The organism is Maricaulis maris MCS10 (assembly GCF_000014745.1).
GTDB lineage: Bacteria > Pseudomonadota > Alphaproteobacteria > Caulobacterales > Maricaulaceae > Maricaulis > Maricaulis maris_A.
The window spans coordinates 399348-629330 of the sequence record NC_008347.1 but is presented as its reverse complement, the minus strand read 5'-3'; the positions used below and the strand labels follow the sequence as shown (position 1 = coordinate 629330).

At 63.5% G+C, this 229983-nt stretch carries 207 protein-coding genes, 2 tRNA genes, 1 other RNA gene and 1 pseudogene (2 of these 211 running past the window's edge); 91 read left to right on the top strand and 120 right to left on the bottom strand.

Going from position 1 to position 229983, the window contains the following annotated elements; all coding sequences use genetic code 11:
- A protein-coding gene (locus MMAR10_RS02790; protein ID WP_011642478.1) for an acyl-CoA dehydrogenase C-terminal domain-containing protein crosses the window boundary here: on the bottom strand, positions 1 to 1055 show its 5' portion. The gene continues 736 nt to the left of window position 1, outside the view; the window shows 1055 of its 1791 coding nt (coding positions 1-1055); the start codon lies at positions 1053 to 1055; its stop codon lies beyond the left edge, outside the window.
- A 70-nt stretch (positions 1056 to 1125) separates the two neighbouring features.
- Entirely contained in the window at positions 1126 to 1608 is a 483-nt protein-coding gene (locus tag MMAR10_RS02785; RefSeq protein WP_011642477.1) for a MerR family transcriptional regulator, read from the bottom strand.
- A gap of 133 nt (positions 1609 to 1741) precedes the next feature.
- On the opposite strand from MMAR10_RS02785, the gene MMAR10_RS02780 reads away from it, so the two are divergent.
- From MMAR10_RS02780 to MMAR10_RS02760, 5 genes are all read left to right on the top strand, one after another.
- Positions 1742 to 3382, top strand: coding sequence for a hypothetical protein (locus MMAR10_RS02780; RefSeq protein WP_011642476.1), 1641 nt, complete (start codon positions 1742 to 1744; stop codon positions 3380 to 3382).
- Between the two features lie 284 nt (positions 3383 to 3666).
- Positions 3667 to 6798, top strand: coding sequence for a peptidoglycan-binding protein (locus MMAR10_RS02775; RefSeq protein WP_041636720.1), 3132 nt, complete (start codon positions 3667 to 3669; stop codon positions 6796 to 6798).
- A gap of 6 nt (positions 6799 to 6804) precedes the next feature.
- On the top strand, positions 6805 to 7737 hold the full coding sequence (locus MMAR10_RS02770) for a sulfite exporter TauE/SafE family protein (protein WP_011642474.1): 933 nt from the start codon (positions 6805 to 6807) through the stop codon (positions 7735 to 7737).
- Complete coding sequence (locus MMAR10_RS02765; RefSeq protein WP_011642473.1) at positions 7738 to 8496, top strand: TIGR02186 family protein; 759 nt, start codon at positions 7738 to 7740, stop codon at positions 8494 to 8496.
- A gap of 37 nt (positions 8497 to 8533) precedes the next feature.
- Positions 8534 to 9001 (top strand): DUF3429 domain-containing protein, encoded by a 468-nt coding sequence (locus MMAR10_RS02760; protein WP_011642472.1) that lies wholly within the window; start codon positions 8534 to 8536, stop codon positions 8999 to 9001.
- A gap of 40 nt (positions 9002 to 9041) precedes the next feature.
- Here the strand turns inward: MMAR10_RS02760 and pdeM are convergent, their stop codons facing one another.
- Both pdeM and MMAR10_RS02750 read right to left on the bottom strand, forming a co-directional pair.
- Positions 9042 to 9749 (bottom strand): ligase-associated DNA damage response endonuclease PdeM, encoded by a 708-nt coding sequence (pdeM, locus tag MMAR10_RS02755; protein ID WP_011642471.1) that lies wholly within the window; start codon positions 9747 to 9749, stop codon positions 9042 to 9044.
- A gap of 232 nt (positions 9750 to 9981) precedes the next feature.
- Positions 9982 to 12456 (bottom strand): ligase-associated DNA damage response DEXH box helicase, encoded by a 2475-nt coding sequence (locus MMAR10_RS02750; protein ID WP_041636719.1) that lies wholly within the window; start codon positions 12454 to 12456, stop codon positions 9982 to 9984.
- Between the two features lie 155 nt (positions 12457 to 12611).
- Here MMAR10_RS02750 and MMAR10_RS02745 point away from each other — a divergent pair, with 155 nt between their 5' ends.
- The 11 genes from MMAR10_RS02745 to MMAR10_RS02695 all read left to right on the top strand — a co-directional run bounded on the left by MMAR10_RS02745 (position 12612) and on the right by MMAR10_RS02695 (position 20439).
- A complete protein-coding gene (locus tag MMAR10_RS02745; protein ID WP_011642469.1) occupies positions 12612 to 13559 on the top strand; it encodes a hypothetical protein in 948 nt (315 codons plus the stop codon).
- A 77-nt stretch (positions 13560 to 13636) separates the two neighbouring features.
- On the top strand, positions 13637 to 14371 hold the full coding sequence (locus MMAR10_RS02740; protein ID WP_011642468.1) for a hypothetical protein: 735 nt from the start codon (positions 13637 to 13639) through the stop codon (positions 14369 to 14371).
- 75 nt (positions 14372 to 14446) lie between these two features.
- A complete protein-coding gene (locus MMAR10_RS02735; protein ID WP_011642467.1) occupies positions 14447 to 15277 on the top strand; it encodes a mechanosensitive ion channel family protein in 831 nt (276 codons plus the stop codon).
- A gap of 60 nt (positions 15278 to 15337) precedes the next feature.
- A complete protein-coding gene (locus tag MMAR10_RS02730) occupies positions 15338 to 15658 on the top strand; it encodes a DUF6460 domain-containing protein (protein ID WP_011642466.1) in 321 nt (106 codons plus the stop codon).
- A 74-nt stretch (positions 15659 to 15732) separates the two neighbouring features.
- Complete coding sequence (locus tag MMAR10_RS02725) at positions 15733 to 16566, top strand: response regulator (protein ID WP_011642465.1); 834 nt, start codon at positions 15733 to 15735, stop codon at positions 16564 to 16566.
- Between the two features lie 61 nt (positions 16567 to 16627).
- Positions 16628 to 17116: a PaaI family thioesterase gene (locus tag MMAR10_RS02720; RefSeq protein WP_011642464.1), complete on the top strand. Its 489-nt coding sequence runs from the start codon at positions 16628 to 16630 to the stop codon at positions 17114 to 17116.
- Positions 17113 to 17538 carry a PaaI family thioesterase gene (locus tag MMAR10_RS02715; protein WP_011642463.1) on the top strand — a complete coding sequence of 142 codons (426 nt, stop codon included), beginning with the start codon at positions 17113 to 17115 and terminating at the stop codon, positions 17536 to 17538. The genes MMAR10_RS02720 and MMAR10_RS02715 overlap by 4 nt, the downstream gene beginning before the upstream one ends.
- 215 nt (positions 17539 to 17753) lie before the next feature.
- Positions 17754 to 18071 (top strand): UrcA family protein, encoded by a 318-nt coding sequence (locus MMAR10_RS02710; RefSeq protein WP_011642462.1) that lies wholly within the window; start codon positions 17754 to 17756, stop codon positions 18069 to 18071.
- A 102-nt stretch (positions 18072 to 18173) separates the two neighbouring features.
- Positions 18174 to 18551, top strand: a complete 378-nt coding sequence (locus MMAR10_RS02705; protein WP_011642461.1) for a thiol-disulfide oxidoreductase DCC family protein — start codon at positions 18174 to 18176, stop codon at positions 18549 to 18551.
- Between the two features lie 131 nt (positions 18552 to 18682).
- On the top strand, positions 18683 to 19024 hold the full coding sequence (locus MMAR10_RS02700; protein WP_041636718.1) for a UrcA family protein: 342 nt from the start codon (positions 18683 to 18685) through the stop codon (positions 19022 to 19024).
- 47 nt (positions 19025 to 19071) lie between these two features.
- The gene (locus MMAR10_RS02695; protein WP_011642459.1) at positions 19072 to 20439 is read left to right on the top strand and encodes an MATE family efflux transporter; all 1368 of its coding nucleotides are present in this window, start codon (positions 19072 to 19074) and stop codon (positions 20437 to 20439) included.
- On the opposite strand, the gene MMAR10_RS02690 is transcribed toward MMAR10_RS02695, so the two are convergent.
- From MMAR10_RS02690 to MMAR10_RS02675, 4 genes are all read right to left on the bottom strand, one after another.
- Entirely contained in the window at positions 20391 to 21422 is a 1032-nt protein-coding gene (locus MMAR10_RS02690; RefSeq protein WP_011642458.1) for a quinone-dependent dihydroorotate dehydrogenase, read from the bottom strand. The genes MMAR10_RS02695 and MMAR10_RS02690 overlap by 49 nt on opposite strands.
- Entirely contained in the window at positions 21419 to 21778 is a 360-nt protein-coding gene (locus tag MMAR10_RS02685; RefSeq protein ID WP_011642457.1) for a DUF952 domain-containing protein, read from the bottom strand. Before MMAR10_RS02685 ends, MMAR10_RS02690 begins: the two co-directional genes overlap by 4 nt.
- A gap of 126 nt (positions 21779 to 21904) precedes the next feature.
- Positions 21905 to 22513, bottom strand: coding sequence for a hypothetical protein (locus MMAR10_RS16855; RefSeq protein WP_150099695.1), 609 nt, complete (start codon positions 22511 to 22513; stop codon positions 21905 to 21907).
- A gap of 135 nt (positions 22514 to 22648) precedes the next feature.
- The gene (locus tag MMAR10_RS02675; RefSeq protein ID WP_041636715.1) at positions 22649 to 22840 is read right to left on the bottom strand and encodes a hypothetical protein; all 192 of its coding nucleotides are present in this window, start codon (positions 22838 to 22840) and stop codon (positions 22649 to 22651) included.
- A gap of 428 nt (positions 22841 to 23268) precedes the next feature.
- On the opposite strand from MMAR10_RS02675, the gene MMAR10_RS02670 reads away from it, so the two are divergent.
- Positions 23269 to 23895 (top strand): S24 family peptidase, encoded by a 627-nt coding sequence (locus tag MMAR10_RS02670; protein ID WP_011642456.1) that lies wholly within the window; start codon positions 23269 to 23271, stop codon positions 23893 to 23895.
- A gap of 3 nt (positions 23896 to 23898) precedes the next feature.
- Here MMAR10_RS02670 and MMAR10_RS02665 read toward each other — a convergent pair whose 3' ends face one another.
- On the bottom strand, positions 23899 to 24657 hold the full coding sequence (locus MMAR10_RS02665) for a hypothetical protein (protein WP_041636714.1): 759 nt from the start codon (positions 24655 to 24657) through the stop codon (positions 23899 to 23901).
- A gap of 110 nt (positions 24658 to 24767) precedes the next feature.
- Here MMAR10_RS02665 and MMAR10_RS02660 point away from each other — a divergent pair, with 110 nt between their 5' ends.
- Positions 24768 to 26141: a cytochrome P450 gene (locus MMAR10_RS02660; protein WP_041636713.1), complete on the top strand. Its 1374-nt coding sequence runs from the start codon at positions 24768 to 24770 to the stop codon at positions 26139 to 26141.
- Here the strand turns inward: MMAR10_RS02660 and MMAR10_RS02655 are convergent.
- The 6 genes from MMAR10_RS02655 to MMAR10_RS02630 all read right to left on the bottom strand — a co-directional run bounded on the left by MMAR10_RS02655 (position 26138) and on the right by MMAR10_RS02630 (position 32306).
- Positions 26138 to 28300 carry a TonB-dependent receptor plug domain-containing protein gene (locus MMAR10_RS02655; RefSeq protein ID WP_150099694.1) on the bottom strand — a complete coding sequence of 721 codons (2163 nt, stop codon included), beginning with the start codon at positions 28298 to 28300 and terminating at the stop codon, positions 26138 to 26140. The two genes, MMAR10_RS02660 and MMAR10_RS02655, sit on opposite strands and share 4 nt — an antisense overlap.
- Positions 28301 to 28433: 133 nt before the next feature.
- Positions 28434 to 28652, bottom strand: coding sequence for a helix-turn-helix transcriptional regulator (locus tag MMAR10_RS02650; RefSeq protein ID WP_011642452.1), 219 nt, complete (start codon positions 28650 to 28652; stop codon positions 28434 to 28436).
- Between the two features lie 2 nt (positions 28653 to 28654).
- A complete protein-coding gene (locus tag MMAR10_RS02645; RefSeq protein ID WP_011642451.1) occupies positions 28655 to 29089 on the bottom strand; it encodes a hypothetical protein in 435 nt (144 codons plus the stop codon).
- Complete coding sequence (locus tag MMAR10_RS02640) at positions 29089 to 29523, bottom strand: hypothetical protein (protein ID WP_049755648.1); 435 nt, start codon at positions 29521 to 29523, stop codon at positions 29089 to 29091. The genes MMAR10_RS02645 and MMAR10_RS02640 overlap by 1 nt, the downstream gene beginning before the upstream one ends.
- A gap of 173 nt (positions 29524 to 29696) precedes the next feature.
- Entirely contained in the window at positions 29697 to 31286 is a 1590-nt protein-coding gene (locus tag MMAR10_RS02635) for a lysine--tRNA ligase (RefSeq protein ID WP_011642449.1), read from the bottom strand.
- 558 nt (positions 31287 to 31844) lie between these two features.
- Positions 31845 to 32306, bottom strand: coding sequence for an ABA4-like family protein (locus tag MMAR10_RS02630; protein ID WP_011642448.1), 462 nt, complete (start codon positions 32304 to 32306; stop codon positions 31845 to 31847).
- A gap of 101 nt (positions 32307 to 32407) precedes the next feature.
- Here MMAR10_RS02630 and MMAR10_RS02625 point away from each other — a divergent pair, with 101 nt between their 5' ends.
- The 7 genes from MMAR10_RS02625 (at position 32408) to MMAR10_RS02595 (ending at position 38476) form a co-directional block, all read left to right on the top strand.
- The gene (locus MMAR10_RS02625; RefSeq protein ID WP_011642447.1) at positions 32408 to 33043 is read left to right on the top strand and encodes a TetR/AcrR family transcriptional regulator; all 636 of its coding nucleotides are present in this window, start codon (positions 32408 to 32410) and stop codon (positions 33041 to 33043) included.
- Positions 33040 to 33993: an HlyD family secretion protein gene (locus tag MMAR10_RS02620; RefSeq protein ID WP_011642446.1), complete on the top strand. Its 954-nt coding sequence runs from the start codon at positions 33040 to 33042 to the stop codon at positions 33991 to 33993. The genes MMAR10_RS02625 and MMAR10_RS02620 overlap by 4 nt, the downstream gene beginning before the upstream one ends.
- Positions 33990 to 34916, top strand: a complete 927-nt coding sequence (locus tag MMAR10_RS02615; RefSeq protein WP_011642445.1) for an ABC transporter ATP-binding protein — start codon at positions 33990 to 33992, stop codon at positions 34914 to 34916. The genes MMAR10_RS02620 and MMAR10_RS02615 overlap by 4 nt, the downstream gene beginning before the upstream one ends.
- Positions 34913 to 36019 carry an ABC transporter permease gene (locus MMAR10_RS02610; protein ID WP_011642444.1) on the top strand — a complete coding sequence of 369 codons (1107 nt, stop codon included), beginning with the start codon at positions 34913 to 34915 and terminating at the stop codon, positions 36017 to 36019. The genes MMAR10_RS02615 and MMAR10_RS02610 overlap by 4 nt, the downstream gene beginning before the upstream one ends.
- Before the next feature lie 81 nt (positions 36020 to 36100).
- Positions 36101 to 36850: a hypothetical protein gene (locus MMAR10_RS02605; RefSeq protein WP_011642443.1), complete on the top strand. Its 750-nt coding sequence runs from the start codon at positions 36101 to 36103 to the stop codon at positions 36848 to 36850.
- Between the two features lie 41 nt (positions 36851 to 36891).
- Complete coding sequence (locus MMAR10_RS02600) at positions 36892 to 38256, top strand: hypothetical protein (RefSeq protein WP_150099693.1); 1365 nt, start codon at positions 36892 to 36894, stop codon at positions 38254 to 38256.
- Positions 38257 to 38287: 31 nt separating this feature from the next.
- The gene (locus MMAR10_RS02595; RefSeq protein WP_041636711.1) at positions 38288 to 38476 is read left to right on the top strand and encodes a hypothetical protein; all 189 of its coding nucleotides are present in this window, start codon (positions 38288 to 38290) and stop codon (positions 38474 to 38476) included.
- On the opposite strand, the gene MMAR10_RS02590 is transcribed toward MMAR10_RS02595, so the two are convergent.
- The 4 genes from MMAR10_RS02590 to MMAR10_RS02575 form a co-directional block, all read right to left on the bottom strand.
- Positions 38473 to 38679, bottom strand: coding sequence for a helix-turn-helix transcriptional regulator (locus MMAR10_RS02590; RefSeq protein WP_011642441.1), 207 nt, complete (start codon positions 38677 to 38679; stop codon positions 38473 to 38475). The genes MMAR10_RS02595 and MMAR10_RS02590 overlap by 4 nt on opposite strands.
- Positions 38676 to 39086, bottom strand: coding sequence for a hypothetical protein (locus MMAR10_RS02585; RefSeq protein WP_011642440.1), 411 nt, complete (start codon positions 39084 to 39086; stop codon positions 38676 to 38678). The genes MMAR10_RS02590 and MMAR10_RS02585 overlap by 4 nt, the downstream gene beginning before the upstream one ends.
- Positions 39083 to 39349 carry a hypothetical protein gene (locus MMAR10_RS02580; RefSeq protein WP_011642439.1) on the bottom strand — a complete coding sequence of 89 codons (267 nt, stop codon included), beginning with the start codon at positions 39347 to 39349 and terminating at the stop codon, positions 39083 to 39085. The genes MMAR10_RS02585 and MMAR10_RS02580 overlap by 4 nt, the downstream gene beginning before the upstream one ends.
- A gap of 145 nt (positions 39350 to 39494) precedes the next feature.
- On the bottom strand, positions 39495 to 40148 hold the full coding sequence (locus MMAR10_RS02575) for a peroxiredoxin (RefSeq protein WP_011642438.1): 654 nt from the start codon (positions 40146 to 40148) through the stop codon (positions 39495 to 39497).
- Positions 40149 to 40284: 136 nt separating this feature from the next.
- Between MMAR10_RS02575 and MMAR10_RS02570 the strand changes: the two genes are divergently transcribed.
- Positions 40285 to 40773: a SixA phosphatase family protein gene (locus tag MMAR10_RS02570; RefSeq protein WP_011642437.1), complete on the top strand. Its 489-nt coding sequence runs from the start codon at positions 40285 to 40287 to the stop codon at positions 40771 to 40773.
- A gap of 70 nt (positions 40774 to 40843) precedes the next feature.
- A complete protein-coding gene (locus tag MMAR10_RS02565) occupies positions 40844 to 42457 on the top strand; it encodes a glycosyltransferase family 2 protein (RefSeq protein ID WP_011642436.1) in 1614 nt (537 codons plus the stop codon).
- 179 nt (positions 42458 to 42636) lie between these two features.
- Here the strand turns inward: MMAR10_RS02565 and MMAR10_RS15950 are convergent, their stop codons facing one another.
- The 5 genes from MMAR10_RS15950 to MMAR10_RS02540 all read right to left on the bottom strand — a co-directional run bounded on the left by MMAR10_RS15950 (position 42637) and on the right by MMAR10_RS02540 (position 50312).
- Positions 42637 to 44715: an alpha/beta hydrolase family protein gene (locus MMAR10_RS15950; RefSeq protein WP_011642435.1), complete on the bottom strand. Its 2079-nt coding sequence runs from the start codon at positions 44713 to 44715 to the stop codon at positions 42637 to 42639.
- A gap of 113 nt (positions 44716 to 44828) precedes the next feature.
- Positions 44829 to 44902 (bottom strand) — tRNA-Gly (locus tag MMAR10_RS02555).
- Between the two features lie 98 nt (positions 44903 to 45000).
- Positions 45001 to 47058 (bottom strand): alpha/beta hydrolase family protein, encoded by a 2058-nt coding sequence (locus tag MMAR10_RS15945; protein WP_011642434.1) that lies wholly within the window; start codon positions 47056 to 47058, stop codon positions 45001 to 45003.
- A gap of 149 nt (positions 47059 to 47207) precedes the next feature.
- Positions 47208 to 49196, bottom strand: coding sequence for an alpha/beta hydrolase family protein (locus MMAR10_RS15940; RefSeq protein ID WP_011642433.1), 1989 nt, complete (start codon positions 49194 to 49196; stop codon positions 47208 to 47210).
- A gap of 96 nt (positions 49197 to 49292) precedes the next feature.
- Positions 49293 to 50312, bottom strand: coding sequence for a 2'-deoxycytidine 5'-triphosphate deaminase (locus MMAR10_RS02540; protein ID WP_011642432.1), 1020 nt, complete (start codon positions 50310 to 50312; stop codon positions 49293 to 49295).
- Between the two features lie 165 nt (positions 50313 to 50477).
- Here MMAR10_RS02540 and apaG point away from each other — a divergent pair, with 165 nt between their 5' ends.
- A complete protein-coding gene (gene apaG, locus MMAR10_RS02535) occupies positions 50478 to 50870 on the top strand; it encodes a Co2+/Mg2+ efflux protein ApaG (RefSeq protein ID WP_011642431.1) in 393 nt (130 codons plus the stop codon).
- A 50-nt stretch (positions 50871 to 50920) separates the two neighbouring features.
- Positions 50921 to 52378, top strand: coding sequence for a TrkH family potassium uptake protein (locus MMAR10_RS02530; RefSeq protein ID WP_011642430.1), 1458 nt, complete (start codon positions 50921 to 50923; stop codon positions 52376 to 52378).
- Here the strand turns inward: MMAR10_RS02530 and MMAR10_RS15935 are convergent.
- The 4 genes from MMAR10_RS15935 to MMAR10_RS02505 all read right to left on the bottom strand — a co-directional run bounded on the left by MMAR10_RS15935 (position 52375) and on the right by MMAR10_RS02505 (position 56687).
- Positions 52375 to 53529 (bottom strand): GGDEF domain-containing protein, encoded by a 1155-nt coding sequence (locus tag MMAR10_RS15935; RefSeq protein WP_011642429.1) that lies wholly within the window; start codon positions 53527 to 53529, stop codon positions 52375 to 52377. The two genes, MMAR10_RS02530 and MMAR10_RS15935, sit on opposite strands and share 4 nt — an antisense overlap.
- Before the next feature lie 118 nt (positions 53530 to 53647).
- The gene (locus MMAR10_RS02515; protein WP_011642428.1) at positions 53648 to 54577 is read right to left on the bottom strand and encodes an Hsp33 family molecular chaperone; all 930 of its coding nucleotides are present in this window, start codon (positions 54575 to 54577) and stop codon (positions 53648 to 53650) included.
- Positions 54578 to 54604: 27 nt separating this feature from the next.
- Entirely contained in the window at positions 54605 to 55792 is a 1188-nt protein-coding gene (locus MMAR10_RS02510; protein WP_011642427.1) for an aspartate aminotransferase family protein, read from the bottom strand.
- Between the two features lie 82 nt (positions 55793 to 55874).
- Positions 55875 to 56687, bottom strand: coding sequence for an ABC transporter permease (locus MMAR10_RS02505; RefSeq protein WP_011642426.1), 813 nt, complete (start codon positions 56685 to 56687; stop codon positions 55875 to 55877).
- A 204-nt stretch (positions 56688 to 56891) separates the two neighbouring features.
- Between MMAR10_RS02505 and MMAR10_RS02500 the strand changes: the two genes are divergently transcribed.
- Both MMAR10_RS02500 and MMAR10_RS16850 read left to right on the top strand, forming a co-directional pair.
- Positions 56892 to 57425: a GcrA family cell cycle regulator gene (locus tag MMAR10_RS02500; RefSeq protein WP_011642425.1), complete on the top strand. Its 534-nt coding sequence runs from the start codon at positions 56892 to 56894 to the stop codon at positions 57423 to 57425.
- 295 nt (positions 57426 to 57720) lie between these two features.
- The gene (locus MMAR10_RS16850; protein WP_011642424.1) at positions 57721 to 59847 is read left to right on the top strand and encodes a hypothetical protein; all 2127 of its coding nucleotides are present in this window, start codon (positions 57721 to 57723) and stop codon (positions 59845 to 59847) included.
- On the opposite strand, the gene phoB is transcribed toward MMAR10_RS16850, so the two are convergent.
- The 6 genes from phoB to MMAR10_RS02465 all read right to left on the bottom strand — a co-directional run bounded on the left by phoB (position 59848) and on the right by MMAR10_RS02465 (position 67060).
- Positions 59848 to 60537 carry a phosphate regulon transcriptional regulator PhoB gene (gene phoB / locus MMAR10_RS02490; RefSeq protein ID WP_011642423.1) on the bottom strand — a complete coding sequence of 230 codons (690 nt, stop codon included), beginning with the start codon at positions 60535 to 60537 and terminating at the stop codon, positions 59848 to 59850.
- 32 nt (positions 60538 to 60569) lie between these two features.
- Entirely contained in the window at positions 60570 to 61253 is a 684-nt protein-coding gene (gene phoU / locus MMAR10_RS02485; protein ID WP_011642422.1) for a phosphate signaling complex protein PhoU, read from the bottom strand.
- Between the two features lie 31 nt (positions 61254 to 61284).
- Entirely contained in the window at positions 61285 to 62076 is a 792-nt protein-coding gene (gene pstB, locus MMAR10_RS02480; protein ID WP_011642421.1) for a phosphate ABC transporter ATP-binding protein PstB, read from the bottom strand.
- Between the two features lie 4 nt (positions 62077 to 62080).
- Positions 62081 to 63823 carry a phosphate ABC transporter permease PstA gene (gene pstA, locus MMAR10_RS02475; RefSeq protein ID WP_011642420.1) on the bottom strand — a complete coding sequence of 581 codons (1743 nt, stop codon included), beginning with the start codon at positions 63821 to 63823 and terminating at the stop codon, positions 62081 to 62083.
- Positions 63816 to 65516: a phosphate ABC transporter permease subunit PstC gene (gene pstC / locus MMAR10_RS02470; RefSeq protein WP_011642419.1), complete on the bottom strand. Its 1701-nt coding sequence runs from the start codon at positions 65514 to 65516 to the stop codon at positions 63816 to 63818. Before pstC ends, pstA begins: the two co-directional genes overlap by 8 nt.
- Before the next feature lie 146 nt (positions 65517 to 65662).
- Entirely contained in the window at positions 65663 to 67060 is a 1398-nt protein-coding gene (locus MMAR10_RS02465; RefSeq protein ID WP_233353856.1) for an ATP-binding protein, read from the bottom strand.
- A 273-nt stretch (positions 67061 to 67333) separates the two neighbouring features.
- On the opposite strand from MMAR10_RS02465, the gene MMAR10_RS02460 reads away from it, so the two are divergent.
- The 8 genes from MMAR10_RS02460 (at position 67334) to MMAR10_RS02425 (ending at position 80878) form a co-directional block, all read left to right on the top strand.
- Positions 67334 to 68749, top strand: coding sequence for an efflux transporter outer membrane subunit (locus MMAR10_RS02460; RefSeq protein WP_011642417.1), 1416 nt, complete (start codon positions 67334 to 67336; stop codon positions 68747 to 68749).
- Between the two features lie 2 nt (positions 68750 to 68751).
- Positions 68752 to 70020: an efflux RND transporter periplasmic adaptor subunit gene (locus tag MMAR10_RS02455; protein ID WP_011642416.1), complete on the top strand. Its 1269-nt coding sequence runs from the start codon at positions 68752 to 68754 to the stop codon at positions 70018 to 70020.
- Between the two features lie 29 nt (positions 70021 to 70049).
- Positions 70050 to 73268 carry an efflux RND transporter permease subunit gene (locus MMAR10_RS02450; protein WP_011642415.1) on the top strand — a complete coding sequence of 1073 codons (3219 nt, stop codon included), beginning with the start codon at positions 70050 to 70052 and terminating at the stop codon, positions 73266 to 73268.
- A gap of 77 nt (positions 73269 to 73345) precedes the next feature.
- A complete protein-coding gene (locus MMAR10_RS02445) occupies positions 73346 to 75424 on the top strand; it encodes a M13 family metallopeptidase (RefSeq protein WP_011642414.1) in 2079 nt (692 codons plus the stop codon).
- Positions 75425 to 75569: 145 nt separating this feature from the next.
- The gene (locus MMAR10_RS02440; RefSeq protein ID WP_011642413.1) at positions 75570 to 77657 is read left to right on the top strand and encodes a M13 family metallopeptidase; all 2088 of its coding nucleotides are present in this window, start codon (positions 75570 to 75572) and stop codon (positions 77655 to 77657) included.
- Positions 77658 to 77779: 122 nt separating this feature from the next.
- The gene (locus MMAR10_RS02435; protein WP_011642412.1) at positions 77780 to 79048 is read left to right on the top strand and encodes a DUF819 domain-containing protein; all 1269 of its coding nucleotides are present in this window, start codon (positions 77780 to 77782) and stop codon (positions 79046 to 79048) included.
- Positions 79049 to 79198: 150 nt separating this feature from the next.
- Positions 79199 to 80185: a hypothetical protein gene (locus tag MMAR10_RS02430; protein WP_011642411.1), complete on the top strand. Its 987-nt coding sequence runs from the start codon at positions 79199 to 79201 to the stop codon at positions 80183 to 80185.
- Positions 80186 to 80278: 93 nt separating this feature from the next.
- Positions 80279 to 80878, top strand: a complete 600-nt coding sequence (locus MMAR10_RS02425) for a hypothetical protein (protein ID WP_041636707.1) — start codon at positions 80279 to 80281, stop codon at positions 80876 to 80878.
- 10 nt (positions 80879 to 80888) lie between these two features.
- On the opposite strand, the gene MMAR10_RS02420 is transcribed toward MMAR10_RS02425, so the two are convergent.
- Positions 80889 to 82544: an aminotransferase class V-fold PLP-dependent enzyme gene (locus MMAR10_RS02420; RefSeq protein WP_011642409.1), complete on the bottom strand. Its 1656-nt coding sequence runs from the start codon at positions 82542 to 82544 to the stop codon at positions 80889 to 80891.
- Between the two features lie 116 nt (positions 82545 to 82660).
- Here MMAR10_RS02420 and MMAR10_RS02415 point away from each other — a divergent pair, with 116 nt between their 5' ends.
- The 3 genes from MMAR10_RS02415 (at position 82661) to MMAR10_RS02405 (ending at position 85320) form a co-directional block, all read left to right on the top strand.
- Entirely contained in the window at positions 82661 to 83116 is a 456-nt protein-coding gene (locus tag MMAR10_RS02415; RefSeq protein ID WP_011642408.1) for an Lrp/AsnC family transcriptional regulator, read from the top strand.
- A gap of 78 nt (positions 83117 to 83194) precedes the next feature.
- Entirely contained in the window at positions 83195 to 84514 is a 1320-nt protein-coding gene (locus MMAR10_RS02410; protein WP_011642407.1) for an MFS transporter, read from the top strand.
- Positions 84515 to 84831: 317 nt separating this feature from the next.
- Complete coding sequence (locus tag MMAR10_RS02405) at positions 84832 to 85320, top strand: hypothetical protein (RefSeq protein ID WP_011642406.1); 489 nt, start codon at positions 84832 to 84834, stop codon at positions 85318 to 85320.
- A 79-nt stretch (positions 85321 to 85399) separates the two neighbouring features.
- Here the strand turns inward: MMAR10_RS02405 and MMAR10_RS02400 are convergent, their stop codons facing one another.
- The 5 genes from MMAR10_RS02400 to MMAR10_RS02380 form a co-directional block, all read right to left on the bottom strand.
- Positions 85400 to 86389, bottom strand: coding sequence for an alginate export family protein (locus tag MMAR10_RS02400; protein WP_011642405.1), 990 nt, complete (start codon positions 86387 to 86389; stop codon positions 85400 to 85402).
- Positions 86390 to 86437: 48 nt separating this feature from the next.
- Positions 86438 to 86620 (bottom strand): hypothetical protein, encoded by a 183-nt coding sequence (locus tag MMAR10_RS02395; protein ID WP_041636705.1) that lies wholly within the window; start codon positions 86618 to 86620, stop codon positions 86438 to 86440.
- Positions 86621 to 86634: 14 nt separating this feature from the next.
- Positions 86635 to 88308: a methyl-accepting chemotaxis protein gene (locus tag MMAR10_RS02390; protein ID WP_011642404.1), complete on the bottom strand. Its 1674-nt coding sequence runs from the start codon at positions 88306 to 88308 to the stop codon at positions 86635 to 86637.
- Positions 88309 to 88855: 547 nt separating this feature from the next.
- Positions 88856 to 88932 (bottom strand) — tRNA-Arg (locus MMAR10_RS02385).
- A gap of 111 nt (positions 88933 to 89043) precedes the next feature.
- Positions 89044 to 90039 (bottom strand): P1 family peptidase, encoded by a 996-nt coding sequence (locus MMAR10_RS02380; RefSeq protein ID WP_011642403.1) that lies wholly within the window; start codon positions 90037 to 90039, stop codon positions 89044 to 89046.
- Positions 90040 to 90103: 64 nt separating this feature from the next.
- Between MMAR10_RS02380 and ggt the strand changes: the two genes are divergently transcribed.
- Entirely contained in the window at positions 90104 to 91819 is a 1716-nt protein-coding gene (gene ggt / locus MMAR10_RS02375; RefSeq protein ID WP_011642402.1) for a gamma-glutamyltransferase, read from the top strand.
- Here ggt and MMAR10_RS02370 read toward each other — a convergent pair.
- Both MMAR10_RS02370 and MMAR10_RS02365 read right to left on the bottom strand, forming a co-directional pair.
- On the bottom strand, positions 91810 to 93276 hold the full coding sequence (locus tag MMAR10_RS02370; RefSeq protein WP_011642401.1) for a sensor histidine kinase: 1467 nt from the start codon (positions 93274 to 93276) through the stop codon (positions 91810 to 91812). The genes ggt and MMAR10_RS02370 overlap by 10 nt on opposite strands.
- Before the next feature lie 17 nt (positions 93277 to 93293).
- On the bottom strand, positions 93294 to 94070 hold the full coding sequence (locus MMAR10_RS02365; RefSeq protein ID WP_011642400.1) for a TVP38/TMEM64 family protein: 777 nt from the start codon (positions 94068 to 94070) through the stop codon (positions 93294 to 93296).
- Between the two features lie 99 nt (positions 94071 to 94169).
- On the opposite strand from MMAR10_RS02365, the gene rpmH reads away from it, so the two are divergent.
- The 7 genes from rpmH (at position 94170) to dapD (ending at position 99711) form a co-directional block, all read left to right on the top strand.
- Positions 94170 to 94304, top strand: a complete 135-nt coding sequence (gene rpmH, locus MMAR10_RS02360) for a 50S ribosomal protein L34 (RefSeq protein ID WP_041636704.1) — start codon at positions 94170 to 94172, stop codon at positions 94302 to 94304.
- A gap of 5 nt (positions 94305 to 94309) precedes the next feature.
- Positions 94310 to 94726, top strand: coding sequence for a ribonuclease P protein component (locus MMAR10_RS02355; protein WP_041636703.1), 417 nt, complete (start codon positions 94310 to 94312; stop codon positions 94724 to 94726).
- A 6-nt stretch (positions 94727 to 94732) separates the two neighbouring features.
- Positions 94733 to 96511 (top strand): membrane protein insertase YidC, encoded by a 1779-nt coding sequence (yidC, locus tag MMAR10_RS02350; RefSeq protein WP_011642398.1) that lies wholly within the window; start codon positions 94733 to 94735, stop codon positions 96509 to 96511.
- A 74-nt stretch (positions 96512 to 96585) separates the two neighbouring features.
- Complete coding sequence (gene yihA, locus MMAR10_RS02345; RefSeq protein ID WP_011642397.1) at positions 96586 to 97161, top strand: ribosome biogenesis GTP-binding protein YihA/YsxC; 576 nt, start codon at positions 96586 to 96588, stop codon at positions 97159 to 97161.
- 6 nt (positions 97162 to 97167) lie between these two features.
- Positions 97168 to 98163: a DUF1036 domain-containing protein gene (locus MMAR10_RS02340; protein WP_011642396.1), complete on the top strand. Its 996-nt coding sequence runs from the start codon at positions 97168 to 97170 to the stop codon at positions 98161 to 98163.
- 1 nt (position 98164) lies between these two features.
- Positions 98165 to 98887, top strand: coding sequence for a pyrimidine 5'-nucleotidase (locus tag MMAR10_RS02335; protein WP_011642395.1), 723 nt, complete (start codon positions 98165 to 98167; stop codon positions 98885 to 98887).
- Positions 98884 to 99711, top strand: a complete 828-nt coding sequence (gene dapD / locus MMAR10_RS02330) for a 2,3,4,5-tetrahydropyridine-2,6-dicarboxylate N-succinyltransferase (protein ID WP_011642394.1) — start codon at positions 98884 to 98886, stop codon at positions 99709 to 99711. Before MMAR10_RS02335 ends, dapD begins: the two co-directional genes overlap by 4 nt.
- On the opposite strand, the gene MMAR10_RS02325 is transcribed toward dapD, so the two are convergent.
- Positions 99708 to 100928, bottom strand: coding sequence for a TIGR03862 family flavoprotein (locus MMAR10_RS02325; RefSeq protein ID WP_011642393.1), 1221 nt, complete (start codon positions 100926 to 100928; stop codon positions 99708 to 99710). The two genes, dapD and MMAR10_RS02325, sit on opposite strands and share 4 nt — an antisense overlap.
- 138 nt (positions 100929 to 101066) lie before the next feature.
- Here MMAR10_RS02325 and MMAR10_RS02320 point away from each other — a divergent pair, with 138 nt between their 5' ends.
- The 5 genes from MMAR10_RS02320 (at position 101067) to MMAR10_RS02300 (ending at position 104710) form a co-directional block, all read left to right on the top strand.
- Positions 101067 to 101408 carry a hypothetical protein gene (locus MMAR10_RS02320; protein ID WP_011642392.1) on the top strand — a complete coding sequence of 114 codons (342 nt, stop codon included), beginning with the start codon at positions 101067 to 101069 and terminating at the stop codon, positions 101406 to 101408.
- Positions 101409 to 101432: 24 nt separating this feature from the next.
- Positions 101433 to 101903: a GNAT family N-acetyltransferase gene (locus MMAR10_RS02315; RefSeq protein WP_011642391.1), complete on the top strand. Its 471-nt coding sequence runs from the start codon at positions 101433 to 101435 to the stop codon at positions 101901 to 101903.
- Positions 101904 to 102388: 485 nt separating this feature from the next.
- Positions 102389 to 102973, top strand: a complete 585-nt coding sequence (locus MMAR10_RS02310; RefSeq protein WP_041636702.1) for a hypothetical protein — start codon at positions 102389 to 102391, stop codon at positions 102971 to 102973.
- Entirely contained in the window at positions 102960 to 104132 is a 1173-nt protein-coding gene (gene dapE / locus MMAR10_RS02305; RefSeq protein ID WP_011642389.1) for a succinyl-diaminopimelate desuccinylase, read from the top strand. The genes MMAR10_RS02310 and dapE overlap by 14 nt, the downstream gene beginning before the upstream one ends.
- Positions 104129 to 104710: a hypothetical protein gene (locus tag MMAR10_RS02300; RefSeq protein ID WP_011642388.1), complete on the top strand. Its 582-nt coding sequence runs from the start codon at positions 104129 to 104131 to the stop codon at positions 104708 to 104710. The genes dapE and MMAR10_RS02300 overlap by 4 nt, the downstream gene beginning before the upstream one ends.
- On the opposite strand, the gene truA is transcribed toward MMAR10_RS02300, so the two are convergent.
- Both truA and fmt read right to left on the bottom strand, forming a co-directional pair.
- On the bottom strand, positions 104707 to 105456 hold the full coding sequence (truA, locus tag MMAR10_RS02295) for a tRNA pseudouridine(38-40) synthase TruA (RefSeq protein WP_011642387.1): 750 nt from the start codon (positions 105454 to 105456) through the stop codon (positions 104707 to 104709). The genes MMAR10_RS02300 and truA overlap by 4 nt on opposite strands.
- Positions 105456 to 106391, bottom strand: a complete 936-nt coding sequence (gene fmt / locus MMAR10_RS02290) for a methionyl-tRNA formyltransferase (RefSeq protein WP_011642386.1) — start codon at positions 106389 to 106391, stop codon at positions 105456 to 105458. Before fmt ends, truA begins: the two co-directional genes overlap by 1 nt.
- Positions 106392 to 106582: 191 nt before the next feature.
- Between fmt and MMAR10_RS02285 the strand changes: the two genes are divergently transcribed.
- Positions 106583 to 106924, top strand: coding sequence for a Kazal-type serine protease inhibitor family protein (locus tag MMAR10_RS02285; protein ID WP_011642385.1), 342 nt, complete (start codon positions 106583 to 106585; stop codon positions 106922 to 106924).
- A 90-nt stretch (positions 106925 to 107014) separates the two neighbouring features.
- Here MMAR10_RS02285 and MMAR10_RS02280 read toward each other — a convergent pair whose 3' ends face one another.
- Positions 107015 to 107587, bottom strand: a complete 573-nt coding sequence (locus MMAR10_RS02280; RefSeq protein ID WP_011642384.1) for a hypothetical protein — start codon at positions 107585 to 107587, stop codon at positions 107015 to 107017.
- Between the two features lie 151 nt (positions 107588 to 107738).
- Here MMAR10_RS02280 and MMAR10_RS02275 point away from each other — a divergent pair, with 151 nt between their 5' ends.
- Positions 107739 to 108590, top strand: coding sequence for a pirin family protein (locus MMAR10_RS02275; protein ID WP_011642383.1), 852 nt, complete (start codon positions 107739 to 107741; stop codon positions 108588 to 108590).
- Here MMAR10_RS02275 and def read toward each other — a convergent pair.
- Positions 108587 to 109111, bottom strand: coding sequence for a peptide deformylase (gene def / locus MMAR10_RS02270; RefSeq protein WP_011642382.1), 525 nt, complete (start codon positions 109109 to 109111; stop codon positions 108587 to 108589). The two genes, MMAR10_RS02275 and def, sit on opposite strands and share 4 nt — an antisense overlap.
- Before the next feature lie 31 nt (positions 109112 to 109142).
- Positions 109143 to 110726, bottom strand: a complete 1584-nt coding sequence (rmuC, locus tag MMAR10_RS02265) for a DNA recombination protein RmuC (protein WP_011642381.1) — start codon at positions 110724 to 110726, stop codon at positions 109143 to 109145.
- Between the two features lie 86 nt (positions 110727 to 110812).
- On the opposite strand from rmuC, the gene MMAR10_RS02260 reads away from it, so the two are divergent.
- On the top strand, positions 110813 to 111931 hold the full coding sequence (locus MMAR10_RS02260) for a GNAT family N-acetyltransferase (RefSeq protein WP_011642380.1): 1119 nt from the start codon (positions 110813 to 110815) through the stop codon (positions 111929 to 111931).
- Positions 111932 to 112029: 98 nt separating this feature from the next.
- Positions 112030 to 113157 carry a PQQ-dependent sugar dehydrogenase gene (locus tag MMAR10_RS02255; RefSeq protein WP_011642379.1) on the top strand — a complete coding sequence of 376 codons (1128 nt, stop codon included), beginning with the start codon at positions 112030 to 112032 and terminating at the stop codon, positions 113155 to 113157.
- A gap of 25 nt (positions 113158 to 113182) precedes the next feature.
- On the opposite strand, the gene MMAR10_RS02250 is transcribed toward MMAR10_RS02255, so the two are convergent.
- The 6 genes from MMAR10_RS02250 to MMAR10_RS02230 form a co-directional block, all read right to left on the bottom strand.
- Positions 113183 to 113917 carry a queuosine precursor transporter gene (locus MMAR10_RS02250; RefSeq protein ID WP_011642378.1) on the bottom strand — a complete coding sequence of 245 codons (735 nt, stop codon included), beginning with the start codon at positions 113915 to 113917 and terminating at the stop codon, positions 113183 to 113185.
- A gap of 62 nt (positions 113918 to 113979) precedes the next feature.
- The gene (gene recR, locus MMAR10_RS02245) at positions 113980 to 114585 is read right to left on the bottom strand and encodes a recombination mediator RecR (RefSeq protein WP_011642377.1); all 606 of its coding nucleotides are present in this window, start codon (positions 114583 to 114585) and stop codon (positions 113980 to 113982) included.
- A 16-nt stretch (positions 114586 to 114601) separates the two neighbouring features.
- Entirely contained in the window at positions 114602 to 114925 is a 324-nt protein-coding gene (locus MMAR10_RS02240) for a YbaB/EbfC family nucleoid-associated protein (protein ID WP_011642376.1), read from the bottom strand.
- Positions 114922 to 116742: a DNA polymerase III subunit gamma/tau gene (locus MMAR10_RS02235; RefSeq protein ID WP_011642375.1), complete on the bottom strand. Its 1821-nt coding sequence runs from the start codon at positions 116740 to 116742 to the stop codon at positions 114922 to 114924. Before MMAR10_RS02235 ends, MMAR10_RS02240 begins: the two co-directional genes overlap by 4 nt.
- A 127-nt stretch (positions 116743 to 116869) precedes the next feature.
- Positions 116870 to 116967, bottom strand: an RNA gene (gene ffs / locus MMAR10_RS16640) — signal recognition particle sRNA small type.
- Between the two features lie 44 nt (positions 116968 to 117011).
- Positions 117012 to 117245: a hypothetical protein gene (locus tag MMAR10_RS02230; RefSeq protein WP_011642374.1), complete on the bottom strand. Its 234-nt coding sequence runs from the start codon at positions 117243 to 117245 to the stop codon at positions 117012 to 117014.
- Positions 117246 to 117398: 153 nt separating this feature from the next.
- Between MMAR10_RS02230 and nudC the strand changes: the two genes are divergently transcribed.
- The gene (gene nudC / locus MMAR10_RS02225; RefSeq protein ID WP_011642373.1) at positions 117399 to 118319 is read left to right on the top strand and encodes an NAD(+) diphosphatase; all 921 of its coding nucleotides are present in this window, start codon (positions 117399 to 117401) and stop codon (positions 118317 to 118319) included.
- Between the two features lie 93 nt (positions 118320 to 118412).
- On the opposite strand, the gene MMAR10_RS02220 is transcribed toward nudC, so the two are convergent.
- Positions 118413 to 118937: a porin family protein gene (locus tag MMAR10_RS02220; RefSeq protein ID WP_049755646.1), complete on the bottom strand. Its 525-nt coding sequence runs from the start codon at positions 118935 to 118937 to the stop codon at positions 118413 to 118415.
- Positions 118938 to 119219: 282 nt separating this feature from the next.
- Here MMAR10_RS02220 and MMAR10_RS02215 point away from each other — a divergent pair, with 282 nt between their 5' ends.
- On the top strand, positions 119220 to 119930 hold the full coding sequence (locus MMAR10_RS02215; protein ID WP_011642371.1) for a c-type cytochrome: 711 nt from the start codon (positions 119220 to 119222) through the stop codon (positions 119928 to 119930).
- 83 nt (positions 119931 to 120013) lie between these two features.
- Here the strand turns inward: MMAR10_RS02215 and MMAR10_RS02210 are convergent, their stop codons facing one another.
- The 3 genes from MMAR10_RS02210 to MMAR10_RS02200 are packed head-to-tail and all read right to left on the bottom strand — an operon-like array spanning position 120014 to position 122603.
- Positions 120014 to 120865 carry an NlpC/P60 family protein gene (locus MMAR10_RS02210; RefSeq protein WP_011642370.1) on the bottom strand — a complete coding sequence of 284 codons (852 nt, stop codon included), beginning with the start codon at positions 120863 to 120865 and terminating at the stop codon, positions 120014 to 120016.
- A complete protein-coding gene (locus MMAR10_RS02205) occupies positions 120805 to 121206 on the bottom strand; it encodes a MarR family transcriptional regulator (RefSeq protein ID WP_011642369.1) in 402 nt (133 codons plus the stop codon). Before MMAR10_RS02205 ends, MMAR10_RS02210 begins: the two co-directional genes overlap by 61 nt.
- 32 nt (positions 121207 to 121238) lie before the next feature.
- Positions 121239 to 122603 (bottom strand): leucyl aminopeptidase family protein, encoded by a 1365-nt coding sequence (locus tag MMAR10_RS02200; protein WP_011642368.1) that lies wholly within the window; start codon positions 122601 to 122603, stop codon positions 121239 to 121241.
- A gap of 102 nt (positions 122604 to 122705) precedes the next feature.
- Between MMAR10_RS02200 and MMAR10_RS02195 the strand changes: the two genes are divergently transcribed.
- Positions 122706 to 123500 carry a tetratricopeptide repeat protein gene (locus MMAR10_RS02195; protein ID WP_150099690.1) on the top strand — a complete coding sequence of 265 codons (795 nt, stop codon included), beginning with the start codon at positions 122706 to 122708 and terminating at the stop codon, positions 123498 to 123500.
- Here the strand turns inward: MMAR10_RS02195 and MMAR10_RS02190 are convergent.
- From MMAR10_RS02190 to MMAR10_RS02140, 11 genes are all read right to left on the bottom strand, one after another.
- On the bottom strand, positions 123497 to 123931 hold the full coding sequence (locus MMAR10_RS02190) for a hypothetical protein (RefSeq protein WP_011642366.1): 435 nt from the start codon (positions 123929 to 123931) through the stop codon (positions 123497 to 123499). The two genes, MMAR10_RS02195 and MMAR10_RS02190, sit on opposite strands and share 4 nt — an antisense overlap.
- Positions 123932 to 124012: 81 nt before the next feature.
- The gene (locus tag MMAR10_RS17015; RefSeq protein WP_011642365.1) at positions 124013 to 124513 is read right to left on the bottom strand and encodes a hypothetical protein; all 501 of its coding nucleotides are present in this window, start codon (positions 124511 to 124513) and stop codon (positions 124013 to 124015) included.
- Positions 124514 to 124575: 62 nt separating this feature from the next.
- Complete coding sequence (locus tag MMAR10_RS02180; RefSeq protein WP_011642364.1) at positions 124576 to 125571, bottom strand: type II secretion system F family protein; 996 nt, start codon at positions 125569 to 125571, stop codon at positions 124576 to 124578.
- 7 nt (positions 125572 to 125578) lie between these two features.
- Positions 125579 to 126562 carry a type II secretion system F family protein gene (locus MMAR10_RS02175; RefSeq protein WP_011642363.1) on the bottom strand — a complete coding sequence of 328 codons (984 nt, stop codon included), beginning with the start codon at positions 126560 to 126562 and terminating at the stop codon, positions 125579 to 125581.
- A 17-nt stretch (positions 126563 to 126579) separates the two neighbouring features.
- The gene (locus MMAR10_RS02170; protein WP_011642362.1) at positions 126580 to 128106 is read right to left on the bottom strand and encodes a CpaF family protein; all 1527 of its coding nucleotides are present in this window, start codon (positions 128104 to 128106) and stop codon (positions 126580 to 126582) included.
- 7 nt (positions 128107 to 128113) lie between these two features.
- Positions 128114 to 129616 (bottom strand): AAA family ATPase, encoded by a 1503-nt coding sequence (locus tag MMAR10_RS02165; RefSeq protein ID WP_150099688.1) that lies wholly within the window; start codon positions 129614 to 129616, stop codon positions 128114 to 128116.
- 12 nt (positions 129617 to 129628) lie between these two features.
- On the bottom strand, positions 129629 to 130312 hold the full coding sequence (locus MMAR10_RS02160; RefSeq protein WP_011642360.1) for a CpaD family pilus assembly protein: 684 nt from the start codon (positions 130310 to 130312) through the stop codon (positions 129629 to 129631).
- Between the two features lie 11 nt (positions 130313 to 130323).
- Positions 130324 to 131799 carry a type II and III secretion system protein family protein gene (locus MMAR10_RS02155; RefSeq protein WP_011642359.1) on the bottom strand — a complete coding sequence of 492 codons (1476 nt, stop codon included), beginning with the start codon at positions 131797 to 131799 and terminating at the stop codon, positions 130324 to 130326.
- Positions 131796 to 132632, bottom strand: coding sequence for a Flp pilus assembly protein CpaB (gene cpaB, locus MMAR10_RS02150; RefSeq protein ID WP_011642358.1), 837 nt, complete (start codon positions 132630 to 132632; stop codon positions 131796 to 131798). Before cpaB ends, MMAR10_RS02155 begins: the two co-directional genes overlap by 4 nt.
- A 139-nt stretch (positions 132633 to 132771) precedes the next feature.
- Positions 132772 to 133269 carry an A24 family peptidase gene (locus MMAR10_RS02145; protein WP_011642357.1) on the bottom strand — a complete coding sequence of 166 codons (498 nt, stop codon included), beginning with the start codon at positions 133267 to 133269 and terminating at the stop codon, positions 132772 to 132774.
- A gap of 124 nt (positions 133270 to 133393) precedes the next feature.
- Entirely contained in the window at positions 133394 to 133552 is a 159-nt protein-coding gene (locus tag MMAR10_RS02140) for a Flp family type IVb pilin (protein ID WP_011642356.1), read from the bottom strand.
- Positions 133553 to 133826: 274 nt separating this feature from the next.
- Here MMAR10_RS02140 and MMAR10_RS02135 point away from each other — a divergent pair, with 274 nt between their 5' ends.
- The 3 genes from MMAR10_RS02135 to MMAR10_RS02125 are packed head-to-tail and all read left to right on the top strand — an operon-like array spanning position 133827 to position 135445.
- A complete protein-coding gene (locus tag MMAR10_RS02135; RefSeq protein WP_011642355.1) occupies positions 133827 to 134285 on the top strand; it encodes a pilus assembly protein N-terminal domain-containing protein in 459 nt (152 codons plus the stop codon).
- Positions 134286 to 134343: 58 nt separating this feature from the next.
- On the top strand, positions 134344 to 134901 hold the full coding sequence (locus tag MMAR10_RS02130) for a TadE/TadG family type IV pilus assembly protein (protein ID WP_011642354.1): 558 nt from the start codon (positions 134344 to 134346) through the stop codon (positions 134899 to 134901).
- Complete coding sequence (locus MMAR10_RS02125; RefSeq protein ID WP_011642353.1) at positions 134894 to 135445, top strand: TadE/TadG family type IV pilus assembly protein; 552 nt, start codon at positions 134894 to 134896, stop codon at positions 135443 to 135445. Before MMAR10_RS02130 ends, MMAR10_RS02125 begins: the two co-directional genes overlap by 8 nt.
- Here the strand turns inward: MMAR10_RS02125 and MMAR10_RS02120 are convergent.
- The 5 genes from MMAR10_RS02120 to MMAR10_RS02100 all read right to left on the bottom strand — a co-directional run bounded on the left by MMAR10_RS02120 (position 135442) and on the right by MMAR10_RS02100 (position 140889).
- The gene (locus tag MMAR10_RS02120; RefSeq protein ID WP_011642352.1) at positions 135442 to 136242 is read right to left on the bottom strand and encodes a branched chain amino acid--2-keto-4-methylthiobutyrate aminotransferase; all 801 of its coding nucleotides are present in this window, start codon (positions 136240 to 136242) and stop codon (positions 135442 to 135444) included. The genes MMAR10_RS02125 and MMAR10_RS02120 overlap by 4 nt on opposite strands.
- Positions 136239 to 137543, bottom strand: a complete 1305-nt coding sequence (gene pabB / locus MMAR10_RS02115; protein ID WP_011642351.1) for an aminodeoxychorismate synthase component I — start codon at positions 137541 to 137543, stop codon at positions 136239 to 136241. Before pabB ends, MMAR10_RS02120 begins: the two co-directional genes overlap by 4 nt.
- 13 nt (positions 137544 to 137556) lie before the next feature.
- Positions 137557 to 138327 carry a tyrosine-protein phosphatase gene (locus MMAR10_RS02110; protein WP_011642350.1) on the bottom strand — a complete coding sequence of 257 codons (771 nt, stop codon included), beginning with the start codon at positions 138325 to 138327 and terminating at the stop codon, positions 137557 to 137559.
- A gap of 94 nt (positions 138328 to 138421) precedes the next feature.
- Entirely contained in the window at positions 138422 to 139054 is a 633-nt protein-coding gene (locus tag MMAR10_RS02105; RefSeq protein WP_011642349.1) for a hypothetical protein, read from the bottom strand.
- Positions 139055 to 139422: 368 nt separating this feature from the next.
- Positions 139423 to 140889, bottom strand: coding sequence for an AMP nucleosidase (locus MMAR10_RS02100; RefSeq protein WP_041636696.1), 1467 nt, complete (start codon positions 140887 to 140889; stop codon positions 139423 to 139425).
- Positions 140890 to 141056: 167 nt separating this feature from the next.
- Here MMAR10_RS02100 and MMAR10_RS02095 point away from each other — a divergent pair, with 167 nt between their 5' ends.
- On the top strand, positions 141057 to 143630 hold the full coding sequence (locus MMAR10_RS02095) for a bifunctional aspartate kinase/diaminopimelate decarboxylase (protein WP_011642347.1): 2574 nt from the start codon (positions 141057 to 141059) through the stop codon (positions 143628 to 143630).
- Here the strand turns inward: MMAR10_RS02095 and MMAR10_RS02090 are convergent.
- Together MMAR10_RS02090 and MMAR10_RS02085 are read right to left on the bottom strand one after the other, a co-directional pair.
- Complete coding sequence (locus MMAR10_RS02090) at positions 143627 to 144340, bottom strand: hypothetical protein (RefSeq protein WP_011642346.1); 714 nt, start codon at positions 144338 to 144340, stop codon at positions 143627 to 143629. The two genes, MMAR10_RS02095 and MMAR10_RS02090, sit on opposite strands and share 4 nt — an antisense overlap.
- Positions 144337 to 145026, bottom strand: a complete 690-nt coding sequence (locus MMAR10_RS02085) for a DUF2306 domain-containing protein (protein WP_011642345.1) — start codon at positions 145024 to 145026, stop codon at positions 144337 to 144339. Before MMAR10_RS02085 ends, MMAR10_RS02090 begins: the two co-directional genes overlap by 4 nt.
- Before the next feature lie 176 nt (positions 145027 to 145202).
- Here MMAR10_RS02085 and MMAR10_RS02080 point away from each other — a divergent pair, with 176 nt between their 5' ends.
- A complete protein-coding gene (locus MMAR10_RS02080; protein WP_011642344.1) occupies positions 145203 to 146402 on the top strand; it encodes a helix-turn-helix domain-containing protein in 1200 nt (399 codons plus the stop codon).
- A gap of 114 nt (positions 146403 to 146516) precedes the next feature.
- On the opposite strand, the gene MMAR10_RS02075 is transcribed toward MMAR10_RS02080, so the two are convergent.
- The 7 genes and pseudogenes from MMAR10_RS02075 to putA all read right to left on the bottom strand — a co-directional run bounded on the left by MMAR10_RS02075 (position 146517) and on the right by putA (position 156319).
- Complete coding sequence (locus MMAR10_RS02075) at positions 146517 to 146990, bottom strand: hypothetical protein (protein ID WP_011642343.1); 474 nt, start codon at positions 146988 to 146990, stop codon at positions 146517 to 146519.
- A gap of 157 nt (positions 146991 to 147147) precedes the next feature.
- Positions 147148 to 147318, bottom strand: a pseudogene (locus MMAR10_RS17290) (DUF4396 domain-containing protein); the annotation flags it as partial.
- Positions 147319 to 148128: 810 nt separating this feature from the next.
- A complete protein-coding gene (locus MMAR10_RS17010) occupies positions 148129 to 148281 on the bottom strand; it encodes a hypothetical protein (RefSeq protein ID WP_190273947.1) in 153 nt (50 codons plus the stop codon).
- 396 nt (positions 148282 to 148677) lie between these two features.
- Positions 148678 to 149715: a ribonucleotide-diphosphate reductase subunit beta gene (locus MMAR10_RS02065; protein ID WP_011642341.1), complete on the bottom strand. Its 1038-nt coding sequence runs from the start codon at positions 149713 to 149715 to the stop codon at positions 148678 to 148680.
- Positions 149716 to 149941: 226 nt separating this feature from the next.
- A complete protein-coding gene (locus tag MMAR10_RS02060; RefSeq protein ID WP_011642340.1) occupies positions 149942 to 150772 on the bottom strand; it encodes a lipid A-modifier LpxR family protein in 831 nt (276 codons plus the stop codon).
- A gap of 222 nt (positions 150773 to 150994) precedes the next feature.
- Positions 150995 to 152908 (bottom strand): ribonucleoside-diphosphate reductase subunit alpha, encoded by a 1914-nt coding sequence (locus MMAR10_RS02055; RefSeq protein ID WP_011642339.1) that lies wholly within the window; start codon positions 152906 to 152908, stop codon positions 150995 to 150997.
- 285 nt (positions 152909 to 153193) lie between these two features.
- The gene (gene putA, locus MMAR10_RS02050) at positions 153194 to 156319 is read right to left on the bottom strand and encodes a bifunctional proline dehydrogenase/L-glutamate gamma-semialdehyde dehydrogenase PutA (protein WP_011642338.1); all 3126 of its coding nucleotides are present in this window, start codon (positions 156317 to 156319) and stop codon (positions 153194 to 153196) included.
- A gap of 517 nt (positions 156320 to 156836) precedes the next feature.
- Between putA and MMAR10_RS02045 the strand changes: the two genes are divergently transcribed.
- Positions 156837 to 157904, top strand: coding sequence for a glycosyltransferase family 4 protein (locus MMAR10_RS02045; protein WP_041637181.1), 1068 nt, complete (start codon positions 156837 to 156839; stop codon positions 157902 to 157904).
- 93 nt (positions 157905 to 157997) lie between these two features.
- Here MMAR10_RS02045 and MMAR10_RS02040 read toward each other — a convergent pair whose 3' ends face one another.
- The 4 genes from MMAR10_RS02040 to phnC form a co-directional block, all read right to left on the bottom strand.
- Positions 157998 to 159053 (bottom strand): substrate-binding domain-containing protein, encoded by a 1056-nt coding sequence (locus MMAR10_RS02040; RefSeq protein WP_011642336.1) that lies wholly within the window; start codon positions 159051 to 159053, stop codon positions 157998 to 158000.
- Between the two features lie 57 nt (positions 159054 to 159110).
- On the bottom strand, positions 159111 to 160310 hold the full coding sequence (locus MMAR10_RS02035) for an OprO/OprP family phosphate-selective porin (protein WP_011642335.1): 1200 nt from the start codon (positions 160308 to 160310) through the stop codon (positions 159111 to 159113).
- Between the two features lie 240 nt (positions 160311 to 160550).
- Positions 160551 to 162590, bottom strand: coding sequence for a phosphonate ABC transporter, permease protein PhnE (gene phnE, locus MMAR10_RS16630; RefSeq protein WP_011642334.1), 2040 nt, complete (start codon positions 162588 to 162590; stop codon positions 160551 to 160553).
- Positions 162590 to 163384, bottom strand: a complete 795-nt coding sequence (gene phnC, locus MMAR10_RS02020) for a phosphonate ABC transporter ATP-binding protein (RefSeq protein WP_011642333.1) — start codon at positions 163382 to 163384, stop codon at positions 162590 to 162592. Before phnC ends, phnE begins: the two co-directional genes overlap by 1 nt.
- 67 nt (positions 163385 to 163451) lie before the next feature.
- On the opposite strand from phnC, the gene MMAR10_RS02015 reads away from it, so the two are divergent.
- Positions 163452 to 163934 (top strand): prepilin peptidase, encoded by a 483-nt coding sequence (locus MMAR10_RS02015; protein ID WP_011642332.1) that lies wholly within the window; start codon positions 163452 to 163454, stop codon positions 163932 to 163934.
- Here the strand turns inward: MMAR10_RS02015 and MMAR10_RS02010 are convergent.
- The 14 genes from MMAR10_RS02010 to MMAR10_RS01945 all read right to left on the bottom strand — a co-directional run bounded on the left by MMAR10_RS02010 (position 163919) and on the right by MMAR10_RS01945 (position 180716).
- On the bottom strand, positions 163919 to 164671 hold the full coding sequence (locus MMAR10_RS02010; protein ID WP_011642331.1) for a type II secretion system protein N: 753 nt from the start codon (positions 164669 to 164671) through the stop codon (positions 163919 to 163921). The genes MMAR10_RS02015 and MMAR10_RS02010 overlap by 16 nt on opposite strands.
- On the bottom strand, positions 164671 to 165168 hold the full coding sequence (locus MMAR10_RS02005; protein ID WP_011642330.1) for a type II secretion system protein M: 498 nt from the start codon (positions 165166 to 165168) through the stop codon (positions 164671 to 164673). Before MMAR10_RS02005 ends, MMAR10_RS02010 begins: the two co-directional genes overlap by 1 nt.
- On the bottom strand, positions 165165 to 166385 hold the full coding sequence (gene gspL / locus MMAR10_RS02000) for a type II secretion system protein GspL (protein WP_011642329.1): 1221 nt from the start codon (positions 166383 to 166385) through the stop codon (positions 165165 to 165167). The genes MMAR10_RS02005 and gspL overlap by 4 nt, the downstream gene beginning before the upstream one ends.
- Positions 166382 to 167383: a type II secretion system minor pseudopilin GspK gene (gspK, locus tag MMAR10_RS01995; protein WP_011642328.1), complete on the bottom strand. Its 1002-nt coding sequence runs from the start codon at positions 167381 to 167383 to the stop codon at positions 166382 to 166384. Before gspK ends, gspL begins: the two co-directional genes overlap by 4 nt.
- Complete coding sequence (locus MMAR10_RS01990) at positions 167380 to 168042, bottom strand: type II secretion system protein GspJ (RefSeq protein ID WP_011642327.1); 663 nt, start codon at positions 168040 to 168042, stop codon at positions 167380 to 167382. The genes gspK and MMAR10_RS01990 overlap by 4 nt, the downstream gene beginning before the upstream one ends.
- A complete protein-coding gene (gene gspI, locus MMAR10_RS01985) occupies positions 168039 to 168407 on the bottom strand; it encodes a type II secretion system minor pseudopilin GspI (RefSeq protein WP_011642326.1) in 369 nt (122 codons plus the stop codon). The genes MMAR10_RS01990 and gspI overlap by 4 nt, the downstream gene beginning before the upstream one ends.
- Complete coding sequence (locus MMAR10_RS01980) at positions 168404 to 168940, bottom strand: GspH/FimT family pseudopilin (protein ID WP_011642325.1); 537 nt, start codon at positions 168938 to 168940, stop codon at positions 168404 to 168406. Before MMAR10_RS01980 ends, gspI begins: the two co-directional genes overlap by 4 nt.
- Positions 168940 to 169395, bottom strand: a complete 456-nt coding sequence (gspG, locus tag MMAR10_RS01975) for a type II secretion system major pseudopilin GspG (RefSeq protein WP_011642324.1) — start codon at positions 169393 to 169395, stop codon at positions 168940 to 168942. The genes MMAR10_RS01980 and gspG overlap by 1 nt, the downstream gene beginning before the upstream one ends.
- Positions 169396 to 169405: 10 nt before the next feature.
- On the bottom strand, positions 169406 to 170641 hold the full coding sequence (locus tag MMAR10_RS01970; RefSeq protein ID WP_011642323.1) for a type II secretion system F family protein: 1236 nt from the start codon (positions 170639 to 170641) through the stop codon (positions 169406 to 169408).
- A complete protein-coding gene (gspE, locus tag MMAR10_RS01965) occupies positions 170628 to 172181 on the bottom strand; it encodes a type II secretion system ATPase GspE (RefSeq protein ID WP_150099685.1) in 1554 nt (517 codons plus the stop codon). Before gspE ends, MMAR10_RS01970 begins: the two co-directional genes overlap by 14 nt.
- Positions 172144 to 174096: a type II secretion system secretin GspD gene (gspD, locus tag MMAR10_RS01960; RefSeq protein ID WP_011642321.1), complete on the bottom strand. Its 1953-nt coding sequence runs from the start codon at positions 174094 to 174096 to the stop codon at positions 172144 to 172146. Before gspD ends, gspE begins: the two co-directional genes overlap by 38 nt.
- On the bottom strand, positions 174093 to 174902 hold the full coding sequence (locus MMAR10_RS01955) for a type II secretion system protein N (RefSeq protein WP_011642320.1): 810 nt from the start codon (positions 174900 to 174902) through the stop codon (positions 174093 to 174095). The genes gspD and MMAR10_RS01955 overlap by 4 nt, the downstream gene beginning before the upstream one ends.
- Positions 174903 to 175165: 263 nt before the next feature.
- On the bottom strand, positions 175166 to 177832 hold the full coding sequence (locus MMAR10_RS01950; RefSeq protein ID WP_011642319.1) for a TonB-dependent receptor domain-containing protein: 2667 nt from the start codon (positions 177830 to 177832) through the stop codon (positions 175166 to 175168).
- Positions 177833 to 177908: 76 nt separating this feature from the next.
- Positions 177909 to 180716: a hypothetical protein gene (locus MMAR10_RS01945; RefSeq protein ID WP_011642318.1), complete on the bottom strand. Its 2808-nt coding sequence runs from the start codon at positions 180714 to 180716 to the stop codon at positions 177909 to 177911.
- Positions 180717 to 181045: 329 nt separating this feature from the next.
- Between MMAR10_RS01945 and MMAR10_RS01940 the strand changes: the two genes are divergently transcribed.
- The 5 genes from MMAR10_RS01940 to MMAR10_RS01915 all read left to right on the top strand — a co-directional run bounded on the left by MMAR10_RS01940 (position 181046) and on the right by MMAR10_RS01915 (position 185896).
- Positions 181046 to 181288: a hypothetical protein gene (locus MMAR10_RS01940; protein WP_041636693.1), complete on the top strand. Its 243-nt coding sequence runs from the start codon at positions 181046 to 181048 to the stop codon at positions 181286 to 181288.
- Between the two features lies 1 nt (position 181289).
- Positions 181290 to 182543 carry a type III PLP-dependent enzyme gene (locus tag MMAR10_RS01935; protein ID WP_011642317.1) on the top strand — a complete coding sequence of 418 codons (1254 nt, stop codon included), beginning with the start codon at positions 181290 to 181292 and terminating at the stop codon, positions 182541 to 182543.
- A 10-nt stretch (positions 182544 to 182553) separates the two neighbouring features.
- Positions 182554 to 183600: a 1,9-bis(guanidino)-5-aza-nonane synthase gene (locus tag MMAR10_RS01930; RefSeq protein ID WP_011642316.1), complete on the top strand. Its 1047-nt coding sequence runs from the start codon at positions 182554 to 182556 to the stop codon at positions 183598 to 183600.
- 1229 nt (positions 183601 to 184829) lie between these two features.
- Positions 184830 to 185141 carry a hypothetical protein gene (locus tag MMAR10_RS01920; protein WP_150099684.1) on the top strand — a complete coding sequence of 104 codons (312 nt, stop codon included), beginning with the start codon at positions 184830 to 184832 and terminating at the stop codon, positions 185139 to 185141.
- A 110-nt stretch (positions 185142 to 185251) separates the two neighbouring features.
- Complete coding sequence (locus MMAR10_RS01915) at positions 185252 to 185896, top strand: MarC family protein (RefSeq protein WP_011642314.1); 645 nt, start codon at positions 185252 to 185254, stop codon at positions 185894 to 185896.
- 6 nt (positions 185897 to 185902) lie between these two features.
- Here the strand turns inward: MMAR10_RS01915 and MMAR10_RS01910 are convergent, their stop codons facing one another.
- Entirely contained in the window at positions 185903 to 186493 is a 591-nt protein-coding gene (locus MMAR10_RS01910) for a hypothetical protein (RefSeq protein ID WP_011642313.1), read from the bottom strand.
- A gap of 193 nt (positions 186494 to 186686) precedes the next feature.
- Between MMAR10_RS01910 and MMAR10_RS01905 the strand changes: the two genes are divergently transcribed.
- The gene (locus MMAR10_RS01905) at positions 186687 to 186902 is read left to right on the top strand and encodes a hypothetical protein (RefSeq protein ID WP_011642312.1); all 216 of its coding nucleotides are present in this window, start codon (positions 186687 to 186689) and stop codon (positions 186900 to 186902) included.
- On the opposite strand, the gene aguB is transcribed toward MMAR10_RS01905, so the two are convergent.
- From aguB to MMAR10_RS01885, 4 genes are all read right to left on the bottom strand, one after another.
- Entirely contained in the window at positions 186878 to 187735 is an 858-nt protein-coding gene (gene aguB / locus MMAR10_RS01900; RefSeq protein ID WP_011642311.1) for an N-carbamoylputrescine amidase, read from the bottom strand. The two genes, MMAR10_RS01905 and aguB, sit on opposite strands and share 25 nt — an antisense overlap.
- A gap of 5 nt (positions 187736 to 187740) precedes the next feature.
- Positions 187741 to 188952 (bottom strand): serine hydrolase domain-containing protein, encoded by a 1212-nt coding sequence (locus tag MMAR10_RS01895; protein ID WP_011642310.1) that lies wholly within the window; start codon positions 188950 to 188952, stop codon positions 187741 to 187743.
- On the bottom strand, positions 188949 to 189968 hold the full coding sequence (locus MMAR10_RS01890) for an agmatine deiminase family protein (protein ID WP_011642309.1): 1020 nt from the start codon (positions 189966 to 189968) through the stop codon (positions 188949 to 188951). Before MMAR10_RS01890 ends, MMAR10_RS01895 begins: the two co-directional genes overlap by 4 nt.
- A gap of 121 nt (positions 189969 to 190089) precedes the next feature.
- Positions 190090 to 193290: a TonB-dependent receptor gene (locus MMAR10_RS01885; protein ID WP_011642308.1), complete on the bottom strand. Its 3201-nt coding sequence runs from the start codon at positions 193288 to 193290 to the stop codon at positions 190090 to 190092.
- A gap of 324 nt (positions 193291 to 193614) precedes the next feature.
- Between MMAR10_RS01885 and MMAR10_RS01880 the strand changes: the two genes are divergently transcribed.
- On the top strand, positions 193615 to 195195 hold the full coding sequence (locus tag MMAR10_RS01880) for an ArnT family glycosyltransferase (RefSeq protein ID WP_011642307.1): 1581 nt from the start codon (positions 193615 to 193617) through the stop codon (positions 195193 to 195195).
- On the opposite strand, the gene argC is transcribed toward MMAR10_RS01880, so the two are convergent.
- Genes argC through MMAR10_RS01865 form a run of 3 tightly spaced genes read right to left on the bottom strand, consistent with a single transcriptional unit; the run spans position 195174 to position 198453 of the window.
- Positions 195174 to 196121 (bottom strand): N-acetyl-gamma-glutamyl-phosphate reductase, encoded by a 948-nt coding sequence (gene argC, locus MMAR10_RS01875; protein ID WP_011642306.1) that lies wholly within the window; start codon positions 196119 to 196121, stop codon positions 195174 to 195176. The two genes, MMAR10_RS01880 and argC, sit on opposite strands and share 22 nt — an antisense overlap.
- Positions 196118 to 197443: an acetylglutamate kinase gene (locus tag MMAR10_RS01870; RefSeq protein WP_011642305.1), complete on the bottom strand. Its 1326-nt coding sequence runs from the start codon at positions 197441 to 197443 to the stop codon at positions 196118 to 196120. The genes argC and MMAR10_RS01870 overlap by 4 nt, the downstream gene beginning before the upstream one ends.
- Positions 197440 to 198453: an N-acetylornithine carbamoyltransferase gene (locus MMAR10_RS01865; RefSeq protein WP_011642304.1), complete on the bottom strand. Its 1014-nt coding sequence runs from the start codon at positions 198451 to 198453 to the stop codon at positions 197440 to 197442. Before MMAR10_RS01865 ends, MMAR10_RS01870 begins: the two co-directional genes overlap by 4 nt.
- Positions 198454 to 198646: 193 nt before the next feature.
- On the opposite strand from MMAR10_RS01865, the gene kdsB reads away from it, so the two are divergent.
- Together kdsB and MMAR10_RS01855 are read left to right on the top strand one after the other, a co-directional pair.
- Positions 198647 to 199426 carry a 3-deoxy-manno-octulosonate cytidylyltransferase gene (kdsB, locus tag MMAR10_RS01860; protein ID WP_011642303.1) on the top strand — a complete coding sequence of 260 codons (780 nt, stop codon included), beginning with the start codon at positions 198647 to 198649 and terminating at the stop codon, positions 199424 to 199426.
- Positions 199426 to 200058: a histidine phosphatase family protein gene (locus tag MMAR10_RS01855; protein ID WP_011642302.1), complete on the top strand. Its 633-nt coding sequence runs from the start codon at positions 199426 to 199428 to the stop codon at positions 200056 to 200058. Before kdsB ends, MMAR10_RS01855 begins: the two co-directional genes overlap by 1 nt.
- Here the strand turns inward: MMAR10_RS01855 and MMAR10_RS01850 are convergent, their stop codons facing one another.
- Both MMAR10_RS01850 and MMAR10_RS16625 read right to left on the bottom strand, forming a co-directional pair.
- Entirely contained in the window at positions 200059 to 200931 is an 873-nt protein-coding gene (locus tag MMAR10_RS01850; RefSeq protein ID WP_011642301.1) for an alpha/beta fold hydrolase, read from the bottom strand.
- Positions 200931 to 202595: a spinster family MFS transporter gene (locus MMAR10_RS16625; RefSeq protein ID WP_418904050.1), complete on the bottom strand. Its 1665-nt coding sequence runs from the start codon at positions 202593 to 202595 to the stop codon at positions 200931 to 200933. Before MMAR10_RS16625 ends, MMAR10_RS01850 begins: the two co-directional genes overlap by 1 nt.
- 274 nt (positions 202596 to 202869) lie before the next feature.
- Between MMAR10_RS16625 and MMAR10_RS01840 the strand changes: the two genes are divergently transcribed.
- Both MMAR10_RS01840 and MMAR10_RS01835 read left to right on the top strand, forming a co-directional pair.
- Entirely contained in the window at positions 202870 to 204573 is a 1704-nt protein-coding gene (locus tag MMAR10_RS01840; RefSeq protein WP_011642299.1) for a M28 family metallopeptidase, read from the top strand.
- A 158-nt stretch (positions 204574 to 204731) separates the two neighbouring features.
- Positions 204732 to 205172, top strand: coding sequence for a hypothetical protein (locus tag MMAR10_RS01835; RefSeq protein ID WP_011642298.1), 441 nt, complete (start codon positions 204732 to 204734; stop codon positions 205170 to 205172).
- A 57-nt stretch (positions 205173 to 205229) separates the two neighbouring features.
- Here the strand turns inward: MMAR10_RS01835 and MMAR10_RS01830 are convergent, their stop codons facing one another.
- From MMAR10_RS01830 to MMAR10_RS01820, 3 genes are all read right to left on the bottom strand, one after another.
- Positions 205230 to 205850, bottom strand: coding sequence for a helix-turn-helix domain-containing protein (locus MMAR10_RS01830; RefSeq protein WP_041636690.1), 621 nt, complete (start codon positions 205848 to 205850; stop codon positions 205230 to 205232).
- 70 nt (positions 205851 to 205920) lie between these two features.
- Positions 205921 to 206568, bottom strand: a complete 648-nt coding sequence (locus MMAR10_RS01825; RefSeq protein WP_011642296.1) for a helix-turn-helix domain-containing protein — start codon at positions 206566 to 206568, stop codon at positions 205921 to 205923.
- Between the two features lie 3 nt (positions 206569 to 206571).
- Complete coding sequence (locus tag MMAR10_RS01820) at positions 206572 to 207216, bottom strand: helix-turn-helix domain-containing protein (RefSeq protein WP_011642295.1); 645 nt, start codon at positions 207214 to 207216, stop codon at positions 206572 to 206574.
- A gap of 234 nt (positions 207217 to 207450) precedes the next feature.
- Here MMAR10_RS01820 and MMAR10_RS01815 point away from each other — a divergent pair, with 234 nt between their 5' ends.
- Together MMAR10_RS01815 and MMAR10_RS01810 are read left to right on the top strand one after the other, a co-directional pair.
- A complete protein-coding gene (locus MMAR10_RS01815) occupies positions 207451 to 208578 on the top strand; it encodes a hypothetical protein (protein WP_011642294.1) in 1128 nt (375 codons plus the stop codon).
- A 108-nt stretch (positions 208579 to 208686) separates the two neighbouring features.
- Positions 208687 to 209283, top strand: a complete 597-nt coding sequence (locus MMAR10_RS01810; protein WP_011642293.1) for a helix-turn-helix domain-containing protein — start codon at positions 208687 to 208689, stop codon at positions 209281 to 209283.
- A gap of 4 nt (positions 209284 to 209287) precedes the next feature.
- On the opposite strand, the gene MMAR10_RS01805 is transcribed toward MMAR10_RS01810, so the two are convergent.
- The 3 genes from MMAR10_RS01805 to MMAR10_RS01795 are packed head-to-tail and all read right to left on the bottom strand — an operon-like array spanning position 209288 to position 213965.
- Positions 209288 to 210340 (bottom strand): 2-oxoacid:ferredoxin oxidoreductase subunit beta, encoded by a 1053-nt coding sequence (locus tag MMAR10_RS01805; protein ID WP_011642292.1) that lies wholly within the window; start codon positions 210338 to 210340, stop codon positions 209288 to 209290.
- Complete coding sequence (locus MMAR10_RS01800) at positions 210337 to 212172, bottom strand: 2-oxoacid:acceptor oxidoreductase subunit alpha (RefSeq protein ID WP_011642291.1); 1836 nt, start codon at positions 212170 to 212172, stop codon at positions 210337 to 210339. The genes MMAR10_RS01805 and MMAR10_RS01800 overlap by 4 nt, the downstream gene beginning before the upstream one ends.
- A complete protein-coding gene (locus tag MMAR10_RS01795; RefSeq protein WP_011642290.1) occupies positions 212169 to 213965 on the bottom strand; it encodes an FAD-dependent oxidoreductase in 1797 nt (598 codons plus the stop codon). The genes MMAR10_RS01800 and MMAR10_RS01795 overlap by 4 nt, the downstream gene beginning before the upstream one ends.
- A 389-nt stretch (positions 213966 to 214354) precedes the next feature.
- Between MMAR10_RS01795 and MMAR10_RS01790 the strand changes: the two genes are divergently transcribed.
- A complete protein-coding gene (locus MMAR10_RS01790) occupies positions 214355 to 214984 on the top strand; it encodes a hypothetical protein (protein WP_041636686.1) in 630 nt (209 codons plus the stop codon).
- A gap of 230 nt (positions 214985 to 215214) precedes the next feature.
- Here MMAR10_RS01790 and gcvA read toward each other — a convergent pair whose 3' ends face one another.
- The gene (gene gcvA / locus MMAR10_RS01785; protein ID WP_011642288.1) at positions 215215 to 216150 is read right to left on the bottom strand and encodes a transcriptional regulator GcvA; all 936 of its coding nucleotides are present in this window, start codon (positions 216148 to 216150) and stop codon (positions 215215 to 215217) included.
- Between the two features lie 116 nt (positions 216151 to 216266).
- On the opposite strand from gcvA, the gene cysG reads away from it, so the two are divergent.
- From cysG to MMAR10_RS01745, 8 genes are all read left to right on the top strand, one after another.
- Complete coding sequence (gene cysG, locus MMAR10_RS01780; RefSeq protein WP_011642287.1) at positions 216267 to 217661, top strand: siroheme synthase CysG; 1395 nt, start codon at positions 216267 to 216269, stop codon at positions 217659 to 217661.
- The gene (locus tag MMAR10_RS01775) at positions 217658 to 217933 is read left to right on the top strand and encodes a DUF2849 domain-containing protein (protein WP_011642286.1); all 276 of its coding nucleotides are present in this window, start codon (positions 217658 to 217660) and stop codon (positions 217931 to 217933) included. The genes cysG and MMAR10_RS01775 overlap by 4 nt, the downstream gene beginning before the upstream one ends.
- 3 nt (positions 217934 to 217936) lie before the next feature.
- Positions 217937 to 219574, top strand: a complete 1638-nt coding sequence (locus MMAR10_RS01770; RefSeq protein ID WP_011642285.1) for a nitrite/sulfite reductase — start codon at positions 217937 to 217939, stop codon at positions 219572 to 219574.
- Positions 219561 to 220685 (top strand): phosphoadenylyl-sulfate reductase, encoded by a 1125-nt coding sequence (locus MMAR10_RS16620; protein ID WP_011642284.1) that lies wholly within the window; start codon positions 219561 to 219563, stop codon positions 220683 to 220685. The genes MMAR10_RS01770 and MMAR10_RS16620 overlap by 14 nt, the downstream gene beginning before the upstream one ends.
- Positions 220686 to 220711: 26 nt before the next feature.
- Positions 220712 to 221734 carry a cysteine synthase A gene (locus MMAR10_RS01760; RefSeq protein ID WP_011642283.1) on the top strand — a complete coding sequence of 341 codons (1023 nt, stop codon included), beginning with the start codon at positions 220712 to 220714 and terminating at the stop codon, positions 221732 to 221734.
- A gap of 43 nt (positions 221735 to 221777) precedes the next feature.
- Positions 221778 to 222605 (top strand): ferredoxin--NADP reductase, encoded by an 828-nt coding sequence (locus tag MMAR10_RS01755; RefSeq protein ID WP_011642282.1) that lies wholly within the window; start codon positions 221778 to 221780, stop codon positions 222603 to 222605.
- 785 nt (positions 222606 to 223390) lie between these two features.
- The gene (locus MMAR10_RS01750) at positions 223391 to 223840 is read left to right on the top strand and encodes a hypothetical protein (protein ID WP_011642281.1); all 450 of its coding nucleotides are present in this window, start codon (positions 223391 to 223393) and stop codon (positions 223838 to 223840) included.
- Positions 223841 to 224118: 278 nt separating this feature from the next.
- A complete protein-coding gene (locus MMAR10_RS01745) occupies positions 224119 to 227313 on the top strand; it encodes a type ISP restriction/modification enzyme (RefSeq protein WP_011642280.1) in 3195 nt (1064 codons plus the stop codon).
- A gap of 177 nt (positions 227314 to 227490) precedes the next feature.
- Here MMAR10_RS01745 and typA read toward each other — a convergent pair whose 3' ends face one another.
- Together typA and MMAR10_RS01735 are read right to left on the bottom strand one after the other, a co-directional pair.
- On the bottom strand, positions 227491 to 229317 hold the full coding sequence (typA, locus tag MMAR10_RS01740; RefSeq protein ID WP_011642279.1) for a translational GTPase TypA: 1827 nt from the start codon (positions 229315 to 229317) through the stop codon (positions 227491 to 227493).
- A 111-nt stretch (positions 229318 to 229428) separates the two neighbouring features.
- Positions 229429 to 229983 carry the 3' end of a cache domain-containing protein gene (locus MMAR10_RS01735; protein ID WP_150099682.1) on the bottom strand. 678 nt of this gene lie beyond the right edge of the window, so only the last 555 of its 1233 coding nucleotides appear in the window; the start codon falls outside the window, past its right edge; the stop codon is at positions 229429 to 229431.

Here is a 229983-nt window from a genome sequence, read left to right as displayed (position 1 = left end):
ATCAGCATGCGGCGCACATCCGGGTGGACGATGATCGGATCGGCCGGGCCGTCCTGGTTCTTCGGTCCGGTCAGGGAGCGACCCTGCAGGCGGTCTTTCGCGAAGCCGAGCGATTGCTGATAGGCGGCCTCGGCCAGGGCATAGCCCTGCAGGCCGACACCCAGCCGCGCCTCATTCATCATGATGAACATGATTTTGAGGCCCTTGTTCTCGTCGCCGACCAGCCAGCCGGTCGCCTCGTCATAGTCCATGACACAGGTGGCATTGCCGTGAATGCCCATCTTGTGCTCGAGGCCGCCACACTTGGCCGCGTTGCGTGTCCCCGGATTGCCGTCGGCATCGGGAATGAATTTTGGCACCACGAAGAGCGAGATGCCCTTCACGCCTTCCGGCGCGCCCTCGATGCGCGCGAGAACGAGGTGGATGATATTTTCCGCCATGTCGTGCTCGCCGGAGGAAATCCAGATCTTCTGGCCGGTGATCTTGTAGGACCCGTCGGCCTGCGGCACGGCTTTCGTGCGCAGGAGACCGAGATCGGTGCCGCAATGCGGCTCGGTCAGGTTCATCGTCCCGCCCCACTGGCAGGAGATCATCTTGGGCAGGTAGAGCGCCTTTTGCTCATCGGTCCCGCCGGTGGCCAGCGCGGCCGCGGCGCCCAGGGTCAGACCCGGATACATGCCGAACGCCATATTGGCCGAGGAGACCATCTCGTTGAAGGCAAGGTTGAGCACGTGCGGCAGGCCCTGACCGCCATATTCGGGATCCGAGGACAGCGCTGTCCAGCCGCCTTCCGACATCTGCTTGAAGGCATCCTTCCAGCCGGTCGGGGTCTTGACGTTTCCGTCCGCGTCGCGCGTGCAGCCTTCCTCATCACCAACCTTGGAGATCGGGGCGAGGACGCCCTCACAGAATTTCGCGCCCTCTTCCAGGATGGCGTCGACCGTGTCGGCGTCGGCATCGGCAAAGCCGGGCAGATCGCCATACTGGGCGATGTTGAGCACGTCATGCAGGACAAAACGCTGGTCACGAACCGGGGCGCGATACGGGGTGGTCATGATGGATCTCCGGGGAGCGGGATGTGGATTGTTCGATTTCGGGTTCAGTTTGGGGGCGGCGTTACGGGTCTCAGCCCGGCGACAGGCCGCTCCAGTCTTCCAGTCGGGCACTGGCCAGGGCCTCAAAGGCTCGGGCGCGGCGGCGGACATCGTCCGGCGGGGTCCGGTCTTCCAGACGCTCGCGCATCCAGTCGAGACCGGCTTCCAGCTCGGCCAGGGCCCGGGCGACGTCCTCGCGCTGTTGTTGCAGCACGGTGATGCGATGCTCGAAGCGCTTGATCGCCGGTTCCAGCCGTTCACGGCCGCCGCGGTCGATCGCCTGCAGATCAAGGATTTCCTTGATCTCGTCGAGCGCGAAGCCGACTCGCTTGCCGCGCAGGATCAGCTCGATCCGGGCCCGGTCCTCGGCCGTATAGACCCGCGCTGCACCACGGCGCAGCGGATGGATCATGCCCTTCTGTTCGTAGAAGCGCAGCGTGCGCGGCGTGATATCGAACTCGTGGGCGAGTTCGCGAATGGTGAATTCGGCATCGGGTGCGACAGGCTTGATCATGGGGTGAATGGTGTTCACGAAGTGACGCGAACGTCAACGTCAAATATATGACAATCGGGAATTCGCAGCCCTGGAAGCAATCTTCCTTCATTGCCTCTTTCATCTTGCGAGCGCGCGCGGCAAGGTCGGCCCCATGTCGCGCTCCCTTGCCCTGCCCGCCCTTCCGCTTGCAGCCCTGCTGCTCCTGTCAACGCTCACGTCGGCAGCATTGGCGCAGGCCGGCCAACCCGATCCGGGCTTTTCAATCCTCGCCCAGCCGTCGGGCATCACCGAGCCAACACCGGACGAAAACACGCCGGACACCAGCAATGAACGCTACACCGTCATTGGCCCGCATCTGGGCCGTGACGCCTATCTGGCCCTTCGCGGCAGCGAGAATGACCAGGTCCTGCGCACGCGCTGGCAGATCGAGCGCAGCTCGCTTGATGGCGAGCCACTGGACGGGGAGCAGCGCGAGATCGTGATCGGTGATGGTTATGTCACCGAGACCGGTACGGCCGAGCGCGTGATCCAGGATTTCATCACGGCGCGGACCCTGACCCGCGTTCCGGCGCTCGATGGGCCGGTCATGCGCAGCGCGCCGATCGTCTCCCATGTGCATCGCCAGATGAATACCTTCGCCTACTACACCGAAGGCGGCACGCTGGATTCGGTGACCGGGCCGGGCGGCACCTCCTTTGACCGCTTCTGGATCGAAGCCGCCATGGGCGTCCGGCTGGCACGCGCCGACCTGGTTTCAACCATCACCGAGGCCGGCACCACCGAAGTGCGCCGTACGGCCGAGGGCCAGCCGGTCTTCAGCCATGTCGATGACGGGCTGGGCGCCGGTCAGCCGGCCGCATTGTTCCGCGGCTGGTTACAACACGCCGTTCCGGTGCATCCGGACGCACTGGCGACCCTGACCGACGAGGCGGGCATTCCCGAACGTTTCAGCTTCCTGGTCTACAGCCCGTCCAGCCCGGACGGACGTCGCGAGACCTGGACGCGGCTGAGCAGCCATGAAGACGAAGCCAGCTTCCCCTGGCCGGAGGGTCTCGAGCCGGCGCGGGCAGACACCTATCAGATCGACGACCCGGCCATCCGTGCTCTGTTGCAGACAGGCCTCGACGCTGCGAGCCAGCCGTCCGCTGCGCCAGCTGCCGAAGACTTCCTCGCGGCGGCCGACGCGGCCCAGCGCCGTGCCGATCCCTCGGGTGCCTATCTGGCCCTGTATCAGATCTCGCATCATCAGGGCCCGTGCGGCAGCGATACGCCGTCGCCCGTGTGCAACCGGATGAGCCAGGTCACCGCAGCCGGCATTGGCAACACCACGTTTGAAACCCTGATGAGCGGCATCAGCCGCATGCAGAGCGACCGGGTCGCCGCCCTGACCATCCTGCGCGAGCACCTGCATCGCGACGGTTTCGATGGCGCGGCGGCCAATCTTCTCGCCGCCCAGGCACTTGCGGCGGTGCGCAGCTCCCAGCCCGAGACCCTTCCGGACATGGACCTGGCGTCCCTGTTCGCCGCCAGCGCCAGCAACGACCCCTATGCCCCGATGGCGTTCTGGCATGGCGGCCGCTATGCCGCGAGCCAGGGTGACGTGGAAACCGCCTGGCTGCTGTTCGACATTGCTCGCGCCCTGCCCGCCTCGCATTCGCTGCCACCATCGGTCGAGGCCATAGCCATGAGCGAGCAGTTGCAGACGCTTGCCCCGGGCTTCTTCGTAACGACGGCTTCACCGGCGGCACAAACAGTTGCGGACGAGGAAACGGTCGGCAGCGACGAAAACTGAGTCCCGGCCCCAACTTATCCACACATTTTACTCACCATTAACCGAGTCAGAGCCTTGTTCAGACTCAGGTTTTGGCGCCCGCGTGCGCAAATCTGAGATTTGGTGTGGAAACACTACATATTGGGTCCCCACCCTTGGTTTACACAATATTAACCACGGAATAGCCTTCCGCAGGTTAGGCTGAGCGAGCGAATCAAATGTCGTCTATGGGTAACCCTTGGAGCGTGAAAGGGATCGATCCCCGCGCCCGGGCGAGAGCCAAGACGGCCGCGCGAAAGGAGGGCATGACCCTCGGCGAATGGCTCAATCGCGTCATCCTGGAAGACAACGACCCGTCCTCGCCGCAATGGGATGACGCCCTGGAGGCCTTCCCCGGCTTTGGTGGCCAGTCCGACCTGAACGAGGACGAAGACCGCCTGTTGCGGGCCATGGTCAATCGCCTGTCCGAGCGCGTCGACAGCAGCGAGCAGATGTCGGCCCGCACGCTCGGCGGTATCGACAAGGCGATCACCCAGCTCGCCGAAAAGATCACCAAGACCGGCGAACGCACCAACGCACAGCTGGAAACGGCGCGCGACAGCATTGCCCGGGTCAAGAAAGCCCAGGACGAATTGGGCGACCGTGTGCGCTCGATCGAGACAACCAGCGGAAGCGGCGCCTCTCCCGATACGGTGAAGGCGGTCGAGACCACCATCATGAAGCTGGCCCGCCGGCTCTATGAACACGAGAACGACACGGCGGCCCGCGTCCACGAAGTCGGCGACGACACCAAGCGCATGGCCGAGAGCCTGGAAAGCCGCCTCGCCCGGCTGGAAAACCGCGCCGAGGATTTTGCCGACATCAACAAGCGGCGCGAGGACCGGACGTCCGAGACCTTGAACGGACTGCATACCTCGACCGAGATGCTGAAGGCCCGCATCGAGGGCTCCGAGCGCATCACCAATGATGCGGCTCGCCTTCTGGAGACATCCTTTACCCGGCTGGACGACCGTCTGCGTCAGCTGGAGACCCGCAATTCCTCCGATACCGTCGAACTGGAACGCCGCTTCGAGCGCCTGACCGATGATGTCGCCCGCACCATTGCGGAAACCCGCAACCAGGTCAGCCAGGCGCTCGACAAGGCTGCAGCCGAGCCGCGCGTCGACCGGCTTGAGGACGCGCTCGCCAAGGCCCTCGACCGGATTGATACCGCCGAACGCCGCCAGGGCGACAACATGTCCCGCCTCGGCGAAGAGATCACCAAGCTCGCCGGCGCCATCGACCGCCGCTTGACCGAGAGCGAGCGCCGCTCGAGCGCTGCCCTGCGCGAAACCCAGTCCGAGCAGAAACTCGACCGCCGCCTGGACGAAGTCCGTCAGGAACAAAAGGACTCCATGAAGCGCATGGGCGAAGAGGTCACCCGCCTCGGCCGTGCCCTGGGCGAACGCATCGTCAAGTCCGAAGAACGCGCCAGCGCCGTCGTCGAGACAGCCACCGACCGTATGGCCCAGATGATGGACCGGCTGGAGCAATCCGGCCGCGAAGACAATCTGGATGACCGCCTGCGCCAGTCCGAAGAGCGCACGGCGCAACGGATTGAAGAGGCCCTGACCGGCGTCAAGGACCGGATGAGCGCCGTGAAGGCCGAAACCGAGCAGGCCTTGTCACCGGTCCAGCGCGCCATGTCGGCCCTCGCCGACCGCCTCGAAGCCATTGAAAGCCGCGGCAAGCCGGACAGCACACCTGCCGAAACCGACACGCCAACAGAGGCGGCTGCCAGGCCGGCCCCATCGGACCCGGATATCGATTTCGACACGCCGCTCTCGCCCCCCCCACAAGCGGAAACGCCGTCGGGTGGCTTTGAGATTGACGGCGATGATCCCTTTCTTGCCGAGGCCGCTCCCGCTGCACCGCTCGCCAGCAAGCCGGCTGCCCCTGTGGCTGCTGTGGCGCCGATCCTGCGTGAGCAGGCCGCACCGCGACCAGCACCCGCTCAAGCGCCAACACCGACCCAGGCCCGCGGCCCCGTACACCCTCCCGCCCAAGCGGACCGTCCCCAGCGCATGGGCGCGACCGCCGACGCCGATTTCCTCGCGGCGGCCCGCGAGCGCACCCGTGCCGGCATTCCCGGACAGTTCACCGAGAGCGCCGTGCACCGCACCCCGCAATCCGGCCTTGGCCGGACCCTGCTTTACGCCTTGCCGGTCGTCGCCCTGGTCATGTTGTCCGGTGCCGGCGCCCTGTTGATCTGGGAAGCCTGGCAGGGCGATGGCGAGCGCGTCGCTGCGGAAGCCGCTGCCGAACGCAGTTTCATCGCTCAGGTTGAAGCCGACCTGTCCGGATCGGGAACAGCGGGCGCCGCCAGCGCGCAGCCTGCTGGCGACCCGGTCGATGCCGCGTCCGACACTCCGGCAGAAACCCTTACGGCTGAAACCCGCACGGCTGACGCGTCACCACCCGCACAGACAAGCCGCGCGCCGGCCAACCAGGTTGCCGACGCCAGTGGCATGAGCTTGCCGGCAGCAGCCGCAACGCCTCAGACCGAGCCAGCTGCAGCACAAGCGCGCGCACCTGAAGCCGCGCCCCGCACTCCTGCGCCGGACACCGCGCCGCCCTCGACCGGCCCTGCCCGCATGACGCTGGAGAGCGCCGCCGCCGAAGGAAATCCTGTGGCGCGTTATCAGCTCGGCGTGCGCGCCCTTGATGCCGGCGACGCCGCCACGGCAGCCATCCTGCTCCGGCGCGCTGCCGAACAGGGTGTGCCCGCTGCACAATACCGCTTTGGCAAATTGCTGGAGACGGGCGAAGGCGTCGAAATCAATCTGGAAGACGCCCGCCGCTGGACCGAGCGCGCCGCCAATGCCGGTCATCGCCGGGCCATGCACAATCTCGGTGTGATGTACTATTATGGCAGTGGCGCCGCCCAGAACATGGAGACTGCGGCGCGTTGGTTCCAGGAGGCTGCCCTGCTCGGTCTGCGCGATTCCCAGTTCAATCTGGCGCTGCTCTACGAGACCGGCGACGGCGTTCCGCTCAGCCTGCCTGATGCCTTTGCCTGGTTCTCGATCGCCGCCAGTGACAGCGATCCGACCGCCGGCGAACGCGCCGCAACGCTGGCCGAGATGATTGAGCCGGCTGCCCTTGAAGCGGCACGATCGACTGCTGCGGGCTTTAATCCGCGTCCAATCGACGCCGAAGCAAACGGTATCTATTCCGACCTGCCCTGGGAGCGTGTTGCGACCACGGACATGGCGACAGTTCGCCGGGCCCAGGGTTTTCTATCTGTACTGGGCTATGGCCCGGGTCCGATTGACGGAGAAATCGGTGGCCGCACCCGCGACGCCATCATGCAATTCGAGGCAGACCAGGGTCTGCCCCGCACCGGACGTGTCGATGCTGTTCTTGTTGAACGGCTCGAGCGCGCCGCTGCGGGTTGATCGGCGGTGCAGATCTACCTCCCGATCGCAGAAATTTCAGTCAACATCTTCCTATTGCTTGGATTGGGACTCGGTGTCGGCTTCCTGTCCGGCATGTTCGGTGTCGGTGGCGGCTTCCTGATGACGCCCTTGCTGTTCTTCATCGGTGTACCGCCGGCCGTCGCGGTGTCGACCGAAGCCAACCAGATTGTCGCCTCCTCGGCCTCCGGCGCTTTGGCGCACTGGAAGCGCAAGACGCTCGACATCAAGATGGGCTCGCTATTGCTCGTAGGAGGGTCTGCAGGATCGATATTCGGTGTCCAGCTCTTCGCCTTCCTGCGAAGCCTCGGCCAGATCGATCTCATCATCTCGCTCAGCTATGTCAGCTTCCTGGGCATTGTCGGCGGGCTGATGTTCGTCGAGAGCGCCCGCTCCATCCTCAAGCGCAATGATCCGGCCTCTGCCCGATCCCGCACCGGCCACCGCAAGCGCGGCTGGATCGACCGGCTGCCCTTCAAGATGCGCTTCCCGGCATCGGGGCTTTACATATCGGTCATCCCGCCGGTCCTGATCGGCTTTTTCGTCGGGACACTGGCCGCGATCATGGGTGTTGGCGGCGGCTTCGTCATGGTCCCGGCGATGATCTACATCCTGCGCATGCCGACCAATGTCGTGGTCGGAACATCATTGTTCCAGATCCTGTTCGTCACGGCGCTGACCACCTTCCTCCAGGCGACCCAGAACCAGACCGTTGATGTGGTGCTCGCGGTCCTGCTGATCATCGGTGGCGTGATCGGGGCCCAGCTCGGGGCCCGCGCCGGCCGCAATGTGAAGGCCGAGGAATTGCGCGCCCTGCTGGCGATGATGGTCCTCGCAGTCTGCTTCAAACTCGGCTGGGACCTTGTCGCCCAGCCCTCCGACCTGTTCGTGGTCCTGCCACGCGGTGGGGAGGGTCACTAGATGCTGTCCGGCCTGATCCTCGGCCTGGCCCTGCAGGTCCAGCCCCAGATCGCCAATGAAGCGCCCGGCATCGTCGCCGCGCTGACCCATGAGACCGTGGAGATCCGCGAGGACTTCGCGGGAATGGAGCTGGTGCTCTACGGCGCCACTCGCGGCATGACGATCCAGGACGAGGTGGTGGTGGTGCTGCGCGGTCCCGGTCGCGAGTTGCGGGTGATGCAGAAGGCCCGCAGTTTCGGCATCTGGGTCAATTCCGCCCCGCGCGAGTTCGAGGACATTCCCAGTTATTATGCCATCGCGACGTCCCTGCCCCTGTCGGACATCGCTACTCCGGAGCAACTTGCGGGCAGCGGTATCGGCCTGACTGCGACCCTGGTCGGCAATGCCGGCGATGCCGCCACGATCGGCGAAACCGGTCAGCCGGACCCCTATCTGGCGGCCATTGCCCGATCCGGCTTGCGGGCCAATGTTTATGCCGAGGCCCAGCGTGGTGTGGAAATCCTCGATGGCGGCCTGTTTCGCGCCACCATTGCCTTGCCGCCCCTGACCCCGGTCGGCAACTACGTCGCCGAGGTCTACCTGTTCCGTGACGGGCGCGCGATCGCCAGCCGATCCACCAGCCTGCGTGTCGAAAAGGCGGGCATTGAACGCTTCGTCTATGAAACCGCCCACGAGCGGCCGATGCTCTATGGCCTGTTCTGCGTCTTCATCGCGATGATTGCCGGCTATGCTGCCAATCTAGCCTTCAGCAGACGCTGACCCTTTCCCGCGCATCGTCTCCGCCTACCTCTGCCGTATGACCGACAGCCAACCCGTTCCGAAAACGCCGCTATTGCTTGGCCTCGCCGGCTGGATCCCCTTCTGGCTCCCGGTCGCCCTGACTGCCCAGGCGGCCTTCTCCGGCCGGAGTGCGGCGGCCGAGGCCGGGCTGTTCGTCATTTATGCAGCCATCATCCTCGGCTTTCTGGGCGGCGTCAGATGGGGACGGGCCCTGTCCGACGAAGACAGCAATGCCCTGACCTTCACCCTGTCGATCACCCCGAGTCTTGCGGGTCTCGCAGCGACATTCCTCTACTGGGCAGGCGCCCCGCTGACCGCCTTCACGCTGGTGTTTGCCAGCCTGTTCATGCACTGGCGCTGGGATATCGCATCGACCCGGCGGGGCATTCTGCCAGCCTGGTATGGCCGCCTGCGCAGCGTCCTGACCCTGGGGGCCTGCACGGCCGCGCTGGCAATGTTGGCGCTTTATCCGATGACTGTCTGACCGGGCGTCCGACGTCCCGGCCGACGGCTTCAGATGCGCGCTAACGCCGGTCCGGCACGCAGGAACTGGCGCCGACGGGATAGACGCGGGAACGCCCCATCACCAGGGCGTCGGGCACCTGGCCGAAGCAGCGCTCAAAGGCCGGGTCACAAATGTTGAGACCGCCCGTATAGGCGCCGAAAGCCGGCATGATCAGGCGGGCCCCGTCGGTGGCGAAGCAGCGCGCCCGCACCGCACGCCCCTTGCCGCGCACCTTGGCGCACGGGTGCAGATGCCCGGCGACCTCTCCGACAGCCGCACCTTCAGTCGGCTCGTGACGCAGCACGAGTTCGCCCAGTGCCAGCGTGTGCAGCACCTCGCCGCCGAATTGCGGCGGTGGGGCCGGATCATGATTGCCCTCGATCCAGACCCAGCGCGACACGGCCGCGACAAGACCGGCCAATTGCTCGGCATCGGCGCCATTCATGCGCCGGTCGGCGAGTGTGTCGTGAAAGCTGTCACCCAACGCGATGACGGTGTCCGGCGAGTGGCGGCGGATGGCAGCGGCGAGACGGCGCAGCGTGGTGCGGGTGTCATAGGGCGGCAGCATCTGGCCGCGCATGCCATAGGACGAGCCTTTCTCGAAATGCAGGTCCGAGACGATCAACGTCCCGTGCTCCGGCAGGACGAGGACACCATCGGGATCGGCGATGGCCTGGACGGTGTTGATGCAGGTTGCCAGCGCTTCGGTCTCAGTTGTGTCACGCATACGTTGCCTATTCCTCGTGCAGGGACATGTCGCTCGTGTACGGGCTCCCTCGCCTCATCATAATCACCGTCATCCCACGGTCGCTGCAGAGCAGTGATCCGGGGGACCCCGGCCACCCGGAACGCAGTCTGAGCTCGTCTGCGGTCACAGCTCCAACGTCAACCGGCTCGCTGAGGTCCCCCGGATGCCCGCAATGCGGTCACCGTGGGATGACGGTGTGGAATGAGCTGTCCTAGCCAACACGTATCGCCTCCGCGATGAGATCTTCGGCGGCGTCTTCAAGGATGCTGTCATGGCCCTCGCCATAAACCGCTTCCTTTCCGATCTCCAGCATGACCGGCACGGCCAGCGGCGAAATGCGGTCCAGCCCGACATGACTGATCCGGCCCTTCACGCGGGACAGGGCTTCGCCCAGGCGCCGTATGTCCAGCAGCCCGGAGGCGGCGTCATGCCAGGCGGCGCGCAACAGGACATGGTCCGGCTCATGTTCGCGCAGCACGTCATAGATGAGGTCGGTCGAGAACGTGACCTGGCGGCCGGACTTTTCCATGCCGGGAAAACGCCGCTCGATCAGTCCGGCGATCACGGCGCAATTGCGGAAGGTTCGCTTCATCAGCTGGCTCTCGGCGAGCCAAGCGTCGAGATCATCGCCCATCATGTCCTCATCGAACAGCCGGTCGAAATCGACACCGGACAGGTCGCGCAGCCCCCAGACCGAGAGCGCGTATTCATTGGCGACAAAGCCCATCGGCTGCAGGCCCATGCGTTCGAGCCGCCGGGTCAGCAACATGCCGAGCGTCTGGTGCGCCAGCCGCCCCTCGAACGGGTAGCAGACGAGATAGTGCCGCCCCGCGCGCGGGAAGGTCTCGACCAGCAGGCCATGCGCGTCGGGCAGGCGCGAGCGCTCCGCCTGCAGGCCCAGCCAGTCACGCACCTGTCCGGGCAGCTCACCCCATTGACCCGGATGCTGGACCAGGTCGCGCACACGTTCGGCGAGATAGGTCGAGAGCGGGAATTTCCCGCCCTGGTAGGAGGGGACTTTCGGGTCCGCGTCGGCCGCCCGCATGACCCTCGCCTGCATCTCCTCAATGCCGACAAACCGCAGCACCTGTCCGGCGAACACGAAGGTGTCGCCGGGGCTGAGCTGTTCGACGAACCATTCCTCGATCTGGCCCAGCCGGTGCCCGCCGCGCCCGCGCGCCGAAACCACCACGTCCAGCATCGGGGCTTCGACAATCGTGCCGACATTCATCCGGTAGCGCTGGGCGATCTGCGGCGTGCGCGCCTGCCAGAGACCATCCTTGCGCCGGACAAGCCGCCGGAAACGCTCATAGGTGTTGAGCGCATAGCCACCGGTAGCGGTGAAATCGAGCAGGCGGTCAAACGTGTCGCGATCGAGATGGGCATAGGGCGTGGCGCTGCGGATTTCGTCGAACAGGGCGTCCGCATGGAAGCCATCGCCGCAGCCGCGCCCCATGATGTGCTGGGCCAGAACATCCAGTGTGCCGGCACCCAGCGGTTCGCCATCAAGTGCATTCTCGGCCACCGCCTCACGGGCCGCCTGGCATTCCAGGTGCTCGAACCGGTTGGTTGGCGCCAGCAGCGCCATGGACGGTGTGTCGAGACGGTGATTGGAGCGACCCAGGCGCTGGATCAGGCGCGACGAGCCTTTGGGTGCTCCCATCTGCACCACCAGGTCAACATCGCCCCAATCGATACCCAGATCGAGCGTGGAGGTGCAGACGACCGCCTTGAGCCGGCCTTCGGCCATCGCCTTTTCGACCTTGCGGCGCTTTTCCGGCGACAATGAGCCATGATGCAGGGCAATCGGCAGGTTGGCGTCATTGAGCGCCCACAGCGCCTGGAAGGTCAGCTCGGCCTGGGAGCGCGTATTGACGAAGACCAGCGCCATCTTCGCCGCCTTGATGCGGGCATAGACATCGCCCAGCGCATGTAGTCCCGAATGACCGGCCCAGGGGATGCGCTCGGTCGGATCGAGTATCTCGACCTGCGGCCGGGCGCCCGCCGATCCGCGGACGAGACGGGCGAACCGGTCGCCGCCGACCGGCTGGGTGACAAGCCAGCGCGCCAGACCGCCTTCATCGGCTACAGTCGCGGACAGGCCGGCACGGGTCGCGCCCGAGGCCCAGGCCTGGATGGTCGCCAGATCAAGTGCCAGCAGATCGCCGCGTTTTTGCGGCGCCAGCGCATGGACTTCATCAATGATGATACGTTGCAGGTCGCGAAAGAAAGCTTCGGCGTTGGCCGTGGCGCAAAACAGCGCCAATTGCTCCGGCGTGGTCAGCAGGATGTCCGGCGGGCTGGCCCGCTGGCGCTGCCGCTTGGAGGCCGAGGTGTCACCGGTCCGCGTTTCGATGCGCACATCCAGGCCAAGCTCCTCGACCGGCATCATCAGATTGCGGGCGACATCGACCGAGAGCGCCTTGAGTGGCGAGATATAGAGCGTGTGCAAGGCATGTGGCCGGGTCGGTCCCTGGCCGTCAATGCGGTCTGCCAGGTCAATCAGGCTGGGCAGAAACCCGCCGAGCGTCTTGCCGCCGCCGGTCGGCGCGATCAGCAGCGCATCCTCGCCCGCCTGCGCCGCGGCGATCATGTCCAGCTGATGCGACCGGGCGCGCCAGCCCCGGCTGGCAAACCAGTCGGCAAAGCGTTCCGGCAGCAGATCGGCAGCCTGGCGTTTCGGCATGTCTTGCTTCCGGCGCACCGGATCAGTGCGCACATTCCTTGTAGGGGGGATGCCTGCGCAAGGGGGGATGACCACCCAAAGCGTCCCCCTGCCTGTTCTGCCCCGATTTCGCCATGCTGATGGCCGAGTTTGGTATTAGCGAGGGAAAATGAGCCATGGTCAACGCCGTCATTGAACGGTTTCAACGGCTTGATGCCGCGTTCAGTGAACGCGCCAGCAAGGGTGAGCGACTGTATGGCCGTTTTTCCGCCCTCGCCTGCATTTCCGGCGAGGAATCCCCGGAGCAGCTGGTCGATCGCAGCCTGCACATCCGTGACCGCATGAATGAAGGCCTTGGCACCTGGCGCTCACCCGGCCGGGCCATGCGCCTGGTCTTTTCCGCCGCACTGGCCGCGTCCGACCGAACGGCCGGGAATTTCTTCACCGTTCGGAACGCGCTCAACACCCGGCGCCAGGAACGCGGGTCCCGCACGCTCAGCCATGGCGGATCCTGCGCCGCCCTGGCCCTGGTGGTCGCCGGTGGCGATACCTCGCAGGTCGACAATTTTTTCGACATTCTCGACGAGATAACCCTGCCCTGGTGGAACCGGGTGCCGGCCCGCGAGGACGTGCTGGCCGCCACGTTCGCGGCAACCGGTGAGACCCCGGAAGACGCCCGACGCAAGCTGGACCAGTCCCGCTTGGCGCTGCGATCAGCCGGCATACCCGGCCACCATGTTGAACGCGCCGCCCAGGAAATCTGCCTCGGACCGATCAATGGCGGCGAACTCGCCGCAGCCTGGACCAGTCTGAACACGGCAGTGCGCGGACGTCCTGTTCTGCGTTCCGGTGTCGGCAAGACCGGCCTGGCCGTGCTCGCCTCTCGCGGCCGCGGCCGCGAAACCGCAGACATGCTGGTCTCCAGCTTCGAAGCCGTGCGCGCGCTACGTCCGCGCCCGTCCGGGCAGGTTTCGGCGCGGCTGGCCATGCGCCTGACCCAGGCGCAGACCGGCTCGACCGAGCCCCACGCCGCGGCGCGCGACCTTGCCGCCATCCTGGCAGCCCAGGCCGCCATCATCGCGGTCGCTGCCGGGTCCACAGCCGCCATAGCGGCCGCATCCTGAGCGGGCGTGACGACCCGCGCCGGGCGCGTTAAAACCGGCATTGGCCCGTATGGGCCGGGTGCCAGTGGGGGAAGCGCGTGCCGTTCAGTCAACTCAGTTCCGATCATATCGTTGCCACGCTGGAACGTCTGGCCCAGCGGGCCCGTGACCGCTTTCCAGCCGCCAGCCTGAACAATGTCATCGACGAGCTGACGGGTCTGGCCAAGCGCGACCGTCGCCGCAGCCAGCGGCTCTCCCGGCCCTATCTGCTCTTGCGCAGCGGTATTTTTCTCGCGGTCGGCCTGGCATTGCTCGGCCTGATCTATGTCGGCGAACGCGTCTTCAACTGGGCCCAGGCGACGAGTGCCACAGCCGATGTCTTTACCGTTTTTGAGGGTGTCGAAGCGGGGCTCAACATCGTCATCCTGACGGCTGTCGCGATCTTCACGCTGACCCGGGTCGAGGAAAGGCTCAAGCGATCGCTCGCCCTCGATGACCTGCATGAATTGCGTTCGATCGCGCACGTCATCGACATGCACCAGCTGACCAAGGACCCGACCGCCCTGCTGCGATTGGGGCCGAGTACAAACGCCTCGCCGGTCCGGTCGATGACCGAGTTCGAACTGGGCCGGTATCTGGACTATTGCGCCGAAACCCTCAGCCTGGCTGGCAAGGTCGCCGCGCTGTACGCGCAAAGCTCCCGCGATCCGGTAGTGATTGCTGCCGTCAATGACATCGAATCCCTGACCTCGAACATGTCGGCCAAGATCTGGCAGAAGATCGATATCGTTCGGGCGGCCCAACCCAATGATACCGTCGCGCACGAAGACTGACCGAAAGCGCCTTCCCTTGACACGCAGAAGGGGTTAGGGAGCGGTTCAGAACCAAACGCCTGAAAGGGGAACGCCATGAATCCCGAAGACCTCATGAATCCTGAAACGCTCGCCACAATGGTCGAGATGGGAATCGCCGCCAGTACGAATGTCGTGCTTGCCGCCATTATTCTCATCATCGGCCTCTTCATCGCCGGCTCTGTGCGCAAGGCCATCCGCACTGCCGTGCACAAGAGCGCAACGATGGACGACACGCTCGGCGGCTTCTTCGGCTCGCTGGCCTATTACGGCATCATGGCGATGGTCGTGATCGCGATGATGGGCACTTTCGGCATTCCCACGACCAGCTTTGTCGCCACACTCGGTGCCGCCTCGCTGGCGATCGGCCTGGCCCTGCAGGGCACGCTGTCCAACCTGGCCGCAGGCGTGATGCTGATCCTGTTCCGCCCCTACCGCCTTGGCGAGTTCGTGGAAGTGGCCGGAACGGCCGGCGTGGTCAAGGAGATCACCCTCTTCACCACCGTGCTGGCGACCGGCGACAACAAGAAGATCATCATTCCCAATTCCAAATCCTGGGGTGACACGATCACCAACTATTCCGCCAATCCGACCCGTCGCGTCGACCTGACCTTCTCGATCGATTACAGCGACGATATCGGCAAGGCGATGCAGGTGATCCAGGACACGATCGGCGCCGACGAGCGGGTTCACAGCGAGCCGGCCATTTTCACCGCAGTCTCCGCGCACGGCGAATCCTCGGTGGATATCGTGACCCGCGCCTGGTGCAATTCCGGTGACTATTGGGGCGTTCACTTCGACGCGATGAAGAACGTCAAGGAAGCCTTCGATGCCAATGGCATCTCCATTCCCTACCCGCACCGGGTCAATATCGCCCGCAAGGCCTGAGCCGGATGGCAATCGGGGCTTCGGCCCCGATTGCGCCGCAATTTGGGGTAAGCTGACGCCATGACAGATCGTGACACAACAAGCGGGCAACCGGCCGATGACCGGACTTTTGTCCAGCGGCTGATCCGGGTCGGTTCGACCGACATCATCCGGGTCGTGGTGCTCTGCGTCATCGCCGGCTTCATCCTGGCGGCGTTTCACGTCAATCCGCGACGCCTCTGGGTCGATTTTTTCGGCACGATTGCCGAATCCTGGGGTCGTTTCATCGACTTCCTGACCCATTCGGTTGGCTGGGCGATCGAGTACTTCCTGCTCGGTGCAGTCCTGGTCATCCCGATCTGGATCGTGTTCCGCGTTCTGGGCGCCCTGCGCCGCCGCTGACCACAACACCCGGTCGGACTTTGTTAACCACCTTCCTTTGCCGGATGGCAAGGAAGGCTTGGTAGAGCTGCCGCATGACCGCGAGCGCACACACCCTGTCCATGACGGCGAACCGCATCCGATCCCGGGAACTGGACGGCTGTGGCAATGCGCCGATGCTACTCGAATCCAACAGTTTCCTGCGCAACATGCTGCTCGGGCTGTTGCGCGATGCCGGTGCCAATCAAGTGACGGTCGCCAGTCGTGGCGACACGGCGCTTACTCAGATCGCTGAACGGACACCCAGTGTCATCATCGCCGACTGGCACGCGGATACCAGCGCGGAAGAAGACCGACTGAAACTGGTCCGGACAATCCGGGAAAGCGAGGGCGCGCCGTTTCGCGACACGCCCATCGTCCTGATTTCGCAACCCCGCTCGCGCCGCGAGATCGAGAATGCGCGCGATGTCGGTGTCTCCGAATTCCTGATCACGCCGATTGCGCCGGTGACCTTGCAGAACCGCTTGCGGTCACTGGACGATCAGCCCCGCGACTTCATCAGCGCCTCACGCTTCAACGGGCCTGACAGACGCCGCCGTGCACGCCGGGCCGAAGGGCCGGCCCACAAGCGCATGGCTGATGTCGCCGATGGCCTGACCACACCGATGTCCGCGGCCCGGGCCGCCGCCGTCGCCCTCGCCCACGAAACCCAGCTCACAGGCGACAGCCTGGCGATCCGGGTGGGACGATCGCTGCAACGCTTCATCACCGCGGTGACCGAATACTCGGCCGCCGAAGCCGAAGTGGTCGAGATGCACCGCGCCGCCCTGGCTCAACTTCTGCGCATGGCAGAAGAGGGCCATTCGCTGCGCGAACCGGTCGTCACCGGACTGGAACAAGTGGTCGCCAAGCGAATGGGTCGCCGCTGACCGCGCTTCCTGCAGCGGCCTACCTGCCCTATCAAGGCTGGACAGCCTGACCGGGAACACCATGACCGACGACATCCAGTCCCGCCTTGATTCCATTGCTCCGCTGATTGTGGACGGCTCGCCGCACGCTGTTGCGCTGGGCCTGTCGCTGATTTCGCTGACGCCTGGCCACGCGGTCATGGGCGCGCGCTATGACGAGAGCCTGATCGGCGATCCGGACGCAGGCACACTGCATGGCGGTGTCGTGACGGCGCTGCTCGACCATGCCTGCGGCATGGCCGCCTTCGCAGGCTTTGGCGCCCACGACACGCCGGCCACGCTGGACTTGCGGATCGATTGCCTGCGCCCGGCCAAGCCCGGCCTGGACGTGACGGCCGAGGCCAGTTGTCTGAAATCGCACGGGCTGGTCGCCTTCGTGCGCGCCACCGCCCATGATGGTGACATTGATGACCCGGTCGCAATTGCCCAGGCCGCCTTCATGATCACCAAGGCCTCAAAGGCCGCCCAGGAAAAGGCCAGGCGCCTCTATACCGAAGGGCGCATGTCATGAGCCAGGCCCTGATCGACACCTTGATGTCGGCCCCCTATGTCGCCCGCTTCGGAGTCCGTCTGGAACGCAAGGGCAATGAGCTGACCGGCGTGCTGCCTTTCGCCGACCATCTTGTCGGCAATCCGCTGATCCCGGCGCTGCACGGCGGCGCGGTCGGTGCCTTCCTCGAGATTGTCGCCTCGGCCTCGCTGCTCGCCAGCCAGCCGCTGCAAAGACTGCCCAAGCCGATCGATGTCGCCATCGACTATCTGCGGCCGGCACGCGCCCAGGATGTCTATGCCCGCGCCGTCGTCGCTCGGTCGGGCCGGCGGGTGGCGAATGTCCGCGTCGAGGCCTGGCAGAACCGGATCGATGCCCCCGTTGCAACGTTGCACGGACATTTCCTGATCACCCCGGACAAGGGCGATGCCGGAACGGCGTGAGGGCACTGCCTGGTCTTTCGTCCCGCAAATACCGCCTTTCGGCGCGCAAGCCTGACTCGCACTTACCCCGGCCTTACAAGCGCGACAGTTTCTGACCGATTTCTCTCAAAGGTTTACATCGCCGGTCAGCTCTCGGAGAGCCGGCGGCGGGCAGTCTTTGGCTTGTGGTGACGGGTCACAGAGGGGTGACCGGCCACGCCAGAGGAGACTGCCCCATGTCCATTTCCGTACTCGCCGCGCTGGCCGCGAGCCTCACACTCACCCCACCCGCCACCGATGCCGATGCGCCGACCGAGGTCGTCCACGTCCGCACCGGCGAATTGCAAAATGATGCTGGCTGGGAGTCGATCGAAGCCCGCATCCGCCGGGCCACCAACCGGGTCTGCCGTCCCCATGGCCTGCGCGGTCTCGATGCCCAGCGTGTTCGCCGGGCCTGTTTCAATGAAGCCTTCGCCGATGCCATGGGTCAGCTTGACCGCCAGTATGCCCAGGCCAACAGCCGCTCCGTCGCTGTCGTCATCACGGCCCCCTGAAGGGCCCTCATGCTGCCTGCACTGGTCGTTCAGGGGCTGGAACGACCACCTGCGGCGCTATGACCGATTGTCCCGCGGCCGCAGGCACATCAATTTAAGGCCATGACCCACGACAATGCTGTCACGGCCTATTTCGACGGGCTCTGCCCGATCTGCGTCCACGAAATGGCGCACTACGCCCAAGCCGCGCCTGCGCTCATCCAGCTGCATGACTGTAATGGCGAGATCCCGGACGACATCGACCGGGACTCGGCCCTGGCCAGCCTGCATGTCCGCCTGCCCGACGGAGCAATCGTCGATGGATGGCTTGCCTTCATTGCCATCTGGGAACGCATGCCCGGCCGACACTGGCGCTGGCTGGCAGCCCTGACCCGGCCGGCTCCGATCCGTATTCCGCTTAACCGGATCTATCTGTGGCTGGCCCCGTATCGGCCTCGCCGAAACTGTCGGGACGGAGTTTGCGCGACCGACAGGCGCTGACCATTCATTTTTGAATGGTAGCTAGAAAAAAGCATCATTCACTTACCACTGGATTCCACTCCAAGCCTTCCCAAGTTGAAGAACCTGATCATGCACAAACGCATGATAATGGCCCAACTCTGGAGAGCCCCTTGAATCGTTTCCTCTTGAACGCCCTCGCAATCCTGGTGCTCGGCACCGCCCTTCTCGTCCTTGCCCCGCCCAGCCAGGCGCAGACCAAACCGGCATCGCAAATCGAGATCGCCTTCGACCCTACCGATCTTATTGACCCGGCCGGACTGGACACCCTGCGTGTCCGGATCGAACAGGCTGCCCGCGATGTCTGCCGTGAAGCCCTGCTGGGGGACCTGTTGCGCCCGGTGACCATGCGGTCCTGCATCCGCGACACCACCGAACGCGCCATGTCCCAACTCGCTGACCGACGCGCTACGGTCCTCGCTGCGGCTGAAACGGCGCCCGCCGAACAGCCCTGACCGCGACGTCTATTGCCTGCCTCATCGGGCCGGGCTAGGTGCGAGGCATGTCTGCTTCGCCCCTGACCCGGCTCGATGTTCTCAAACGCGCCTGGCCCCTCGTCTTCGCCAATGCCGCCGTCCCGCTCGCCGGTGTGGCCGACACCTTTGTGCTCGGCCTGTCCGGCGACAAGGCAGACCTGGGCGGGGTTGCCCTCGGCAGCGCCCTGTTCTCGGTCTTCTACTGGAGCTTCTACTTCCTGCGCATGGGCACAACCGGGCTGACAGCCCAGGCCGACGGCGCCGGTGACCGGGCCGAGACCCAGCGCATCCTGCTGCGAGCCCTGGCCATCGCCGCCGCCCTTGGCCTGCTGGTCTTCCTGCTGCGTGACCTGATTGCCCTGGCCGGCTTCGCCATCCTGCAGGGCGAGTTGCGCGTCGAGAGCAAGGGGGCGGACTATCTGCTCGCCCGCGCCTGGGGCGCGCCGGCAGCCCTTGCCGGCTTTGCCCTGTCCGGCTGGCTGATCGGGCTGGGCCGCAATGCGGCAACTCTGGCCATCTACGTCGCCTTCAGCCTGGTCAATATCGGACTCGATCTGTGGTTCGTGCTGGGGCTGGGCTTCGGCCCCGGCGGTGTCGGCGCGGCGACGGCAATCGCCGAATGGCTGGCCCTGCTGGTCGGAGGCGGCTTCCTTCTGATCACGCTGAAACACCAGAAAGGCTGGGCACACGGCGTGCTCGACCGGGCCCGCCTGCTCGACGGTGCGGCGATCCGCGAATTATTCCAGGTCAATGTGAACCTGATGATCCGCACCTGGACGCTGGTGATCGGCTTTACCTGGTTCGCCAATGCCGGCGCCCGCCAGGGCACCGCCGCCCTGGCCGGAAACCACGTCCTGCTGCAGGTGATCTCGGTTTGGGCCTTCGTGCTCGACGCCTTCGCCTTCATCGCCGAGACCGAAGCCGGGCGCGCTTTCGGGCGCCGCTCGGTGCGTGATCTGCGCCGCTGTGTGCAGCTGACCGCCGAACCGATGATCCTGTCCGGCGCGGTGTTCGCCCTCGCGACCTGGTGGTTGGGCGATGCCGCCCTGACCGCCCTTATCGAGGATCCCGAAGCACGGGCAGCGGCCATCACCTTCCTGCCCTGGTGCGCCGCGGTGCCGCTGCTGGGCGCTCCGGCCTGGCTGATGGATGGGGTTTTCATCGGAACAACCAGCGGCCGGGTGCTGCGCAATGCCGGACTGGTCGCCGTGGCCATCTATCTGGCCGCCGATGCCGTGCTGGCCCCGCTCTACGGCAATCACGGGGTCTGGGCCGCCTTCATTGTGTTCTATCTGGCGCGGGCCGGAGCCCTGCTCGGTGCCTATCCGGGCCTCGAGCGCCGCATTCACTCGGCGCCGACAGCGTCGGCAACCGATGCGAACCCGTCGACCTGAAGCCGTTCCACCAGTCCGCGCTTGATCCGCTGGATCAGGCCCGGCCCCTCATAAATCATCGCGGTATAGAGCTGGATCGCATTGGCACCGGCCCGGATCTTGGCATAGGCGGTTTCGGCACAGGACACGCCGCCGACACCGATGATTGCCATGTCCGGTCCCGCGGCCTTGCGGAAAGCGCGCACGAGTTCGGTCGAGCGGGCAAAGACTGGCGGACCGGACAGGCCGCCCCCCTCACCCATATTCGCACTGACGAGGGTTTCCGGGCGGGTGATGGTGGTGTTGGAAATGATGATGCCGTCGAGCTTGTGACGCGTGATCGCGGCGACCATGACATCGGCCTCGGCATCTTCGATATCCGGCGCAATCTTCAGGAAGACCGGCGCCTTGGCACCGACCGCGGCAACGGCGGCCAGCAGATCATCGAGCGCGCCTGATGATTGCAGCGTGCGCAGGCCGGGCGTGTTCGGAGAAGACACATTGACCGTGAAGAACTGGGCCAGGTCCTTGAGCGCGTCGAGACAGGCGACATAGTCAGCGATCCGGTCCTCACTCTCGAGATTGGCGCCCAGATTGACGCCGACCACGCCGAGCCGCGCCGAGCGACGCACCAGTCGCTGATGAAACAGCGCCAATCCCTGATTGGGAAAGCCCATGCGATTGATGACCGCCCGGTCCGCGTCGAGCCGGAATATCCGCGGTCGCGGCTTGCCATCCTGGGCAAGCGGGGTCACGGCGCCGCATTCGACGAAGCCGAAACCCGCTGCAAGGAGGGCATCCGGCGCCTCGGCATTCTTGTCGAAACCGGCCGCAAGGCCGACCGGATTCGGCAGATCTAGGCCGACGAGTCGGGTCCGCAGGATGGCGGGGTCCGGTCGGAACTGGCGTGGCCCCAGCCCGGCCTTCAGACCGAGAATGCCGACACGGTGCGCGGTTTCCGGGTCGAGGCCATGCAGCATCCGGGTCGCCAGGTCGTGGATCATGAGCGGCTCTCCAGGTCTGCGGGGAGGATCCAGTCGCCCTCCTCATTGCGGCGGACATGGCGCATGCCGCGGACGGCGCTGACCGGTATCTCGCCATAGACATGCGGGAATAATGCGCCACCGCGCGATTTTTCCCAGACCACCGTTTCGCCCAGGGCCGACAGATCAATCTCGACCAGCAACAGGCGCTCATGATCATTATAGTGTTTGACGAGCGTGCCCTCTACCTGGTCGGCGGCGGACAGGTGGATGAAACCGTCAGCCACATCATGCGGGTCACCGGCGAAAGACCCTGCGGCCATCACTTCCGACCAGCGGTCGGGCGTGGCGAGGCGAAAGGCTGTTTTTGTCGTCATGAGGAGGGCCTAACCCCCACCGCGGATTCGGGCAAGGGCGACTCGCGCATGGGATAGTTTTGGGGATTGTTTAGATGACTGAACAGCCGATGATTCCCGAAAAAGACACTATAACAGAGATTGATATCACGCCGGAGATGATCGAGGCGGCTTGGGGGACCTTGGGTCCGGCGATGCTTTGCGGCGACCCTTTTGGCGCGGCACAAGAGAGCCTTGAAGACGCTTTGAATGCAGCGTTGCTACGCCGAGGTGTTCTCGCAGGCTCGGGACAAAATTAGAGACGTCAGCCGCAACCGTTGAAAATTGTTTCATTGGGTATGAGTGCGCGGAGAACATGGCTTGGTTCTCATCTGAATCCACTAAATTGGTCATTCGGAACGTCACGAATCCCGGTTTATTTTGGCCAACCACCAGCCCGTGAGCGGCGCAATCACGCATCTTTTTTGCTGTATTCCAGTTATTGCCTTGGAATGTGCTTTTGAGAAATTTGTGGGCCTCTGGGTCTGTCAGAAGCGCTAAGCTAGTTGCGATCTGGATCCGTTTAGATATACCAACTGGGCCAATGAGGACGTGGGCATGGGACTCATTGAGCTTCATAAGTTTCATAATGAAGAGTGTGATGGCATCTTCAATGTCTGCAAATCCGATAACTAATCGGCCGATAGCAGCTAGTGTGTTGTCGTCTATTTCAGTCGGGATTAAGTCAAGATCGCAATCTGGGAAATTTGGTGTCATGATGCCCTCAAGCGATGACAGGGAAGCTAAAGAAGCCACCCGATTCAGGGACGCGGCGCTTAAGCGGATGCTAGAGACGCCGCCGCAGCCGCATGATCAGAAGCCGGGCGACAAGCGCCCGGCCCCCAAGTCAGACTAAGCCGACTTTTTCATCAGCGCCGCTTCGCGCGACCCAATGTGAATGCGTTCCTTGACCACATCATTGATGCGTCCAGAGTTCACACCGAAGTGCGCCGCAATGTTGTGTTGGTGGTTTTTGTCCCAGTGCATCAGCCATACTTCGATGGCGTCTGCGAAGGTGAGACGGTAGGGGGGAGGATTGGTCATTTTCTATCTCCGTGACCATGCCGGAGATCGGTTGACGCGACTCGGGATTTGACTCATACACGTTCCGTGATCACGACTACCGCTCTCCGGCGGTTGCATACACGCCCGCACGGGAATCAGCCGTGCGGGCGTATCTATTTCGACCGGATTCTTCGCGGAACGCAACATGAACGTTTTCGGCGGTGAATCAGTGCCTTCGCCAGTTTAAGAAGCGCTGCCCCTCAAGCGGCGGCACCGTGGGGTTGAGCAGTCCGCCGATAGGTCAGGCGCTTGCCCTCGGCACCACGCAGGATGTTGTCGCGGCGCTCGACATCGCTGATGCCTTGGGCTTGCTTGTTTTTCCGCCATGACTACGGCCACAATCCCACCGCGGATTCGGGCAAGGGCGACTCGCGCATGGGATAGTTTTCCTATACCGTTTCAGACCGATGCTGACCCATGACGACATCTGGCGCGGGATCGACCGCCTGGCCCGGCACGCGCAGACCAGCCCGTCCGGTCTGGCCCGGCGCGCGGGGCTCGACTCGACCACTTTCAACCCCTCCAAACGGATCTCGGCGGATGGCACCAAGCCGCGCTGGCCATCGACGGAAAGCATCGCCAAGGCGCTGGCTGCCGCCCATCTCGATTTCGATGATTTTGCCGGTCTGATCTCAGGTCAGCCGCGCACGGGCGCTCTGCCCTCTCGGGCACTGGCAGACGGAGAAGAACAGGATCCGTTCGACGCGACCGGCTACCCGGCCGGCCCGGACTGGGACGCCATTCCTTTCCCCGGCCTGGCACCGGGAGAAGCCTTCGCGCTGACCGTTCAGGATACCCACATGCTGCCGGTCTACCGGCCCGGTGACCGGCTGGTCGTGTCACATGAAGCGCCGACACGTGTGGGAGACCGTGTGGTCGTGCAGCGGCGCGATGGCAGCCGGTCGGCCTGGACGTTGAGTGAAAAGACCGTCCAGGCGCTTCGGCTTGCTCCGCTCGACCCCTTGCAACCTGCCCTGACCCTGCCGCTGACCCAGGTCGCCTGGCTGGCCCGGATCGTCTGGGTCAGTCAGTAGGCCCTAGCGCTGCAAGCGGGCGTCGGCCCAGGCGCTGGCAGCGCGGCGGTCATCGAGGCGGGCTGCAAACTCATCCAGCTCACCCAATATGGCCGTTTCGAAGGCATCGCGTGGCGGCAAGGCCCGGGCGGAGCCGACCAGATCGCGGATCCGGGTCTGGTAGGCGGGCTCGTCGAGCGCAGCCAGCCCGAGGGCCAGAAAATAGCGCGGGGCAGGGCTTTGCGGATCCAGCGCGATGGCTTGCGAATAGTATCCCATCCCGGCCTCGACCGAAGCATCCAGGGCGCGCAGCCCCCGTGATCCGCCGCGCCGCGCCACTTCCAGATGCCAGGCGCCGAGCATGCCAAGCGCCCAGGCATTGTCCGGCTGACGGGCAACGACCTCTTCCAACAGGTTGCGGCCTCGTTGCGGCAAGCGGGTCAGATAAGCGCGCCAGCCGCCCATATAGCGGCCTCGAAACCCCAAAGCCCCGGCGAGGCGAAGGCGCGCTTCCACATGATCCTCGTCCAGGCGCAGGGCGTATTCGGCAAGGTCAACCGCCCGCTCGGCCAGCGCTTCCCGGTCTTCGCCGACATCCTCGACCATCAGCCGCGCCAGCAGCGCGCCGGCGGCAAAGGCATAACCATCGGCCGTCTCGAGCCTTTGCGCCTCATAGGCAGCCAATTCCCAGGCGCCCTGCTCATAGGCAGCTTCGGCGGCTGCCCGGTCGGCGTTTGCCGGCGCGGCGGCCAGCAAGAGGAGAAACAATGTGGCTCGGATCATGGATCGACCCTAATTCAGCTTCGCAATCACGCAAACTGCAAAGCGCGACTTTTCGCGCGCTGGCGGAAGGGCACGAACACGCTAGGCTTGGCTTGCCAAAGGATGTTTCCATGACCGTCGCCTTCACGCCGCCCAAACCACCCTGTGCCCAATACAGCGGCGTCGGGAAGCTGGAACTCTCGGATTACTGGACCTATTTCCGCGCCATGCAGCGCAATCCGCTGGAGGTCTGGGGCGAACAACATTTCTCGATCCGCATGGCGCCCTTCCAGTTTCTGGGTCGGTCCAGTCTCTTGCTGAATGATCCGGCCGGCATCCACCACTGCTTCGTGACCAATGCCGCCAATTACGGCATGAACCCGGTGCGTCAGGCGGTGCTGAAGCCGTTTCTGCGCGACGGATTGCTGACCGCTGAAGGCGATGTCTGGAAGACCGCCCGCAAGGCCGTCTCGCCCGTCTTCACGCCGCGGCGGGTCAACGGTTTTGCGCCGCAGATCCGGACCGTCTGCGACGCGACGCTGTCGGCGCTGGCCGAACGCGATGGCCAGACCGTCGACGCCTCCGACCTGATGGTCGAGCTGACCCTGGATGTGTTGATCGAGACCCTGTTCTCCGGCGACGAGGCCCTCGACAAGGCGCGTTTCACACGCGGCATCTGTGATCTGCTGGAAATATCCGGCATCCCCCATCCTTTCGACCTGATCCACCTGCCCGGCTGGATACCGCGTATCGGTCAGGGCAAGTCGCGGCGGGTCATAAAGGACCTGCGCGAGCAGGTCGGCACCGTGGCCAGCGCCCGTCGCGCGGCGCCGTCGGCCAAGGAAGCGGGACGCACACCCGACTTTCTCGACCTTCTGCTCGGGGCTGGGCTCGACGACACGGCAGTCATCGACAATCTGCTGACTTTCCTGGCCGCCGGCCATGAGACCACCGCCCGAACCCTCGCCTGGACGCTCTACCTGCTGTCGCGCGACGAAGAAGCCCGCACCCGGCTGGAGGCCGAGGTTGACGGTGCGGACCTGACCGGGACCGATCCGGCGAACTGGTCGTCCCTGCTTCCCTTCACCGAGGCCGTCCTGAAGGAAAGCCTGCGCCTCTACCCTTCCGCCCCGATCCTCGCACGGACATCGAAAGCCTGGGACCTGGTCGCGGGATTGCCGGTACCGGCCGGCTCCGATGTGCTGGTTTCAACCTGGCTGCTGCACCGCCAGCGCGACATCTGGGAACACGCTGATGAATTTCGCCCCGACCGCTTCCTGGGCGAAGCCGCCAGTGCCATCCCGCGCGACGCCTATCTGCCCTTCGGCCTTGGTCCGCGTGTGTGCATCGGGGCCCGCTTCGCGATGATGGAGATGGTGATCGTCATGGCCTGTCTGGCCAGTCGGCTACGTCTCGACTTTTGCGGCGATCGCGAGCCGGTGCCGGTCATGCGCATCACATTGCAGCCCGACACCGCAATGCCGATGCGGGTCAGCCGGCGCTAGCGCTGGAAACGCAGGCGGACATTCACTGAGGGCACATTGTCGGACTGGCTGGCAATCTGGTCGAGAAAGGCGCCCGCCGGGGAGTCGACCCGGCTGACACCGGATTCGTCGCGGCCCGACCGTAGCGACAGGCGCAGGAAGCCGGCGCGGCGCACTTCCCACTCCGACCAGACCGACGCAAAGACACCCTCTGACCGGTCGATCGTGTTGATGAGGACCGGATCGGCGCCCGGCTCGCGAACCCCGTCAAAAACCTGGATCGTGTCCCGCCGGTCACCGTTCCAGCGCATGAAGAAGCCTGACCGCCATTCCGGGCCAGGCCGCCACTCGCTCTCGAAACGAAGCCGTATACCGTTGTTTTCCTCACGGATTTCGGTCAGCCAGTAGTGCATCGCCGGGGCCCGGTCCTCGACCTCGAAAGACGCCATATAGCGACCCTCCGACCATTCCTTTCGAATGACCAGCTTGATGTTGTAGTCGCGATGTCCGGACGTGGTTCGGGCAAAGCCCTGGAGCTGGTCAACCCGATCCGACCAGCGACGATTGGCGCTGCCCTCGACACTCAACCCGTCAAGGCCATAACGGTCCAGCTCGAGCTCGAACTGCGCATTGACCCATTGAATGGTTTCCGGTCCGACATTGGCCGGACGGAGGCTGCCTTGGCCATCAAGAACGCTGGAAATCGGGTTTTCAATCTCCTGCGTCGCGGCTTCCAGGCGCAGCAGGTCGCGCTCGCCGGAGCGGTGCTCCAGTGTGACGGCATGGGTCCAGTCACGCTGCGGTTCCAGCGTCGCCGCGCCGGCGGTGTTGAGCGAGTTGTTGAGATCCGTGGAGGCCAGAAACTGGTCAAGATTGAGCTGACCGACATTGCGCTCGGAACTGAGCCGCAGGGTCCAGCCCTCCGACAGCGACCAGTTGATATCCGCGCGCGGCGCGATATCCGTCAGGCTCAGCGAGGCGCCGCCCTGGTTGGATGTGTCGAGGGAGAATTGCTCGAAGCGGGTCCCGATGGTCGTCGATACCCGGGACGTGGGAATCCAGGTCGCCGAGGCCAGCAAGGCTGACCGTGTTTCTTCGACCTGTGCGTCATCGCCGTCGATATCCTGCTCGACCCCGTCAATATAGGCCGATGAGCGGCCCTCGAGCATGTTGGCCGCCCAGGTGACACCCGTCTCCAGGGTCAGCGACCGGCTTGGCCGCCAGCGGACATCGGCTCGGACTGCTGTTTCCTCGGTTTCTCGTGTCGAGTCGGACTGGCTGGTCACACCGGAGGACAAAAAGCTGTCGCTGGCCACAGCCTCACCCTGGCGCCGGGTGACAAGGCCGATCAGCTCGACCGTGTCCGTCAGGTCATGCCGCCAGCGCGCCGATCCGAACCGGGCAATGGACTCCGAGGCGCCCGTCTCGACCGTGCCGGTGGGCGCCTGGGAGTCGAGCACCGGCGTGGAGGTATTGTCGCGCCGTTCCGTGGACAGGGAGAAGGCAAAGTCATTCCGCGGATTGGCGTGAAAGCGGGCCACAGCCAGCCAGTCGCGGCGGGTCTGGCTTTCCAGCTCGTCCGACGAGACCCGGGCACCCGGCTCATCGGCAGTCGACGTCCGCACCGAGCCATAATCGGTCCTGGTCTCGTCATACAGGTCCACGCGCGCCTCAAGCTCGGACCGGCCACCACTGATCGATACCGCGAGCTCGCCTTGATACTCCTCACCGCCATCCTCGCGCGGCTCTATCTCGATACGCCCGTCCACACGGGCAGCGCTTGTCTGCGCCGTGACGATGTCGAGCAGCAAGGGATAGCCCTGCATTTCGACATCACGGGCGCCGGCTTCGATCAGCTCCAGGCGGATGACGTCTTCGACCCGGATTGCGCTGATGCGGGATTGCAAAGAGCCACTACCCCGCGGCGGACGGCGACCATTGATCAGGACATTGCCTGCAGCCCCCGACAGGCCTCGGACATTGTCGCCACCATTCAGGCTGAAGCCCGGCAAGCGATAGACCATGTCGAGCGCATTTCTGGGGAGGAATTCGGCGAAGGCTTCAGGCCGATAGACGGCTATGCCCGCTTCCGTAGGTTCGGCCTGCCCCCGGGCTGGCGAAATGGCAGTCGCCGCCAAACACATGCTGACGGCGACGGCGCGACGAAACGTGTCGGTCAAATTGAACAGGCCCCAAACCATTTCCAGCCAACCTCGCTGCAATGGGTTAGAGAAATGCTTCTATTCGAGCGAAAATCCAGCCCTTATCGGTTTCAAATGCAGCGTCTGTTCGTCTGGCGCAACTGGATGGCACTCATTCGGGCGGATACTGGAACACGGCGTCCAGACCGACCTTGAATACACGCGCGATCTTGAAGGCGACCTCCAGTGAGGGTGAGTACTTGCCCTGCTCGATGGCGATGATGGTCTGACGCGTGACGCCAACCTGCCGGGCCAGATCGGCTTGGGTCATCTCGCCGGCATGAAAGCGCAGGGTGCGGATTTCATTGGTGATGGGCGTGGGCTTGGCCATGGCTACACGCTCCCCCGATAGGTCAGGAATTTCACCAGAATGCTGGTCAGTCCGGCCAGCATGGCGCCGACAAACAGGACGTTGGCAGCCCAGAACGGATCGAATTCGAAAACCAGCAGCATCAGGGCGATGAAGGCCGCGGCATGCATGGCATGACCGCCCCAGGCATCGCCCCGCCGCTCGGCGGCGTGATCGCGCTCATCATCCACCACATCCACCTCGTCGAGCTGGCCATGGCTGGCGATGGCGGCCCGGATGCTGTCGGCAATCAGGGTCACCACGAAGATCACCACGGCGATCGCCATCTCGGCCTTCCACGACACCTCGTCCAGTGGTTGGCTGGCGACCTGCGGCACGACACGGATCAGGTACCAGCCCAGGGCCAGGATGGTGCCGATGGCGGCAGAGCGATTCATTTTCTCCAGAAAGCCGGGCATCACACACCCCTCCGATAGCCGATCAACTTGCTGACGCCCTTGACCAGCTCGCTGGCGACAAGGCCGGCCAGGACCAGGTTGGCGATCAGATAATAGGGCTGGGCGGTCATCGCCGAAGCCATCGCCGCAAGGGCGAACAGGGCCAGCACAAAGCCGCCGCGCTGGTCGCCGCGCATCTCGACCAGCCGGTCACGCTCGTCGGCGGCCTCCTCGGCCTCCGAAGGCGCAGCGATGGCGAGCGCGATATGGGCGACGATCGAGGCGATGATGACGGCACCCACCGTCAACAGCATCTTGGTATTGGTCAGCTCCAGCGCCTCTTCCGCCGACACGCCCCCGCCCAGCAATACATTCGCCGTACTGGCGAAATACCAGGCATAGACGCCGCCGGTCAGCACCAGCATGGCGATATTGCTTTTCTCGCGAAAGCCCATGTCAAACACTCCGTTCTTGGTGTCAGTTGTTTTTAACATGACACGATGTAATACGCAGCTGACGCGGTGTCAAATTTATTCGACACGCATCCAATGAAAGAGGCCCGGCACTTCTGCGCCGGGCCTTTCACCTGTCATGCTCGCTTCTCTACGCGCGCCGACGTCCGGACGCGTCAGCCCTTTACCAGTTCACCGGCCAGGCCCTTTTCGATGAGCGCTATGGTCTCGCCGACGCCGTAAATGGCGACGAAGCTGCCAAAACGCGGCCCCTGCGACTGGCCGAGCAGGACTTCGTAGAGCGCCTGGAACCAGTTGCGCAGGTTTTCGAATTCCTGGGTCTTGCCGGCGGCAAAGACCTCGTCCTGGATCCTGGCGGCATCGCGTTCATCCGCATCCATAGCCCTGAGGCGGACCAGCAGGTCCTCCATCGCCGCGCGCTCCATGTCGGTCGCGATGCGGAAGGATTTGGTCGGCTCGACGAAGTCAGCGAAATACTGCACCGCAAAGCCGGCCAGCTGGTCGAGCAATGGATGGCTCTGCGCCGTCGCGCCATCGACATAGCGGCCGATAAAGCCCCACATCACCTCGGTATTATGAGCCGAGGCGGCCGAGGCGAGATTGAGCATCAGGGCGAAGGAGATCGGCGAGGTGTCGCTCGGCGGATTGCCATTATGGATATGCCAGGCCGGGTTTTCCAGCTGCTTGTCCGGCGTCTGACCGGCATAGGCCGCCAGATGCTGCATGTACTCATCGACCGCCTTGGGAATGACGTCGAAATACAATCGCTTGGCCGTCTTTGGCTTGACGAAGTTGTAGTAGGACAGGCTTTCCGCCGGGGCGTATTTCAGCCAGTCCTCGACCGACAGCCCATTACCCTTGGACTTGGAGATTTTCTCGCCCTTCTGGTCGAGGAAGAGCTCATAGACAAATTGCGTTGGCGGCTCGGCACCGAGGATCTTGCAGATCCGCGAATAGACCGGCGCATTGGTCTGGTGGTCCTTGCCGAACATCTCGAAATCGACGCCCAGAGCGGCCCAGCGCATGCCGAAATCGGGCTTCCATTGCAGCTTCACATGACCGCCCGTGACCGGCAGCGTGGTCTCGGCCCCGTCCTCGTCGTCAAAGGTCACCGTACCGGCCGCCGCATCGACGGCCTTCATCGGCACGTAGAGGACCCGGCCGGTCTTCGGCGAGATCGGCAGGAAGGGCGAATAGGTCGCCTGGCGTTCCGCCCCCAGCGTCGGCAGCATCACGGCCATGATGTCGTCATAGCGCTCGGCCGCCCGCTTGAGCATCGTGTCATAGGCGCCCGACTTGTATAGCTCGGTCGCCGACTGGAAGGTGTAGGTAAAGCCGAACCCGTCGAGAAAGCCGCGCAGGCGGGCATTCATGTGCGCACCGAAACTGTCATGCGTGCCGAACGGATCGGGCACCACGGTCAGCGGTTCCTGCAAATGCTGGTTCAGCATGTCCTGCTGCGGCAGGTTGTCGGGCACCTTGCGCATGCCGTCCATGTCGTCAGAGACACAGATCAGTTGCGGCTCATAGGCCCCGTCGGTCAGCGCATCAAAGGCGCGCAGCACCATGGTCGTGCGCACCACCTCGCCAAAGGTTCCCATGTGCGGGAGACCCGACGGGCCATAGCCGGTCTCGAACACGACCGGCCCGGATTTTCGCCCCAGCTTGTCCAGACGCTTCTTGAGCAGGCGCGCTTGTTCAAACGGCCAGGCTTTCGCGTTTTGGGCAAGATCTAAGACAGACATCCCGGTGGTCTTTCTGTTTGTGGACACAAGAGGCTCGCGAGGTAGAGGGGAAGCGGGAGATGGTCAAGCGGGGTGGGCTTGGTGGGGAAGGCGGCGGGTGCTCGCTTTCCCTCTCCCCGTGGGGGAGGCGTGCTACATGGTGGCCCCAGACCACCTTCCGTCACCCAAAAGCCACACCGCTGGCCGATCCAACCACACCGTGTCGATTTCGCCTTGCACGCGAATGCGGTCGGCGTCATACAGCGCCTCCCGTCAACCCCGCTCCGACCGGTGCCCACCGGTCAGCGCACAAGATTGAGACGATCATGAACGCAGTTCAGACCCGATATCGCCTCTCCTGCACGGCCTTCTGGCCGGCAGCGATTGTGCGCGCGGAGGATGGCGCTTCCACCCGGTAGACTGGCCCCACAGTCCCGGTTGATGGCCCTCCCAAGCGCCCGCTTGTGGAGGGTTTTTTGTATTCCGCCCTGCCTCTCCCCCCAAGGGCGGCCGGAATGCAGACCCAGGGAGGGAGCGCGTTTCCCCCGGCGCGCTTCCTCCCGCACGGGCTGTCCAGGTTCAGGCGACCACCTGCCCGCTCTCATCCAGTGACCAGCCGGCCTTGCCGGTCAGTTTGCGTCCAATGAGATAGAGCAAAAGGCCGGTCGGCCCGAACAGGAAGGCCAGTATCAGCGAAGGCACGACCAGGGCGCGCGCGACACCGCGACGCCGGGCATCGCGACTGATCCAGGCCCCGACGAACAGGTCGAATGCCAGGAAATGGACCCACCCTGTCAGCAAGCCGACGGGATGGGAAAACAGGGCCTGTACGGCGGCCAGGCTGGACATGCCGGCTTCCGGGTCGGACTGGCCGAAGACGATCCCCAGCGTCAGAAAGCCGAGATAGACGGCGCCCAGCGCCAGCGGCACCAGTGCCGTATGGACGACCGGCCCGGTCCAGCGCCAGCCCGGCGCGAAAAGCAGCAGCAACCAGGCCGGAAAGACCGCGATATTGATGGCCGAGAACAAGATCTCATACATGGCGGGCTCCGCTTCTTTCACCAGCAACGTAGAGAACGCGGATTCGGACCGCCTGCCATCCCACACTTGTTAATGACTGACTGGTCAGTTATATTGGCGTCATGCCAGAGAACAGCCGACGCCGACGCCCCGAAGCGCGCCCCGAGGAAATCCTCGACGCTGCCCTGTCCGTCTTTTCAGAACAGGGGTTCGCCGCAGCCCGTGTCGAAGACATTGCCCGCGCCGCCGGCCTGTCGAAAGGCGCGATCTATCTCTATTTTCCGTCCAAGGAAGCGATGTTGAACGGGCTGGTCGAGCGCTCCGCCGGGCATCTGGCCAAAACCGCCGAGGCCATGGTCGCCAGCGGCGCCCCCCGGGACGCGGAAACCGGCTTGCGCAATCTCCTGCGCATGTTGTTCACAAGCATGGCCGACCCGGCGATCAGCGCCGCGCCGCGCCTGGTCTTTGCCGAGGCCGGGCGATTTCCGGTGATCGCAGACTTCTATCGCCGTCAGGTGCTCGAGATTGCCCGCGGGGCAATGCGCGCCCTGCTGGAAGCCGGTGTCGGCGCCAATGTCTTCCGCCCGGTCGATGCCGACGCATTCATGCGCGCGGTCGCCGGGCCGGCCTTCGCCCATATGGCACTGACCACGACCTTCACCCTGCCCCCCGACACGCTGACAGACCCGGCCGACATGGCCGATGCGCTGGCAGACATCCTCCTTCATGGCCTCAAGCCGCGAGCTCCTGCATCATGATCACCCGTTCCGCACTCATCGCGCTCCTCCCGCTCGCCCAACTGGCCCTGGCCGGCTGCAGCGCGCCCGAAGACAGCGGGCTTGTCGGCTATGCCGAGGGCGATTTCATCCGCATCGCGCCGGACCAGCCGGGACGCATCACCGCGGCTGCCGCGGCCGAGGGCGAGCACGTGGTCGCCGGCAGCCTGCTGATCCGCCAGGACGATACCGCCGAACGCGCCGCGCTGGCCGCCATTGAGGCGCGGATCGATGCGGCGACCGCCCGCTATGACGATGCCCTCGCCGGCGCGCGCGACCCGGAAATCGCCGCCGCCCGGGATCTGCTGCGCCAGGCGCTGGCCACCCAGGCCGAGGCCGACCAGGCGCGCGACCGCAACCAGGCCCTGTTTGCCGATGGCCATATCAGCCAGGCCCGGCTCGACACCGCCATCGCGGCCGCCCGGGCGGCCGATGCCCGCGTCGACGAAATGCGCCAGCGGCTCAACATCGTCCAGCTGCCTGCCCGATCCGACCAGCTGCGCGCCCTGCAGGCCGAGATCGCGGCGGCCGAGGCCGAGCGTGAAGGTGCCGTATACCGGCTGACCCTGCGCACCGTCACGGCGCCGGCGGACGCCCGCATCCATCGCCAGCTCCGCTTCGCCGGCGAACAGGCGGGACCGACCGCGCCGGTCTATGAACTTCTGCCGGACGGTGCGGTCCATGCCGTCCTCTTCATTCCGGAAACGGAGCTGGCGGGCCTGCCGGTCGGTACTCGGCTCGCCGTGGAGTGCGACGCGTGCGGTGCCGGTTTGATGGCCACGATCGCGACGATTGATGACGCCGCCGAATTCACCCCGCCCATCCTCTATTCGGACTCCTCGCGGGCGCGTCTCGTCTTCCGCGCCGAAGCCCGTTTCGACGACACACCGCCGCCGCCGGGCACACCGCTCTTCTTCGAGCCGCGCCCATGAGCGAAGCGCTCGCCATCGACGTGACCGGGCTGAGCAAGTCCTTTGGCGGCACCCGCGTTGTCGATGATTTCGACATGGCGGTCCCGCCGGGCAGGATTTACGGCTTTCTCGGCCCCAACGGGTCGGGCAAGACCACGACCATCCGCATGATGTGCGGCTTGCTGAAGCCTGATGGCGGCGGCGGTACGGCGCTCGGCCTCGACATCATCCGCCAGAGCCGCGAGATCAAGGCGCGGGTCGGCTATATGACCCAGCGTTTCTCGCTCTATGGCGATCTCACCGTGCGCGAGAACCTGAGCTTCATGTCGCGCCTGCACGCCCTGCCCAAGACGCGGCAAGTGGTGGATCAGGCGTTGGAGGAATACGATCTCGCGCCACGGGCCAGGCAATTGGCGGCCAACCTCTCCGGCGGCTGGAAACAGCGCCTGGCGCTGGCTGCCGCCTCGCTGCACCAACCGGGACTCCTGTTGCTCGACGAACCAACCGCCGGGGTTGATCCCAAGGCGCGGCGGGACTTCTGGGACCGGATCCGCCGTCTGGCACGGCAGGGCGTCACGGTGCTGGTCTCGACCCACTACATGGATGAGGCCGTGCAATGCGACAATATCGCCTTCATCGCCTATGGCCGCAAACTCATCGACGCGCCGGCCGGCGAGATCCCCTCCCGCATCGGCCTGCACACGATCCGAATTGAAGGCCCCGGCCTGCAGCCGGTCTATGACGCGCTGGAGAACACGAAAGGCGTCGAGCAGATCGCCCGTTTTGGCGCCGCCCTGCACATTTCCGGACGTGATCGGCACGCGCTGGAGGCAGCGGCCGCACCCTACCGGTCGCGCGACGGACTCAGCGTGACCGAGGCCAAGACGGGGCTGGAAGAGGCCTTCATCTGGCTGATGAGCGGCGCCGAGGACAATTTCACATGAAGTCCCTGTCCCGCATCCTTGCCATGCTGGGCAAGGAATTCATCCAGATGCTGCGCGACCGGCTGACCTTCGGCATGATGGTTGGTATTCCGGTCATGCAGCTCCTCCTGTTCGGCTATGCCATCAATACCGACCCGCGCCACCTGCCGACCCTGGTCGAGATGGGCGATAGCGGGCCGGCCAGCCGCGCTATCCTTCAGGCAATGGAGACGTCAGAGTATTTCGACCTGATCGGCACGGTCGCCCCCGGCGCCGAGGTCGAGACGGTGATGCGCGACGGGCAGGCCGCCTTCATCGTCACAATCCCGCCGGGCTTCGAGCGGGAACTGGCGCGCGGCGAAAGACCGCAAATCCTGCTCGATGCCGATGCCACGGACCCGGTTGCTGCCGGTGCCGGAGCCGGCGCCTTTGCGACCATCGTGCAGCAGGCGCTGGAACCGATGCTCGGTGAGATGACGCCGCCGGTCGAGACCATCATCCACCGGCGCTACAATCCGGCCGGTCTTACCGCCCTCAATATTGTCCCCGGCCTGCTCGGCATCATCCTGACCATGACCATGGCGATGATGACCTCGATGGCCCTGACCCGTGAAGCCGAACGCGGCACGCTGGAAGCCCTGCTGTCGACCCCGACCCGACCGCATGAGGTCATGATCGGCAAGATCACCCCCTATGTCGTGGTCGGCTTCATCCAGGTGGCGATCATGCTGCTGGGCGCCCGCTTCCTGTTCGGCGTGCCCTTTGAGGGCTCACCCCCGGCCTTCCTGGCCGCCGTCTCGCTCTTCATCCTGGTCAATCTGGCACTGGGCTTTTTGTTCTCGACCGTGGCGCGCAGCCAGATGCAGGCGATGCAGCTGACCTTCTTCGCCTTCCTGCCCTCTATCCTCCTGTCCGGCTTCATGTTCCCCTTCGCCGCCATGCCGCACTGGGCCCAGGCGATCGGCCAGGCCATCCCCGCGACCCATTTCATCCGCGCCGTCCGCGCCATCATGCTGAAGGGCGCCGGGTTGGAGCATGTCTGGCCCCAGATATGGCCGCTGATGGTGATCTTCACGGTAATCGCGACCGTGGCCATGCTGCGCTATCGGCAGACGCTGGATTAGCGTAAAAGGAAGATCACACTTAACTTGCACGCTTAGATGGTTTACCTTCACGGGGTCGCAGGCTGACCTTGGGAGGCTGTCATGCTGGACTTGCGAGTAACCGGGAGTTGCCTGGTAGTGGCGCTGGTCATGATGTTGGGAGGCTGCACCTCGACTGTGCGCGAGACCCATTATTTCATGTCCGTAAACGAGGTAACCGGCCAGCCCGTCAACTTCTTCCGCCTGCAAATCAAGGCGAATACGAATTCATCGAGCGCACGCTATGTTGCCGGATTCTATGACGAGTCCGCGGTCGACATGTATTTCAACGAGATCAGGCTGTCCCAGTCAAACGGGCAGGGTTCAGGAGACTCGGGGACTGAGGGCCGCTCCCGTGCGCCATCGGAAAATATCCAGCTGAGCAACATCACGGCAACCGGTGAGCAACGCCCCGGTGCTTTCATGCTGATCCTCTCGTCCAATGCGGACAGCGTCGTGAACACCATCAGCCAGTTCGCGCAAAGCCGGATCGTCGCTGAAGGCGTGACCAATATCGTCAATCGCGAGCGACTTCGCCTCGCCGCTCCAGCACAGGCGGCCTACAATATCTCACAACGCGAGGGAAATGCCCTCGCGACAGACATCACGTCCCAGCTGGAGGCCATAACAGCCCTTGCGGCAACGAGTGGCACCGGCAATTCGGACGCCATGGAGCAAACCGTGCTGAGTGCGCTGCAATCCCTCGCGCGACAACTCGGCCATACCGAAGCGTTTGCAGGGGCGGACGAGGCTGCAAAACTGGCAAATGCCCGCCTGGTCTTCCAGGGTCTCTATGCGGGGGCACGCCAATGATATCGCTGGGCAGGTCAATTACCGCTTGCGCGGTCGGCGTCATGTCCCTGACCGGATGTGCCAGCCTCGAAGTCACCATGGACGTGCTGGATCCCGCGTCACTGTCTGCGATAAACGCCGAGTTGACGCTGGAAGCGACCTATATCGACATTGTCAGGCATGACTCCGAAGCGTTCGAACAACGCCTGGACGAGATCAAGGGACTGGAAGTCTTCGCCCTTGATCAGATTGCAGAGCGTCAGCTCGATAGCGGCCGGGCGGCATTGGCGACCCATGTCACCGATCAGACCGATCAGGCAGCCGCGGTAGCGGCGTGCGATGCCGAATACCGCAATGCACAGGCTGGGGACGACACAAACCTGGCTACAGCGGTCGAAGCGCTGCTCCAAAGCATGTCCGATGACGAAGTTGAACTGGCCGGTGGTACCGCGCAGGAGGACGACACGTCTGACGAGCTAACGAGACCGCTTCGCGGTGCCATGTCGAGGTGCAGCGCGGCGGGCGATATCCGCTTTCTTGCCCGAAATGAATTGCCCGTCGAGTACGGCAGAATCCGGGAGGACATCGAACATCTTGACGATGAGGTTCGTCGCGCCGCCGGATCACGTGACTTTTCGGAAATCATCAGCCATGACGGCGCAACGCTCGATTTGCTCCGCGAGCGCGATATCGCGCTGAGGGGGCATCTCAGAAGGCGCTGCAACTTTGTCACTGACTATCTGCGTGAAACCAGCCCTGGCGGAGAGGATGACTCTTCCATCCCGACCGGCGTCGGCTGCGATGTCACCCTTACCGACTACACCGATGCCGATCCCGCGACGCGCGCCAGCGACATGCTCCTGCGTTTTGCCGCCGAAGCGCCGAGCCTGGGACAGGCTATCGGCAATCTGCGCATTGCCTACGAGATCGTGTCGGCACCGGATGCGAATTGGGGTCAAAACATCAACCAGGCCCTCGGACGCGGGCGTTTCGGCAATACGGACATCGCGCTGAGGCTGATGCCCAATGGTGAGTTCACCGTCAAAGGGCTGCAGTTTGATCCATCCCAAACAGCCCAGCTGGCCTCAAATCTCACGACGAGCAGCATTCTTTTCGGCGCTCAACTCGTCGGCGCGCCAGTCACATTGTCGGGCAGCGACCGCGGCAGTTCGGCCAATGGCTTCCTGGACGCAGGAGCCCGCATGGCCGAGTTCGAGACCGATGCGGCAAATCGTGAGGCCGGGTTGGCGGCACAGGAACGCGCCATCAGCAGCCTGGCGTTGGCACTCATCGATGCGGCGACCGAGTCGCGCCTGCTCAGCACCGATGAAGTCGTCAGGAACGCGTCAGCACAGTCCCTGACCCGGACCTTCACGGCACTTGAGCCGCTGATAAAGCTCGATCCTGCCCCGGCCCAACAGGACTGACCAAACCCAGCCAGCATGAAAGGTTTTCCCCATGCCAATCCAGAACGGAGCCGAAATTACCTACAAGGGTGAGCGAGGCTGTATCGAGAAGATCATCGGCGATCTTGCGCAAGTCGATTTCGAGTACGCGCAGAATGTCACAATCCCGCTGAGCAAGCTGACTTGGGTCAGCGATGACTGCAATCTGGAATTCTGCCAACCCGGAAACGCCGACAACTAGCCATCGCCCGCCCATTCATCGTCGAAAATGCTCTCAATCGGTTCGCCGAATAGCCGCGCCAGCTTGAAAGCCAGTGGCAGCGATGGATCATACTTGCCGGTCTCGAGCGCGTTGACCGTCTGGCGAGAGACGTCGAGATGGTCGGCCAACGCCTGCTGGCTCCATCCTTTCTCGCCGCGAAGTTCGCGCAGCTGGTTCTTCATCGGACCTGCACCTGCTGAACCATCGACGCGACGCTGTGGGCCACAGCAGCGATGGGCAGCAACATGGTCATGTTGAGCGGTTCCATGACCCCGTAGATCTCGGCGACACCAAAGATCGCGCTGGCGAGCAACATGGCCAGGGTCGCAACGGCGGCAGCCCGCACTTGCATGCGTGCCAGCATCTCGTCGATCGAGCGGACATAGCGCACCACCTCATAACCATAGACCAGAAGGGGCAGGCAGGTCAGCGCGACCAGGGGCCAGGCCGAGATCGCGTCCCACCCATTGAGGGACGGGTTCAGCGTCTTGTCGATGGCGACCAGGATCGCGGTAAAGACGATCATCGCCACAAAGGTGCGCCAGAAATAACGGCGGGTCACCGAGCTCTGTTTCTCACTGACGCTCATGACCCGTCCCCGTCGCGGCCACCAAACAGCAAGGTGAGGATCCGGGCGATTGCCATCAGGCCCAGAATGAACACGGTGATGCCGGCAATCTTCATTTCGGTGGACAGGCCGCCGATGATCTCGCGCACCATGTCGAGGGACGGGCCGACCATTCCCGCAAGGAAGATCGTTGGCAGAAAAACCACCGCAAACAGGGCCAGGGAGACAAGGCTGGGCGTCTCGCCGGCATCTCCAAAATCCTTCATCCAGTCACGCATTGTCATCGGGGCCTCCTTCAGGTTTGTAAAGCGTACTTGACTATATGATGTAAAGTCAGCTTGTCGTCAAGTGTGCTTTACAACGCAGGCCGCTAAAAAGGGCGCCGCGGCTGGCCGGGCGCCCTCTTCAAGTCTTCTCTTCGGCGTCGGTCTATTCCGCCGGCTCGTCGACCTTGTTCGGCTGCTTCGTCACCCGCAGATAGGGCTTGATCTTGTTGTAGCCGGCCGGGAAGAGCTTGTCGGCTTCAGCGTCGGAGATCGATGGCACCACGATAACGTCGTCGCCATCGGCCCAATTGACCGGCGTGGCGACCTTGTAGCCATCGGTCAGCTGGAGGCTGTCGATCAGGCGCAGGACTTCGTTGAAGTTCCGGCCGGCGCTGGGCGGATAGGTAAAGGTGGCGCGGATCTTCTTGTTGGAGTCGATGATGTACACCGAGCGCACCGTCAGCTTGGGATCGGCATTGGGGTGGATCATCGAATAGAGTTCGGACACCTTGCGGTCAGTATCGGCGATGATCGGGAAATTCATGCGGACATTCTGGGTTTCCTCAATGTCCTTGATCCAGCCCTTGTGGTCCTCGACACTGTCGACCGACAGGGCAATGGCCTTGGCCCCGCGATTGGCGAATTCATCTTTCAACCGGGCAGTAAAGCCCAGCTCGGTCGTGCAGACCGGGGTATAGTCAGCCGGGTGAGAGAAAAAGATCACCCAGTCATCGCCGATCCAGTCGTGGAAACTGATCGGCCCTTCACTCGTCTCGGCTTGGAAATTCGGGGCGATATCACCCAACAACAGACCCATGATTTTCTCCTCGGTTCAAAACGCGATGAAACTGGCCTAGGAGTAGGTGCGCCTTGAGCGGGCAGAGTGCAACCCTCGGTCCGGTCGGCGCAATCAAATGTGAACCCGTCGACCCACGCTTCAACCCGCGGACACCATGACAACCACCCTGATCCTGATGCGACATGCCAAGGCGGTCGACCGCCTTGAAGCCGAGGACGACTTCCAGCGCGGGCTGACGCCGCGCGGGCGGAGCGACGCCGGCGATGTAGCGGATGCCCTGGCGGCACTCGACCTGAAGGCGGACATCGCCCTGGTTTCACCGGCCTGGCGAACCCGGCAAACCTTCGACCAGCTGCTGCCGCAGCTTGGATCGCCAACACTGGAAGATCCGATGGTGCTCTATCACGCATCCACTGACATGCTGGAGCGGGCCAGTCGCGAGGTGCTTGGCCCATCGAAGACCGTCCTGCTCGTTGGACACAACCCCGGCATTGGCGGTTTCGCCCACAAATTGGCCCAGCGGTGCGGTGCGACCCGCCAATTGCCGATGGGCTACCCCACGGCAACCGCCTGCGTGTTCGAATTGTCCGAAGCGGACTTGCTGCAACCCAGCTTCGTCCAGTGCATCAATCCGAAGCTGTAGCGTCGAGCGACTCGCCTTAAGGATGCAATTATGCTTTCCTGCCCGCATGAGAGGTGGCAGGAGGCCGGGCATGGCGCTGCTCGACAATGACATCCGGCATGTAGCCGCCGACCAGCCCCGGCCAAGACGGTCGGCCCGGCCCCGTGGCGGCCACGCCTTCAATCCCACACGCCGGGCGCGCCTGCCGGACAATCTTGCCACCCTGTGGGCGCACCAGGCTGCCTTCGGCCTGTCGGTCCGCAGACCGGATCTGAGTGCCTTCGGACCGACTTCGGGTCGCATGGGGCGCGCTGCCCTGATCGCCCTGGCCGGCCTGGCCCTGATGGCGATCACCGTGCCGACACTGACCCTGACGATTGCCAGCCTTGTCAGCTGCGCCCTGTTCACAGGCCTGATCGTCCTGCGTCTCGCTGCGGTGCTGGCGAAGCCGGCCTGGCTGGATGCGCCAGGCTGCGCCGATGGCGATCTGCCGACCGCGACCATCATGGTCGCCCTGTACCGCGAGGCTGCCGTCCTGCCTGACCTCGCCCGGGGTCTGGCATCGATCGACTACCCGACCGACCGTGTCGCATTCAAACTGGTCCTCGAGGCCGACGATACGGAAACCATCCATGTCGCCCGCCGGATGGCACTCGACCCTCGGTTCGAGATCATCATCGTGCCGCCCGGCAATCCGCGCACCAAGCCGCGCGCCCTCAACTATGCCCTGCGTTTGTGCCGCTCCGAGCTGGTCACCATTCATGATGCCGAGGACCGTCCGGACCCGTACCAACTGAGGCGAGCAGCGGAGGCCTTTCGGGTTGCCGATCAGAGACTGGCCTGCGTCCAGGCACCACTGAATTGGTATAATCGCGAGGAGACCTGGCTGACCCGCCAGTTCGCACTGGAATATGCCGCCCATTTCCACGCGCTATTGCCGCTCTATCAACGCCTCGGCTGGCCGCTGCCACTGGGTGGCACCAGCAATCATTTCCGGCGCGACGCCCTTGTACGGGTCGGCGGCTGGGATGCCTGGAATGTGACCGAAGATGCCGATCTCGGCCTTCGCCTGCACGCGGCCGGCTATCGCTGCGGCCTGATCGAGCCGAAGACCCTGGAAGAGGCACCGCTGCGACTGGTCCCATGGGTCAAGCAGCGGACCCGCTGGATCAAGGGCTACGCCCAGACGATCGGCGTGCTGGCGGTGCGCCGGGACACGCCCTGGCGACGGGTCTGGCCGGGCATGCTGGTGCTGGGCGGCGCAGTGGCCTCGGCGCTCCTGCATGCCCCGCTCAGCCTGGCCTGTCTGATCGCGCTCGCTACGAGGGCCGGACCCGAGGCCGCCAGCCTGCCCGCCCTCGCCTTCATGCTGGCCGGCTATGCCAGTGCCATCACTTGTGCGGCAGTTGCCATGCGCCGGGCCGGACTGCCGGTCCGCATCCGCGACCTGGCCGGGATGCCGGCCTATTGGCTGCTGCAGACACTTGCCGCAGCGCGGGCCTTGCGCCAACTCCTGACAGACCCACATCGGTGGGAGAAAACCGAGCACGGCGTCAGTGCGATGACGAGAAGCCCATGTATCTCTCCCTTGCCCCCACGCTCACCGGTCTTGCCCTCTGCCTCGGACTGTTTTTCATCGCCCGCTGGCGATCCGGACAACCGGTCCGACCCGAACGCGGCCCCCGCCTCATCCCCTGGACCCTGATCGCCATCATCTCAGCTGCAATGTGCGTGGCCTTGGTGGTGCACTTGGTAGAGCTGGCCGGCATGGACCCGGCAGCCTTCCGGCCGCGACGGATGTGAGGGATGGGTACGAGCTGAAAGGCCCTCATTCTGGTGGACCAGACCGGATGCCGGGACATCACTTCATCCCAGCTTGTGAGGTCAGGGTTCGGGTTCGCCCGCCGGATTGTAGGCGTTCAGAAATCGACCGACCGTCATCATGACCTCCAGCGGAGGCGACCGGCGGCGGCTTTGCCACCACCCCGGAAGTTTCATCACGGTAACAACGAAATGAGGCACGGCATTGTCTTCAAGTGCCTCTGCCATATCGTCCATGCGCTCCGAGAGGCCACGGCCCCCGGATGACTGAAGCTCGTTGGTATATATCAGCATCGGCGCCGTATCAGGATCAACGTGCTGCAGCGGTGAGATGGCCCGCAACCGGTCAGGGGCATAAGCATCATCGCCCCCGACCCGCTCGGCCCAGAATCGCTTCTGAATGTTAATGTTGCGGCGCCTTTCTTCACGCACGCGTTGCGTCATGTCGACAATGGGGTCGGATGCGATCACGCATCGAAACCGGTCCGGTGATCGCACACCGCCCATAAGCGCCGCATGGCCGCCAAGATCGCCTCCCATCAGACATACCCGGCCTGGATCCACAACGCCGTCGTCTATCACCTGATCGAGCGCATCGATCAGGTCCTGATACATGCCGCCGCCCAAGGCGCCGCGGCTGAGTTGGGCAAAGTCAGCGCCAAAACCGGCCGAGCCCCGATATTGCGGTTGCAGAACCGCGTAGCCCTGCGATGCGAGGAACTGCGCCCATACATCAAAACCGCCATGGTCCCGATACCCTGGTCCCTGATGGGCCAGGAGCACCAAGGGTAGGCCATCTGGCTCGCGGTTGTTCGGCGTCGTCAGATAGGCAAATTGGTCAAGCCCGTCCGACGTCGTGTAATCCACAGTCCGGACCGGATGAACGCGATCATCAGGCACACTTGAACGTACCGCCCCAAGCAGGGTGAGGTCGCCATTGTTGGCATCAAACAGGTGGTACTGACCCGCAGTCCCGCCCCCGTCCAGACGCACGACAATCATCTCGCCAGCGCGATCCCAACTCGTCAGGCTGACATCATGGTCCGGAAAACGGGCGGAGAGCGAGGCGTGGACAGCGCCCAGATCCCGGTCAAACCAGACCGTCTGCAAGCGGCGTTCAAACCATTGTACGCCGATGACTTCATTGGTCCGCCAATCGAGAATGAACTGATCAACGTCAGCGACGTCAGATTGAACCAGCGGACCTTCGATATTGCCCGTTTCCAGATCGAGGCGAAACACCGCCAGTCGCCGTCCCGGCCGTCGCCCCTCAGCGGTCCCATCGGTGCGGGAGGTGAAAAAAAGATACCGACCAGAACCACCGAGGCCGCCGACACGTTCGATCACGGGACTCATTTCATCCCAACGCCGGCCACCAAATCTCAGGACGTTCTCGACAGCGGGACGTTCAGAAAAGCGGCGGCTCCAGCCATTGTCACGGCTGCGTCGATGCGGTTCGCCCGACGCGCGTGCCCAAACCTCAGCCGTGTATCGCCGGCCCTCTGCGAAACGAACGCGCACAACCGGATCACCCGAAGCGTCCAGAACGTAGGTGTAGTCGCTGGGCCGCAGCACCTCGCGGACATCCTCGGCATCGTCCAGCGCGATGCTGCTCAAGCCGAACCCGACGCCTGATACTTGCCGATCCAGAAACCCGCTCGACCGCGCACTGAATGGATTGTTCCACACACGGACTCGACCATCGTCGTCGGCGGCAGCTATTGCCAGCCGTGAGTTCGTCGGCATGGTCGTAAACAATCGTGTTCGCACATCCAACACATAGGCGCTGACGACACTAAAAAACCGGCCCTCGTTACCGTGCTCGCCCAATTGAAGCCAAAGACGATTGTCGGAGAGGAACCGCAGGTGGGTCAGCCCCCCCGACCGCGTCGGCCGGACAATCAAGGGTTCGCTGTCATCGCCGATTGGCATCACCACGATGATCCGGTCGTGTCCCTCGCCCCTCCCGATATAGGCAATCCGCGTTCCGTCCGGCGAAACCTGAACATCAGAAATATCGTCCGAACCGGAATAATCAGCGGCTGTGAGGGGCGTGACTTCCTGTGCTGTGACCGGCATGCCGACAATGGCGAAGAGGCCGGCGACAAGCGCCGCGACACAATTATCAAACACGGTTTTCATACAGTCCCCCGACACCTTCTCAGGCCCTTGCGCCACTTTAACGAGTGACCTTGTGGAGGCAATGCTCAGCGCGGGGAGTTGCGGCTACGGGATCAATCGTCAGTTGAGAAGACTGGAGCGGGTGAAGGGAATCGAACCCTCGTCGTAAGCTTGGGAAGCTTCTGCTCTACCATTGAGCTACACCCGCCTGCTGTGCCGGGCCGTGAACAGGCAGCCACGCAGGCGGTATTTATAGGCACAGCCTGCGCCCGGCGAAAGAGCCGGGACGCAGGCGTTGTGACCGGATCAGTCCAGCGGACCGGGCGGATTGTGCTCTTCAACGAAACGGACAAGGTTTTCGTAGAGCAGACGCCGGTGTTCGTCGGTCATCTGAGCGGAATAGTGACGACCGCCCTCGATCGGGATGAACTCATAGGGCTTGCCGGCCTCTTCCATGGCCTCGACCATCAGTTCAGCCTGGCTGAAGGGCACGACGATATCGTCGGTGCCGTGAATGATCATCAGCGGAGCCTGGACCGATGCTGCCTGCCGGGCCGGCGAAACGGAGATGATGTGATCGCGATTGTCGCCGCGCCAGTCGCCGATATTGCGGGCCCAGTAAAGCTGCGACCCGCCGCCCATGCGATCCTGGGCATAATCCATCATGCCGAGGATGTCGGAGACGCCGGCCCCGGCCACGCCGCAACGATAGCGGTCCGGTGTCAGCGTCATTCCGGCGAGCGTTGCGTAACCGCCATAGGACCAGCCGAAAATGCAAACCCGGTCCGGATCGATGATGCCCTCGGCCGCGAGATGGTCGATCCCGTCATTGAGATCGGTCTGCATGCTCTGGCCCCAGTTTTCGTAACCGCGCTCGGCGAATTCGACCCCGAAACCACCGGAACCCCGGAACTGGGGCTGGAACACGGCATAGCCACGGGAGGCCAGCAATTGTGCCCACTCGTCAAAACGGTAGCTGTCCCGGGATTCCGGCCCGCCATGCGGCATCATGATCAAGGGCAGGTCACGCGCCTCGGTCTGCGCCGGGGTGGTGAGATAGCCGAACAGGTCGAGGCCGTCAGCGGCCTGATAGCGGACCACGGACACATCACCGACCAGCGCGTCAGGAATCCGCGAGCGCGAATTGCCCAGCATGGCGACATCGCCGGTCGAACGCGTCAGGAGATAATAAGCGCCCGCCGTGCCGCCGGCTTCAATATGGATCACCACCTTGTCGAACGCCCGGTCCCAACTGGTCAGACGCACATTGGAATCCGGGAAGAAGCCGGCCACCTGATTGTAGACTTCTGCAAATTCCGGCTCGAAATACTCGACCTGCCGGCGGCCATCATCCCAACTGACTCCGATAATGCCATTGGTCCGCCAATCCCGCAGCGTGCCCGTGATACTGGCAACATCAGACTGGACGACCGGCCCCTCGATCTGGCTGGTCTGAAGGTCAAAGCGGAAAAGCGCGCTGCGCCGCCCCGGCATCCGCCCTGTGGGTGTGCCATTTGTCTCGGAGAAGAAATAGGCATAGCGCCCCGTCGGATCGACACCCTGGACCCACTCGATGACGCCGAGCCAGTCGTGCCAGGTGCGTGCCGCGAAAGAGAATTCCCGCATCATCTGGTGGCGCTCGGTGTAGAGCCGCTCCCAGCTGCCGGTGCCACCATCAGAGCGGGCCCAGAACTCGTACGGATCGGAGGCGTCGCGCCCACCACGCTGGCGGATGACCGGTCGGTCATTCGGACCAAGGCTCATGTCGAAATCGCGGACACCTATTTCCACACGACTGCGGCCGGTGCGGCGGTCCAGATCCTGTTCAAACAGCCCATAACCGACACCGCCACGTACACGGGTCATCATCCCGCCGCCCGCACGTTGCGCCCGGACCCAGGTCAGGACAGTCTCCGGATTCTCCTCATTGATGCCGGCAAAAAACGTGTAGACCTCCAGCTCGATGGAGTTCTGGTCTTCGATGCGCATGATGTAGGGACGGCTGACATAGAAATCGTCACCCATGCCCCACCAATTGCCGCGGTCTGTGTATTCCAGCCAGAGATGGGTATCGGATGCGAAGCGGGCAACCGAGATGGCCTGGTCGTCACCGGCATCGATAACCAGTGGCGGTTCGCTACCGTCCAGCGTGTAGACGACAATGGCCCGCTCTTCCCAGCTTTGCCCGCTGATGAAAACCAGCTTCTCGCCATTCGGTGACAGGCGGACGCCGCTCATGTCCGGGAGTGCAAGGAAATCCTCGACCTCGAGAGCCGGAATGTCTTGCGGCTGAATGGCTTCAGACTCAAATGCGAAAACGGCGGACGCCAGCCCCGCAACGACACAACCCAAACCAAATCGCATGAAAACCCCCGAAACAGAGCGCCCTCCCCGGGGCGCAATTTACTCAACCTGTAATTTCAAGCAGAGCCGGGCAGTATTATCAAACAAAAAAGGGAGCGGGCCCGAAAGTCCGGACCCGCTCCCAATCATTTCACCGTATTCCGGTCGCTTTAGCGCGGATCCGGCGGATTGTGCTCGAACAGGAAACGCTCGAGCGCGGTATAGAGCTCCCGCGAGTTGTCCACAGTCATCCGGTAGGACTGGTGCGGACCATCCTGGATGGCGACCAGCTCATAAGGCTTGCCGGCCGCTTCCATCGCCGCGGCCATCAGCTCGGCCTGTTCGAAGGGAACGATCAGGTCGTCGGTGCCGTGGATGATCATCATCGGAGCCTGGACGTCGCTGGCATTCAGCGCCGGCGAGATGCGCGTGATGTACTCGGTCTCGCTGCGCCAGTCGCCGATATACTCGGCCCAGTAGGTGACCGATGCACCGCGGAAACGACCCGTCTCGTACTCCATCATTTCGAACACGTCCGAGACCGGCGCGCCGGCGATCGTGCAGCGATAGAGTTCCGGCGTCAGGGTTGCGCCGGCCAGGGCCGCATAGCCGCCATAGGACCAGCCAAACAGGCAGACCCGATCGCGCGCAGCCACACCGGTTTCAACCAGGTGGAGAACAGCGTCGGAAACATCATCCTGCATGGTGCGGCCCCATTCGCCATGGGCCATGGTGATGAAGTTGCGACCGAAACCGTCCGAGCCACGGAATTGCGGCTGGAACACGGCATAGCCGCGCGCCGCCAGGAATTGTGCCCAGGGGTCAAAGCCGTAATTGTCCCGGGCCTGCGGGCCACCATGAGGCATCATGACCAAGGGCAGGTCGCTGGCTTCACGCCCCGGAGGGGTGGTGAGATAGCCAAACAGCTCCAGACCGTCACGTGCGGTGTAGTGCACCACCTCGACCGGTGCGATGGCTTCGTCCGGAATGCGGCTGTAGGCCCCGGACAGGAAGGCCATCTGGCCGGTATTGCGATCCAGCAGATAATAGCTGCGGCTGGTCTGCCCGCCGCTGATGCTGATCACGACCTTGGTGAAACCCTCGTCCCAGCTTGTGATCGAGACATTCGAATCCGGGAAATAGCCTTCGAGCTGGGTCTGGATATTGGCAAAGGTCTCGTCGAAATACTCGACATGCTGACGCTCTTCGGCCCAGCGAACACCGATGACCGCATTCGTCCGCCAATCACGGATGAAACCGCCGACATCGGCCAGGTCCGACTGAACCACAGGTCCTTCGATCTCATTGGTCTGGAAATTGAAGCGGAAGACTGCGGACCGGTCATTGTTCACGCGTGAGCTGAAATAGCCGTACTGACCGGTGGCATCCAGACCGGCCATATTGGTCATGCGACCGACCCAGCTGTCTGACCGGCGAGCCCCGAAACGGAAGCGCTCCCGCGTCAGGTTTTCTGCATACACACGCTCCCAGCCACTGTCGTCGAGATTGGACCAGAGCTCGAACTCGCCATCATCAAAGGCATAGCGGACCACCGGCTCATTGTTGGCGTTGAGGAGATAGTTGAAGCCACCATCACCGATAAAGACACGGCGGCGGGCGCGGTCACGGGTGAATTCCTGCCGAAAAAGACCAACTGCGCGCTCGACGGAATCGCCGCCGGTGCGCGAGCCGCGATTGTCTTGCAGGACCGGCAACCAGACCAGCATGCTGTCCGGATCGGACATGTCGCGGTTGGCCATCGCGGCGTCAATCGCCAGCTCCCAGTTTCCGCTGCCATCGGCCCGCACCACATAGGTCCGGAACACATCGGCGCGCTCACCAGCGCCCGCCAGGTCGCGGCGCTCTGAATAGGTCACCAGCAGGTTTTCGTCATTTGCCCAGGTGACAGACGCGAGAACCTGGTCATCGCCGCCATCGATCACGAACGGCGCACCGCCGGTAAGCGAGTAAATGACGATCGAGCGTTCGGCCCGGCTCTCGCCGGAGATGAAAACGAGTTTCTCGCCATTCGGTGAAATGCTGACAGACGACATGTTCGCCATGGCGGCGTAGTCGTCGATCGACGGCACCGGCGGCTGTGCGTGGGCGGCCCCAACCGCCATGCACAACATCATAAACAGGCCTGATAATCTGACCATGAACCCCTCCCTAAATAAAAGCCCACAAAAGGGTAAGCTACCCGTAAGATTTAGTCTCGGTTCGCGACAATCAAGAAGAAATCCCAGAAAGGCCGGTTATTCGCTGGCGAAGAACTTCGACAGCTTCAGGCCCTGGGCCTGATAGTTCGATGCGACCTGGCCATAGACCGTATGCGGTACATCCAACATCGGCTCATACACCAGCCGGGCAATCGGCTGGCCGTGTTCGAGGAGAAACGGGACATCGCGGCCCCGCACTTCCAGCACCGCGCGCGCGCCCGTGCCACCGGCTTCGGTGGTTCCAAAACCCGGATCGAAGAAGCCGGCATAATGAGCGCGGAATTCACCAATCTCCGTGGCGATCGGCGCCATTTCAGCCGCTTCATCGCACCCGATCGTGACCGCTTCGCGCGAAGCCAGGATATAGAACTCGCCAGGATCGAGGACCAGACGGCGGTCGGGGGCCGTCAGGGGTTCCCAGTACCGGCCGGCCGCATGGCCGCCGATCCGGGACAGGTCAACAAGGCCGGAATGGCGGCGAGCGCGATAGCCGACAATCCCGTCACCAAAACCGGCCAGATCGACGCTGACAGTGACCTCGCGCAGGGCCTTGTGCGCTCCCTGGCGAAAGCGCACCTGGCTCAGCCGGTCGCCTTCACGGGCGAGGATCGAGAATGTACAGGGCGAGATCTCGGCATAGAGCGGACCTTCATAGCCCACCGGGGCCTGGTCGAAGGCGACGCCGTGATCGGTGATGACCCGCGTGAACACATCGATCCGCCCGGTCGAACTCTTGGGGTTCATCGCGGCACTCAAGCCGGCCGGCAGTTTCAGGCCTTCCTGAAGCGGTGCCAGATAGACACAGCCGGTTTCCAGCACCGCACCGGCGGTCAGATCGACCGTGTGCATGACCAGATCATCATCCAGGCGCTCGGCGACCGTCCGCCCCGGACCCGGCAGGAAGCTGGCGCGAAGGCGCCAGGCCTTGCTGCCCAGACGCAGATCAATGCTGGCCGGCTGGACCTGCCCGTCGGCCAGTGGCGCCGCGGTCGTCAGGATGCCGCGCCCGGCCAGGGCGGCAAGATGATGGTCGGGAAGAATTCCGGTATCGGCCATGGATCACGATCAGCATGTGTTGGGAGGCGCAGATGTCCAACATCCCGCGCCCCCTGTCCAGCCGTGCTGACCGTGGGGGTTGAGCCGCGTAGCGCGCAGGTTGATGATAGCTGGCTATATCAAGGGTCGGACACGCATGGTGCGGGCCGGCCACAGGGGCGCTCCATGTATGAGCACGAAAGCTGCGGCGTGCGGATCAGTGTCAGTCCTGACTATCTGGAAGACGAGAGCACGCCGGAAGAAGGCCGCTTTGTCTGGGCCTATACGATCGAGATCGAGAACACCGGGAAACAGCCTGTACAGCTGATCGCCCGCAAATGGATGATCACCGACGCCAATGGGCGCACCGAGCATGTGCAAGGCATGGGCGTGATCGGCGAGCAGCCGGTGATCGAGCCAGGAGGCCGCTTCCGCTACACATCCGGCGCGCCTCTCCCGACGCCGTCAGGTTTCATGAGCGGCAGTTACGAAATGCGACGCGGCGATGGTGAAAGTTTCGCGGCAACCATTCCCGATTTCTCGCTGGATCGGCCGTCCGACCGTTTGTGGCTGCACTGATCCGATGACCGCCCACCGATGATCACTCGCTCCCAGGAAGACATGCGCCCGTGACCCAGGCCCTGCGGCAAGTCCTGTTCATGATCGGCATGATGGTGACGGTATTGGCGGTGACAATGCTGGCCCCGGCTGTGGTCGATTTCGCCTCGGGCCAGCAGGAGAGCGCGACAGCCTTCATCCTGTCCTCCATCATCGGTGTCTTCGTGGGTGGTGCGGTGACTTTGAGCACACGCGGACCGGTCGGCGACATGCCGGCGCGCGGCGCTTTCGTGCTGATCGTGGGTGCCTGGCTGGGACTGGCCCTGTGTGCGGCGCTGCCGCTGCGACTATCCGGTCAGGGACTGGACTGGACGGATGCCATCTTCGAGTCGATTTCCGGCCTGACCACAACCGGCGCCACGGTGATCACGGGGCTCGACATGCGACCGCCGGGTCTATTGCTCTGGCGCGCCATCCTGCAATGGATCGGCGGCATCGGCATCATCGTCACCGCCATGGCATTCTGGCCGATGCTGGGCATTGGCGGAATGCAGTTATTCCAGCTGGAAACCGGCGACACTTCCGAGAAGGTCCTGCCGCGCGCGACCCAGATTGCTGCCGGCATCGCGGCCATCTACCTGGCCCTGACCATCGTCTGCTTCCTCGCCTATGTCGGCACCGGCATGGCGTGGCTGCCGGCCCTTTGCCATTCCATGTCGACGGTTTCGACCGGTGGCTTTTCGACGTCCGACAACTCGATGGGCGAATATGTGCATCTCGGCTCAGACATGATCACCGTCGTGTTCATGATCCTCGCCTCCTTGCCTTTCGGCCTGTTCCTGCTGGCCTCGCGGGGAAAATTCAGTGGCTTGTACAAGGACTCCCAGGTGCGGGGTTTCCTGCTGGTCGTCGCCGTGGCGACGCTGGGCCTGACCGCATTGATCATGGCGCAGGACCTGCCTGCGGGAGACGTAGCGGCCTGGCGTCATGCCAGTTTCAACGCCATTTCAATCATCACGGGGACCGGTTTTGCCACAACCGATTACGGGCAATGGGGGCCACTGGCACAGGCCGGTTTCTTCGTCTTCATGTTCATCGGTGGCTGCGCCGGATCGACCACCTGCTCCGTAAAGATCTTCCGTTACCAGATCGCCGGAACCGCCATGCGCCGCTATCTCGCTCGCCTGCTGAGACCGAACGCCATCATCCCGATGCACTATAACGGCCGACCGGTATCAGAGAGCATCCTGCACTCGGTTTTGGGGTTCTTTTTTGTCTTCTTCGCCGTTTACGCCGCTTCGGCCTCGATACTTTCGGCAATGGGGCTTGATCTGGTAACGGCGCTGTCGGGCGCGGCGGCCACGTTGACCAATGTCGGACCGGGGCTTGGATCGATTATCGGCCCGGCGGGCACGTTCGAGCCCCTGTCGGATCCGGTGAAATGGGTGCTGACCGCCAACATGTTCATCGGGCGGCTGGAAGTCCTCGCCGTCCTGATCCTGCTGAGCCCGCGCTTCTGGCGACCCTAGGCGGCTGCCGTGACCACCTGGTTGCGGCCAGCGTCCTTGGCCTTGTAGAGCGCCTGGTCGGCGCGCTTGAACAAGCTTGCGAGCGTGGGCTGACCTCCCGAAACTTCGACCAGTCCGGCAGAAATTGTTACTGAAACTTCCCGTCCGTCGAGCACGAAGGGCCTGTCCGCAACAGCCTGGCGGATGCGGTCGGCAATGTCATGGACACTGGCCTCCGGTCGCGCATGGATCAGCGCGACAAACTCTTCGCCACCGAGCCGGGCCACATGATCCGTGTCACGAATGGCGGCCTGAAGGACCGTTGCCACGTGCTGGAGCACAGCATCGCCTACATCATGACCGTGTCCATCATTGACCTGTTTGAAGTGGTCAATGTCAAAGACGACGAGGGCGGCCTGCTGCTCGCCCGAAGGCGCCATTTCGAAGTGGTCATTGACCAAGGCCTCGAATGCCCGCCGGTTGGGAAGCCCGGTGAGATGATCCGTCAGCGCGGCGCGGCGCAGAACCGAGGCCGAACGACTGGCCGAAAGCAGGACAAAGCCGAAAACAAGATTGGTCTCCACCACCAGCAGCGATAGCAGACCCATGGCGACCAACTGACTGGGCGCCAGAATGCTCGGCATTTCCGGGGTCAGCAGCAGCACGCCGCCGCACGTCACCGTCAGACTGCCAACGAAATAGTAAATCGTGTAGCGCAGGAGGCGAACGCCCGGCTGACCATCCCGGCGGCCGATTATCGACAGATAGCCCAGCATCAAGAGATTTGATGCGATCACCACTGAGCCGAAAATGCCAAACCGCACAGCGGCATTGTCGATCACCCAGGTGAAAGCCGGGAATCCCAGCACGACAATCGCGGCCATGCCAACCAATTGCCATTTCGGCACTCTTTTCCCCGCGAAACGGGCAACCCCCTCCAGCATGATCAGGAAACCGCCGGCCGCAAGAATATCGCCCAACACGATGCCCAATACGTCAGGAAGCACGTCGCGCAGGGTGATCAGACCCAAACCGATACCGTGCGCTGCGGTGCCGGCCAGCCACCACCGGGGTCCGTTGCTATTGCGCTGGATGGCGGCATTGGCGGCGTGGATGAACACGCCGGCCAGAATGACCGGAACCAGGCCTAGGATAAGTGTTTTGGTATCCATGTCGCGTGGATCTCGCCGGGTCTGTTGAACCGCGATTGTCCGGCGCAGGCATTACCGGAGGGTTGCGACCGGGCAACCGATTATGATGCAACGCAACAAAATCACCGGCCAGCGACGGTCAGGAATGCGGCCTTGCGACCTCGTCCGGCGTAAATCGCCAGTCACGGTTACAGTACTCACAGGTCATGACGATAGCACCGTCCGCTTCCATCGCAGACCGGTCGTCAGCCGGGAAGGAGGCGATGATCCGGCGCAGGCGTTCGCGCTCGCACGAGCAACGCTTGATCACCGGCGTCGGCTCCATCAAGCGGACACCGTCTTCATTGTAGAGCCGATAGAGAAGCGCCCCGGCGGACAGGTCGGGGTCCAGCAGTTCGCCATCCTCGACAGTTTCGAACAGGGCCCGGGCGTGATCCCAGTCTTCCTCGGCCGATCCGCGCGCATCATCGCCTGCGACCGATTGCAGGAGGGCACCGCCGCCGCGCCATTGGCGGGCCTCATCGCCGGTCCAGATCTCGCCGATCGCGCAGCGAAGACGCGTCGGTGTCTGCTCGGACTGGCGGAAATAGGTCTCGGCAACTTCGCTCAGCGAAGCCCCTTCCAGAGCCACCACGCCCTGATACTGGTCCATATCCGGCCCGTGATCGATGGTCATGGCGAAGGAGCCGCGCCCGAGCAGGGTCGACATCATCGCCTCCGGGGCGATTCCGGCGTCCAGCGCCGCATCCACCGCATCGCGATCCATCGAGGCAAAGCCGCGCACGCCTTCGCCGGTGACATATTCCGCCACCAGGAAACGCACAGGACCATCGCCCTGGGCCTGCACGATCAGGCGACCATCGAATTTCAGCGCGTCACCGACCAGGGTCGTGACCAGGACGGCCTCGCCCAGCAGTCGCGCCACCGGCTCGGGATAATCATGCGCCGACAGGATCTCGTCGAGCACCGAGCCGATCCGGGTGACCCGCCCACGCACGGTCCGGCCTTCAATCTGAAAGCCGGCAACAATATTGTCGTGTTCTCCGAGCGGGTCACTCACGGTCGTCATCCTTGTCTTTGCAGGCTGCAGGACGCGTCAGGCTGTGGCTTCAAGCGCGCCGAGCGCTTCGTCGAGAACCGCCACGGCCTCACTGGCATCGTCCTTGGTAATCACCAGGGGCGGCGCCAGACGCGAGACATTGTCACCGGCGGCGCCGATCAGCAGATGGCGATCGCGGGCCAGGCCTGCAAGCTTTTTGGGGTCAAAACCCGGTTTCAGCTTCATGCCGATCAACAGGCCCTTGCCGCGCACTTCCTCGACCTTGTCGGCGTGGCGGTCCATCAGACCGTGAAGTTGCTGGGTCAGATAGTTGGAAACTTCGACCACCTGGTCGAGGAAACCGTCTGATGTCAGCTCGTCAAACACCACATTGCCGACCGCCATTGCCAGCGGTCCGCCGCCATAGGTCGAGCCATGTGTGCCGACGACCATGCCTTTGGCCGCTGCTTCCGTAGCCAGGCAGGCGCCCATCGGGAAACCACCGCCAATGCCCTTGGCCGCCGCCATGATATCGGGCTCGGCACCGTCGACCCACTGGTGGGCGAACAGTTTGCCGGTGCGACCGGCACCGGACTGGACCTCATCATAGATCAACATCAGGCCGTGCTCGTCGCAGAGCTGGCGCAGGCCGCGCAGGAAGCTGTCTTCGGGAGCGCGGACACCGCCCTCGCCTTGGACCGGCTCGACGCAGATCGCGGCGGTTTCGTCGCTGATCACAGCCTTGACGGCTTCCAGGTCACCAAATTCAACTTGGTCGAAACCTTCCATCGCCGGGCCAAAGCCCTCGAGATATTTCGGATTGCCGCCGGCATTGATCGCGCCATAGGTGCGGCCGTGGAAGGCGCCGGTGAAGGTGATGATGCGATAGCGCTGCGGATTGCCGTTCACATAGTGATAGCGGCGCGCGGTCTTGAGCGCGCATTCCATCGCTTCGGCACCGGAATTGGTGAAGAAGACACGGTCGGCGAAGGTCGCCTTGGTCAGTTTCTCGGCCAGTTCGACGCCGGCCGGGACCTTGAACATGTTGGACAGGTGCCACAGCTTGCCGGCCTGCTCGTTGAGCGCGGCCACGGCCTTGGGATGGGCATGGCCCAGGCAATTCACCGCAATGCCCGAAATAAAGTCCAGATACCCGTCACCGCTTGCCGTGAACAGGCGCGGTCCCTTGCCGTGATCAAAGACCAGATCCGGCGGGGCGTAGGTATCCATCATCGGTGCGGGCATGTTCATATCCTCCTGGAGTGCCTGAACGGCATGGCTGACCCGGTCTCGGCGCGGGCCTTTCTTCTCCTCTAGGCCGGGCCGATCAGCTCTTCAAGCGCCAGCCTGCATGCAACAACGCATAGCTGAGAATACCGAGCGCAAGGTTGATCAGCGCGAGCAGGATCACCCCGATCATCAGACTGCCGTCGGCATGACCTGTGAATCCATAGCGAAAGCCGTCAATCATGTAGAAGAAGGGGTTGAAATGACTGATGGTTGCCAGCGGTCCGGGCAGGTTGGTGATCGAGTAGAATGTGCCCGACAGGAAGGTCAGCGGGGTGATCACGAACGTGGTAACCGCGGCCATGTGATCGAATTTCTCGGCCCACAGACCGCCGATCACGCCGATCATTGCCAGCATCGCCGCAGCGCTCAGCCCGAAATAGAGCACCGCCCACCAATGCTCCGGCATCATGTTCATGAAGGGGATCAGCGTTACCGCGGTGACCACCGCGACCAGCACGCCGCGGGTCATGGCGCCGGCGACGAAGGCGATGAACAATTCCAGAGCCGACAGTGGCGGCATCAGGAAGTCGACCGTATTGCCCTGCACCTTGGAAACGAGGATTGACGACCCCGAATTGGCAAAGGCGTTGTTCAGCAATCCCATCAGGATCAGGCCGGGTGCCAGGAATTCAGCGAAGGGAATACCGCCGACATCGCCCCGCCGTGCCCCGATCGCGACCGTGAAAACGGTCATGTAAAGCAGCGTCGTTGCGACCGGCGCGAGCACCGTCTGCATGCCGACCTTGAGGAATCGCCTGACTTCTTTCTTGTACAGCGTCCAAAGCCCCAAGGTATTGAAATACCCGAACTTCTTGGGCTGTGGAAAATCAGTTAAGTGAGCGTTACTCATATCGAATTACCCTTAATTTCCCGGTAACCATCTTCGTTAACGATTGGTCGTGCAAGTGAGCTTTCCACAGGTATGACCATAACCCCATCTTGTGGCGGTGGCTCCTGCGGCTACAATATCTGGTGTAATTAAACATGCATTGAGCAATGCGCGGTTTACCATCATCAAGGTAAGCAAGCGCATCCCAGACGGGAGACGAGGGCAATGGCTTGGACTGACGAACGCGTAGAAGAACTCAAGAAACTCTGGTCGGAAGGCCTGAGCGCGAGTCAGATTGCGAAACAGCTCGGTGGTGTGACCCGCAATGCCGTCATTGGCAAGGTTCACCGCCTGGGTTTGTCAGGTCGTGCGACACCCTCGCGTCCGGCCCGCCGGGCCACAAAGCCCTCCCGTCCGCGCACTACAACGGCTTCCACCGCGCCGGCGGCACGCACTGTTGCGCGCCCCTCCCCCTCAGCGCCCCCGGCTGCAACGCCGGCGCCGGTGGAGCCAGCCGTTCTTCCCTCCGGTGAATTTGCCACCGTGCTGACGCTTCGCGAAAGCATGTGCAAATGGCCGATCGGCGATCCGTCCCAGTCTGAATTCCGTTTCTGCGGTCGCAAGGCCGATACGGGCCAGGCGTATTGCAACGCGCATTCCGACATGGCCTACCAGCCGAGCCAGAAACGCCGCCGTCGCACATCGGACGCCAACGCCGCGCTTGACGCCATCGCCGCCACGCGCCGCTTCAATTTCTGACCCGACCCCTCACCCAGGTACCGGGACAGACAATGGCCGCCTCGTTCTCGAGGCGGCCGTTTTTTTTGCTTCAAGCTCACACCACAGCCACACATTCGACCAATCAGAATTAAAGCGATCGCCCCTACTATCTCCGTCGCAATCAATAGAGCGCATCAACACCACAACAACACTTACCGCTCGCGACACATAGGAAATGCGCCACCTTAATAATGTGAGCCCACAAGATAGTATTTACGATTGCACCCAAAACCGGCAACCTACAGAATAGTGAACCGCTAGATGGAAGCTCACCATGACAACAACACATCTTGGACAGGATCGCCCAGCGTTGGTCGCGATGCTTCAAGTAGCGGCCTCAAGTGGCAAGTCTCCCCAGGCGGTAGTTGCCGACGTATTCTCAACCTTTTTGGCGGAACAAGCTGGGCAAATATTCGATCAAAAAAAATTTATTAATGCTGCGCAGCAGGTCTTCGGCACTGGGTTCACCGAGTTGGTAAGCCAAGCCATTGTCCCAATGCTCGCCGCGAACAACCATCTCACCAAAATTGCGACAAAAGAAAATAGTGCCATTTATAGGGTCTCGGCTGAAATATGCTCAGACCACGAGAATGATGAAATACTCCTAGAAACAACATTCTCTGACATCACAAACGCCTTCTGGGAATTTATGGATGACAGAGCTGACCCACTAGGCGTATCGACTCAAAACCGTGTCGAATGGAACACAGATCTCCTAGACTGGCTGACATCCGAAGACAAAGCCTATCAGAACAAGGCGAATGAATCCGCCCAAAGGCTTATTTCCAGGAATTTCACATACAAAATCGGAAGAAATGGGGAAGATGGAGAGGATGATGATGAAGTCGTCACTGACTTCGATAAGTATCGACTTTTTCGATATGCCCAATTTATTAACTATTGCCGCCGAAACGACCCAATAACATTAGAAAAAATAGCGAAATTCGCTGCGGCTGGATTTGTATTCCGCGCAGTTCGAGGTCTGACCGCCGCGCCGGAGTGGGCGACAGGTGAAGTGGATTTAACGCTAGTATTCGACGGGCCGGTTGTACTTGATTTAATCGGCCTGAGCGGCACCGCGAGAAAGTTAGCCCTTGCTCGGATAGTTGAAGTATCCAAAGAAGCAGGAATCAAACTTGTAACATTGAGTCATTGCATTGAAGAAGCGGTGGAAATTGTCCAAACTGTTATAGATAAAGATAAATCATCAAGGTGGGGGTTAGTCGGAGACGCGTTGCGAGAGTCTTCTGGCAATGAGCACATAGCTCGCCAATTCATCCGGTCTCCTGATCGTTTAGTTGAAAATCTTGGTGTATCAGTGCTTAATTTCGATCCATCATCGTATCCGAATGAACATAGCCATTTTTCAAACGACCTAATTGAGGAATTTACTAGCTTAGCGCACTTCGGCAGAGATTCTACTAGTGTTATTCGTCGCCAACGCGATGCTTTTTCATTCGCATACGTCGTCAGAAAGCGCGGAACGACATACAAGTCGGACATTCTGAAATCGCGTTACATGTTGGCAACGAGAAACGCCACATTTGTCAGCTTTGGAGCAAGATTTGTTAGAGACCACATACCTAGAGTTCCGAAATTTTCAGCTCAGTATGTAATAGAAACCTCAACATTAGCGGCGTTGCTCTGGATTCGACTATCTTCCGAGGCTGCGACCAAATTGCCGAGCCTACAGTTATTCGCGACATGCCAACGTTTATTGACGAGCAACAAGGGCATTATCGAAAAAGCGAGAGTTCGGGCCGCAGAATCATTAAGCATGGAAGACGCGGAACAATTTGAACTTGCTCTAAGGGACCCTCTTGCTGTCGAAGAACTCGTGGTTTTAAACGCCAAAATGCCCATTTCTGCTTCTGAGCCTGAGCAGCTGCTCGAGGCGATGCGGAAAAGCACTGCCGAGGCGGAACGCGTAAAATTTCGAAGGGAAAGAAAAAAAGATGCAGAGCGACATCTCGCTCAAAGACAAGCGCTGGAAGATGAAAATAGAGAAATTGATAGGGCTTATGTAAATGCGAAAGAAATGCTCTCAGAAAGGAACTGGGAAGCGCATCAAATTCGGTCCCATTTCGAAGAAAAACTGAACCGACAAACCCCCTTCGCAGCGAAAATGTTCGATTTATGCAATCTTGTTCTGTTTGTAACTACAATTGCAATTACTGCAGTTGGCTACATTATAGATAAAGAAAACATCAATACCGTATTTATAGTACCCATCTTGGCAGTAATTGCTCTTAGCGCAGCGCTACGTGCGCCGTTAGTAGGCCCTAGTCTTCGATCACGTGCCATCGAGTTCCTCGCCAAAAAACTCATGTCTAATACAATCCAGCAGGTTCCCCTGGAAAGTCTCAAATCTGAGTTTCGGCTTCAATTCCTTGATGAGTAATCACGCATTCACGTCAAACGCATACCCGGCCGAGCGGACGGTGCGGATCGGGTCGCGTTCTTCCTTGTTGTTGAGCGCCTTGCGCAAGCGTCCGACATGGACGTCAACCGTGCGGGCCTCGACATAGACGTCCGAACCCCAGACCGCGTCCAGCAATTGCTCACGCGAGAAGACCCGCCCCGGGTGCTGCATCAGATAGTCCAGCAGGCGAAACTCGGTCGGCCCGAGATGAATCTCGCGATCGGCCCGTTTCACACGGTGCGCGACCCGGTCCATGGTGATGTCGCCGGCCTCGATCACATCCTCGGCGAGGCCCGGGCGGATCCGGCGCAGGACGGCGCGGATACGGGCGAACAGCTCGGTCATCGAGAAGGGCTTCACGACATAGTCGTCGGCGCCGGTATCCAGACCACGCACACGATCCGTCTCCTCACCGCGCGCTGTCAGCATGATGATCGGGACATTGGCCGTTTCCTGGCGGCCACGCAGCCGGCGGCAGACTTCGATGCCCGAGACTTTCGGCAGCATCCAGTCGACCATCACCAGATCGGGCGTGGTTTCCTCGGCCTGCATCAGGGCATCTTCACCATCGCGGGCGACCGCGACCGAATAGCCTTCCTTCTCCAGATTGTACTGCAGCAGGGTGGCCAGGGCATCTTCGTCTTCTACAACAAGGACATGGGCTTTCATCGACCGGCTCCGGGTATCGAGTGCTGTCGTTGTCAGGACTGGGCGTCTTCGACCAGCGGTGAGGCCGTGACCATGAAATGGACGGCTTCGGCAATATTGGTGGCGTGATCGCCAATGCGTTCGAGATTCTTGGCGACGAACAGGATGTGCACGCCCGGGCCGACCAGGCCGGAGTCCTCGGTCATCGACATCAGCATTTCACGGACCAGCGTGTTGTAGCGCTCATCGACCTCGTCATCGGAATGCCAGACCCGCACGGCCGGCTCGACATCGGCCGAGGACAGGGCATCCAGCACTTCGCGCAACTGCTTGATCACGATGGCGCCGAGACGCTCGACCTGCTGCGTCAGCGCGACAGGCGCATAATCTGCCAGGTCTCCAGCGCGATAAGCAATATTCTTGGCCAGATCCCCGACCCGCTCGAGGTCGGTAGCGACCTTGAGCGCGGAGATCGTCATGCGCAGATCAGTCGCCAGCGGCTGGCGCAGGGCGAAAAGGCGCAAGACCCGCCGCTCGACATCGACCTGCAGGGCATTGACCTGGACTTCGCGGGCCTTGATGTCCGGTTTGACACTGGCATCACGGCGAACGACGGCGGAGATCGCCTTTTCAAGCTGGGTCTCGACCAGACCGCCCATGCGGGCGAGATCATCAGCGAGCTGATCCAGCTCTTCGCCATAGGCGGTGACAATATGTGACGTTCTGGAAAGCGCCATTGCTGGCCCTCCTCTCGATGGATGCCGCGGCCTAGCCGAAGCGTCCGGTGATGTAGTCCTGCGTGCGGGTGTCGCGCGGATTGGTGAAAATGTCCTCGGTCGGCCCGTATTCGACCAGATTGCCCATATGAAAGAAGGCCGTGTGCTGGGAGACCCGCGCCGCCTGTTGCATCGAATGGGTGACGATGATGATGCAGTAATTCTCGCGCAGCTCGTCGATCAGTTCTTCGATCCGCGCCGTCGCGATCGGATCGAGGGCCGAACACGGCTCATCCATCAGGATGACTTCCGGATTGACGGCGATGGCGCGGGCAATGACGAGACGTTGCTGCTGGCCGCCGGACAGGCCGGTTCCGGGATGGTTCAGGCGATCTGACACTTCATTCCACAGGCCGGCCTTGCGCAGGGCATTTTCGACGATTTCGTCGAGCTCTGGCCGCGTCAGGGCGAGGCCATGGATGCGGGGGCCGTAGGCGACATTGTCATAGATCGACTTGGGAAAGGGGTTCGGTTTCTGGAACACCATGCCGACACTGGCCCGCAGGACCACAGGGTCGATCGTCTTGTCGTTGATCTCCTGGCCGTCAATTGTCAGCGACCCACCGACCACAGCCCCGTCGATCGTATCATTCATCCGGTTGAGGCAGCGCAGGAAGGTCGACTTGCCACAACCCGACGGGCCGATGAAGGCCGTGACCGAGCGGTCGGGAATGTCGATCGACACATCGTGCAGCGCCTGCTTGCCGGAATAGCTCACCGTCACATTGCGCGCGGTGACCTTGATCGGCAGGTCGGCGGTGGGATTTTGAGGGGTATCGGTCATGGAACTACCATCTCCGCTCGAAGCGACGGCGCAGATAAATGGCCAGGGCGTTGAACCCGATCATCAGCGCGAGAAGAACAAGGATTGCGGCACCGGTGCGGGCCTGGAACGCCCGCTCGGCCCCGTCCGACCACAGAAAGATCTGGACCGGCATTACGGTAGCAGGCTGGGTGAAACCTTCGAGCCCCAGCGTCGGCGCGTCGGCGATAAAGGCGACCATGCCGATCATCAGCAGCGGCGCGGTTTCGCCCAGCGCTTGGGCCAGGCCGATAATGGCACCGGTCAGGATGCCGGGCGCGGCCAATGGCAGAACATGATGGAACACGGTCTGGGTCCGCGACGCCCCCACAGCCAGGGCCGCCTGCCGGATCGATTGCGGCACGGCCTGGAGGGCAGCGCGTGTGGCGATGATCACGGTGGGCAAAGTCATCAGCGACAGGACCAGGCCGCCGACCAGGGGCGCCGAGCGCGGCAGGCCGAAGGCGTTGATGAACACTGCCAGGCCCAGCAGGCCGAAGACGATCGACGGCACCGCTGCGAGATTGTTGATATTGACCTCGATCAGGGCGGTGAACCGGTTCTTCGGCGCATACTCCTCGAGATAGAGCGCGGTAAAGACACCGATCGGCACCGAGATCATGATGGTGATGATCATGGTCAGGATCGAGCCATAGAGCGCGCCCTTGACCCCGGCGAGTTCAGGCTCGCGGCTGTCGGCATTGGCAAACAGATAGGTGTTGAACACGGCATTGATGGCGCCGCGTGCCTCAAGGGCCCGGGTCCACACGATCAGCTGGTCCGATACCCGGCGACGTTCTGCCGGCGTGTCGATGACGTAGAGGGTCCAGTCGTCGGTCGCTTCGACTGAACCGCTGCCCAGCAGGAAACGGCCGCTTGCCCCGGCACCATCGCGCGCCAGACCGGTCAGCAAGACGGCGCGGCCATCCGTTTCGACGATGACACTGGGCAGGCTGTCATCCAGCGCGATCGGACCGGCGCCTGCCTCCAGCGCAGAGCGGATGTCTGCCGCCTGGCGACGGTTGATGCCGGCGTCATACAGCATGTCCTCGGCCTCGGTGCCCGTCAGCTCTCCGGCGCGGACTTCCAGCGCCTCGGCGTCGACTTCCAACAGCGTCGCCCGGGCCCGCAGGCCGCGTGTCACTTCAGCCGCGAAATCCCGGAAATCCGTGGCGCTGGACTGAACGCGCACCTCACCATCATCGCCGCTGACGGACAGGGTGCCGCTGGTCGCCAGCGTCCGGTCATCGACCAGGTGACCCTTGAGATAGAGGTCGAGGTCATCTGCCAGCGGCATGGTGAATGTATGCCGGGTACCGATCAGCGTCGGATCCTCGAGCACTTCATCCATCAACCGCGTTGCGTTGAGCGCTGTGTAGAGGCTGAACAGATTGCGCAGGTCACGACGGCCCTGAACCTCGGGGAACTCTGCCCGCATGGCGTCCTGCAGGATCCGGCTATAGCTGCCCCGCCGAAGGGATTCCTCGCTGCCATCGCCCCTCGGATCGACCGTTTCGCGGTCGAGATCGACGGTGAGCGCCAGCTCGTGTGCGGTGAAGGCGGGCAGGCCGCCCGAGACGATCGAGCTGAGCAATATGATCAGGATGCCGACAGCCGTAGCGACCGCCCCCAGCCCGGCAGCGCGAAAGCGCAGCTCGGCACGATAGCGTGCGCCCAGATTTTTGCGGACGGCGGTCCGGATCGGCGAGATGTCGGGCGTATCAGTCATATTTTTCCCGGTATCGTTGCACGACGCGCAGGGCGATGACGTTCATCACCAGGGTGATGACAAAGAGAACCAGACCGAGGGCAAAGGCTGACAGGGTCTTCGGGCTGTCAAACTCCTGGTCGCCGGTCAGAAGCATCACGATCTGCACCGTGATCGTCGTGACAGATTCCAGCGGATTGGCTGTGAGGTTTGCGCCCTGGCCTGCGGCCATGACGACAATCATCGTCTCACCCACGGCGCGCGACACGGCCAGCAGGATGGCGCCGACAATACCGGGTAGCGCGGCCGGCATGATCACCCGCCCTATCGTTTCCGACTTGGTGGCGCCCATGGCGTAAGAGCCGTCGCGCAGGGATTGCGGCACCGAATTGATGACGTCGTCGCTGAGAGAGGAAATGAAGGGGATGATCATCACCCCCATGACCAGGCCTGCCGAAAGGGCACTCTGGGTCACCACATCCTCAAAGCCGATCATCGAGAAGAAGCCGCGGATGGCCGGCCCAACGGTCAGCAGGGCAAAGAAGCCGTAGACGACGGTCGGAACGCCAGCGAGGATTTCCAGGACCGGCTTGGCCGTCAGTCGAAAGCGCGGACCGGCGTATTCGGACAGATAGATGGCCGACAGAAGCCCGATCGGTACGGCGACGATCATGGCGATGAAGGTGATCATGGCCGTCCCGGCAAACAGAGGTACGGCACCGAAGGCACCGGACTGGCCGACCTGGTCTGCCCGCAGGGCGATCTGCGGCGACCATTGCAGACCGAACAGGAATTCGGTGAGCGGAACGGTCGAGAAAAAGCGGATGCTTTCAAACAACAGCGAGAACACGATGCCGACCGTCGTCATGATCGCGATCACCGATGACAGGAAAAGCATCGCGGTGACCAGGCTTTCGACATGATTGCGGGCACGAAAGCTGGCCGCGATCTGCCCACGTGTGCGCAACAGGCCACCGACGGCCAGCGCCAGCGCCAGGCCGGCCGTCAGCCGACGCAGCTGGGTGTTGTGACGTGCGACGATCTGCGCCGCTGCATCCAGTTCCGGACTGGCGCGGCTGGCCAGGTCACCGACCGCAATACGCCGGGCATCGGCCAGGAACAGCTGTCGCCGTTCCCGCGGCGCGTGAACCAGCTCGAAGCCGGCCATCGCCTGGATGCTGGCGCCAGCGGTGGCTGCGGCCTCGGAGACACCATCACGCAACATCGCCCGACGATTGAGACGGGCCTCCTCGGCGGTGGCAATCTGGTTGACCAGATCGGTCTGCTCGACACCGAGGGCTTCCAGTCGGGCCGGGTCCCGCTCGGCCCCGTCAGCGCCGCGCAGGGTCGCGATCTCGTCATAAGTGGCGTCGGCCCGTTCGCGCAGGACGCCTATCGCCTCGACCAGCTCCTGGTAGCGGCCATCCGTGTCCATGGCACTTTCAAAACTGGCGGACAATTCCAGCGCATCGCGTCGCAGCTCCGCCGCAGTCAACCGGTCGACTAGCGTGGAGCCAAACATGCCGAAAGCCGCCAGCATCAGAAAGGCCGGCAGACCAGTCCAGATAGCGATGTAATAGCCGTGATAGTTGGGCAGGGAATGCAACCCGGCCGTCGCGCCCGAGACTGCCGCAATGGCGCGTGAGCGACCGACGTAAAAGCCGCCGGCCAGCATCACGATGATCGCAAGAGCGACGATGGCGATAATGGACATGCAATTCCCCTCGGCTCGCCGATGGTGGCCCGGACCCGTGCGCCCCGGCTCGTCTTTTACGCCGGGTGCGGGCCCCGTTTATGACAGCTTAGCTACAGTTTTGTGACAACGCCGGTCCTGCTCGCAGACTATTTTCCCGAACCGGCTCAAGCCACTGGCTTGGCTTGTACTTTTGACTGCATCTTTGGCATCGGGAAAAACACACTGAACACGGATCCCGCGTCTGGTCGGCTCTCGACGGTAAATCCACCCCGGTGCCGGTTGACGATATGTTTGACGATGGCCAGACCAAGACCGGTGCCCTCACGCGGCCCACTCTTCTGGCCGTCCACACGATAGAAGCGCTCGGACAGTCGCGGCAGATTGCGTCGCTCGATTCCCTTGCCGCCATCGCGGATGCGGACAGCCGCATAACGGTCTCCCGCTTCCGAAACCGGCGCTGCCAGGGTCAGCCGGCTCGCTTCATCACCCAGGATCAATCCTGGCCGCTCGGCCTGGTCGCGAGACAGATCGCTGGACAGGCTTATGACCACGCTCGAGCCGGCACGTGAGTATTTGATCGCGTTTTCGACCAGGTTCATGACCACTTCCAGCAGCTGGTCGCGATCTCCAACGACTTCTGCCGGCATGACTTCCAGCGACAGTTCGATTGATTTTTCAGCGATCTGCGGACGCAGGACATCAACAACATCCTCGATGATCGCCTCCATGTCGGCCCGGCCGCTGGGGCGGACATGCTCGTCCATCTCGACGCGCGATAATGAGAGCAGGTCATTGATCAGCCGCTGCATCCGCTCGGTCTGGTCGAACATGATGCCGAGAAAGCGCTCTCGCGCTTCGGGATCGTCCTTGGCATGGCCGCGGAGGGTCTCGATGAACCCGGCCAGAGACGCCAACGGGGTCCGCAACTCATGACTGGCATTGGCCAGAAAATCGGCCCGCATTCGGTCCGCTCGCTTGATCGATGTCTCGTCCGACAACACCAGCATAGCGCGCCATGGCAGTGACGGGTCTTCCTCGCTGGCAAGCGGCGCCACAAAGGCACGAACATGACTCTCCACCGGAGCCATGAGGGAATACTCGACCGGCTCGACCGTTTTCCCGCGCAGAGCGGCACTGACGGCCTCGAGGACCTGGGGTTGGCGGAGCACGGCCGACAGATGCCCCGTCGCGGCGCCGAGACCGAGAAAGGCCCGTGCCGCCGGGTTGGCGATCTCGATCCGGCCGCCACCGCCGATCAGCAGAACCGGAATGGGCAGGTTCTCCAGCATGATCTGGGCCCGCGCCTTGGTGATACCCTCGGCGTCGTCGACATCGCGCACGGGCAAGGCTTCCGGCGTCGGGTTCAAGGTCGTGCTGATGGTCAGGTAATAGAATGTGGACAGGGCGGCGATGGTCGCGATCGCCACAAGTGTTTCCAGCGAGCCCAATTCGTTGAACAGCCAGAACAGCACCAGCACCATGCAGCCAATGGATGCGACCGCCGCGGTATCGCGGCGCCGGATACGGCTATGCGGTGCCTCTGAGTCCCTTTTATTGCTCAAGTTTTAGTCGCCTTCGCGCCCGCATTGCGTCATGTAACCGCCCATTCGGGCCGATTTTCCTGTCGCCTGCAGGCCTTCTATCCCGATTTGCATCCAAATGACGAGCCTGCGGCATCAAACTTGTGTGCGCAGGCCAATGACATCACGAATTTCGAGAGAGTTTTCATGCCATTCGCTATGCATTTAGTGTTTTTCGATAAAAAAATGTTGACTTTCGCTATGCCCTTTCTAGGATGCAAATCCAATCGAGAACAAGACGTGCAGGAACCCCGCATGGCAAAACGTTTGTTAGTAATCGCCACCGCGCTGGCCACCGCCTCCTGCAGCACCCTGCAGGCGTTCGAGACCCGCGACTTCAGCGCCGAGGGCACTTTGCCAACAGCGCCGGTCGCGTGGTCAGCCGGAAGCGGCGACGCCGGTGCCGAGCTGGCCCGTGACTGGGTCGCATCAATGCAGGATGAGCGACTGACAGCGCTGATCGACGCGGCCTTTGCCGGCAATCCGACGCTCGCCCAGTCTCTCGCCCGCTTCCACGGCGCCCAGGCGGCGGCCCGGGTCGACGGCGCTCGCTATATGCCCCAGCTCGACGCCAGCGCCAGCTATCAGCGCTCGCAGCCGAATGTCGGTTCCGGCTCGAACAGCTACGGCCTCGGCCTCTCCGCCTCCTGGGAATCCGATTTGTGGGGCGCCCTGCGCGACAATGCCCGAGCCAGCGGACTCAACGCCGATGCGGCCGCGGAAGACCTGCGCGCTGCCCAATTGTCCATTGCCGGCCTGGTGGCCAAGGGATGGTTCTCACTGATCGAGGCCCGCCTGCAGACCGAACTCGCCGAACGCGATGTGGCGACGCGCCAAAGCTCTCTTGATCTCACGGAGCGGCGCTTCGCCCGCGGGCTGGTTCGCAGTTCCGACGTGCGGACCGCACGCAGTGCGCTGTCGTCCTCGGAAGCCGCACTGGCGTCCCGGCAACGCGCCGAGGCGGCGTCGGCCCGCAGCCTGGAAACATTGCTCGGTCGCTACCCGTCTGCCTCCTTGGCCCCGGAAGCCGACTTCCCGGCCTTTGATGAGCTGGGCGGTCTGGGCTCGCCGGTTGACCTGCTCACCCGGCGCCCTGATGTCCGCGCCGCCGAGGATCGCCTCGATGCTGCCGGCCTGCAGTCGCAAGCTGCCGCCAAGGCGCTCATCCCGAGCCTGTCCCTGCGCGGTTCGTCCGGCACCGGCGGTCTCGATGTGGCCGACATGTTCGACCTCGACACCCTGGTCTCCAGCCTGACGGCCTCGCTGGTCGCACCGATCTTTGACGGTGGCAGCCTGATCGCCCAACGCGACCAGGTCTACGCCAACGCCGAAGGCCTGGTTGCCAGCTATGTCGCAACCGTCCTCACCGCCTGGCAGGAAGCCGAAAACGCCATTCATGGTGACGCCATCCTGGCCCAGCGGGTCGAGAATTTGCGCGAAGCCTATGAAGAGGCCGCAGCGGCGGAGGACCTTGTCATCCGCGAGTACGCCCGCGGCGTATCCACAATCTTTGAATTGCTGACCGCGCAGTCGCGCCGGATCAGCGCTGAAAGCCAATACATCTCGGCGCGTCGCGAACGCGCGACCAATCGTGTCGATCTTTACCTCGCCCTCGCCGGCGATTTCTCCGCGGCCCAGTCCGCAGACCCGGCCGCGCAGACAGGAGAATAATCATGGGTAGTTTCTTGGGACGTTTCATCATTCTCGCTGTCGTCGGTGTCGTCGGCGTGGGGATCATCGTCATGTTGTTCGGGACGCAGGCAGAGCCGGAGCGGGCCAATGCCGCGCCGCGGCCGGTCGCGGTCTTCGTCGACCAGGCCCGGCTCGACTCGATCGCGCTGCAGGTGTCATCGCAGGGCGAGGCCCGCCCACGCACCCAGATCACCCTGGTGCCGCAAGTCGCCGGCCGCATCACCTTCGTCAACCCGGACTTCATCGAGGGCGGTTTCTTCGAGGCCGGTGAAACCCTGGTCCAGATCGACGACGCCGATTACCGTCTGGCCGTGACCCGGGCCTCAGCCCAGGTCGCCCAGGCGCAGCAAGCGCTGACGCGCGAGCAGGCCGAATCCGAGCTCGCCGCCAGCGAGTGGGCCGAACTGGGTGACGGCGAAGCCTCGTCGCTGACCCTGCGCGAACCGCAACTGGCCGAAGCGCGTGCCCAGCTGGCCGCCGCCAATGCCACCTTGCAGTCTGCCCGTCTCGACCTGCAGCGCACCCGCATCTCGGCACCGTTCAGCGGACGCGTCCGCGCCAAGAATGCCGACCTCGGCCAGTATGTGTCTCCGGGCACGCAGCTGGGCACGGTGTTTTCAACCGACGCCATCCTGGTCCGCCTGCCGCTGACCGACCATGAGCTCGGCCTGCTGGGCATTCCGATCGCCTATAATGCCGCCGACGGCGAAGGCATGCCGGTCGAACTGAGCGCCACCCTGGCCGGTCGCGCCCAGACCTGGCAGGGCCGCATCACCCGCACCGACAGCGCCATCGATCCGCAGACCCGCGTGCTGTACGCCATTGCCGAAGTCGCCGACCCATATGGTGCCGGCGCCCAGGACGGTGCTCCGCTCGCTGTCGGCCTGTTCGTGACGGCCTACATCACCGGCCGTGACGTGGAGAATGCCTATATTCTCCCCCGCTCGGCCCTGCGCGGCCAGAACAGCGTCTATGTCGCTGAAGAGGGTGGCACGCTTTCGGTCCGGACGGTCGAAGTCATCGACTCCACCGCCGAGCGGGTCGTGGTGTCCTCCGGTGTCCTTGGCGGCGAGATGGTCATCACCTCACCGATCCGCGGTGCCAGCGACGGCATGCGCATCCAGACGTTCGACGAGAGCGGCGAAATCATTGCCGCCTACTCCGCAACCTATGACGAAGACCCCGCCGAAGGGCTTGCTGAAACCGACACTGATGGCGCCGACAGCGAAGCTGTCGCGAGCAACGGCTAAGCGTTCAGCTGCGAGGAAGGAAAACGGCAATGACCGATCCGAACACCACTCATGAAGAAGCCCCGCGGGGCGGTATTGTCGGCTGGTGGGCGCGCAACTCCGTCGCCGCCAACCTGATCATGATCATCGCCGTTCTCGGCGGCTACCTTGGCTACAACTCGCTGAACCGGGAGGTCTTCCCGACAGCAGCCTTCAACGGCGCCACGGTGTCGGTGGCCTGGCCGGGCGCGTCTCCGCAGGAGATCGAAGAGCAGATCATCGTCCGGATCGAAGAAGCCCTGGCGGACATGGATGGCATCGAAACCATCACATCGACCGCACGTGAGGGGGGCGGCTTTGTCAATATCGAGGGCAAGCGCTCGGTCGATGTCGGCGAGTTCATCGACTCCGTCAAACTGGAAGTCGACTCGGTCAACAACCTGCCCCAGTCCGCTTTCCGGCCGGTCGTGACGCCCTGGCGCAACAACGACCAGGTGGTCGGTTTCGCCGTGCACGGCGTTGCCGAACGCCGCGACATGCAAGCTATCGCGCGGGAGATCCGCGACGAGGTGGCCCAGCTGCCCGGTGCGTCCATTGTCAACACCTGGGCGACCCGCAATGAGGAAGTCTCGATCGAGGTTTCCGAGGAATCGCTGCGTCGCTATGACCTCACCTTTGACGAGATTGTCCGCGCTGTCCGTGCCAGCTCGCTGAACGCCTCGGCCGGCACCATCCGCACCGAGCTGGGCGAAGTCCCGATCACCTCACGCCAGCTTGCCGACACGGCACCGGAATTCGAACAAATCATCATCCGGCAGACCTCTGATGGCGGCACCCTGCGCCTGCGGGATATCGGCCGGGTCACGGATGGCTTCACCGATGCCAACCTTGAAGCCACCTATAACGGCGAGACCATGGTTCTGGTGGTCGTCGAGACCTCACCCAACATGGATGTTGTCGACACCTCCCGTGCGGTTCGTGACTATATCGACCGCAAGGCCGCCGACCTTCCCGATGGCGTCCACCTGTCGCTGTGGTGGGACAATTCGGAGATGTACACGGCGCGCATGGAGACCATCGCCAACTCCGCCATGTTCGGCGGGATCCTGGTGCTGATCGTCCTCTTCCTCTTCCTGCGCCCCATTGTCGCCTTCTGGGTCACGGTCGGCATCTTCGTCGCTTTCGGTGGTTCCTTCCTGATCCTGCCAATGCTCGGCGTGACGCTGAACATGCTGTCCCTGTTTGCCTTCCTGCTGGTGATCGGGATCGTGGTCGATGACGCCATCGTGGTCGGGGAGAATATCCACGACCGGGTCGAACGCGGCGAACCGGGGCTGACCGCCTCGATCGTCGGCACCCAGATGGTGGCCAAGCCGGTGATCTTCGCCGTCATCACCACCATCATGATGTTCTCGCCCTGGATGTTGTTGAGCGGGCCCGAAGTCCAGTTCACCCGGCAGATCTCGCTGGTCGTGATCGCCGCCCTGGCCTTCTCGCTGATCGAGTCCCTGCTGATCCTGCCGGCTCACCTGTCGCACCTGAAGCCGCAATCGAACACCGGCTTCTTCGGACCGCTGATCTCGATCCAGCGAGCGATCGCCGGCACGCTTCTCAGCTTTGCCCGCGGCGTTTACCGTCCGATCGCAAAAGCCTGTATCCGCAATCGCTACGCCACCTTTTTCGGCTTCTTCCTGATCTTCGGCGTTTCCATCTCGCTGATGATGACCAACCGCGTCGGATCGGTCTTCATGCCGCAGATCGAGAACGAGACCATCCAGACCTCGATCACCCTGGCCGAAGGCACGCCCTGGAACCGGACCGAGCAGGTCCGCCAGCAACTGGACCAGGCGCAGGACCAGGCACTGAACCATTACCGCGCGGAATACCCGGGCGAGATCGACATGATCGAAAGCCGCTCGACCCTGGCCACCGATGGCCGGATCCGGGCCTGGATCACGCTCGCCGATCCGGCTGACCGCCCCGGTGGTCTGCCGACATCGGAAGTCGCGGCCCAGATCCGGGAATTCCTGGGTCCGATCCCCGACGCCGAGGAAATCCGCCTCGACTCGACGATCAATGATGGCGGAAACTCCATGCGCTTCGCCCTGTCGGGTCAGAATCTCGACGAATTGCGGGCCGCGGCCGACGATCTGAAAGAGCAGCTGCGCAGCTATGACACGCTCTATGATGTCGTCGACTCGATGCAGACCTCGACCGAGGAATTGCAACTCGGCCTGCGCCCGAACGCGCAAGCGATCGGCCTGACCCTCGCGGAGGTGACCAATCAGGTCCGCCAGGCCTTCTACGGTGTGGAAGTCCAGCGCCTGCCGCGCGAAGGCCAGGACGTCCGCGTCATGGTCCGCCTCGATGAAGATTCACGCCGTTCGCTGGACACATTCCGGGACATCCGCATCCGGACCGTTGACGGACGCCAGGTGCCGCTCGACACTGTTGCCGAGGCTGACTTTGCCCCGGGCCTGAACCGCATCAATCGCCGCAATGGCATGCGGACGATCACGGTCAGTGCCGAACTGTCCGACCCGGCCGCCCGTGGTGACATCAACACCAGTCTTGAAAGCGATTACTGGAGCGTGTTCGAGGCCCGTTTCCCGCATGTTTCGCGGGACGAGATCGGCCAGGCCGAAGGCGAACGCGAATTCATGTCGGAAGTCCTGATCCTGCTCGCCTTCGCGCTGATCTCGATGTACCTGCTGCTGGCGATCGCCTTCCGCAGCTACTTCCAGCCGATCGTCATCATGATCGCCATCCCGTTCTCGCTGACCGGCGCCATTTTCGGTCACTACCTGTTCGGCATGCCGATCGCCCTGTTCTCCTATTTCGGGGTGGGTGCGGCCGCCGGCGTTGTCATCAACGACAACCTGGTGCTGATCGACTTCGTCAACCGGCTGCGGGCCAATGGTGTCGGTGCCTTCCAGGCGCTGGTCGATGCCGGCGTGCAACGCTTCCGTCCGATCCTGCTGACCTCGGTCACCACCTTCCTCGGGATTTTCCCGATGATGGCCGAGCGCTCGACCCAGGCGGAATTCCTGAAACCGATGGTCGTCGCCCTGGGCTTCGCGGTCATCTTCGCCCTGTTCCTGACCTTGCTGCTGGTTCCGGCCATGTATGCCATAGGGGTCGATATCGCCCGCTTCTTCCGGATGATGTGGACAGGCAAGAAACAACCATCGCTCGGCGAACACTATACCGACACCGATTTCGCCCATGGCGAACAGGCCGGACATCTCGACCACTCACCTGCCGAATAATTGGCACCCGGACGCCCCGCGTTGTATCAAGCGCGGGGCGTTTTTGCGTCTTTGACTGAAAACAAGGGGATCTTCGCATGAAAAAGCTCTTGCTGAGCACCGCCGTCCTGGCCCTCACCGCTGCCTGTCAGCCGGCCACGTCGACCGATACGGCCGCCACCGAGACGCCCGCCGCCTCGACGCCCGCCGCCGCAACCGCCAGTGCGGCCATCGGCGATTGGGGTTTTGACATTTCCGGAATGGACACCAGCTACGTCGCCGGTGACGACTTCTACCGCTACGCCAATGGCACCTGGCTGGACACGACGGAGATCCCGTCCGACCGCTCGAACTACGGCATGTTCACCGAGCTGGCGATCGAAGCCGAAGAACAGGTCCAGGCGATCATCCTCGAACTTGCCGCCATGGACGCGGCCGACGGTTCGATCGAACAGAAGGTCGGCGACCTTTATGGCAGCTGGATGGACACCGCGACCATCGACCAGCTCGGCCTCGCTCCGGCGCAGCCTTATCTCGACGAGATTGCTGCCGCCGAGACCCATGCTGATATCAATGCCCTGTTTGCGACGATCCATCACCAGTCGCCCTATGGCGTCGGCATCATCCCCGACCCGGCAGACACGACGCGCTACACCGTCTTCGTCGGCCAGGGCGGCCTCGGCCTGCCGGACCGCGACTACTATCTGGAAGAGGACAATCAGGGCGCCCGTGACGCCTATCTGGCCTTCATCGCCCAGATCTTTGACCTCGCCGGTATCGAGGACGGCACCGGCAAGGCGCAGGCGATCTTCGATCTGGAGATGCGCATTGCCGAAAGCCACTGGACCCAGGCCGACAGCCGCAACATCCAGATGATCTACAACCCGATGCCGCTCGACCAGCTGAGCGCCCTGGCACCGCAGCTGAGCTTCCAAGCCGGCATGGAACAGCTCGGGCTTGACGGTGTCGCGACCTATCTCGTCGCCCAGCCGAGCGCCATCGAGGCCGCCGGTACGATCTTCGAAGAAACACCTGTCGACGTGTGGAAGGACTATATGACCTTCCATTACATCCGCTCGAATGCCGGCGCACTGCCGGAAGCCTTCGATGCCGCCAACTTCGCGATGTTCGGCACGACGCTGAACGGAATCGAAGAGCAGCGTCCCCGCGACCGCCGCGGCGTCAATCTCGTCGGCGGCCAGCTGGGTGAAGCTGTCGGCCAGGTCTATGTCGACCGTCACTTCCCGCCGGAATCCAAAACCGCCATGGAAGCCCTGGTCGCCAATCTGATCGTCGCGTTCGAGGGTCGCCTTGCAGCCCTCGAATGGATGGATGAAGAAACCCGCGCCAATGCCCTGCAGAAGCTGTCGACCTTCGAGCCGCGCATCGGCTATCCGGACGAATGGCAGGACTATTCAGCGCTTGAGGTCCGGGCCGACGACCTGTTCGGCAATCTCGTTCGCCTGACGGAGTTCCAGTGGAACGAGCAGGTCGCCGATCTGTCCGGTCCGGTCGACCGGAGCGCCTGGCCCTATCCGCCGCAGACCGTCAACGCGTCCTACAACCCGCTGATGAACCAGATTACCTTCCCGGCCGGCATCCTGCAGGCGCCTTTCTTTGATCCAAACGCCGATGCGGCGATCAATTACGGCGCCATCGGTGCGGTGATCGGTCATGAAATCGGCCACGGCTTCGACGATCAGGGTCGCCGCTTCGACTATGATGGCTCGATCCGGGACTGGTGGACTGTTGAGACGAACGAGCGCTTCGAAGAGCGCGCCGACATACTGGAAGCTCAGTATGACGGCTATGAGCCGATCGAGGGCAGCTTCGTGAATGGTGAATTCACGATGGGTGAGAATATCGGCGACCTGGGTGGTCTGCAGATGGCCTACACCGCCTATCAGCGTCATCTCGATGCGTGCTGCGACGGCGAAGCCCCGGTCATTGACGGCTTCACCGGCGAGCAGCGCTTCTTCCTCGCCTGGGCTCAGGTCTGGCGCCGCCTGTATCGGGAAGAAAACCTGCGCAACCGGCTCACGACCGATCCGCACAGCCCGGCCCAATACCGGACCAATGGCGTGGTCCGCAATCTGGACGTCTGGTACGAGGCCTTCGGCGTGACCGAGGACAATGACCTCTACCTGCCGCCGGAAGAGCGCGTCTCGATCTGGTAGTCGCAGTCGCATTCAAAGGACACGGCCCGGCGGAAACGCCGGGCCGTTTTCATTACAGGGCTGTAAGAGACGGCCTGCATGTATTGCGTGTTGGCTCCCGCGCACTAGTGTTTCGCCCAACATTGTTACTGAGAGGGGAAACACCATGAAAAAGCTTTTGCTGACCAGCGCCTGCGTTGCGCTGATGGCGGCCTGCTCGCCTGCCACCGAAACGCCGGAAACAGACACTGGCACAACCGAAGCGGCGATGCCCGAGACAAGCCAGCCCGCCGGTTCGCCGGACCTGGGAAGCTGGGGCGTCGAGATCGAACACGTCTCCGACAGCGTCGCTCCGGGCGATGACTTCAACCGCTACGTCAATGAAGGCTGGCTCGACTCGACCGAATTGCCCCAGGGCTTCTCATCCTTTGGCGGTTTCACCGAGCTCTACCTGCGCTCGGAAGAGCGGGTGGAAGGCATCATCCAGGAAGCCGTTGCCGCAAATGCCGAAGCCGGCACCCTGCAGCAACAGGTCGGCGACCTCTACGCCTCCTACATGGATACCGACACGCTGGCGGCCCGCGGTCTCGAGCCGGCCCGGCCGATGCTCAATTCCATTGCCGAAGCGCAGTCGCATGACGACATCGCGACCCTGATGGGCAGCCCCGGTACCGCGTCGATCTTCGGCGCCGGCGTCGGTCGTGACCCGGGCAATCCCCAGCGCTACATCGTCTCGGTCAGCCAGAGCGGTCTGGGCCTGCCGGACAAGTCCTATTATGAGCGCGACGACGAGACCTTCGTCGGTTATCGCGACGCCTATGTCGCCTACATGACCGACGTCTTCGAGATGATCGGCATGGACAATGCCGCCGAGCGCGCCCAGGGCGTGCTGGACCTGGAAACGCGCATCGCACAGATCCACTGGACCCGTGCGGAAAGCCGCGACCGTGTGCGGACCTATAATCTGATGAGCACGGATGACCTGGTCGCCTCGGCCCCGGGCTTCCCCTGGGGTGCCTTCATGACCGCCCTGGAATACGAGAATGAGACCGAAGTCGTGGTCCGCCAGGACACCGCCATCCAGTCGCTTGCCACACTGTTCACCGAAATCCCGGTCGAAGCCTGGCAGGACTATCTCAGCTTCCGCTACATGTCGTCCAACCAGAACCTGCTGACGCCGGAATTCTACGAGCGCTCCTTCGACTTCTACAGCCGCACCCTGCGCGGCACGGAAGAACCCCGGGCCCGCGATCGTCGCGGCATCCAGTATGTGAACGGCAATCTGGGTCAGGCCATCGGCCAGATCTATGTCGAGCAATACTTCCCGCCCGAGCACAAGGCGCAGATGGAAGAGCTGGTCGAGTATCTCCGTCGGGCCTTGCGCGAGCGCATCGAGACGCTTGAGTGGATGGATGACGAAACCCGCGTCCAGGCCTTCGACAAGCTGGAGAAATTCCTGCCGAAAATCGGCTATCCCGACATCTGGCCGGATTATTCGGCGATCGAGATCCGGTCCGATGACCTGTTCGGCAACTCCCAGCGCGTCGCCGAATGGTTCCGCGCCGACAGCCGTTCGCGCCTCGGCAGCCCGATCCGCGAATGGGAATGGTTCATGTCACCGCAAACGGTGAATGCCTACTACTCCTCCACCGCCAACGAGATCGTCTTCCCGGCGGCCATCCTGCAGGGTCCCTTCTTTGACCCTTATGCGGATGCAGCCGTGAACTTCGGCGGTATCGGTGCCGTCATCGGCCACGAAATGGGCCACGGCTTCGACGATCAGGGCAGCCAGTCCGATGGCGACGGTGTCCTGCGCAATTGGTGGACCGACACCAGCCGCGAAAACTTCGACGGCCTGACCAACCAGATCGTCGCCCAGTATGACGGCTTCTCCCCGGTCGAAGGCCAGAGTGTCGATGGTCGCCTGACGCTCGGCGAGAATATCGGTGATATCGGCGGTCTTTCCATGGCCCACCGCGCCTACCAGATGTATCTGGCCGATAATGGTGGCGAAGCTGAAGTACTCGATGGCTTCACCGGCGATCAGCGCTTCTTCATGGCCTGGGCTCAGGTCTGGCGGAATGTGCGGACCGAAGACAGCCTGCGCGCACAGCTCCTGTCCGACCCGCACAGCCCGGCCCAGTACCGGATCAACGGCGTCGTCCGCAATAATGACGCCTGGTACGAGGCCTTCGGCGTGACCGAGGACCATGAACTCTACCTGGCACCGGAAGATCGCGTATCGATCTGGTAAGCCAGTCCACAGACTGATGAAACGGCCCGGCGGCAACGTCGGGCCGTTTTGCATCTGGCGCCTTGCAAAGCCCTGGCAAAACCCGTCCTATCCGCCCCGAAAACTTATTCCGGGGGATGACGATGGAAGCCGAAATCGCACCACTTTTCAGCAATGACGCGATTGTCATGGGTCTGCTGGCCGTGCTGCTGGGGGCCGTGTTCTGGACCTCCAGCCTCGACAGCAAGCTGGCCAAGGGCTTCTACCGCATCTTTCCGCCACTGCTGTTGTGCTATTTCCTGCCCTCGCTCCTGACCCTGTTCAACATTGTCGACCCGGAGCAGTCGCGAACCTATTTCATCGCCTCGCGCTTCCTGCTGCCGGCGGCCCTGGTGCTGCTGACCATGTCGGCCGACCTGCCGGCCACCTTCCGGCTCGGGCCAAAGGCGCTGATCATGTTCTTCACCGGGACAGCCGGCGTGGTGCTGGGCGGTCCCGTCGCCCTGCTGGTCGCCGGCTACCTCTTCCCCGAAGCCATCGGCGTGACCGGCCCGGATGCCGTGTGGCGTGGCATGGCAACCGTCGCCGGGACCTGGATCGGCGGCGGCGCCAACCAGGCCGCGATGTATGAATTCTTCGGCGTCGGCGGCGAGGTCTACTCGGCCTGGATCGCGGTTGACATCATCGTCGCCAATATCTGGATGGCCTTCCTTCTGCTCGGCGTGGCCAATGCCAAACGGATCGACAAGGCGCTCAATGCCGACACACGTGCCGTCGACGCACTGCGGGCGAAGGCGGAGAGTTTCGAACAGGCCAATGCGCGGATTCCCGAGCTGAAGGATCTGATGATCATTCTCGGCTTCGGTCTCGGCGCGATGGGCTTGTCCCATATCGTTGCCGACTTCATGGGCCCCTGGATCAGCGCCAATGCGCCGGGCCTGGCGGAGCTGGGTCTGGGGTCAGGCTTTTTCTGGCTGATGCTGTCCGCCACCATCATCGGTGTCGCCCTGTCCTTCACCAAGGCCCGGCAATTGTCCGGCGCCGGGTCGATGAAGGTCGGCTCGGTTTTCATCTACGTGCTGGTCGCGACGATCGGCATGCGCATGGACATCACCGCCATCTTCCGGAACACCGAATTCTTTGTGATCGGCCTGATCTGGATGGCCTTCCACGTCGCCTTGCTGCTGCTCGTGGCCTGGCTGATCAAGGCGCCAACCTTCTTCATCGCCGTCGGCTCGAAAGCCAATATCGGCGGCGCCGCCTCGGCGCCGGTCGTGGCAGCCGCTTTCCACCCCTCGCTGGCACCGGTTGGCGTTCTGCTGGCGGTGGTCGGATACATCGTCGGCACCTGGGCCGCGATGATGACCGGCTACATGATGATGTTCATGATGGGCGCGAGCGTAACGCCTTGAGTTGAAACCGGGACAAGGAATTCCCCTGAGAGTTGAAAGCGACATCAGGGAGCGATTATTTCTTAACGATACAGCCTGTTTCCGTTAACCTAATTTAATAGAGGTTACGGATCACCGTGCCCTCACGCCAATTCCAAGGGGGGAATCACGATGAAACAACAACTCCTGTGCGCCTCGGCTGTCGCACTGCTCACGGCCTCGACCGCATTTGCCGGTGACACCGAGTGGTTCCCGCCGGATCCGCCGACCACCGCCGCAACCGGCGAGTGTTATGCCCGTGTCCGGATTGCCCCGGAATACGACACCTATTCCGAGCAGGTCACGACCCAGGACTCCTATGAGCGCTACAATGTGGCGCCGCCGAGCCTGCGCGACGAGTATCGCGAATACATTTCGCGCGAAGCCGGCATGCGCTACATCGTGCACGAGCCGGTCTACGAGACCCGCACCGAAACCGTGCAGGTCAGCCCGGCCTTCGTCGAGTATGAGGTCGTTCCGGCCACGCACGACACTGTCACCGAAACCATCCTCGTGCGCGAGCCGCGCATGGTTTGGCGCCGCGGCTATGTGCCGGGTGCGTCGATGACCCGCTTCGACAGCGAGACCGGTGAAGTCTGGTGCCTCGTGGAAGAAGCCGGCGAATACCAGACCGTGACCCGCAATATCGTGGTCCAGCCTGCCAGCATCCGCGAGATCAACCACCCGGCTGAATACGCCCAGATCACCCGCGACGTCCTCGTGCAGGAAGCCCGTATCGAGGAAATCCCGATCGCCGAGGAACGCGACACCTATCGCATCCAGGTCCTCGATCAGCACGCCACGGTCGACAGCCATGTCGTCCCGGTCGAAACACAGACCATCACCCGCTACTCACTGCGTTCGGAAGAGCGTTGGGAATGGCGCCTGGTGGATTGCGAAGAGATCAATCTGCCGGGTCACAACCCGCCGATGAGCTCGGAAATCCCGCCGGTCGCGTCCCGTCAGACGGCTCCGTCCAGCCAGGGTAATACCTATCTGTACGGCACCGAAATGCCGGTCGACAACAACGCCTATTCCGAAGAAGTCCCGGTCGCCCAGGCGTCCTACAGCGGCTCGTCTTCGTCATCGTCGCGTTCGACCCGGCGTTATCGCCAGTAGTCAGGCTGGACACATCGTCCCAGCCCTCCAGAATGAGGCGGCGCGGAAATATCCGCGCCGCCTTTTTCATGCCACGGCCCGGGAGCGTGCCAGGTGAAAGACTACATGATCGGCTATGGCAGCCTGCTCAGTGACTATAGCCGGCGGACCTATTCGGGCATTGAGACGGACGTCCGCCCGGTCATTGCAACCGGATGGCGCCGCGGCTGGACCGTCCGCTATGGTGACGAGGCGGCCACTTATGCGGGCGTGCGGCACGCAACAGGTCATCTCCTGCACGCGGCGCTCGTACCGACCGAGATCACGCCGGAATTGCGGCACCGCGAACGCGGCTATGCCTTCACCGAAGTGGACCCGGCCCGGGTTCACCCCGATGGTGCGGACCACTCTGCCCTGCCCGACGGCCGGTACTGGATTGTCGTCAATCGCGAGCAGGTGCGAGCCGATGAGGCCCACCCCATCCCGCAGACCTATGTCGATACCTGCCTGTCTGGCTGTCTGGAAACAGGCGGGGAGGCACGAGCGCGGGACTTCGTGAGAACGACCGAGCTCTGGGACGCCCCCTGGGTCGACGATCGGGACAGCCCCTCCCCGCTCTATCCGCGCCGGACCGTGCCCGGCCCTGGCGAGCGCGAGACGATCGACCGAATACTCGCTGAATGCGGCGTCCTGACCTACCGGCGCCCTGCCTGAGTCAGCCGGCTCAACTCTCCAGCATCTGCACGTCGCGGGGATGCAGATCCGAATCCCGAAACACGTGAACGAGATCCCTCGCCGCGCGGAATGAAGTCTCGTAACGGTCGGCATCATGGCCGTCACAACGGCTCACGGGCATATCCGCGTCTGCCAGCACAGATCCAAGCAAGCGCCTCGGCCAGGGAGCCTCGCTCTCAACCGGATCACCCGCCCACCGCCAGGCGCCCGTCCGCGCGTCACGGTCATAAAAACCGGCGAATAGCTCGGCATGATCCGCCAGGAAACAGACCGCGTCGATAAGATAGCCGATCTCCTCGTCCGACATGACCCAGTGCAGACTGACCCGGCACCAGCCCGGACGGGCACCGACATCACCCTCCAGGATCCGCGCGCGAATCGATTGTGTGGTGTCGTCGTCGATGCCGAGCAGATGATGGCCATAGGGTCCGGCACACGAGCACCCCGCCCGGGACTGGATCCCGAACAAGTCATTCAAGAGCAGCGTGACCAATCGCGGCTCGACCGGGTCGCCATCGACCTTGCGCAGGTTGAAGGACACGATACCCAGACGCCGCGCCGGCGAGTGCGGGCCCAGCACGTCGATCCGGGGATGCTGGCACCAGCGCTGAAAGGCCCGCTCAAGCGCACTGTGTTCGCGTTCGGCGATGACATCGGGACCGATTTCACTCTGCAGCTGCATCGCCAGCGCCGCACGCACCAGCTGCGGCAAGCCGGGCGTACCCGCCCGCTCCCGCGCTTCAATCCCTTCGAGAAAGTCATGCCCGTCCTGCCACACATAGCGCACGGTGCCTCCGGCGCTCTGCGTCGGTGCCAGGTCACGACGATAAAGTCTCGCATTGAACACCAGAATGCCACAGGCACCCGGTCCGCCGAGAAACTTGTGCGGAGAAAAATAGACCGCGTCGATCGCGCCGTCCGGGTCATGACCGGGGTGCATGTCGATGCGCTGATAGGGCGCGCTGGCGGCGCAATCGAGGCACAGGATGGCGCCGTGCGCGTGCAGGCAATGCGCCAGGCTGGCGATATCCGTGCGCACACCGGTCACGTTCGAAGCCGCCGAGAAGGCACCGATCTTGCGCCAGCCATCAAAGCGCGGATTGGACAGGGCGGCGTCCAGCGCCGGCAGATCGATCCCGCCTATCGAATCAAGCGGGATGGAAACGACTTCAGCGAGACTGTCGCGCCAGCTCAACTCGTTCGAGTGATGCTCATACGGGCCGACAAACACGACCGTCCTGACCGCCGGCCCCGGCTCGACGCCCAAGGCGTCCCGGCTGGCCGGAGCAACTGCGAGTCCGAGGATCTCCTGGAGTTTGTGAATGGCGCCGGTGGCCCCCGCCGCGCAGGCCAACAGGCAGTCATCGGGGCCCGCATTGACCGCCTTGCGGATAACCGCCTCGGCATCTTTCATCCAGCGATTACTGGCCCGGCCCGTGGCGCTGTCTTCACTGTGCGGGTTGGCATAGTCCAGCATCAGCGCTTCGACCTGGCGCTCGATCTGCCGCAAGGCCCGACCTGAAGCCGTATAGTCGGCATAAAGAAACGGCTTTGTCCCGAACGGTGTCGCCAGCATCCGGTCAGCACCGATCAAACCGTCTCTCACGGTGGACACGGGATCCGGCAGGGTGGACATCACGGACATGGGCAACCTCGATACGACGCTGCGACATGAAACCATCTTTGCAGGAGCGATTTCCACCAAACCTCGGCTGTGATATGGCCAAAGCGTAGTGATTTCACCCAAGGGGGCCGAGAAAAATGGTTTTGGACGAACATGACCGACGCCTGTTGCGCGCCGTCCAGAAGGACTCCGACCGGACAGTGCAGGAACTCGCCGACCTGATCGGCCTCAGCGCCACTCCGACCGCCCGCCGCCTGAAGCGTCTGGCGGAAGCCGGCATCATCCGCAAACATGTCGCCCTGCTCGACCCGGAAGCGCTGGATCTGCAGGCCACACTCTTCGTCACCGTGCGCACAAGCCATCATGACGCCGACTGGCTGAAGCGTTTTGCCGAAGGCGTCGCCCGGATGCCCGAAGTCGTCGAATTCTACCGCCTCAGCGGCGATATCGACTATCTCATCAAGCTGTGCCTGCCCGATGTCCGCGCCTATGACGAAGCTTACAAGAAGCTGATCGCCATCGCGCCGCTGTCTGATGTCAGCGCCAGTTTTGCCATGGAAGCCATCAAGAACACCACGGAATTGCCGGTTTGATGTGACAAGCCTTGCATGGCTGGCGGGTCTGCCTGAAGCTGTCGCCAGCACCCTTCCGCCTCATGCCGACGAGATAACATGATACGCACCACCGACTCCGGGTCCGGAACCGACAGCTATCGCAATGTCGCCGCCATCGTCATCGCCCTCGCCATCCTGCAGATGGCGACAGGTGCGCTGTCAGTGGTCGGACCGCTGACCCTGGTGTCACAGGGCGCGGCGCCGCTGAAGATTGGTGCAATCGTCTCTTCCTACGCACTCGGCTTCATGCTGGGAGCCCGGCTGGCGCCACGCGAGATCATGCAGATCGGCCATATCCGGGCCATTGCCGGTTTTGCGGCAGCCGCCTCGCTGGGCGCAGCGGCGCTCTATGTCAGCGGGGCGATGGCCTGGTGGATGCTGGTCCAGTTCATCATCGGCTTATCCGTGGCCGGTTTTCTGGCCTCCGGGGAAAGCTGGATTGCCGATGCCGCACCCAGCCAGAGCCGCGGCGCCATTCTCGGCTTCTACCTGGTGACATCCAAGCTTGGCTTCATGGCCGGCCCCTTCCTGGTGGCCGGTGCGCCTGCCGGCACGGCGACGGGCTTCCTGATCGTCGCCGCCCTGCTGACCGCCAGCCTCATTCCGGTCTGCGCCACCCGACGGGCCGAACCGGCAGCGCCGACAGCCAAGCCCTTCAGCCCGTTGAGAATCTGGAAAATTGCCCCGTCAGCCATTATCGCCGCACTGGTCTCGGGCATGGTGTCCGGTGCGGTATTGCAGCTGTATGCCGTTTTCATCCAGGACTTCGCCGTCGGCAGCGTCACCCAGACCGCCGCCTGGTTCAACGCTGCCATGATCGGCGGATCGGTCCTCGCCACCTGGCCGGCCGGCATGCTGTCGGACCGCATGGACCGTCGGATGGTGATCGCAGGCCTGGCCCTGGTGGCCGGCGCAGCCGCGCTGGTCATGGCCCTGTTCAGCGGCATGCTGCCGCGCATGGCAATTTTCACCATCGCCGCCATCTGGGGCGCTGGTGCCTTGTCCTATTACGGAGTCGCGGTTGCCCATGCCGCCGATCGGGCTCCGGAAGGCCAGGCGACCAGCATGATGTCCGGCATCCTGATGGTGTGGGCGCTGGGCTCGATGATCGGACCGCTCGCTGCCAGTACCGTGATGAGCTTTATCGGACCGTCCGGACTGTTCCTGTTTGCCGCGGTCACCCTGTTCAGCCTGACCGGGTTGATGCTGGTCCGACGCACCGGAACGGCGCCTGTTCGCGACGAGGACAAGTCTGACTTTGAGCCTACGGCCACCACTTCCGTTTCGGTCGTCGAGATGACGGAACGTGCCGAGGAGGACCAGGAATGGTCCGAGGCGCCAGAGGCGGAGTTCGAGGACGCCAGCTGGCGTGACTGAGCGTGGTGCAGCCTGTCCGCTGCAGGAATAGCGGTACTGCCGCGCCCAAGTTGATCACACAAAATACTCTATCTGTTCCAGCATAAATATATGTATGCTGACAGAAATCATATCGGAAAAGCTCAAAACAAGATGATTTCAATCTAATCAAATAGATTACCAGACTGGCGGCCGGACGAAATCGCACGATTTGCACTGAATATATATTTTAATAACACATGGCGACCTTGATATATCGCCCGTGATCACTATTCCTCTACCTCCTAATTCTTAGGCGCCGGATGAACTGCGCCCGCTAAATGGAGAAAAACCGCTTGATGAAACATGGTCCCCGTCCGAGCCGCGTCGCCGCATTCGTCGCCGAGTCCGTCAATGTCCAGCAATTGCAGACCGCCAATGACGCACTCGCCCGCCACAACCGGCGCGCCGTCCTTGTCTCCGGACAACAGGCGCTGCTGCGCGGCAAGAATGGTGGTACGGAGATCAATTTCGCGGTCGCGGAGACCGTGGCCGATATCGACGAGGCGCGCTATGACGCGCTGATCCTGCTCGAGGACGCCGCGACCCAGAAAGAGAGCGCCACGGCCCTGGCCAAGCTCTTTTCCGAAAAGGGAAAACCGGTAATCGCCCTGACCGGTAGCGCGTCCGTAATCGCGACCCTTGCCGGCACCGATACCCCGTCCGACACCACCTCTGCTGCACTGATCGACGGCCATCTCTACGCCAGCGATGACGCGGACAGCGAGTGGAAGATCATCGACGCCGTGATTGGCCGCCTTCAACGCGAAGCCGCGCCGGCCGCCTGACCGAGACAGACCGATCAATACGGGACGGGCCAGGCGATATCGCCCGGCCCGCCCCCGTATTGGTGCCTGATAGCAGCGATCAACGGCTATAGGTCAGCACAACCCATTGCTTGCGGCGATCGGCCGGCGACAGCGGACTGCCGGATCCGTCAAAATCCGCATACTGGAATGAAAGCCCGACATTTCCGGCAAGGTCGAGATTCAGCCAGGCATCCCATTCACTGCCCAGGCCATCGCCGGTGCGTTGGGCGGAAAAGTCACGATGCAGCGCACCGATTTCCCAGCCTGCGATGAGTGACCCGTCGAATTCGGCTGCGTAGCTGGCGCCGAAACGGATATCTTCCAACCCGTCCACCGTCGATTGCGCGCCGCCGCCACTGAAGGCGTCGGCCCAGCCATGAAAACTGTGCCCGGACCCCAACGGCGTCGCGATCGTGTTGGTCCCGTCACCTTCAAGATTGTCATAGCCGATCATCAGGGTCGCACCGGACCCACTGACGCGAAGATCGAAACTCGCGAAACCAAGCTCGTAATCAGCCGTCGAGGACCCATAGTCCGATTGACGCGCCAGCATCGCCGAATAGCCGATCCGGGCATCGCCCAGCGCCGTCGCGCCCGTCAGGCGCCCGCCCCAACTCATGTTCGAACGGTCCTGCGGCGCCGCCGTATCGGTCAGGTCGATGAAATACGCAAAACCCTCCACCTTGACCGCCTCGCTGACGTCAAACCCGATATTCAGGAGATGGCTGTCGCTGTCCCAGTCAAAATCATCGCCCGGACCGCGCAGGACCCGATCATGATAGACATAGCTTGCCTGCCACTCGCCGCGTTCATAATCGACGCGGACGGCGTCGTGGGAGTTCCGGTCCTGACGCCAGGACGGCGAACCGATGAAGCGGTTGCCGTTGAAGGACAGGAGCTGCCGGCCAACCGTGATGTCGACATGGTCACCCGCCGCATAGCTGAGCTGGAGACGGTTCAGCTCGGTCACATCATCATCCTTGATGGTCGCGAACGCCGTATTGCCATTCAGCCCGGAATTATAGCCGCCTGAACCGAGCGCGATCACAGCCTCGCCCTCGATCAGGAACGTGAATCCGTTCGTCGTCGGTGAACGCTAGCCAAGACGCGTGCGCAGCGTTGACGCTTCGGCATCCAGCTTGCCGGCCTGTTCCACCGTCTCGTAGCGGCCGCGAACATCCAGCAGCACCGTGCCGTGATGATCATCCGCCAGGGCCGAGGGCAGGAAGACCGCCGGCGCCAGCAGACCCAGTGTCAGTGCGTGAGAAATGCGTGTCATGGGGAACTCCTGTTTCAAGCCGCGCGAATGGCTGTGAGAAAATCATCGAACTCGGCTTTCCAGGCCTCGTGGCGACTGGCCATCTCGGCTGATGCCTCAAGGACGGACCGGGACACTTCATCGGTCTGCCTTGTGAATTCCGCGACCTGGTCCACATCAGTGGCTGCCCGAGTGGTCCCGTCCTGGGCCCGCTGCGCGGACTGGGCGATTTCGCTGGTCGCGACCCGCTGCTGCTCAATGGCTGAAGCAGAGGCAACCGCCAATTCGCCGAGCTGGGCGACCGCTTCGAGCGCCTTGGCCGACGAGGCCGTGCAGGCTTCGGCTGAGGACTGGATCCCGTTGATCTTGTCGGCGATCTGCTGCGTTGCCGAACTGGTCTGCTCTGCCAGAGCCTTCACCTCGGAGGCGACAACCGCGAATCCCTTGCCGGCCTCACCGGCACGGGCCGCTTCAATGGTGGCGTTGAGTGCCAGCAAATTGGTCTGCGATGCGATGGTATCAATCAGATCCACGATTGCACCGATCGCCTCTGCCGAGGCGGCCAGATCACCGATGACTTCGGCGCTGGTGCCGGTCTCGGAGCCGGCCTGCTGCGACAGCTCGCTGGTGCGGTTCACCTGGGCGGAGACTTCGCTGATTGAGGCTGCGAGTTCCTCGGACGCTGCGGCCACCGCCTGCACGCTGTTGGCGGCATTGGAAGCCGCGCCGCGAGCCGAATTCGACAGGGTTGCCGCCTCGCCGGATGTGACCTGCATCTGCCCGGCCGATGCCGACAATTGCTCGGATGCCGCCATGACACTGGCCAGGAGCTCGCTGGAAGCCTGTTCGAACTTGCCGACAGCTTCTTCGCGGGCCTGGTGGCGGCGGGCCTTTTCTTCCGACTCAGCCTGCTCGCGCTCCCGCATGGCGTCAGCCGCCCGCAGGGCATCCTGGAGGGTGGACGTCGCACGAGCCAGATCGCCAAACTCGTCGGTCCGGTCAACGCCGACGATCTCGACATCGCGGCGCCCCTGCGCCAACGCCCCGACAATATCGCGCGTGGTCACAACCGAGGTCCGGATGGTACCGCCGATCAGACCGGTCAGGACGAACACTCCCGCCATGGCCGTCAGCACCGCCGCGATACCGGCCCAGAAGGTGATCCCCGCCATCTGATCGAGGCTGGCCCAGGCTTGATCCAGGTCCGCCCGCGCACCATCGCGCACGGTTTCGATGGCCGTATCCATACGATCGTCGAACGCCGCGAGGGACTCGACAAATGCACTTACGCCACGGCGGTCCATAGCGGCAACTTCGCCCGCAGCCTGGCTGATTAGGCTGTGAAGACCGGCATAGTCGGCGCGAACCTCAGCGAGGGCGCCCTGGTAATCCGGATGGGTCACAAGCGCCTCGGCTTCGGCGAGGGAAATTTCGAAATCAGCGAGATTGCCCAGCGCGCCATCGATACGGTCGGCGGCCGGCTCGGCGGCCATCAGATAAGTGTCGCGCAATAGCGACGTCAGATCCTTCTCGAGCGTATTGGCGGCCACCAGGCTCTGGGTCGCATGTCGCGCGCCATCCTCAATCACGCTCATGGACTGTCTCAGGAATCCGTTGGTGACGACATAGGCGAGCAATAACCCGACGGACACGACGGCCAGAAGGGAAAGGCGGGCTTTCAGGGAGAGATCCTGCAATCGGAATGGCATAGAGGGCGACCTTTCAGCGGGCGGGCGGCTATTGCCCCCCGACCTAGCCGTCGAACATTAACCAAGTGCCGGGAAACAACGCGCCACGCCGCAAAAAGGCGTTATAAATTATCAAACCCGTGTCGGCTGGTCAGGCCAGCCGTCAGAGTGGCCAACCCGCAGAAGCTCAAGTGCCCTCAGGCTAATGGCGCGCCTTGGAAGCGCCAATTCGAACCCAACGGGTTCACAAGCGCGACCGCGCGTCGGCCGGTCAGGCTCCCCCATCGGAGGCACGAGCGCAGCGAGTTGCCGTGAGATAGGAAAAATGGAGCGCCCCGCGGGATCAGACACAAACCCGGCAGCCTTGTGCGCGTTCCATGTGAGCCTCGACCCCGGCACCGAATGCTGTGGCAAGCTCGGGTCGAGCGGAACGGGAACAAAGGAAAAAAGGCGCACCTTGGAAGCGCCCATTCGAACCCTACGGGTTCGCAAGCGCGACCGCGCGTCGGCCGGTCAGGCCGCCCCATCGGAGGCACGAGCGCAGCGAGTTGCCGTGAGATAAGAAAAATGGCGCACCGGGGAGGATTCGAACCCCCGACCCCTAGATTCGTAGTCTAGTGCTCTATCCAACTGAGCTACCGGTGCAGGCCGTATGGCTTCGAAGTCTTGGCCCCGAAGAGGCGCGGAACCTAGCCCCGGCTTTTGGCGATGGCAAGTCCCCGAATGCGGCAATTACACCGCGGCACGCAGCACAGCTCAACCGGTTGCCAGACGGGCCGCGTGGACGCCGCGGGCGACGGCGCGGGCGAGGCAGTCGGCGGCGGCCGAACCGAGCCGGGCGAGTTGTACTTCGCCGTCCTTGCCCAGCGGCCGGGCGGCGGTTGAGAGGGCAAAGACCACATCCCCGTCAAAGGGTGTGTGGACCGGGCGGATGGCGCGGGCCAGCCCGTCCTGGGCCATGATGGCGAGGCGCTTGGCCTGGGCCGGCGTCAGCGCGATGTCGGTGGCGACGACGGCGATGGTGGTGTTTTCACGCGGTCCGGGCTGCATCTTGGCCGCGCCCCAGTCTTCCGGGGCCGGACGCCAGTCGGCTGGCGGACGACCACAGCCGAACTCGCCATCTATCTCGTATGGCCAGGCCCAGTAGACATCGTCAGCGCCGGGCAGCGTCACCGAGCCGAAACTGTTGACGCAGACCAGCGCCGCGACCCGCCCGCCTTCGCCGGAAAGGTCGAGGCTGGCCGTGCCTGTGCCGCCGGCATGCAGGCCGGCGCGGGCCCCGTGTCCGGCGCCGAAAGCCCCAAGCTCGACCGTGTCCGAGACGGCCGCCAGCGCCGCCTTGCCAAGTGCCCGATAGGGCGGCTCCTCGCCCCAGGCCTTGTCGCCGCCATTGGCGAGATCATAGAGGATGGCCGAGGGCACGACCGGGGATTTGGGCACGCCCGGCATGTCGAACAGGGCAAAACCGTCACCACGGGCGCCCAGCGCCGCCGCAACCCCGTCTGCGGCCGCCAGCCCGTAGGACGAGCCCCCGGACAGGACGATCGCGTCGACGGCATCGACCAGGGTGTGGCTGGCCAGCGCATCGGTCTCGCGCGTGCCCGGCCCGCCACCGCGCACATCGACCGCACAGACGGCTCGCTGGTCCGGCAAAATGACCGTCACGCCCGTCCGGACGGCGGCATCATGAACCTGTCCGACGCGCAGACCGGCGATATCGGTCAGGCTGTTTCGCGGTGCTGGCATTGACATGACCGGCCTCTTATCTGTCACTTCAAGGTCCAGTCTGACCGGACATTGCTGAGGGGCAAGTTAGATGCTGCGTTTCCTGTTCGCCACCACCGCGCTCGCGGGTGGCCTGTTTCTCGCCAATTGCTCTGACGCGCCGGAGACGCCCGCCGAGATTGCCGCCGGCCCGGCCATGGTGGCGGCCGCCAATCCGCATGCGGTCGAGGCGGGACTGGAGGCCTTGCGCGCGGGCGGGGATGCCATCGATGCCGCGATCGCCGTGCAGAGCGTTCTGGGACTGGTGGAACCGCAAAGCTCGGGCCTCGGTGGCGGTGCCTTCCTGTTGTATTACGACGCCCAGAGCGGCGATCTGACCGTCTATGACGGGCGCGAGACCGCCCCGGCCAGTGCCACTCCCGAACTCTTCCTCGACACCAATGGCCAGCCGCTGGGCTTTGCCGATTCGGTGTTCTCCGGTCATTCCATCGGTGTGCCCGGCGCGGTCGCCATGCTGGCCATGGCCCATGCCGACCATGGCGCGCTGGACTGGGCCGACGGGTTCGATGCCGCGACCGGGCTGGCTGAGGACGGCTTCGAGATTTCCCCGCGCCTCGCCCGTTTCATCGCCGGCATGGCGCCACGCGGACCATTGGATGAATGGCCGGCCTCGCGGGATTACTTCTTCACCGATGACGGAACGCCCCATCCGGCCGGTCACCTTTTGCGCAACCCGGACTATGCCGACAGCACACGGGCGCTCGCCGCTGACTGGCGCGCGCTCTACGAGGGGCCGCTGGCCGCCGCCATCATCGACGCCGTGCAGGACCAGCCGCGCCCCGGCGGGCTGACCCTGACCGACCTGGCTGCCTATCAGGCCGTACGCCGCGATGCGCTGTGCCGTGACTATCGCGAGTGGACGGTTTGCGGCGCGCCGCCACCGGCCTCGGGCGGGGTCACGGTCAATGGGATCCTCGGCCTGCTTGAACCCTATGACATGTCGGCCACCGGCCCGGAGACGCTGGAGGGCTGGCGCCGTTTCATCGAGGCCAGCCGCCTCGCCTATGCCGACCGCGACGCCTATGTCGCCGATGCGGATTTCGTGACAGTGCCGGTCGAGGGTCTGCTCGACGCGGACTACATCGCCGAGCGGTCTCGCGGCATCCAGCGCACCACCGCCCTGCCGACAGCAAGTCCGGGCATCCCGGACGGGATTGACGCACCCGGCGCCGACGCGACCCCGGACTCGCCGGGGACCAGCCATTTCGTGATCGTCGACAGTGATGGCGATGTGGTCTCGATGACCACCACCGTGGAAAGCGTGTTCGGCAGCCACCGCATGGCCGGCGGTTTCTTCCTCAACAACCAGCTGACGGACTTCTCCCGCACCCCCACCGATGCCAATGGCGCGCTGGTTCCGAACGCGCCGGACGGCGGCAAACGCCCGCGCTCGTCGATGTCGCCGACCATCGTCTTTGACCGTGACGGCGAATTCGTGCTGGCAACCGGCTCGCCTGGCGGATCGTCGATCATCGCCTATACCGCCAAGACACTGGTCGGCATGCTGGATTGGGGCCTGACGCCGCAGGAGGCGATCGATCTGCCCAATGTCGTCGCGCGCGGCGATGTGGTGCGCGTTGAGGATGGCATGGACCCGACCATCCTGACCGGGCTTTCCGGGCTCGGCTTCACCCTGGACGCCAATCGCGGCGAAAATTCCGGCCTGCACATTGTGCGGCGGCTGGAGGATGGAAGTTTGGTCGGAGGGGCTGATCCGCGCCGGGAAGGCCAGGCGCGTCAGCCCTGAGCCGCAGCTGGCAGGCGCACAGAGAAGATCGTTCCCGCCTCACCGGTCGAGACCAGGTCCACTTCACCGCCATGGGCGCGGGCAAGCTCGCGGGCGATCGACAGGCCGAGGCCCGTGCCGCCGCGCCGCGTCGAACCGCTGAAGGCCTGGAACAGGCGGTCGCGCGCCTTGGCCGGCACGCCCGGTCCGGTGTCGGAGATTTCCAGCCAGACCTCACCCGCGCCCTCATCGACAGGCGGCATTGGCGTCGCCCGCGCGGTCAGACGGCGCTCGCCCTCGACCAGCTGCATCGCCTGGATCGCGTTGCGACACAGGTTGAGAAACAGGCGGTGAGCCTGGTCGGGATCAGCGTCAATGCGGATGTCGGCAGCGACTTCATTGGTCCAGATCACGTCGCCTTCGGCCTGGATGGCATCATCAGCGACCTCGTCGAGGAGGGTCCTGAGCTGGATCGGCTGGCGCACCGGGGCGCTCTCTTCGGCGCGGCCGAACTCCAGCGTTGCCTCGCACAGGCGGACACCGCGGTCGACGGCCCGCACCAGACGCTCGCCCATGCCACGGACGCGGTCGTCCGCGTCCATGGCCAGCCGGTCGGAGACCAGCTGGGCGCTGGCGAGCACATTGCGCAGATCGTGATTGATCCGGGCGACCGCGCCGCCCAGCGCGGCCAGACGCTCACGCTGGAACAGGGCCTGGCGGATATCGGCCTGCATCCGCGCCAGCTCGTGCTCGGCCTGGCCGATCTCGTTGCGCGCCGCTCCGGGCCGGATCATGCGAGCCGGATCGGCCGGATCCTCGCGAAAATGGGTCATCGCCCCGGCCAGTCGCCGCATCGGCCGCACGAACAGGAAGAACAGAGCGCCATACAAAACCGCCCCGACCGCAATCGCGGCAATGCTGGCATAGAGCAGCAGGCGGCGGGAGAAGTTGCGCAGCGCCTCGTGAAGCGGCGCCTCACGGACGATCACATCGATCAATTCGTCCGGCGCCCCGGCAGGTTGGGCGCGGATCCGCAGCAGCCGGTCATCCGACGCATTGAGCGTATCCACCGTGTCGCGGATATGGGTCAGCCAGGTCGCCGTGCGCAGATCGCTTTCAACCAGCCCCTCGCCAATCGGCCCTGAATACAGGACAAGCTCGTTCATGCCGTCGCGCACGCGGGCCACGGCGACGGCGTCAGCGCCCATCAGGAGGGCGCGGACCTCTTCCTCCCCCAGAGCCCCGCCGCGTGCGACATCGGCCGCCAGTGCCGCCAGGTGCGCCGCCTCGGCGCGGTCTGTCATCCATTGAAGACGGAAACTCGCGGCAGCCGGGAAATAGACCAGCACCAGCCCGGCTGCGATCAGCGACAGGGTCACCATCAATAATTGCGCCCGCAGATTGGCGAGCACGCCCGCCAGCGGCGCGTAGAGGGGACGATGGGCATCATCGTCGGAAGGAGACGGGTCGGTCGACATGTGTGAACGCGGATAGCCTAGCGGGACTCGCCCGACAAGGCTCGCGCCTTTGCCCGTCGGGCGCGATGGCGCATGACAAGCGGAGCGACAGCCAACGGCACGATCATGGCGAGCGGGACCAGGACCGCCGGCTGCAGCAGCGCCTCCGGCCCGGGCAGGCTGTCCATCTCGGCCAGGGATCCGATCCCGGCCCCGAAACCGGCATAGAGGATGATCGACGGCAGGGACCCGACCACGGTGCCCAGCGCGAAGGCCCACAGGCGCACAGTTGACAGGCCGGCTGCCATGTTCACGCCGAAATAGGGCAGCGGCAGCAAGCGAAGCAGGATCACATAGCTGAGCTGGTTGCGCTCGAACCCGGCCGCGATCCGCCGATAGCGCGACCGCAGGCGGTCCCGCCGTGCCTCTCCGGCAAAGAAGCGGACCAGCAGGACGGTGTTCACCGCGCCAAGGGTCAGGCCGATCATCGACACCGGCACCGCCCAGACCGGGCCGAGCAGGAAACCCGCCCCGATGGTCAGCCACAGCGCGCCCGGCAAGGCGAGGCTGGCGAGCGCGACATAGGTCAGCGTGTAGAACAGGGCCGCCAGCACAATATGTTGGCCGGTCAGCTCACGGGTCAGGCCGCCACTATCACGCAGCCAGGTCAGCATCTCCTGCGGACCGGTCCCGGTCAGCAAAAGAGCCGCGAAAAAACACAGCAGGACCGCTGCCAGTACCGGGCGCAGCCAGCGGGGCGTGCTATTCGGACCGCCAGACGGGTCCGGAGGTGGTTGGTTTGCGACGTCTGGCATGTCATTCTCCTGCGCTACAGGGGGCATGAACGCTTGACGCCGCCGCTTCAAGCGCGTAATTGCCGCCGCTCTCGAATTGAACGCCGATGGAGCGCGACCGTGAAACGTACATTTCAGCCGTCAAAGATCGTCCGCAAGCGCCGCCACGGCTTCCGTGCCCGCATGGCGACGAAATCCGGCCGTATTATCCTGGCTCGTCGCCGGGCCAAGGGCCGCAAGCGTCTGTCCGCCTAAGGACGATGTCAACGCCGCTTCCTACCGTCAAACGGTTGAAAACGCGGCGTGAATTTTTGCAAGCCGCAAAAGGTAGAAAAGCCGTCCGGTCGGGCGTGGTCATCCAGGCCCGTTCGCGAGACGGCTCTTTGCTTTTGGGGGCGGACGAAAAAGCGCCTGCGCATATCGGCGCCGGCTTCACCGCCACCCGCAAGATCGGCGGTGCCGTCATCCGCAATCGGGCCAAGCGCCGGTTGAGGGAGATTGCCCGGCTGCTTCTCCCCCTCCACGGACAGCCCGGCATTGACTATGTATTCATCGCACGCGCGACAACGCCCGAACGGGATTGGTCACGCTTGGTGGGGGATGTCGAAAGCGCCTTGGTGAGTCTTGCAAACGGCAAGACTTCGGGCGATCGCGAACATAAAGCGCAAGAGGCCTGAGTTTTCATGGGCGAAGACCAACGCAACCTGTTTATCGCACTGGGATTGATCCTGGTGATCCTGACCGGATACCAGATGTTCGTCATGGGCCCGGCCGAGGAAGAGCGGCGCGCCGAGCAGGCCGCCGTCGAGGCTTCCCAGGAGCTCGCGGACCCGGACCTGCCCGCCTCCGCGCTCGAGCCTGCTGCTGCGACCACTGTTGATCGCGAGACGGCCCTGGGCGGCAATCAGCGCGTCACGATCGATGCCCCGTCCGTGCTCGGTTCACTGTCGCTGACCGGCGCCCGCCTGGATGATGTCCGACTGCGTCGCCACACCGAGACCATTGATGACGATACGCCGGTTGCCCTGCTCAATCCGATCGGCAGCGACCATGTCTTCTACGCCCGTGACGGCTGGACGTCGGCGACTTCGGGCTTCACCGACCTGCCCGGCGGGTCGACCGAATGGACACTGGCCTCCGGCTCGACCCTGACCCCGGACACCCCGATCACGCTGACCTATGACAGCCCGTCCGGCCTGCATTTCGAGCGCGTGATCTCGGTCGACGACAATTATCTCTTCACCCTCACCGACACGGTCACCAACAATTCCGGCCAGGAAGTCGAACTGTCGCGCTACGGTCTGGTCCGCCATGAGGGCCGCCCGGAAGACGAGACCCGCAACATGGCGGTCTTCGAAGGCGCGCTGGCGGTCATCGACGGCGCCATGGTGCGCAGCAGTTTCGGCAAGCTGGAAGACGGCAACCAGACCGAGGAAAGCGGCACCGGCGGCTGGGTCGGCATCACCCAGCGCTACTGGATGGCCGCCGCAGTTCCCGATCAGGACCGCCCCTTCACCGCCCGCTTCCGCACCATCGAGCGTGGCGAGATCGACGCTTTTGAAGCCAGCTATGTGGAACAGGCTATCGCGGTCCCCGCTGGCGAGAGCCTGGCCTCCACCACCCGGATTTTCGCCGGCGCCAAGGAATTGGGTGTCCTGCAACAAGTCCAGAACGAGGTCGGCATCGAGCGTTTCGACATGGCGATCAACTGGGGCTGGCTGTGGTTCCTCACCCGCCCCTTTGTCTGGCTGCTGACCATGCTGGAAGGCGCGCTCGGCCAGTTCGGCCTCGCCATCCTGGCGCTGACCCTGATGGTCAAGATCGTCATGTTCCCGCTCGCCAACCGCGCCTACGCCTCGATGGCGAAGATGAAGGCGGTCCAGCCGAAAATGGCCGAGATCAAGGAACGCTACGGCGCCGACCAGCAAAAACAGCAACAAGCGCTGATGGAGTTGTACAAGACCGAGAAGATCAACCCGCTGGCCGGTTGTCTGCCCATCCTGCCGCAGATCCCGATCTTCTTTGCGCTCTACCAGACCCTGTTCAATGCCATCGAAATGCGCCACGCGCCCTTCTTTGGCTGGATCCGCGACCTGTCGGCCGCCGACCCGACCAATATCTGGAACCTGTTCGGCCTGATCCCTTATGACCCGACCGGCATCTGGCTGATCGGCGGTGTCCTTGGCATCGGTGCCTGGCCGATCATCATGGGTCTGACCATGGCCGCGCAGCAGGCGCTCAACCCGCCGCCGCCGGACCCGATGCAGGCGCGCATCTTCGCCTTCCTGCCGATCGTCTTCACCTTCATCCTGGCCCCGTTTGCGGCCGGCCTGGTGATCTATTGGGCCTGGAACAATTTCCTGTCGGTACTGCAGCAATACATCATCATGCGCCGCCACGGGAATGAGACCCAGGTCGACAAGCTGGTCGCACGACTGTTGAAGCGTGACCGCGGAGACTGACCCTGACTGACGGTAGCGACGACCTCGACATCGGCCTCGGGCGGCGTTTCTTCTCGCGCCCCTGCACCTTCCTGATGGGAGCGGTGGCGCTGGATCATCTGCCCGAGCCGGACCGGCTCGAGGTCGCCTTTGCCGGTCGCTCGAATGTCGGCAAGTCGTCGCTGATCAATGCCCTGACCAACCAGAAGGGTCTGGCTCGCGCCTCCGGGGAACCGGGTCGGACGCGCGAGCTCAATTTCTTCAATGTCGAAGGCGGTGACCTGCGCATCGTCGACCTGCCGGGCTATGGCTATGCGAAGGCACCCAAGCCGGTGGTCGAGAAATGGACCCGCCTGACCAAGGCCTTCCTGCGCGGCCGGGTCAATCTGAAGCGGGTCTATCTGCTCATCGACAGCCGCCACGGCCTGAAAGATGTCGACCTCAAGATCATGGATGTCTTCGACGAGGCTGCCGTGAGCTATCAGGTCGTGCTGACCAAGACGGACAAGATCAAACCGCCGGCAGTCAAGCGGCTGATCGGCGAAACGGGCGAGAAGATCGCCAGGCGTCCCGCCGCCTTCCCGCGCGTCATCGCCACCTCCAGCGCCAAGCAGGATGGGGTCGACCAGCTGCGGGCCGAGATTGTCGCCTTGCTGCCCGACATGGGATGACGGGGGATGTTTTTGCGTCTCTCCCTTGCCCTCCTGGCCCTGCCCGCCCTGCTCCTGACCGCCGCACCGCATGCTGAAGCAGCGGAATTGTGCAACGAAACCAGCTATATAGTTGAAGCCGCCGCCGGCTGGCCGGTCGAGGGTGGCGTCGCCATTGAAGGCTGGACCCGGCTGCGCCCCGGCGATTGCGCCACCGTCGCCAGCGATGTCGACCTGGACGGCGATCAGCCGATTTTCTTCTACGCCAAATCCTCGATCGCCTATCTGGGCGGGGTGAGGGAATGGCGCGGCACCATTCCGCTCTGCGTCGACGAGGCCGATTTCGAAGTTGTGGCCAATACCCGCTGCTCGTCGCTGGGCATGGCGTCACGCGACTTTTTCATCCGCGAGGGCGAGGACCGCGAGCGCACCGTGCTGGTCGAGCCGGTTAATTTCGCCAGCCGGGCCACCGTCGCCGGCATCCAGCGCCTGTTGCAGTCCGGTGGCTATCCGGTCAACGCCGTGGACGGGCTGGACGGGCGTTCGACCCGGCTCGCTGTGAGCAATTTCCTGCGCGATGCCGGCCTGACGAGCCGCCCGAATGACGATGCCCTGATCGATGCCCTCGAGTCACACGCGCTCGGCCGCAATGCGGCCAGCGGCCTGACCATGTGCAATGAAGCCGACGGCGACATTGCCGTCGCCATCGGTCACCAGGTCGGGTCCATCTGGCAGTCGCGCGGCTGGTGGCGCATCCATGCCGGCGAATGCGCCAGGGTGCTGGCAACCCGCCTCGCCACGGACAACGCCTTCTACTATGCCGAGCGCATCAATACGGGGACCCGTCGCGGTCTGACAGAGGGCCGCGAGAGCTTCTGCACCGCCCCGGCCCGCTTTGTGGCCGAGGGGCGCGGCGACTGTCCCGACCGGGGCTATACTGCGGCCAATTTCCGTCGCATCACCGAGCCGAGCGAGGGCGGGGTCCGCATCACGCTCGACGAAGGCGATTTCCGGAGGCCCTGACATGGCCGACAACAACGCCGACAGCCGCGCCGACATGCGTCACATCACGCACTGGGTCTTTGACCTGGACAACACGCTCTACCCGTCCGACGCGCCGATCATGGCCCAGGTCGACCGGCGCATGACCCAGTATGTCGCTCGCCTGCTGGCCCTGCCCGAGGACGAGGCCCGCACCGTCCAGAAAACCTATTGGCGCGACTATGGCACGACGCTGAACGGGTTGATGGCCAATCATGACGTCGATCTGCGCGACTTCCTCGACTTCGTCCACGATGTCGACCCGACCGTGATCACCCCGCATCCCGAACTCGCCAATCGGATCAAGGCCCTGCCTGGCAAGCGTCTGGTCTACACCAATGGCTCGCTCGGCCATGCCGAGAATATTCTCGATCATATGGGCCTGACACACCTGTTCGACGACATCTTCGACGTCGAGGCCTCGGGCTTCCAGCCCAAGCCGCACCAGGCCGGCTTCGACAGCTTTGTGTCGCGCTTCGCCCTGCCGGTCCCGGAATCGGTCTTCTTCGAGGACAGTGTCCGCAATCTCAAAACAGCCCACGACATGGGCTTCACAACCGTCCTCGTCCGCGCAAAACATGGACCGCGCGACGAGGAGAGCGCCGCGCCGGACGAACATCCCGACCATGTCCACCATGCCGTGGACTGCCTGCCCACTTTTCTCGGCTCCCTCCGCACAGCCGCCACACCGGACGATGAAACATGACCGACACACATCTCATCACCACCATCGATACTGCTTGGGACAATCGTGACAGCGTCTCGACCGACACGACCGGGGAAGTCCGGGATGCCGTGGAGACCGCGATCAACCTGCTCGATAGTGGCAAGGCGCGGGTCGCGTCGCGCGGGGATGACGGCCATTGGGTGGTGCATCAATGGCTGAAAAAGGCCGTACTGCTCGGCTTCCGCCTCAATCCGATGGATTTGATCGAGGGCGGGATTGCCGGTGCGAAATGGTGGGACAAGGTGCCGTCCAAGTTTGAGGGTTGGGGCGAGGCCGAGTTCAAGGCTGCCGGTTTCCGCGCCGTGCCGCCCTGCGCCGTGCGCCGCGGTGCCTTCATCGCGCCGGGCGCTGTGCTGATGCCATCCTATGTCAATCTGGGCGCCTATGTCGGCGAAGGCACGATGATCGACACCTGGGCCAGTGTCGGCTCGTGCGCCCAGGTCGGTGCCAATTGCCACATCTCGGCCGGGACCGGGATTGGCGGCGTTCTCGAACCGCTGCAGGCCGATCCGGTGATCATCGAGGATAACTGCTTCATCGGCGCCCGCTCGGAAGTCGTCGAGGGCGTGATCGTGCGCGAGGGTTCGGTGCTGGCGATGGGGGTCTACATCACCCGCTCGACCAAGATCGTCGACCGCGCCAGCGGCGAGATCAGCTATGGCGAAGTGCCGGCATACTCGGTCGTCGTGCCCGGCGCCCTGCCCGACCCCAAGGGCGGACCGAGCCTTTATTGCGCCGTCATCGTCAAGCGCGTCGACGCCCAGACCCGCGCCAAGACCTCGATTAACGACCTGCTGCGCTAGGCGGTCTGTTCCAGCCAGGCCTCGATGCCGCGTGCGGCGGCGAGGCCGGTGGCGAAGCTCGCCTGCAGCAGATAGCCGCCGGTCGGCGCATCCCAGTCGAGCATTTCACCGGCCGCAAAAACGCCCGGCACCGCCGTCAGCATGAAGTGATCATCGACGGCTGAGCGTGCGATGCCACCGGCCGAGGAGATCGCCCGGTCGAGATCGCGTTGCGCCGTCACGCGCAGCGGCACGGCCTTGATCAGGGCCGCCAGCGCCGCCGGATCGCGCGGCAGCTCGGCGACGGCATCGCGCAGGACCGAAATCGCTTGCGGCGTCAGCCCGGCCTTGCGCAGCGTGTTGGTGAGCGACTGGCCCTTCTTCGCCCTGCCCAGCCAGTTGGCCAGATCAGACACGTCACGGTGAGGCTTGAGGTCGAGATGGAGGGTGATGGTGTCGCCATTGGCCAGCGCTGCACGAATGGCCGCGGACAGGGCATAGACGGCTCCGCCTTCCAGCCCGTAGCGCGCGATCATCGCCTCGCCCGCGACCCGTTCATCCCCCGAAGACAGGGCGATGGTCTTCAGCGGCGCACCGGCGAAGCGCGCCTTGGTGATCGCGCTCCAGTCGATATTGACGCCGCAATTGGAAGCCGAGAACCCGACCAGCTCGACGCCCCGCGCCGCCAGCGTCCCGGTCCAGCTTCCATCTGACCCCAGGCGCGGCCAGCTGGCGCCGCCCAGGGCGAGCAGGGTGGCTTCGGGCGAGGCTGTGACCTCACCGTCCGGCGTCTGGAAGACCAGCGCGCCGTCTTCATTCCAGCCCGTCCATGTATGACGCAGGTGCATCGACACACCGTGCAATTCCAGCCGCTTGCGCCAGGCCCGCAACAGCGGCGAGGCTTTCATCGCTTCGGGAAATACCCGACCGGACGATCCGGTGAAGGTTGGCTGGTCCAGACCCTCGCACCAGTCCCGCAGGGCGGCGGGATCATGCCGGGTGATCGCCGGGCCCAACCAGTCGGCGGCCTCACGATAGCGGCCCAGAAAGGCCGGCAACGGTTCGCTGTGAGTCAGGTTCAGGCCGCCGCGACCGGCCATGAGGAATTTGCGACCGGGGGTCGGCATGCGCTCATAAAGGTCAACCTCGTGACCGAGCGTGGCGAGATGTTCAGCGGCGATCAGCCCGGCAGGGCCGGCACCGATGATGGCGATATGTCTGGGACGGATTGTGCTCATCCCCCCTGTGTAGCGGGCGCCGCCCTGCTCCGCCATCACACGCTGCGTCAGGGCTGAGTCCGGGCTGCGCTGATGCGCCGCTACCGCTTCGGGCTCGAATCTGGTCACATGGGCAAAATCATTCACAAGGGGCGCGCCATGAGCGATGACACCATCAGGGAAAAGCCGACCGCCAAGGATCCCGCGGCGCCGTATGGATCGGCCGATAATCCGTCGGAATTCGATGTCCTGCACCGCATGGGCACGGACGAGCCCTATTTCATCATCCGCGGCGGTGACCCGCTGTCGGACGCGCTGGTCGAGCTGCATGCCTATATCGGGGCCGGTCAGTCCGGCGCCGCGCACGACACGCTTGAGCGCATCCTGGCCCTGACCTCGCAGAAGCCGCCCCGTCCGGTCGGCTCGCCCAAATACCGCGAAACCTTCAAGATCTCGGTCTCGATGGAACGTTTCCGCGAGACCCATGGACGCTCGCACTAGTCTGGTCTGCGAGAGCCATCGATCATGTCAGGTGCGCTGACAGTCCGGCGCGGCACACCCGCTGACAATCCCGCCCTTGGCGAGGTGATGTTCGACGCTGTCCGCAACGGGCCCAGCCTGTACACGCCAACCCAACAGGCGGCCTGGGTGCCGGAGCCGCGCAGCGGCGCCGACTGGGACACGCGCCTGGCCAGCCAGTGCGTGTTTCTGGCCGAGCGGGATGGCCTCATCCAGGGTTTCCTGACGCTCGACCCGCCGGACTATGTGGACTTCGCCTACATCCGGCCCGGCAGTCAGGGGCAGGGCCTGTTCCGGCGGCTGCATGACGCCGTTGAGCAGGAAGCCGTGCAGCGGAGCCAGACACGCCTGCACGTCCATGCCAGCCTGATGGCCCGGCCGGCTTTCGCGGCATTGGGGTATCAGGTCATGGCGGAGGAGACGGTCGATATCCGGGGCGAGAGTTTCCGGCGCTTCGCGATGGAAAAGGAGTTCTAGAGCACGGACCGACCCAAGCTTGGGCGACCACCGAGAAGCCGGAGAATTGCGCCGGAAAGGGAGCATGATTGCGTCCATGCGGCCTGCCGCACGCAATGCTGCCTTACCGCCGCGCGCCTACGGCACAGCAACAAGCCAGCCCAAACATGGATCACTCCCCCGCCAGTGAGCTGAAAATCGACCCGGTTTTGTGCTTGAGGTGGTGAATGACAAAAACGTCGTCGCCACCCGCCAAAATCCTGCCGCGAGAAAAATCCCTTATAAGGGATGCTAATTGGTCAATCAGCTGCCCCCCTTTGCAGTCTCGACCAAGCGGTCGCCATGGCCTCCCATACGTCCCTACGCCAATGCCTGCATAGGTGTTCTCGATGAGCACCTTCGACCATTGACCCGGCACTGATGTTCGTGGAGCCCCGCCTTAGAAGCAACTTTATCCCTTGATAAACCCTCAAATCCCTTACAAGGCTTAATGGTTGGAGGTTCTCATGACGCAAATGAATGAAGAGCCCGGCTGGTTGAAGCTTGATCTCGATGCCCATAGGGCATTGGAAGCTCAACGTGTTTCGCTGCAAGAAAGCCAGCTGGACATACTGAAACGCGCCCTCTTGCGGGCCGATAGCGCGGCAAGCGTTGGCTCTACGGCTACGCCAATGCCTCGCAAGCAAGCCGCGCATTCCCAGCTGAAACCTCCCCCGGCGGACTGGCATGACAAATTTGGCGAATGCGATCGAAGAACGGGACACTTTCAGGTCCAGTTGCACGAGTATGTGCAGTTCGCCGACAGCCAAAAGGCCGCTTATCGACTGGCGTTGATCTGGCTGGAGAAGAAATACCCGGGAACTCTGGCACGATTGGCGAGCCATCCGGGAGGGCGGGGACGGAGGATTGTCGCAGCCGACCAAGAAACGCTTTATACGCGGTCTCCCGAACTGGCGAAAATGGCTGAAAAACTGACCGGCGACTGGTATGTCGATGTGAACCTGTCGAAGGAGCAGAAGCTCTCTCGCCTTCGGACTGCATGCCGCATCACCGGCCTCGAGTTTGGCAAGGACCTCGTTGTTGACCTCTGACCTCTCGAACGACCTCGCCAACCCCCTGCCGCTGGCCCAGGCGCTGATCCGTCGTCCGTCGGTGACGCCGATCGATGCCGGCGCGCTGGACGTGATGCAGGCGGCGCTGGAGCAGCTTGGTTTTACCTGCCGGCGCTATCCCTTCGGTGAGGTGGACAATCTTTATGCCCGCCGGGGCACCGCCTCGCCCTGCTTCCTGTTCGCCGGTCATACCGATGTCGTCCCGCCGGGCGATGACGACGCCTGGCGGAAGCCGCCTTTCGGCGCCGAGGCCGAGGATGGCGTTCTGTGGGGCCGTGGTGCAGCCGACATGAAGGGCGCCATCGCCGCCATGGTGGCCTCGGTCCAGCGCTTTTTGGACACGGGCGAGCCAAAGGGGTCGATCGCCTTCCTGATCACCGGTGACGAGGAAGGCCCGGCCATCCACGGCACCAAGGCCGTGCTCGAAGCGCTGGCCGATGAAGGCGAGACCTTCGACCATTGCCTGGTCGGTGAGCCGACCAACCCCAATGTGCTGGGCGATACCATCAAGTCGGGGCGCCGCGGCTCGCTGAACTGCACCCTCACCGTGACCGGGCGTCAGGGCCATGTCGCCTATCCCGAACGGGCCGAAAATCCGATCCCGGCCCTGCTCGACCTGCTCGGCCGATTGCTGGCCCGCAAGCTGGATGACGGCGTGCCGCCCTTCCAGCCCTCCAATCTGGAAGTGACCTCGGTCGATGTCGGCAATCCGACCACCAATGTCATCCCGGCCGCCGCAACGGCTCGCTTCAATATCCGCTTCAACATCGCCCATAACGGGGACGCGCTGTCCGACTGGATCCGGTCCGAAGTGGCCAAGATTGATCTTGATTTCGACGGCCGGATCGAAGCCGACATCCATGTCACGGGCGAGGCCTTCCTGACGCCGGCCGGCCCCTTCACGACCCTGCTCCAGGATTGTGTGGAGGCGGAGACCGGACGTCGTCCGGCGCTGACTACCGGCGGCGGTACCAGCGATGCCCGCTTCATCCAGCTCTACGCACCGGTCGCCGAATTCGGCCTGGTCGGGGCCACCATGCACCAGGTCGACGAGCGCGTTCCGGTCAGTGACATCGAAACCCTGACCGCCATCTACACGCGTATCCTCAAAGGCTATTTCAAGGATTTCCCGGCATGATCCGTCTGATTGCCGAAGGCTGGCAGGGCATGCAGGGCGCCCTGCGCATTCTCACCTTCCGCGCAGGCGGCGAGGCGATGTTCGACGTCTCTCTGGCCGGGTTCTGGCGTTCCTTCGCGGCGGCGCTCTTTGTTCTGCCCCTCGTTGCCCTGGTCTATTTCGAACGGGCCCATCTGGGCGTCGGCGTCAGCGCTGCCATGTACTTCCTGATCTTCGCCGCGACCTGGCTCAGCTTCCCGCTCTCGGCCGCCTTGGCGGTCGCCGTGATCGGGGCGAAGCCGCGCTATATGGCCTGGGTTATCCTGCATAATTGGGGCGTGGTCTGGCTGTACCTGGTGATCACCGCCATCTGGTCGCTTCAGGTTGCCGGAATCATCAACGCCGAATTCCGCGATTTCCTGTTCTTCCTCTACGGATATCTGCGCATCCTGGTGCACTGGCGCCTGGCCTATGTGGCCCTGGGCGTGCCGACCATTACCTCGGCCTTCACCGCAGCAGTTCCGGCACTGGTCTCCTACATCGTGCTTGTCGGGATCAGTCAGGCCTTTGCCGCCTCGGCGGCCGCCGCTGCAAGCTAGGCCGGACCGGGATAGTCCACGGCCGTCAGGTAGAGCCCGTCTGCCGGCGCGACCGGGCCACACCGGCTGCGGTCGGCCGCGTCGAGCGCGCGCTTGAAGTCGCGCGCCGACCATTTGCCCACCCCGACCTCGACCAGGGACCCGACCATCGAGCGCACCTGCCGATGCAGGAAGGAGCGCGCCGAACAGGTCAGCTGAACCTCTTCGCCATAGCGCGACACCGATATCGCATCGAGTGATTTGACCGGGCTCTCGGCCTGGCACTGGGCATCACGGAAAGTGGTGAAGTCATGCTGGCCGAGCAGCGCCTGGGCGGCATGATGCATGGCCTCGGCGTCGAGCTTGCGGGTGACACGCCAGACCTGTCCCCGGTCCAGCGTCAGCGGCGCCCGCCGGTCGATCATCCGGTAGAGATAGTGGCGCCGGGTGGCCGAGAAACGGGCATGGAAGTCGTCGCTGACACGCGCCGCTTCGATCACCGCCACCGGATCCGGTTTGAGATGGTAGTTGATGGCATCGCGGACCTTGTCGGTGGAGAGGTCCTTGGCCAGGTCGAGATGGGCGACCTGGGCCAGGGCGTGAACACCGCTATCGGTGCGCCCGGCGCCATAGACGAGGACCGGGGCGCCATCGAGCTTTTCCGCGGCCCGCTCGAGGCTTTCCTGCACGGATGGCGCATTGTCCTGGCGTTGCCAGCCTGAAAAGGGGCGGCCGTCATATTCGATGGTGATCCTGTAGCGCGGCATCAGTCGAGCACAGTCCCGGCCGGCAATGAATTGCCATTGAGGAAGGTCGCGGCATCCATGGCGCCCTTGCCTTCGCGCTGCAGGCGGACCAGACGCAATGCTCCCTCGCCGCACGCCACTGTCAGGCCTTCGATCACGGTGCCGGGACCGGCAGCCGCCTCGCCGCTGACAGGTTCGGCGAGCAGGACCTTGACCCGGACCGGGCGCTTTTCACCCGGCATCTCGAACCAGGCGCCCGGAAAGGGCGACAGGCCGCGGACATGATTGGACAGCTCCTCGGCCGACCGGCTCCAGTCGATACGGGCCTCGTCCGACGAGATCTTGCGCGCATAGGTGACGCCATCGCTCGATTGCGACACCGCTTCCAGCGACCCGCGCTCCAGCGCCGCCAGGGCTCGCGGCCACATCAGCGCGCCGGCCTCCATCAGCCGGTCATGCAGGCTGGCGGCGGTGTCGGAGTCCTTGATGCGTACCGTCTCGGACAACAGGATCGGTCCGGTATCGAGCCCGGCCTCCATCTGCTGCAACTGGACACCGGTCATCGTGTCGCCCGCCATGATCGCCCGCTGGATCGGCGCCGCACCGCGCCAGCGCGGCAACAGCGAGGCATGCAGGTTGAGGCACCCCATCCGGGGCGCATACAGGGCGGCCTGCGGCAGGATCTGGCCATAGGCGACCACGGCCGCGAGATCGAGATCCAGGCTGGCGAAGTGCGCAATCACGTCCGGATCGCGAAAGCTCGCCGGCGTCGAGACCGGAATACCGAGCACTTCGGCAAGCTGGTGCACGGGTGTTTTCTGTTCCGACTGTCCACGACCACGACGGCGCGGTGGCTGGGTGAAAACATGCACCACCTCATGCCCGGCAGCGGCAATTTCGGCCAGCGAGCGGGCGGCGAAGTCGGGTGTGCCCATGAAGGCGAGACGTAGGGTCATTGGCTCTCGGCGCTCGACGAGGAAAGGATGATGCCTGTGTTATCGCCCCGACGGGGAAAACGCCAAGCTCGCTTGCCACCCGTCGCAATAATTCGTGATTGGCGGGCCCAAATATCCGCTACCCGGAAATTCGGCGAAATGATAAATCGCTGCCGCGTGCCAATCATGGCACGAGGGTCAAGGACACCCCCATGCGTATGCAAGTTACCGCTGCCATTTTCGGCGGCGCGCTTCTGATGGCCTGCTCGGCACCGGACACGGTTTCTGCCGCCCAGGACAACGCCGAAACACCAACTCCGGCGACCAGCGAAACTTTCACCGATACCCGGACAGAGATGACGGCCGAACCGGCCCCGGCCAATGTCGACATGACGATTGCCGAGGTCGCCGCCGAGATCAGCTGCACACAGGAATATGCGCCGGTTTGCGGTGCTGATGGCGAAACCTATGGCAATGCCTGCGAAGCCGCTGCAGCCAATGTCGAAACGACGGCCACTGGCGAATGCCATGTGGACACCGAACAGCACGATTAATCGCTGAGCCGCCGGCCATTGCGTCTGGGGGACCCGTCTCCCGGCGCACCGTCGAGGTGAGCCGGTTCCGGAAACGGAGCCGGCTTGCGGCTATTCGGCACCCCAGGGCGGCGGCGGGGCGTCGACCGGGTTGGTCAGATCGAACTCGGCAGCGAAATGCCGGTCCGGGCGATCAAGACCGTAGGTAAAACTGGTCTCGGTCAGCGTCATCGACCAGACATTGGCCATCGAGACTGCGATGCCCTCGCGGTCAAACAGCATGCGGCTGAACTGGTCGGCAGGAAACTCGGCACGACGCTCGGTGGGCGGCACGATCGTCGAGCCGCCATATTGCGACAACACGTCCTCAGAGCCGTCCTCGTGGCGGTGGTCATGCTTGAGCTGCAAGCCCGCGGCCTCACGGGTGATCACCCAGGTCCGGGAGCGATCCTCGCCAACATGCAGCGGAATCCGAATCTGCCCCGCCGAACATTCGCGCACATGCATCACCAGACGCTGTTCGGCCCAATCCGCATCACGCGGATCATCACTGACCACACGCCCCTCGAAGGCCTGACCGCACAATTGCGAGAGGCTGGCGAAAAAGGAGGAGTCGGCTGGTGGAGCAGCCGGTGAGCACGCAGCTAGGACAAATGACAGCAAAACAAGGCAAGACAGACGCATAATTTCCTCCTCAGACCGACCCAAACTGCCCTATCCCTTCCCACATGGAAACAATCTCTTTCGCGCAGGCTCATGGCGCTTGTCGGAAAAATACCTATCTTGTCGGAGAATGATTGGTCCTGACCCGCCGCCCAGACAGGAAAACGCCGCCATGACCGCCACCGACACGCTCACCCGGACACGACGGATCACCAAGGTCTCGCGGGGCTTGCCGACTTCGGACGGCGCCGGTGTCAAACTCACGCGCATGCTGGGGCATCGCGGCCTGATGGACCTGGACCCATTCCTGATGCTCGACCAGATCCGCACCGACGACAGCGCGGACTACATGGCCGGCTTTCCCAACCACCCGCATCGCGGTTTCGAGACCGTCACCATCATGCTGGAAGGCCGGATGCGGCATGGCGACAATAAGGGCCATTCCGGCGTGATCGAGGGCGGCGGCATCCAGTGGATGACCGCCGGTCGCGGCATCGTGCATTCCGAACAACCGATCGAGGATGAAGGCCGCCTTTGGGGCTTCCAGCTCTGGGTCAATCTGCCCGGCGCGCTGAAGATGACCGATCCGGGCTATCAGGAATTCGACCGCACACAGATCCCGGTGGAAACCCGCACCGGGGCGAGCCTGCGCGTGCTGGCCGGCAGCACATCAACCGGCGTGACAGGTCCGGCCCGATCAGTCGCCATCCAGCCGACCCTGATCGACATCGTGCTCGAACCCGGCGCCACGCTGGAAGAGAGTATCGATCCCGGACACACCGCCTTCATCGCTGTCTACAAGGGCATGGTCTCGACCGGCGAAGGCCGGGTCGAGGATCCGGATCTCGGCGTCCTGGAAGATGGCGACCGGATCGAGCTGAAAGCGGGGCCGCAAGGCGCCAGCCTTCTGCTCGTCGCCGGCAAGCCGATCAATGAGCCGGTCGCCCGTTACGGCCCCTTCGTGATGAACACCGAAGCGGAACTGCACCAGGCGGTGACGGATTTTCAGGCCGGGAAGTTCTAGGCCGCGTCGCGGTCTTTCGACTTCTCGACCTTCTTCACCTTCTGGACCGCACGCTGGCGTTTCAGGCGCGACAGGTAGTCGATGAAGAGCACGCCTTCGAGATGGTCCATCTCGTGCTGGATGCAGACGGCGAACATGCCTTCAGCGATCTCCTCGCATTCATTCCCGTCATAATCGAGATACTGGATGTGGATCCGGTCCGGGCGCTCGATCTCGTCATAGACGGTCGGCACCGACAGGCAGCCCTCTTCATAGGGTTTCAGCGTGTCGGACGGATCGGACAGGACCGGATTGACGAAATAGCGCGGCTTCGCCTCCTCGTCGGACCCGGCAAGGTCCATCACGATCACCCGCTTGGGCACGCCGACCTGGATCGCCGCCAGACCGATGCCGTCGGCGGCATACATGGTCTGCAGCATGTCATCCATCAGCTCGCGGAGGTCGTCATCAACCTGATCAACGGGTTGGGACACCTCTTTGAGGATGGGATCGGGAACGGTGAGGATTTCGCGTATGGCCATGGGCCCTAGATAGTCGCACTGGCTTTCAGGATCAAGAATCGACCGCTTCCGGTGCTGCGAGGGCTGGCTTGGGGGCTGGCTTGGGGGCGGATTTGCCACCGCCGCTCTCGGTCGCTTCATCGGCGCCCGCCGCATCGAGATACTCGGCCGGCAGTGATTTGCGGGCATTGGCGCCCAGAGATTTGAGCATTTCGGTCTGGCGCACCAGATTGCCACGACCCTCAACCAGCTTGCCCTTGGCCGCCGCCCAGGCGTCCTTGGCCCCGTCGATGCGCTTGCCGACCGTCTCGAGATCGCCGACGAAGCCTTCAAACTTGTCATAGAGGGCGCCGGCACGATCGGCGATGTCGATGGCGTGCCGGTTCTGGCGGTCGATCGTCCACAGGTTTCCAACCGTGCGCATGGCCATCATCAAGGTCGTGGGTGTCGCGATCATCACATTGCGGTCCCAGGCATAGGCCGACAATTCCGGGTCATTCTGCAGCGCCAGCGAGGCCGCGCCTTCCAGCGGAATGAACATCAAGGTGAAGTTCACGCCCTCATAGAGCTTGGCATAATCCTTCTCGCCCAATGCTTTGATATGGGCGCGGACCGAGGCGATGTGCTGTTTCAGCGCTGCCGTCCGGATCTCGTCATCCTCGGCATTCACGCAGCGCTCGAACGCGACCAGCGAGACCTTGCTGTCGATCACCAGGCGATGCCCGCCCGGCATGTCGACGATCACGTCGGGACGCAAAAGCGCACCCTCGGCATTGCGCTCGGTGGACTGGGTGTGGAAGTGCTCATTCTCCAGCAGGCCGGCGCGTTCGAGGATCGAGGCCAGCACCATCTCGCCCCAATCGCCCTGCACCTTGGAGGAGGAGCGCAGCGCATTGGCCAGCTTCTGGGCGTCGTCCGACATCCGCGAGGCGTCCTTGCGCACGGTCTCCATCAATTGCTTGATCTCGCCGGCATGACCGTGGCGTTGCTCGGCATCCTTCTCCACTTTCGAGCGGAAATCGGTGAGTTGTTCGCGCAGCGGCTTGAGCAGGGTTTGCAGGCTTTCCGTGCTCTGCTTGTTCAGCTCGGCACCCGAGGCTTTCAGGATTTCCGCGGCGGTCAGCTTGAACTGGTCGTTGAGACGCTCGCGGGCCTTTTCCAGCTCGGCCAGCTTTTCATCATGATGGCGCAGGGCCGCGTCATGCTCGGTCTTGAGCGCTTCATGGCTGGCATTGAGCCCGTTGCGCTCGACCGTGACCGCTTCCAGCGAGACCCGCAGGCGGTCGCGCTCCTCGACCACACCATCAAGCCGGGCCAGCGCCTCGCGCGCCGTCGCCAGTTCGGAGGCAGCACTTTCCTGACGGTTGCGCCAGTCGTCGCGTTCGCTGCGCAGCCGTTCCACTTCCGGGTTATCGGTCGTGCCGGACGGGTCGGGCTTTCGTTGCAGGAACAGGCCGCCAGCGAGCACTGCAAGCAGGACGACCATGCCGGCCAGGATCAGCCAGGTTTCCGGGGAGATGTCTGAGAAAGTCACGATGCAATCGCCTTCTTGTTCGCTGTCATTCTGGACGAGTCGCCCCGGTGCGGCCAGCCATCCGCCCCGCACGGCCACCAGGCTGGCACATGGACCCGACATATCCTGTCACCCCGACCAAGACCACGAATTGCCAAACCGGCCCGGGCCTTGCTTGTCAGGGTGCAGGGAATATCGGGAGGACAGACGTGCGGACCCAAATCGTCTCAATCGAGGACATCTCCGCGAGTCAGATCGTGCAATGGAACCGTTGGGCGTGCCCGAACGGGAAACTGGTCAGCCCGTATTTGCGGTTTGAATTTGCCGAAACTGTCGCGCGAGCGCGCAATGATGTCCGGATCGCCATCATCGAGGATGCCGGCGACACCATCGGCTTTTTCCCGCACCACAAGGCTCATGGCGGCATTGTCCGCCCGGTCGGCGCTCCAATGAGCGACTATCAAGGGGTGCTCGCCGCCGACCCGGCATCCATTTCTGCACAGGCGCTCGCCCGGGCGGCTGGCGGCTCCGCGCTGGTGTTCGACAACTGGCATGGACCGATGGCCGACCATCAGCGTCACAATGGGACGCAATGCGGCAGCCACGTCGCCGCCGTAGGCGATGACGGCGCCCGTTTTCTCGGCGAACGCCGCGCCTTGCACAAGGATCATTTCAAGAAGACCGCACGCCGGCAGCGCGCCGCCGAACGCGATTTCGGTCCGGTTCGGGTGACCCTCGGTGACCCGGACGGACGGGCATTTGCCGCCCTGAGCGAGTGGAAGCAGGCGCAATACCGTGACACCGGCAAGCTCAACGTGTTCGGCATCGACTGGGTGCAAAGCGTGCTGGGTGATTTGCGCGCTCGCGAAGGTCAGGAATTTTCCGGACTCACAGCGGCCCTCTGGTTCGGAGATCGTCTCGCGGCGGTCGAGTTCGGCCTGGTTGCCGGTGACATCTACCATTCCTGGTTCCCGGCCTATGACCCCGAGCTGGCCCGATATTCACCGGGCCTGCTGCTGTTGCACGGCCTGTTCGAGCAAGCGCCAGAGCGCGGGCTCTCGCGGATCGATCTGGGTCATGGCGGCGATCACTACAAGAAGTATTATTCCAGCTACGCCGTCCCTCTGGGACAGGGGCGTGTGTTGGCGCCAGGCCTGGCCGCTCTCGGCATCCGCACATGGGAGCTGGCTGAACAGGCTGTTGAACGCGTCCCCGGCAAGGTTGGCGCCCTGCCCGGTCGCCTGCGCCGCCGCTGGGCCCAGGTCAGCGCCTTCGAGCCGCAACTCGCGCCGCGCCTCGCCAGCTTTACAGGGTCGATTGCGCTCTGACCGCTGTCTCTCTGGACGACACAATGATACGGGTCTGACTACCCTTGCCACGCAACTGGGCTAAGGTCGGACCCTACGCTCCAGACACGGAGAGACTCATGCGTGTTGTAGCCAGTCTTGTTGCCGCCATCGGCCTGACGTCGAGTGGATTGGCCCAGTCCGACATTCATGAAACCGAGCAGGCCGACTTTCGCATGGAAGCGGTGGCTGAGGGGCTTGAGTTCCCGTGGTCGATGGCTTTCCTGCCGGATGGTCGGCTTCTCGTCTCCGAACGCGCAGGCCGGCTGCGCCTGATCGAGGGCGACACGCTGCGCCGTGCGCCAGTCGCCGGCCTCCCCGACATTATGGTCGAGGGACAGGGCGGCCTGCTGGGCCTGGCGGTCCACCCCGATTTTGCCGACAACGGATTGATCTACTTCGCTTACGCTGAGGGATCGGCCAATGCCAATCACACCGCGCTGGCCCGCGGGCGCCTGAATGATGACGCCACCGCGCTGACAGAGGTCGAGACCCTGTTTCAGGTCAATTTTGACAAGGAACGCGGTTTCCATTTCGGCGGTCGGCTGCAATTCCTGCCAGACAGCACGCTTCTTCTGACCCTTGGCGATGGTGGATTGCATCGCAATGAAGCGCAGGACCTGACCAATCATCTGGGCACGATAATCCGCCTCAATGATGACGGCACCGTGCCGTTCGACAATCCGTTCGTGAGCGCTCGCGGGGCCCGACCGGAAATATACACCTACGGTCATCGCAATGTGCAGGGCATTGCCATCAATCCGCAGACCGGGTCGGTCTGGGCCCATGAGCACGGTGCCCGCGGTGGCGACGAAATCAACCTTGTCGAGCCTGGCAGGAATTATGGCTGGCCACTCGTCACCTACGGGGTGAATTACAACGGAACGCCGATATCCGATGCCACCCACGGCGACGGACTGGAACAACCGATCTGGTTCTGGGATCCATCAATCGCTCCCTCCGGCCTGGCCTTTTATGACGGTGACGGGTTCGAAAACTGGCAGGGCGACGCATTCGTCGGCGCCCTTGTCGGCTCCAGGCTCGTCCGCTTTGAGGTGGAAGGTGATCGCATCATATCCCGCGAGGAATTGCTGGTCGGGCGGGGCGAACGCATCCGCGATGTTACAACCGGAGCCGACGGATCACTCTACATCCTGACCGACGAGCGCGCCGGTTCGGTGCTGCGCCTGGTGCCGGTCATTCCCTGACCGGCCTGACCCCGGGCCGTCCCGGTCAACCGCGATAGTCGAGCAGGCTTCGGCCTTCAGCAATATTGCGGAGCAAATAGACAAGCGGCGTATCGATGGTGGCAACCAGCACCTTCACGACCACCTGACCGAGTATCAGGCTGCCAATCACCTCCCAGCTCTGGGTGCCGGCGAAAGCGACGGTGATAAAGATCGCGCTGTTGAAGACCTGCGAGACCATGGTCGACACATTGTTGCGCAGCCAGAGCCGATTTTTGCCGGCATCCCGCTCACGCATGTGATGGAAGATCAGCACATCGGCGAGGGCACTCAGACCAAAGGCGACCATGCCGGCAAAGTTGGTTCGATTGCCGGACGAGAAAACTTCCAGAAAGGCAGCCTGCTGCGCGTCGGTCCAGTTGCCGCCAGTGGAAATGAAGGGGACGACATCTTCGGCATGCATCGCGTAGAGCAAAAGGAAGAGGATGACGAACCGCATCAGCACGCCGGAAAAAACGACGCAGAGCGCATAACCACGACCCCAGACTTCGGAGATCACATCGGTCGCCAGATAGGTCAGCCCGAAGGCGATGGTCCCGGCCGGGACCAGCACCGTGAGTGGCCCGAAATTGAAAGCCTGGATCTTGACCGCGGTTATTGCGGCAAGGACCAGCGAAACCATGAACAGGCCGGTACAGAAGAACAGGACGAAGGCGCGACGGGTCACGCGGTCAGTCGGCATGCCCATATCGGTCGCCGTCGTCGAAGTCGGTTCCTGCATGACAGTCTCCCCGGTAGCCGACTGGCAAAGATAGTCCGATTTTCGCCGATGGACAGGGTAAATCAGACGGTGGACCGGCTGCGAAAGGCCGCCGCCAGCGTTCCGTCATCAAGATAGTCCAGTTCACCACCGACCGGGACGCCCCGCGCCAGCGAGGTAATCGAGACATTGCACCCGGCCATGCGGTCGGCGAGATAGTGCGCAGTTGTCTGTCCATCGACCGTGGCATTGAGCGCCAGCACGATCTCGCTCACCTCTTCACGGGCGGACCGTTCGACCAGCTTGGTGATGTTGAGATCTTCAGGCCGCACACCGTCCAGTGCCGACAGGACGCCGCCAAGAACATGATAGCGCCCCTTGAAGGCACCGGCTCGTTCCAGCGCCCACAAATCGCCGACGGTCTCGACCACACAGATGGCCGCATCGAGCCGGTTCGGCGCGGCGCAGACCGTGCACGGATCGGAGACATCCATATTACCACACTCGCTGCAGGCCCGGATCTTGTCGGCCGCATCGGCCAGGGCTTCGGCAAGCGGACGCATCAGCGCGTCCTTCTTGCCAAGCAGGTTCAGCGCCGCCCGTCGAGCCGAGCGCGGGCCGAGGCCTGGCAGCTTGGCGAGCAGCGATATCAGGCGTTCGATTTCGGGACCGGCCGAGGCTGTTTTCATCGTGTCGGAAGCCCGGTCAGAACGGCATCTGCATGCCCGGAGGCAATTGCAGACCGCCGGCCGCGTCTTTCATGATGTCCTGCTGGGCCTCCTCGCCCTTGCGACGGGCATCGGCATGGGCCGCCTTGAGCAGGTCCTCGAGAATTTCCGGTTCGTCGGGGTCCATGAGGCTCTTGTCGACATGGATCGACACCATGTCGCCCTTGGCGGTCAGGACCACGCGCACGAGCCCGGCTCCGGCCTCGCCCGTGACTTCGGTTTCGGCGAGGCGCGCCTGGGCCTCGGTCATTTTCTGCTGCATGGCCTGCGCCTGCTTCATCAGGCCCATCAGGTCCTTCATGCGCGTTTCTCCGTTGTCGCATCAGTATCGGTTTCGGCGGTCGGTTGCGGATCGCGGATCTTCACGATCTCGGCGCCCGGGAAGAGCCGCATGACCTCGGTCACCGCCGGGTCATGGCGGGCCGCTTCGAGCCGTTCGGCTTTCAGGCGCAGCCGACGCTCGGACCAGGTCTCGCCGCCCTCCAGTGAGCCATCCGCCAGGATCATCCAGCGCTCACCGGTCCACTCCAGCAGCCGCCGCGACAGGCGCTGAGCCAGGTCGCGCGGCGCATCTTCGATCGGCTGGAAAGTGAAGGAACCCGGTTTGAACACCGCCGGACGTACATAGCGTTCAACATCAGACTGAAGGCCGATATCGCGCTTCTCGCGCAGGAGGTCCATCAGCGCCTCCCAGGTCTGCGGACCGGAAATGGCCGGCGCATCCTGTTCGACTTGTGCGACGGCTTCCGGCGCGCTCAGGGCCCGATGGGCCGCGGCGTCCCGGTCCATGGCTGCGGAGGCTGACCCGGTTGCCGACGCGGGGGCCGGCTCAGGCTTTCCCGGCGCCTCCCCGGCACCCGATGCCGGACTGGTCGCACGCGGCATGCCGGCCAACAGTCGGGCCGCATCTTCAGGCGGCGGCAGGCTCGCGGCGGAGGCCAGCCGCAGCACGGTCATTTCCGCCGCCGCCAGCGCGTCGGGAGCATTGCGGACATCATCCAGGCCGGTCAGCAGTATTTTCCACATCCGGGTCAGCTGACCCAGGGTCTGGCCCTCGGCAAGGGTCACGATCCGCGCCACCGTGTCGGCGGCCTCACCGAGATCCGCGCCCGGCCCGGCAGCCTTCACGCGGGCGGTCGCATGGACATAGTCCAGCAGGTCGCGCGTAATCACGACCGGGTCGCCGCCGGCATCATGCAGGGATGACAGTTCGGCCAGCGCATCGGCAGTCTTGCCGGTCAGAGTCTGTTCCAGCAGGTCGAGCACACGGGCGTGATCGGCCAGACCCAGCATGTCGCGGATCTGCGGCGCGCTGACGGGGCCGTCTTCATCGCTGCCCTGGACAATGGCCTGGTCGAGCAGGGACAGGGCGTCCCGCACCGAGCCTTCGGCGGCGCGGGCGATCAGCGACAGGCCGTCGCGCTCAACCGACGCGCCTTCCAGACCGCAAATCCGGTCGAGATGATCGGTCAGGACTTCGCGGTCGATGCGTTTGAGATCGAAACGCTGGCAGCGCGACAGCACGGTCACCGGGACCTTGCGAATCTCGGTCGTGGCGAAGATGAACTTGGCGTGCTCGGGCGGTTCCTCCAGCGTCTTCAACAGGGCGTTGAAGGCGGAGGTCGAGAGCATGTGCACCTCATCGATGATGTAGACCTTGTAGCGGGCCGACACCGGGGCGTAACGCACACCCTCGAGGATTTCCCGGATATCGCCGACCCCGGTGCGCGAGGCGGCGTCCATCTCCATTACGTCGACATGCGCCGAACGGCCGATGGCGTCACAATGGCGGCCCTTTTCGCCCAGCGCCATCGACGGGGCATCAATCCCATCGGTCTGGAAATTCAGGGCGCGGGCAATCAGTCGCGCGGTCGTGGTCTTGCCCACACCGCGGACGCCGGTGAGCATGTATGCGTGGGCAATCCGGCCGGCTGCGAAGGCATTGGTCAGGGTCCGCACCATGGCGTCCTGGCCGATCAGGTCCTCGAATGTGTCGGGGCGGTATTTGCGGGCCAGGACCTGATAGCCGGGCGTCGGGCCCGTTGCGGGCAGGTCGAGCCCGGGCATCAACGCTTCGGTCGCTCCGGTGTCTTCGGCTGGGAGCGGCGTGTCGTCCATGACGTCCTGTCGGCTGATACGTGTGGAGTGCGGGTCGGGCGCGGCAACCCCCACGACGCCCCCTCGGGTCGCCGCGTTCGAGCCTAGAGCAAGATTCGCGTTCCGCGAAGGGCGATGCGGGGTTTGAAGTGGAAGACCGGACAACGACCCGAGCAAAACTCGTTACGGCTGCTTCCTTCCGGACCTGACCGGGTTGGCGAGGCGCTCGTCCACCGCCGATCTTCCGCGCTCTATATCGCGCGTGCGGCGTCGCGGTGCAAGGCATGGCTTCATTGTGTCTGCAGGACCTCGCCCTCGCCGCCAATGGCAGCCATCTGCAGGAAACGGGCATGGTCATCGAGGACTTCGATCAGGGCCAGGCTTCCGCCGGCCTCGAGCAGGACATCGCGCCAATAGCCGGTCACGCGGGCCTGCGTTTCCAGCCAGTCACGCACGGCAAGTTGGGCATGGGCCGCGGCTGCCGGGCCGCTGCCTCGCAAGGGTCGTGTAGAATCGCAAGCCATTCGGGCACCTCCTGCCCCGCATTATTTGCGACCCATTCTCAAATGCAAGAGGCAAATAGCCGCTCGCCGCAGGTTTGTTGATGGCGCCGTCAAACCTATCTATGCCTGCACCCGGCCAGCCCGCCGCCAACCCATAGCGATTGGACCTCATCAATGAATGATCGCACCCTGCTTGCCGGACGTGACCCGCTGGTTTTCGCCGGCTCCCCGCTCGATCGTGGCGACCTGCTGCGCCGCGACGAATCGGCGATGGATACACTCCTGGCCGGCGAAGACGGCTGGTGGATGGGGCTGGTAGAGGGCGACCCGGTGCTGCAACAGCAGGGCGGTCTGTACTGGTTCAGGCGGCACGAGATCGCCGATCTGGCTGACATGGACGCCGGCCTCTTCCTTGGACACTACAAGGGCTCGCCCTGCTTTTCCGCCGTCATTACCAAGGCGGACAGCCTGCCGCTCGATGGCGAGATCTCACCCGCCCGCCAGGCCGCGATGGCGCTCAGCCATGACGAGGCCGCCATCTACGCCCAGGCCAAGGCCCTGCACGCCTGGCATGGGCGCCACGGATTCTGTGCGGCATGCGGCGAGACAACCCGTATCAAGTCCGGCGGCGGGCGACGGATCTGCAATGCCTGCGAGAGCGAACATTTCCCGCGCGTCGACCCGGTCGTGATCATGCTGGCGACTGATGGCGATCGCTGCCTGCTCGGGCGGCAGGCGTCCTGGCCCGAAGGCGTCTGGTCGGCACTGGCCGGTTTTGTCGAACCGGCTGAGACGCTGGAAGAAGCTTGTGCCCGGGAGCTGGAAGAAGAGGCGGGCGTGAAGGCCGACATTGCGGCCATCCGCTATGTGATGGGCCAGCCCTGGCCATTCCCGTCATCACTGATGATCGGCCTGGTCGCCCCGGTGTTCGACGCCAGCCTGACCATCGACACGCATGAGCTGGAGCAGGCGCGCTGGTTCAGCCGGGATGAAGTGCGAGACATGCTGGCGACCCGCCATCCCGATGCGACCATGCCACCCTCGATCGCCATCGCCCGACGCCTGGCGGAATTGTGGGCCGACGAGGTGATCTGAGGTTTGATCCAGGACGGTCAAACGTCTGTCCGGTCTGCCCGGATGCGTGAGGACAGAAGGGCCGCGCACGAGCGCGGCCCCTCCGAAGCCTGATCAGCCGCCGATGCGACGGACGTAGGAGACGCCGAAGAAGTCGGCATCGCCGCCATCATCATAGTCGTAGCGGGTGTAGTCGGCACGGATGCCATTCCGCGCGTCAAAGAAGTATTCGCCGCCAACGCCATAGGCCCAGGCTTCATCGCTGGCGCTGAAGTTCAGGCCGGCCGCGGAAGCCTCGGCTTCGGTCGTGGTGTAACCGGCGCGCAGGAACACCGAACCGTCTTCATTCGACCATGGGCGGACAACGCCGAAGACGCCGGCGACATAATCGAGGCTGACATCGCCGGTCAGGCCGCCAACGGTCAGGCTTTCATCGCCAAGGCCGATATTCAGCTGACCTTCGACACCCAGATAGCGGGTGAAGTCATAGCTGCCGCGCACGACAACCGTATCAAAATCGACGCCGTCGAAATCGGCGGCTTCATAGCCGGCACCCAGACGGATCTGACCTTCCTGGGCGGAAGCACCAGCGGCGAGGGCGAGGACGGAGAGGGAGGAGACAAGTACTGTACGGAACATTTGGATTACCTTGTTGAGTTTTATTGGCTGCACGCCATCGGCGCCCCCAGCGGCTGGCTATCTGGTGGTCGAATTGGACCGGATCAAGGCCAACCCCGAACAGAATGCAGACATCGCTTCCATCGGACGCAGTTGCGCCACGGGGATCACACGCAGCAGCCAGTGAATTCCGGTCGTGCGGCGGGATACCGCATGCAGTTGAGCGCGTTGCGCTGTTGCCTGCGAGCGCGGCGCGTGCCAAACACGGGTCGATTTTCAACCTGACTGTATTTGGGGGCGTCCATGGGCGAACTCTTCTGGAACAAGGTTGCCGGCGTCGTGCTTGCAACTGTGCTGGGTGTCCTGGCGATCACTGAACTGGGACATCTCCTGGTTCCGTCGCACGCTGCCCATGAACTGACGGCCGAGAACACCGCCTACCCGGTAGACTGGGCAGCGCTTGACTCCGGCCACAGCGTCGAAGTGGTCGAAGAAGGCCCGACCGATTATGGCCTGGTTCTCGCTGCGGCTGACATCGGTGCCGGCGAACGCGCCGCGCGTCGCTGTGCTGCCTGTCACAGCTTTGACCAGGGCGGTGCCAACGGCGTTGGCCCCAATCTCTGGGGTATTGTCGGCGCCGACATTGCGAGCCATGACGGCTTTGGTTATTCGGGCGCCCTGGAAAGCATCGAAGGCGGCTGGACCTATGAGGCGCTCGACGCCTTCATCGAGAGCCCGGCCGGCTATGCACCGGGAACGGCGATGTCCTTCCGCGGTCTTGGCAATGACGACACCCGCCTCGAGCTGATCGCCTATCTGCGGTCACTGTCAGACAATCCGATGCCGCTGCCGGCACCATTGGTCGAAACCGCCTCTGCCGACGCGGTCGACGATGCAATGGGCACCATGACCGACGCAGTCGACGGAGCCGTTGAGGCAATGACCGAGGTTGTCGAAGAGGCTGTCGACCAGGTGGCCGGGGCCGATGACGACAGCGAAGGCAATGAGCCCTAGTCTCGCCTGACCTGACATCACAATGATCAAAGCCCCGGATGAATTGTCCGGGGCTTTTTCATGTCTGCGATCCGGACAACCGGTCAGCGTGGTCGGTAGATCGCCCGCACCGGGTTTTCTGTTGCGCGTATTCGCGCCTCGGCCTCGGCAAAGGGCTCAAGGGTCACATCCATGCTCGACGCATTGGCATGCAGGAGGTGCTCGCTATCGGTCATTATCCCGACATGACCGGGCCAGAACACCACATCACCGCGGCGTCGCTCGGCCGTGCCGGTGACATCCTCCCAGATCGCCTTCAGCGCCGCTTCCTGCTGGTCGGCATCGCGCGGCATGGCCTGCCCCGCCGCCTGCAGGGACATCTGCACGAGGCCGGAACAATCGAGGCCAAGGCTTTCCTTTCCACCCCATAGATAGGGCGCACCGAGAAAGGCCTCGGCAACCGCGACGAAGTCTGACGCGGCCTCACCGACCGGCAGGCAATGCGCCTCCACCACCCAGCCCAGACCGATAGCCTCGACAAAGCGGCCCTCACGCCGACCGGCGGTGAAGCCGGCATTCAGGCTGAGAAGATGGTTGGGCGGCGCCTTGATGCTCGGCTCCGGGAAAGCGTAGGTGCGCAGGACACTGATCACATGATCAACCGGGCGGATTGTGTCTGTCAGGCCGGCACATTCGACCCAGCCGACATAGCCGTCCGCGCGGGATTGTCCCCAGGCCCAGCCATCACGGGTTTCCAGCACGGCGAAAATCTCGCCAGCCAGCAGCTGGTCATCCATGGCGGCCCCCGCGTCGGGTGCCTTGCGGATCGGCAGGGCGGGAATGATGACCTGGTGGTCGACCGGTGTGACAAAGCGCTCCGCTTCGACACGCCCCCTCAGCTCATCGGATGCGAGGTCGGACCTGGCGGCTGTGACACGGGGATCCAGCTGGGACATGAACGTGTTTCCTCGGCACGATGGGCGACGGTCTCACCGTAATCGTACAGGAAAACCGCCCCCTTTACAGTGCGATGCACCGAGACATCGCGCTTGTCATGGCGGTCGCGCTTGCGCCGCACAAAGCCCTGCCTTTCCAGCACGTCCAGCGCCCGCGTGACCGCGGGCTTGGGCAGGTCGAGCTGGCGGGCCAGATCGCGGATGGCGTGGGGTCCGGGCTTCATGAAGATCGACAGCAGCAGGGCGAACTGACGGGCGGTCAGATCAGCCGCAGCGCCACGCACGGCATCCGCCGACACACGTCGCATCATCTCAAGCGATGTCATCGCCTGTGACGGCATGACTGACTCCAAAACAGACCCGATCCAAGTGATCAGGCCTTATTCTGGAACCGGTCCTTGAGCATTTGGTAAACGGCGCGGGCGGCATGCATGTCACCGCCTTTCGGCCGTCCGGGACGGGGTTTCGGGTTCCAGGCGAATATGTCGAAATGCACCCAGCGCGCCTCGCCCACAAAGCGGCGCAGGAAAAGCGCCGCCGTGATCGAGCCGGCCATCGGGGTCGCCGCGCTATTGACCAGATCCGAGATCTCGCCATCCATTTCGGCCTCATAGCCATCCCATAGCGGCATCCGCCACAGCGGGTCGGCGACCTCGCCGGCCGACTTGGCCAGCGCCGCCGCAACCTCGTCATCATCGGTGTAGAAGGGCGCCACCTCGGGGCCGAGGGCCACGCGTGCGGCACCGGTCAGGGTAGCGAAATCGAGCAGGAGGTCGCTGGGCTCCTCGACAGCGCGTGCCAGCGCATCGCCCAGCACCAGCCGACCCTCGGCATCGGTATTGTCGATCTCGACGGTCAGGCCCTTGCGCGAATCAATGATGTCGCCGGGCCGGAAGGCGCCGGCCCCGACTGCGTTCTCGACGGCCGGCACGAGCAGGTGCAGGCGCACCGGCAATTTGCCGGCCATCACCATGTGCGCCAGACCCATCGCATTCGCGCCGCCGCCCATGTCCTTTTTCATCAGGCGCATGTACTGGGCGGCTTTCAGATCGAGACCGCCGGTATCAAAACACACACCCTTGCCGACAATGGCGAGACGGGGATGGCTTTCATCGCCCCATTCCAGCTCGAGCAGGCGCGGCGCTTCGCCGGCGGCACGGCCGACCGCGTGGATCATGGGATAATTCTGGGCAAGCAGATCATCTCCACGTGTCACCCGCACCGTGGCCCCAAACCCGTCGGCCAGGGCGCGGAACGCCGCTTCCAGCCCTTCCGGACCCATGCGGTCGGCTGGTGTGTTGACCAGGTCCCGCGTCAGATGGACCGCCTCGGCAATGGCCTTGGCCTCGTCGAAATCCGCCCCGTCCGGCACAACCAGGCGCGCGGCTTCGCGCGGCGCGGGCTTGTAGGTGGTAAAGGTATAGCCGCCGAGCGCCCAGGCGGTCGCCGCCAATGTGGGCTCGAAGGCGTCAGGCAGATGGATCAGCTGCCAGTCTCCCTCCGGCAGGGTCAGCGCCGCGGCGCCGAGGACAAAGGCGTCCTTGCCGCCGCCAATCCCGAACAGGGCCTGCACCTCTCCGCCATCGGGCAGGAGGACAAACTGCCCCGGCTTGCCCTTGAAATTGGCCGCAAGACTGCGTTGGTCCGCCGGCAGGTCCTTGATCACGGCATCGACCTCCGCCTCACTGACAAGACGCAGTTTGCGGGCATCGGAGGCGGATGAAATGAGGGCGGTCATGGTCGTTCCTTTCGCATGTCCGTAGCTGTCGCCCGGATTAACCCATTCTTGACCGGCGCAGCCCAGATTCAAGTCATGCTTAACAGTGGCCCGGTTTCTACCATGCGCAAACTCTTCGCCCTCGCCCCGCTTGGCGCCCTCCTGCTGGCAGCCTGTGCAACCACCGCCCCGACGGAACAGGAACAGGCCGTCATCGACACGATGAACGCCAATTCCATTGTCCCGGCCTCGGCGACCGAACGCCAGGCGGTCCGCAGTCAGGACGTGCTCACCCAGGCCGCCTTCTGGGCTGAGGCCCACGAACTCAACCCGTCCGATCTGGAAGCAGCCCTCGAATTGTCACGAACCCTGCGACAGCTGGGCAATTATCAGCGCGCCGCCGAGGTCGCCCGCCAGACCCTGGCGCTTTATCCCGAAAATGCGGACTTGTTGCTGGCCCATGGCAGCGCCCTCGCCGCCGCCGGCCGCGGCGCCGCAGGGGTCGAATCGCTGCGCCGGGCGAGCCAACTCGAACCCGGTCGCTGGGAGATCTTCAATGCTCTCGGCATCGCCCTGGAACAAGCCGGGCAGAGCGACGCCGCACGCGGGGCCTTCCGGTCGGCGCTGACCCTGTCGCCTGGCCAGCCATCGATCCTGTCCAATATCGCGATGTCCTACGTCTCCAGCGGCGATCCGGACACGGCCGAGCGCATGCTGCGCGAAGCCATGATCCGGCCCGGAGCCGATGCCACCATCCGGCAGAACCTGGCATTGGTGATAGCCTTGCAGGGACGGTTCGACGAAGCCGAGGAAATGGCTCGCATCGACGTCTCGCCGCAAATGGCCGAGGCCAACATGGCCTATATCCGGTCCATGCTGACCACCCGGCGTCGCTATGACGCGGTGCGTGAGAACTAGGTCCGGACCGGCCGCCCCTTGAGCAGGCCGAGCGTGGTGATCATCACCACCGCCGACAGGGCGACCAGATTGATGGTGACACCAAGATAGCCGTTCATTTCCATGCCGATGAACGGATTGCCGACCAGCAATAACCAGTCGACCATCATGGCCACGAAAAAGACGCCATAGGCGATGGCTGACCATCTCGACCGCATCAACAGCAACACGATGGCAACCATCGAGGCGATCAACGCCGTCACGAAGATTGCTTCCTGCAGCACGGTCATGCTGGCGACATAGCCATAGGCGTCAAAACTGAACCAGTCGGACGGCCAGGTTCCGGTGCGCACCAAGAGTTCCAGCAAACCCCAGCGACCATAGACAAAAGGGCCGTAGCCACACAAAAGCACGGTGCCCCAATAGAGCGCCACGTCGCGCGTGATCTTCATGAGAATATTCCGCCCAGTATTGCGTCACCTCACCCCGTCGAGAGGCTACACCACCGTTGGCGGACAACGGAATACAAATATTCAGCCCGCGTCGGTCGGCACTGGAGGTGGCGGCGGCGGAGGGGGCGGCGGTGCGTCCTCGTCGTCGACGGTCTTGAGCGGAAAATCCTTGCGCAAAAGCGGCGTCACCAGGGTGTGGTCAAAGCGGAAATCCTCGACCAGGACCCGCATTTCGACAGGCGCCCGACCATCCTTGCTCGCCTCACTGCTGCGATAGAGCGCATAGAGGCGGAGGTAATTCTTGTCGTCCCGCGACAGTGAGGTGTCATCCAGGCGCGAACAGACAGCGATCAGCTTTTGCAGGCCGGGCTTTCGCTTGCCGGCTTTCAGTTCGATCATGGCGCTGGCCAGTCCGACCTTCCAGCCCATGTCAACGAAATGGGTTTTCGGGGCCTGCGAGAGCGCCTTGCGGGCAGCGTCGGTATCCCCGGTGACAAGCGCACTCATGGCTTCACCCACAGCCGCGTCGGCGCTGCGGATTTCCTCGCGGAGCTTTTCAGCCGTCTTGCGCCCGGAAAACATGGGCTGTGTCCACCTGTTCAACATGCTCGATACCATTCAAGTAACGCGCCAGAACGGATTCGTCACATGCTTTGGAAGCGGATGATAGCCGGGCCGAGGATGACGACGAACAAGACCGGCAGGAAGAAGATGATCATCGGCACGGTCAGCTTGGCCGGCAGGGAGGCGGCCTTCTTCTCGGCAGCGGCCAGGCGCATGTCACGATTTTCCTTGGCCATTACCCGCAGCGCCTGTCCCAGCGGCGTCCCGTAGCGCTCGGCCTGGATCAAAGAGGTACAGACCGCCTTGACGCCGGGATGATTGGTTCGCTTGGCGAGGTTCTCATAGGCCACACGGCGGTCCTGCAGGTAGGACAGCTCGGCGGTCGTCAGGGACAGCTCTTCTGCCAGTTCGATCGATTGCGAGCCGACCTCGCTGGAGACCTTGTGGAAGGCGGCCTCGATCGACATGCCGCTCTCGACACAGATCAGCAGCAGGTCCAGCCCGTCGGGAAAGGCACCCATGATCGATTGCTGTCGCTTGGCCGCGAGATTGGAGAGGTAGAGGTTGGGCGCGTAGTAGCCCAGCAAGCCCAGCCCGAACGAAAAACAGACCCGAGTGATCTGCGGCAGGCCGAAATCATTGATCATGAAGACGTAGAACAAGGCCACGCCGAACAGGATGAAAGGCGACAGCAGGCGGAAGAAGTAAAAGGTCATCGCCGGCCGCTGGCCGCGCATGCCGGCCTGGGCCAGCTTTTCGTGCAGGGCCGGATCCTCGAACGCCTTTTGCAGGTCGAGCGCCTCGACCACCTTGCGCACCAGGCCCTTGGCCTCCGCACCGCGGATGGTGCCCTTGCCGGCCATGGCAGCGGCGTCGATTGCCGCGCGATTTTTGCGGCGCAGCTCTTCCCGGCGGTTGTTGACCGACTTGATCCGCTTGTCGAGCTTGTCCGAACCCAGGGCCGGAGAGGTCAGGGTCACGACGGTGGCGAACACCAGGATGGCCGCGACCATGGCGATCAGGGAACCCGGATCGGTCAGGAAGTCTCGTATCTCGGTGAAACCGATCCCGAACATGGCCGCCTCAGATCTTGAAGTTGATCATGCCGCGCATGACCATGATGCCGATGAACATCCAGGTCAGACCACCCAGCAGCATCAGTTGGCCGGTCGGGTGGGTGAACATCTGGCCCATATAGGACGGGGTGGTGGCATAGACGATGCCCATCACGCCTGGCGGCAGCGAGCCGATGATCGCGGCAGACGACTTGGCCTCGGATGAAAGGGCGCCGATCTTCTCGCGCATCATCTTGCGGGAGCGCAGGACCACGGACAAATTGCCCAGGGTCTCGGCCAGGTTACCGCCGGTCTTCTGCTGGATGATCAGAACGGTGCGGAAAAAGTTGAGCTCTGGCAACGGCATGCGCTCGCACATCCGGTCCAGGCCATCGGGCAGAGACACGCCGACGGCGATGCCCTCAACCAGTTTGGCAAACTCGGTCTTGACCGGTTCCGGGCTCTCGACCGAGAGGATTTTCAGACACTCATTGAGTGGCAGACCGGATTTGACACCGCGTGTGATGACGTCAAGCGCATTGGCGAATTCGCCGGAAAACTGTTTCTGGCGCCGTCCGCGCAGGAAGCCGAGCCACCAGCGCGGCATGCCGAGGCCGCTGACCAGGCCGATACCAGCGGTCACCAGCAGGCTCTGCCCGGTAATGAAGGCGATCAGCAATCCTGCGGCGGCCATACCGGCCGAGACCATCCAGAACACGGCCGGCGTGAAAGACATGCCGGCCTGCTGGATACGGGCCTTGATGGACAGTGACTTCTTGCGCTGGTCGCGCTGGCGCTGTTCGAGATCCTTGAGCGATTCCTGGACCTGCCGCTTGCGTTGTGCAGCCTGGTCGAGCGCCGAGGTCTGACGGCGCCCGCGCTGGAGACCGCCGGTCCCGACCGCCCGGTTCATGCGCTTTTTCGACTGCGCGTCACCGACCGCACCGACGGCAACCCATCCAACACCGCCCACCGCCATGAAGGCAGCGATGGCAGCTATGATAAAGGCCATGTCACCAGTAATCACGATCAGGCCTCCGACGCATCGAGCGCATTGGCGAGCTCGCGTTCCAGGCCGAAATAGCGGGCGCGATCCCAGAATTTCGGACGCGCGATACCGGTCGAGGCGTGCTGGCCGACAATCTTGCCGTGCTCGTCCTCGCCCTTGATCTCGTAGAGGAAGAGGTCCTGGGTGACGATGACTTCGCCCTCCATGCCGACCACTTCGGTTATGTGGGTGATTTTCCGCGAACCATCGCGCAAGCGTGCCGCCTGCACGATGACGTCGATCGAGCCGACGATCATCTCACGGATCGTCTTGGCGGGCAGGTTATAACCGCCCATCGTGATCATCGACTCGATCCGCGACATGGCTTCGCGCGGCGAGTTGGCGTGCAGTGTGCCCATCGAGCCGTCATGGCCGGTATTCATGGCCTGCAGGAGGTCGAACGCCTCCGGGCCACGCACCTCACCGACGATGATCCGTTCAGGACGCATACGCAGGCAGTTCTTGACCAGATCCCGCATGGTGACCATGCCGGACCCTTCCAGGTTCGGCGGACGGGTCTCGAGGCGGACGACATGGGGCTGTTGCAGTTGCAATTCGGCGGCGTCTTCACAGGTCACGACGCGCTCGTCTTCCTCGATGAAGCCGGTCATGCAGTTCAAAAGCGTGGTCTTGCCGGAGCCGGTACCGCCCGAAATCAGGACGTTACAGCGCGAAGCCCCGATGATGGACAGAACCTTGGCGCCTTCCGGCGTGATGGAGCCGAACTCCACCAGGTTCTGCATCTGCAGCTTGTCTTTCTTGAACTTCCGGATGGTCAGCGTCGGGCCGTCCAGCGCCAGCGGCGGCGCGATGACGTTGACGCGTGAGCCGTCCATCAGGCGGGCGTCACAGATCGGCGAACTCTCATCAACCCGGCGTCCGACCTGGCTGACGATACGCTGACAGATATTCATCAGCTGGGCATTGTCGCGGAAACGGATATTCGTCTCCTCGAGCTTGCCATTGACCTCGATGAAGACCTTGTCGGCGCCATTGACCATGATGTCGGCGATGTCGTCGCGAGCCAGGAGCGGCTCCAGCGGACCAAAGCCGAGCACATCATTACAGATGTCCTGGAGCAGTTGTTCCTGCTCGGCGATCGACATGGCGACGTTCTTGATCGAGATGATCTCGGTGACAATGTCGCGGATTTCCTCGGCCGCGGTTTCATTGTCCAGACGCGCCAACTGCCCCAGATCGATGGTGTCGATCAGGGCGTTGAAGATCGTCGTCTTGATCGCATAATACTCTTCCGACCGGCCACCGGGTTCGGCGGCCCGCACGGTACGCTTGGCAGCTTTTGGCCCGGTATAGGCACCCGGTGCCGGCTTGGCGACCGGCTTCGGGGCAGGCGTAGCGGCGTTTGGCGCGCTGGGCATGGCGGCGGGGGCTGACGGCGCCTCCCGGTGCGACGCAGGATCCGGACGCGCCTCGGCCTTTGGCGCTGCCGGCGGCGGCGTCATCGGGGCGGTCGTGGGTGTCGGTCCTCCGGCACGCTTGCCGAACATGGGCGAACTAGCCTCCGAAAAGTTTTGCGATGAGTGAACGCTTGGGCATCGCCACCGGTGTCCGGCCGGAGACAAGGCTGGCGAGATGGGAGAATCCCTCGGCCGCTTTGGACTTGGGATCGAGTTCGGTGATCATCTGGCCGTTATTGGCCGCCTTGCCGAACAATTGCGGCTCGAACGGCAGGACCAGGGTCGGCGGCGTCCCGAGCGCTTCTGCGAAATCCTTGATCGGAATTTCCGGACGCTTGGGCATGCCGGCCATGTTGATCACGACGCGCGGCGGTTCGTCATTGGGACGGGCACCGGCGACCAGGTCGAACAGGTTCTTGGCATTGCGCAGGGAGGCGAGGTCCGGTGAAACGGTGACCACCACCTGATCGGCAGCAAGAAGCGTCTGCTTGACCCAGGGCGTCCACATGTGCGGCAGATCGAGCGCCACATAGGGGGCCTGTCGCCGTACCTTTTCCAGTACGGTCTCGTAGTCCTGCGGACCGAAATCCCACTCGCGGTCCAGCGTTGCGGGCGCTGAAAACAGGCTGAGACGATCCGTGCAGCGAACCAGAAGGCGGTCCAGCAGGGCATCATCAAGCCGGTCCGGCTCGGCCAGGGCATCGCCCAGCGTCTGGGCAGGATCCTGGTTGAAATCGAGCCCGGCAGTGCCGAAAGACAAGTCCAGATCGACCAGGACTGCATCTGACTGCATGCCCTCGGTCATCGCCCAGGTGCAGTTATGGGCAATGGTTGACGAGCCGACACCGCCCTTGGCGCCGATGAAGGCGATCGTCTTGCCGGCAAAGGGCTGTTCCGGGTCGAGAAAGAGTTCGGAGATGGTGCGGATGACGTGCATCGGCGTCATTGGCGGCACCAGGTACTCGCTGACCCCGCGCTTCATCAACTCGCGATACAGGCTGATATCATTGGCCGCACCGACGATGATAACCTTGGTGTCGGGATCACAGACCCCGGCCAGCTCCTCAAGCTGGTCGAACAGGCCCCTGCCCCGCATGCCGCTCTCGATGATCAGCAAATTCGGCGTGGTTTCGTCGTGGTAACGTTCGATCGCCGCCGGCAGACCACCCAGCTCGACCGTGACATGGGCCTTGGCGAGCCGGCGATCATTGGCGGCATTGTGGATCAGGGCGCCGGTTTCCGGGCGTTCACAAAAGGCTCCGACTGAAATGCGCGGAACCGGTTGGTCCGGCACGTCATTATCGACTTCACCATACAGCGATTCAGCAGCCGACAGACCGGGGACTTCATCCTGCAGGTCCTCGAAGACCGGATCGATCACCCGTTCTGCTGGTTGAGGCGACGGGGCCGGTCCGGCATCCGCCATGAACGGGTCGTCATCACCGAAATCATCGACCGGCGCCGCTGCGGCCGGCGCCCGGTTCATCTCTTCGCGGGTCGCTTCACCCAGCAACAGACGCTCGACATCAGCCGCGTCCAGGAACGGGTCGTCACCGTCCAGGAAAGGGTCTTGCTTCATTGCGCGATTTGCATCTGACATGATGGCCCCTCCCTAGTTTCCGCTGCCGACGCGAGACACGGCGCCACTCTCGTAATCACTGCGTTCGCTGGCCGTGGACTGGCCCTCACGATATCCTTCGATCACCGTCTGACGGCGGCCGGTATCGCCTGCTTCCATGTCGCGTGGCGCGACGAGATCGCGCGGATCGGCGACCATGGCCGCCAGGTTGACCGCCAGGGCGCAGCCGAAATTGGTGTGGTGTTGATTGTCGAATTCCAGCGCCATCTGGTCCCAGCTGCCATCGCATTCGGCCGGCGCGACAGCCTCGTAACGGGTAAAGGAGAAGATCAACTCACCATTCTGGCGGCCGCGGGCGTCATAGGCGCCGCCGGCGATCACGCGCCAGTCGATGCCCTGCTCATAGAAGAAGCTGCGCGCTTCGGCGATGGCGCCGATCGCGGCGTCCTCATTGCCGGCGCCCTGGGGATAGCTGATCACCAGCGGGCCATGGCCGCGCGCCTTGTACTCGGCGGCAACGGCGGCGAGCATGCCCTGCTGGGCCCAGGTCAGACCATTATCTTGCGGATTGACCGCGAAACCGGCGCGATAGGTCTCCGCCACGGCGCTGGCCTGCGGTGTTCCAAGCCCGCTCGGTGCCGTCGAAGCGCAAGCTCCGAGCGTCACGAGGCCGGCCAGTCCGATCAGGGCACCGATTGTTTTTTTGTAGGCCACCATCACCAACTCCACTACTCGAACAGGAAGCCGACCGGACCGCTCCAGCCGCGATCACCCGTATCCGATCCGGGGACCGAATAGGCGCGATTGATGCGGCCAAAGAGCAAGCCCGAGGCTTCACTGGCATTGCGGAAACCGTCCGCAGGCGTCTGCAACTGGTTCGGGTTCGTCGGGTCGACCAGATAGGGCGTCACCAACACGACCAGTTCGGTCTCCTGGTTCTCATAGTCCCGCGAGCGGAACAGGGAGCCCAGGACCGGCAAGTTCTGGACGCCGGGAACCCCGTCGAGGTTCTGGCGTGTTTCTTCCTGGATCAGTCCGGCCAGGACGAGGCTGCCACCGGACGGCAGTTCCACGGTCGTCTCGGCGCGGTTCACATTGAGGGCCGGGATCGTCAGGCCTGGCACCGTGCCAATGACATTGCCGTCATCGTCGAGGACATTGTTTGACTGGAAGGTGAGCGAGCCCTGGCTGGTCAGCTCCGACACTTCTGTCGAAATACGCAAGGAGATGCGGCCCTCGGACAGGACCACCGGCGTGAAGCCGAGGCCAACACCAAAAGGCTTGTATTCAATGATGATATTGCCGTCGCGATCGCGGCCGACCGGGACCGGGAACTCGCCACCGGCCAGGAAGTTGGCGCTTTCGCCAGTGATCGCGGTCAGGTTCGGCTCCGCCAGGGTGCGCACCAGTCCGACGCGCTCCATAGCCTGCAGCATGGCACTGACCGACTCGACGCCGCCCGTATTGCCGCTGACCCAGTCGAGCATGGCGCTGGTACCACCCAGGAAGCGGCCGACCCGCGAGAAATCGGGGCTGGTCGAAACACCGAAGCCGAATTCACCAGTCGTGCCGGCGGTCGACAGGTTGACGCCCAGCTGGCGCACGATGGTGCGCTGCATCTCGACAATGCGGACGCGCAACATGACCTGTTCGCGCGCTTCGACCGAGATCATCGACAGGATGTTGTCGGGATTGTCGACCCAGCGCTGTGCAATGCGCAGCGCCGCATCGGCATCAGACGCGCTGGGAGCGCGGCCTGACAGCACGATATGGTCATTCATGGCCTCGACCTCGATCCGCGCATTGGGCAGGAAACGGTCGATGGACTCTTGCAGGGGCGACAAGTCGCGCTCGACCCGCAGATCCAGGTCCAGGATCAACTGGCCATTGGCGTCGAAGAAGAAGGCATTCGTCTGGCCGATGCCCATGCCCATGATGTAGGCGCGGCGCGGCGTTCGCACGATGGCTTCGACGACCGCCGGATTGGTCACCAGCACATCCGCCACATCGACCGGAAGGTGCACCACGGCCGCTTTCGACAGGGGCAGGTCCAGTGTCTCCGAGACCGGCCCATTGCCCGGCTCGCGGATATAGACCTGCATCGTGTTGCCACGTTCTGTGCCGGCGGGCTGTGCCGCGACAGGCGCGGCCATGGCCAGGCTGGCCAGCAGGAGCAGGGTGCGGATCATCATCTCGGTCCTCATTCGTCCCCACCCAGCGCAACTTGCTGGGCGCGGCCATAGCGGATCAGGGTGACGGAGCTTGAACGGCGCTCCTGGAATGATTGCGACGGCGCTTCCGGCAATTCGCCGCCCGACACCAGGACCGGCGCACCGGAATTGTCGGTCAGGCTGCGCAGCACAAGCGCGATCTCGCCGCGGGCCACAGCAACGGACACGGCGCGGGCCTGGTCCGGCGTCAGCTCGAGCGTGGCGGTCTCGCCGACCGCGACTTCGTCATCGGCCTCACTGGAGAAGGATTGGTCGATGGCCAGAACGCGGGCGTTCTCGACAATCGTGCGTGCAACAAATGCCCGACCGGCACCGCGGCGCCCCTCGGTCTCTTCCTCGAACGACACGATCACATCGACACGGTCATTGGGAAGGATGAAGCCACCCGCCCCCGTTTCGGCAGAAATCGGCACGGCGACGGCCCGCATGCCGGGCGTCAGGACGGCGGCCATGAAGCCGGCATCGCCGGGCTGAACAAGGCGACGGCCGGTGATCGGCTCACCCTGGCTGATCGGCGCACGAACCACCGAGCCGGCAAAATCGGCAATAGTCTGCCCGCGGTTCTCGACAATATATCCCGGCGCCAGGGCCTCATCGGGCCAGGCCTGCCAGTAGAAATCTGCGGCACTGATTCGCTCGCCGATCTCGACGTCGCGACGCGCGGCAAGAATGCGCACTGCCGGCCTTTCTTCGACTTCGACGACTTGCGCAACTTCGTTGCTGGACATGGCCTGGCGAACAAAAAAGGCCACAGCGACCGCGGCAAGGGCGGCAGCAGCAAGAATGGCGATGCGGACGGCGTTCATCAGGCGTCTCGAACCTCTCAGGCACACGAATACATGTGCTAGGAGACGCTGAATTCCTCAAAGTCGCGTTAATGCTTCCACGAGAATGCCGACTAAGCGGCCCTTTTGTCAGGCTCGGTAAAACACCGTTCAAATGCCCCTAAAATGCGGCCCAGAAGACAGTGTTCGGCAGGCTCCAGAAAACACCCGCCGCAATCGCGATTCCGTAAGGGACAGGTGCATTTACGGCCAGGGCCGTGCCTTCGGTCCGGGTCGCCAGGACGGGAAGGCGTGGCGCCAGCCAGCGCAGAGCCAGAAGGATGACAACCAGAACACCGCCGGCCAGCACAGTATGGATAAGAAATGCAAGGAATTCGGGCCAACCGAACCATAGCGCCGCGGCCGCAAACAATTTGGCGTCGCCGCCACCGACCCAGCCTGGTGCGAACAGGGCAAATCCTATCACGAGCGCCAGCGCGCCTCCCAGCAGGTGATTGCCGACCTCGGCCCAACCCAGACCAGCGGCCACGGCAGCAATGGGAAAGGTCAGCAGGACGAGGCCGCACAACCAGTTCGGGATGATGAATTTGGTCGCATCGAAGATTGCCGCGGCGAGCATCAGCCCGGCCAGAGCCAGTATCGTGATCTGAATCAACATGCGCACCCCCGCTTCGTCGTCGATCGGAAGAGTGACCGGCGAAACTTAATGAGCGGTTGGCAAAACGAAACGGGGCCGCTCCGATTGGAGCGACCCCGCTTGTCGTGTCACATTTGACGGACGCTTAGAGCGCGCCGGCAACCGTGTTGAAGTTGTCGCTGACGCCCGTACCGAGGGCCGTCACGGCGCCGATAATGACAACGGCGATAAGGGCGGCAATCAGGCCGTACTCGATCGCGGTGGCGCCAGATTCGTCTTTGAAGAAACGTGAAATCATTTTCATTGGTATTACTCCCGTGTTTTTTTCCCAACCATCAGGAGCCGATCCGTCCCGACCCCTCCTGAACGAGACCCAATAAACACGAGAAGGATTTCAACGGAGTAAAAATTCGTACTTAACAAAATCTATATATGCGACAACGTGCGCTATAGTTAATACTTGGATAATCGAACCCCTCAACACAGAATTCAAACTTTGGCAGCTGCGTTTAGAAAAGATTCAGACGCGCGCGCGAGGATGGCCATCACGTTTTTCACTCGCGGCTCGGAGCCCTGCCATGTTCAACCGGATTGCCACAGCTTTCACCCTGGCGATTGTCTGCGTCGCCCCCGCGGCCGCTCACGACCTCGCAGTCCCGGTCGAGCACGCCGAGGTGATCCGCCTGCCCGCCGAAGCCTCTGCCATTGTGGTAGGCAACCCGTCGATCGCCGACGCCCTCGTCCATGATGGCCGGACGCTGGTGGTAACCGGTCGCCTGCAGGGCCGCACCAATGTGATCGCGCTCGACCGCGTCGGTCGCGTCATCTATGAGCGCGACATTGTGGTCTCCAATCCGGTCGAGGGACAGGTCGCCCTGTTCCGCGGCCCGAACCAGAGCACTCTGTCCTGCGGCGCGGTCTGCGACGAGATCCCGCGCGTTGGCGGTGACGCGACGCGCACCGAAGTCCTCACCGACCAGCAAGGCGCTCGACTGGCGACAGCCGAGGCCGCAATGGCCGGCGACGCACCACAATAAGCGACACAACACTCAACACGGTCCGCTCCCTGGCCGGACCCCTGAAGGGCACCCCGTCATGACCCGCGCGTCAGTCACGCCATCCACGAACCAGCCCGCATCCCGCATTGCGCGTTTCGTGCGGGCGCGATCCGGTGCGACCGCGGTCGAGTTCGCGATGATCGGCGCGCCGTTCTTCCTGCTCCTGTTCGCCATGATCGAGATCGCAGCGGTCTTCTTCACCGGCACGGTGCTGGAGAATGCAGTGCTGGAGTCGGCCCGGAAAATCCGCACCGGCGAAGCCCAGACCGGCGGCATGTCACAAGCCGGCTTCCGTCAGGAAGTCTGTGAACTCATCGAGGCTGTCGCCAATTGCGACAATCTGGAAATCGACGTCCAGGTGTTCGAGGATTTTGACACTGTCGATCAATCCAGCCCGATCCAGGAAGATGGATCGATGGACACCGGTGATTTCGGTTGGGAACCCGGCGATGCCGGCGACATTGTCCTGGTGCGTGTCTTCTACCGCTGGTCATTGATGACGCCGAATTTCGGCGGCGCCCTTTCCAACATGGAGCACAATCAGCGTCTCATCACCTCGGCGACGGTTTTCCGCAACGAGCCCTTCGATGATTAGATCACTCGCCCGCCCCCTGACAGGCTTCCTGCGTCGCTTTGGCGGGGACCGCCGCGGCGTGTCAGCCGTGGAGTTCGCGCTGATCGCCCCCTTCATGATCCTGCTCTATCTCGGCTCGGTCGAGGTCAGCCTGGCCCTGTCGATCGACCGCAAGATCACGTCCATCTCCAGCGCCCTGGCCGACCTGGTTGCCCAGGACGACGTGATCACAGATGACGAGATCACCGACATCCTCAATGCAGGCGCCGTGATTGTCGCGCCGTTCGACCCCACTCCCCTGGAAATCCGGATCACTTCAATCCTGATGGACTCGGGCGGCGATGTCGAAGTGCAATGGTCCGATGCCTCGGGCATGTCGCCCTATGCCGAGGGCAGCGCGATATCGGTTCCGGACGGTGTGCTGGAACGCAATCGCTCGGTGATCATGGTCGAGGTCGAGTACCGCTATGAGACGATGTTCGGCGAGCTCGGCGTCAATCACTTCGATATCTCGGAAATCTTTTACCTGCGCCCGCGCCGCTCGATCGTGGTGTCGCGCAGCTAGGCGAAGAGAGCCCGGATCCGGGCCGGCAACTCACCGGATCCCAGCGGTCGCCCGTCCAGCTCGGTCACCGGCACCGCGCCGAAAGCGGCATTGGTGACGAACACCGCTTCGGCACCCTCCAGCACATCCAGCCCGAAGGCGCCGGTCTCGACCGGCATCGAGTCCACGATCTCGGCCCGCACGGTTCCGGCCAGCACGCCGCAGGCGGTAGCCGGCGTGTAGACCTCGCCGCCAATGAGCCAGAACACATTGGCGCAATCACACCCGGACACATTGCCGCGCGTATCCAGCAGCAAGGCCATGTCGGCCCCCTGCCCGCGCGCCTGCCGCCGGGCCTGGATGTTGTCCATGTAAGAGAGTGTCTTGTGACGCGCGGCGAGGCTGGCCGGCGAGCGCCGGACTTCACTGAGCGCCAGACGGATCGAGGCCGGCGGCGCCAGCCGCGGTGCGGCGGTCAGGGTCAGTGAGGGAACCAGCTCCTCCGGTCGCTCCAACCCGCGCAGCCCGGGTCCCGCCGTGAGGGTCAGGCGCACAATGGCGTCCTTCAGGGCATTGCGGGCGACCAGTTCAGCGACCAGCTCGGCGATACTGTCACCGTCACGTGGCCCCGGCAGGCCCAGCTCGGCCGCACTGCGGGTCAGTCGCGCCATGTGGCGGTCGAGCCGGACGACCTTGCCCCTGATCACATGCAGGGTTTCGAACAGGCCATCGCCCAGCAGGACGCCGCGGTCCGCCAGCGCCCATCCGGTCTGCCCGGTTTCCAGCCAGTCCCCGTCCTTGAAGGCGATACCCGTCATGGCTCCCCCGCTCCCAGCGCCCGGCGCAACGCCGATACCTTGGTCAGTGTTTCCTCATACTCCGAGACCGGATCGCTGTCGGCGACGATGCCACCGCCAGACCGCAGGCTGGCCCGCCAGTTGCGGCCCTCTGCATCTTTCCGCAGGGCTGCCGTCCGGATCATGACATTGAGGTCCATATCGCCGCTGTCGCAATCGATCCAGCCCAGCGCGCCGCAATAGGCACCGCGCGGCTCGCCCTCCAGTTCGGCGATGATTTCCATGGCCCGCACCTTGGGCGCACCGGTAATCGATCCGGGCGGGAAGCTGGCAGCCAGAAGATCGAAAACATCGCGCTCGCCCGCCAGCTCGCCTTCGACCACGGAAACCAGATGATGGACATTGGCATAGCTCTCAATGTCGCACAGAGCCGGCACCCGGACCGAGCCGGGGCGGCAGACCCGCGACAGGTCATTGCGCATCAAATCGACGATCATCAGGTTTTCCGCCCGGTCCTTGGCGCTGGCTGACAATTCAGCGGCCAAGGCCTTGTCCTCGGCCGGATCGGCAGATCGGCGCCGCGTGCCCTTGATCGGTCGCGCCTCGACCCGTCCGCCATCGACCCGCAGGAAACGCTCGGGCGAATTGGTCAGCACGACCCGGTCCGGGTCCAGACAGAAATAGGCGGCGTGCGGTGCCGGCGAGCTGACGCACAATCGCCGGAAGGCCTGCCAGGGCGTGTCTGCCGGATCGAGACAAACATCGAAGGCTTGCGACAGGTTGACCTGGAAGACATCGCCGGCATGCACATAATCGCGGGCCTTGCGCGCTGCCGCGAGATAGGTGTCGCGATCCCAGCGCGGCGACCAGTCGGCGCGTCCGGCCGGAACGGGTGACTCGGCTGGCTCGGCTGGCTCGGCGGCCGCCTCTATCGCGCCGGCCAGCACCTCCACCGCCTGCCGCGTATTTCCACGCACGACAAGCGTGCCCGCCAACCGGTCAAACTCGGCCCAGGCCGGATAGTGGGCCATCGCCAGGGGCGGCCAGCGCGGGTCGAGATGGGGAAGACGCTCGAAGGCGGCAGCAAGGTCGTAGCCCAGCAGCCCGGCCCACATGCCGCCAGCGCGCCGCGCTGCCGTCGCGAGCCGGTCAAAACCGTCACGGCCCTCACCAGACAGGACCTGGTCCGGCGAGACAAAGAGGCGCGCCCTGTGTTGCCGCCCGTCATGCAAAAGCAGCGCCCGGGACTGGTCACTCCATGGCGCGAACACCGTGACCGGGTCACGCCAGGCCAGGGAAATGTCATGTCGGGAGACCGCCATCGGGCGCGCCGGCCTAGCCCGTCAGCCAGCGCGCACGCAGCGCATCCCGCTCGTGCTCATCAATGCCCAGATGGTCGCGCACATAGTGATCGACCCCGCCCATCACCTCGAAGGCCTGACGCAGATAATCGCCATCAACGCCCAGGAAGGTGCGCATCATGGCCGGCTCCATGGCCTGGCCGTAATCGGCCAGCACGCGTTCGCGGATACGCGGAATGATGGCGTCGAAATCGACCGCCTGGTTGGTCATCTCATAATCGGCAATGACAGTGTCGGCATCAACGCCCAGCTCGTCGAGAATGATGGCGCAGAAAATCCCGGTCCGGTCCTTGCCGGCGGCGCAATGCACCAGGAAGCCGGCTTCGGCATCGCCCGTCGCCAGGGCCCGGTAGGCATCGCGATAGACGTCCATATTGCCCGCTTCCATTGGAATGCGGCGATAGGCTGAGAGCATGTAGTCCCGCACGCCTTCGGTCGTGTGCACGCCGGTGCGCAGGAAACGCAGATGCGGCGGCTCGCCTGTATCGCCCTTGTCAGACGCCAGCACGCGCGGGGCAATCGGGTCGGGCCAGTTGGACGGTTCATTGGTGCGCTCACGGGGCTTGCGCAGATCGGCCACGACCTGGATGCCCAGCCCGCCGATATGATCCCAGTCAGGAGCACTGGCACGGGAGAAGTGGCCCGAGCGATAAAGCCCGTCCTTCACGCGCGCACCATCCAGGCCGTCATAGCCGTGGAAATGCCGGAAATTGTGGACGCCCTCGAGCGATGTGATGCGTGTCATGCTCCGGAGGTACGCAATCGCAGCCGGGGCGGCAAGAGAGGTCGCCGACAATTTGCGGTCTATCCCGAATGACCGGCCAACGGATCTGCCAGACTCACCCCTGCTCGGCCTCACCCATTTCGACCAGAAGTCGCTGATATTGATTGATCAGGAAGCGTTCCTGCGAGGCCAGTTCGGTAAAGCCGATCTGGGTGAAACGCAGGCTGGGCACGAGGTCCTGGCTGCTCATGATCTGGGGGCCGGAAAACAGCAGATCGACGATCTGACGCCAGGTCGATTCGACACCATAGGCTTGCATTTCATAAATGCGGGCGACTTCCGACACGCGCTCATAGGGCAACACGTTCAGCCGGCCGTGTTGCTGGGCATGTTCCCAGGCGAAGCGGGACAGGCCGGGCGCATTGACCCCGCGCGGCAGGACCCGCGGAAACTCGTCAAACAACACGCTCTCGACCGGCTCTGGCGATGCTTCGATCTCAGCCACCCGCGCACCGATCCGTTCGACCACTTCTTCGTGATAGGCGACAACATCTTCCAGCGCCTCGATATTGGCCTCGATCTCGGCCACCACACGCCCCATCGCCGCCTCGGCAGCACGTTGATCGGCCACATCCTCGCGCCATTCATTGACGATAAAGCCGAGCACGACGGCGAACAGGATCAACAGTCCCTCGACAAGGGCGCGGCCAAGCCAGGACGGCAGGAAGGGGGATGAGTGTGTCGACATGAGCAGGTCCGGTGCTGTTTCAGACGAAACTATGCAGAATTGCCGTCGGACAACAACAGGACGCGTGCGTTGTGCGTCCCCCTGTTTATGACGGTGAGCGCCGGGCCGGCGTCTTGAATATTTGCGCCAGGCGCGGCTTGATCCATAGATCGCTTGTCAGCTAGCGGGCCGTATCCGCTTCTTGAGGTCAAGGGCGCCGCAGGCGCCGCTCCGCGGGCAAGCCCCTTGAGCTCAAGAAGCGGATACGGCGAACTCTCGGCAAGCGGTGTATGGACGGGTGTGCGCCAAGGCGCCGGGTTTAAACCCCAAAACCAGCCCCGCTTTTCCTCCCCATGGCATGGGGAGGAAAAGCGGTGTCGGTCACCACCCTACCTGAACGGCGGCTCGTCAAAACTGCGCAATTTGCGCGAATGCAGGGCCTCGCCCTCATCGCGTTTCAGGATCTCGATGGTCTCGATCCCCGCGGCCAGATGTTCGGACACTGAGCGTTGGTAGAAGAGGTTGGCCGCACCCGGCAGTTTCAGCTCACCATGCAACGGCTTGTCGGAGACGCAGAGTAGCGTGCCATAGGGCACCCGCAGGCGCAGGCCATTGGCAGCGATCGTGGCCGATTCCATGTCGACGGCGATGGCGCGTGACTGGTTGATGCGCCGCGCCTGGGCCGCGTAGCGCAGCTCCCAGTTCCGGTCGGCATAGGTGGCGACGGTACCGGTGCGCAGGCGCGCTTTCAGCGCTTCGCGATTATCGCCGGAGACCGAGGCGACCCCCTGTTCCAGCGCGATCTGGATCTCGGCGATCGGCGGGATCGGGACTTCCAGCGGCAGGTCCTCGTCCAGCACCGCATCATAGCGCAGATAGGCGTGGGCCAGCACATAATCACCCAGGCGCTGCGAGTGACGCAGCCCGCCGCAATGGCCGATCATCAACCAGCACTGCGGACGCAGCACGGCGAGATGGTCGGTGATGGTCTTGGCGTTGGACGGGCCGACGCCGATATTGACCAGGGTGATGCCGCGACCGCCCGGAGCGATCAGGTGGTAGGCCGGCATCTGGAAGCGGCGCCAGGGCGCGCCCTCGACCACGGCATGGGCGTTCGGCGTATCGGCATCGACGCGCACATTGCCGGCCGCCGAGAAGGCCTCGTAGTGATTGTCTTCCTTCAACTGGCGGATCGCCCAAGCGGTGAAGGCATCGACATAGCGGTGGTAGTTTGTGAACAGGATGAATTGCTGCGTGTCTTCATAAGGCGTGCCGGTGTAGTGGCGCAGCCGCTGCAGCGAATAATCGACCCGGGGCGCCTCGAACAGGGAGAGCGGTTTGACCGCCGCCTGCTGCATCACCTTGAGCCCGTTGGGCAGGTCATCATTGACCTTGGACAGGTCAGCATAGGGGAAGTGGCGGACCAGCTCGGCGGGCGACGCCGCGTCCATGTCCAGATCATCGGCCCCGTCGAGCACATAGGAGAAGGGGATTTCCGTCTCCGACGGCCCGGTCTCGATGGTGATCTCGTACTGGTCGGCCAGAAGGGTCAGCTGCTCGATCAGATAATCGGCAAACAGCTCGGGATGGGTGATGGTGGAGGCGTAAAGCCCGGTATCGGTGAATTTGCCGAAAGCACGGCTGATCGGCGGCGGCGGGCCGTCCGGCTCATAGGTCACGCGCAGTTCGGGATAAACAAAAGCCCCCGACTTTCGCGTCGCTTCCGACGGCGGCGGTCCGCCATCAAGGAAGGTTTTCAACGCGGTCTGGAGGCGTTCAACGGACGTCTGGTAGAGCGCTTCGAGTTGCTCCACCGCTTCAGCGGGTGTCTTTGCGACCTTATAGTCTTTTTTCATCGCCGCTCTCATGCCCGATTTTGCGCTCCGGATAAAGGGCAAAGCCGCGTCCCGGAAATGCAGGCTGCCAAAACTCCATGACAATCGTAATCAGAGATTGGCCTTGCGCCGCTTAGCGGATATGCACGCCGGTTGCCCGGCACGGGCATCAGAACGGAGAATTCAACATGGAACATGCGCAAAATTGGGTCGTCCTGAAATTTGGCGGCACCAGCGTTAAATCGCTGGCTGATTGGCGTGTGATCTCGAAACGGATTGAAGCCGTGCGGGCTGAAGGCAAGCGCGTTTTCGTGGTGCATTCGGCCATCGCCACCATCTCCAACCTTCTCGACACGCTGGTCGCCCGGGCCGTCGAAGGTGGGGGCGAAGCCGAGCTGGACGCCATCAAGGCGCGCCATCTGACGCTGGCCGACGAGCTGGGTGTGGACGGCAACAACCTCCTCGCCGACCATTTCGACGCGCTGACCCGGCTGCGCGCCGGCCTCGCCCTCACCGGCGATGCCTCGCCACGCCTGAAAGCGCGCATCATGGCCCAGGGAGAGCTGATGGCGACCCGCCTCGGCCAGGCCTGGCTGGCCAAGGGCGGCACCGACTCGATCTGGCTTGATGCCCGTGACCACCTGGCCGCCCTGCCCGCCGCGGGTGCGCGCGGTTATCTGGCGGTCGATTGTGAGCATGATCGCGATGACGGATTGCTGGGCCAGTGCGCCGCGCTGCCGCCGGTCATTGTCACGCAAGGCTTCATCGCCCGGCGTGAGGATGGCGACACGGCGCTCTTGGGACGCGGCGGGTCGGACACCTCGGCCAGTTATTTCGCGGCCAAGCTGGGCGCCGAACGGATCGAGATCTGGACCGATGTGCCCGGCTTCTTCTCCGCCGATCCGCGCCTGACCGGCGCCGCCCGGCAGATCCGCTCCCTCGCCTATGCCGAAGCCCAGGAACTGGCCTCGATGGGCGCCGGCGTGCTGCATCCGCGGGCCATCTCGCCGGTCCGCAAGGCCGGAATCGAGATGCAGGTCTTGTGCACCCACCGCCCGGACATGTCCGGCACGACGATCTCGGTCAATCCGTCCGAGGACGCGCCGCGCCTGAAAGCCGTTTCGGTCAAGCAGGGCGTGCGCCTGATCACGCTGGAAACCGACGGCATGTGGCGCGCCTCCGGCTTTTTGTCGAAAGCCTTCGAACCCTTCGCCCGTCACGGCGTCTCGATCGACCTGGTGTCGACCTCGGAAACCTCGGTCACGGTGTCGCTGGATGATGATCCGGGCCTGACCCCGGACGTGCTCGGCGCGCTGGAGGATGATCTGGCCCAGATCGCCCGCGTCGAGATCATCGAGAATTGCGCCGCCGTCAGCCTGGTCGGTCGCGGCGTGCGCGCGCTTCTGGCCCAATTCGGCCCGGCCATGGAGGCCTTCGCCCATTATCCGGTGCGGCTGGTCAGCCAAGCGGCGAATGATCTCAATCTCACCGTCGTCGTCGATGGCGACCAGGGCAAGCCGCTCTGCCGCCGCCTGCACGACCAGCTGATCCAGCCCAAGCCCATGGACAGGACCTTCGGCCCCTCCTGGCGCGAGATCGGCGAAAACCTGACCGAGACCGCCCCGGCGGGAACCGGCACCTGGTGGCGCGCCAAGCGTCAGGCCCTGCTCGATCTCTGCCCGGTTGATGGCGCGACCTATGTCTACGACCTTGAGACCGTGAAAACGCGCGCTTCGGCCGTTGCCGGCCTCAAGGGCCTCGATCGCGGCTGGTATGCGATGAAGGCCAATGGCCATCCCGACATGATCCGCACCGCGGTTGAAGCCGGGCTGGGCGTGGAATGCGTCTCGATCAATGAAGTCATGGCGGCCCGCAAGGCGGTGCCGGACCTGCCGGTCGACCGCATCCTCTTCACCCCAAATTTCGCGCCCAGGGCGGAATACGCCCAGGCGCTGGAGTTGGGGATCCACCTGACCCTGGACGGTCTGCACCCGCTGCGCGCCTGGCCGGAGATCTTTTCCGGCCGCAAGATCACGCTGCGGATCAATCCCCAGCGTCCGGAAGGTCATCACAAACATGTCCGCACGGCCGGGCCGGAAGCCAAGTTCGGCCTGCATGCCGACGAGCTGGTCGAGGCGCGCGACCTCGCGAAGAAGGCCGGCGCCATCATCAATGGCCTGCACGTCCATTCCGGCTCGGGCATTTCCGATCCCGATCACTGGCGCCGTGTCGGCCTCTTCCTGGTGGACACCGCCCGCGACATGCCCGATGTCGAAATCCTCGATCTCGGCGGCGGTCTCTCGGTCGATGAAGCCTCCGGCGTCCGCCGGATCGACATGGATGCGCTCGACCAGGTCCTGACCGACCTCAAGACGGCGCACCCGAAATACCAGCTCTGGATCGAGCCGGGCCGCTATATCTCGGCCGAGTCAGGCGTACTGCTGGCCCGCGTGACCCAGCTCAAACACACGCCGGATGCGCGCTTTGTCGGCATCAATACCGGCATGAACTCGCTCATCCGCCCGGCCCTGTACGGCGCGCGTCACGAGATCGTCAACCTGACGCGGCTTGATGAGAGCCCGGCCTATGTCGCCGATATCGTCGGTCCTATCTGCGAAACCGCTGACCGCCTCGGCGCCCAGCGCCTGATGCCGGAAACCGAGGAAGGCGATATCATCCTGATCGCCAATGGCGGGGCCTATGGGCGGGTCATGGCGTCGAGCTACAACATGCGCGAACCGGCGGGTGAGGCGGTGATCTAGCCGCCTCCCTCTCCCCGACCCTGCGTTTTCATCCCGGATGGAAACGCAGGGCGGCGGCCGAGGCGCATGCGCAAACTCGCATACAGGGTCAGACCGATAACGCTCAGGACCGGCGTCAGCAGCGCCAGCGGCGAGCGCAGGACGGGCGGCAGCACAGAATTATTGCCGAAAAAGAAGATGAAGCTGGCGATGAAGAGGGCAAAACCCATGCGCCAGATATGCCGGGTCAGGCGCTGGCGATCATTCGCAGCTCCGCGCCGCAGGGCCAGGACATCAATGCCGGCAATCCAGAGCGCCACACCGCCAAGACTGTAAAAAGCCACGGGCGGCAGATCGTTCAATGTGCCCGAGGGCAGGCTGGCGACCACCAGGCCGGAGCCGGCCGCTGTCATGGCGACGAGTGAAATCACGCCAGCGGCGAGCTGCTCGGCCCGGCCGGTGATCCGGGCCGCGGCCATCCAGCCGGTCGTCACGGCATGCCCGGCCAAGAGGGCAAGGAAGGCGGTGAACAGGATTGAGCGGGTCAGGCTCATATACAGGCCACTGGCGCAAAGCAGCAGCATGCAGACGACAAACACCCGCCCGGCCAGACGATGCGAAGTCCCGCCCTTGCGGACAAGAAAGGGCGTGACGCCGGCAAGGAGGCCGATCACCCCGACGAGGAAGTGGAGCTGTCCGATGAGCGGCAGGCTGCTGATGGTGCTGATCATGACGCCGCTCCTGGATCACGGCGGGACCGCTTGAACAGGGTCCGGACCAGGAACAGCAGGATCAGCAAGGCCGTCAGCCCCTCGGGCAGGGACAGCAATCCGCTCTCTCGCAACGCCTCGGGAAAGACGCGAGCGCCCGGTCCGGTGAAAAAGGACCCGACCGCAATGAAAAAGGCCAGACCCATGCGCCAGAGATGTCGCGCGATACGGTGACGCGGCGATAGCGGGCCACGTATCAGAAGGGTCAGGTCGGCGACCGCGCCCAGGGCCGACATCATCGCCAGCATTGCATAGTCCTCGCCGGCAAAACCGAGCAGGCGGCCGGTCTCTGTCTGCAAAGCCAGAACGGCCAGTGTCGCCAGGCCGGCCGTACCGGCGAGGATGGCGACCAGCGCGACCCACTCGAAGCCACCGGGTCGGCCGGTCCGCCAGCGCGCCGTGCGCCAGCCGGTCAGAACCAGATAGGCAGCCAGCAGGCCGGCAAACGCGGTGATCAGCAGACGCGCGGGTTCCAGCACGCCGATCACGGCGCCGGACAGGGCCGTCGCCAGCATCGAGACCAGGAAGACCGTGCCCGCGGCGCGGTGCACCGGCCTGCCCTTGGGAGCGAGGAAGGCGATCCCCCCGGCTCCGACGCACAGCGTGCCGGAGAGGACGTGAAACAGTGTGAGCAGTTCAGGCAACATGCTGGATTCCCGATATTGGCTGTGTCAGAGAGCGAGGGTCCCGTATCGCCGGAATTGCCCTGTCCGGCGCCCCGCCCTGCAGGCGCGGACACAAAATGTCCGGGCCGGCTGGGCCGGACAGGTGAAAACCAACTGGCGAAAACCAACAGCCGACACCCGCGAAAGCCGATGCCGTGATGACCCTGCCCGCCGCCGACACACTGCCTCTCATTCTCGCTTCCGCCGCGACCGGGCAGGCCTTGCTCTGCCTTCTGGTCGTGTTGACCGGCCAGTCCAGCCCATTGCCGCGACACTGGCTCGCCGGACTGTTCGGCGTGCTGGCGAGCCTCGCCGCCGGGCCGGTGGTCGTCGCCATCCAGCCTGAGGGCGTGACGCCGATGGCCGGGCTGGTGCTGGTCGGACTCTACGCCTTGCCGCCGCTGTTCTGGGGCTATGTCCAGGCGCTGACCCGAGCAGACAGGACCGACAGGTCGGCGATCTCTCCCTGGCATCTGACCGGACCGGGCCTGGCCCTGGCCAGCGCCATGCTGGTCTGGACGCTGCCGGCGGGGAGCGTTGATTTCATCCTCACCACCGGGGAATTGCCAGGTGGCGCCCGGGCCGCCACGGCGGTTCTGGCCGTCTTCGTGCTGGTGATCGCCTGGAGTTTCGTGTCAGCCTTTTATGTCTGGCGCATCCTGGCGCGCCTGAAGGCCTACCGCCACGCATTGCACGATCACTTCTCCAATACCGAACGTCGCGAACTGATCTGGCTGCGCCTGACGATCCTGGCCATCATCGCGGTCTGGCTGGCGGTGATGGCGCTGCTTGTCTGGGACAATCTGATCGCCAGCCTGGCGGTCCCGCCGGTCGTCGGCTCTGTGCTCATCATGGCGCTGACGGCGATGCTCGCCACTCGCGGCCTGTCGCAACATCCGGGGCTGGCCGCGACAGAACCCGTCGCCGAAGACACGGTCGCGAGCCCGCCTGACGCAACCGCCACCGACGACCTTCCGGCGGAGAAATACCGCAAATCCGCCCTTGAACCGGAGCACGCTGCCCGCATCGCGGCGCGGATCGAGGCAATCATGGCCAAGGACGCACTCTATCTCGACCCCAACCTGTCCCTGCCCAGGCTGGCCAAGGCCATCGCCGTACCGGCCAATCTGGTCTCACAAGTCCTCAACCAGACCCTGGACACGACCTTTTTCGACTACGTCAATCGCTGCCGGATCGAGGCATCGCTGCCGCGCATCCTGGCCGGCGAAGAGACCGTGCTGACCATCGCGCTGGATGTCGGCTTCAACGCCCGCTCGACCTTCTATACCGCCTTCAAGGCCGCCACCGGCCAGACGCCACGAGACTGGCGCGCCAGCCAGGTGGCCGGGCCGGGATGAGGCGGTGCGTGTTGCAGGCCAGCCCGGGTCCCCGGCCGCCTGCTGCGCCATCTCCGAGGGAAGATGGCTGCAAGGGTCAGGCTTGCGATGCCGTCCCGGCTACCGGCTTCACGCTCAGGGCGTGCGAGCCTGCCAGGCCGCGAGCTGGGTCCGGGCCTTCTCCGACGCCTCGGCTTCGCGGCCGGGCAAAATGGAATGCTTGCGGTTGGTCTTGGGTTCAAACACCCAGGCGATGGTGATGCCGAGATAGCCGAGCAGCGACAGCCCGCCCACCGGCAGGAGAATGTAGAGCAGGAGGCCCTCCTCCAGCATCATCCAGCCGAAAGCGAGAATGGCGAGCGAGACGGCGATTCCGATCAGATGCGAGCGGAGTGCCTTGCCATGCGCCGCCTTCATCTCGGGATTGAGTTCGCCGCAGGACGGACAGGGGGCGACGCCGACACCGACCTCCACCGCTGCGCGCACTTTCTCATCGAATTTTTCGCTGTCGATTTCGTCCACCTCGACATCGTGGAAATAGTAATAACCCGTGCCGCAAGCAGCACAGCTCGCCTCCCGACGAATATCTGCCTTGAATTTTCGTGCCATGTCCCTGCTCTCCCCCGCGCACCCGGCGGACCAACTGACCGGTGATCGGCCAATGGGGTTCCTTGAAGGAAATCCGTCATTTGCGCGGGAGGTCAAGCGGGAAAATGGTTCGCCTCAAAGTGACTGCTTCAGTGACAAGCCCTGTTCAGGGCGGCCAGACATCGACCCCGTTCATCACCGCTTCCATGGCAATCATCGAAATGAAGGACATGCCGACGGCCGTCCTGAACGCCATTGCGAGCGCCATCTGGCGCGACAGGATAACGGTTTCCAGGGCGATCGAGGTCAAAAGCCCGTTGACGATGGCCAGGCTCATGACCGCCCCGATTGCCCGATCCTGGACCGGCTTGAGGCGGAGTAGCGGGGGGCTGGGGCCAGCCCCGCTACCACCCGTCGGCAAGCGAGTAGAGGTCCCCCGGATGCCTGCTTCGCAGTCACCGGGGGATGACGGAAGTATGGGGTTTGTTTTGACAGAGGCGCAAGGCGCCCCGGTCTTTGCGCCCCACACGCTCACAACCTCCTCAGCACACACATTTTTTCCGGCCGGAGCCCCGCAAAAGCGGGGCGCAGAGCCGGGACCGACCGGCCTGACTGGCAAGCGATGAGTCTCCCGTTGGTCCCGGATCGCGCTCACGCGCGTCCGGGAAAAATAGTGGGGTGAGGATTGGGAAGCGGCGCAGGGCCCATGCCCCGCCAGAAGCCGTTTGCCCGGAAACAGCCACATCCGGGTCTTTAACCAGGGGGGCAACCACGTAGCGGCGACCGGCCTCTACCCACAAACCTGTCTCCCCGTCATCCCACGGTCGCGGCATCGCCGCGATCCGGGGGACCTCAACCATCGATCTGACGGGGTAGCAAAGGTCCCCCGGATGCCTGCTTCGCAGCCACCGTGGGATGACGGGTAAATGGTGGAGGTGAAGGCGCTCACGGCGCGGACTGCGCCATAAATCACTTGCCGGGAGTTCGCCGTATCCGGGTCTTCAGCTCAAGGGTGAAACCGCGAAGCGGCGGCTGCGCCGCCCTTGACCTGAAGACCCGGATACGGCCCGCTGGCTGACAAGAGGTTTATGTATGGGTGGGCGCGTGGCGCCGGAAGCTGACGTGGCCGCCAGATATAGCTCTGGCGGCCACGACGTCGCTATTTCGGACGACGGCCCTTGGTTTCATCTTGAGAGAGAACCGATCCTGCAAGCGATTTGACTTCTGACGCGGTCAACTTTTTCCCCTGCAGAGCCTTGGATGCGATGGTGGATACGCGATTACCAGATTGTTTGCGGGTTGGCGGTTTCATGAACCACTCCGTTTTTGAAGATAAAGTGCGACTAGGGATGATAGCGATCGGCGCGCTAGCGCCTTTCAAGCTCTTCTGAATTGCGCTATATCAACGATAATCACGATCTACCTCCAATCTCCCGGGTGGGGCTTGGTGGTTCGGGCGCTAGCGCCCATCTCTGGGGGATTGCACTCCCCCGGTGAATTAGACGCCCTCAGCTCATGCTGGGGGCGTTTTCTTTTGCCCGAATATAACTAGAAATACAAGCAAAGATGTCCACACACAAGGAATCTTCTAACTCAGCGAAGAATCTTCCTTCGAAATATCATGGTTCTCTGCCCCGCGCAAGCCCCAAAACAAAAAGGCCCCCGGCATCTGCCGAGGGCCCTCTGATACGGTCCGGATGGCGACGAATTACTCCGCCGGTTCTTCCTGCGTCTTCTCGGTCTTCATCTTGTCGAACATGCCCCACACGCCTTCATCGCCGTGCCAGTCGCCCTTGGTGGCGCCCTTGGAGTATTCGGTGGCTCTCGCTTCAAAGAAGTTGGCGTGCTCGACGCCGTTGAGGATTTCCGACAGCCAGGGGAGCGGGTGTTCCTTGACGCCGTAGATCTTGGGCAAACCAAGCTGGCCGAGGCGCCAGTCGGCGATGTAGCGGATATAGGTCTTGATATCGTCCGGCGTCATGCCTTCGACATCACCGGCCTCGAAGGCCAGATCGATGAACTTGTCTTCCAGGCCGACCACGGTGCGGCAGCACTCGGTGATGTCGTCCTTGACCTCCTGCGTGAGGGCACCGGTCTCCTCGGCGAAGGCGTGGAAGAGCTTGATCATGCCCTCACAGTGCAGGCTCTCATCGCGGATCGACCAGGTCACGATCTGGCCCATGCCCTTCATCTTGTTGAAGCGCGGGAAATTCATCAGCATGGCGAAGGAGGCGAACAGCTGCAGGCCTTCGGTGAAGGCGCCGAACATGGCCACGGTGCGCAGGATGTCGGCTTCATCCTCGACGCCGAAACGCTGCATGTAGTCATGCTTGTCGGCCATGGCCTGGTATTCCATGAAAGCCGAGAACTCGCTGTCCGGCATGCCGATCGTCTCCAGAAGGAGCGCATAGGCGGCAATGTGGATCGTCTCCATGTTGGAGAAGGAGGCCAGCATCATCTTCACCTCGGTCGGGCGGAAGACACGGCTGTAACGCTCCATGTAATTGTCATTCACCTCGACATCGGACTGGGTGAAGAAACGGAAGATCTGGGTCAGCAGATTGCGCTCGCCATCATTGAGCTTGGTCGCCCAATCCTTGCAATCCTCGCCCAGCGGCACTTCTTCCGGCATCCAGTGAACCTGTTGCTGCTTCTTCCAGAAGTCATAGGCCCACGGATAGCGGAACGGCTTGTAGGAGTGACTGGTGGTCAGGAGGCCCGGCAGCGCATCAGTCTCGGTGGTCATGTCTTTGGCTCTCCTGCTTGGCGCCGACAGCCTGGATGGCGCGCGCCCGAATCATTGCGATGAACACAACATATTGTGTTCGTGGTTTCCAAATCGTCTACAGCTTGATGAAGCCATGACTGATCGCGACTGTGGAAACTGCCCGATTCTCCTACTCATGGGCAGGGTTGGAGTCATCACGATTTCTGTCAGAGGGTGGCGCGTCACGGGCCTCGGCCCCTGGCCCCTACCAGCGCCAGTTCACCGTCACGGCGCCGAATTCCTCGGTCTCGTCGAACGATCGCACACCGGCGACATGACGGTATTCGCGGCGCACATAGGCCAGTGACAGGTCCGCCTTGCCCATGCGCACGGCAATACCGGCCTGGGCATCACCAACCACCTCGCGCTGGGTCAGATACATGGCGTTCTGAAAGTCGACGCCCTCGGCAGGATTGTACATCAGGGCCCGACGGTCGGCGCCGGCAAAGACATACCAGGCCGGGCTCTCGGACAGATTGTTCTGGCGCAGATACTGGCCGACCCGCACTTCGGCGCCGGCGCTGGTCGCCGAACCATCCGGTCCGACGCTGACCGCAGCGCGTGGTGTGAAGCTGACATCCAGCTCCTCCCCGGCACCGGTCGACTGGAAGGCCCGCTCATAGGCAACGGCGATGGTTGCCTCGCGCTGGCCCCGGTCCAGCACCACCGGCGAATAGGCGTCGGCCCGGGCGGCGAACAATTGGTGGGCGTGATCAGCGCGCCCATCGTCGAGCACCGCAACTTCGATCACACCGGCATTGCCCAAGTCGATCCTTGTTGCCCCGGTCGGCGTCAGACCGGCGAGCGGATTGCCGTTGAACGGGTCGTCGCTCAAAGCCAGCGCCGACAGGGCAACGCGGGCCGCTTCCGGTGACAGCGGTCGGACATCACCTTCGGTCGCCATCTGCTGGCGGATCATCTGCGAGGACGAGGCCCAGTCCGACGCCGCCTCACCGGGTTGGGTCATCACCCATGAGACCCCACCGAGCGCAATCAGCCCGGCGGTCACGATCTCTGATGTGCGTCCGAATGCCATCACGCCTCTCCCCCAGGCACCACCATGGGTAAAGCGCAGCCAGAACGCACGCTGATTCACCCTTGAGGCGAAAAGGTTAACGGCGCCCGCCAACCGGGTCCAATGAAAGGAATGTTGCAATGCGAAGCCCGGTCGACACCGGATGCAAAAAGGGGCGCCTTGCCGCGCCCCTTTTCTGCCGTTCCTACCCCCTCGGTCGGACCGGCGATGTGCTCGCCACGCCTATTGGCAGGCGAGGCATTCCTCGTAGTCGGTCGGCGCCGCCTCAGCCATCGAGACTTCGGCATCGGACTTTTTCTCGGAGCCGGCATAGGCCGCCCGCTGGATCGATTTGGAGCGGCAGTAGTAGAGCGACTTCACGCCCTTCTCCCAGGCTGACCAATGCAGCATGTGCAGATCCCACTTATCGACGTCACCCGGCAGGAAGATGTTCAACGACTGCGACTGGCACACATAGGGCGTGCGGTCGGCCGCGTGCTCGATGACCCAGCGCTGATCAATCTCGAAAGCGGTGCGGAAAGTCGCCTTCTCGTGCTCGTCGAGGCATTCAAGATGCTGGACCGAGCCTTCCGCTTCCAGGATCGAGGCCCACATGCCCGGCGTGTTGAGCCCCTTGGCTTCCAGCACGGCTTCCAGTTGCGGATTCTTGACCGTGGTCGAACCCGACAGCGTCTTGTGGGTGTAGACATTGGCCGGGATCGGCTCGATGCCGGCGGACACGCCGCCACAAATGATCGAGATCGAGGCCGTCGGCGCAATTGCCAGCTTGTGCGAGAAGCGGGCCTTGACGCCGGAGGCCTCGGCATCCGGACAGGCGCCACGCTCTTCGGCCAGCTTGACCGACGCGGCATCGGCGGCGGTGCGGATATGCTTGAACAGTTTGAGGTTCCACGACTTGGCCATGGCGCTCTCGAAGGGCGCATTCATCTGCTGCAGCAGGGTGTGCATGCCCATCAGGCCCAAACCCACAGAGCGTTCCTGGATGGCTGAATAGACAGCGCGGTCCATTTCCGCCGGTGCGCGGTCGATGAAGTCCTGCAGGACATTGTCGAGGAAGCGGTAGATATCCTCGATGAAGTCGGGATTGTCTTTCCACTCCATGTATTTCGCCGCATTGAGCGAAGACAGGCAGCAGACCGCGGTGCGCTCCTTGCCGTTCTGGTCGAAACCGGTCGGCAGCATGATCTCGGCACACAGGTTGGACTGGCGGACCTTCAGACCCAGCTTGCGCTGATGGGCTGGCAGGGCGCGGTTCACGGTGTCGGAATAGATGATGTAGGGCTCGCCGGTCTGCAGGCGCAGCTCGATGATCTTCTGCCACAGCTTGCGGGCATTGACCGTCTTGACCACTTCGCCGGATTTCGGGGATTTCAGTTCGAACTCTTCATCATCGCGAACGGCTTCCATGAAGGCATCGGAGATGTTGAGACCGTGGTGCAGGTTCAGGGACTTGCGGTTGAAATCACCGGACGGTTTGCGGATTTCGAGGAATTCCTCGATCTCCGGATGGTGGATGTCGAGATAGACGGCGGCAGATCCGCGGCGCAGCGAGCCTTGCGAGATCGCCAGGGTCAGGCTGTCCATCACGCGGATGAAGGGAATGATGCCGGAGGTCTGGCCAATCTCGCCGATTTTCTCGCCGATCGAGCGGACATCGCCCCAATAGGTGCCGATGCCGCCGCCGTTGGAGGCGAGCCAGACATTCTCGGTCCAGGTGCCGACAATGTCGTCGAGGCTGTCGCCAACCGAATTGAGGAAGCAGGAGATCGGCAGGCCGCGATCGGCGCCACCATTGGACAGGACGGGCGTCGCCGGCATGAACCAGAGCTGGGAAATGTAATCATAAAGACGCTGGGCGTGTTCGGTGTCGTCGGCATAGGCCGTGGCGACACGGGCGAACATGTCCTGATAGCTCTCTCCCGGCAGGAGATAGCGGTCTTCCAGGGTCTTCTTGCCGAACTCGGTCAGGAAGGCATCACGCGAGCGATCAATACGTACGCTTTCAACGACACGCAGATGCGTGGTGTCAGCGGCCGGCTTCGACGTCGTGGATTTGGGCTTGCCACGACGGGTCGTGGAAACGGTCTGCCGGACATCGTCCGGCGTCTGTTTGGCGGCTGTATCCAGTGGCGTCATGGTCAATCTACTCCCCAAGCCCGAGGCAAAAAATTCCTGTTGCGACAGCCCCAATGCTGCGCACCGAACAAACCCAAAGGTCGTTTGAAAATCTGTATAGTGTGCCGCTGTCGCCAGCCGACCCAACATATAGTGGATCAAAGCCGGGGCACTGGTCAACGGGGAGAATGATCCTTGAGCGGATTTTTTGGTTAACAGACGCCTAATAAGATATGCGCCCCGTCACACATCGTTAACGGGGCGCATCTCCGCATCCAACAAGGATTAACAGCCGTTAACCTTGCTTCAGTCGAGATTGAGCAGCTCCGGGTCACCACCCTGCGCCGCAATGTTGATTGTGACCGTCCGCTCGCCTGCGAAACGATGCAGATAGTGGGGACCACCCGCCTTGGGACCCGTGCCAGACAAGCCTTCCCCGCCGAACGGCTGGACCCCGACAACGGCACCGACCATGTTGCGATTGACGTAGATATTGCCGGCCGGCACGAGCGACTGAATTTGCCTGTGGAAAGATGACAGGCGGGAATGGATGCCCAGGGTGAGGCCGTAGCCCTTGTCGGCCAGCTCGGCGGCAATGGCCGTCATTTCCTTGCGCTTGTAGCGCACGACATGAAGAATCGGCCCGAACACCTCGCGCTCGAGCAGGTCCAGCGAGGGCAGTTCGACCAGGGTCGGGCCAAAGAAGAAACCGCTGTCAAACTTGTCGCCGACATCGATCTGCTTGATGATCTTCGCACCGGCCTCCATGCGCTCGACATGGCGCAGCAGGATTTCCCGGGCCTCATTGTCGATCACCGGCCCGACATCAGTCGCCGGATCGGTCGGATCACCGATCTGCAACTCGTCCATGGCGCCGGCCAGACCCTCGATGATCTCGTCTGCCGTATCTTCCGGCAGGAAGATCACCCGCAGCGCCGAACAGCGTTGACCGGCCGAACCGAAGGCCGAGTTGATCGCGTCATCAATGACCTGTTCCTTCAGTGCCGTTGTATCGACGAACATGCCGTTGAGCCCGCCGGTCTCGGCGACCAGAGGCGCGATCGCCGTTTCGCGGGCCGCCAGCGAGCGGTTGATCAGGCGTGCCACTTCGGTCGAGCCAGTGAAGGCGACGCCGGCCGTGCGGGGATCGGTGGTCAGCGCTGCGCCGACGATCTCGCCGCGCCCCGGCAACAGGTGCAGGACATCCGCCGGCAGCCCGGCAGCGTGGAACATCCTCACCGCTTCAAAGGCGATCAAAGGGGTCTGCTCGGCCGGTTTGGCCAGAACGGTATTGCCCGCGGCCAGCGCCGCCGCAATCTGGCCGGCAAAAATGGCCAGCGGGAAGTTCCACGGGCTGATGGTGACAAAGACACCGCGCCCCTTCATGCCCAGATGATTGGTCTCGCCCGCCGGTCCCGGCAGGCGGACGGCGCTGTCGAACTCACGTTCGGCCTGGGCGGCATAATAACGACAAAAATCGACCGCCTCGCGCACCTCGGCAATACCGTCTGCGAGGGTCTTGCCGGCTTCGATCGCCATGATCGCCAGCAACCGGTCCATGTCGGCCTCCATGGCATCGCCCATGGCGCGCAGGATGGCGCCGCGTGCCTTGCCGCCGCGCCGGTCCCAGCCCGGCTGGGCCGCCACCGCGCTGTCGAAGGCCGTATCGACATCTTCAACCGACGCGTCGACCACAGCACCGACCTGACGAGCCATGTCGACCGGCGACATGACCTGGTGCGCCGCGCCATCGACCGCATGGCCGGCCACCAGCGGCGACGCCATCAACTGGTCTTCGCGATCAAAGGCCGTCAGCGCCCGCGCAACCCGGTCACGGGCCGATGCCTGGGCCAGGTCCAGCCCGACCGAGTTGGCACGTTCTTCGCCATACAGATCCCGCGGCAGGGCGATCTTGGCGTGACGGTCGATTGTCCTGGCGACCTCGAACGGACCGCTGGCGACCTGCTCGACCGGCACGTCCGGATCGAGGAATGAGTGCACGAACGAGGTATTGGCCCCATTCTCCAGCAGTCGGCGGACCAGATAGGGCAGCAAATCCTCGTGACTGCCGACCGGGGCATAGACGCGGACCGGCGTATCGAGGTTCAGCTGACTGTCAGCGGCATAGAGCGCCTCACCCATCCCGTGCAGCCGCTGGAATTCATAGGACTCGACACCGGCCTGCTGGGCCAGCTCGCGAACGGCGGCCAGCGAATGGGCGTTATGGGTCGCAAACTGGCCATAGATCGCATCCGGCGCACCCAGCATCACGCGGGCGCAGACGAGATAGTTGAGATCCGTTGCCGGCTTTGTGGTCCAGACCGGAAAGTCGGGCCAGCCATTCTGGTGGGCGAATTTGATCTCACTGTCCCAATAGGCACCCTTGACGAGGCGGACCATGAAGCGACGTTCGCTGGCCCGGCCCAGCTCGACCAGGGTCTCGATCACCCGGCGGGCGCGCTTCTGGTAGGCCTGCACCGCCAGCCCGAGTCCGTTCCACCCGGCCAGCTCCGGCGCACGCGCCAGCTTTTCGAGCAGTTTCAGCGACAGGATCAGGCGGTCGGATTCCTCGGCGTCGAGACAGAAACTGATATCGTGCGACTTCGCCGCGACGGCCTGTTCAAGCACCAGCGGGTAGAGCTCCTCGATTACCCGCTTTTCCTTTACCGCCAGATATTTGGGGTGCAGGGCGGAGAGCTTGACCGACACGCCGTGCACGCGTTCGACCGGACCGTCCTCGCGGGCCTTGCCGACCGCGGCGATCGCTTCCAGATAGCGCTTGTGATAGCGCGCCGCGTCCTTGGCCGTGCGCGCCCCCTCGCCCAGCATGTCAAAGGAGCACAGCTCGCCCTCACCCTTCTTGGCGCGCTTGAGGCCCTCCTTGATGGAACGCCCCAACACGAATTCCTCGCCCATGATGCCCATGGCGCGGAAAACGGCGGCGCGGATCACCGGCTCACCCATTTTCTGGGTCAGTTTGCGCAGATAGGTGCCGGGGCTTTTGCGCGCTTCCGGTTCGACATCAATGATATTGCCGGTCAGCATCAGCCCGATCGTGGAGGCATTGACCAGCCAGTTTTCCGAACGGCCCATATGCTCCGACCAGGCACCATCGGAGATCTTTTCCGCGATGAGCTTGTCGGCTGTCGGCGCGTCAGGCACGCGCAGCAGGGCCTCGGCCAGACACATCAGCGCCAGCCCCTCACGGTTGGACAGGGTGAATTCCTGCAGGAAGCTGTCCATGAGTCCGCGCGACTTGGTGGTCTCGCGGGCTGTCTTAACCAATGCAACAGCCGCATCGTGGACGCGGGCCTGGGCCGCCTCATCCAGTCCGGTCGCTGCCGCCAGATCACGGACCGCCGCCGTCTCGTCGGCGAATTTCACCGCATCAAGATCATCCCATCGCATCATGTCTCGAGCCTGGACATTCATGGCGGAAACTCCCTGTTGGGCAAGTGATTAGCGCGGACAATGGTATGGCGTTTTGACAAGGGCAAGCGAAGTCTTCCGCTCGTCTGTCTTCATGCTCACATGCCTTGGATGGTCCAAACAGCGAACGCCCTTCGACTTCGAGACAAACATTGCGCGGCGACCGCTGGAAGCCCGCCCGGATCACAAATTTCTTGTCCGCCAAGCCGCCCCCTGCGGCGAAGTCTCCCAGCCTGGATCCACTGCTTTTTCGCGCCCCGGCACGCTTACCGCTTTCTTCGCTTCAAGCAGCGACATTCGCGGTTATGCTGACAGCTGACATTGTGGCTGCCTTCCGCTACATCCGCAGCACACTCACCGGAACTGCCCGGCGCCTCGCGCGCCCGACCAGACACAGGACGCCATGACCGACGCCAACGACACCCTGTCACCCGACCTCGACTCCGATCTCGAGACTGATCTGGATACGGATACCGATATCGAAAGCGGCAATGGTGGCGACGAACGCCCACAGCGCATCATGCTCGTGACCGATGCCTGGGAGCCGCAGGTGAATGGCGTCGTGCGGACCCTGTCGCGCACGGTCGAGGAAGCCCGCGCCATGGGCCACCAGGTCGAGGTGATTCACCCCGGTCTGGGCTACAAGACCTTTCCGATGCCGACCTATCCCGAGATCAAGCTGGCCCTGGGTGCCCGCAAGGATATCGCGCAGCGTTTCAAGGCCTTCGAACCGGAAGCCATCCACATCGCCACCGAAGGCCCGCTGGGCATGGCGGCGCGCCGGATCTGCGTGAAGTGGAAACTGCCCTTCACCACCAGCTATCACACCAAATACCCTGAATACATCAATGCCCGCTTCCCCTTCATCCCGGTCGGCCTGGGCTATGCTTTCATGCGCTGGTTCCACAACGCCTCGGGCCGGGTGATGGTGACGACGCCGTCGATGCGCGATGATCTCGCCGCACGCGGCTTCAAGAATCTCACCGCCTGGGCCCGCGGTGTCGATGTCGACCTGTTCAACCCGGACAAGCGCTTCGTCGGCGGCGAAGACGTCTATGCCGGGCTTGAGCGTCCGGTCTACGTCAATGTCGGTCGGATCGCGGTCGAGAAGAATATCGAGACCTTCCTCAAGCTCGACCTGCCCGGCACCAAGGTGGTGGTCGGCGACGGCCCCCAGCGCGAGGAATTGCAGGAGCGCTATCCCGATGCCGTCTTCCCCGGACCGAAATTCGGCCCGGAGCTGGCGCGCTGGTTCGCCGATGCCGACGTCTTCGTTTTCCCGAGCTGGACCGACACATTCGGCCTGGTCAATCTGGAAGCCATGGGTTGCGGCACTCCGGTCGCGGCCTTCCCGGCGCACGGACCCAAGGACATCATTCCCGGGTCCGGCGGCGGCTTCATCAATGACGATCTGCGCCAGGCCTGCCTCGACTGCCTCGAAATCGACCGCGCCGCACCGCGTGCCCATGCCGAGAAACATTCCTGGCGCCAGTGCGCGATGGATTTCATCGCCAATCTGACCCCGCACCCCAAACCCGAACGCCGCCGCTTCTGGCGCCGCCTGCGCAAGCGCAAGACGCTGTACTAGGGGGTATTGCCACGAACACGAACAAAAACGGGGGCGACCATCTGGTCGCCCCCGCTTGTTTGTGACCCGCTTGCCTGTGGCTGCAGGCGAGGCCTATTCCGGCGACTGCGTCATCGCGGTCAGGTTGACGGCGGCGTCGCGGGTGGCGTTGCGCTCGGCGTCCGGCAGCGGGATCAGGCCGCGATCGGTGAGATAGCCGAATTCGCCCCAGGATTCCTCGGAGGTGAACTCTTCGACATAGCCGGTCAGACCCGGAATGATCGCCGCATGCTGGTTCTTCACGTAGAAGAAGAGCGAGCGGGAGACCGGATAGCTGCCGTCTGCGATATTATCGAATTCCGGTGCGACACCGTCGATCGAGACCGCCGAGATGCGGTCGGAATTCTGGTCGAGGAAGGAGAAGCCGAAGACGCCAAAGGCGGTCGGCGTGTTGACCAGCGTCTGGACGATAGCATTGTCATTCTCGCCGGCGTCGATCCAGGCGCCATCTTCACGGATACGGCTGGCGATCTGCTCGAAACGGTCGCGGTCCGCGTCACGCAGCTCGTCCATGCAGGCGATGTGGCGGGCGCCGTCCTGCAGGGCCAGTTCGACAAAGGCGTCCCGGGTGCCCGAGGTCGGCGGCGGTCCGAAAACCTCAATGCGCTGACGCGGCAGGGACGGATCGATATCCGACCAGCGTGTGTTCGGATTGGGGATGAAGCTGGAGCAGCTGTCATCGGCCGGAACTTCGGCGGCGAGGGCCAGCCAAACCTGGTCGAGCGTCATGTCGACATCGGCAGCACCACGATCGGCGGCACCGATGACAATGCCGTCAAAACCGATCCGCACTTCGGTGATCTCGCGCACGCCATTGTCCTGGCAGCGCTCATATTCCGAACCGCGCATGCGGCGCGAGGCGTTGACAATATCGGGGTGCTCGGTGCCGACACCGGAGCAGAACAGGCGAAGCCCGCCGCCCGAACCGGTTGACTCGACCACCGGGGTCGGCTGGCCGGTCTTGGCACCAAAGCTTTCGGCAACCGCCGTCGAGAAGGGGAATACGGTCGAGGAGCCGACAATGCGGATCTGGTCACGCTGTTGCGCCTCGGCGCCGCCAGCGATCGCCACGACCGCGAGGGCGGCGGCGAGTTGAGCCTGGAGTTTCATGTCTTCAATTCCTTGCTACCAAACGATGCGGACCCGATTTGGCCGGGCCCGGGTTGATCAGAAATCCCATTGCAGTCGAAGCTGTGCGCCCGACACGTCGGTGTCGGCTGCGCCCGGGACTGAAAGGCTGCCGTCGACGAGGTTGGCCATGATGCGAACATGGTCTTCCAGATACCAGTTCACGCCAAGGGTCCAATTGGTGAGTTCGCCCGCTGCGACACTGTCGAGGTCGGCACGGTCATAGCGCACCGCGATTTCCCAGGCACCGGGTCCGCCTTCGGAAACGGTGGTGCCGGGACGCGTGCGGCCGAACTTGCCGGAGCCGGCCGAATAGGAACGGCTTTCCCCGGTAAGAAACCAGCCCATGCTGGCGTATTGCGTGTTGAAGTCGGGATCGCCAGCCGGGCCGTCCAGCGACATGTCCATCCACTCGGCTTCGGCGTGGAATGGGCCATTGATGACCGCGGCTTCCAGTCCCCAGAAGAAGGAGGTCTCGGCTTCGCCCAGCGGACGGCCGGGGCGGAAATCGGCGGTGACGACGCGATCCGTGATGTGCGTTTGCGGGCGGACACGAACACGCGTGCCGACATTGCCATAATCAAGATGACGCACCGAGGCACCCAGATGCACGGTGGCCTCGCCATGGGTGAAGGTCCGTGTTGCACGGGCTGCAATGGCCGAACTGTCATCCAGCTCAAGGCTGTCCGAGAGATCGCCCGGTCGGCCGCCAAATACACCGGCGCTGAGGCTGTAATTGCTGCCCGAACGGACCAGCGTCGCACCAACACGCCGGTCAAGGCCGAACAGGTCCGTGCCCAGACCGCGCTCCATGTAGGTGATATAACGCGAGGAGGTCTGCTCATCGAGTGAATTGGGGGTCTTCATGTGGCCGAGCTTGAGGTCGAAACCATCCAGATCGAAGGTCAGATAGACGTCGTTGGCAGCGATCGCCTCATTGATCCAGTCAAATTCGGCGACATAGTCGATGCCACTGACCGAACCGGTCACTCCCAGGCGCGCGGTGCGAATTTCGCTGTCGGCATAGCTGGTGCTCAGGCCGCCGGTCTCGAATTCGATATCGCCATAATCGAGATAGACACGGCCCCGGAAGGTGAAGCTGTTGCCGTTGACTGGATCCGACCAGGACGGCACGCCGTCAAATTCCCAGCCGCCCGTGTCCTGGGCGGAAGCTGTTGTGGTGGCGATGAGGGCAGTGCTGGCAGCCAAGAGGGTGCTCGCAAGAAAACGTTGGGTCACGGTGGCGGTCCTGGGTCATCAGGACGCCGCTCTGATTAGCTGCGCTATAGGCACAATGTGTCAAAGAGGCGTCGATTGAGTGAAGCTTTTGCTACGATTTCGTTATTTCGCGAAAACTCGTACTTCGACTCGGTGACAGTTTTACTACACCTCGATGACACCTTTGTTGCAGTTGCGGGTCGGCAAAAAAAAAGCCCGGGACGCCAACGTCCCGGGCTTTCTTCGATTATCCCCGTAAAATCAGGTCAGTCGCTTGCGCAGAAGCTGGGACATCATGTCGATCGCGCTGACCGCCACAACGATGACGATCACGATCGCGGCCGTGCGCTGGTAGTCAAAGGCGCGAACAGCCTCGAACAGAATCTGTCCGATACCGCCGGCACCGATCAGACCGAGCACAGTGGCAGAGCGCGCATTCGACTCGAAACGGTACAGGCCGAAGGAGGTCCACAGCGGCGCAACCTGGGGAATCACCGCCCAGATCACTTCATGGATCGGTCGGGCACCGGTGGCGCGAACGCCCTCGACCGGGCCGTGATCGATCGACTCGACCGCCTCGGAGAAGAGCTTGGCCAGAACGCCGGTCGTATGGACAGCGAGGGCCATGACACCCGCCAGCGGCCCGAGCCCCACCGCAGCAATGAACACCAGCGCGATGATCAGCTCGTTGATCGACCGGAAAACGTCCATCAGGCGGCGCACCGGCTGGACGATCCAGCCCGGCGCCACATTGCGGGCACTCAAGAGACCGAACGGGATGGCAGATACCACCGCAATGAACGTGCCCCAGATGGCGATCTGGACGGTCACCACCATTTGCGGGATGGCTTCCTCGAGGCCACTCGACAGGGCCTCCCAATAGCTGGCCCGTGATGCCGCATCGGCGATGTCATCGGGCAGGAAGCCGGAGATGAATTCGCCCATGTCGCCGGCATTCTCGACCAGCAGATAGGCGCGATCCATGTTGGCAGAGTTGAAGCTCCAGACCAGGATGACGACAATTCCGGCCGCGATCACCGCATTGGCGATACGTTCCATCAGCGGAACTTTCGGTCCCGGCCCGCGCGGCGCGGACGCCCATAGCAACAGCACCAGGCCACCGACTGCGACAATCATCAGGACGCCGCCCATCAACCAGTCGACACCCGGCTCCTCGGTCGGCTCCTGATGCGCGGCGGCATCCGTCATCTGCTCGAAGGAATTGCCCTGACTGGTGAGCCCGGAATTGCCCGCCTCCACTTCCGCGAGACGCGCCTCGAGCGCCGCAATACGCGTCGTACGCTCTTCCTCGGTCAGGTCGGCATCATTGCGGACATTGGTCAGGTCGCGCACGATTTCCAGTTGGACGATCGGGTCCAGATGGGCGTTTGACGCCGGCAGGAAGGTGCCGAAATAGAGCGGGTCGAGAATGGCCCGTGCCTCGGCAACCTCTTCAGGCGTGCCCATGCGGCCGTAATTCATGAAGAAGTATTGCAGGCGCTGCTTGGCTTCGACATCCAGGTCAGCGCGCCAGATGATTGGATCGGTGCCGATCATCGGCGAACGCCAGATCTCGCGCACCCGATTATACATCTCCGGACGCGACCGCTCGAGCAGCACCATGTTGGTGGTATTGTTGGTGCCAACATCAATAAGGCTATTGGCGACCGCGACCGCATTGGCTTCGTGATTGGCGTTGCGAACCGAGTTGTAGCACTCGTTCGGGTCAATCCCGCGCGGCGCGAAAATGAAGGCCGACGGCACCAGATAGCCGGACGTGGAATTGGGGTCGCCCATACCGAAATCGAGGCTGCCATCGCAGGTGAGGATATCTTCCAGCGACTGGATCGGGCTGTCATTGGGAACCAGAAGGACGGAGTGATAACCCTCCGACCCGTCCGGATAGGTAGCCTTGGCGAACACTTCACCGCCAGCCCGGCGCACGGCCTGCAGGCCGGAGAAATTGGAGAACCAGGCGAACTGGACGCTGTCATAGCGCATGGCCTGGATCACACCGGCATAATCCGAGGCGTAATACGGCTCGATATCATAGCCGGTCCATTCCGACATGGCGTCGATAAAGGGGCGCCAGTTGACCTCCTGGGTTGAGGAGGACTCGGTGGCGATAATGCCGAAATTGAGGACGCGCCGCTCACCGTCAGCCGGATTGGACGCTGCATCGACACCGGTCGCCGAACGCGGCTCGTTGGCACTGCCCGAGCAGGCGGCCAGCGACAGCACGGCGAGCACCAGAAGGGCCTTGGCCAGAAGGCGGAAAGGTTGGGTCAGGATCGTGTTCATCACGCGTCTCCGCCTTCGAAGGCCGTCTCGAATTCGGGGCCGTAGATTTCAATCAACTTGTCGCGCGACAGTCCGTCCGCCGGCCCGTCATAAACGACCCGCCCCTTGTTCAGGGCAACGATGCGGTCGCAGAAACGCTTGGCGTAGTCGACCTGATGCAGCGTCACGACAACCGTCAGACCATCATCCTTGTTCAACTCGCGCAGGGTCTCCATGACCTTGCGGGCCGAGACCGGGTCGAGCGAGGCGATCGGTTCATCGGCGAACAGGACTTGCGCGCCCTGGACAAGCGCGCGGGCGATCGCGCCGCGCTGCTGCTGGCCACCGGACAGGTTGGAGGCCCGGCGGGCGGCGAAACTTTCGACGCCAACGCGGGTCAACGCGTCCATGGCGGACTGTTTGACGTCATCGGGGAAGATGCCCAGCACGCCGCGCCAGGTCGGCAAGCGTCCGAGCGCGCCGACAAGCACGTTCTGAAACAGGGACAGGCGACCGACCAGGTTGAACTGCTGGAAAATGAAGCCCAGCTGGATCCGGTTGCGTTGCACCCTACCCGACAATTTGCCGCGTTGCTGCATGGTCTTGCCGAGAACCGAGACGGGACCGCTTTCCGCGTCCGCAACCTGCAGGGCCGCAGCGACACGCAACAGGGTCGATTTGCCCGATCCGGACGGACCGATCAGCGCGACCATCTCACCCGGCTTGACGCTTAGGCTGACATCGTCGAGCGCCTTGGTTTCGCCGAATGTCATCCGGAGATTTTCGGCTTGGAGCGCCAGCGCGGCGTCTGTCATGGTGTCGTCCCTTATTGAGTCCAGACCTTGTGGCCCATGCGTATTACACTTTTGTGACAGGACGGGAATGATTCACATTCACCTCGCCACAGTCATCCTCGTCGTCAGCCTTGCCTGGCTTGCCTGGACTGATGCGCGCAGCTTCCGCCTGCCCGACATCGGCACCCTGCCGCTGATCGTCGCCGGTGTCGTCCTGAACACGCTCTGGCTCGGCACGCCCTGGACATCGCTGATCGGTGCCGCATTGGGCTATGGCAGCTTTGTCGCCATCGAGATCGGCTACCGGCATTTGCGCGGCCGCGACGGGCTGGGGCGCGGCGATGCCAAGCTGATGGGGGCCGCGGGTGCCTGGTGCGGCGGCTGGCTGCTGCCGCTGATCGTGCTGATCGGCACGCTGGGCGCGCTCGTCTTCATCGCGCTCCTGGCACTGCTGCGACGTCGCCTGCCCGATGGCAGCCAGCCCTGGCCGTTCGGGCCCTGGCTGGCATTGGGCTTTTTCGCCGGCTGGCTGCACCGCGCCTACGGGCCGGGGCTTTATCCCGGATTCTGACCGCCGGCACCCGCATCGAGGTTGACCGTGCCGGTCGCGGTCCAGACGCTGCCGTCCCGTTGCATGCCGGCAAGTGCCAGCGCCTCGGCGAATTCCGGCCAGGCGGTCTCGATGCTTGCCTGCCAGTCATAGCCGTCGGCGCGGAAGCTGACCCGTCCCTCAAGGACAACCCCCTCGGCCGCACCGGCCCAATCGAGCACGACGCGGCCATCCTCGCAGCTGATATCCCCGGTCAGTTCCGGACCGTCCTGCCCGTACAGGCGTGCCAGTCCGACCAGGGCAGAGGTGCGGGCCGATCCTGAGGCCTGACGACAGAGGCCGTCGCGGTAGTCCAGCCGGTCAAGCCGCACAAAGACCCGCTCGCGCGGATCGAGGCCGGGAATGGTGTCGAGGCCGAGACGGTCCAGCGTGGCGACCAGCTGGGTCGCGTCCAGTTGCAGGCCGGACCCCGACAGCCGGGCCTCGCCCGTGCCGCGCAGGCTGGTGTCGCTGACGCGCCATTCGCCGCCGATCCGGCCGCGCACCAGGGCCAGCGGATCGAGCGACACGTCCAGCTCGCTGACCGGAACACCATTGAGTTCGAGCCCGTAGACCCGACCGTCCCAGATCGTGCCGAACACATCGCGATAACCCAATGCCGGCGAACCGCCAGCCGCCAGCGCCACCAGCTTGAGCGGCATCAGGGCAATCAGCCAGACCAACAGCAGGCCGGCAACAAGCAGGAGACGGGCAAACATCAGGCACCCCCGCGGCTGAGGACGAAGGAGGCCGAGACAAAGCCGTCAGCGTCGCGGTCAAGCGTCGAGGCCTGGGCGCGGATACCGTAGCGCCGGTCCAGATCAACCAGCCAGGCCAGAATGGCTGCGGTCTCGGCGCGATCAATATTGACGGTCAGCCGACCATCCTCACCGGGCACCATGCGGGCCAGGGCGATATCGTGACGCAGGGCCATCGAGCCGGCCACCGCCCGCAGCGACTGCGCCGGCGCCGTGCTGGCCGGAGCCGCAGCGGCCAGTGCCTGCACGGTATCGGCATCGGCCTCGACCGCGCGGTAGAGACGCATCGACGCGGCATAGCTGTCACGGGCCCGGTCATGGGCGCCCAGAAGCGGCTGGATGATGAGCAGGCTGACCAGCAGGATCATGGCCAGCGCGCCCAGCACCGCCATCATCACCTGTTCACGGCTGGACAGGCCGTCCCACCAGGCCAGCACCGGGGCAAAACGCGTCATCATGGCAGCCTCATCACAAACTCGCCCTCAATCCCGGCCGTGCTCTCACGGGCACCGCCATCGTCCAGACGCAGACCCAGCTGGTCGGCGCGGGCATTGAGGTCGTCAAAATCGGAGAAGTCCGAATAGGTCGCACCGACCGACAGGGCCGCGCGGGCCGGGTCGTAACGGACATGGTCGATGCGGACGCTGTCATTGCCGTCGACCAGCTCGTCTAGCGCCGTGATCAGCTGCAGGAAGGCCGACTGACCGTCACCGGACAGACGCTCGACACGGGCCCGCAGCAGGCGCTCGGCCTCGGCCGGAATGACCGCACGGCCAAAGTCCGGCATGGCATGATCGAACTCGGCCAGGGTCGCTGTTTCAAAGCGCTCGGCCTGCAGGCGGTAATAGATCGTCTCGCCGCCGATCAGCAGGCAGAAGGCCAGCAATAGACCGGCCGCCAGCAGGAGCGGGCGGCGCAGCGGCCGCACCAGAGACGACCAGTCCATGGTCGAGGCAAAACTGTCGCCGAACAGGCGCGGCAGGGCCGCCAGCCGTTCGGCATCGAGAGCGCTGGCGCGCAGGTCGATCCCGCCCTGCCCGATGGCGCGGAAATTGGCACCGGTCAGCCCCAGCGAGCGCGACACGGCGATCTCGCCGCTTCCGGCCGCCTTGACCAGGGCCTGCACCACCGACCCGAACAGCGCCGTGTCCATCACGCCGGCGAGCGGCCGGGCCGGCTCCTCGGCATCGGGATCATGGGCAAACAGGATTGCGTCACCACGGTCATACAGCGTCAGCGCGGCGCCGGGTTCGGCGGCCACCAGGCTGTCCGGAACGATGAAGGCCGGACGGACGATCAACGGGGCCAGCGCCTCGCGCCACTCATCCAGCAAGCCAGTTTCAACCGCCACCACCCAGCGGCTGCCATCATCGGCGCGCGGGCCGGGCAGTATGGTGGTCCCGGACAGGCGCGAGGCGAGCTCGTCCTCGAGCAGGAAGGGCGCCGCCTGCCGGGCCTGGTGCTCGGATTTTGCCGGAATGGCCAGCCGGGTCACATGGAGATGCTCACCTGGCAGCAGGATGAGCGTGCGATCGACCGCATCGGCGACACCGACGGGAAAGCTTTCTCCGCTGGCCAGCCGTCCTTCGTGGAGGCGGGTCGCGCCACGCCGGTCGACGACCGACCAGGCGATCGCGCCCTCACGCATCGGCTTCAGGATCAGGTCCTGGCTCATGTCACATGTCCATAACGTTGGTTGAGACGGGTCGGCAGCGGACTGCCTGTCCATTCATACAAGGCGTCGAGATGATAGGTCTGACCGTCATGAAGGACGTCCACCTCGACCGAAAAATACCGCGTTTCCAGGCCGATGGCCTCGCGCAGGGTCGCATCGGGATCAAGCGCCTGGATCGCCTCCAGCGCCCAGAAGGCCTCGACGGTCGCGAAGCCGGACGCCGGTCTGGCCAGCAACAGGCCTTCGACCGCGACCCGGCCCAGCTCCCCATCGAACAGGGCGACCAGCAGCGGCCAGTCGTCGGCGGTCATCGTATTGATGTTGAGCGGCAGCGGCGCAGCGACCGGTCGGGCACAGACCAGTGGCTCGATCCGGCGATAGAGCGCCGGGGTCATCGAGGCCAGGGCCAGCAATTCCTCGCGCTCGGCCATCAGCGTATTGCCGCTGCGATAGGGTGTGGGACGCCGGGTATAGATCTCGTCCTCGGCGCCACCGGCCATCGGGCGGACATCGCTGTCGATCCAGTCGCCGGCCTCTGCCGCGATCCGTCCGGCATCGGTTGCCGGCACACCGACAGCCGTCATCAGGCGCTCGAAGCGGCGTTGCTGGATAGCGTCCGCGGCCCGGCCGCCCTGGCCATCATCAACGACAAGACCATTGATATTGAAACAGTTATTGCCATCACGCACGCGCCCGGACAGCATGCCGCGCTCGATCGGAAACTCACGCGCACCGCGCAGCCAGGCCGCGTCCGGGCGCAGCGCGGTGGACGGATCATCCATGGCAGCGCCGATCAGCCCGCTGGCATATTCGCGCGCGCCGATCGCATACCAATAGGCCTGGTCACGCACCTCCATATTGGCCGAACGGCGCAGCGAGACGCGCAGCTCGCCAGCCAGAATCATCGCCATCGAGGCCATCACGGCGACCAGCAACAGGGCACTGACCAGCGAGGCCCCGCTTTCGCGGTGGGACAGGTCAACGGAACGCCCGCTCATCCGCCTGCCCCCGATGTGAGGACCACATGTTCAACGACGCCCAGGCGCGGCGCGTTGTAGCGCAGGCGCACGGCGCGCGGCAGCCCGGCCTCGCCCTGGCCCGATCTGAGCATCACCCGCCGCGTCCACGCCGCGCCGACCAGGAAATCGAGTTCGACATCGCTGACACCGGCCACCAGCACGATCTCGCCATCATCGATCGGCTGGCTGCCATCGACATGGCGCATCATCCGGCGCACGAGATTGCCGTCGCGCAGCACATAATCGACGCGGGCCAGGCTGGACCGCGGACGCAGCAAGCCGGGATTGGACCGACCCCGGCGGGTGAGGGTGAGAATGGTGTCGCCGGAACGCACGCCGTCACCGAAACCGCTCCGGTCCACCCCGTCCACATCTCCGGCGAACAGGGCGGTCAGGGTACGACCTTCCGCATCGCGCGCCGGGCGCAGCACCACCTGCCCGAAATCCTCACGCAACAGGGTGCGGGTGGTGTCCAGCATGGCGGCCTGGTCGAGCACATCGGAGTTCTGTTCCTGCGCCGACAGGCTCGACGCCATCAGCCCGACCGAGATCGAGCCGATGATGGCGAAGATGAAGACCGAGACCAGGACTTCGGTGAGCGAGAAGCCGGCCTGTGCGGATGGCTGGACCGGGGTCATGGCGTCACCCGGCGGAACGTGTCCAGCGACGCCAGGACCTGGTCCTGATCGCTCTCGCTCAGCTCCAGATGGATGCGCACGAAGCCCGCCTCGCCGGTCTGCGCGACCCGGGTGCGCCAGTCATAGGCGATCCCGCCCAGCTCGTAGCGGCCCGACCGCGCCTCGGGCATGCCCTCGCGCAACCATTCGGTATTGAGCAGGTTTTCCGCCGCCAGCGCGGCCAGCGCCCGGCGCTCCACGGCGGCGGCATTGCGGGTGGTGGTCTGGGTCAGGCTCATCAGCGCCAGACCGGCAATGGCGACCACGGCCAGCGCCGCCATCATCTCGATCAGCGAGAAGCCGCTATCGGTTCGCGACCCTGTCATGACGCGGACCCGTCGAGGACAACCAGCCCGCCCGAGGCCTGCCAGTCCAGATCAATGGCCTCGCCGGCGGCTTCAAGGCGCAGGCGGAAGGGTTCGGTCAGGCCGGCCGGATCGAACCAGATCACCGGGATGGCACCCGCTTGCCCACGGCTTTCATCGGCCGTGTCAGCATCGCCGGCGACAATCATCGCGTCACGCGCAATCAGGCGCACACTGTCCGGCAGAAGGCGCGACTGCAGGGCCGGATGATCGGCGAGCGGCCACCAGCGCCGGTCGACATAGCGGTAGAAGCCATATCCGGCCCCGAAATCATGGATCACCAGACCGATGGGCGCGCCGGAAATGATTGCCTCTTCGCTGGCCACCTGCAGCCGCGCCGCAAGCGCATCGGTTGACGCCTGCAAGGGCGAACGGACCGGCGTCATCGACAGGCTCACGGCAAAGGCCACGACCGCCAGGATCGAGACGCCGACGAGGATTTCGATCAGCGAGATACCGGCGTCCCGGCCGCGATATGTCGGGCCTGCCGGCATCAGCCCTGCCAGTTGCCGATATCGGCATCGAGGCCCTCGCCTCCCTCACGGCCGTCACGGCCAAGCGAGAAAATGTCCAGCATGCCGTTCCGGCCCGGATAGATATACTGGTAGGGATTGCCCCAGGGGTCATCCGGCAGGCGGCGGATATAGCCACCTTCGCGATAGCGCGCGCCGGCATCGCGCGGCGCGGTGGTCAGCGCCACCAGCCCGGCCTCGGAGGACGGATATTCGCGCATGTCCATGCGATAGGCATCCAGCGCCTGCTCCAGCGTCGCGATATCGGTGCGCGCCTTCTGGACCATCGCCTGGTCCTGGGCCGGCAGGACATTGATCACGACGATGGTCGCGAGCAGGCCGAGAATGGTGATCGAGATGAGGATTTCCAGCAGCGAGAAGCCGGCATCCTTGCGGGCTTCCCCGTCGGTGTTGTCATGAGCGAGTTGGTCGGTCATCGACGCCTCCCTAGCCTAGGGCCAAAGTGTTGAGTTGAAGAATGGGCAGCAGGATCGACAGGACGATCACCACGACCACGATGCCCAGGAGCAGGATGATCCCGGGCTCGAGAAGATTAAGGCCGACCACGATGGCGCCATCGATATCCTGATCAAGCTGGTCGGCGGCGCGGCGGAACATTTCCCCCAGCGCGCCGGAGCGCTCGCCGGCGGCGACCATGAACAGCATCAGCGGCGGCAACCAGGACTGTGCCCGCAGCGCTTCGGTCAGGGCGCGGCCGCTCTCGACCTCGACCAGAACCCGCTCCAGACGGTCACGGAAGGCCAGGTTGGAGGCCGCCCGGGCCGCCGCACGCAAGGCGTCCGGCAGGATCGCCCCGCTTTCGATCAGAATGCCCATCGTACGGGCAAAACGCGCCGCCTCGACCTTGCGCAGGAAACCGCCGAGGCCGGGCAGGCCGGCAAGGACGCGATGCAGGGCCAGGCGCGCGCTGGCCTGTCGCAACACGATATTGCTGATGATGACCAGGGCCAGGACGAGGCCGAGGATCCATGGCCAGCCTTCAGTCAGAAAGCCCGAGACCGCGATCATGAAACGGGTCAGCGCCGGCAGGGTCATGCCCATGCCGGTGAATTGTTCGGCGATGCGCGGCACCACGAAGGTCATCAACAGCGTCACTACCCCCGCGGCCACCGTGCTCAACACCAGCGGATAGACCAGGGCGCCGGTGATGCGGTTGGCGACGGCCTCTTCCTTTTCCAGATAGTCGGCAAGACGCGACAGGACCCGGTCGAGACCGCCTGCCACCTCACCGGCCGAAACCATGGCGCGATAGACGGCGGGGAAGGATTTGGGGAAGGCCTGCATGGCATCGGACAGGCGCTCGCCCTCGGAAACCCGGGCCCGAACCGCCATCAGGACGCGCCGCATGTGATGACGTCCGCCCTGGTCGGCGAGCAGTCCCAGGCATTCCGCGACCGGCATGCCGGCCCCCAGCAGGCTGGCCAGCTGACGGGTCACCAGCATGCGTTCGCGCGAGGACAGGTCCTGTCGCCGCAGCCGGTCCGTCAGGCTGACCGTCTCGCCGCTGCCAGCGCCGGAGCGGGTCTCGGCCTGGCGGATCGTCAACGGGGCCATGGAACGACCGCGCAGCACCCGACGCGCCGCCAGGGCGCTGTCGGCGGTGATCAGGCCGCGGGCCTTCTTGCCGCGGGCGTCGAGGGCTTCATACTCAAACGCCGGCATGACGCTCGCCTTCCTCACGGCAGACGCGCAGGATTTCGGCCAGGCTGGTCGTTCCCGCCAGCGCCAGCTCGACACCATTGCGGAACAGGGTCGGGCGATGGGCGAAGGCGTGCGCCGCCATGTCGGCCTCGCGGGCATCGTCATGGATATGCTTGCGCAATGTGTCGTCGACCATGACCAGCTCATAGAGCCCGGTCCGACCGTCATGTCCGGTCTGCTTGCAATGGGGGCAACCGACCGGCTTCCACAAGGTCACATCGGCCCGCCCGGTCAGACCCAGCAGGGCCAGTTCGGCGGCGTCCGGCGTATAGGCCTCGCGGCAATGGCCGCACAGGCGGCGCACCAGGCGCTGGGCGACAATCGCGGTCAGGGTCGAGGCCAGCAGATAGCTTTCAACGCCCATGTCGCGCAGGCGCGGTATGGCGGCGACGGCCGAATTGGTGTGCACGGTCGACAGGACGAGATGGCCGGTCAGGCTGGCCTGGACCGCGATCTGCGCGGTCTCGACATCGCGGATCTCGCCGACCATGACGATGTCCGGGTCCTGGCGCAGGATGGCGCGCAGACCGGCGGCGAATGTCATGCCGACCTTGGCATTGACCTGGGTCTGACCGATCCCGTCGATGGCGTATTCGACCGGGTCCTCGACAGTGAGGATATTGCGGGTTTCCTCATTGAGCAGGTTCAGCCCCGCATAGAGGGTTGTGGTCTTGCCGGCACCGGTCGGACCGGTGACCAGGATGATGCCATTGGGCTGGGCCAGCGCCTTCTTCATGTCGGCCAGCATCGTCGCCGGCATGCCCAGGTCGTCGAGCTTGAAGCGCGCTGCGGAATTGTCGAGCAGGCGCAGGACCACCCGTTCGCCATGCCGCGATGGCAGGGTGGAGACACGGACATCGACCGACTGCCCGCCCAGCGAGATCGACAGGCGACCATCCTGGGGGATGCGTTTCTCGGCAATGTCGAGGCGGGCCATGACCTTGATCCGCGATACCAGCGGCGATGCCAGACGCGGCGGCACGGCGGCCGTCTCGTGCAAGACGCCATCGACCCGGTAACGGATCGAGACCCGGTCCTCGAAGGGTTCGACATGGACGTCAGAGGCGGCCGTCCGCACGGCCTCGGCGATCATGCCATTGATCAGCCGGATGATCGGCGCATCGCTGTCACTGTCGAGCAGGTCCTCGGTGCGCGGCATCTCGTCGATCAGGCGCGACAGGCTTTCATCGCTCTCATCGGCGCTGTCGATCGCGTCCTCGCCGAGGCCGGAATAGGCATAGATGTCCGACAGGGCGCGGTCATACTCGCCGGGCGGGCATTCGCGCACCGGACAGGTCCGTCCCACCACGCGTCGCAATTCCAGCAAGGCACGACGGTCGGCACCGCTGCGCAGCAGGAAGGCGCCGACGCCGCTGGCCGTGTCAGCGGGCTGGTAGGCGACGCCCGTCTGGCGGGCGAAGGCGTAGGTGACCGGTGTGCGGGCCGATGCAGTATCAGCGGTCTCAGTCACCCGGCGTCTCCGCTGTGGCGACAGGCGCATCCATCTCGACCAGCATCATCTCGACAATCGATTCCAGCGAGCTGGTCCCGTTCGGGCTGCCGGCGATCTGCTCATTGCGGATGAAGTCATAACGATTGTCGGTCAGGGCCTGCATGTCGGCCTCTGAGCGGATGATGGTCGGACGGATGAAGACCATCAGATTGGTGCGGCGGGTGGTGGAGCCCTCCGAGCGGAACAGGCGACCGACGCCGGGCAGGCGACGCAGGCCCGGCACGCCGTCCTCGCTGATCTCGTCTTCCTGCTGGATCAGGCCACCCAGCACGATGATCTCGCCATTATCGGCCAGCACCGTCGTCGAGATTTCACGCTTGTTGGTGATCAGGTCGGACGAGCCGGCATTGACCGCACCCGCCACCGAGGAGACTTCCTGCACGATGTGCAGACGCACCGTATTGCCCTCGGTGATCTGCGGCAGGACGGTCAGCTTCACACCGACCTCTTCGCGGTCAACCGTCCGGAACGGGTTGGTGTTGTTCGAGCCAAGCGCCTCGCCGGTGGTCACCGGGATTTCCTGACCGGACAGGAAATAGGCTTCCTCATTGTCCAGCGCCATGATGGAGGGCGTGGCCAGAACGTTGGAATTGACGTCACTTTCGACCGCGTTGAGGACCAGGCCGAACAGGTTGCCGCTGCCGTTCTGGCCGCCAAAGCCCAGCGTGCCACCCGAGGCACCAAGCAGCGAATTGATCGCCGCATCGCGCAGCGACACATTGAGATCGCTGTCATCATCGCCGGGCGAGGTCGCGGCTCCGGTCAGGGCCAGCAGGTCGGGATTGTTGGAGGAGAAGCGGGTCATTGCCAAAGGCGTGTCGCCCTCACCACCGGCCAGCAGCATCTGCACGCCGAGTTCGCGGGCCGTGCTGTCGGACATCTCGACAATGATGCCCTCGACCAGCACTTGCGGCCGGCGGATGTCGAGCTGGCGGATCACCAGTTCGAGCTGGCGCTGCACGTCCGGATCGGCATTGATGACCAGCGCATTGGTGGGGGCATGGTGCGAGACTGACGGGGCGCGCGTCGTTCCCTCACCTGCCACCAGGGTGTCGACCACCTGCTGCAGGATCGGCAGCAAATGCTCGCCATCGGCATGGCTGAGATAGATGACGCGGAAGCTCCGGTTCGACTGGCTGACACTGTCGACCCGGCGCACCAGGGCAATCATGCGGTCAACGGCGTCACGATTGCCGCGCAGCAGGACGGTGTTGGAAGCCGGGATCGGCGCGATGGCAACGTTGAAAATGGTCTCGTCCTCGCCCGCCGTCGAACTGGTCCGCATCTGTTGCAGGATGCGTGTCATGTCGCCGGCCGAGACATTGGTCAGCTCGACCATTTCCACCACCGAGGTGTCACGGTCGAGATCGCGGATGACCTGGCGCAGGCGGGCGATGTTCTCGGCATAGTCGACCATCACCAGCACATTGCCGGTCTCGGTCGCATTGACGCTGCCCTGGGCACCGATCAGGGGCCGCACCACGGCGAGCGCATCGCGCGAGGCGACATGGTTCAGACGCACGACGGCGGTCACATACTGGTCGCCACGCAGGTTGGAATTGACCGGATTGGCGGAGCGGGCGCCGGCCTGGTCCGGGACGATCTGGTAGGCCCCCGACGCGGTCGGCACCACGGTGTAGCCATGCACCCGCATGGTCGACAGGAAGACCTGGAAATACTGGTCCGAGGTCAGCGGCGCCTGCGAGGTGATGGTCACCCGACCGCGTACATTCGGATCAACGATGAAAGTGTATCCGGTCACCGCCGAGACATCATCGATGACCGCCTGGATCTCGGCCTGGTTGAAATTGACCACCTGGTCCTGGGCGCGGGCCATCGGCGCCAGCACGAGGACAGACAGCACACACAGGGCGGCCAGGGCGTTTTTCGCAAACTGGGTCATTGCGGCAAAGTCCTCGAAATGGTCAGGGGCAGACCGCCCCGTGAAATGGAGAAACGGATGGAATTGCTCCCGCCATCGCGGTCGAGCAGGGCCTGGAGGTCGCCGATCGTGGCGACCGGCCGGCCTTCAATGGCGGTAATCACGTCGGTTTCGCGCAGCCCCAGCACCGACAGCATGGCGGCATTGCCGCTCTCGATGCGATAGCCGGTCAGGGTGTCGCCGGCATAGCGGGCGCGAACCTGGAACAGGCCGGCGACGTCTTCGAGCTGACCGCGGCGGGGGGCGCCGGTCGGCGTCGTCGCCCGACCGGACGCGGCGGATGGCTCGCCCCCGGCCTCGCGCGCGGCGGCGGCGGCTTCAGGACGCAGATAAAGGACTTCGGCAATGCCGCGGCGGCTGATGCGGACATGATCGACCAGCACCCTGTCGAGCGTAACGCCGTCAAGGATTTCCGAGCCGACCCGGAAAAAGCGCTGTCGGTTGTCCGGCGTCTGGATAATGGCGCCGCCAGTGTCATCCGTCGCGCCGCGTCGCACGCCGCGCAGGACCAGTGCGAGCCGGGTTTCAGGAGCCAGCGCCGGCGCGGCATCGGCGGCGGCGGCAGCACGAGGGGCGGAAAACAGCGTGGTCTGGGTGAGCCGGTTGAGATCGGCGTCGTAGGCGATGCCGGATCCGGCGACGGTGGCGGTGTCGACACTGTCCTGCCGGAAATCGCCGGCACTGGCACCAAAGGCGACCAGCCAGATCATCCGCGCGAGGACAAATGTGAGGGCAACGAGCAGGACCAGTTCAGCGGCGCGGATCATGAGGCCCACCAACGCCGGCATGCGGTTGCGACCGCCCTGTGCCTGTGTGGTAGTTGTTGTTTGCGTCATCGCATCCAGCGCCCGTCTGCACGCCCCGTGACGTCGAACGCACCAAAGGTGGCTGATCCGTCGGGGATCGGTTTCGGATACACGCGCTGTACGTCAGTTTTACGACGTTTCGCCGTTAGTTTTACGACGTTTCGCGGTTTATCGTTTAGTCGTGAAAACAGGGCGGACCAACCGGCCCGCCCCGTCCTGTCACACTACCAGGTCCGGCTGACCGAAAGGCTCAGCGAGGTCCCGATATCATAGGTGTCGACCGGCAGTTCAACGCCGCCGGCGGACTGGGTGGCTTCATAGTCTTCGCCCAGGATATTGCGGACGGAGAAACCGAAGTCCCAGTCATTCCCGCCCAGTTCGAGCGTGCGGGAGTAGACGAAGTCGAGCGAGGCCGGCAGCTGCTCGGAAATCTCGGGGAGATTGTCCGACAGGTTGGCCACGGCACGGGACCGTTCACCGGTGAAGTTGTACAGCAGGGCACCGCGGGCACGACCGTCAAAGGTTTCGAAACCGACCTGCAGGTTGAACAGGTGCTCCGACTGGCCTTGAAGGGCGCGACCGTCCTGCACGAAGCCGGCGGCATTCAGCTCGATCGCCGACGGGCTGCCAAAGGCACCCTGGGCGATCGTGACCGTGCCGTCAGCAGTCACTTCAGACTGGATGTAGGTGTAGTTCGTCTTAATGAACCACTCACGGTCATTGAAGAAAGCACCGTCCCAGCGATCCGAGAAGTCGAAGGACTTCTCAAACTCGAACTCCGCACCCGTCAACGTCGCTTCCGGCGCGTTGATGAAGGAGGTGTTCAGGCCATCACCGATCGGGATGATGTATTCCTCGATCGGGTTTTCCAGGACCTTGTAGAAGGCACCGACGGTCACGAACTGGTCACGGCCGAAGTAATACTCCAGGCGCGCGTCATAGCTCTCGATCTCGGTGTTCACGAGGAACGGGTTGCCCTGGAAGCGCTGGTCCGTATCGGTGTTGAAGAACTCGGCGAAAGCCAGCTCGCGGAATTGCGGGCGGGCGATCGACTGGGAGTAACCGGTACGAAGCTGAAGGTTGTCAGCGAAGGTCCAGGTCAGGGTCAGGGCCGGCAGGACATAGTCCTCTTCGATCCGGGTCTCGACCTGGCCACTGTCGGCAGTGTTTGCCGGGAAGGCAAATGTGTCGACCTTCTGTGTGCCCTGCTCAAAACGGACACCGACAGCCGCGCGGACGAAGTCGGTCAGACCGACATCGACACCGGCATAATAACCTTCGACGAAAAGGCGGCCGTTATAGGCTTCCGGGAAGGTCAGGCCACCCGTCTCAACGAGACGCAGGCGCTCGTCGACGATGTTCTGCTCGGCAAAGATGTAATCAATGCGCGAGAACAGGAGGTCAGCCGGAATACCGTCGGAACCCTGTTCGAAGGCGAACTGACGGGTATAGGCATCACGCTCGCGGCTGGTGTTGGAGTAACCGGCCTTGAGTTCGGCATCAAAGTCACCGAGGGACACCGGCAGGGTGAGGTCAAAACCACCGTCCTGCGTGCTGTCTTCGATTTCCGAGAAGCGCGTGAAGTTGTCGTTGATGTCGCCTTCATAGCGATAGGTCTGCGGGACATCTTCGTACTGGTAGTTCACGAAGCGCTGGTAAGGCGCGTCGCGGGTCGCGGTGGCATCAGACAGGCGCCAGTCGAGAGCCAGTCCGCCGAGGCTTTCAAACAGGTGTTCACCGCGAAGCTGGTTGAACAGGACCTGACGCTCGAACCACTCGGTGTAGTCACCCCGAACAACTGCCGAAGAACCGGCATTGAACTGCTCTTCGATCCGGGCCTCTTTCGAGGTGGAGCGCAGGGCCATCGACAGGAAGCTGATCGAGTGGTCGTTGTAGAAGTCAACGCCGACCGAGATAAGGCCGGAGGCGTTGATCTCGTTCTCTGTGCCGAAGAAGTTGTTGATGCCTTCGCCGACCGGGGCCAGACCCGAGCGGTCTTCACTGGGCGGTCCGTTTTCGTAGATCAGCTCGTCGCCGGCGCCGATGGCGCCCTTGCCGCGCTGACCTTCGCGGGTCTCCCACTCGTTCGAGAACGAGCCGGCGACCAAAAGACCAAGCGAGAAGTTGTCGAAGTCAAAACGTTCACCGGCTTCGATGGAAATCGAGCCGTTGGCGTCGGTGTCAATCTGCTGGACGACCCAGAGTTCGGAATTGACCAGCGAGCGGCCGATGGCCTGCTGCTGGGCGGCTGGCAGGTTATTGCCGACGCGGGTGGTGTCGAACACCGCCGCGAGTTCGTCCGGCATGTCGCGCAGACCGTCGTCATAGCCCATCCAGTCGGTATCGGAACCGCCATAGGTGAGGCCGTGATTACCGGTCGTGACCGTATCGCCGCTGGCGCCGATCGAGACGCTGAAGAAGCGATCGTCCGGCAGGGATGCGGTTTCGATGCCGATCACGCCGCCACCGAACTCACCCGGGAATTCCGGCGAGAAGGTTTTCTGGACGAGCACGTTGGAGAGCACGTTGGTCGGCAGGATGTCGAGCGGGGCTGCGCGACGGAAGGGTTCCGGCGACGGCATCGGAGAGCCGTTGAGCAGCGTGTTGGAGTAACGCTCGTTGAGGCCGCGAACGACCACGAACCGGCCACCAACCGTGGACAGGCCGGTAACGCGGACCAGGGCGGAAGCGAGATCGCTGTCGCCGGTTGTTGCCAGATCGTCGATCGACAGCGACGCGGCGACTTCCGACGTCACCCGGCGATCGTCGGGAATGTATTGAAAGCGGACTTCGATGACATCTTCATCGGCGTCCTGGGCAAGGGCTGCGACCGGCACGAGCGTCGTGGACGCCAGCAACGCAGCCGAGAGCGCAAATCGTGTGGTTTTCATCTTCATCACCATGTGACTGCGATTGACAGACGCCATCCCCGGCCGGCCCGAAGGCCGGCCGGTTCAGGCAATTGCGTTACTGCGTGCGACGGAAGGTCCAACCCTGGTACCAGGTGTCGTTGGCGTCTTCGACGGCGCCGATGTAGTCGACATCGACGAACCAGCTGTCGAGAGCATTGATGTCGAAGGCGGTGACCGCTTGTTCGGTCGCGCCCGGCACGACACCGGTATTGCCCGGGATGAAGGCGAAGCCCGTCATCGTGTGGGTGATCTCGGCATTGTTGGCCTGACCCAGGAACCAGGTCGAGAGATCGGTGGTGTCACCGGCGCTCTCGTCGAAGTTCGTCGTACAGTCGAGAACGATCGACTGCATGATGATGTCTTCGTCACCAGCGGCGCCGGTGGCGCCGATACGGTCGAAGGTTTCCTGGTCGTCGATGTCGAGGCAATCCTCGCCGAAATCGACCACGATGCCGTTGTAGAGCTCGCCCGCCGTACCGGCCCGGAGCAGCATGCCCTGGTCCGATTCAGCTGCACCGCGTTCACCGATCAGGGTGAAGTTGGAGATGCGCGGGTTGGAGCGCGGCAGCAGGGTGTTGTTGGAACCGCGATTGTCGAATTCGAAGCCCTGGTCGGCGTCGTCGCCGGACTGGGACACGATCACGAACTGAGCGCGACCAACCCAGCCATCGGTGTAGTCGAAGCTGTCATCGCGAATACCGGTGAGGACCAGATGGCTCACATCAACCGCGCCGCCGAACATTTCGACGCCGTCATCGGCATTGTTGTGGACCTGGACGTAGTCGACTTCGGTGCCCGAACCGACAGCCTGGAAGGCGATGCCGTTGAGCTCGTCTTCGTTGTTGATCAGGAAGCCGGCGTACAGGAGACGGGTGTAGAAGATATTGCCCGAGTCATCGGTTGGCGTGGCGCCACCGAAGAGACCGGAAGAGCCTTCACCCGACTTCTCACAATCGGTTGTACCGCCCGTTGCCGTACCATCGATACAGGCATTGATCGGTGCGCGACCATTGATGATCAGGCCGCCCCACTGACCGCGGTCATTGGCGCCGACCGTACCTTCGACATCCGAGCGCGAGGTCATGGTGACTGGAGCGGTTGCGGTACCGTTCGAGCGAATGCTCGAGCCACGTGTGATGACGATGTAGTCAGAGCCGGCCGAGCCGAAAATGGTGACACCGGGATCGATTGTGAGTTCGGCTTCGATACCGGACGGCAGCGGGCTGGCCGGATCGGGGCCGCGGTCAACACCGACGAAGACCGGACCGACGAGCTCATACATGGAGCCGCGCGTCAGGCGCAGGTCGGAGGTCAAGTTGCCAGTGATCTGGCAGATGCGCTGACCATTGATGACCTCAACGGATTCGGTGGTGCCCGTCGGGCAACCCGGATCGGCGAACAGGTTGTAGGTCCAGCCGGCTGCCCAGTTGGAAGCGTCCGTTTCGGAACCGGAGAAGGCACCGATATAGTCGACATCGGTGAACCAGTTGTCCAACGCATTGATGTCGAAGGCCGTGACCGCTTGCTCGATCGGGCCCGGGAAGACACCGGACATCGAGTTGTTGATCTCGGCATTGTTGGCCTGACCCAGGAACCAGGTCGAGAGGTCGGTGGTGTCACCGGCTTCTTCGTCGAAATTCGTCGTACAATCGAGAACGATCGACTGCATGATGATGTCTTCGTCACCGGCAGCGCCGCTGGCGCCGATACGGTCAAAGGTTTCCTGGTCGTCGATGTCGAGGCAATCCTCGCCGAAATCGACCACGATGCCATTGTAGAGTTCACCGGCGGTACCGGCCCGGAGCAGCATGCCCTGGTCGGACTCGGCGGCGTTGCGCTCACCGATCAGGGTGAAGTTGGAGATGCGCGGGTTGGAGCGCGGCAACAGCGTGTTGTTGGAGCCGCGATTGTCGAACTCGAAGCCCTGGTCGGCGTCATCGCCGGACTGGCGGACGAGCACGAACTGGGCGCGGCCAATCCAGCCATCGGTGTAGTCGAAGCTGTCATCGCGAATATTGGTCAGGACCAGGTGGCTGACATCCACCGTACCACCGAACATCTCGACGCCGTCATCGGCATTGTTGGAGACCTGGACGTAGTCGACTTCGGTGCCCGAACCGACACCCTGGAAGGCGATGCCGTTGAGCTCGTCCTCATTGTTGATGAGGAAGCCCGCATAACGGACCTGGACATAGCGCAGGATGCCGCTGTCATCGGCCGGATTGTCGCCGCCGAACAGGCCGGATGAACCTTCACCCGATTTTTCACAACCAGCCGTACCGCCCGTCGCGGTGCCGTCGATGCAGGCATTGATCGGTGCGAAGCCGTTGATGATCAGGCCGCCCCACTGGCCGCGATCGAGCGGACCGGCTGTGCCTTCAATGTCCTGGCGCGATGTGAAGACAACCGGCGCGTCCGACGTGCCGACCGCTTCGAGGCGCGAGCCACGGGAGATGACCAGATAGTCAGAACCGGCTGAACCGAACAGGGTTGCGCCTGCGCCGATTTCAAGGGTCACCGAACCGCCACCATCGACACCGACGAAGACCGGGCCGGTGATGATCACGCCGGCATTCGCGGCGATCGTGGTGTTGGACGTGATGTTGCCGGTGATCTCACAGGCATTGATCGTGATGTCGCCATTGGTGACCGAGGTCTCGCGGACCGAGCCGGTGCCGCAGCCGCCAGCCGGGATCAGGTCGATCGTGGTCTGGCTGCCGCCGCCGCCACCACCGCCGGTGCCCGGAGGCGTGCCGACATTGGTATTACCAGGCGAGGAGATGGATGTATCCGCGCACGCCGCGAAGAAGGCGCAGGACGTGGAAACAAGCAGAAGCTTTCGAAAATTGTTCTTCACCGACATTGAAGTCCCCCGGAAAAGGAATGAATTTCACTGACGACCGGAGGGGACCCGTTCCACCCCGATCACTCGGGAGGCGGGTAAACATCAGCTTTGTAACGGCGGCATGACACCCCTGACCGGACTCGCATCCGAGCCGAGCCTGCAGCGCCCACAATCGGTAGTGCAGGCATCATCTGCGACCCGCTAGATACTGTCCCAGTTGGCAAAATCGCCGTGGTGGCAAATCGGTCACTGACGAAGTATTGGTGATTGAATTTTTTGTGACATTGCGGAACGTAACGCTTCATTTACACTCATTACGGGATTGCCCGAAATGTTTGATTGGACAGATGAATTCTGAACTTCAATCCGGGTACGGATTTGTTTTGGATGCTTGTCGCAGCGGGTGTGACCATGAGCTGAAAGCGACGGGAATTGCGGTCGCCATCGGTTGGGAGACCGCCCTGCCGGGGCAAAAATTCAGCCGCCGCAAATTTCCCGCTTTACACACCCGGAAATTGACTTTAATCGCGATTTTCCCGGCGGAGGTGACGATGCCGGATTGGGTTAACAACGAGCAGGGGGTCACGTGAATTGCACACGTACCATACTCCCCTGGACCTGGTCCGTTCGCGGCACGTAGAAAGTCCGGTCGTCTGTGTACGTCCTGACCGTGTTGCTGAAGCTGGGCGCTGGTTCCAGGACAATTTCCCGGGCGAAGTTCTCTACGCCGTCAAAGCCAATCCGGCGCCCTGGATCCTCCAGGCGCTGCACAAGGCCGGAACGCGCTTTTTCGACGTCGCCTCGATCCCGGAAATCCAGCTGGTGGCGGAGCATTGCCCCGACAGCCGCATGGCCTTCCTGCATCCGGTCAAGAGCCGCGAGTCGATCCGTCGTGCCTATTACGAGTTCGGCGTGCGCATCTTTGCGCTCGATTGCGAAGCCGAGCTGGCCAAGATCCTGGAAGAGACCAATCACGCCGACGATGTCACGCTGGTCGTGCGCCTGGCCGTGTCCAATGACGGAGCGATGTTCTCGCTGGCCGGCAAGTTCGGCGCGCCGGCCTATGAAGCCGCCGAACTGATCCGAACGGCCCGCGCCCACGCCTTCGAGCTGGGTGTGAGCTTCCATGTCGGCAGTCAGTGCATGCAGCCTTCGGCCTATCGCTCGGCCATGCTGGAAGCTTCGCGCCTGATCGCCCAGGCCGGTGTCACCGTCGACATTGTCGATGTCGGTGGCGGTTTCCCCTCCATCTATCCGGGCATGCAGCCGCCGCCGATGGACGATTATGTCGCCGCCATCGAGGACGCTTTCGAAGAGATGATGGTGCTCGAGAATGCCGACCTGTGGTGCGAGCCCGGTCGCGCCCTGGTGGCCGAAGCGGAGTCTGTCCTGACCCGGGTCGAGCTGCGCAAGGGTGACGCCCTCTATCTCAATGACGGCGCCTATGGACGCCTGTTCGACGCGGCGCATGCGAAATGGCCCTTCCCGGTCCGTCTGCACCGTCGCCGCTCGACCGGCCCGCGCGATGAAAGCAGCGAGCAGACCGCGTCTTTCCGCTTCTTCGGTCCGACCTGCGACAGCCTCGATGCCATTCCCGGCCCGTTCGAACTGCCCGCCGACATCCGTGAGGGTGACGTCATCGAGATCGGCATGCTCGGCGCCTATGGCACCGCGCTGGCCACGGATTTCAATGGCTTCGGCACCATCGAACGCGTTGCGGTTGAGGATATGCCGTGGCCGTCTATGTTCGAAGCCCAACCTGACCTGGCCGAAGACGACGGCGCCACGGTCATCAATTTTGCCCGCGCCCGCCGGCGCCGCCCGCGCCTGAAACGGCGCGCCTGAGGAAACAGACATGAGCGACAAATCGAACCGCAAGGCCGAGTTGCTGTCCAACCCGGTCGAACATATCGACATCACCGCCTTTGACGGCCGCCACATGATCGACGCCTGGGAGAAGATGTCCTTCACCTCGCGCGATGCCGCCCGTGCGGCCCGCATCCTGGAACAGGCTGTCGCCGATCCGGATTGCTCGGTCATCCTGACCCTGGCCGGCTCGACCAGCGCCGGCGGCTGCATGCATGTCTGGCGCGACATGGTGCGCAACAACATGGTCGACGCCATCGTCTCGACCGGCGCCTCCATCGTCGACATGGACTTCTTTGAAGCCCTCGGCTTCAAGCACTACCAGGCCCGCGAAATCCCCGACGACCGCGAGCTGCGCGATCTCTATATCGACCGCATCTACGACACCTATATCGACGAGGAAGAACTGCAGGCCTGCGACGCGGCAACCCTGGAAATCGCCGACCTTCTGGAACCCGGCCCGCGCTCTTCGCGCTCCTATATCAAGGCAATGGGCAAATGGCTGGCCGATGGCAATGCCAAGAAGGAAGGCTCGCTGGTCCAGGAATGCTATGAGCAGGGCGTGCCGATCTTCTGCCCGGCCTTTTCCGACTGTTCCGCCGGCTTCGGCCTGGTCAAGCACCAGGTCGAGCGGATGAAGGCCAAACAGCCCTATCTCTCGATCGACAGCGTCGCCGATTTCCGTGAGCTCACCGACATCAAGATCAAGGCCGGCAAGACGGGCCTGTTCATGGTCGGCGGCGGCGTGCCCAAGAACTTCGCCCAGGACACCGTCGTCTGCGCCGAAATCCTCGGCGTCGAAGTGCCGATGCACGCCTACGCCGTCCAGATCACCGTCGCCGACGTCCGCGACGGCGCCTGCTCTTCCTCCACGCTGAAAGAAGCCTGCTCCTGGGGCAAGGTCGATGTGGCACTGGAACAGATGGTGTTCGCGGAAGCCTCGACCGTTGCCCCGGTCATCGCCTCCGACGTCTATCACCGGAGAGATTGGGAAAAGCGTCCCCGGCATCGGTATGGGGACATGTTCCAAGACTAAACGCTTGGTTCTGCGTCAAAGAAGAAGCCCTGGCGGGAACGCCGGGGCTTTTTTCGTTGGGGGCAAATTTCGGTTGTCATCCCGGGCGAATGGCCTGCGCAAGCAGGCCGCAGACCCGGGACCCATACGCCCGGCGCTGCGAACCTTCGCGACAATAGGTCCCGGATCTCCGCCCGGCTCGTGGCCGGGCATACGTCCGGGATGACAAGGTGGAGTTGGTATTGAAGCGAGCCGCCCACTCCACTCCATTTTTCCCGGACGTGCGTCAGCACGATCCGGGACCGACCGGAGACTCAGCGCCTGAAAGGTCGCTCCGTGGGTCCCGGGTCTTCGCCCGGGAAAAATGGGAGGGGGGTGCGTGTGGGGGTCAGAAACCGGACGCCCTGCTTCTCCCCGACCGGGGAGAAGTGGCCCGCAGGGCCGATGAGGGGCGGCGCGTCGGCGCCCAGGAGAATCCTTTCCCTGGCGCCGCATCGCGGCGCGCCCCTCACCCCCTGCGCGCTGACGCGCTCCGGGACCTCTCCCCGACCGGGGAGAGGCAGATTATCCCCGCTGCGAGGCCCTTCCTTCTCCCTGGGGAGAAGGTGCGCGCAGCGCGGATGAGGGGGATTCCTCCTGCTTTCACCGGGATTTACCCCTCACCCTGACCCTCTCCCGAGGGAGAGGGGAAGCGTGTTTTCTCACAAAACTTATCCCCACCCCTTTGACCCCACCGCATACTCACCCCGTTCCCACGTCACCTGAGGCCCGGACTGGTTATCCGGGGGCGTGGGGAGGACGGAGCTCGTCCGGTTGGGTGGAGTTGACCATCACCTGCCCCGGCGTGGCCATCGGTTGGACGGCGGCACAAAGCTCGACCGCTTCTTCCAGCCGGTTTCGAGACGGGACCCGCAAGGGGACCGAGTAAATCTCCGTGTGCGAGGTGCCCCCGGCGCCACCCATACACATTACATAGCAAGGCTCCGGAACGGCACCTCGCACCCCTCTACTGCCCAAACCGCCAGGCCTTCACGCCATGGCGCGGTGGGGCTTGTCATCCACCTGTTCCATCCATGAAAGGACCTGCCATGTCACGTCGCCTCCCCTGCCAACACCGTCGGAATTCCTTGTCAGCGCATCCGCGCCTCCGACCGGCCGGGGAGGCGCCCGACCCGGGCCTTCGTGACGGTGCGACGACCGGGCGCCGATGCCTCGGCGCGGCGGCGGTGGCGCTCAATTCCGGAGATGACGTGGCGGCGCAGAAGCTGCTCGGCCTGGCCAGGGATTTCATCGCCCAAGCGCGCGCCAATGTGGCGCTGGCGCGCGAGCAATTGCGGCTGGCGGCGGAAAACGAAATTGCCGAGCGTGATGCTGAGGTCGCCTGGTACAAGGCGGCCGGAATGTCGGTCGAGGAGATCGAGCTTGACCTGCAGATCCGCGAGGATGCCGAACGCATCCGACGGGCGCGTGAGGCCGGCGATCCCGATCCCGAGCCGCGCTGGCCGGAGAGTTGGGAGCTGGTGGAAGGTGGCCGCGGCGCCAGGCCGGGCGGTGAGCGATGACCGTCCTTATCTTCGTTTTTGCATACCTCTCCTGCTTGCCCCTGCGAGAGATTTTCCGTGACCTTCTTCGCCACGACGGTTATGCGGGCCTCTGAAACAGGAATGCCGCCATGCTTGAGATCTTCACCTCTGCCCTCGTCACGTTCTTCGTGGCCATCGACCCGCCCGGTGTCGCGCCGATTTTTGCGTCGCTGACCAATGGCGCGCCGAATGCGCACCGCCGGGCCATGGCGATCAAGTCGGTGGTGATCGCGACCGGCGTTCTGCTGGGCTTTGCTTTGGCCGGCGGCTGGCTGCTCAATGCGATGCATATCAGCCTCGATGCCTTCCGGATTGCCGGTGGCGTCCTGCTGTTCCTGATGGCCCTGGAAATGATCTTCGAAAAGCGCACCGAACGCCGCGAGGAACGGGCCGAGTCGATCATGGACGAGCATGATGCCCATCCGGAGACCTGGGAGGACATCTCGGTCTTCCCGATGGCGATCCCGATGCTGGCGGGGCCCGGCGCGATCGCAACCGTCATGCTCTACATGTCGGATGCCGGTGGCTGGGCCGAGCGCGGAGTCGTGCTGGCCGCTGCAGGCGTGATCCTGGTGATCTGCCTGATCACCTTCCTCGCGATCGGACCGGTGATGCGGGTCATCGGCGACTCCATGGCCGCCATGATCACCCGCATCCTCGGCGTCATCCTTGCCGCCCTCGCCGCCCAGTTCATCATTGACGGCATTCTGGGCGCGCTGGTGAACGCACACTGATCGTGGTCAGTCGGCGACCCGCGTGAGCGTCATCGACAGGGTCGGATAGCACTGGCCGGCCGGGTCACAATACTGGCCGGTTTCAGTCCAGCTGTCGGCGGTGAAGACGGCCTCATAGACGATCCGGCCATGCGGGCCGAGCGGAATTTCCCAGGTATAGCCCGTCCCGGTGACCTCCATGGCGAAGCCGTCGGCGCCATTCATGGCGGTGGCCGCGAACATCTCGTAGCCACCCGCTTCAGTCAGGCGGACAATACCGCCGGCATCATGGACCAGCCGTCCATCCTCACCGGTACCGGCTGGCGCATAGCCGCGCCCCCGGATCATGACGAGATGGCCACCGGCAACGGACTCAACCCGTTCGAAGACATCAAAGGTCTCGCGTTCCTGGGTCCGGTTCATGGACCATCCCGAGCCTTGCCAGGTGCCGACCATGGCGGCCAGCACCTCTCCCGGGCGGGCCCTGTCACCGCCCTCCTGGGCCAGGCCCGGCGCGGTCGCCCCGGTGGCGGCAACCAGGGCGATGGCCAAGGGGACCGCCAGCTGCGTCAGCACCCGGGTCGGGTGATGGGAAATTGAAGTCTGTTGGATCGGCATATCGGTTCTCCTCGTTCGAATGCAGAAGAACTTTATAAATTAAAGAACTTTTTGAAACGAGGGATTTGAACCGCGTGCGTCCCCTGGGGCCTTGCCTCGCGAGTCCCGGAAACCAAGTATTAGCCCCTTTCTGCCATGATGCAGCCATAGAGGGGTCGATGATAACGACCACGCGGGGGTGTTGGAGGAATGCATGGGCTACAGCCTTGCCATGCTGCTCAGCGCAGCGACCGTGACTGCCGGCGGCCTGACCGCCTCAGCTTTCAGCCTGACCCAGGGACAGACTGACCAGGCCATCGCCTTTGGATGGCCGGCCATTGCTGTCGCCTTTGTGGTGGTGATGTTGATGCCAACCGGGCGCCGGCGCCGCAAGACGCCGGACCGTCAGGACGAACGTGGCGTGAAATAGGGCTCGTAGAGATCCGGACGCCGGTCGCGGAAGAAGCCCCAGGCGGCGCGGTGGCGTTGCAGATAGTCCAGATCGAACTCGCCCGTCACCAGGCCGGTTTCCGACCGGCCCAGTTCGCTGACCTTCTCGCCCGTATGGCTGGCGACGAAGGACGAGCCGTAAAACACCTGCCCGCCCTCATCGCCGATCCGGTTGGCCGCGAGCACCGGGATCACATTGGATACGGCATGCCCCTGCATCGCCCTTTGCCAGCGCGCTGCGGTGTCCAGGCTGTCATCATGGGGCTCGGATCCAATTGCCGTCGGATAGAGCAGGACCTCGGCACCCTGCAGGGCCATCGCCCGCGCCGCTTCCGGGAACCACTGGTCCCAGCAAATGCCGACACCGATCCGGCCGAACCGGGTATCCCAGACCTTGAAACCGGTATTGCCGGGGCGAAAGTAGAATTTCTCCATATAGCCCGGCCCGTCAGGAATATGGCTCTTGCGATAGACGCCCAGCGCCGAACCATCGGCATCCAGCATCACCAGCGAATTGTAATAATGCGGCCCGTCACGCTCATAGATCGAGACGGGGATGACCACGCCCAGTTCGGCGGCCAGTGGCTGCAGGGCGGTCACGCAGGGATGGTCCATGGCCGGCCAGGCGGTCTCGAAGAAGGCCTCATCCTGGACCTTGCAGAAATAGGGTCCCTGGAAGAGTTCCGGCGGCAGGATGACCTGCGCTCCCTGGCCCGCCGCGTCGCGGATCAATTCGCTGACAGTGGCGATATTGGCCGTCATGTCCGACCCGAAAGCGGCCTGCAGGCCGGCGATCTTGAGTGTGCGTGCCATCGCGCTCAGTCCTCTTCGAAACGGTCGAGCCAGCTGCCCGTACCATTGCCCGTGCGTAGATCCATCACCGTCGGCCACAGCCACCAGGCTGGCCGGTTATCGGAATTCCAGAGCGCTACAAAGGCGAAACCGGTCTCCGGTTCAAGCACGATCTGCGCGCCATAGCCGGACAGATAGCCGGAGTGGAGGACCAGGGTCCGCCCCTCCCAGTCATAGATCCGCCAGCCCAGCCCGTACCAGGTCTGGTCGACCCGCTGGCGCAGATCACCCAGGCGGCGGGTCTCGCGCAGGGTCACGGTCAGCGGTGCATGGATCCGGCCGCGCACCGTGTCGGACAGGCCGGGCCGGGTGCCCAGTTGCAATTGCGCCCAGACGATCATGTCGTCCAGCGACAGGTTGAGACCGGAGGCCGAGGGAATGCGATCATAGGGCGTCTCCGGATCGCCCGCGATATTGATCACCCGCCGCCAGCCACTGTGCGGACGGGCCCAGGATGGAGAGGCCGTCAGCGCCGCGGTTCCGACAGACGCCGCCGGAAGGCCAAGCGGTTCCAGCAGGCGGGCGCGCAAGGTCTGGGAGAAGTCCTCGCCGGTCGCATCAGCGACCACGGTCTCGAGCGCCGAGAAGGCGATGTTCTGATAGGTGTAGCAATCGCCGACCGGACACAGAAGATCGACCGAAGCCAGCCGGTTCCGGATGCGGGCCGGTGACTGCCCGGCTTCCAGGTCCAGGTCATAGGCATTGGGTGGCAGGCCGGTGCGGTGGCTGGCGATTTCCTCCAGCGTCGGCTGGCGGCTGCCTTGCAGACGCAGGACATCACCGGGCACCGGCGCGGCGAGGTCGATCACCCCGTCCGCTTCCAGCATGCCGAGCAAGGTGCCCGTGAAGGTCTTGGAGACAGAGGCGGCCCGAAACAGGGTTTCGCGGGTCACCGCATCGCCACTGCCGGCGACGGTTTCGCCATGCGTGTAGACGAAGACGGGCTCGCCCTGCTCGATCACAGCCGCGACCAGGCCGACAATGCGTCGGTCCGACATCGCACCGTCGAGACGGGCTTCCAGACTGTCGAGATAGGGATAGGCCGTACGCGCATCTGCGAGGCCGCTTGGCGACGGCTGCGGGGCAGACGGTTGGGAGACAATCGCCTCGGATGTCTGCGCACCCGCAAGGGCAGACAGGGTCAGGCTGAACGCGGCGGTCAGAACGGTTCGGATCAATCCAGCTCTCCGGCTTGGTGACAGGTCACACAGTGAAATGCCCCTCCGCCGGTGAGTATGGCACGCGATGGCGAGCCGACCACCTCATGGTGCGGGAAAATATCACGCAAGGCCGCCACGGCCGCGTCACCGGCTGTCTGATCATAAACCGGGACAACGACATGACGCGGGCCGATGACCCAGTTCATGTGACTGGCCGGCACGATGTCACCATCGCCCAGATCAATGCGGCCGGGGGACGGGATGCGACGCACATCCAGACGCCTTCCCCTGGCATCCGTCATTTCCGCCAGCTGGGCCGCGATCGCCTCCAACGCTTCGGCCTGGGGGTCATCATCGCCCCACGGGCTCTGGCAGACCACCACGCCGGGCGCGGCGAAACGGGCGATATTGTCGACATGGCCATCGGTGTGGTCGGCCAGCAGGCCCTCATCAATCCACAGCACTGTTTCGACGCCGAGCGCCTGTTTGAGCACGGCTTCGACCTCGGCCTCGCTGCGACCCGGATTGCGATTCTCATTGAGCAGGCATTGGCGCGTGGTCAGCAGCGTGCCCTCGCCGTCAAACTCCAGCGCCCCGCCTTCGGCGACCAGATCGACACGGCGTTCGGTGGCCCCGGCCAGCCTGGCGATCACGCCGCCGACCGTATCATCGCCCGGCAGTTCATACTTGCCGCCCCAGCCATTGAAGCGGAAACGGACGGCCACTGCCTCGCCGCGGTCACGCAGGAAGACAGGCCCGGTATCACGGGCCCAGACGTCGCCGAACGCCGCGCGGACAATGGTCGCCCGCTCGCCCAGTGCCTGCCTGGCGGAAGCCTCGGCCTGGTCTGTCGCGGCCAGCACGGTCAGAGCCACCGTCCCACCGGTCGCCGAAGGTTCAGTGACCGCCGTCAGGAAGGCCGCGAACTCGGCCTGGGCCGGCTGCAGATTGTCTTCCCACAAGTCGGCATCGGACGGCCAACAGGTGAACAGTCGCGACTGGCGGGCGGTTTCGTGGGGAAGCTCTTTCGTCATGGCCGCGCATCTATCATGCAGCCAGGGACTTGGCGAGCGGCAAAAAAGCCGTGGCGCCCGGGCAAAAAAGAAGGGCGGCCCGAGGGCCGCCCTTCCAATCACTTCGTGAACTACCTGTCGGTTAGAACTGGTAGCGCACGCCGAACTGGACCTGCCAGACCGAAGACGTGGAGACACGCGTTTCGGAGGCCGCGTCACCGCGGAAGTCGTCATACAGGTAGGCGCCGGAAACCGGGTCGATATTGTCGATCTCGACGACCGGCTGGAAGTACTCGTAGCCGACCTGCTCAAAGCGACCCCAATTGTCGTTCAACAGGTTACCGAAATTCTCGATGTCCATGTAGAAGACACCGCGAGCCGCGGCCGGGAAGAAGGCCGGGATTTCCTGCTGGAAGCGCATGTCGACACGGGTCGACCACGGGCTGTCAAAACCGTTACGCGGGGCAATTTCGCCCGCGTAATTGATCAGACCGGTACGCTGCAGGTACTCGTTGAACCCGGTGATGTCGAAGCCCGCCGTATAGTTGATCAGCGGGTCGGACGTGAGTGTCACATTGCCCGTGCCATCGGTCATCGGCACGTAGAGCAGCGTTCCCTCGTCGTCAGCGGCACTCTCGTGAATACCGAAGGGCGACTGGTTGCGGTACTGGTTCGCATCGCCGTTCGAGTAGTCATAGGTGTAGCTGAAGTGACGGCCGGAACGGTGGTTCACGAACATCTCGACGCGGGTCTCATAGTCTTCGTAGAAGGCATGAGACCAACCCAGACGCAGCTTGAAGTCATGCTGAATCTCGTAGTTGGACGTCGAAACCCGGGCGTTCTGACGATCGAAAGACGCGTAATCCGAGTAGTTCGACGTAGCCGTCGAGGACGTACCGGAGTGGGCATCTTCAACATTCTGGTTGGTGTAGCCGAACCAGAAGGAGATCGCGTTATCGAAATCCTTCTCGAGTTCGAACGACCAGATGTCGGACTGACCCATGTCAACGCTCGTCAGGACGATATCCTGGCGGTCGGTGTTACAGTTATAGATCGGACGTCCATCAACCGGCGATGTTCCAGCGGCCGGGCAGTTGGCATCATACCAGAACGGCGCGTTGGCCTGCTCGTCGTGGAGGTATTCCACGGTGAACATCCAGTCGTTACTGTCGAACATGTCGAACATGACGTCCGCACCCAGCGAGGCGCGAAGCGTCGACGGGATGTCGAAGCCCGGGGCGATCGCATTGACCGAACCGTCGCCAGCCGTCAGGGCGCCCTGGGCACCAGCCGGGACGTTGAAGGCGTCCACATTGGCAATCGGGCCACCGACGAAGACACTGTCGATGCTGACGCCGTTGTTCGAGTAGGTGTTGGAAATCCAGACCAGCGGGTTACCGCCCGAGAAGCGGCCGATACCACCGCGCAGCGTGACGCCCGTGACCGAGAAGTCAGCAAAGCTGGCATCATAGGTGAAGGGAGCTTCGTAGTTGAACGATGCGCGCGGCATGATCACGTCGAGACCATCGATGGTGCCGGCGTTGCTGTAACCGTAACGGCCGAGGAAGTTGGCGTTGGCGGTCGGAGCATCGTCGGTGGAGTAGCGATCATAACGAACACCGAACGCCACCGTCAGGCGGTCGCTGACATCGATTTCGTCTTGCAGGTAAAGAGTGTCGAGCGTGAAGGAGAATTCAGCTGCACCATCGTTTTCGTCGTTGGTGACTGCGTTCTGGTAAAACAGGCTGTCAGCAACCTGGTTCCGGAAGTCATTGACGGAACCGAAGTCATAGGAGCCTTCCGAACCTGGAACGAAAAGATTGAAGATGTCCTGGGTACGACGCTCATAGCCGCCAGAGATGACGTGGTTGTCGTAGACATACTCGCCGCGCAGCTTGAACTGGAAGGTTTCATTGGCCAGCGCATTGGCGTGACGGAAGAAATCCGGGCCGACCGACACAACGCTGCCGCTTGCCAGCTCGATATCCATCTGGGCGAAATCGGAACCGTCAACCGAGTCCTGACCGGTGTCTTGGGTGGACTGGGAGATGGTCAGTTCGGTGGAGAAGTTGTCAGACCAATCAGAGAAGACCTGCAAGGACAGCGTCTCGGTGGCTTCAGAGCGATTATACCAGGTCGACGGCGTGCCGAGGTCCGCACGGTCCGAACGCTCCTGGACCGAGCCACCATCATTGGTGTTGTAGGTCAGCTTGGCGCGGTGATCTTCGTTGATGTTCCAGTCGAGCGAGATCAGCAGCTTCTCGTCAAGGCTGCCGAGGCTGGCATCCGGGAAGTTGGTCAGGTTGAGACCATAGACCGTATTACCAATATTGATGATTTCATCGATGTCAGCCTGAGTGATGCCGCTGCGCTCATTCAGGGCACCGGAGCCTAGCGGACCAGTGAACAGCGGCTGTGCGCGATCGAATTCTTCGTAAGACACGAAGAAGAACAGGCGATCCTCGATGATCGGGCCCGACAGCCAGCCACCGCGGGTCTCTTCGGCAAATTCGCTGAAGTTGATGGCGCGGCCGCGGCTGCTGTCACCGATCAGGCTGTCATCGGTGCGGAAATAGTAGAGCGAACCGTGGAAGTCGTTGTCGCCCGAGCGGGTGACGGCGTTGATCGTACCGCCGGTGAAGCCACCATACTGGACGTCGAACGGTGCGATCTCGACCGAGAGAGCAGCCAGGGCGTCGATGGAAACCGGTCCGCGGTTCTCGGACGGGAAGCCCGAGGAGTTCAGACCGAACAGGTCGTTCTGCGCAACGCCGTCAACGGTGAAGGAGTTGTAGCGGTTGTTGGAGCCGGCGAGCGAGATCGCGTCGGAGTTTTCCGGATCCAGGTTGGCGAAGGTGCTCAGGCGAGCCACGTCGCGCGGGTCGCGGGAGATCGACGGCAGACCGTTGATGTCATCAGCGGTAAAACGCGCCGCGGGGCCGGTCTCGATGTCGGTGAACATGCTGGCGGACGCGGTCACGACGATCACGTCGGCAGCGCCGGAATTCAGCACGATCGGCAGGTTGGCCGGTGCGCCGAGCGCGAGGTAGACATCCTCGACCATCTGGCTGCCATATCCAGCAGCATCAACACGGACCGTGTAAGGACCGCCGACGCGCAGATCGCGGGCGTTGAACCCGCCGTTGGCGCTCGTCGTCACGCGAGACACGGAACCAGACGGCACGTGCGTGACAACAACCGATGCACCAGAGACCGGCGCGCCGTCAGCGCTGACAGTACCGCGGACACCACCAGTGGTCTCCTGCGCGTAAACCGCAGCCGGAGCTGCAGCCAGCAGGGCGATGGCCGCCGTGCCGAGAGAAAGTTTCTTAGTAAAAGACATTGATCATGTCCCCCGATAAACCGAAGAGCGAGGATTGAGTTCCCCGTACGAAGCAAGCGCCGTCTACGCCGGGCGGTCGAACTTTCCAAGACACCAGCGCGAAGCTTTTGTGACAGCGCACGTTCCGGAGTCGATAAAGTTGAAGGCTCGCAGCCGCAGCAAATCCCAAGATATGCGTGTGCAGCCGCACAAAACCTCAAAATCCGCCCCCTTCAGAAGATCTCGCTCCATTTTTTTATCCCCACAGCCCTTTACGGTCGGAGTCGAAAAGCGCATAGGCTGCGGCGAAAATGTAACACTTTTTGGCAGCCTTCCGGACCCATCATGCCCGAGTCATTCAATGCGTCTCCACTGAGTCGGGACAACTGGACACGCGCCGCAATCGTGCTCATCGCCGGCTTCGCGGTCCTCCGCATCCTCGCCCTCGCGATCAGCCCGGTATCGCTCTATCAGGACGAGTCCCAATACTGGGTCTGGTCGCGCCAGTTCGACTGGGGCTATTATTCCAAACCACCGATGATCGCCTGGCTGATCAGCCTGTCGACCGGCCTGTTCGGCGACAGTGATTTCGCGATCCGCCTGCCGGCAACCCTGCTGCATACCGCAACCGCGACTTTCCTCATGCTGAGCGCGCGCCAGTTGTGGGATGAGCGGGCCGGTTTCTGGACGGCGGCCCTGTATCTCACCATGCCGGGCATCTGGCTGTCAGGCTTCGTGATCTCCACTGATGCCGTGCTTTTCGTGGCCTGGTCGGGCGGATTGTACGCCCTGCTCCGTTTACGGGCGGATCATGGATGGGGCGCCGCAATCGGGTTGGGCGTCGCCCTGGGCTTCGGCTTCCTGTCAAAATACGCGATGATCTATTTTCTGGTCTCGACCGGTCTGGCCATCCTCTTTGACGCACCCACGCGCCGGGCCTTGCTGGGCCTTCGCGGCGCGGCTGCCCTCGCCATTTTCCTGGCCCTTCTCGCCCCCAACCTGGCCTGGAATGCGGCCAATGACTTTGCGACCGTCACCCATACGGCCGCCAATGCCAATTGGGGCGGCGACCTGTTCCATCCCGGCGAATTATTCGAGTTTCTGGCCGCCCAGCTCGGGGTGTTCGGCCCGGTCACATTCGGTGTTCTGGCGACCATTTTCGGTCTCACCATCGCGAGCTTCCTGCGGGCCGATCCGGATCAGCGCCTGCTGGTTCTCTATTCCGTGCCGCCGCTGGCGGTCGTCGCTGTTCAGGCCTTCATTTCACGCGCTCACGCCAACTGGGCCGCCGCGACCTATGTTGCCGGGACCTTGCTGGTTGTCGGGTTTTTGTTGCGCGGTGCAACATGGCGACGCTGGGCGTTGTACGGGTCGATCGGACTGCACACCGTCATCGGTATCATCGCCATTGCACTGGCCGCCAGCCCGGCTCTCGTGGTTGCCCTCGGGGCAGCCGATGCGACCAAGCGCATTCGCGCCTGGGACGTCACCGCCGAACAGATCCTCGCCGCGGCAGAGTCTGATGACTATGCGATGATCGTCTTTGACGACCGCAATGCCTTCCACCAGATGCAACGCTATGCCCCGCAGCTGGAGGGCCGCATGGCCATGTGGCTGCGCTATTCCGGACCGACCAACCACGCCGAGGATGTCTGGCCCCTGTCAGAGGATCAGGCCGGTCGCCTGCTGGTGATCTCGAACCGGCCCCGCGAAGTGCCGCGGCTGCGTGAGGATTTCGACAGGTTTGAAGCGGTCGGCCGCTTAGCCATACCGCTGGACGGCGCCTATACGCGTGACTTCACCCTGTGGGAAGCCGAGGGCTATCAGCGGGTCGAACGCGACGAGGCCTATGAAATCCGGTGGCAGGCATTTGATGCGTCGGATGAGGCGCCCCCCGCACGCGGCTATAGCGGAGAGGGGCGGTAGCTTCCTTCGGGCAGACCCAGGGCCAGTGTCAGGTTCTGCATCGCCTGCACGGCTGCGCCCTTGAGCAGGTTGTCGAGCGCGCTGACCACGACCAGGCGGTGCCCGTCCGCGCCCACAGCGAAACCGCCGACCACTGCACCGGGCTGACGCGCGCCATCGCGCACTTCCGGGATGTCGGCGATCACCCGGATCAACGCTTCACCGGCATAGGCCTGCTCGTAGAGCGCGCGGACCGCGTCTGCGGACATGGCCGTCTTCAGGGTCAGGTGCGTGGTCGCGACAATGCCGCGGAAGAAGGCGGCCACATGCGGGGTGAAGCGGACCGTTTCGCCCGCATGACGCGCCATTTCCTGTTCGTGCAGATGGCCGCTCAACGCATAGGGCATGAGATTGTCGGCCAGGGCTTCGGGGTCATTCTTGCGCGAGGGCGTGGTGCCGGCACCGGAATAACCGGACACGCCGAACACATGGACATCGCCGTCGAGCTGACCACGCAGCGGCGCGATCGCCAGCTGGCCCGCGGTCGCATAGCAGCCCGGATTGGCGATCCGCCGCGCACCGATAAGGCTGTCCCGCCCGTAGATTTCCGGCAGGCCATAGGTCCAGGCCTCGTCGAAGCGATAATCGGCCGACAGGTCGACGATCACGCAATCGTCGGCAATGGCCGCCACGAACGGAGCCGCCGCACCATTGGGCAGGGCAAGGATGACCGCGTCGACCTTGCGGGCTGCCACATCGTCCGGTGACAGGGCTTCAAAGTCGAGACCATTGGTGATTTCCGGCGCCATCTCCGCGACCGGCCGCCCGGCCCACTCGCGCGAACTGGCGAAGACCAGGTCCAGATCGTCACGCTCACCGATCAGGCGCAGGAGTTCCCGTCCGGTATGGCCGCGCGCGCCGACCAAGCCGACCCGCCGGGCGCTCATTGCGGCGCCTCAAGGGTCGGCGGCAGGGCGAAGGCCTTTTCCACCACGTCGGCCACTTCGACCGGACCCATCTCGCCGCGCCAGAACACGGTCCACTCGTCACGCCGCACCGCGCCGTCACATTCCTCAAAATAGAAGCCATTGACCGGGTTGTTGGTACGCGAGCGCCAGATCAGTTGCGGTGCATAATCGACCAGCCGGTTCCACACCGTCCGCCCCAAGCCCTCACCGCGCGCATCGTCGAGGACGGCGAATTTGTCGAGATAGACCCAGCCATCCAGCCGCGTCGTGATCGCTGCGGCGCGATAGCTCTCGGTGACGAAGGCCCGGTCGACACGCAACCTGTCCCAATACCCTTCCACGGCAGGACGCCCGAAGGCGGCCTTGACCAGATTATCCAGCCGCCCGAGATCGAGGCTCGACTTGTCATCGGTGGCGACAATCCGCTCGCCCCTGCGGATCAGCGTGCCCGACCCGGCATGGGTGAACAGTTCGCGCGCCAGTTCGGACGGGCGGGTGATCGAGACCGATGAGGACAGTGGCAGATCGTCGAGGAGGCGCTTGATCTCCTCCAGCTTCAGACGCATCCCGCCATTGACCCAGTCGGCCTGCATCAGGTCGCCGAAATCGGTGGCCAGGTTGATCGAGGACAGGATGTCGCCATCCTCGTCCAGCAAGCCGCCGGTGCCGGTCAGGAAAACGACCTTGTAGGGCTGCAGCGCGTGGACCAGCGCCCGCACGGCAACATCGGCATTGATATTGACCAGCGTGCCATCCGGTGTCTCGCCGAGGCAGGCCAGGATCGCCGCCTGCCCGGCGCGCGCCGCCGATCCGACCAGATCGAGATGGATATGGCGCGGCTCACCGACCCGGCCCAGCTTGTCCGCGTCAACGATATCGGCCTCGAACACGCCGCGCGGCACGGCAGCAGCCCGGCCGCCGGCATCGCGGATCGCGTCAACCAGCGCCAGATTGGCCTGGGTCAGCGTATCCCGGATGATCGGGATCGCCTCGTCGCGGGTGACGCGCAATCCATCAACGCGCTCCGTCGGGATATCCGCCGCTTCCAGCGCTGCGTCGAGTTGCGGACCACCGCCATGAACGACGACCGGTGTCAGGCCGACCGTTTGCAGGAAGGCCAGTGCCGAAGCGAGGCCCGGAAGGTCGTCCTGGATGACCGCACCGCCGACCTTGATGACGGCGAAGCGCTCCTGGTCGATGCCGGAAAAGCGGTGCAGGTATTCACGGATCTCCTTGCCGTCGCGCATGTGCGACAGCAATTGGACGATGGTCTGGCGGACGCCCGGTGCATTCGGATTCATTCCGCGCCTCCCGCTTGCCCGGCGAGCGCTTCCATCACCGCCATCTGCACCGGCAGGCGATTGGCCGCCTCCTCAATGCCCATGAAGGCGGGACTGTCGACCACCGCGTCAGCGATCTTCACATTGCGGCGCATCGGCAGGCAGTGACTGACGGTGGCGTTATTGGTCAGGGCCATTTTTTCCGGCGTGATCATGAAGTCGGCGCCCTTGGCCCGAAGCGGGGCCTCATCGCCCCAATTGCCGTAAAACGGCAATGCGCCCCAGCTCTTGGCATAGACCACATCGGCGCCGTCATAGGCCGCTTCGACATCGGTCATCAGCGACACCGAACCACCGCCCTCAGCCGTGAAACGCTCGGCCGCCGACATGTAGCGCTCATCCAGGCGATAGGCCTCGTCGGGCACCAGGATGCGGACATTGGCACCGAATTTCGAGGCGATCAGCAGGGAGGAGTTGGCGACAGCCGTGTTGAGCGGCTTGGGATGCGGCACCCAGGTCAAAAGATAGGTCTTGTCGGCAATCGGTCCCATCCGTTCCTGCAGGGCGAGCATGTGCGCCAGCTCCTGACAGGGATGGACGATGGTTTCCATGTTGATGACCGGCACGGTGGCGTGCTTTGCGAACGCCTCGATCAGCGGGTCCTCGCGCTCGGACTGCCAGTCCTTGAACTCGGGAAAGCAGCGGATGGCGATCAGGTCGACATAGGAGGACAGCACCCGCGCGGCCTCGCGGACATGCTCTTCCTTGTCGCCATCCATCACGGCGCCCTCACCGAACTCCATCGGCCAGGTCGCGCCCTTGGCGTCGAGCACGATGGCGTGGCCGCCCAGGCGTTGCGTGCCGATATCAAAAGAGGTCCGCGTCCGCAGCGACGGGTTGAAAAAGACCAGCGCCACCGATTTGCCTTCGAGTGATCGGCTGACCGTGCCGGACTTGAAGGCGCTGGCTCGGTCGAGCAGGCCCTGAAGTTCGTTGCGGGTCCAATCTGCGGTCGAAAGGAAATGGCGCATGTCCGGTCCTTGCTGGCGGTTTGAGGGGTAAATCTGTGCGCAAGCCATACGGCGCGCCCGCACTCTCTAGGACATCCGTGCAGCTCACGCACGGAAAATTCCAGCATTCGGGCGCGTCAAGCTTGAAGCCGGGAGTGGAAATTGCAGCGCGTGTGTGGAACAAGCCGAACAACACCCGAAGTGAGGATCGCCGATGTCCGTTCTTGCCGTCATTCCCGCCCGTTACGGATCGACCCGTTTTCCCGGCAAGCCGCTGGCGATGATTGCCGGACAGATGATGATCGAACGGGTCTGGCGCATCGCCGCGGCAGTGCCCGGTGTCGACCGGGTTGTGGTTGCCACTGACGATCAGCGGATCATGGACGCGGTCGCAGCCGCCGGCGGCGAAGCGGTCATGACCGATCCGGACTGTCGCAACGGCACCGAACGGGCGCTGGACGCGGTGAAGCGTCTGAACAGCGACGCCGATATCGTCATCAACGTCCAGGGCGACGCGCCATTGATCCCGCCCTGGGTAATCGGCGGTGTCGCTGAAACCCTGCGCGCCGACCCGTCGCTGCAAATGGCCACACCCGCCATCGCCCTGCCGCCCGAGACCGAGGCCCGCATGCGCGCCGACAAGGCGAACGGGTCAGCCTCGGGCACCACCGTCGTCTTCAACAAGGCGATGGATGCGATGTATTTCTCCAAGAATGTCATCCCCTTCCGCCGCAAGCCGGATGAGGGCGCGCCGACCTATCAGCATATTGGCCTGTACGGCTATCGCCGTGACACGCTGGAAGGGCTGGTGGCGCTGGAGCCGACCCCGTTTGAGCTGACCGAGAGCCTGGAGCAGCTGCGGGCGCTGGAGAACGGCATCCCGATCCGTGTCGTGCTGACCGATTATCGCGGCCGCTCGGCCTGGTCGGTGGATGCGCCCGAGGACGCGGTCCGGGTCGAGGGCATCATCGCGGCTGAAGGCGAGCTGGTCTGATGGGCCGGATCCTGCTCGCCCGCCATGGCAATACATTCGGCCCCGGCGACACGCCGGTCTGGGTCGGGGCGAAGGAAGACCTGCCTCTGGTCGAAAGCGGTGAGGCGCAAGCCCGCGCACTGGGCGAGGCCCTCAAGGCGGCGGGCATCACCCCTGCCCGGCTCATTTGCGGCCCGCTCAAGCGGACCCGCCGCGCGGCCGAGATCGTTGCCGGACTGACCGGCTTTGCCGGCCAGTCCGAGATCGACCCCCGCTTGACCGAGATCGATTACGGATCCTGGGGCGGCAAGTCGAATGACGAGATCGTCGCCGAATTCGGCCAGGAGGCGCTGGATTGCTGGGACAAGCGCCACACCCGCCCGGACGGGGTCGACTGGTCACCGTCTGATGCCGAACTCAAGGCCAACGCCCTCGCCGCCATGGCCGATGCGGCATCAAGCCGGGGCCTGGCGCTGGTGATCACCTCGAACGGTATCCTGCGCTACATGCACGCAGCACTGAGCGGCGATGACGGCAATGCCAAGGTGAAGACCGGCCATCTGTGCGCCGCCGAACTCGGCGGCACGACCGGATCGCGCCTGTTCTGGAACGAGAAGCCGGACGCCGACCTCATCGCCCGACATTTCAGCTGATCAGTCGACCCGTCCGAGGAAGGCTTCAACGGCCTGCCAGGCTTCCGGTTCGGTGATGAAGGGCGCATGCCCGACATCGGGCACCTCGACCGTCGCCAGGTCAGGCTTGCGGCGCTTCATCTCAGCCACGGTTGCCGGCGTCAGCAGATCGGATATGCCACCGCGCACGACCAGGGTCGGGATGTCGGCAAAGGGCGCCCAGAAGGACCAGAGATCGGGCAATACGCCGCCGTCCTCCATCTGGTCGACCAGCGCCCCGTCATAGGCCAACGCGATACTGCCATCCTCGCGCTCGACCCAGGTCTTGCGAGCGAAATCATCCCAGAAGGCGGCATCGCCATCACGCTTGGGAAAGGCTGCGAGGTTGGACTGTCGGGTCCGCGCCGCGGCATCCGCCCAGCTGGTCACCGGATCACGGCTGGAGACATTCGACTTGATCCGGTCGAGCCCCTCGGTGGCGATTTCCGGACCGATATCATTGATCACGGCGGCAGCGACCAGGCTTGGCTGCAGGCTGGCGATGATGAAGGTCATCAACCCGCCCATCGACGTGCCGACGAAGACCGCCCGCGACAGGCCGATCGAAGCCAGCAGTGCCATCACGTCCCCGGCATAGGTCGGTGGCTGGTACCGCGTGACCACCGGATCATGATCGGACTGGCCGCGACCGCGCGAGGAGATCGAAATCACCCGCCGGCCGGTTGCCGCGACCATCGGTGCGAAATCCTCGAAATCCCTGACATTGCGGGTCAGGCCGTGCAGGCAGATGACCGGCAGGCCGGCCTCCTTGCCCATGGCCGGATAGTCGCGCCAGTGAATGCGCGGACCATCCGCAGTCTCGAAGAAATGATCGGTGAAGTGCGCGTCAGTCATCAGGACGGTTCAGCCTCCGTCGGCGGTTCGGCTTGCGGGACAGGCACGGCCTCGCCATCGCCTTCCCAATCGCGTGCCAGATAGCGCGACGCCCAGAACATGAAGAAGGCCGCGACGAGATAGAGGCTGGCGCCGATCACGATCGAGATCCGCAGCGAGCCATCACCAAAGGTGGGCTGCAGCACGGTCGACACACGACCGAGCACATAGACCCCGCCACCAATGCCAAGCAGGTTGTTGATCAGCAGGAAGACCGAGGAGGCACTGGTGCGCATGTGTGGCGGCATCAGGTGCTGGAAGGCGGACAGGACCGGTCCCAGCCAGGCCAGGCCGAGCGCGGTCGGGATGAACAGGATGATCACCGCCATCATCGGCGACGGTGCCATGATCCCGGCCCAGTAGAGCGGCGCGCTGAGCAGGAAGGCGATCGCGGGCACGGTCGCAAAGGCGGACCGTTTGGCCTTGCCCATCACATCGCCCATCACGCCGCCGAGGAAGATACCCAGGCTACCGGCCACAAACAGCACGCCGCCAAACAGCCAGCCGGTCTCGACCAGGCCGAGCTGGAAACTGCGCGAGAAGAAGGATGGCAGCCAGAAGAAGACGCCATAACCCATCATCGAGGAGGCCGAGGCCCCCATGATCATCAGCCAGAAGCTGGGTTTCTCCAGCGCCAGCGACATGAAGTCCCGGAAGGCGGCGAAGAAAGCACCCATAAGTGCTCCGACGATAACGTGACCGATCATCCAGCCAACCGCAGCGGTCGACAGACCGGCGCCTCCGAAGGCGGGAACGAACCAGGCAACGAGAGCGGAGAGCGGCATCAACACTGCCAGACCGACCATCAGCATGAACGGGCTGGTCGTCCGGGCGACCCACTGACCGGCCATCCAGCCAGACACGGCGCCGACACCGGCTGCCGCCAAAAGAAGCAGAATCGACTGCTGCGACGTCGCGCCGAACACAGTGATGTTGAAGATGGAAAGCAGGCTCGGCAGAGCGAATATCACCGCACCGGCCATTGAGAGGATGCGAGCCTTCTGGTCGGTGTAGACGCCGACTTCCTGCTTCGCCTCTGCCTTCTTGGTCGGCACGCTGTCAAACTGGCCACGCTTGGGTTCGCGAACCACCAGCTTGAAGATCGGCGCCAGAACGATGCCGGCGATACCGACAATGAAGAAGGCCGAGCGCCAGTCCAGCGCGTCGGAAATCCCGCCGCCGGCAATCTGCGAACCGGCGATCACGCCAAAGGCGCTGCCGACCGGAATACCCAGCGAGTATATGGCCAAGGCACGCGAGCGTTCAGCGGGCGGATGATAGTCCGCAATGATGGTGTAAGCCGGGGCGACACCACCTGCTTCACCAATGCCGACACCGACCCGGGCCAGGAAGAGATGGGTGAAGTTCTGGGCGAAGCCTGACAGCGCGGTGAATCCACTCCACACCGTCAGCGCGGCGGTCATGATCCAGGTCCGGCTCATACGGTCAGCGAACCAGGCGATCGGAACGCCCAGCGTCGAGTAGAGAACCGCAAAGGCGATACCGCCGAGCAGGCCGAGCTGCTCATCGCTCAGGCCGAGATCTTCCTTGATCGGAATAGCGAGGATGGAAATGATCTGGCGATCCAGGAAGTTGAAGGCGTAGACCAGAAACAGGAGCAGCATCACCAGACTGCGATAGCCCTTGCCCGTCTTCGTTGCAGCGCTGGATGCGCCGTCCCCGTTTTCACTCGCCATGATCTCTCCCCTCAAGGCCTGCCGGTCGTTGTCCGACCGTGCGATGCGTCGCTCTCCATCGACGCGAACATGAATGGTCATTCAGGTTTGGTCAAACCCGATTTCCATCCCGCGCCTGCCTGCGCTAGTTTGCAGCGCGCTGCGACGCAGGCACGATGTTGCACAGAAAATGGGCAATGCCCAATAATTGATAGGGGTTGAGATGAAACATACCGGATTTCCTGCAGCGCTGATCGGACTGACGATTGCCGCTTGTACGCCGGCCAGTGAAAACGGCACCGACGCGACCAGCGCGCCGACCGAGGACAGCACTGCCAGCCATACCGAAAGCACGACCAGCGTCGATATCAACGAGGCCGATCTGCGCCATCGTATCTCGATACTGGCCGATGACAGTTTTGAAGGACGCGCCCCGGCGACACCCGGCGGCATAGCCGCCAGCCAGTGGATTGCCGACGAAATGGCCAGGATCGGCCTGGAGCCGGGTTTTGAGGGCAGCTATTTCCAGCCGGTCTCCCTGCTCGCCGTGACCCTGGACGCCGAACAATCCAGCTTTGACGTCGCCTTCGAGGGCGAGCCGCTCGGCCTGAGCATGGGCGAGGACGTGGTTTACTGGTCCAAGCTGAACTCGGCCGATATCGCCATCAATGACAGTGAGCTGGTCTTCGTCGGCTATGGCGTTGTGGCACCGGAATATGGCTGGGACGACTATGCCGGCCTCGATGTCGAGGGCCGCACCGTCGTCATGCTGGTCAATGATCCCGGCTATGCCAATCCCGATAGCGGCCTCTTCAACGGCAATGCCATGACCTATTATGGCCGCTGGACCTACAAGTATGAAGAAGCGGCCCGTCAGGGCGCAGCCGGTGTCATCCTCATCCACCAGACGGCGCCCGCATCCTATGGCTGGAACGTGGTCTCCGGGTCCTGGTCCGGCACCCAGCTCGATCTGGCGCGCGAGCCGGGTCAGGGCACGTTCGCGGACATCGAAAGCTGGATCACCGAAGACCGGGCCCGCCAGATGTTCGACCTCGCCGGGCTCGACTTCGACACGCTGACCGCAGCGGCCGCCCAGCCGGGCTTTGAAGCCGTGCCGATGACCGGCCTCACCGCCACCGGCGCACTGGTCAATTCGGCCAGCACAATGGACTCCCGCAATGTCGTCGGCATCGTGCCGGGCACCACGCGCCCGGACGAGTACGTGCTCTACACCGCGCATTGGGACCATATCGGCATCCGCGACGTGCCCGAAGGCGAGGACGGGATCTATAACGGCGCCGTCGACAATGCGACCGGCACCGCGGCCATTCTCGAAATCGGTGAAGCTTTCGCGGCCAATCCGCCCGAGCGCTCGGTCATGATCCTGGCTGTCACCGCCGAGGAGTCCGGCCTTCTGGGTTCGGCCTATTATGGTGAAAACCCGATCGTGCCCTATAGCCAGACCGTAGGCGGCATCAATATCGACGCCATCCTGCCGTCCGGTCGGTCGCGCGATGTCGTCGTGGTCGGTCACGGCGCGTCCGAGCTGGAGGACGTGCTGACCGCGGCCGCCGCCGAACAGGATCGCTACATCGTCGCCGATCCGACGCCGGAAGCGGGCTATTTCTATCGTTCGGACCATATCTCGCTCGCCAAGCAGGGCGTGCCGATGCTCTATGCCGATGGCGGGTTCGACCTGCGTGAGGGTGGCAGCGAAGCCGGTATGGCAGCCGGCGAGGACTACCGTGACAATCGCTATCACGGCCCGGCTGATGAATACTCAGCCGACTGGGACATGTCAGGCATGGTCGAGGACACGACGCTGTTCTTCAATGTCGGCTCGCGTCTGGCCAATTCGGATGACTGGCCGAACTGGTATGAAGGCAATGAGTTCCGCGCCCTGCGCGACGCGCAGATGGGCGAGTAGTCCCCCGGACCTCCGGCTGAGAGAAGGGCGGCCCGACGGGTCGCCTTTTTTTTTGATCGCGCAGATATCCCGGACATCAGCGCCCTGTCTGGAACCGGACATTAATCCAATCGCATTATCGTCCTGCCCGAGTGGAAAAGCTGTTCAGGGGACAAATAATGAAAATTTTCAGCGCCACATTGGCTGTGACCGCGGTCGGGCTCAGCCTTTCCGGGACCGCCCATGCCCAGGACGTCCGCATGCCACAGGGCGAGTATTTCACCATCAGCCACGACGGAACGCCCGCAGGCGACTACGATTGGGCCCGGCTGATGCCCGCTGATCCCGGCTTGGGCACGTCGGGAAGCAGCGGCGGCATGGCGAATTTTTCACTGGCAGGCGAAGAGTTCCCCGGAACCTGGAGCATTGACCACGCGACCGGGGCGATGACGGTTTCCGTGACTTTTATGTCAGACGCCCACTGTGATGCCTGGCCGGACTATGTGGTTGGGGAGACCATCGACATGACCGAGCGGTCCGACAAGACATGCTGGATCCCGAACCAGGCCTATCTGGGTGTCGAAATGACCTATGTAGGCCTGAATCCACCGGAGGAGTAGCCGCCGGAGCCCAGGCCACGGCTCCCGGCCCGCCTTGAACAGGAATGCCGGGCCGGATCAGAAAGTCCGGCGCACCACGACCTTGTCACCGCGCTCTTCAAGTCGCGCCGAATAGCGCTTTTCGTCCAGCGTTGCGCCGGAATGGATGCAATAGACGGTGCGGGCCTCGGAGATGCGGGGCCAGTGGATGAAGTCGCACAGCAAGGACTGCATGCCGGCCGAAACATTCACCTCCATCGTGCCGATGCTCTGGGCAAAGGCGAGATTGTTCTGGAACATGCCCTCGGCCCGCAATTGCTCGAGCGCTGCCGAAAAGTCACCGCCCAGGAAATCGCGGACATTGCGGCCCTCGATCTCGTTGCGCTTGATGCCGAACAGATCCAGCGCGCCCAGCGAGATGGCCTTGATCATGCCCATGGAGTCGGTGACGAATTCGATGGTCGGATTGAGCGAGACCAGATCGACCCAGGTCGGCGCCGGCGCGATCACGAAGGCGTCCTGAACCAGTTCGGCCATGCGGCGCTTGATCCGCTCGGGTGGTTCGCTGTCGCCATTCTCCCAGCGCGAGATCATGGCCTGTGTGACGCCGAGATCGCCGGCGAGGGCTGCCTGTTTGAGCCGTTTCGACATGCGGAAGTTTCGGATCACCGACGGCCAGTTCACCTTGCTCGACGTCATCGACAATTTGATATCGTGAACCAATCCGTCCCCCTTGCGGGCTCAATCCCGCCCTGTCAGTTCGACCCGTTCAGTTCGACCCATTCAGTTCGACCTGCCCGCCCAACTCCCGGCGCAGGCTTTCAAACTCGGCCGTGCTGACACGTGCCCCGGTCAGCATCCAGCAGACCCGGTCATCTTCGGCCCTGTGCGGCCAGTGCAGTCCGTGCACTGGGCCAATATCGCGTTTTCCATGTGTATTGGCAAAACAATACACATCAGCACTTTCAACGCTTTCGAGCGCGCCGTCAAAGAAACCTTTGGCAATGAGAATGTTGCGCAGCTCAATCAGATCTCCCGAGAAGAGTGCGTCAATGCTTTGACCCTCGATCCTGGCGCGCGGCAGATCCAGCTCCCGCACCAGACCCACACTGGCCGTTTCAATCACGCTCTCCCGGTTGATGACCGCGGCGAGACCAGGCTGGACCGTCACGTGATGGCGCCAGCCGACCAGCGGGGATGCCATGTCCTGGGTCGAACCCGCCAGGGCCAGGATGCGGTCCTGCATTGCCGGCGCCGGTCTGACGGCGCCTGACTCCCAGCGTGACACCATCGCCTGTGTGACACCGAGGTCCTCGGCCAGGGCGGCCTGTTTGACGTTATGGGTAAATCGATAGCGACGCAGAAAGTTGCGCCAGACATTCCGATCGCCTTGCGACTTTGGGTCGGCGTCCGCCATGATCTAGATGGCCTTGCGGATGATCAGCTTCCCACCGAGGCGGGCGCGGACATCGTCCCGAACACGCTCGGACACTTCGGCGCCGGACAGGAGCCAGACGATCTCCGGCCCGGGCAGAAAGCTGGGTCGATGCAGCCCATGGACATGCCGCGAACGGGACCGGCCGTCGAGAGCGAGATAGGTCATCGTGTTGATGCTTTCCGCCGACGAGACCCGGCCTTCGAACAGGCCCGATGATGTGAGCCTGTCATAAAGCTCCGGCCACTCGCCTTCAAAGGCTTCATGAATATAGCGGCCTTCCAATCCGTGGCGGTCGCAGTCAAGACTGCGGCAGAATCCGCGACTGGCCCGGATGATCCGGCCGGCGGCATTGATCACGCCGACAATAGCCGGGTGCCGGCCGATACGGTCCAGCCATACATCGCGGGACACCGAGGTCTGGGAAGCCCAATACAGGTCGAACAGGCGTTCCTGGATGCGCACGGAAGGCACGGCCGCTGCGGCTTCCCAGCGCGACACCATGGTCTGGGTCACGCCCAGATCATGGGCCAGGGCCGCCTGTTTGAGGCCTTTGGACAGTCGGTAGTGGCGAATGACCGAGGGCCAGTGAATTGTCTGGACATCAAGGGTCGGCAAAGGAGCGGGCATATGCGCTTCTCCTGATCGAGAGGGCGCGCCGGTGCCGTACATCGGCGGTTATAATTTATAACGCCCTTTGACCCGTTTGTGAAGACTGAAGCTTAAAGCAACCAAACGGACGTAATCACGCAATGCTTTGCGACACTTGTATGAAAAAGCCTCGCGACTGTGCCTGGTTGATTGATTGATTGTTCGTCTCCTTGCTACCTGACGCGGGGCTTCGACTGAAAAGGTGTCCGGGACATGGCCGATCTGAGCACGACGATATGGATCTTCTCGATTCTCGGATTTCTCATCGGCGCCTATTCCATCGTCGCCAATGACGCCATCCAGACTTTGGGCACATTCCTGAGCTCCAACGCCAAACGTCCCTGGTGGGTGTTGTGGGCCTATGCCTGCTCGATCATCGTAGTGGTGATGCTGTGGGGCTTTTTCGGAAGCGATGGCGATATCGCCTTCGGGCGCCTGAATTCCCTGCCCTACCCTGAAGGCGGTGTGCAGTGGTGGCACGCCATTCCGCCGCTCTTCCTGCTGATCCTGACCCGCTACGGAATCCCGGTCTCGACGACATTCCTGGTCCTGACCATTTTCGCGCTGACCGGCGGTGCCAATACCGAGGGCGTGCTGCCGAAAATGCTGACCAAGTCGGCCTTGGGCTACATCGTGGCAATCAGCGCTGCCTTCTTCGTCTACATGATCATCTCGCGGATATTCGAACGCTGGATCGACCGGACCAAGGACGAGCCTCACCATCCTGTCTGGTTTGTCGCCCAGTGGGCCGCCACAGCCTTCCTGTGGTCGCAGTGGCTGATGCAGGACCTGGCCAATATCTTCATCTTCCTGCCGCGCACGACCGAGCTGGTCCCGGTCCTCGACAGCACCGGCCTCCCCTTGATGCAGGAGGGGGTCGCGGTCATGCAGACCCAGGTGGCCTTCTCGCCAATGCTACTGGTGTTTGCGACCGCCGTGATGCTGGCCCTGCACGCCATCATATTCCGCAATCGTGGCGGCGAAATCCAGAAGATCGTCCTGTCCAAGACCAACTCCACCGACATCCGCGCGGCGACGGCGATCGACCTGATCTACGGGGTCATCCTGTACATCTTCAAGGAGGTCAATGACGTGCCGATGAGCACGACCTGGGTCTTCCTGGGCATGCTGGCCGGCCGCGAAATCGCGATCGCCTATATTGCCGGCCTTCGCTCCAAACTCGCCGCCCTGTGGGATGTGGTCTCGGACGTGCTGCGCGCCTTCCTGGGCCTGCTGATCAGCGTCATCCTCGCCATCTTCCTGCCCGCCTGGGCGAGAGGCGAACTGGGCGAGCTGATGTCTGACCTGCCCGGCTACGTCGCTCGCGCCCTGGGCCTCTAGGCCTGTCCATCACCCGTTTGGACGTGGATAATTCATATTTTATGAGTGCTCATTCATCCTTGCGGAGCGGCAATATAGTCCAAGATTTAAAGGGGTTAGAATTCCGTCTTGGATATCAACTGGGCAAAAACGGTCCGCTCGCTTCGGCTTAGGTTGCGGTTGAAACAGGGCTCCCTGGCCGAGCTCATCGGCATCAGCCAGACCTATGTTTCGCGGATCGAGTCAGGCCTGGCCCTCCCGCCGGAACCCGTTGCGGCCGCCATCATGAAACTGGCTGAAGATCCACGCACCCGCTCCCTGTTCGATGATCTGCGCGCCACGGTCGATCACAGCCCCTTCCCCTGTCTCCTCCTGCAGACCGGTCCCGATGGCCCCATCGTGGAGGCCGCCAGCACTGGCATGACACGCGATTTCATGGCCGGCACGAAACAGGTCCGCGCCACGCCCGGCCTGGACCGCCTGATCAGTGACCTCGACGCACTCGCGCGGGAAGGCCTCAATGATGGGAGCATTCTTGGCGCATCTGCCGTCTGGGTCGACCGTGAGCGTTCGGACCGGTTCTGGCAGGTGCGCTACACGCCAATCCGCGACGAGACGGGTGCCAGTTTCGTCCATGTCACCCTGGCCGGCCTGGAAGACAGTCCGGCGGCACGCGCCGCCGCCAATGACGCGACGCCACGGATCGACCGTTTCAACGAAAGCTGACGGGTCAGCGGTAGCGCGACTGAAGCTTGGCGAGGGCGGCCCGACCCGGGGTCAGGCGCTCATAGGGCACCTGGTTGAGCGGGGTCTTGGGCAGCTTGTTGGCCGCCTGCATGTCCGGCAGATCGCTGTTGAGATACAACAGGCCGGTGCGGATTTCGCCCTCGGTCTTGTTCATCATCAGCGTCTCGATCGCCTGGGCCTTGTCGCGTGGATCGTAATCGCTCTCGGTCTTGCGCAGGAAAAGCTCGCCGCCATCCTGCATGGTCACCCGCATGGCGCCATCCGCGTCATAGGAGCCGGTGACCTCGTCGGCATGGGCGACGAAATCCGTGTGCACCAGCGGATGATAATACTTGTAGGTATGGGCGTAGGACTTGGTGGAGCCGGCATGATCATTGAAGGTCACGCACGGCGAGATGACGTCGATCAGGGCAAAGCCCTTGTGCTTCAGCCCGGCCTTGATCAGCGGGATCAGCTGAGACTTGTCACCGGAGAAGGCCCGGGCCACGAAACCCGCACCCAAGGTCAGCGCCTGAACGCAGGGGTCGATCGGCATCTGGTCATTGGCCAGACCCTTTTTCGACTTCGAGCCATAGTCAGCCGCGGCCGAGAACTGGCCCTTGGTCAGCCCGTATACCCCGTTATTCTCGAGGATATACAGCATGTTGAGATTGCGTCGGATGGCGTGGGCGAACTGGCCAAAGCCGATCGACAGCGAGTCACCATCGCCGGAAATGCCGATATAGTTGAGATCGCCATTGGCCGCATTGGCGCCCGTTGCGACGGAAGGCATGCGCCCGTGCACGCAATTGATACCGTGCGACTGGCCCATGAAATAGGCGGTCGTCTTGGAAGAACAGCCAATGCCGGAGACCTTGGCCGCGCTCTCGGGCGCCAGGTCCAGCTCCCAGAAGGCCTGGACCAGGGCGGCGGTGACCGAGTCGTGGCCGCAACCGGCGCACAGGGTCGACATCACGCCTTCATAATTGCGGACCGACAGGCCCAGCTTGTTCTTGGGCAGGTGCTTGTCGATGAAGGGTTTGCTCATGGAGGTCATGCGACGTCTCCCAGGGCTTCCAGATGGGCGGAAATGCCCTCGATGATGAATTTCGGATTGGCGGCCATGCCGGCATAATCGAGGATGGAGACCAGCTTGTGCTTGGGTGCTTCCGTCTCGTTGACCAGCAGCGAGCGCAATTGCCCGTCCCGGTTCTGTTCGACCACGAAGACCTCGTCATACTGCTCGATGAACCGGTCGACCTCGGCATTGAAGGGGAAGCCGCGGACGCGCAGATAATCCAGGTTCACGCCATTCTCGGCAAAGCGATCCAGCGCTTCCAGCACCGCGCCGTCACAGCCACCGACCGAGATGATGGCCCGGCGGGCCGGCTGGCCGCAGCGCGTGATGACCGGCGCCGGAACGGCATTGGCGGCGTTCTTCCACTTGGTGGTCAGACGGTCGAGCACTTCCTTGTACTCGTCACTGTCCTCGGTATAGCCGCCTTTCCAGTTATGGCCGGAGCCACGCGTGAAATAGGCCCCCTTGGGATGTGTACCCGGCAGGGTGCGGTAGGGGATGGCGTCGCCGTCACGGTCTTCATAGCGGTAGAATTTTTCGAGGTTTTCAATCTCGTCGGCAGTCAGCACCTTGCCGCGATCGGGCTGGTAGCTGTCATCCCATTCCAGTTCCGGGATCATCCAGTCATTCATGCCGATATCGAGATCGGTCATGAAGAAGACCGGCGCCTGGAAGCGTTCGGCAATGTCAAAGCTCTGCACCGCCATCTCGAAGCATTCCTTCGGATTGGCCGGGAAGAGCAGGATGTGCTTGGTATCACCATGGCTGGCATAGGCCGCCAGGGTGATGTCGCATTGCTGGGTCCGCGTCGGCAGACCGGTCGACGGCCCCGCCCGCTGGACGTCGAACAACACCACCGGCACTTCGCCATAATAGGCAAAGCCGATGAATTCACTCATCAGCGAAATGCCCGGACCCGAGGTCGGGGTGAAGGAACGGGCACCATTCCAGCCGGCGCCAATGGCCATGCCGACCGAGGCCAGCTCATCCTCGCCCTGGATGATGCAGAAATTCTTCTCGCCGGTATCGGGATCGACGCGGAACTTCTCGCAAAACGCCTTGAAGCCATCCATCAACGAGGTCGAGGGTGTGATCGGATACCAGGCACCGAAGGTCGCGCCGGCATAGACACAGCCCAGGGCAGCAGCCGTATTGCCATCAATCATGATGTGACCGGCGGTCTTGTCCATCGGTTCGATGCGCAGCGGCAGCGGATCGGGAAAATGCTCGCGCACATAGGACAGGCCAAGCTCGATCGCCTTCATGTTGGCATCGATCAGATGAGCCTTGGTGCCGAACATCTCGGTGACGAGACCGCGGATCACTTCGACATCAAGCCCGGTCAGACCGGCGACGGCACCGACATAGGCCATGTTCTTCATCAGCACGCGGGTGCGCGCATTGTCGAAGGCCGCATTGACCAGGCGGGCCAGCGGCACGCCGATCGCGGTGATATCGGGCCGGGCATGCAGGTCAGGCCTTGGCCAGGTCGAGTCGTAGAGCAGGAAACCGCCCGGCGAGACCTCGGCGAGGTCTTGCTTGTAGGTCTCGGCATTCATGGCGACGATGAACTCGGCCGTTCCCGACCGCGCCATATAATTGTCCTTGGTCAGGCGGATCTCATACCAGGTCGGCAGGCCCTGGATGTTGGAGGGGAAGAGATTCTTTCCCACCACCGGCACGCCCATGCGGAAGATCGCCTTCATCAGAAGACCATTGGCCGAGGCCGACCCGGTGCCGTTCACATTGCCGATCTTGATGACGAAGTCGTTGACCCGCACTTCGCTGGAAACGTCCACGAGATCCTTCATTCGGCCGCCACTTTCTTCGTTTCATCGTCGACATGCGGAATGAAGATGTCGGCGTCCTGCATGTCCCATGCTGCGGTCGGGCAGCGCTCGGCGCACAGGCCGCAATGCAGGCAGAGATTTTCGTCCTTGATCATCACCCGGCCGGTATCCTTCAGCGGCTCGGAGACGAACAGGGCCTGGTCCTTGTTATTGGCCGGAACCCGCAGCGACTGGCGCAGCTCGGCTTCCTCGGCAAGCGGCACGATCGACAGGCAGTCGACCGGGCAGATATCCATGCAGGCATCACATTCCTTGCACAGGGGTGCCTCGAACACGGTCTGCACATCACAGTTGAGGCAACGCTGAACCTCCGTCGCGATCTGCTCGGCGGTATAGCCTGTCTCGACTTCCATCTTGCGGTTTGACAGGCGCGCCTTGAGCTCGGCCAACGGCATTTGCCGACGGTGTTCGCCGGTATAGCTGTTGGAATACATCCACTCATTCACGCCCATCTTGGCGGATTGCAGATTGACCCCGCGCGGCAGCCGCGCGGTCATGTCGGTCGCCTCGCAATGCTTGTGGATCGAGATCGCCGCCTGGTGGCCATGCTCGACTGCCCAGATGATGTTCTTGGGTCCAAAAGCACTGTCGCCGCCGAAGAAAACACCCTTCCTGGTCGACTCGAAAGTCGTCTCGTCGACGACCGGCACACCCCATTTGTCGAACTCGATCCCGATATCGCGCTCGATCCAGGGGAAGGCGTTTTCCTGACCGATGGCCAGGATCACGTCGGTACAGGGGATGATCTTTGTCCCGGCAATCCTGGTGTCGGTAATATTGCCGTCCTCATCGAGCTGATACTCCATCAGCTCGAACTCCATGCCGGTCAGCTTGCCGTTCTCGACCACGAAACGCTTGGGCGAGTGATTGACCAGGATGTCGACATTCTCGTCCTCGGCATCTTCCAGCTCCCACGGCGAAGCCTTGAAGAATTGCCGCGGCTTGCGGGCCATTACCTTCACATCGTCGGCGCCAAGACGCAGCGAGGTACGGCAACAATCCATGGCCGTATTGCCGACGCCGATGATCAGGACCTGCTTGCCGATCTTGTCGACATGCTCGAAGGCAACGCTTTCCAGCCAGTCGATACCGATATGGATATTGGCGTCGGCCTCTTCGCGGCCCTCAATCTTGAGGTCCTTGCCCTTGGGCGCACCGGACCCGATGAAAACGGCATCATAGCCGCTCTCGGAGAGGGCCTTGAGGCTCTCGATACGGTGGCCGGTCTTCAGCTCGACGCCCTGGTCGAGGATATAGCCGATCTCCTCGTCCAGCACTTCTTCGGGCAGGCGGAAGGACGGAATATTGGCGATCATCAGTCCGCCGGGACGGTGATGGGCCTCGAAGATCGTGCACTCATAGCCCAGCGGGGCGAGATCATTGGCCACCGTCAAGGACGCCGGACCGGCGCCGATCAGGGCGATCTTCTTGCCATTCGTACTCGCCGGCTTTTGCGGCACGAGATGCTTGACCTCGTCGCGATGGTCGGCGGCGACCCGCTTGAGACGACAGATCGCAACCGGCTCCACCTCGACCCGGCCGCGCCGGCAGGCCGGTTCGCAGGGTCGGTCACAGACCCGGCCGAGAATGCCCGGAAAGACATTGGAACGGCGATTGACGAGATAGGCTTCGGTGAACTCACCTTGCGCAATCAAACGGATATACTCGGGCACCGGCGTATGCGCCGGGCAGGCCCACTGGCAATCCACGACCTTGTGAAAATAGTCGGGATCGCGCGTATCGGTCGGCTTCATGCTCCTCACCCCGGGCTTGCGCCCGCTCTGTGTAATGGGCCGGCGACCGTCGAGGGCCGCAGAATTGACCCCATACTCACATGGTGAACGCGGCAAGGGTCAAGCCTTTTCCCCCTTAAGCGACCGATTGCGCACGCCTTTGTTTGTTAGTGCGAGTGAATTGCAGAATGATCGCGGTAACGGGGACGCGTGGCGGCCAACCGGCTCCCTTCGTTGTCATCCCTGATGGAAGCCCGGCGAAAGCCGGGCGCAAGTCAGGGACCTAACTGGTAGCAACCCGTTAGGTCCCCGCTCTTCGTCCCGCCTGCGCGGGACATCCGGCGGGGATGACAAATGTGGGGCACAAGAAGCGGATTGCCCCGCGCCGCCGCCCACGCCACCCTCGACCCATGACACGCCCCTCACCCCTGCAAAATCGCGTCACGCCAACCGGCGAGATCTGCGCCCACGCCGCCCGCGGCACGCTGATGGGCAATCGCGGCATCCTGCATGATGAGCGCCAGCAACTCGGCACCGCACGCTGGAAACACCAGGCCTGGGTCACCTGCACGCTCGCCTTCAAGGCGCGCCGCCGCGACCTGATGAAACCGGGCAATTACACCGAGCTCTTCTTCACCGACGAAGCCGTCGCCCTCGCCGCGGGACACCGCCCCTGCGGCGAATGCCGCCGCGAGGATTTCAACCGGTTTCGGGATGCCTTCGCCAAAGCCCATCCCGACCTGCCGCACCGCGCGCCGGACATGGATCGGTTGATGCACAAGGCACGGGTGGTCTCGCGGTCGCGGGCGCAGGTGACGTATGAGGCGATGCTGTCAGATCTGCCGGAGGGCGTGTTCTTTCGGGTCGCGCCCGCCGGGGGGCCGCTGGTGCGTTGGCAGGGCAAGGTCTTGGCCTGGTCGTTCGAGGGCTATTCAGCGGGACCGGACGCTTTGCCGGAGCGGGTGGAGGTGCTGACGCCTGAGCCGACGGTGAAGGCGATTGCCGCGGGTTATGTGCCGGTGTGCATTGCCACCGGATAAACCCGCCCATTTTTCCCGGACGCGCATTCGCGCGATCCGGGACCCACGGGAAACTCATCATCACCGGACAGGCCCGTCGGTCCCGGCTCTGCGCCCCGCTTTCGCGGGGCTCCGGCCGGGAAAAATGAGTTTTGGACGGCTGGCGCCGCGCGCGGAACTACCCGTAGGTCGCTTGTCAGCCAGCAGGCGATGAATGGATCAGAGTGCCCGAAAGCGCCCCTCAATAATCGCTACAATTCATCCACCGAATGCTCATGCACCCGCGCTTCCGCTTTCAGCCAGGCGATGAAGGCCCGCGCATCCGGGCTCAGAGGGCGATTGCGCGCTGTGACGATGTGATAGGCGGAGCGGACCGGGGTCGTTCCGTCGGGGAAGAGGGCGACGAGGCGGCCACTGGCGAGGTCGTTCTGCACGAGGGCGCGCTTGGCCAGGGCGACGCCGCGACCGGCGACGGCGGCGTCAATGACCAGGGCTGACTGGTTGAAGCGCACGCCGCCCGACACATCAACACCTCGCGCCCCGCGCGCCTTGAGCCAGGAGGCCCAGTCGGCGCCGTCGACCTCGGTCTCCGGTGAGGCGTCGTGCAGCAGGGTCTGGCCGTGCAGATCCTGGGCGCGGTTAAGCGCCGGGCCATCACGCAAGAGGTCGGGCGAGCAGACCGGCAGGACTTCTTCGGGCAGCAGGGTTTCTTCGTTCAAGGTCATGTCGCCGCCCGGGCCATAGCGGATGCCCAGATCAGCCGCGCCGGCAGCCAGATCAACCCGCTCCGAGGTCGCGGCGATCCAGACCTCGACGCCGGGCACTTCCTCCTGGAAGCGGAACAGGCGCGGCGCCAGCCACTTGCCGGCAAAGGAGGGCGCGACCGAGACGGTCAGCGCGCGCCGATGGACGGGCTGGCGCATCAGGGAGACGGCGCGTTCCAGGGTCTCGAAAGCTTCCGACGTGATGCCGGCTGCAGCGCGGCCAGCCTCGGTCAGGATCAATCCGCGGCCCTGGCGGACAAACAGCGGCGTGCCGACATGCTCTTCCAATTGCCGGATCTGCTGGCTGATCGCGCCCGGTGTGACCGCCAGCTCGTCGGCGGCACGGGCGAAACTCTCAAGCCTCGCGGCGGCCTCGAAGGCGCGCAGGGCATTGAGTGGCGGGAGGCGGGATGTCTGAACCATGGCGCCACATTAGTTTTTCTAACGTCAAAAGCCAATAATCGTCGTTTGAAATCACTGTACCGAATAGAAATATTGAACTCGTCGCGCCACGAAGGCGCAGGATCGGACGAGTGAGCATGCGTGTATTTCCTGCCTCCATTCCCCTAGATGGACAGACGGTGATCGTTGTCGGGCAAGGCCCGATGGCCGAGCCAAAGGCACGCCTGTTCGCGTCTTCCCCAGCCCGGTTGCTTTGGTTCACCGGCGAGACCCATGATCCTGTTGCTTCGGATATTGCCCAGTATGCGAAGATCATCCGCCGTGTGCCGACGCGGCGGGACTTTCGTGGCGCGACATTGATTTTCCTGGCCGGCGGCGAAGACCGCGCGCTGGCCAAGTTGGCCCGTTGGGGTCGCAGCCAGGGCGCGCTGGTCAATATCGTCGACAGCCCGGCCGCCTCGGATTTCCAGACCCCGGCCATTGTCGACCGCGACGGCATTGTCGTCTCGATCGCGTCCGGCGGCGCTGCCCCGGTCCTCTCGGTTGATATCCGCGCCGCAATCGAACAGATCCTGCCGGCCCGGATCGGTGATATCGCCGATCTCGCCCGCGGGCTGCGCGGCACGGTGAAATCCGTGCTGGGCAAGTTCGACGACCGCCGCGCCTTCTGGGAACGCGCCCTGCGCGGCAAGGCCCGCGACCTCGCCCTCAGCGGCGACAAGGCCGGCGCCCGCCGCGAAATGCTGCGCGAACTGAATGGCGAGACGTCCGCCAGGGCCGGCATTGTCCACCTGGTCGGCGCCGGTCCCGGTGATCCCGACCTCCTCACCCTCAAGGCCGCCCGCCTGCTGCGCGAAGCCGATGTGATCGTGCATGACCGCCTCGTCTCGCAAGGCGTGATGGATCTGGCCCGCCGTGATGCCCTGCGCATCGATGTCGGCAAGACCAAGGGCCATCACCCTGTACCGCAGGAGCAGATCGGCGAAATCCTGGTCCGCGAGGCCCGCAAGGGTCAGCGCGTGGTCCGCATCAAGGGCGGCGATCCCTTCGTCTTCGGCCGCGGCGGCGAAGAGCTGGACGTAGTCCGCGCTGCCGGCATCAAGGCCGAGGTCACGCCGGGCATCACGGCTGCGGTCGCCTGCGCCGCCTCGGCCGGCATCCCGCTGACCCATCGCGACCATGCCCAGTCGGTGACGTTTGCCTCTGGTGTCGTCAAGCAGGACGGGCCGGACGCGGACTACCGGGCCCTGTCAGCCCCCAATTCCACGACGGTCTTCTACATGGGAGTCGGGGCTGCGCCGGATATCCAGGCGAAGATGATTGAGGCCGGACGCGATCCCGCCACCCCGGTCGCTCTTGTCGAGAACGGTACGCTGGACACGGAGCGCCGCGTCTTCGGCACGCTCGGTGATCTCGCCGCCCTGGTTGAACGCGAAGCCATTTCCGGGCCCACCATCATGATTGTCGGCGAAGTGGCCGGGGCCGCCCTCACGAGCGCCCGGGCCTCTGCCGGGCAGGAGCAATTCGCATGAAGACCGTCACCGCCAACCGCCTCACCGATGGCCGGGTGATCTATCGCACCGCGACCGGCCAGTGGACGACCGAACTCGCCGAAGCCGCCCGTCTCGACGAGGACCAGGCCGATGCGACGCTCGAAATCGCCTCGGATGAAAGCCACATCGCCGTTGGCGCCTATCTGATCGAACTCGAAGAAGACCGGCCCGGCGGCCAGAAGTGGCGCCGCGAGGGCATCCGCCTGACCGGTCCGACCACCGGTTCCACCCACACACAAGCGACGGCCTGAGCCATGTACAAGTATGACAGCTATGACCACGCCATGGTGGCCGACCGGATCGCGGAGTTTCGCGACCAGGTGACGCGCCGCCTCGATGGTCGTCTGACCGAGGACCAGTTCAAGCCGCTGCGCCTGATGAATGGCGTCTATCTGCAGCTGCACGCCTACATGCTGCGGGTTGCCATCCCCTACGGGACTTTCAACAGCACCCAGATGCGGACCCTGGCCGGTATCGCGCGCGACTATGACCGCGGCTATGGCCACTTCACGACGCGCCAGAACCTGCAATACAACTGGCCGGCCCTGGTCGACATTCCCGACATTCTCGACCGCCTCGCCGCCGTCGAAATGCACGCCATCCAGACCTCGGGCAATTGCATCCGCAATGTCACCGCCGACCCGTTTGCGGGCGCAGCGGCGGACGAGCTGGAAGATGGTCGCCCCTGGGCCGAGATCGTCCGGCAATGGTCGAGCTTCCACCCGGAATTCACCTTCCTGCCGCGCAAGTTCAAGATCGCCGTCAACGGGGCGAAAGCCGACCGTGCCGGGATCCGCGTGCATGATATCGGCCTGCAGATCGTCCGGAACGAGGCCGGCAAGACCGGGTTTGAGGTCTGGGTCGGAGGCGGCCAGGGCCGCACGCCGCGCCTGGGCCAGCTGATCAATCCCTTCCTGGCGCCGGAGGACCTGTTGTCCTACCTGACCGCCTGCCTGCGCGTGTATAATCAGCACGGCCGCCGCGACAATCTCTACAAGGCCCGGATCAAGATCCTGGTCGAGGCGCTGGGCGCCGAGGAATACGGCCGTCAGGTCGAGGATGAATGGGCCGTGATCCGGGATGGTGAGCTGAAACTCCCGGCCGAGGAAATCGCCCGCATCCGCGCCTTTTTCGGCAAGCCGAAACAGGCCGATCCCGCGCCGGTACCGGTGACGGAAAACCGCGCCTTCGCCCGCTGGCTCGATCGCAATCGCCGTGACCATGCGGTGAACGGCCTGTCTTCGCTGGTGATCTCCCTGAAACCCATCGGCGGCACGCCGGGCGATATCACCGACGCCCAGATGGACGCCGTCGCCGACCTCGCCGAGCGCTATGGCTTCGACGAGATCCGCGCCACGCCGGACCAGAACCTGATCCTGCCGCATGTCCGCAATGATGATCTGGAAGCGGTGTGGAACGGGCTGGTCGAGGCCGGTCTCGCCGTCGCCAATGCCGGCCTTGCCACCGATATCGTCGCCTGCCCGGGTCTGGATTATTGCAACCTGGCCAATGCCCGCTCGATCCCGATCGCCCAGGCGATTTCCAGCCTGCTGGAAGAAAAGGGCCTGTCGGAGAAAGCCGGTGATGTGACCATCAAGATCGATGGCTGCATCAATGCCTGCGGACACCACCATGTCGCCCATATCGGCGTGCTCGGCGTCGACAAGCGCGGCGAGGAATTCTACCAGATCACGCTGGGCGGGGCCTTCGGGGCCGATGCTGCCATCGGCTCGATCATCGGCAAGGGCCTCGCTGGCGAGGACGTGCCCGCCGCCATTGCCCGCCTGCTGGAAACCTATCTCGACATCCGCGCCTCAGACGAGCGCTTCATCGACACGCTGCGCCGTGTCGGATCCGACGCCTTCAAGGAGGCCATTTATGCTGACGCTTGATCGCAAAGACGACACCCGCCCCATTATCGACGCCCAACTGGCCGCCGGTGGCGGACGGATCGTGGAGCTGGACGGCGATGCCGACTGGCGCGAAGCCAGTACCGAGATCGTCGGCGCTGTCCGCGTCGACATCCGCTTTCCCAAATTCAATGACGGCCGGGGCTTTTCCCTGGCGACCCAGCTGCGCGAACGGGCCGGCTATGCCGGCAAGCTGCGCGCGGTCGGCGACCTCATCCCCGACCAGGCCCAGCACCTGATCCGCGTCGGCTTCGACGATGTCGATCCCGATCGCAAGGGGCTGGAAGCCGACTGGGCCCGTGCCCGCACCCGCTTCGCCCATGCCTACCAGCCGGGCCGGGGCAATGTCACACCGCTCTTCCGCCATCGCCACAAACGACCCGAGGACGATCTCGCCGCGCTGAATGCCCGCTATCGCGACATGACCCCGCAGGAGATTCTGCGCGACGCCATCGAGAACAAATGGGTCGGCAAGATCGCCATCATGTCGTCCTTCGGGGCGGAGGCGGCCGTCGGCCTGCACATGATCGCGCAGATCGATCCGGCGACCCCCGTCATTTTTCTCGATACCGGCCGCCTGTTTGCCCAGACCGAACAATACCAGCGTCAGCTCACTGATCAGCTCGGACTGACCAATCTCCGCCTCCTGACGCCGGATGCCGACGCGGTGGCCGAGGAAGACAACGACGAGCGTCTGTGGCGCCGGGATCCCGACGCCTGCTGTACCTTGCGCAAGGTACGGCCGCTGGACGGGATCATCGGCGACTATGACGCCCTGATCACCGGGCGCAAACGCTTCCATGGCGGCGGTCGCATGGCGCTGCCCGTCGTCGAGCGCATCAATGGCCGCATCCGGGTCAATCCGCTCGCCAATTGGGATGCCGCCGCGATCGAGGGTTATTTCCAGCGCTTCGATTTGCCGCGACACCCGCTGACCGATATGGGGTATGCCTCGATCGGTTGCTGGACCTGTACCGCGCCGGTCCAGGGCAATGGCGACATCCGCTCGGGCCGCTGGATTGGCCAGTCCAAGACCGAGTGCGGCATTCATTCTCCGGCCCAGAATGCGGCCGAACACGTCGCTGCGGAATAACAAGAACTCACGAAAGGACACTGCCAGTGTCTGCCCAACATGTGCTCGACCTGATTGGCCATACGCCGCTGATCCGGCTGGACGGTCCGTCCGACGCGACGGGATGCGAAATCCTCGGCAAGGCCGAATTCCTCAATCCGGGCGGTTCGGTGAAAGACCGCGCCGCGCTCAATATCGTGCGCGAAGCGGAAGCTGACGGATCCCTGAAACCCGGTGGCACCATCGTCGAGGGTACAGCCGGCAATACCGGTATCGGCCTCGCCCTGGTCGGCGGCGCGCTGGGCTATGACGTCATCATCGTCATGCCGCGCACCCAGTCGGAAGAGAAGAAGGCGGCGATCCGCTCCTTTGGTGCCCGCCTGATCGAGGTCGACGCGGCGCCCTTCTCCAGCCCCAACCACTTCGTCCATTATTCGCGCCGCCTCGCCGAAGAGCTCAATGAGAGCCAGCCCAAGGGCGCGATCTGGGCCAACCAGTTCGACAATCTCGCCAACAAGCGCGCCCATGCGCTGACCACCGGCCCGGAAATCTGGCAGCAGACCGGCGGTGATATCGACGGTTTCATCTGTGCGGTCGGTTCGGGTGGCACGCTGGCCGGTGTCGCCGACGCCCTGCGCGCCCACAAGCCGGACATCGCCATCGGAGCCGCCGACCCGGCGGGCGCCGCCCTCTATAACTACTACACCAAGGGCGAGCTGAAGGGCGAAGGCTCATCGATCACCGAAGGCATTGGCGTCAACCGCATCACCGGTAATCTGGAAGGCCTCGAGGTCTCCCATGTCTACCGCATCGAAGACGCCGAAATGCTGCCCATCCTGTTTGATCTCGTGAAAACCGAGGGCCTGTCCCTGGGTGGCTCAGCCGGCATCAATATCGCCGGCGCCATGCGCCTGGCTCGCGATCTGGGTCCCGGCAAGACCATCGTCACCATGTTGTGTGACAGCGGTGCGCGCTATGCCGGCAAGCTGTTCAACCCGGACTTCCTGTCCTCGCGGGGCTTGCCTGTTCCGCCCTGGGCCGATACCGAAACGCCGCGCGTGACGGCCTGACGCTTCAAACCGACAGACCCCACCCGAAACCGAGTACGAGACCATGACGATGACCGCGACAGCGCCTGCCAAGAAAAATGCCGTTTCCGCCAAGCCCGGCCCGTTCACGGTCGAGACGGTATTGTCGGTGACCCATTACACCGACCGGCTCTTCCATTTCCGGATCACCCGTCCGGATGCCTTCCGCTTCCGTTCCGGCGAATTCATCATGATCGGCCTGCCCAAGGAAGACGGCAAACCGCTGCTGCGCGCCTATTCGCTGGCCAGCCCGTTCTGGGATGAGGCCCTCGATTTTTACTCGATCAAGGTACCCGACGGGCCTTTGACTTCGCGCCTCCAGCACATCAAGCAAGGCGATGAAGTCCTCCTCGGCCGCAAGCCGACCGGCACGCTGGTGCTCGATGCGCTCAAGCCCGGCAAGCGTCTCTACATGATCTCGACCGGCACCGGCATTGCGCCCTTTGCCAGCCTGATCCGCGATCCGGAGACCTATGAGAAATTCGACCAGGTCATCCTCACTCATACCTGCCGCGAAGCCGCCGAGCTGACCTATGGCAATGAGCTCGTTGCCGCCGTGAAGGATGACGAGCTGATCGGCGAATTCGCCCGGGAGAAACTGGTCCATTTCGCCTCGGTCACCCGCGAAGAGGGCCCGATCAAGGGGCGCGTCACCGACATGATCGAAAGCGGCGAACTGTTCGAACGCCTGGGCGTTCCGCCCCTCGACCCGGAATCAGACCGGGTGATGATCTGCGGATCTGAGGGCCTCTTGCGGGACGTCAAACAGATCTGCCTCGACCGCAATTTCGTCGAAGGCTCGAATGCAGCACCGGCGGACTTTGTCGTCGAGAAGGCGTTTGTGGCGACCTAGGCGGCGAGGTCATTCCTCACACCCATCTCTCTTGATTTTTCCCGGAGGCGCGCAGCGCCATCCGGGACCGACGGGTTTGGTTTGCAAGGGATATCCGACGCCGATACACGCGTGTCATCCCGGGCGCAGCCCTGACCTGATCAGGGCGAAGACCCGGGACCCATACGCCCGGTGCGGCCAGCTTTCGCGATAATGGGTCCCGGATCGCCGCCCGGCTCGAGGCCGGGCATATGTCTGGGATGACAAGATTTTGTGACTTTATCCCCGCTGCGCACCCCTTTCCTTCTCCCTTGGGAGAAGGTGCCGCGAAGCGGCGGATGAGGGGGAAACGCCCGCTTTCACCGTGATTTACCCCTCACCCTGACCCTCTCCCGAGGGAGAGGGAACGCACCACCCAGCATAAAATCCAGGAAACTTATCCTCCCCCCTTATCCACCATGGGACACTGCGCTCGGTTTTCGGGACGGGAGGCACGAGCTCAGTCACTTGTGCCCGGAAACGAGCGGAGCCTGTCCGCGCCTTGGATGTGACACTCCAAAGCTCCGGCAGGGCGTGCGATCAGGTCCAGGGGCACTAAACGACCGACCCTCAGTACCTGGCGCATTGGAATCGGGGGCGAGAGCGTCCGGGAAACCTCCGCGAGCGGGATGCTTGTCGAAGCCTACCGTTATTAAAACAGCGCTTTATCGGCTCCGGCCGACATCCCGCTCCCTCCCAACTCTCCGGCGCGAAAGCGTGCGGACCCCTCACCCTGTTTGAAACCCTGCCAGAGATTGGAGACCGCCATGTCCCGTACCCGCCCGATCGACCCGCAAGCGCCGATCACCCCGAAAAACCCCGACCTGACCACCACGCAAGGCGCGCTGATCGGCGATTGCGTGCATTATGAATGCCTTGCCCTGAAAGGCATTCACGACGCCATGCAGCAGCAACTCGCCAAGGGCGACAGCAAGGCCGCCATCGCCTCAGCCGAAATCCTGCTGGACCGCCTCAAGTCCAGCTGGCTGGCCGATGCATTGGGCGAGCTGAACGAATATTTCCGCGATGACGAGTCCAATGTCCGCCACGACATGGTGCAGACCCTGCGCGACATTGCCCGCATGCTGGACGGTGAATTCGGGGAAGGTCTCGAACCGGGTTCCTATACGCGCGATCCCGACGAATATCACGACCTGCTCAAGCAGGCGAAGAAACAGGCAAAGGCCGGCAAGCGGAGTCTTTATGTGACGATGTGAGGGAGGAGCGCGAGAGCCGGGCCTGCCCCAATTTGTCATCCCTGATGGACGCCCCGCAAAGGCGGGGCGAAAGTCAGGGACCTAGCTGGTCGCAACCACATGGGTCCCCGTCCTGCGTCCGGCCTTCGCCGGACATCCAACGGGGATGACAAGGTGTTTGAAACCCCGCCCGGCCATGCGTCTGTCATCGAAAGAGGCGCCGCTTCGTCAAAGGCAGGACTTGGCAGACAGATCGCGTCAGCTTAGGCCTTGTGAAACACAATCTTGAGGGGAAACCGATGTCAGTGGTGCAGGACTTCTTTGATGACATTCGGGCGGTCTTCAAGACCGGAGAAGCCAGCGAGCACAGCTACCGCCCGGCCTTGAAGACGCTGTTCGACGCCCTCTCACCAGACGATCTCGCTGCCGTCAACGAGCCGCGCCGGACGGAAGTCGGTGCCCCTGACTTCAGCTTCCTGCGCGATGGCGTCCCGGTCGGGCATTGCGAGGCCAAGGATATCGGCCTCGGCCTGACCACGCTCAAGGGATATTCCATCGAACAGAAGAAGCGCTACACCAAGGCCTTCCCCAACCTGCTCTACACCAACGGGCTGGAGTTCGAGTTCATCTTCGAAGGCGAGCGTCGGGCGCTGGTCAATATCGGCGACGCCCTGTTGGGCGACCTGCAGCCGCGTGAAGAGGTCTTTGCCGAACTCGAACACCTGTTGCGGGACTTCTTCACCGAGCGCCCGCGCACCATCCATTCGTCGAAAAAGCTGGCGGAAATGATGGCCGGCAAGGCGGCCCTCATCAAGGACGTCATGGGCCGGGCCCTCCTGGCTGACCGCAAGGACAAGGCCGACACGCCGCTGGTCGAGCAGTATGAGGCCTTCAGGGAGCACCTGATCCACGACATCCAGCCCGCCGACTTCGCCGATCTTTATGCGGAGACCATTGCCTACGGCCTGTTTGCGGCCCGCCTCCACGATGACACGCTGGACACATTCTCCCGAACCGAGGCGCTGGAATTGCTGCCGAAGTCCAACCCCTTCCTGCGCAGCCTGTTCAGCTATATCGCCGGACCGGACCTGGATGACCGCATCGCCTGGGTCATCGACGAACTGGCGAAAATCTTCCTCGCCTGCGACCTCAAGTCGATCATGGCGGACTTCGGCAAGCTGACCGGCCAGCAAGACCCGTTCCTGCACTTCTATGAAACCTTCCTCGCCGCCTATAATCCCGCCAAGCGCAAGGCGAAGGGGGTCTGGTACACGCCGGAGCCGGTGGTGAATTTCATCGTCCGCGCCGTGGACGAGGTGCTGAAAACCGAATTCGGCCTCGCGGACGGGCTGGCGGACACCTCCAAGATCAAAATTGACTGGGATACCGGCCAGAAAGCGATGACCAAGGACGGCAAACGAATCCGCAAATCCGGCGAGACCGCGAAAGAGACGCGCGAGGTCCACCGCGTCCAGATCCTCGACCCGGCAACCGGGACCGGCACCTTCCTGGCCGAGGTGATCAAGCAGATTGCCCCGCGCATCCAGGACATCGCCCCGGGCATGTGGTCAAAATATATCGAGGACGACCTGATCCCGCGCCTGCACGGATTCGAGCTCCTGATGGCGAGCTATGCCATGTGCCACATGAAGCTCGACATGATCCTCACCAAGCTGGGCTACAAACCGACCGGGACGCCCCCGCGCCTCTCGGTCTATCTGACCAATTCGCTGGAAGAAGGCGAACCCGCCGACCAGACCCTGCCCTTCGCCCAATGGCTGTCCAGGGAGGCCAAGGGCGCCAACACGATCAAGCGCGACATGCCCATCATGTGCGTGATCGGCAATCCGCCTTACTTGGGCGAAGGCGGTGTGTCCGAAGGCTGGCTCGGTCAGCTGATGGATGATTACAAGAAGGAGCCGGGCGGGATTGAAAAGCTCAAGGAGCGCAATCCCAAATGGATCAATGACCTCTATGTGAAATTCATCCGCATGTCCTCGCACCTGATCGAGAAGAATGGCGAAGGCGTGCTCGGCTTCATCACCAATCACGGCTATCTCGACAATCCCACCTTCCGGGGCATGCGCTGGCGCCTGATGAAGGATTTCGACAGGATCTGGATTCTCGACCTGCACGGCAATGCCAAAAAGAAAGAGGTCAGCCCCGACGGCAGACCGGACAAGAATGTCTTCGATATCCAGCAAGGTGTCGCCATCATCATCGCGGTCAAGACAGGCAAGGGCGGCGGCGGGCTGGCCGAGGTGATGCAAGGCGATCTGTGGGGCGCGCGGGCAGACAAATATGAGGCGCTGACAGGTTGTGGACTTGCTTCGCCCAACTTCGCTAGCATACGACCTGAAGGCCCCAATTACCCCCTTCAGCCAGTAAACCAAGAGCTTCGAACGACGTTCGAAGCCGGCTTCAATCTGAAAGAATTCGCTCCCCAACACGCCATTGGCATCATCACGAAGCGAGATGGTGTTGTTCTTTCGTCGAACCGTGAAAAAGTGGAATCCTTGGTTCAAGACCTTGCTCTCTTGTCAGTTGACGAAGTGAGAGCTAAGCGCCCAGAGATTCATGATACGGCTGGATGGAGCCTTTCTAGGGCAAAAGAGAACATTATAGCCTGCGGAACAAAAGAAAAAATAAAGCCAGTTCTAAATTTCCCGTTTGATGTAAAATACACTTACCACTCAGATCGGTCTCTTGGATTTCTTGCACGACCAGTATACCCAACAATGCGTCATTTTTATAATGACAATATTGGATTGATGTTCACAAGAATTACAAAGGACGCGTTTTCGGTCTTTGTTACCAAATTTATGGCCACACATAAATCAGCCAGCCGATACGACGGTACATACATCGCCCCCCTCTACCTCTACCCCGCCGAAGACGAACTCGACCAGGCTCGCCGCATCAATTTCGACCCCAAACTCCATGCGAAACTCCGCAAACTCGCGACCCATCCAGAGTTTGGCGAACCGGGTGAGGTCGCCGTCTTCGACTATATCTACGGCGTGCTGCACAGCCCCGACTATCGCGAGACCTTTGCCGAATTCCTGAAGATCGATTTTCCGCGCATTCCCTGGCCCGCCACGCCGGACGTGTTCTGGTCGGTGCGCGAAAAGGGCGAGGCGCTGCGTCGCCTGCATCTGATGGAGGATACGGCAGTGGGCGAGACGCCCTATCCCTTCCTGGGCGATGGCGATCCGGTGCTCGAGGCCAGGCATCCCGATTTCAAGGCTACCAAAGACGGTCTGGGCGACGTCTGGATCAACAAGTCCCAGCGCTTCACGAATGTACCCGAAATCGCCTGGGGCTTCCCCATCGGCGGCTACCAGCCGGCGCAGAAATGGCTGAAGGACCGCAAGGGCCGCACGCTCGGCTTTGACGATATCCGTCACTACCAGAAGATCATCAAGATCCTCGCCGAAACCGACCGCATCATGAAGGAGATCAAGCTCCCGCTCGATCTGCCTGAGCCTTCATAGCGGCGCACAACACCTGCCCCCTTTATGGTGACAGGCCTGCCCCAAATTGTCATCCCTGATGGACGCCCCGCGAAGGCGGGGCGAAAGTCAGGGACCTATATGTTGCAAAGAGTTAGGTCCCCGTCTTGCGTCCGGCCTTCGCCGGACATCCAACGGGGATGACAAGGTGTTTGAACTCTAACCCGCGGAGCGCGAGGCCTTCTTGCGTTCGTGCTCTTTCAGGAAGGTCTTGCGGATACGGATGGTCTGGGGGGTCACCTCGACGAGTTCGTCGTCATTGATGAATTCCAGAGCGTATTCCAGGGTCAGCTTGATCGGGGTGGTCAGGACGATGTTCTCGTCGGTGCCCGAGGCCCGCATGTTTGTCAGCTTCTTGCCCTTGGTCGGATTGACGATCATGTCGTCATCGCGCGAATTCACGCCGATGATCATGCCTTCATAGACCTCGACGGCATGGCCGACGAAGAGCTTGCCGCGCTCCTGCAGGTTGAACAGGGCAAAGCCCAGCACCTTGCCGTCGATCATCGAGACCATGGCGCCGTGGTGACGCTGGCCGATCTCGCCGCCGGTCTTGGGGGCGTAGTGATCGAAAGTGTGGAACATCAGGCCGGTGCCCGAGGTCAGGGTCAGGAATTCCGAGCGGAAACCGATCAGGCCACGGGTCGGGATGACATAGTCGATGCGGACCCGGCCATGCCCGTCCGGCACCATGTTCTTCATCTCGGCCTTGCGCTGGCCGAGCTTCTCCATGACGCCGCCCTGGTGATCTTCCTCGAGGTCGACAGTCAGGCTCTCATAGGGTTCGCACTGCTCGCCATCGATCTCCTTGATGACCACGCGCGGACGACCGACGGCCAGTTCGAAGCCTTCGCGGCGCATGGTCTCGATCAGGATGGACAGGTGCAGCTCGCCGCGTCCGGAGACGGTGAACTTGTCCGGATTGTCCTGCTGCTCGACCTTCAGCGCCACATTGTGGATCAGCTCGCGCTCAAGACGTTCCTTGAGATTGCGCGAGGTCACGAACTTGCCTTCGCGACCGGCGAACGGGCTGTCATTGACCTGGAAGGTCATCGACAGGGTCGGCTCGTCAACGGACAGGAGCGGCAGGGCCTCGACATTGTCGGGGTCGCACAGCGTGTCGGAGATTTTCAGATTGTCGATGCCGGTAAAGGTGATGATGTCGCCAGCCTGGGCGCTTTCCAGCTCGATCCGCTCGAGACCGTGGAAACCGAAGATCTGCTGGACCTTGCCCCGGACCTGGCGGCCATCGGCCTTGGCCACGGTGACAGGCTGGTTGCGGGCGACCCGGCCACGGGCGACGCGGCCAATGCCGATCACGCCGGTGAAGGAGGAGTAATCCAGCGCCGAGACCTGCAGTTGCAGCGGGCCGTCCAGATCCACGTCGGGGCGCGGCGTGTGGGCGGTGATCATCTCGAACAACGGCTTCATGTCGGTGCCGATCACGCCCGCCTCATTGGCGGCCCAGCCCTGCAGGGCGGAGGCATAGACGACCGGGAAGTCGAGCTGTTCCTCATTGGCGCCGAGACGGTCGAACAGGTCAAACGTCTGGTCGACAACCCAGTCAGGACGGGCGGAAGGACGGTCGGCCTTGTTGATCACGACGATCGGCTTGAGACCGCGGGCCAGCGCTTTCTTGGTCACGAACGAGGTCTGCGGCATCGGGCCGTCAACCGCATCAACCAGAAGGAGGACACCATCCACCATCGACAGGACGCGCTCGACCTCACCGCCGAAATCGGCGTGGCCGGGGGTGTCGACGATGTTGATGTTCCAGTCATTCCAGGTGACGGCGGTATTCTTGGCCAGGATCGTGATCCCGCGCTCTTTTTCCAGATCGTTGGAATCCATCATCCGCTCGGACACATTGGCCCGCTCGCCCAGCGTACCGGACTGTTGCAGCAGCTGGTCGACCAGCGTGGTCTTGCCGTGGTCAACGTGCGCCACGATGGCGATATTGCGCAGCTTGTCGAGGGACGCGCTCATGATGTCATTCCTGTCGTGAAAAGGCGCGCCCTCATACGCTGTGAGGGCGGGGCTGGCCAGTGCTTATTCCGTGCGGTGGCCGTGAAAGTCGAAGATGTCCGTCCGGCCCTGTCAGTTATCGGCCGGCGGCCCGGACGGGTCGCCAGGCGGCGGTGTCGATGTCGGGACATAGCGGCGGGCTTGCGAAGCCCTGGCCGGCGGGTCGAGGAAAACCCGGATCAGCTCGGAGCGCCGCAACAATCCGCGAATGCCGGAGGTCACCAGCGACAGCACAAAGATGAAGTAGAACAGACGCCAACCCCAGCGGGTCGCCGTGACCTTGATCTCGGCCAAATGGCTGACAGAGACGAAATACCATTCCGGCCCGGCAATCCGGCTGAAGGCGACCAGGAACTCACTGCGAGGCGTTCCGACCACGCCCCGCGGACGTGGGTCGTCCCGCAGCAGGTCCATGATCTCGACCGGGCTGATCCCGAAGGCCCGGGCCTGTTGCAAGGTCTGGCCACGGGCTATCACATTGCCATCGCGATCGAACACCAGGTTGACCCCGCCTGCCGGTGGCGCCTCGAGCGAGGAGGCCAGGTGTTCGGTCATGTCGATCGAGGTGCCGAAGGCGCCCATCAATTCGCCATCGACCCGGATCGGCTTGCGACAGGCCGTGGCCGA

Coding starts and splice junctions, on each gene's coding strand:
- MMAR10_RS02785 (WP_011642477.1), bottom strand. CDS start 1,608: ATGATCAAGCCTGTCGCACCCGATGCCGAATTCACCATTCGCGAACTC.
- MMAR10_RS02780 (WP_011642476.1), top strand. CDS start 1,742: ATGTCGCGCTCCCTTGCCCTGCCCGCCCTTCCGCTTGCAGCCCTGCTG.
- MMAR10_RS02775 (WP_041636720.1), top strand. CDS start 3,667: ATGACCCTCGGCGAATGGCTCAATCGCGTCATCCTGGAAGACAACGAC.
- MMAR10_RS02765 (WP_011642473.1), top strand. CDS start 7,738: ATGCTGTCCGGCCTGATCCTCGGCCTGGCCCTGCAGGTCCAGCCCCAG.
- MMAR10_RS02760 (WP_011642472.1), top strand. CDS start 8,534: ATGACCGACAGCCAACCCGTTCCGAAAACGCCGCTATTGCTTGGCCTC.
- pdeM (WP_011642471.1), bottom strand. CDS start 9,749: ATGCGTGACACAACTGAGACCGAAGCGCTGGCAACCTGCATCAACACC.
- MMAR10_RS02750 (WP_041636719.1), bottom strand. CDS start 12,456: ATGCCGAAACGCCAGGCTGCCGATCTGCTGCCGGAACGCTTTGCCGAC.
- MMAR10_RS02745 (WP_011642469.1), top strand. CDS start 12,612: ATGGTCAACGCCGTCATTGAACGGTTTCAACGGCTTGATGCCGCGTTC.
- MMAR10_RS02735 (WP_011642467.1), top strand. CDS start 14,447: ATGAATCCCGAAGACCTCATGAATCCTGAAACGCTCGCCACAATGGTC.
- MMAR10_RS02730 (WP_011642466.1), top strand. CDS start 15,338: ATGACAGATCGTGACACAACAAGCGGGCAACCGGCCGATGACCGGACT.
- MMAR10_RS02725 (WP_011642465.1), top strand. CDS start 15,733: ATGACCGCGAGCGCACACACCCTGTCCATGACGGCGAACCGCATCCGA.
- MMAR10_RS02720 (WP_011642464.1), top strand. CDS start 16,628: ATGACCGACGACATCCAGTCCCGCCTTGATTCCATTGCTCCGCTGATT.
- MMAR10_RS02715 (WP_011642463.1), top strand. CDS start 17,113: ATGAGCCAGGCCCTGATCGACACCTTGATGTCGGCCCCCTATGTCGCC.
- MMAR10_RS02710 (WP_011642462.1), top strand. CDS start 17,754: ATGTCCATTTCCGTACTCGCCGCGCTGGCCGCGAGCCTCACACTCACC.
- MMAR10_RS02705 (WP_011642461.1), top strand. CDS start 18,174: ATGACCCACGACAATGCTGTCACGGCCTATTTCGACGGGCTCTGCCCG.
- MMAR10_RS02695 (WP_011642459.1), top strand. CDS start 19,072: ATGTCTGCTTCGCCCCTGACCCGGCTCGATGTTCTCAAACGCGCCTGG.
- MMAR10_RS02690 (WP_011642458.1), bottom strand. CDS start 21,422: ATGATCCACGACCTGGCGACCCGGATGCTGCATGGCCTCGACCCGGAA.
- MMAR10_RS02685 (WP_011642457.1), bottom strand. CDS start 21,778: ATGACGACAAAAACAGCCTTTCGCCTCGCCACGCCCGACCGCTGGTCG.
- MMAR10_RS16855 (WP_150099695.1), bottom strand. CDS start 22,513: ATGACACCAAATTTCCCAGATTGCGATCTTGACTTAATCCCGACTGAA.
- MMAR10_RS02675 (WP_041636715.1), bottom strand. CDS start 22,840: ATGACCAATCCTCCCCCCTACCGTCTCACCTTCGCAGACGCCATCGAA.
- MMAR10_RS02670 (WP_011642456.1), top strand. CDS start 23,269: ATGCTGACCCATGACGACATCTGGCGCGGGATCGACCGCCTGGCCCGG.
- MMAR10_RS02665 (WP_041636714.1), bottom strand. CDS start 24,657: ATGATCCGAGCCACATTGTTTCTCCTCTTGCTGGCCGCCGCGCCGGCA.
- MMAR10_RS02660 (WP_041636713.1), top strand. CDS start 24,768: ATGACCGTCGCCTTCACGCCGCCCAAACCACCCTGTGCCCAATACAGC.
- MMAR10_RS02650 (WP_011642452.1), bottom strand. CDS start 28,652: ATGGCCAAGCCCACGCCCATCACCAATGAAATCCGCACCCTGCGCTTT.
- MMAR10_RS02645 (WP_011642451.1), bottom strand. CDS start 29,089: ATGCCCGGCTTTCTGGAGAAAATGAATCGCTCTGCCGCCATCGGCACC.
- MMAR10_RS02640 (WP_049755648.1), bottom strand. CDS start 29,523: ATGGGCTTTCGCGAGAAAAGCAATATCGCCATGCTGGTGCTGACCGGC.
- MMAR10_RS02635 (WP_011642449.1), bottom strand. CDS start 31,286: ATGTCTGTCTTAGATCTTGCCCAAAACGCGAAAGCCTGGCCGTTTGAA.
- MMAR10_RS02630 (WP_011642448.1), bottom strand. CDS start 32,306: ATGTATGAGATCTTGTTCTCGGCCATCAATATCGCGGTCTTTCCGGCC.
- MMAR10_RS02625 (WP_011642447.1), top strand. CDS start 32,408: ATGCCAGAGAACAGCCGACGCCGACGCCCCGAAGCGCGCCCCGAGGAA.
- MMAR10_RS02620 (WP_011642446.1), top strand. CDS start 33,040: ATGATCACCCGTTCCGCACTCATCGCGCTCCTCCCGCTCGCCCAACTG.
- MMAR10_RS02615 (WP_011642445.1), top strand. CDS start 33,990: ATGAGCGAAGCGCTCGCCATCGACGTGACCGGGCTGAGCAAGTCCTTT.
- MMAR10_RS02610 (WP_011642444.1), top strand. CDS start 34,913: ATGAAGTCCCTGTCCCGCATCCTTGCCATGCTGGGCAAGGAATTCATC.
- MMAR10_RS02605 (WP_011642443.1), top strand. CDS start 36,101: ATGCTGGACTTGCGAGTAACCGGGAGTTGCCTGGTAGTGGCGCTGGTC.
- MMAR10_RS02600 (WP_150099693.1), top strand. CDS start 36,892: ATGTCCCTGACCGGATGTGCCAGCCTCGAAGTCACCATGGACGTGCTG.
- MMAR10_RS02595 (WP_041636711.1), top strand. CDS start 38,288: ATGCCAATCCAGAACGGAGCCGAAATTACCTACAAGGGTGAGCGAGGC.
- MMAR10_RS02590 (WP_011642441.1), bottom strand. CDS start 38,679: ATGAAGAACCAGCTGCGCGAACTTCGCGGCGAGAAAGGATGGAGCCAG.
- MMAR10_RS02585 (WP_011642440.1), bottom strand. CDS start 39,086: ATGAGCGTCAGTGAGAAACAGAGCTCGGTGACCCGCCGTTATTTCTGG.
- MMAR10_RS02580 (WP_011642439.1), bottom strand. CDS start 39,349: ATGACAATGCGTGACTGGATGAAGGATTTTGGAGATGCCGGCGAGACG.
- MMAR10_RS02575 (WP_011642438.1), bottom strand. CDS start 40,148: ATGGGTCTGTTGTTGGGTGATATCGCCCCGAATTTCCAAGCCGAGACG.
- MMAR10_RS02570 (WP_011642437.1), top strand. CDS start 40,285: ATGACAACCACCCTGATCCTGATGCGACATGCCAAGGCGGTCGACCGC.
- MMAR10_RS02565 (WP_011642436.1), top strand. CDS start 40,844: ATGGCGCTGCTCGACAATGACATCCGGCATGTAGCCGCCGACCAGCCC.
- MMAR10_RS15950 (WP_011642435.1), bottom strand. CDS start 44,715: ATGAAAACCGTGTTTGATAATTGTGTCGCGGCGCTTGTCGCCGGCCTC.
- MMAR10_RS15945 (WP_011642434.1), bottom strand. CDS start 47,058: ATGCGATTTGGTTTGGGTTGTGTCGTTGCGGGGCTGGCGTCCGCCGTT.
- MMAR10_RS15940 (WP_011642433.1), bottom strand. CDS start 49,196: ATGGTCAGATTATCAGGCCTGTTTATGATGTTGTGCATGGCGGTTGGG.
- MMAR10_RS02540 (WP_011642432.1), bottom strand. CDS start 50,312: ATGGCCGATACCGGAATTCTTCCCGACCATCATCTTGCCGCCCTGGCC.
- apaG (WP_011642431.1), top strand. CDS start 50,478: ATGTATGAGCACGAAAGCTGCGGCGTGCGGATCAGTGTCAGTCCTGAC.
- MMAR10_RS15935 (WP_011642429.1), bottom strand. CDS start 53,529: ATGGATACCAAAACACTTATCCTAGGCCTGGTTCCGGTCATTCTGGCC.
- MMAR10_RS02515 (WP_011642428.1), bottom strand. CDS start 54,577: ATGACGACCGTGAGTGACCCGCTCGGAGAACACGACAATATTGTTGCC.
- MMAR10_RS02510 (WP_011642427.1), bottom strand. CDS start 55,792: ATGCCCGCACCGATGATGGATACCTACGCCCCGCCGGATCTGGTCTTT.
- MMAR10_RS02505 (WP_011642426.1), bottom strand. CDS start 56,687: ATGAGTAACGCTCACTTAACTGATTTTCCACAGCCCAAGAAGTTCGGG.
- MMAR10_RS02500 (WP_011642425.1), top strand. CDS start 56,892: ATGGCTTGGACTGACGAACGCGTAGAAGAACTCAAGAAACTCTGGTCG.
- MMAR10_RS16850 (WP_011642424.1), top strand. CDS start 57,721: ATGACAACAACACATCTTGGACAGGATCGCCCAGCGTTGGTCGCGATG.
- phoB (WP_011642423.1), bottom strand. CDS start 60,537: ATGAAAGCCCATGTCCTTGTTGTAGAAGACGAAGATGCCCTGGCCACC.
- phoU (WP_011642422.1), bottom strand. CDS start 61,253: ATGGCGCTTTCCAGAACGTCACATATTGTCACCGCCTATGGCGAAGAG.
- pstB (WP_011642421.1), bottom strand. CDS start 62,076: ATGACCGATACCCCTCAAAATCCCACCGCCGACCTGCCGATCAAGGTC.
- pstA (WP_011642420.1), bottom strand. CDS start 63,823: ATGACTGATACGCCCGACATCTCGCCGATCCGGACCGCCGTCCGCAAA.
- pstC (WP_011642419.1), bottom strand. CDS start 65,516: ATGTCCATTATCGCCATCGTCGCTCTTGCGATCATCGTGATGCTGGCC.
- MMAR10_RS02460 (WP_011642417.1), top strand. CDS start 67,334: ATGGCAAAACGTTTGTTAGTAATCGCCACCGCGCTGGCCACCGCCTCC.
- MMAR10_RS02455 (WP_011642416.1), top strand. CDS start 68,752: ATGGGTAGTTTCTTGGGACGTTTCATCATTCTCGCTGTCGTCGGTGTC.
- MMAR10_RS02450 (WP_011642415.1), top strand. CDS start 70,050: ATGACCGATCCGAACACCACTCATGAAGAAGCCCCGCGGGGCGGTATT.
- MMAR10_RS02445 (WP_011642414.1), top strand. CDS start 73,346: ATGAAAAAGCTCTTGCTGAGCACCGCCGTCCTGGCCCTCACCGCTGCC.
- MMAR10_RS02440 (WP_011642413.1), top strand. CDS start 75,570: ATGAAAAAGCTTTTGCTGACCAGCGCCTGCGTTGCGCTGATGGCGGCC.
- MMAR10_RS02435 (WP_011642412.1), top strand. CDS start 77,780: ATGGAAGCCGAAATCGCACCACTTTTCAGCAATGACGCGATTGTCATG.
- MMAR10_RS02430 (WP_011642411.1), top strand. CDS start 79,199: ATGAAACAACAACTCCTGTGCGCCTCGGCTGTCGCACTGCTCACGGCC.
- MMAR10_RS02420 (WP_011642409.1), bottom strand. CDS start 82,544: ATGTCCGTGATGTCCACCCTGCCGGATCCCGTGTCCACCGTGAGAGAC.
- MMAR10_RS02415 (WP_011642408.1), top strand. CDS start 82,661: ATGGTTTTGGACGAACATGACCGACGCCTGTTGCGCGCCGTCCAGAAG.
- MMAR10_RS02410 (WP_011642407.1), top strand. CDS start 83,195: ATGATACGCACCACCGACTCCGGGTCCGGAACCGACAGCTATCGCAAT.
- MMAR10_RS02405 (WP_011642406.1), top strand. CDS start 84,832: ATGAAACATGGTCCCCGTCCGAGCCGCGTCGCCGCATTCGTCGCCGAG.
- MMAR10_RS02395 (WP_041636705.1), bottom strand. CDS start 86,620: ATGACACGCATTTCTCACGCACTGACACTGGGTCTGCTGGCGCCGGCG.
- MMAR10_RS02390 (WP_011642404.1), bottom strand. CDS start 88,308: ATGCCATTCCGATTGCAGGATCTCTCCCTGAAAGCCCGCCTTTCCCTT.
- MMAR10_RS02380 (WP_011642403.1), bottom strand. CDS start 90,039: ATGTCAATGCCAGCACCGCGAAACAGCCTGACCGATATCGCCGGTCTG.
- ggt (WP_011642402.1), top strand. CDS start 90,104: ATGCTGCGTTTCCTGTTCGCCACCACCGCGCTCGCGGGTGGCCTGTTT.
- MMAR10_RS02370 (WP_011642401.1), bottom strand. CDS start 93,276: ATGTCGACCGACCCGTCTCCTTCCGACGATGATGCCCATCGTCCCCTC.
- MMAR10_RS02365 (WP_011642400.1), bottom strand. CDS start 94,070: ATGCCAGACGTCGCAAACCAACCACCTCCGGACCCGTCTGGCGGTCCG.
- MMAR10_RS02355 (WP_041636703.1), top strand. CDS start 94,310: ATGTCAACGCCGCTTCCTACCGTCAAACGGTTGAAAACGCGGCGTGAA.
- yidC (WP_011642398.1), top strand. CDS start 94,733: ATGGGCGAAGACCAACGCAACCTGTTTATCGCACTGGGATTGATCCTG.
- yihA (WP_011642397.1), top strand. CDS start 96,586: ATGGGAGCGGTGGCGCTGGATCATCTGCCCGAGCCGGACCGGCTCGAG.
- MMAR10_RS02340 (WP_011642396.1), top strand. CDS start 97,168: ATGTTTTTGCGTCTCTCCCTTGCCCTCCTGGCCCTGCCCGCCCTGCTC.
- MMAR10_RS02335 (WP_011642395.1), top strand. CDS start 98,165: ATGGCCGACAACAACGCCGACAGCCGCGCCGACATGCGTCACATCACG.
- dapD (WP_011642394.1), top strand. CDS start 98,884: ATGACCGACACACATCTCATCACCACCATCGATACTGCTTGGGACAAT.
- MMAR10_RS02325 (WP_011642393.1), bottom strand. CDS start 100,928: ATGAGCACAATCCGTCCCAGACATATCGCCATCATCGGTGCCGGCCCT.
- MMAR10_RS02320 (WP_011642392.1), top strand. CDS start 101,067: ATGAGCGATGACACCATCAGGGAAAAGCCGACCGCCAAGGATCCCGCG.
- MMAR10_RS02315 (WP_011642391.1), top strand. CDS start 101,433: ATGTCAGGTGCGCTGACAGTCCGGCGCGGCACACCCGCTGACAATCCC.
- MMAR10_RS02310 (WP_041636702.1), top strand. CDS start 102,389: ATGACGCAAATGAATGAAGAGCCCGGCTGGTTGAAGCTTGATCTCGAT.
- MMAR10_RS02300 (WP_011642388.1), top strand. CDS start 104,129: ATGATCCGTCTGATTGCCGAAGGCTGGCAGGGCATGCAGGGCGCCCTG.
- truA (WP_011642387.1), bottom strand. CDS start 105,456: ATGCCGCGCTACAGGATCACCATCGAATATGACGGCCGCCCCTTTTCA.
- fmt (WP_011642386.1), bottom strand. CDS start 106,391: ATGACCCTACGTCTCGCCTTCATGGGCACACCCGACTTCGCCGCCCGC.
- MMAR10_RS02285 (WP_011642385.1), top strand. CDS start 106,583: ATGCGTATGCAAGTTACCGCTGCCATTTTCGGCGGCGCGCTTCTGATG.
- MMAR10_RS02280 (WP_011642384.1), bottom strand. CDS start 107,587: ATGCGTCTGTCTTGCCTTGTTTTGCTGTCATTTGTCCTAGCTGCGTGC.
- MMAR10_RS02275 (WP_011642383.1), top strand. CDS start 107,739: ATGACCGCCACCGACACGCTCACCCGGACACGACGGATCACCAAGGTC.
- def (WP_011642382.1), bottom strand. CDS start 109,111: ATGGCCATACGCGAAATCCTCACCGTTCCCGATCCCATCCTCAAAGAG.
- rmuC (WP_011642381.1), bottom strand. CDS start 110,726: ATGTCGGGTCCATGTGCCAGCCTGGTGGCCGTGCGGGGCGGATGGCTG.
- MMAR10_RS02255 (WP_011642379.1), top strand. CDS start 112,030: ATGCGTGTTGTAGCCAGTCTTGTTGCCGCCATCGGCCTGACGTCGAGT.
- MMAR10_RS02250 (WP_011642378.1), bottom strand. CDS start 113,917: ATGCAGGAACCGACTTCGACGACGGCGACCGATATGGGCATGCCGACT.
- recR (WP_011642377.1), bottom strand. CDS start 114,585: ATGAAAACAGCCTCGGCCGGTCCCGAAATCGAACGCCTGATATCGCTG.
- MMAR10_RS02240 (WP_011642376.1), bottom strand. CDS start 114,925: ATGAAGGACCTGATGGGCCTGATGAAGCAGGCGCAGGCCATGCAGCAG.
- MMAR10_RS02235 (WP_011642375.1), bottom strand. CDS start 116,742: ATGGACGACACGCCGCTCCCAGCCGAAGACACCGGAGCGACCGAAGCG.
- MMAR10_RS02230 (WP_011642374.1), bottom strand. CDS start 117,245: ATGGCTTGCGATTCTACACGACCCTTGCGAGGCAGCGGCCCGGCAGCC.
- nudC (WP_011642373.1), top strand. CDS start 117,399: ATGAATGATCGCACCCTGCTTGCCGGACGTGACCCGCTGGTTTTCGCC.
- MMAR10_RS02220 (WP_049755646.1), bottom strand. CDS start 118,937: ATGTTCCGTACAGTACTTGTCTCCTCCCTCTCCGTCCTCGCCCTCGCC.
- MMAR10_RS02215 (WP_011642371.1), top strand. CDS start 119,220: ATGGGCGAACTCTTCTGGAACAAGGTTGCCGGCGTCGTGCTTGCAACT.
- MMAR10_RS02210 (WP_011642370.1), bottom strand. CDS start 120,865: ATGTCCCAGCTGGATCCCCGTGTCACAGCCGCCAGGTCCGACCTCGCA.
- MMAR10_RS02205 (WP_011642369.1), bottom strand. CDS start 121,206: ATGCCGTCACAGGCGATGACATCGCTTGAGATGATGCGACGTGTGTCG.
- MMAR10_RS02200 (WP_011642368.1), bottom strand. CDS start 122,603: ATGACCGCCCTCATTTCATCCGCCTCCGATGCCCGCAAACTGCGTCTT.
- MMAR10_RS02195 (WP_150099690.1), top strand. CDS start 122,706: ATGCGCAAACTCTTCGCCCTCGCCCCGCTTGGCGCCCTCCTGCTGGCA.
- MMAR10_RS02190 (WP_011642366.1), bottom strand. CDS start 123,931: ATGAAGATCACGCGCGACGTGGCGCTCTATTGGGGCACCGTGCTTTTG.
- MMAR10_RS17015 (WP_011642365.1), bottom strand. CDS start 124,513: ATGTTTTCCGGGCGCAAGACGGCTGAAAAGCTCCGCGAGGAAATCCGC.
- MMAR10_RS02180 (WP_011642364.1), bottom strand. CDS start 125,571: ATGTTCGGGATCGGTTTCACCGAGATACGAGACTTCCTGACCGATCCG.
- MMAR10_RS02175 (WP_011642363.1), bottom strand. CDS start 126,562: ATGGCCTTTATCATAGCTGCCATCGCTGCCTTCATGGCGGTGGGCGGT.
- MMAR10_RS02170 (WP_011642362.1), bottom strand. CDS start 128,106: ATGTTCGGCAAGCGTGCCGGAGGACCGACACCCACGACCGCCCCGATG.
- MMAR10_RS02165 (WP_150099688.1), bottom strand. CDS start 129,616: ATGTCAGATGCAAATCGCGCAATGAAGCAAGACCCTTTCCTGGACGGT.
- MMAR10_RS02160 (WP_011642360.1), bottom strand. CDS start 130,312: ATGGTGGCCTACAAAAAAACAATCGGTGCCCTGATCGGACTGGCCGGC.
- MMAR10_RS02155 (WP_011642359.1), bottom strand. CDS start 131,799: ATGAGGACCGAGATGATGATCCGCACCCTGCTCCTGCTGGCCAGCCTG.
- cpaB (WP_011642358.1), bottom strand. CDS start 132,632: ATGAACGCCGTCCGCATCGCCATTCTTGCTGCTGCCGCCCTTGCCGCG.
- MMAR10_RS02145 (WP_011642357.1), bottom strand. CDS start 133,269: ATGTTGATTCAGATCACGATACTGGCTCTGGCCGGGCTGATGCTCGCC.
- MMAR10_RS02140 (WP_011642356.1), bottom strand. CDS start 133,552: ATGAAAATGATTTCACGTTTCTTCAAAGACGAATCTGGCGCCACCGCG.
- MMAR10_RS02135 (WP_011642355.1), top strand. CDS start 133,827: ATGTTCAACCGGATTGCCACAGCTTTCACCCTGGCGATTGTCTGCGTC.
- MMAR10_RS02130 (WP_011642354.1), top strand. CDS start 134,344: ATGACCCGCGCGTCAGTCACGCCATCCACGAACCAGCCCGCATCCCGC.
- MMAR10_RS02125 (WP_011642353.1), top strand. CDS start 134,894: ATGATTAGATCACTCGCCCGCCCCCTGACAGGCTTCCTGCGTCGCTTT.
- MMAR10_RS02120 (WP_011642352.1), bottom strand. CDS start 136,242: ATGACGGGTATCGCCTTCAAGGACGGGGACTGGCTGGAAACCGGGCAG.
- pabB (WP_011642351.1), bottom strand. CDS start 137,543: ATGGCGGTCTCCCGACATGACATTTCCCTGGCCTGGCGTGACCCGGTC.
- MMAR10_RS02110 (WP_011642350.1), bottom strand. CDS start 138,327: ATGACACGCATCACATCGCTCGAGGGCGTCCACAATTTCCGGCATTTC.
- MMAR10_RS02105 (WP_011642349.1), bottom strand. CDS start 139,054: ATGTCGACACACTCATCCCCCTTCCTGCCGTCCTGGCTTGGCCGCGCC.
- MMAR10_RS02100 (WP_041636696.1), bottom strand. CDS start 140,889: ATGAAAAAAGACTATAAGGTCGCAAAGACACCCGCTGAAGCGGTGGAG.
- MMAR10_RS02095 (WP_011642347.1), top strand. CDS start 141,057: ATGGAACATGCGCAAAATTGGGTCGTCCTGAAATTTGGCGGCACCAGC.
- MMAR10_RS02090 (WP_011642346.1), bottom strand. CDS start 144,340: ATGATCAGCACCATCAGCAGCCTGCCGCTCATCGGACAGCTCCACTTC.
- MMAR10_RS02085 (WP_011642345.1), bottom strand. CDS start 145,026: ATGTTGCCTGAACTGCTCACACTGTTTCACGTCCTCTCCGGCACGCTG.
- MMAR10_RS02080 (WP_011642344.1), top strand. CDS start 145,203: ATGACCCTGCCCGCCGCCGACACACTGCCTCTCATTCTCGCTTCCGCC.
- MMAR10_RS02075 (WP_011642343.1), bottom strand. CDS start 146,990: ATGGCACGAAAATTCAAGGCAGATATTCGTCGGGAGGCGAGCTGTGCT.
- MMAR10_RS17010 (WP_190273947.1), bottom strand. CDS start 148,281: ATGAAACCGCCAACCCGCAAACAATCTGGTAATCGCGTATCCACCATC.
- MMAR10_RS02065 (WP_011642341.1), bottom strand. CDS start 149,715: ATGACCACCGAGACTGATGCGCTGCCGGGCCTCCTGACCACCAGTCAC.
- MMAR10_RS02060 (WP_011642340.1), bottom strand. CDS start 150,772: ATGGCATTCGGACGCACATCAGAGATCGTGACCGCCGGGCTGATTGCG.
- MMAR10_RS02055 (WP_011642339.1), bottom strand. CDS start 152,908: ATGACGCCACTGGATACAGCCGCCAAACAGACGCCGGACGATGTCCGG.
- putA (WP_011642338.1), bottom strand. CDS start 156,319: ATGAATGTCCAGGCTCGAGACATGATGCGATGGGATGATCTTGATGCG.
- MMAR10_RS02045 (WP_041637181.1), top strand. CDS start 156,837: ATGCTCGTGACCGATGCCTGGGAGCCGCAGGTGAATGGCGTCGTGCGG.
- MMAR10_RS02040 (WP_011642336.1), bottom strand. CDS start 159,053: ATGAAACTCCAGGCTCAACTCGCCGCCGCCCTCGCGGTCGTGGCGATC.
- phnE (WP_011642334.1), bottom strand. CDS start 162,590: ATGAACACGATCCTGACCCAACCTTTCCGCCTTCTGGCCAAGGCCCTT.
- phnC (WP_011642333.1), bottom strand. CDS start 163,384: ATGACAGACGCCGCGCTGGCGCTCCAAGCCGAAAATCTCCGGATGACA.
- MMAR10_RS02015 (WP_011642332.1), top strand. CDS start 163,452: ATGATTCACATTCACCTCGCCACAGTCATCCTCGTCGTCAGCCTTGCC.
- MMAR10_RS02010 (WP_011642331.1), bottom strand. CDS start 164,671: ATGTTTGCCCGTCTCCTGCTTGTTGCCGGCCTGCTGTTGGTCTGGCTG.
- MMAR10_RS02005 (WP_011642330.1), bottom strand. CDS start 165,168: ATGATGACGCGTTTTGCCCCGGTGCTGGCCTGGTGGGACGGCCTGTCC.
- gspL (WP_011642329.1), bottom strand. CDS start 166,385: ATGAGCCAGGACCTGATCCTGAAGCCGATGCGTGAGGGCGCGATCGCC.
- gspK (WP_011642328.1), bottom strand. CDS start 167,383: ATGAGCGGGCGTTCCGTTGACCTGTCCCACCGCGAAAGCGGGGCCTCG.
- MMAR10_RS01990 (WP_011642327.1), bottom strand. CDS start 168,042: ATGACCCCGGTCCAGCCATCCGCACAGGCCGGCTTCTCGCTCACCGAA.
- gspI (WP_011642326.1), bottom strand. CDS start 168,407: ATGACAGGGTCGCGAACCGATAGCGGCTTCTCGCTGATCGAGATGATG.
- MMAR10_RS01980 (WP_011642325.1), bottom strand. CDS start 168,940: ATGCCGGCAGGCCCGACATATCGCGGCCGGGACGCCGGTATCTCGCTG.
- gspG (WP_011642324.1), bottom strand. CDS start 169,395: ATGACCGACCAACTCGCTCATGACAACACCGACGGGGAAGCCCGCAAG.
- MMAR10_RS01970 (WP_011642323.1), bottom strand. CDS start 170,641: ATGCCGGCGTTTGAGTATGAAGCCCTCGACGCCCGCGGCAAGAAGGCC.
- gspE (WP_150099685.1), bottom strand. CDS start 172,181: ATGCGCCTGTCGCCACAGCGGAGACGCCGGGTGACTGAGACCGCTGAT.
- gspD (WP_011642321.1), bottom strand. CDS start 174,096: ATGACCCAGTTTGCGAAAAACGCCCTGGCCGCCCTGTGTGTGCTGTCT.
- MMAR10_RS01955 (WP_011642320.1), bottom strand. CDS start 174,902: ATGATCCGCGCCGCTGAACTGGTCCTGCTCGTTGCCCTCACATTTGTC.
- MMAR10_RS01950 (WP_011642319.1), bottom strand. CDS start 177,832: ATGAAAACCACACGATTTGCGCTCTCGGCTGCGTTGCTGGCGTCCACG.
- MMAR10_RS01945 (WP_011642318.1), bottom strand. CDS start 180,716: ATGTCGGTGAAGAACAATTTTCGAAAGCTTCTGCTTGTTTCCACGTCC.
- MMAR10_RS01940 (WP_041636693.1), top strand. CDS start 181,046: ATGAATTCTGAACTTCAATCCGGGTACGGATTTGTTTTGGATGCTTGT.
- MMAR10_RS01930 (WP_011642316.1), top strand. CDS start 182,554: ATGAGCGACAAATCGAACCGCAAGGCCGAGTTGCTGTCCAACCCGGTC.
- MMAR10_RS01915 (WP_011642314.1), top strand. CDS start 185,252: ATGCTTGAGATCTTCACCTCTGCCCTCGTCACGTTCTTCGTGGCCATC.
- MMAR10_RS01910 (WP_011642313.1), bottom strand. CDS start 186,493: ATGCCGATCCAACAGACTTCAATTTCCCATCACCCGACCCGGGTGCTG.
- MMAR10_RS01905 (WP_011642312.1), top strand. CDS start 186,687: ATGGGCTACAGCCTTGCCATGCTGCTCAGCGCAGCGACCGTGACTGCC.
- aguB (WP_011642311.1), bottom strand. CDS start 187,735: ATGGCACGCACACTCAAGATCGCCGGCCTGCAGGCCGCTTTCGGGTCG.
- MMAR10_RS01890 (WP_011642309.1), bottom strand. CDS start 189,968: ATGACGAAAGAGCTTCCCCACGAAACCGCCCGCCAGTCGCGACTGTTC.
- MMAR10_RS01885 (WP_011642308.1), bottom strand. CDS start 193,290: ATGTCTTTTACTAAGAAACTTTCTCTCGGCACGGCGGCCATCGCCCTG.
- MMAR10_RS01880 (WP_011642307.1), top strand. CDS start 193,615: ATGCCCGAGTCATTCAATGCGTCTCCACTGAGTCGGGACAACTGGACA.
- argC (WP_011642306.1), bottom strand. CDS start 196,121: ATGAGCGCCCGGCGGGTCGGCTTGGTCGGCGCGCGCGGCCATACCGGA.
- MMAR10_RS01870 (WP_011642305.1), bottom strand. CDS start 197,443: ATGAATCCGAATGCACCGGGCGTCCGCCAGACCATCGTCCAATTGCTG.
- MMAR10_RS01865 (WP_011642304.1), bottom strand. CDS start 198,453: ATGCGCCATTTCCTTTCGACCGCAGATTGGACCCGCAACGAACTTCAG.
- kdsB (WP_011642303.1), top strand. CDS start 198,647: ATGTCCGTTCTTGCCGTCATTCCCGCCCGTTACGGATCGACCCGTTTT.
- MMAR10_RS01855 (WP_011642302.1), top strand. CDS start 199,426: ATGGGCCGGATCCTGCTCGCCCGCCATGGCAATACATTCGGCCCCGGC.
- MMAR10_RS01850 (WP_011642301.1), bottom strand. CDS start 200,931: ATGACTGACGCGCACTTCACCGATCATTTCTTCGAGACTGCGGATGGT.
- MMAR10_RS16625 (WP_418904050.1), bottom strand. CDS start 202,595: ATGCTGCTCCTGTTTCTGGTCTACGCCTTCAACTTCCTGGATCGCCAG.
- MMAR10_RS01840 (WP_011642299.1), top strand. CDS start 202,870: ATGAAACATACCGGATTTCCTGCAGCGCTGATCGGACTGACGATTGCC.
- MMAR10_RS01835 (WP_011642298.1), top strand. CDS start 204,732: ATGAAAATTTTCAGCGCCACATTGGCTGTGACCGCGGTCGGGCTCAGC.
- MMAR10_RS01830 (WP_041636690.1), bottom strand. CDS start 205,850: ATGACGTCGAGCAAGGTGAACTGGCCGTCGGTGATCCGAAACTTCCGC.
- MMAR10_RS01825 (WP_011642296.1), bottom strand. CDS start 206,568: ATGGCGGACGCCGACCCAAAGTCGCAAGGCGATCGGAATGTCTGGCGC.
- MMAR10_RS01820 (WP_011642295.1), bottom strand. CDS start 207,216: ATGCCCGCTCCTTTGCCGACCCTTGATGTCCAGACAATTCACTGGCCC.
- MMAR10_RS01815 (WP_011642294.1), top strand. CDS start 207,451: ATGGCCGATCTGAGCACGACGATATGGATCTTCTCGATTCTCGGATTT.
- MMAR10_RS01805 (WP_011642292.1), bottom strand. CDS start 210,340: ATGACCTCCATGAGCAAACCCTTCATCGACAAGCACCTGCCCAAGAAC.
- MMAR10_RS01800 (WP_011642291.1), bottom strand. CDS start 212,172: ATGAAGGATCTCGTGGACGTTTCCAGCGAAGTGCGGGTCAACGACTTC.
- MMAR10_RS01795 (WP_011642290.1), bottom strand. CDS start 213,965: ATGAAGCCGACCGATACGCGCGATCCCGACTATTTTCACAAGGTCGTG.
- MMAR10_RS01790 (WP_041636686.1), top strand. CDS start 214,355: ATGACACGCCCCTCACCCCTGCAAAATCGCGTCACGCCAACCGGCGAG.
- gcvA (WP_011642288.1), bottom strand. CDS start 216,150: ATGGTTCAGACATCCCGCCTCCCGCCACTCAATGCCCTGCGCGCCTTC.
- cysG (WP_011642287.1), top strand. CDS start 216,267: ATGCGTGTATTTCCTGCCTCCATTCCCCTAGATGGACAGACGGTGATC.
- MMAR10_RS01775 (WP_011642286.1), top strand. CDS start 217,658: ATGAAGACCGTCACCGCCAACCGCCTCACCGATGGCCGGGTGATCTAT.
- MMAR10_RS01770 (WP_011642285.1), top strand. CDS start 217,937: ATGTACAAGTATGACAGCTATGACCACGCCATGGTGGCCGACCGGATC.
- MMAR10_RS16620 (WP_011642284.1), top strand. CDS start 219,561: ATGCTGACGCTTGATCGCAAAGACGACACCCGCCCCATTATCGACGCC.
- MMAR10_RS01755 (WP_011642282.1), top strand. CDS start 221,778: ATGACGATGACCGCGACAGCGCCTGCCAAGAAAAATGCCGTTTCCGCC.
- MMAR10_RS01750 (WP_011642281.1), top strand. CDS start 223,391: ATGTCCCGTACCCGCCCGATCGACCCGCAAGCGCCGATCACCCCGAAA.
- MMAR10_RS01745 (WP_011642280.1), top strand. CDS start 224,119: ATGTCAGTGGTGCAGGACTTCTTTGATGACATTCGGGCGGTCTTCAAG.
- typA (WP_011642279.1), bottom strand. CDS start 229,317: ATGAGCGCGTCCCTCGACAAGCTGCGCAATATCGCCATCGTGGCGCAC.